The following is a 201,525-nucleotide window of genomic DNA, read 5'->3' as shown; positions in this document are numbered from 1 at the left end:
AGATACATCAAGCAGGTGTTTGGTTACGACAAAGTCCGCTATCGAGGCTTGGCCAAGAACAAGAGCCGGCTCTATCTGTTGGCGGCCTTCAGCAATCTGCTGATGGCAAGGAAAGAGCTGCAGGTATAGGGGCAGTGAGCCCAGATGACGCCCCACAGGGGGGGAAGATCCAAAATGGCCGGAAAAACACTCTGAATATTCGGCCATATATCGTCGAGAGTTTGAATTACCTCAGAACCTTGGGGTTATTCAGACTCTCCCTAGTTGTAAATATCAATCAGATGGATACAGCAGAAACATCCTTATACATAGCGTGAAATTACATATGCCATTTCACGCTATATGTATTTAATACGCCAACACAGTATTCATTACAGTGTCTTTCGTTACCGTTCCCGCTAACAAACCTTAGCTTTCGCATGGCAGAGACTTCTGCCCCCAGGCGGGCCTTATCAACCGATTAAGGTCTTACAACTCTTAACACGGCCAAATAATCCATATATGCAGCAGGTTAAGACCAGTTTCATAAATCAGTTCTCATATAACATTCCTCTGGCTCTGATGAGCATACATTTTATTTTTCTCTTTGTGTCTTAAAACATCCAAATAAATCATATACACACATTTAAATATTGAAGTTCAGTAAAGAAACTTTTGACGCCAACATGGCAACACGAAAGTTATCAGGAGTTCTTTAATTCACTGATCTTTTATTAATACTTCGGTTTGAGAAATAGGAGCCAAGATGAAGTTGCGTCCAATAAGGAAGATAAAACTACTCCCGCTGGCAATCGCCATGGCCGTTGGAACAATGGGGGCTAAGGCGAATGCATCTGCGGACGAGTATGATGAGCGCTTTATGGAAATGTGGAGCAAGATCCACAGCCCGGATAATGGTTATTTCAGTACAGATGGCGGACCTTACCACTCAGTTGAGACGTTAATTGTTGAAGCCCCTGATCATGGTCACGAGTCCACCAGTGAAGCCTACTCCTATTATCTTTTGCTTGAAGCCTGGTATGGCAAAGTGACAGGCGACTGGAGCAAACTTCGCGAAGCCTGGCAGAAGATGGAAGAGCACATCATTCCCACCCCTCAGATGCAGCCAACCAACAATTACTATAATCCTTCCAACCCCGCTTCTTATGCGGCCGAACACCCAGCCCCCAGCAACTATCCCAGCCAATTGGAGTTTGGCATTCCTGTAGGCGAAGACCCGATTTCTGCCCGCTTGGCACAAACCTACGGCACCTGGGATATTTACGGTATGCACTGGCTGCTGGATATGGACAACATCTACGGGTACGGAAACCTTGGAGACGGTGTCAGTACGCCCTCTTACATCAATACCTTTCAGCGTGGCGAACAGGAATCGGTATGGGAAGCAGTCCCTCATCCATCCTGGGAAACCTTTCAGTGGGGAGGCCCGAACGGGTTTCTTGACCTTTTTACCGGTGACAATAATTACGCCAGGCAGTGGCGATACACCAACGCTCCGGATGCCGACGCGAGAGCTGTCCAGGTAATCTATTGGGCTTACCAATGGATCAAAGAACAAGGCAAAGATCCGGAACAGGAAATCCCGGGCCTGCTGGCAAAAGCAGCCAAAATGGGGGACTACCTGCGCCTGGCAATGTTTGATAAATACTTCAAGAAAATGGGGGCGCAAAATAAATATGACGCTGGAGCTCGAGGGTATGAAAGCGCCCACTATCTGATGTCCTGGTATTACGCTTGGGGTGGCGCTGCCGACCCGAATGCCGGCTGGGCATTCAGAATCGGAAGCAGTCATGTCCACTTTGGTTACCAGAACCCCATAGCTGCCATGGCGCTTTCTGATTTCGACCCAATGAAACCACAAACACCAGGCGCGACTGAAGACTGGGCCAAAAGCCTGGAAAGGATGATGGAGTTTTATCGCTGGCTGCAATCTGCTGAAGGCGCGATCGCAGGCGGAGCCACCAATAGCTGGGACGGAGACTATCAACCCCACCCCCAGAATCTGGCTGACAGCACTTTTTATGGCATGGTTTACGATGAAAATCCGGTCTACCACGATCCGGGCAGCGGTACTTGGTTTGGCTGGCAGGCCTGGTCTATGCAGCGGGTTGCGGAATACTTTTACCTGACCGGGGATGCCCAAGCCAAAGCTTTGCTGGATAACTGGGTGCCCTGGGTGATGGAGCACCTGAAATGGCAGGATGACGGAACCTTCCAGTTACCCGCAACTCTGGCGTGGTCCGGCAAACCAAATAAATGGAACCCAGACAATCCACAGGCTAACGACGATCTTCACGTCAGCGTCGTTAACTATGGTCAGGATCTCGGTATTGCCGGAGGTGTGGCCAAAGCGTTGATGTTCTATGCGGCAGCAGAAGCGAAACACGCATCGCCGCAAGCGCCTGTACAGGAAGCTGCCAAGAAATTGTTGGACGCGATCTGGACACATTTCCAAACCTCCAAGGGACTGGCCGCCCCTGAAAAGCGCGGGGACTATTCACGCTTCTTTGATCAGGTATATGTCCCTGCATCATTTAACGGTCACATGCCCAATGGGGACGAAGTTAACAGCAACTCTACTTTCCTGAGCCTGCGTTCTTTCTATGAAAAGGACCCAATGTTTAAGGAGGTGAAAGACGTCCTCGATAACGGACAGGAACCTGAGTTTACCTATCACCGATTCTGGGCACAGGTGGAGCTGGCAACGGCTTATGTCACCTATCAGGATCTGTTTGGGAGTACCGACGATTGCCAGGGAAATTGTGTGCCTCAAGGGATACCGCAACTGCTTAAAACACGCACCCATGAGCCACTGGAGATAGAGTTACATGCGACAGACTCAGATGGTGAAATCGTTCGCTATGAAATAAGTACACCGCCACTGCATGGAACACTTACCGGCACCGGCAAGCGGCTGACCTATACTCCAGCCCCCGGTTATCAGGGGACTGACCGTTTCGAGTTTACAGCAACCGATGATGACGGTGCAGTATCGGCCCCGGCACAGATCTCGATTAACGTCGTTGAAGCCACTATTGAAATGGTGTCACCGCCTAATGGCAGTGAGTATGTTCTGAACGACATCATTCAGATTGACGTTAACAAAGATCATAACTTCAGAGCCCTGATTGAACTTAACGATAATGCGGTGGCGACAGTCGAAAAGGAATCAACCAGTACTTTCCTGCAATTACCGGATTTTGAGGGCAACCATACGCTCGTCGCGAAACTGGTTGATGACAGCAATACTGTCATCGCGACTTCCAATGAGGTGATCGTTGTCACCACCTCACCGGGTGCTGGCGGATTGGATTGTGCCGTCACGGAAAATGTCTGGAACAATGGCTTCGTGGCCTATGTGACCGTCACCAATAATACCAACGAAACTGTGGAAGGATGGACCATGGAGGTCCCACTTAGTGCAACAGACAGTTTCACTAATGGTTGGAGTGCAGAATACCAGGTGAACGGCGCTTCCATCTCCGCCTCTCACATGTCCTGGAATGCAACCATCGCTCCCGGGGCTTCTGTAAACTTCGGATTCCAAGGAAGTTATTCCAGAAGTCACGCACCGTTGACCTGTTCACAGGGAAGTTAACCTGCCCCCCCCCCAGGCAAATTGCGCTAAAGACGATAAATTGCCTTTAGCGTTAATATAACGGTGATTTTGGGGGAGAGTGATCTTCCCCTCTTTTTATCACTTCTCTTTTTTCATTTCCCTTCTTTCATCTTTTCATCTCATCAACAGGCAAGGGAACTCTTTTCCCGCTAATCTTCCTGCCAGATCTGGACATCCAGCCCATTGCAGTCCCATTGCCTAAGAGAGGCTCCGTTGCGATTATCCCATCTATAAAGATCAAGGCACTTGCCGCTATGTCTGTTTCTGAGCTGAAAAGTGTTGTTGCCCTGCAATTCTCTTATCCATTGTTGATTGCTGCCACCATGGCATGGCCACTGTATAACATTCGCACCATTGGCCAGGCTTCTCTCTGAGACATCCAGACATAGATCACTGTGCGAGGCACGTAACTGAGCATATTTATCACCAAGACTCTCATACAGAAACGTTTGATGATCTTCGCCACGGCAATCCCACTGAATGAGATCAGCCCCCTGAGCACTACTTCTCCCTTTCACATCTGCACAACGCTGACTGAAGGACAGCTTCAGCCCGGAAAAACCACTGAGGCCATTGGCGTAGGGAATACCAAAGTTCGGCGTGCCGTCCTCATTCCAGGTAAATACCTTCGCCCGCATATGGCGATTGGGATCATAGAGGGAGTTTCCGGGGATCTCGGCATAATCCCGCGCATGGTAAATCAGGATATCTTTTTTCCCATTTTGGGATGTCGTAAAGGAATTGTGCCCCGGACCATACTGATGGGTCCGGGCATTGGATTCAAACACAGGTACGGGCGATTTACGCCAGGAAGATGAAATCAGCAAGTTGGCATTTTCGTCCACCGTCAGTAGCCCCATCGCATAATTTCTATCTGTTGCACTGGCAGAATAAGAGACAAATATTCGACCATTTCTTTTCAGCACTGCAGGCCCTTCATTGACATTATATCCTCGTTTTTCCCAATCGTATTTCGGGTAAGCGATTAACGCCTGTGTTGACCGGTCTATTGTCCAGGGGTTTAGCATTCGAGCAATATACAGATGACTTTCCTGACTCGGAGGCTTCTGCGCCCATATCAGATAACGGCTCCCCTGATGCTCGAAGGTCGTGGCATCCAGCGCAAAGAAAGAGGCGGGATTACCCAGATCATTCACTTCAAGTTCACCTTTGGATACCCAGGTTCCGTCGGTGGGATTGGGAGAGCTGTTAGCAAGAACATAGATGCGAATATCCCATAGATCATCGGACTCGGATGCTGCGTAATAGAGATACCAGCGTCCATCGATATAATGAAGCTCCGGAGCCCAGACAAACCCGCTCATCGGGCCTGTAGAAGGTTGCCACCAGACAGTATGCTCATGGGTATTGGCCAGCTCTTCAATGCTTCGAGCCCGGCGAATAACAATACGATTGTATTCAGGAACCGAGGCGGTGAAGTAATAAAAGCCATCTGCATGTTTATAGATCCAGGGGTCTGCCCTTTGCTCAATCACCGGGTTCAAAAACGTCTCAGCCATAGCAAAGCAGGGCATAGACAAGGACAGAAATACCGTAGCCATTACCGCCAGTTTACCCGAGTTCATCATACGCCCCCACAGTCCATACGAAATATTAAACACAGATCAATCTCCAATGTGATTTCCGTTTTTACCGGCCGCTAATATATGAATGTTCAATCAGCTTGATCTGGATAGCCCCTAACCAGAAATCGAACACTCCCCTTCTGGAGCAGGAGAAATAACAACAAAAACCCAGCGATTGCGACTTTTGTCCATCCACTGTTCAACGTTCCGTCAAAGGCAATCAATGTTTGTATGATGCCGAGTACCAGACATCCCAGAAAAGTCCCTACCACCAGCCCCACGCCCCCGGTCAGCATGGCTCCTCCCATAACAACAGCAGTGATGACGTCCAACTCAACACCAATGGCAGCCAGCGGATAGGCAGCCCCGGTGTATAGCGTAAAGATGACGCCGGCAATACCGCTGAATAATCCACTCAATGCATATACATAAATAACTGTGGGTATGACTGGCAACCCCATCAGATAAGCCACTTTACGATCACCTCCGACAGCATAGACATTCATGCCGAACCGGGTCTGATGCGCGAGAACGACGCCCAGAACCAGGAGAAGCCCTGTTACCAGGACAATAATGCTCACCCCTCCTCTTCCGGGTAGCGGAAAGTAAATGTCAGAAAGCATGGTCAGAAAAGGATGACTGACAGGTACCGAGTTTAGATTGATCAGATAGGCGATCCCGCGATACAGGAACATCGCGACCAGCGTTACGACGAATGGTTGCAAACCAAAAACTGCGACAAGAATGCCCACAAAGGTTCCGGCAATCATTGAGAAAAGTAATGCAATCGCAATGGCGGTCAAAGGATGGTAGCCATAGTCATTTAACATCGTCCCCATCAAAACGCCGACCAGAGCGATCATAGCTCCCACGGACATATCGATGCCCCCGGACAGGATCACAAAGGTCATGCCAATTCCAGCCACGATCAGAAAGGCGTTGTCGGTCAAAAGATTCGAGAGCACCAGAAGATCACGAAAGCCCGCATAATGGTATGCGCCTGCTCCATAGAGCATCAGAAAGATAAAGAGTGTTGCCCAGACGGGTGCAAATTTTCTGTCTGTCACAGCTCCTCCCGGGGCTTTTGAGGGCACCATCGTCGTGACAGTTGTCGTGGCAATAAGCGTGACAATTTTTGTCCAACACTTTCCGATTGAGCTATGATCAGGGTTATCACCACCAATGCTTTAATGACAAGGCTGTACTGCGCCGGAAAACCGCTGATGAGCAGCATGGAGGTTAATGTCTGGATGATTAATACTCCCATCACAGCCCCAAGAAGACTCATTCGTCCTCCGAATAAAGAAGCGCCAGCCATGACGACAGCAAGAATCGCATCCAACTCAATCCACAGACCCATATTGGCCGCATCCGCCCCTTGAATATCGGCCGCAAGCAATACACCGGATAACGCCGCACTGACCCCGGAAAACAGATAAACGAAAACGACAATACCGAGCGTATTAACTCCCGCCAGATAGCTCGCTCGAGTATTGGCACCGATGGCCTCGATAAAGAGCCCCAATGCTGTCTTTCTGATAAACACGACCATGAACAGCACAAAGGCTCCCATGATCAGAACTCTGGAGGGGATTCCCCATAGATGTCCATTGCCCAGTCCGTTGATAAAATCGGAATCAAAGGTCACGACCTGACCATCAGTTATGATCTGCGCAATCCCACGCCCGGATACCATCAGGATCAGTGTCGCCACAAATGAAGGCAGGCCCAGAACAGCCACCAGCAATGCATTCCATAGTCCACAGATCAACCCGACGCCGAGACTGCACGCAAGTATGAGATAGGGAGACAATTGGCTATAGGCTGCCAGTACCGCCGTGACAGAGCCGGCTATGGCGATGATTGCTCCGACGGAAAGATCAATATTTCCGGTACCAATAACCAGCGCCATACTCAAGGAAACAAGGATAGCTGGGGCACTGTGATGCAATATATCAATCAGGCTTCCAAAAAAGCGTCCGTTAACTATTCTGATCGTTAGAAAATCCGGTTCCAGTAGCGTCGAAACTGAAACCAGCAAGAGCCAAAATGCTATGAGCCAGGTCGTCTTCATGAGCCGCTATCCCTCAGCATTTGGCAGCTATCTGAGTCTGAACGGACGCTTGACCCAGCATCTCTGACAAAGCTTTGGGATCAAATTCCTCAATCGGCAGCTCCAGCACCTTCTCCCGGTTTTTCAGTATCAGAATACGATCAGAGATGGTCACCAATTCATTCAGATCTGAGGAAGCCATGACAATGGAGGTTCCCCGCACCTGCAGTTCCTTTAGTATCTTTATTATCTGAGCACGGGTGACAATATCGATACCTCGTGTAGGCTCATCAAGAATAAACAGCTTCGGCATAGTGATGAGCCATCTTGCCAGAAGCACTTTTTGCTGATTACCACCACTTAACTGATGAACAGGACAGTCCGGCCCGGGCATTTTGATTTGCAGTTCATCAACTAACCGATTGACTAACGATACTTGTCGGCGGCGAGTTATTGGAAGCCACCAACCTCTTTTAGCCTGCAAGGCCAGGATCAGATTCTCCCGTACACTTAACTCTGCAATGATGCCCGACACATTACGATTTTCGGGACAGAAAGCCATTCCATGCCGGATAGCCGTTCTCGGCGAAGATATCCTGCCTGTTTGGTTGCCCATTCTGACCTTTCCGAAATCCGCCTTGCAGGCGCCGTATAGCAGACGACAAAGTTCTGTTTGGCCCGCACCCAACGAACCAGTCATCCCTAGCACTTCTCCTTGATAAAGATTCAATGAAACGGGTTTGAGGTAATTCGACTTGCCCAATCCATCAATGACCATAAATGGCTTTTTAACTTGATTAGCGTTGGCGTTGGCGTTGGCGTTGGCGTTGGCGTTGGAGCAGAGATTAGAACTGAAGTTGGGACGAAAACTGCTCCCCGATGGATGTAATTCTCGCTGACACCCGATGCCGCCAGTCATTTTCTGAACCAGCTCTTGCCCGGATATGTCAGCCGAAGCAAAAGTACCAACGCACCTTCCATTTCTCAGCACACTGATACGGGAAGCGTAATCAAATACCTGATCCAGATGGTGGGTCACGAACAGGACGCTCATGCCCTGCCTGACCAGTGAAGAGATTAGCCTGAATAAACGTTCAACCTCATGGCACTCAAGGTTGGTAGTGGCTTCATCAAGTATCAGTAATTTCGCGTTATGACTGATAGCCCTGGCAACGGCCAATAGTTGTTGTTCAGCAACAGACAGCGTATTCAACTGTCGCGAAAGATCCAGCTCAAGCCCGACCTTCTGAAGTATTGCGCGGGCCTGACGTCGGGCCCGCCGCCAGTTGATCAACCCCAACCGTGTTGGCGGACTGAACAATGTCAGGTTCTCTGCAATCGTCATCCCGGGTATGAAGTTCGGCTCTTGAAAGACGGTATAAACACCCCGCTTCAGCGCATCTCCAGGAGATGCCAGGTTGTAGGGATGGTTTTCCAGATAAACCCTGCCCTGGTCGGGACGGTGGACACCAGTGAGAATATTCAGCAGTGTCGATTTTCCTGCACCGTTTTCGCCGACTAACGCATGCACTTCACCTTTACGGATATCCAAGGAAACCCTGTCCAATGCCCACACACCTTGAAATCCTATGCTAACCCGATGAATTCGAAGCAATGAGTCCACACTTTCCTGTCGCATGGCCAATTCCGGATGAATGATTTCTGTCTGTCATTTCCTGATCCAATTTCATTCTTTCCGCAAAGTCATGCGCCTCTCATACTCTTCAGCAGCAGTGTCCGGCAGGTAAAGGGGCCCGTTCACCTTGACCCACTTTGCCACTTCTCGTCCTTGCCGGTTGGCTTCCAATGCATCGAACGCCGGAGCACCAAGCTGAGGCGTTAACTCAATGGTCGCATTGGCCTCTCCATTAGCCATTGCTCGAAAGATATCCAGTACTGCATCGATCGACACCAATAAGATATCCTTTGCCGGCTTCAGACCAGCTTCCTTAATGGCTAATAGCGCTCCAAGCGCCATATCATCGTTATGGGCAAAAGCAGCACAGATATCAGTGCCTCCTTTCTCCGCTTTGATAAAGCTTTCCATCACCATTTTCCCTCCCGCTCTCGTAAATCCCCCGCTCTGACTGCGGATAATCTGCATATTGGGAAAATGACTGATGATTCGCTCAAACCCAGTTTTACGGTCAAGTGCAGCAGACGACCCCAAGGTCCCCTGAATTTCAACAATCCTGCAGTCCCCGCTAGTCTCAGCTGCCAGCCAGGAAGCGGCCAATGCGCCTTCTTCAATAAAATCCGAAGCGATCTTGGTCAGATACAGTTCTTCGCTGGCTTCCACCCCCCGATCAATTAATACCACGGGGATCTCAGCACGCCTGGCTTCCTTGAGCACTTGCTCCCAGCCAGTCTCGACAATGGGTGCCAGCAGAATCCCATCAACTCCCTGAGCAATAAACGAACGAACCGCCTTTATTTGATTTTCCTGTTTATTCTGGGCATCGGAATATTTAAGCGTGAAACCTCTTTTTTCTGCTTCTTGGATAATGGCTTTGGTTTCTTCAGCTCTCCAGCCGCTTTCGGTGCCGATTTGCGAAAATCCATAACAGCATCAGCATATATATTTCCTGCAATCATATTAATCATCAGGAAAACAAAAATCGTGATACAACATTTATATTTCATAGCTTCTTATTATGCACTTTATAAAGTTATATTCTTCATTATCAAACACCAACAGAAATCACATTAAATCATCAAAACACATAACAATCACAGCACATCTTAACCCCTTGATAATTTCAATCCTCTTGATTATATCAACCCAAAAAAACGAGACATCATCCTTTTTATCTATCAAAATAGGACTATGCAGTTAAAGTCATAAAAACATCTGATTAAAACAATTCCGAACTGATTATATTTGAAATATTTTTTAACTAAGTTAATTTATTTAAAATATAGACAATCCTGCTACATTTATTGATTTTTTTGCCAACTCTTCCGAAATATCACCAATCATGTTTGACCCAGCTTTAACTTTTATTATTAATTCATCCCCCTAAAACAAAATATGAAAATAAAATTTCTTTTTTACCATCTGACCAATTGGTCAACATAGGGATATCCATTTTTAACAATGATGAATCAGGCGAATAAACTCGATCCCTTAAAGCCGGGATACCCATTCAATGCCCATTTGGTAGCGGGAATTACGCCTATCGAAATGGACGGTGAACTCGACTTCTGGATCGACCGGCCCAAAGGATTAAAGGGTTATATCATTAACCTGACAGTCTCAGGATCAGGTATGGTTTTTCCAAACGGGGGCCAATCAAGGCAGGTCCACAAAGGCGATATGATGCTGATCCCAACCCGTGCCACACATGACTATGGACGTCACAATGAAAGTGAATCCTGGCATCATCGCTGGATCTATTTCAGGCCACGAGCAACATGGACAGAATGGCTGGACTGGTCACAAACCATCAATGATGTTGGCTTTCTGACACTGCCCACTGACAGCTTTGAGGTCATTAATGAACTCTTCCAAAAAATTGAACATTCCAGCAAATCAGAGACTTCACTCGCAGAAGAACTCTGTCTAAATCTTCTGGAACAGATATTGATCAGATGTCGAAAGTTCGATCATGCAAGGCCATGTATTCCTATCGATCAACGAATACTTAGGACCTGTCATTTCATTCATGAAAATCTGGCAAGAGAATTATCGATATGTGAACTCTCTCACATTGCATGTATGTCAAGTTCCCGGTTTTCTCACCTATTCAAAGAACAATTCGGTGTATCTGTCAGGCAATGGATTGAAGATCAAAGAATCAGCCTTGCCAGACAATTATTAATTACATCAAGTTTACCGGTTAACCAGATCGCCATCTATTTGGGCTACCAGGATGCATTTATTTCTCACGGGTTTTCAAAAAGAACCTTGGTGTAAGTCCAAGAGAGTTCCGCAACAAGCATTTATAAACAGAGTGGATACATCGGTTAATACTCACTGAACGATATTTAACAACCTATATGTACAAAGATAAAAAATACAAATCACTTACTAACTATAGAGAAGTATCACATGCATATTCATCGTCTACCCCCTTTCCTGCTCGGCATTTTCCTCCTGCTTAGTCTGAATGTTCAGGCTGAAGAGTTCAGACACGATATCTACTATAAGATCATTAACAAACACAGTCAGAAAAGTCTGGACGTCAATGTCGCCTCAAAAGAAAAAGGAGCGAATGTCATTCAGTGGTCTTACTGGGAAGGTGAGCATCAACAATGGAAGCTTCTTGAAAATGGCGACGGCACCTACCGTATTGTGACCCGGCACAGCAACCAGGTTCTGGATGTGGCAGGGCTCTCTACTGCCGACAATGCCAATGTCCTGCAATGGCCCTGGAAAAGCGGCAACACGGCCAACCAGCGCTGGAAGGTGATCGACCTTGGGAACGGTCATTTCAGTTTTATCAATCTTCACTCAGGAAGGGCGCTGCAGGTCATGCATGGTTCTGGTAACAATGGCGCCAATATCGTCCAGGGAACCTATCGCGGACTCAACGAACAGCAATGGCGTATCGAACCGGCCTACCCTGACGGCCCGAATGCGGGGCAGGAACAATTCAAAATAGCCGGATTTGCCACATTAAACGGTGGTACTGACGGAGGCTATGGCGGAAGAACGGTTACTGTAAGCAACCTGTCAGATTTCAAAAAATACGCTCAAAGTAACAGTCCCAATATCATCAGAGTCAACGGCATTATCAGGCTCACCGGCATGGTGAAAATCAACTCTGATAAAACCATCCTCGGTTTAGGCAACAACTCTGGATTTACCGGCGGAGGACTGGAAATCAATAGCGTACGAAATGTGATTGTGAGGAATCTGAAGCTTTCTTATAGCCGCGATGATCTGATCAAAGTGCAATCCTCAAGTAATGTCTGGATTGATCACAATGAGCTCTGGAATGATCGTCATCATGGCAAGGATTACTATGACGGGTTGATTGATATCACCCGGGGCAGCGACTACGTCACAGTATCCTGGAACAAATTACATGACCACCACAAGGGCAACCTGATCGGTCATAGTGATAATAATAGCGGTGAGGACTTTGCTCGCCTGCGCGTCACCTATCGGCATAACCTGTTCGCCAATGTTGATTCGAGAATTCCGAGTATTCGGTTTGGCCAGGCTCACTTCTATAATAATTACGTCCTGAATGCTGATTTCGCCATTAACTCAAGGATGGGGGCAGAAGTATTAGTGGAGGGTAATCACTTCGAATCCGTCAAACTGCCCATCGCCACCGATAGATACAGTCAGCAGGATGGCTATGCGATCGAACGGTATAATCTGTACGTTAACAGCGGCACAAATCGCATTACACAGACCGGCTCTTTCCATGTTCCTCCTTATCCCTACGAACTGGAAGATGCCAGGAGCGTGGCGGAGACAGTCATGCAAAATGCTGGAGTCGGTATCATCGCTCATTAATTGGCCTGTCACCAAAAATGAAACAGGGCGTGTATGCCCTGTTTCCTGATCTGCACTAAAGCTGATTTTAACTTTGAATCGTAATGCTTTCTCAGAGAGGAAGACTCTAAGAAAAGGTCGGGGGGATCATGCCTGAGTTTGCATTCACTGATTCAAACAAACTTCATATCGCCGTAATTGGTGCGACTGGGGGGTTAGGAAAAGCCTTTATCGAAAAACTATCACAGCATCCTGATACACAGGCGATTTATGCGTTATCCCGTCAGGCCCCTCAATGGGAGCAACCTTCGATTTGTCCGGTAACGCCAATACCAACAGATGTGACCCGACAAAGGTCTGTCGAATCAGCTTTTGAGCAAATCCATCAATCTACCAACAAGCTTCATCTGGTCATCAATGCGGTCGGCATTCTACATAATCGCTCCATACAGCCAGAAAAAGGCCTGCAGAGCTTCCAACAGACGGAGGCTCATCAGGTGTTTCAGGTTAATGCCTACGCTTTACCCATCATTGCCCGCTACGCTTCGCCATTTCTTAAACACGCAGAAGGTAGCTTGTTTGCGTCGCTGTCAGCCAGGGTGGGCAGCATCAATGACAATCATCTTGGCGGCTGGTACAGCTATCGCGCCTCCAAAGCGGCGCATAATATGTTCTTGAAAACAATCAGCCTTGAATGGCGGTATGCTTTACGTCATACGGTCTGCGTTGCGCTACATCCAGGAACAACGAAAACTCCGCTTTCGACTCCGTTTATATCCACGAATTATCCTCATCGCGTTCTCACTCCGAGGGAAAGTGCGTCGTATTTACTTGATGTTATATCGAGGCTCACGACAAAAGATTCGGGAAGTTTTTATGCCTGGGACGGCAAAATAATTGATTGGTAAAGCCAAAGTCAGAGGACCTTACAAGAGGCAATCTTTGTCCGGTGGGCTGAGAGTCGTCTCCAGTGGTGCCACCCTCTCAACACTATGACCAATCATTTCACCATAGGCAGAATGCTGGACCAGTGTCACTTTAGATATCCCAAATCCCAAAAAAGGTTTCTTGGCTGCCGCAATACTCCGAAATATCAGGCTAGCTCCTCGATCATCCAATACCAAATGCTCTTTTCCAGCAATGACAACTCGTACCGAATACAACGCATTCTCCATGGAATATAGGCGAAGCTCCTCCACTTCCATGCCAAAAAGATCCTTCAAACACACTTGATTCATTTCTACCTCAGAGCTGATAAGGTCAAATTTGTCTTTACGTACCGAGATTTAGAACCGACTACTCCTTCGGTTTTAGATTCATCGTTATTGTCGCTTCCATCCTGCCCACAAACTTGCTCCCCAGCCCAAGCCTGTATAACCTTCTATCACTAACACTCTTTTGTGCAGCGCTGATATCGCATGGTTAAGTTCCTGAACCGATTAACGATTTTGCTGTTACTTGGTAGCTTCTCTACTTCCCAGGCGGAGGAAACCGTTCGTATAGCAGTTGGCGAATGGCCTCCCTATCTTTCAGCAGAATTTCCTCACTTTGGTGTGGCGGCCCACATTGTGGAAGAAAGCTTTACTGCGGCCGGAGTGAAGGTAGAGTTTGGTTTCTTCCCATGGAATCGTGTGGCCCGTTATGTGGAGGACGGGTTGTGGGACACTTCGATTCTCTGGGTGGAAACCGAAGAGCGAAAGAAAGTTTATCTATTCTCGGAGGTGGTTTTTGAAGGGACTGCCGTTTTTTTCCATCGCCGGGACCATCCCATTAAATGGCAAACCTATCGAGACTTCGAAGGTGTCAAGTTTGGCGGTTTGATGAGCGCCAGCTATCCCTGGTTCGAGTCTGCCAAAGAAGCGGGAGTCAACATGATCATGGAAAAGGTCTCTGAAGAAAGTCTGAACTTTGCCAAGCTTTTGTCTGGAAGAATCCATGCCTTCTCTCTGGACAAGTTAGTGGGCATCTACATACTTCAGAAAAAGCTTCCCTACGTCATGGACTATATCAGTTACAACCCGCGACCGATTGAGTCCTGGCCTTACCGACTGATTTTCACCAAAAGTCCCCGCGGAGAAATGATGGTTAACGCATTTAATCGGGGATTACTCATACTCAAGGAGAAGGGCTTGATTGAACGCCACCTGCAGGAAGCTGTAGAAGGACTTTATTATCCAAGGGAAATGAAGCCCTAATAAAAACAAACACTTCCCCAAAGAACCTCTATTAAAAACGTTACCATTGCAATGCTATTAACCTATCTCAAAGGCTCCCTGGTATGACAGGACCAAAAAGGCAGGTCACAGATTAAGATCCGACCTGCCTATATCCTCATTAACAGCATCCTCATTAACAGCCCAAGCCATTAAACCAGCCCACTGGGCTCCTTACGCTGAATAGTGATCAGTGGCTCCTCTTGAGTAACGCCGGTAATTTTGACATCAGATTTAACCGGCTCACTGTAGGTAGGATACTTTCTTTGGGCGTACTGGTTTTTAAAACTGGCCGGACTGACCTGATTCAGCACCACGCCGGCAACCCCTGCATCCGCTTCACGCAGTCGTCTGATCCCTTCATGGATCTGGGGTACAAGCGTTTCTCCAGCCTTGACGACATAGATGATCGAATCAGCAAAGGCTGCCAGAGCCATCGCATCGTTGACAGCCAATACCGGTCCGGTATCAATAATGATCCGATCATGGAGCTTTTTAAGTACAGCGAGAACCATTTGGAACTTGCGACTGGAAAGGACTTCCTCCGGATTACCCGGTGGTGTCCCGGCCGTCATGACACTGGCGCGAGTACCCTCCAGGCTATGCAGGCACTGCTCTATTTCTGCCGTATTGGCAATCAGGTCCGACAGCCCCGGCGCGGTGCTGGAAATACCAAGAGATCCAGCCAGCATGGATCGACGAAAATCTGCATCCACCAACAGGACATCTTCACTTTTTCCAAACGCCTCAGCCAGGTTCAGCGCCAGTGTACTTTTGCCTTCGCCCTCTTGGGTTGACGTCACCATAATCACTTTACAGGCCTGATCTACCCGGGAAAGTATCATACTGGTCCTGAGGCCAATGACCGACTCAGTAAACGGACTATCCGCAGCGGCAATCACCCCCTCATATACGCGACAGACTTTACCAGGCTCCTCCTGAGCCCTGAGATGATCCTCAACGGCAGGCAGAGAGCCCAGAACCGGTACCTGTAGTAATTCATCAATCTGCCCAATCTCATCAATCGTGTTGTCTTTCGCGCTACGAGTCCAGGCTCTGATGGCCCCTACAATCAGGGCAGCCAGTATTAACGACAGGTATACGAGTCGGGAATCAGGCATGAACGGAACCACAGGCGCGATTGCGGCGTTAATTACCCGGGCATTCTGCATACCGGGTCCGGCTGCTGGTGCCGGCAGTTCTTCAAAACGAGCCAGAAAGCCTTCATAGAGCTGGCGGTTACTTTCCACTTCCTGCTCCAGCTCAGTAACCAGTTGCACACCCAGTTCACTCTGTCTGGAAGTGACTTGAGACATCTCCTGTAGTCGTTGCTTGGCCAGATCCAGTTGCCGTGAGCTGGCCTTCTCCTTTTCCAGGGCAGCCTGATAGACAGCCTCAACCTCTTCTGCTGCCTTGAACAACTGAGTTTCCAGCTCCCCCTTGAATACCTCCAGCTCTTCCTGAGCAGCAATCATTTTGGGGTGCTTCGGTCCATAACGACCGGCGAGCTCATCAACAGCGGCCTGAGTTTTTTCCTGACGTTTCACCAAAGACTGGACTATTGGCTTTTCAATAATCACTGGTAATTGAAGGAGGTACTCTACAGGCGGCGGTGAGCCAAAAATCACCACCTTGTCATAATGCTTTTCCGCCTCAATTCTTGCTCTTCTCAATGTCATATTTCGAACGGTGAGCTGAGTGATCAAATCATCTTTTGCCGAAGCCGCGTCGCCTTCTCCGGTTTCAACTGAATTAAGCGTGGGAGGGTCGATCAGTTGCTGCAAACTGTTTAAACGAGCTTCGGACTCCAATGACCGCTGATGCACCGCTTCCAGGTTTTCACTCTTTAATGCAGGGTCGATTGCCACTTGTGGCGTATCAGCTGTCATGTAGGTCGAGATATATTGCTCAGCAATGGTGTTAGCAAACAGTGCCGCTACTTCTGGATCGAATGCCTGAAAACGAATTTCCACGAGCTGAGTATTACGAACCGGCGCAATGACTAGGCGATCCATGAACAGCCTAACGGTTTGCTGCTCGTCACCGGGAGAATTTGAAGCTTCTCCGGAAGAGTCTTTCTCCTTAGGCTCGGCAGCTTTAATGCTGTTTTTTAATACACTGTCAAGCAGATCTGAAGGAAGGATCGCCTGCCATGCCATCATTCCCTGCTGATCCGGATCAAATTCTGTCATGTCACTCAGTTTGAGACGGGAAACCACGGCCTCCGCCAGGCCTCTGGAGCGAAGAATCTCATGCTGGGTTTGCAGGAAGCTCAACTCTTCTTTTTCCAGACCGCTATTGTCGATCCTCTCTTGCTCCAGAATAGCTGGACGCTCAATGAGAATCGTAGCGGTAGCCTGATACATTGGACGAATACCTCTGAGCAGGCCATATCCAATACAATATGGCACACATCACTAGAAATAAAACGCCACGTTTATACTTTAGAATCGCCGCCCCCAACTTTCGGAGGCTAAACCCTTGCTGACCGGCTGCGGAGGACTTCAGCCTCTGTTCCGGTTCTGCCCTTAGATTATCCATCTAGAGAAAACTCTCCATCACGATGACGATATCACCCGGATTCAGGCGTGCATCCAGATCTGTTGGATGCGGTGTCTGGGCAGGATCCTTTTCTGAAATGAGCTGAATTTCATCTTCCTCGGCATCTTCGGTAAAGCCTCCGGCCAGAGAAATAGCTCTGCGAACCGTCAGTCCCGGTTGATAGGCATATCCACCGGGATTCTTCACCTCACCGTTTACATAGAATTTCCGGTACTCAAGAACCGTCACGATCACTCGGGGAACTACCAGATAGCCCTGCTTCAACCCTTGAGTAATATGATCCTGCAACTGGGCAACAGTGCTTCCGACCGGCCTTATCTCTCCGATAAAGGGATAGGATATTGACCCGGTATCGCCAAGCCTGGCCTCCAGGGTCAAGTCGCTTTCACCATATACCTGAATCCGTATCAGATCTCCCGCCCCCAATTGGTACTGCTCATAATCCGAATTCACATTTTCGGCATGGCTGAGCGGAGATGTCACCATAAACAACCACACAACAAAAACGAAATTAACTGTCTAAAGCAATCCATTCAGGAAGCCCCTCAGAAAATATCCCTAACCTGACAATATGATTCCATGATATTTCATTTTCATCCAGTAGCTAAATGCACTAGGTTTACCTATTTTTTGAGCCAATTGACGAAATCAGATTGATTGAGGTCTATTACGCTGCGTTTAACGCGCAGGATATGGAGAGATTTCTGGAACTATTATGTGATGACGTCATTCACGATATCAATCAGGGAGAACGCCAGGTCGGCAAACAGACATTTGCTTCCTTCATGGACAAGATGAACACCTGCTATCGAGAACGCCTGGACGACATCGCCATTATGGCAAATCAGGATGGCACCAGGGCTGCGGCAGAATTCGTTGTTCTGGGAGAATACTTGAGATCAGACGAAGGTCTGCCCCCAGCCGATGGACAAACCTACCAACTCGCAGCCGGTGCTTTCTTTGAGATCCGTGACGGGAAAATTTCCCGTGTGACAAACTATTACAATTTGCAGGACTGGATTGCCCAGGTTTCCGCGTAGACCAGCCAACGTCCGCGCAGTAGTCTGACTGGGCGGACAAGCAGCCTTCACATCCTTCCCCCCCCGGTGAATAAACCCGCTTTCCGATCGGGTAAAAATAAACCTGCGGCGACGATCCTCCGAATAGATCATCCGAAACTCACGAATCTGTACTATGGTTATAGGATAGACCAAAGGGCATAGTCCACTTCCATCACAATGGTCTGTTCGTGAAAACAGCATTCCACGGATATACCCGGCGAGACTCTGAAAACGATGACACCGCCACAACGGCAACAAGGTAATTACTCAGAGACTCCCTAGCCCTAGCTAGTCACAGGTACGTAGATCTGTTATGCAACCTGCAAAAGTCACAAGTAGCCCTTAGATGGTGTCAACATGCCGTTAAAAACACTTTGGGGAGTTACCCTATTAGTTGCACTCTTTGCCAGTCAGGTTTACGCAGCAGAACGGCTAACATGCGTACGTGCAGTGCTGGCCGAGGTAGATTATCCTCCGTTTTATTACATGAAAGATGATGAACTTATCGGTATATCCGTAGAGGTTCTGAATCAGGTTGCGGATCAGTTGAATCTTGAAATCGAATATATCCGACTGTCCTGGCCAAGAGTTCTAAATCACTGGAAAATGGCTCTATAGATCTGGTCACCACCTTTTTCAACACCGCTGAAAGAGCGCCTTTCGTTGTCTATACAGGTGTACCGCATGCCTATGAAATCAATAACTTCTTCGCACCTTTGGACAGTGGCGTTTCCTTCAATGGTCGATTCGAATCATTAGCAGCTTATCGGATTGGAATGATTCGGGGTTATTCTTACGGCCAGCGATTTGATGAGGCAAATTATCTATTAAAAGAGCAGGTTCTGGACGAAGCCACACTCGTCAGAATGCTGGTCGGACATCGTTTTGATTTAGCCATCGGCAATCCGTTTGCCATTAAGTTACAGGCGGAATCTCAAGGCTTTGGCGATCGGATTGAATTTATACAGCCCACAGTAGACAAAAGCCCAATCTACATGGCAGTCAGCCGAAAATACCCTAATGTCTTAAAGCTGGCGAGCGATCTCACGGGAGCGATCTATGAGCTCAAGCAGACTTCCATGTATCGCACAATGCTGCAGCGCTATGCATGGAGTAAGTGTCTTAGGAAACAGAGAATGGAGACTCAGGGCGGTATTAGCGTAAACCGAGGTTTTGCAGCATTTTCTCTGACCAGACCAAATTCATGGCGGATTTCGGACATCTCACCATTTTCCTCTAACAGATCCAACCATCGATTCAGATCTTCCGCCGTTACTAAGCCCCCTTCCCGGGCCAGTATGGTGTGGTGATATTCCTGGTCACAGTTTGTTGAAATGAGGAACTGTTCCCGGGTGCTCGGATGCTGCCGCATAAATAGATTAAGGTATGACCGGGTCACAATGGCTACTTCAGCAATCGCGGGCCGATCCAACAATACCAGCTGAAGATTTCTCTCATGATCTGACGACAGGAATATTCGGTAGTTGGTATTCAAATATTCATCATCGGATATATAGTTGGAAAATCCATAATGATAACCGAGAACCCCTACCAGACTACGTTCTCCGATATTGTTGAAGAAGGTCTGATCACGCTCCGGCTTACTGAGTGCCACATAGACCTCTCCCCCTCCCATGAACACGCGACTGGCCACTACGGGATACGCCTCCCAGCCCCAGATTTTGTTTTCAAACATGATCAGGTCATAGCGCTGTCGCTCAAAGTTCAGATAGCGTCTTTTTGGGGAAGTAACGGATATTTCCAGTCGAAACTTGTCCTGTATTCCGTTGATCGCCTCTACCAGTTCAACAGTAGTTCCTTCGTATTTCGGTCCGGTCTTTGCATGAGTTGAATTAAAATAAGGCGGAAACTCATATGCGCCTACTTTGACCAGCGCAGGCTTAGCAAAAACCATCGCAGGTATGAGTATAGACAAGCTCCACAAACACCATATTTTACTGTTCACATAAATTCCTCTTTGCTACCTGCAATATTCCTTTTTTTATCACCGATACCACTCCCTTTGGAAAAACGATGAAATCTCTGCAAAACGTTGGCGAGGCCGCCATTTTTTGATGCTGTAATGGCAACGCAGGTAGTTTTTCAAAGGCTCCCGAACAAGCCCCTGTTCATTGTCCTGGTAGCTCCCTCAGGCTACCGAGATATCTCCCGGTGACCTGCATTTATCTCAGGTATTTTTAGTATTTCAGTTTTGTCAGTTTCTATCTTAGACCAGGATGATCTACGGAGGTTTCATCTTCCATTGCCGTGATTGGCCTGATTTTAAAGCGTCCAATGGAGCGCCGATAGCCTCTAACATTTATTGAGATGCCCTTTTTTCAAATAGATCAAAGCCCCTTCTTCGCCAGCATAAGGCAGGTGATGAGCTGATGGCGGAAACCGTATCCAGGAGCCAGCTGGATAGATATCTGATTCGTCATACAACGTCCCCTCAAGCACCAATATTTCTCCGCCTCCAGGATAATCATATGCTGTGCCCCCAGATTGGGGCTCCCACCTGATCAGGGCGACTTGCTCTGATTCAAAGTCATGAAGCATGACCATTGTTTCCCCTTTCTGGCGACCTTGCTTCCAGGGTGCCGAGTCGGTATTCAGTACAACCTGCCGCCTGTCGTCCTCAGCGAACTGATGCCGCTTTACGAAGATGACTGCCCCCTTGTCACCGACCTTCGGACGATGACTGGTACCGACAGGATTTCTAAGATACGTACCTGCCGGATAGCAACCGTGCTCATCTGCAAACTCGCCGGCCAGAACCAGAATTTCTTCGCCACCGTCGTGCCTGTGAGGAGGGAAGTCGCTGTCAGGAGCGTATCGAACAATAGATGTGGCGCGGGCAACTTCATCACCAATTCTATCGAGCATCATACGCTCAACACCGGAAGTGGGAGACGGTACCCACTGGTAATCAGAAGGGTAAACCACGACTTTTCTGGAGAAATCAGCATTCAGACGCATAGGAAACTCTTATGAGGTGTGGGTCTCTGTCCGGAAATATAAGCCGTAACAGAAATGGTTCCGGTAAACACGACGTTCACCCGATAGGTATTACGGCGGCCAATACCCAGTTATCAGTTATTCCAAAGATAGCAACGACTCTCGATGTTCATTGTTTTAAAACGGAATACGTCAGTGACCGCATTTTCCGCCGCCCCCAGACAACAATGTAGGGGCAGAAGATGCTCTTCTCGGGGGTGGCAAAACCGGGCATTTGGCGCTTGCTCCCAGCTCTCCAAGCTGCGGACTCTGTTTTCTTCCGACAGCTCAGAAGTGGTCAGTTGTTCATCCAGCCAAACGGTAAACTCATTAACAGATTGCGAGACATTCGGCCCTTTAGGAGAGAAGAAAACTGATAGGTTATGAAAGGAAAACCCCGATCCAACTATCATGACATTGTCTGCGCGTAATCTTTTCAGCGCTTTCCCGATACGCAAATGTGCTGCGGGGTCCAGGGAGTCTTCAAGAGACAGCTGAACGACAGGAATACTGGCTTCCGGATAAAGTATTTTCAGGGGAACAAACATTCCGTGATCAAAGCCGCGTCGGTCATTGATGCGATTGTCGATATCGGATTCCGATAGCAATTGGCTGACCTGCCGGGCAAGCTCCGGCTTACCTTTGGCAGGATATCGAATTCCATAGGACTCTGGAGGAAAACCGTAATAATCATAAATCAGGGGAGGGTTCGCCCCCCCAGTGATTTCTACCGGACTGGTTTCCCAGTGAGCACTGATCAGAAGCAATGCGTCAGGTACCGGCAAATGATCTTTCAGTTCAGTAAACTTTCGCACCATTTCCGCGTGCCCGGAATGTCCAAGCAGCGGCAGAGGACCGCCACCGTGAGACAGGAAAAGAACAGGGGCCAGTGAATTCTCATTGGTATACGCCATAGTACAACTTCCTACCGTCGATCTATTGACCCAATTTTTTCAAAGGTTCCTTAGCTTTCGATAAAGGGTACGTTCACTGACACCCAGCTCCCGGGCCAGCGAGGCCTTGTCCCCTTTGTAGGTTTCAACTACCTGCGCCAGATAGTTTTTTTCCAGTTCTTCAAGCGGCATTATAACCCGTGGCAGAAACCTAGGCCTATCTCTGTATTCCAAATCATCTTCTTTAGACTCGTCAGGAGCATAAGCCCCCAGGTCCATTTCCAGATGTTCAGGCTCGATAGTGGATAAATCACAGAGTAAAACAGCACGTTCGAGACGATTCCTCAATTCACGGATATTTCCGGGAAACGCCTGATTCTGCAACCATTGCAGGGCGCGCTCCGACAATGCCAGTGGGCGTTTCGGACTGACGACCTCCAGCAAATGTCTGGCTATGTGAGGAATATCCTCCTGTCTCTCACGCAGTGCTGGCAACACGATGGGAAATGGGCTGATACGGTAGTAGAGATCCTCACGAAACAATCCTTCCCGCACCAATGCCGGCAGGGATTTATGAGTCGCACAGATCAACCTGAAGTCTGCCTGACGGGATGACACACTGCCAACCGGCCGATAGGTGCCGGATTCAATCAGACGCAACAATTTCACCTGCATCGACAAAGGAATATCACCCAACTCATCAAGAAACAGAGTGCCACCACTGGCAGACTCAACCAAGCCTTGCTTACGCTGGTTAGCGCCAGTAAAAGCGCCTTTCTCATGCCCAAAAAGCTCACTCTCAAACAGCGAATCTGTCAAACCAGAGCATTCCACTGCCACAAATGGCTTACCCGACCTTGCACTATGGTCATGCAGATACCGGGCAGCCAGTTCTTTTCCAGTCCCAGATTCCCCAAGCAACAGTACACTGATTTCCGAGTGAGCCGCCCTATTCAGCAAATCCAGCATCTTTGTGTAAGCCGGACTGAATCCGATCATGCGCTTCTGGCCCTGCGCCTTGTAGACAGGTGTCATGGTCTCGACAAAAAACTGGATTTCACCATTAACGTCGCGGATCGGGCTCATTTCCACATCCACATGCTCCCGGCCTTTAGGTGTGTTATGAATATGCAGAATTCGCTGGCGTTGACCAGTCTGCAGGCAGTGTTTTAATGGACAGGTTTCACCCGCCTGATCACAGGGCACGTTATAGCCATGGGATACGCGATGACAATTCTGGTTCAATAAGGATGCTTCCTGCTGAAATGTCTGCCTGTATAGTTCATTGGCAGCTCTGATCCGGTATTCCCGATCAAGAAGAACCGCAGGAGCCGGGATTGCCTCCAGCATCGTTGTCAGCGAAGGGAGACTATTAAGGGATATATCCGTCATTCTGTGCTGCCGCTCATCACAATCGCCCAACCAAGCAAATTTTCCTACCGGTCACCAGGCTCAACCATATGTGTTTTCCTGAAAAGCACGCTGGATTTCCAGAAGCTCCTCAGGTATTCGTAAAAGCGCCTCGACACATGCTTCATCGAGCTTAACGCCAGCCAGCTCACGGAGCTTTTCGAAGGCCCTTTCATTACTCCAGGCTTCTTTATATGGACGCTTGCTCGTCAGTGCATCGAATACGTCGGCCACCGCGACAATTCTGGCCTCCAGAGGAATCCCCTCCTCGGAAAGTTGATCCGGGTAGCCATGCCCATCCCATGATTCATGGTGGTGCAGCACAATATTCCGCAACATTTCCACATGGGAAACGCCATCCAGCCCATAGTTTTCGAGCAGGCGGTCGATCAGTTTTCGTCCCTCCTCAGAGTGAGTTTTCATCACACTGAACTCATCGTCATCCAAAGGACCCGCCTTCAGTAAAATACGGTCGGGAATCGTGAGCTTTCCGAGATCATGCAATGGTGAAAACATAAATATATGCTCAACAAAATGATCATCTATTCCCATGCTCCCTGCCAGATTTTTGGCAATGAGACGGGCATAGCGAGACATTCGCTCCAGGTGCCCACCGGTTTCAGGATCACGGGAATGGGTCATATCCAAAGCAGACTTCAATGTCGCAAGCAAAGTTCTGATTTTAGAAATCTCGCTATAGACCATGAGTGTAATCATGTGCCCGGCGACATCCATTTCAGTCATCGCCCTTTCGGTAAAAACATTCGGCTGATCAGAATTAAAAAACACAAAACCGAGAAAGCGCTCGTCCCATATCAACGGCATCGTGTAACTGGCCCGGAATCCAGCATCATAAATATTTCTGGTATGGACATGATCGCTGTTGTTGAATACCGCCAGGTCCTGAATGACTCGCGGTCTTCGGGTAGTGGCAACCTCCTGCAGGGAATTGCAGTCTGCAAGCCGGGCATGGTAATGATTCAGCGGGCTGCTCTGGTCACTACTATAGGCATAGGTCCGCAGGTAGTCGGTATCGCTGTCATACAACGCCACCGCCAGACGGGTAAGGTAAGGCATGTGGTCATTGAGTATTTGATGCATATACCTGAGTTTACCCAGAATAGAGTTGTGCTGGTGCAGGCCGCCCCAGGCATCCGAATGACTTGGGGACATTCTGACACCTCCTGTTTACTCGATGTCTACCAATTCGATTCACCCGACAACGATACAGATATGATCGTTGCCGGAACTATTATTGTTCCTGACCGGCACGGAGCGGAAATATGCCTCATTCCCCTTTCATATTCAGACGAATAATGAGAGCCCTGCCCCTAAGGTTTTACACCTGCCGCCCCAGCGCTTACACCTCATAAAAAAGCGGATGTATTTCAGCCCCGACCTTATAACTCATCAGATAAACGCAGTCCGACCTGAATAACTCTCTTCAACAGCACTCAACTACTCCGCTCATTAACTATAGCATTTCACGTTCACTAGCCGCGCTGGCGATATCAACAAATACTGACCCGATGTATACCATCTCCAACATACCTTATGTCAATTATGACAGATTGAAATGTCATTCTCGGCAGACATTTCAGCATTTAGACCCATTACCTCACAGCGTCTCACGTTAAGAATGAATAAATATATAGATATTTCGCGGAGTTATAAAAAACATCAAAATACAGGTAAACTGGCCCAACCTTTGCTCAATTACTTCTCAAGAAGATAAGCAGATAACAGATTCCGAATCCATCATTGTCAAACGAAGGAGAAACTATGAGGAAACATCCAGGGAAGCCCTTGCCACCGTCTCCTCTTTTTTCTGGCGCCATATATGTCAGAGGAGGCAAATTGAGAAACGGGATCTATATTGACATTAGCAAAGTCGATTGAAGGGGTTCACCATGACTAAGCCAATTCCATTTACACCGGATATGACGATGACACCGCAAGTCATTACTTTTTTTGACGAGCCAACCAACACCTTCTCATACATCGTCAAAGATCCAGCTTCCAACGCCTGTGCTGTTGTGGATTCGGTGATGGATTTTGACTACCCGAGTGGACGAACCGGTTATCAGAGTGCGGATGAGATCATTCGTTATATTCTGGATAACCGATTATCTCTGGAATGGATTATCGAGACCCATGTTCATGCGGATCACCTATCCGCTGCGCCTTATATCCAGGAGAAGCTGGGAGGGAAGCTCGGTATTGGTAACGCGATCACCACAGTACAACAAACCTTCGGCAAGATTTTTAACGAAGGCACGGAATTCCAACGCGATGGCTCTCAATTCGACAAACTCTTTGCCGATGGGGACAGCTACACCATTGGCTCAATGACGGCCTATGCCCTGCATACCCCAGGACACACTCCGGCCTGCATGACTCATGTCATCGGAGATGCCGCGTTCGTCGGAGATACACTCTTCATGCCTGATGGCGGAACAGCGCGGGCGGATTTTCCCGGTGGAGATGCCAGAGTACTGTTCCAATCAATTAAGCGCGTATTGTCACTGCCTGTGGATATGCGACTGTTCATGTGTCATGACTACATGCCCGGTGGCCGTGACCCTCAATGGGAAACCAGCGTCGGTGCCGAGCGCAGCGAAAATATTCATGTTAAAGACGGAACATCAGAAGATGACTTCGTCAATATGCGTGAAGCCCGGGACAAAACCCTGGGCATGCCGAGACTGATATTGCCCAGTCTCCAAATCAACATGCGGGCGGGACATCTCCCCCCCCAGGAGGACGATAGTGGCAAGGTATATCTAAAAGTTCCCATAAATGTTCTATAACAGAACATTTATGCGGTAGACGACTTAAAAGCGCAACATTGCACTAAGTTGTTTGCCAAGAGCTTTTACCTATACCGGCTTCTGTCATTTTTACGGCTGAACCTTCAGCCAGACGTATGGAAACAAAAATAAGAGGTGAAGCACTAATGCAATTCAAGCAACTAACCCCTGAACTCTATGTATCGGGACAGCTTCTTCCTGCTGATATCGCGGAAGTTGCTGCACAAGGCATCAAAACCATCATCTGCAACCGCCCGGACGCGGAAAGCAGTGATCAACCAAGCTTTGTGGAAATGGAAGAGGAAGCAGCCCGTCACGGGATCGACATCTACCATTTGCCCGTGATTTCAGGACAGGTTACGGATAACGATGCACAAGCAATGGAAACGCTGCTTGACCAGGCCGTTGGCCCGGCACTGGCCTATTGTCGCACCGGCACCCGCAGTACTCAGCTTTGGGCTCTGTCCCAGGCACTCGGCGGAGAAGACATCAACCAGCTCAGGACGACCGCCAGGTCCATCGGCTACGATGTCTATCCTTTGTTACAACGCTTCGAGGCAAACTTCAGTAAAGCACAGGCCAGCAAACCAGCCATGACTTACGAGCTGCTCATTGTTGGCGGCGGCGCTGCCGGTATCGCGGCAGCTTCAAGCCTGTTATCCCGTCATCCGGATCTGCAGATCGGCATTATTGATCCGGCAGAGCATCATTACTATCAACCAGGCTGGACTCTGGTAGGCGGTGGAGTATTCACGCCTGAAAAAACCGAGCGCCAGATGAGTTCTTTGATCCCCCGGCATGCTCACTGGATCAAGGCAGCTGTCACGTCCTTCGAACCGGAACAAAATCGACTGATGCTGGAAGATAACCGGATTGTTCAATATCGCCGGTTGATCGTTGCGCCGGGACTCAAGCTCAACTGGGAAGGGGTTGAAGGGCTGGCCGAAACCCTCGGACACAATGGCGTCACTTCCAACTATCGTTATGACCTGGCACCTTATACTTGGCAACTGGTGCAACAACTCAAAACCGGCAAGGCCATATTCACCCAGCCTCCCATGCCTATCAAATGTGCCGGTGCGCCTCAAAAAGCGATGTATCTCTCTGCGGATCACTGGCGCCGGACAGGGGTATTGAACAACATTGATATCCAGTTCTATAACGCTGGAGGCGTGCTATTCGGAGTGAAGGATTATGTACCGGCTCTGATGGAATATGTGGAGCGTTATAACGCCAAACTCAATTTCTCCCATAATCTGGTCAAAATTGATGGTTCTACACGAACGGCCTGGTTTGAACACACCAAAGCAGACGGGGAAAAAGAAGTCCTATCTACTGAATTTGACATGATACATGTCTGCCCACCTCAGCAAGCGCCGGATTTCATACGCCGCAGCTCCCTTGCGGATGACGCAGGCTGGGTGGACGTTGACCAGAACACACTGCGCCACAAACGCTATGAAAATATCTGGTCCCTGGGCGATGCCATGAACGCGCCTAATGCAAAAACCGCAGCAGCCGCCAGAATGCAGGCGCCGGTTGTGGCCAACAATGTACTGCAGGATATGGGATTGGGAACAGGGGTTGCACACTATAATGGTTATGGTTCCTGCCCTCTGACGGTCGAAAAAGGCAAAATCGTCCTGGCTGAGTTCGGGTATGGCGGCAAGCTGCTTCCGACATTTCCAACCTGGGTGCTGGATGGCAAACGCCCAACCCGTACTGCCTGGATACTGAAAGAGCGGATTCTCCCACCGGTCTACTGGGAAGCTATGCTCAAAGGGAAGGAATGGCTCACCAAACCGACCGTTGTTGAATAAAACACGCCTTACTGACGTCACACGCCGGACCAATAATCAGGTCCGGCTCATTCAGTTTCCAGGCAACTAAACTGGAAGTTCTTATGTAAATAGGCGTTTTCAAGTAAAGATGCTAATTGCCTGCCGGATTAATGACTCACCGCAAACGAGATTACATGAAGGGACTGACAAAGTATTTTCCAATACTGGAGTGGGGACGACAATACAACCGCGCCACCTTGACCAGCGATCTGGTGGCCGCCTGTATCGTCACGATCATGCTGATCCCCCAGTCCCTGGCCTACGCCCTTCTCGCCGGCCTCCCGGCCGAAGCGGGCCTTCATGCCTCGCTCTTGCCTCTGGTGGCTTACGGTTTGTTCGGCACCAGCCGGACGCTGGCTGTCGGCCCCGTTGCCGTGGTGTCCCTGATGACGGCAGCTGCCATCGGCAGCCTGGGAGTGCTGGAAACAACGGACAAACTCCTGGCTGCGGCTTGTTTGGCCTTGATGTCAGGATTGATGCTCATTGCCCTCGGGGTGCTGAGACTCGGGTTCCTCGCCAACTTTCTCTCCCACCCGGTTATCGCGGGCTTTATCACTGCGTCAGGTATTATCATCGCCCTGAGCCAAATGAAACACCTGCTCGGTATCAACGCCAGCGGCGACAATCTGGTACATCTGTTACAAGGATTATTGGCCCATCTTGATCAGATCAACTTTCCCACCCTAGTCATAGGCATCAGCGCGACCGCCTTTCTTTTCTGGGTCAGAAAAGGTTTACAGCCTTTATTACTCAAGTTCGGGATGGCTAAACGCAATGCCGAACTTGCTTCGAAAACCGGCCCAGTCTTTGCTGTAGTCGTCACAACTCTGACAGCCTATCTGCTGGATCTCGGGAGCTTGGGCGTTGCCTTGGTGGGAGATGTGCCCAGTCAACTTCCCGGGTTCAGTTTACCCAACATCTCTACGGATTTCTGGTTGGCATTGGCAGGACCTGCCGCCTTGATCTCCATCATTGGATTCGTGGAATCCGTGTCTGTCGCCCAAACTCTGGCCGCCAAACGCCGCCAGCGCATTGACCCGAACCAGGAACTGATAGCGCTGGGAGCCGCAAATGTCTCAGCGGGCTCAACTCAGGGATTTCCCGTCACTGGAGGTTTTTCCCGATCTGTGGTCAATTTCGATGCCGGTGCCGAAACCCCCGCTGCGGGAATTTATACAGCCGTAGGTATCGCCATCGCCACATTACTATTAACCCCGTTACTGGCTTACCTGCCCAAAGCGACTCTGGCCGCCACCATTATCGTGGCCGTCCTGTCTTTGGTGGATTTATCCATCCTGAAAAAAACCTGGCGATATTCCCAGGCTGACTTTATCGCAGTCAGTGCAACGATTCTCGTGACACTGGTGCTGGGGGTAGAGTTTGGAGTATCGGCTGGAGTACTGCTGTCTATTCTGATTTTTCTTCTGAAAACCTCACGCCCTCACATGGCCATTGTCGGGCAGGTGGAAGGCACCGAGCACTATCGTAATATTGATCGGCACCAGGTGATAACTCACCCGAATATTCTGTCAGTTCGCGTGGACGAAAGCCTGTATTTTGCCAATGCCCATTACCTTGAAGATCAGATCGACAATCTGGCAGCAGAGCGCCCGCCATTGCAACATGTCATTCTGATGTGCACGGCAGTGAATACCATTGATATGAGCGCCCTGGAATCACTGGAGGCACTCAACAGTCGGTTATCAGATCGTGGAATCAAACTTCATCTGTCTGAAATCAAAGGTCCGGTGATGGACAAGCTAAAACATACAGAATTTATGTCACATCTTACCGGCAATATTTATCTTACCCAGCATCGGGCAGTATCAGATCTGGTTGAACAGGATTACTGTATCTGATATTGATCAATATAACCTGACACTATCCGACTTATGCTGTGCACAGTGTCTGACGCAGAATAAGAACAATGCGGGGTGTCCCATGTCCACTGAACGAGAACTCATGTCCGGGGTCGATACGGCCTGGCTACGGATGGAATCACCGGCCAATCTCATGACGATTGGCGCTGTTCTGATCCTCGAACAACCCATCGATATTCAAAAGTTCAAGCAGATTGTTCAAGAGCGTCTGCTGAAATTCTCAAGGTTCAGACAACGGGTGGTCGAACTGAATGGATCACCGCACTGGGAGAACGACCCACACTTTCATATTGATCATCACATTCACCTGATCGGACTGCCAGGCCGGGACCAGCAGGAGGATCTGCAGAAACTGGCCGGTGATATCATCAGCACGCCACTCAATAATACTCATCCTCTGTGGCAGATACAGATGGTGGACAATTATCAGGGTGGATCAGCACTGATCTTTCGAATCCACCATTGTATTGCTGACGGAATTTCCCTGGTCAGAGTCATGCTGTCGCTGACAGACGTAGACTCTCTGCCGCCCCCAACACTTCAACAGAACAACCATCATGATCGATTGGGAAACCTCTTTACCCCGGCACTTCACTGGTTGCAGCACGAGGTTAACCTGGGCGAACAATTACTCCAGGACGGATTGGCACTGATTGAGCATCCTGAACACTTGATCGATCTTGCCCGGGAGGGAGTCGCGATCACCTCCGAGATCGCGCGAATAGCGGCCTTGCCGTCTGATCCGCCAACCTGCCTGAAAGGCTCACTCAGCGGTAGGAAAAAGGTTGCCTGGTCAGAAGGCCTCTCTCTTACGGAGGTTAAAAAAACCGCCAAAAGGCTCGATGCCACGATCAACGACATTCTATTGACAGCCGCCACAGGGGCTCTGCGCAGCTATTTACTGGAACAGCAGCCGAACCAGGGCGAATTGCTGGACATTGCCCGCCTGCACGCCGCAGTTCCCTTTAACCTCCGGCCTCTGGACAAACCCATTACCCAGCTCGGTAACCAGTTTGGATTGGTTATTGTGGCATTGCCTGTTGGTATTCAATCACCCCTTATGCGCCTGGAACAGGTCAAGCACGCCATGCACAGTCTTAAGCACTCCTATCAGGCCCAGGTGTTTTACGGCTTGCTGGGAGTTCTGGGCAAAGGTCCAAGTGTTCTGGAACAGACGGCCCTGGAAGTCCTCAGCAAAAAAGCCTCCCTGGTCATGACCAACGTACCGGGCCCCAAACAATCACTGTACCTTGCCGGAAGCCGGGTAAGGCAACCGATATTCTGGGTACCCCAGTCGGGTGAGGTCGGTCTTGGCCTAAGCATCCTCAGCTATAACGGAACTGTCCAGTTTGGTGTTGTGGCGGATGAAAACCTGGTGGCAGCTCCGGACCGTCTGGTATCGGGATTCAATGAGGCTTATCACGCGTTACAGGAATTGGCAGCCTCCCGGTCGGAGCCCTGTTGATCCAAATCAAAGGGAAGCGATTCCGGTTCACTTACACTCAATACCAGAGTTCTCAGACATCCGAAACTTCCGGAAAGGAGACAGATCATGGAAAACGCGCATTTTGACACTATGACCGAGCAAATGAAGAAAATGACGGAGCCTGCAACCAGGTTAAATGCGGTCCTGTTTGATCATATGGGCAAGTTAGCAGAGTTCCATCTGAAAACGGTTCGCGCCTATGGCGATCTGGCACTGGAAAACGTCAAAGGTGCCGCTTCGGTCAAAGACATGGAGAGTCTGAAAGCCTATGCCGGCGGACAAACCGAATACCTGGGCCAGCTTGGCAGCCGGATGATAAAGGACTTTCGTACCTTGGGAGAGTTGGGAGTCGAACTGAAAGACGATGTTGAAAAAGCATTGGCCGGCCAGAAGCCAGAGAAAAAATCCCCAGAAGAATAACAGGCTTCTTTTTCTCTCCTGATTGTCTGACCTACTTGCTATGTCGCAGTTGCAGGTAGGTGCAGAATTTCAGGGACCCTCTGATGACAATCACCAACCTGATACGGATCCGCTATGAATTCGCCTTTCTCCGACTCACTCTTTCATCATCGCCTTCTCTCTGACAACCCTGCTGTAAAGATGTTACACAGAGCCGTCGATGCCGCAGATGAGGCTGCCGTGAAGTTTCGGCACCAGCTGGAATACCTTTGGGCCGGAAACAAAGCGGTAAATGACGCCCAGATGTCGACATTGTTCGACATGATGGACAGTTACAGAGTCATTCTGGAGCAATTGGCGCTGCATCCAGTAAAGACGTCAAAGCGGGAAATAAGGCTGCTAAAAGATCAGTCCAGACTCATCATCAACTCCGCCCGCCGTGCTCTCGGACAAGAGGTCGAACCGGTTATCAGTCCTGCCAAAGGGGACCGGCGGTTTGCTCATGAAGATTGGAACGAAAACCTGCTGTTTGACTACATCAAGCAGGCTTACCTCATTAACGCCACGGCAATTCTGGAACTGGTTGACCAACTGGAAGATACCCGCACACACAGCCATGCCGAATTCGTTTTCTACACCCGACAACTGGTGAATGCCCTGTCGCCTTCCAATTTGCCTGTATTGAATCCTGAGGTTCTGCGAAAAATTCAGGAAACCAAAGGTATGAGTATCTTGGATGGTGCCCGAAATCTCTGGGAGGATTACAGAAATAATCCCGGGCTGCTGAATATCACGATGACAGACTATTCTGCCTTTGAGGTCGGTAGCAATATCGCCACAACTCCCGGAAAAGTCATTTATCAGAATGATCTGATGCAACTCATCCAATATGAGCCCACCACGGACAAGGTTTTTAAGACACCACTATTAATCATTCCGCCCTGGATCAACAAATATTATATTCTCGACCTGAAACCGAAAAACTCCTTTATCAAGTGGGCAGTAGACCAAGGCCACACCGTTTTTATCGCGTCCTGGAAAAATCCAGGGCCAGACATGGCCAGTGTTCAATTTGAAGACTATATGTCCCAGGGCTCGCTGGAAGCAATCCGTGTCGTCAAAGAAGCAACCGATGAAGAGGCACTGAATGTCATCGGCTACTGCATTGGAGGGACACTGTTAGGCTGCACCCTGGCTTACCTTCATGCCCATGGCCAAGCGGATCAGATTAAATCCGCTACCTATCTCACGACATTGCTGGACTTTTCCGACCCCGGAGAAATCGGTGTTTTCATCAATGAACATACCATCAGCAATATTGAAAAGTTCCTCGATAAGACCGGCTATTTTGACGGACGCGCCATGGCGTTCAGCTTTAATATGCTGCGGGAAAACGATCTGTATTGGGCTTACTTCGTCAACAACTACCTAAAAGGAGAAAAACCACCGGCTTTTGATCTTTTATACTGGAACTCCGACGGCACAAACCTTCCCGCGGCTATGCAAAAATACTATCTTCGGCATATGTACCTGGAAAACCGCCTGATTCAACCGGGAGGGATTACTCTGAAAAACACCCCCATCGACCTTGGCAAGATTACGACGCCCTGCTATTTCCTGTCCGCCGAGCAGGACCATATCGCCAAGTGGAATTCGACCTACAACGGCGCTAAGGCACACAGTGGTGAGGTCACTTTTGTACTCTCAGGTTCCGGTCATATCGCCGGTGTGGTGAATCCTCCGACAGCCGGGAAATACGGTTACCGGACTTTCAACCCAAAAGCATTATTGCCGCAGGAATCGGAAGAGTGGTTTGAGCACTCTACAAAACACGAGGGTTCCTGGTGGCCACACTGGCAAAAGTGGATCAAACCCCGTGCAGGACGCAAAATTACCGCACGTCACCCTGATAACGGATTACTTCCGGTTCTGGAAAATGCACCGGGAAGTTATGTCAAACAACGCATTGCTGAAGTGATCACCCCCTGACATCACAGGTTTTCATTGGAAGAGCGATCAGGATCGCGATCTCCCGGCTTGTCATGAGTGGCCATCCCGCTGAAAAACACGTAGGATCATGTCGATAAGTGATTCATTTGGCCCTGTATTATCTCCAGATACGTCCATCGGGAACAGCGACAACTCATGACCAGACGAAGTGTTGATATTTTCAACCAGCCGGTCCCACATATTTATCCGCAAGCTTACCTGCAAATTGCGGCGGAACGTGGAGTGGCTGTTTCCGACGTTTTGCAGCGTGCGGCAATCGCAGGGGACTTCAATACAACCTCAGGCAAAGAACTCAGTTTCACTGAGTTCGAGGCATTGATACTGGCCGTGCTGGAGTTGGCCGGCGATCAAGGGATTGGCCTTGAGGTTGGATGGCGCCTTCCTCCCACTGCCTATGGTAATTTTGGGTATGCTTTACTGTGCTGTCCGAATCTCCAGGAGGTGCTTTCTCTATGTCAACGCTTCTGGCACATCAATGCGCGTGGTGTGAACATGAACGCCGATATCCAGGGAGATATCTGTGTGGTAAACCTGACGGTCCCTGACATTATCCGGGAACCCTTTCGACACCAGATTCTGGAAACCACTATTGCCAGTGTGATGAAAGGTTTTCAATTGTTACTCCGGGACAGCACAGCGCAAACAGATATCTGGTTTGACTACGAGGCACCAGCTTACGCAGATGCAGCTTTTCAGCTATTGGGGAACGTTCATTACGGTATGCCGGCAAGCCAATTCCGGATTGCAGAAAACCTTTTGACCCGCCCTCTTGATATGTCCAACCCTCTAGGATTGGGTTTTGCTCTGGAACAGTGCGAAAAAGAGTTTCAACTGACCCAGCTTAAAAGCGATCCGGTTCTGGAAAGGGTTCGCCAGGAGATGGTGTTTGAACAGGAAGGCTACCCTGCTCTGGACGATATCGCAGATCGCTTGAATCTGAGTTCCCGCACTTTGCGTAGAAGGCTGCAGCACCACGGCACCCGCTATAAAACGCTTTTGGAAGAAGCCCGGCGCCGTGATGCGATCAAACTGCTGGATGATAGAAACCTTTCCATTCAGAAGATTGCCGGATTACTGGGGTACCAGGACCCGGCTAATTTCACCCGAGCTTTTCGCCATTGGACAGGCCACACGCCAAGTCAGTATCGCCAAATGCGAAACAATGAATGCCCCCAATCCTCCTCTGGACCGCTCCGGCACTGAGCTTTGGTATCTTACAGGTACCCTGGCGGTGCCTGAAAACCACCTTTTACGTCTACAAGCAATCGTGCAAACTCGATACTGGTGCGGTCCTGATAGGGTCCTGCCAAAATCTGAATATTGACGGGCGTTTTTCTATCGCTTATTCCAACCGGCGCACTTGTCGCCGGAAGACCAAACAGAGTCGCAGGGGAAATCCATACAAACAGATCCATATAGCTGATGCTGTCGCCATTAATCTGAAGTCGACGCCTGGGAATATCAGGCTCCTGCTGATGAAAAATCGCAGTGGTGGCAGTCGGCGGCATCAGAATCACATCGTATTCGTCGAATACCTTGATGAACCTTTCTCTAATCCGCCTTGCAGTCTGATCCAGTCCTGCCCAGGTGGCATAACTGATATTGGTCCCGGCCATGAACCGGGTGAACTGCTTCGGCATTTTGAGCAGCCCTTCCATACGTCCCAACATCAGAGACAAAAGCCACATAAGCAGTCACAATCGTTTCGGGTTTGCCGTTCCTATCACGCCTCCGAGTTGTCGCATGTAGGTGGCATACAGATGTTCAAGATCAACATCTGTCGGCGCTCCGCTATCCACTTTGACTCCCGCTTCCTGTAGGCGCTGTTTCAAGTCACGGTACTGCTGCTGCATGGAGTCATCCACTGGACACATAGGGTCTTCAGTCCACATCAACACCCGATAGTCTCGCAAAGACTCTTTCCCTGCAGGCGGCAATCTCACTTCCCAGCCCGGAGAAAGTTCCGGCGAAGGGCCTACCAGAATATCCAGCATTAACTCAAGATCATCCGCACTGCGGGCCATGGGGCCAGCTACGGCCAGAGGCGGTTCACCAAGCGTTCCCAGTGGTCCGGGAATATGCCCCTGCAGTGAGATAACTCCATGACTGGGTTTATGTCCATAGACACCACAATAGTGTGCAGGAATACGGATCGATCCTGCCAGATCACTCCCCAATCCAAGGGAGGTAAATCCTGCAGCCAGTGCCGCCGCAGCACCGCCGGATGATCCTCCCGGTGTCAAACGGACATCCCAGGGGTTATTAGTGGTGCCGTATATGCGGTTATAACTTTGAATATCAGAGGCAAACAGAGGTACATTGGTTTTGCCGAAAATGATCGCCCCGTCATTTTGTAATCGCTTTACCGCAGGCGCCGCAGACTTGGGATAGTGGTCACGGAACAACGGTGCTCCGGCAGTACAGGCCATGCCAGGCACTTCCCATGTATCCTTGATAGTGAGCGGGAGACCATGCAGCCTGCCTAAAACTTCGCCCCGCCCTATTGCCTGATCTGCCTGGTCTGCGTGCTTACGGGCATCTTCCAGGTTCCTGGCGACCACTGCATTGATTGCTGGGTTATGTTCTTCCACCCGCTCTATATAGGCTTCTAGCAAATCCCTGCTGCCTATTTCACCGGCACGCAGTTTTCCCGTCAGTTCACTTGCTGGCTGATATATCCATTTACGGCTCACTGAAGCTCCTCTCTAGAATCTGTTCATACTGGTTTGACTGTCATTGCCACATGCTTCTGCCAACTCAATCAGCCGCAACGGATGACGCAGGTGTGGCAAATTGCTGCCCAGTGGGGTTGGAAAACTCAAGAACTCCATCATCCAGTTTCCCATATCGAAGCATCATCAAATCCAGAGCATAATTCTGGTGAAGCCTCCAGGGGGCTTTGGAGCCCTGATGAGGAATCGTGCCCTCAGCCCGCTTGATGTAGCCTGATGTCATATCGAGGAACGGTCTGAACTGCACAATGTCGTCCTGATTCCGTGGCGTGCACTGCCGCATCCCTTTTTGATCCATATGGCCCAATACACGAAATATATACTCAGTGACAATATCGGCTTTCAATGTCCAGGAGGCATTGGTATAACCGAAGACCAGACCCAGATTGGGTAGGTCCTGGAGCATGACACCCTTGTAGCAGAGCTTCTGGGTGATATCGAAAGGTTTGCCGTCCAGGAATAGTTCAGCCCCACCCAACGGTTGAATCACCAGCCCTGTCGCCGTTACTACGATATCCGCCTCCAGCTCTTTACCTGACTTCAGTTTGATCCCGGTCTCAGTAAAACTGTCGATCTGATCAGTCTCAATAGACGCTTTACCTGTGCTTAAGGCCTGGAAGAGATCCCCATCAGGGACAATACATAAGCGTTCATCCCAGGGGGCATACCGCGGTGTCAGGTGTTTCGAATCCAACCCATGTCCGATTTGTTTCAGTGCCTGCTTGCGAATAAAGTTCGCCATCGCCTGAGGAAAGGCACGACTCATTTTATAGAGCAACAGGGAAAGGAAAATATTCCGAGTACGAGCCAGTCGATACACCAGTTTCTCCGGCAGAAACCGACGCAGGAAATTGGACACCGCATCTTCACGGGGCAGGCTCAGAATATACGTCGGAGAGCGTTGCAGCATGGTGATACTCTCGACCTTGTCAGCCATGGCAGGGACTAGTGTCACCGCTGTCGCACCGCTACCGATCACCACCACCTTTTTTCCGGAATAATCCAGATCTTCAGGCCATTTCTGGGGATGAATGATTTTGCCCTTGAAGCTATCCACTCCGGGGAAATCAGGTTGATAGCCTCCATCGTAATTGTAATAACCTGCGCAACACAGTATAAAGCGGCAGGTATAACGCACCAGCTCTCCGTTATCTGCGTTTGCCTCAACGCTCCAGATAGCCTGCGAGGAATCCCAGTACGCGCGTTTTACATGATGTCCAAATCGGATCTGATCTTCGACATTATACTCAGCGGCAGTTTCCCGGATATATTCCAGGATGGATGGACCATCCGCGATGGCCAGAGGGTTACTCCATGGCTTGAAGTTATATCCGAGCGTATACATATCCGAGTCTGAACGAATGCCAGGATAGCGGAACAGATCCCAGGTACCGCCGATAGCCTGCCTTCGTTCCAAAATCACAAAGGATTTGTTCGGCAACTCTCGTCTTAAATGACAGGCAGCTCCGATGCCGGAGAGCCCGGCCCCAATAATCAATACGTCACTGTAATGGTTTGCCATGAAAACCTTCCACCTGATCGTTATTTTTATTTGATGTTCTTTGGGAGATCACTTGAGCTATTGTGGCACGTTCTGAAACCAGATATGAGGGGTGATCAGGTCATATTTTTTGTCATTAGTGGCCACCACTCTATCAACAGTGCATACTGACGACATCCGACCGATGAACAGAGGTATTCAACCCATGAATGTTCTCTATAACGAGGTTTGATTTCCTTTCAATCTCGGCGATCGCTAGAGTAATGTGTGTACAGATAGCTCTTTACCCTCCCCAAACCTGACCAGGTTTCAACAACACTATGTATCAGTCCACTCCGTCAGATTCCGCTCTGGTAGTAGAAGGTGGTGCAATGAGAGGTGTATTGGCCTCCGGCATACTGGATGAGTTTATTCACCAGAGCTTCAATCCGTTTGATATGTATCTTGGTGTATCAGCGGGCGCAGGTAACCTGGCTGCTTACCTGGCAAATATACCTGAAGATTTACACTGACTATGCCCTGCGTCCTGAGTTTATCAGCTTACACCGTTATCTGAAGGGCGGTCACATTATGGATCTTGATTGGCTTTGGGATATCACAATCCGTGAGATACGCCTGGATCTCAAACAAATATTCAGCCATGGAAAGCCCTTCCTTATCTGTCTCACGGACATCCTCTCCGGCGAACCGGATTATCGACAACCTACCTCAGGTAATCTTGAACACCTGTTAATAGTCTCCAGCGCTCTTCCTCTACTATATCGCCATTTTCCTCTGGTCGATGGAAGACCTATGGCAGACGGAGGGCTGGCTGATGCGATCCCGGTTGCAGAAGCCATCCGCCGGTGCGCCCGTAACATCATGGTGGTTCGCTCCAGACCAGCCAATTATCAAAAAACCGCGTCAAGACTTCATCAGCTACTGGGATGGAAGTTGAAACAGTATCCGGCATTGATCAAACTCCTGGCAGGACGAACAGAACGCTACAATCAATCGCTGGCACTGATACGGTGCCCTCCTGAAGGGGTCAATATCATTGAAGTCTGCCCTCCGGAAAGCTTCAGAGCAACTCGAATGGGGAAGGACATCAAAACGCTGCAACAAGGTTACCAGCAGGGCCGGGATCAGGCTCTGGAAGCTATCCGTCGATGGCATGAGACAGTTGGTGAATACAGTGAATAAATCAGGAGAGCCTGGATTTTCAAAGCTATTTACTCTCTGCGTCAGATGGCAGTGACACAATATCAAACCAGTAATTATCCATAACACTAACGACCTTGCACAGCTGCTCGAAATGAATTGCGCACGGCAATACCGAATTTGCGCCACAGGAATAAAAAAGATGGGCGGCTGCCATGTGATCCGGCGAGAAAAAAACGATGGTGGGAACAATCTTCCAGCGCCGCACAGACTGCAGATCGTCCAGTGTTTGGCGGGCTCTTTCAGCATCACCGAGATACGCAATTAAAAATAGATCGATCCGCTGAGGCAATTGCTGAGAGGCTTCGGGAGCGGTCAGGTCCGTAACGGAACGACACACTCGAAAGTCGTGATTGATACCGAACACTGAGAATGCTTCATCGATGTGTCTGGCCACATCGGCATCATCAGCAAACAGCACGAGTGTTCGCGACTGGAACTCATCGCTGTCTGTCATGGAATGTCACCCCTTCACCTCACCGGCGATAAGCGACGGGCGCAATTTGGTCTCCAGCAATCGAGTGATAGACCTTACCGGCAGAGGCTTATAAAAATAATAACCCTGTCCCAGACTGCAACCTTGTTCCAGAATTTCCTTGGCGTGTTTTTCTGTTTCCAGGCCTTCGGCAATCACTTCCAGTTTCAAGCCTTCGGCCAATAGTATTATGGCACGAGTTATTGCTGGATCAGAAATACTGCCAGCACCTTTTTCAGAGACAAAGCTTCGATCGATCTTAATTCGGTCAAGGGGAATGTCTTTCAGGTATCGCATGGAGGAATACCCAGTTCCAAAGTCATCGATCGAAATTCTGATGCCCATATTACGGAGCGTGTTGAACATGTGAAGACTGGCGCTTCCGGATTCAATGAACACTTCTTCTGTCAGCTCAAGCTCCAGATCAGTGGCGTCGACACCGTATTTCGATACTGTTTTGAGAACAAAGTCAAAAAATCCCCTGTATTTCAGCTGTTTTGGGGACACATTGACGGATACGGGAACTTTGAATCCCATATCATTCCAGGCCGCCATCTGCCGACAGGCCGACTCCAACACCCATTCGCCCAAGGGAATAATCAGACCGGACCGGGTTGCAATCGGAATGAAATCTATCGGCGACACCACACCTCTTTCCGGATGGTTCCACCGGACCAGTGCCTCAACACCGACAATATCATGAGTTTGCAAATCCACCTGCGGCTGATAGTAGAGTTCAAGCTGGGAATGATTGATCGCCTCTTTCAGTCCCCGTTCAATTTCCAGCCCCTGAACCAAACGCTCCTGCAGACTTTCCGTAAAAAAGTGGTAATGACCCGGGCCCAGCGCTTTGGATTCATACAGCGCCATATCCGCTTTCTGCATCAGCTCGATACCTATCGCGCCGTTTTCAGGGTACATGGCAACCCCTATACTCACGGAAATATCCAGAGTGGTATTACTCACAGGAGCCGGACGCCCAACCCCCTCTATGATTTTTGAAACAATCATCTCAACATCATGATACCCCTGAATATTGTCCAGCAGTACGGTAAATTCATCCCCACCGATTCGCGCGACAAAATCACTCTTTCTCACCAGTCGGCGCAGCCTGTCACCCACCAGTGTCAACAGCAGGTCTCCGACATGATGCCCCAGAGTGTCGTTAACATCTTTAAAGCGATCCAGATCCATAAAGATCACGGCGAGCCTGCTTCTGCTCCTTGCCGCTCGGGCAATGGCAAGTTCCATGTGTTCTTCAAAAATGTATCGGTTACCTAATCCAGTCAACGGATCACGGCGAACTAGCCGGGCGATTTCCTGCTCTGCGGTCTTGCGTTCAATCGCATGCCGGATACTGCGGTCCAGGAGGGTGGAACTAATTTCATCTTTTGGAATAAAGTCAGCCGCCCCAGCTTTGATGAGCATATCATCCAATTCCACCGCTGTGCTGCCGGTCATCACTATGATTGGTTTCTCAATCCTCGCCTCTTGAGCACGCTTGAGCAGCTCAAAGCCAGTTTCATCACCGAGAAAGTAATCCACTAAAATGACGTCGTACTCATTGTCTATCAGTACGCTCACAGCATCTTTGTAGTTGCTGATATGCTCAGTCTCATACTTCGCCCTGATACTGCTTTTAAGTGCCTGGTTAATCAGCACAAAGTCCTGGCGATCATCTTCCACCACCAGGACCTTTATCTGTTTTTCACCTTTGGAAGATGTTTGCTTTTCCATAGGGATCTCCATTGAGGCTGAACCAATACCGATATACTTCGCTGATAATCTTCTCCAGGCTGGCCAGATCATCCGGTTTACAGATATATGAGTTGGCACCCAACTCATAACTGTTTGTGATGTCTTCTCCCGACTCTGATGTGGAAAATACAATAATCGGGATAGACGCCAGTCTTGAATTTCTCCGGATATCCCTCAAACAACTTCGACCGTCTTTTTTCGGCATATTGAGATCCAGAAAAACGATACAGGTAGAACTGAAAGTCTCCAGTTCTTTCTCGTCGCTCTGCAGAAGATCCAGAGCTTCCATAAACTCTTCCCCGTCCCGAAAACTTCTGACCTGGAAAGGTATTTTGGACCTTTTCACCGCCGTGGTTATCAGCAAAAGATCTTCAGGGTCATCATCGACCACCAAGAGTTGTGCCATCTGATCAAAAACCAATGTCCACCTCCGCTGGCTGAATTGGAAGCTCAAAATAAAACGCCGCTCCCTTACCAGGAGCCCCTTCTGCCCATATCCTTCCCTGGTGCCGTTCAACAATCTTGCGACAGATTGCCAGTCCCATCCCAGTCCCGGAATAGGTTTCCCGGCCGTGAAGACGTTTGAACACCTCAAAGATCTGTTCTGAATGCCGGGGTTCAAAGCCAATGCCATTGTCTTTAATACACACTTGATAAAGGTTGTCCTCAACCTGTTTACCGCTGACCTGAATAATCGGCTTCGCACCACTGGCACGGTATTTCAGGCTGTTGGCAATGACATTCTGCATCAATTGGCGAATCTGACTGCTATCACATTCAATAGTCGTCAGTGGTGCGATATTGATTTCTGCCCCGGTTTCATCAATGGAAAGCTGCAAATCTGCCTGGACGTCCTCAATCACCTTGTCCAGATCCGTCGGCTGAAAAACACTTCCTTTGGAAGTGACCCGACTATAGGACAACAAGCTGTCCAACAACTCCCGCATTCTCTCCGCTGCACTGACCACATAACCGGAAAACTCTTCCCCCTCAGAAGTAAACTTTCCATAATCCCCACTCAGAAGAAGCTTGGAAAAAGAAATAATTTTGCGAAGTGGCTCCCTTAAGTCATGGGAGGCAATAAAGGCAAACTCCTGCAGCTCCCGGTTGGATCTTTCCAATGCAGCATTTCGGTTTTCAATGCGACGTTCATACTCTTTTCGCTCACTGACATCGACGACAGAAGCAACAATTTCCTGCCGCTCAATACTGCCGACGGGGTTCAAACCTATTTCCACCGGGACTCTTGTGCCATCCTGCCGCAAGCCGTAGAGGTCCTTGCGTTCACCCATGGCACGACGTTCCGGGGCATCACAGAAATGAGTTCGATCCTCGACATGCTGTTCACGAAGTTCCGCGGGAACCAGCATTTCAATATTCTGCCCTTCCAGTTCATTGGTCGCGTAGCGAAAAATGGAAAGCGCCTGTTCGTTTGCCTGAAGTACGACGCCCTGTTGATTAATCACAATCATGCCGTTGGGTGCGGATTCAAAAATACTGCGAAATCGTTGCTGGGCACGACTGGCCAATTCAATCTGATTTTCCAGCGCCTGCTTGGCTGATTCGAGCTCCCGTGTCCTTTCAGCCACTTTATGTTCGAGTGAGAGGTAAAGACGACGTAACTCCTGCTCCACATCTTCACGACGCGCCATTTCGTCTCCCAGAGCTTTGTTTCGCTCCGCCAGAACTGACAGGCTCGGCATATTGAGCACCTTCGGGAGCAACGGCCAGATCAGGACAGCCGTCATGACAGAAACCACAGCAGTAAGGAGTTTGACACCGCCTTCCAGATAGTAGTCATTGTGCCAAGTGTTCCAAATGTTAAGCAGATGAGTCGTGCCGCAGGCAAATATAAACGTCGCGAAGAGAATGAAGATCCAATTAAATTCCAGATCCCGTTTTTTATACCAGATCAGATATAACACCAGGGGAATTGAATAATAAGACACTGCGATAAGCGCATCGGACAGGGTATGCAAAAACACCAGCTCGGTCTGCCACAAGTAGCAATACCCGTGCGGAGCAAAACTTGACGAAGTTATTTGGGCCAGCGTTTCGTCCATGCATCCTCCGATGAAAAAGTGCTGAACAGGTTGGATTATTCCAGTACGGCTATGCCCATAGCGCATCTGGAGGCCCCCAGTAACTCCATAAATTCTTGGGGCAGCAACCAACTATCAGTTTAGAACGCGATATCGTTTAAAGCGAATATCCGACTATATCAGTAGGCTATTTTTGACAAGTTTGAACAGAGGGTGTTTGCATTTGGGGGGGATCGGACAGGCAGCATATTTGCCTGTCCGGTAGGTAAGAGGGAGATGGTTATTTTACACCATAGTCTGCAAGAATTTTCTCGTAGGTTCCATCAGCCTTGATCGCAGCCAACCCACGATTGTAGGCATCAATAATCTGTTGTCCTCTGGCGTTCGCCTTGCCGGCGGCAACATGAAGGTTATTCACAGACAAAGCCTCTTTGGTAAAGTCCACGGCCCCAAGATCCAGTCCAGCACCTTTGATGACCGACTTGGCGACAATTTCATCCTCTAGTGTCAGGTCAATTCTTCCGCTCACCAGCTTTTTGATATTCGCCTCAATAGAGCCCGCTTCCGGCCTGGAAAAGTTTGTAGAGCCGGAAAACTCATCCCCATAACCACTGACGATCCCTACCTTCTTGCCACTCAAGCTATCCAGCCCAGTGTATTCAAACGGATCGCCTTTCTTTTTGATGAACTTGATACTGCTTTGTACATAGTAGTCACTGTATATCAGGTAACTACTGCGCTCCTCCGTAAACCAAGCACCGGGAAGAAGATCGACATTACCGTTTGCCCGGTTCCAGGGCATGATGCGGAAGTCCACGTTATACCCTTCTTTAGCCATTGCCGCTTTTAACAATGCAATGGAAATCCCAGGATCCGGGCCCTCCTGGACAAACGGAGGCCAAGGGTCCTGCGCCGCAGTGACATTTTCAGCCATCGCTGAAAATGTGGTGAACAAACCTAGAATCAGGGCAGAAATGAATTTCATGCTAACACCTCATTTGTTGAAGACTTGCTCTTTCCACAAACTTTTATCTACAACGGAAACCAAAGTTCCCTCGACAGGTATTTTCCTCAGGTTTTGAATTTGGACAGCCTTCCCAATACCTCTCCGGCAAGCTGGCTGACATCTTCCGCCCTCTCCGCCGATGCTGTGGCATTCTGGGAAAGAGACGTCGCCACTCCGGAAATTTCCACGATATTCTGATTGATTTCGTTGATCACATTGCTCTGTTCATCAGACGCCGTGGAAATGTGGATATTCTTTTCTGCCATGGTCTGTATGACCAGATTGATTTCCTCAATCGCCTCGCCGGCTTTATTCACCCGCTCAACGCCAGCCTGAGTACGCTCTGCCAGAGAGGCTACCCCTTTCTCAACCGCATCGCTGACGCTTTGAAGGGTTTCGATACTGGCCTGGATTTCATCCGTGGACTGACTGGTTTTCACCGCCAGGTTACGGACTTCATCCGCCACCACGGCAAACCCCCGGCCAGCCTCGCCAGCTCTGGCCGCTTCAATGGCTGCGTTCAAAGCAAGCAGGTTGGTCTGTTCGGAAATGCTCTTGATCACTTCCAGTACCTGGCTGATATTTTTACCTTCAGAAATCAACTGGGATGCACGAGTGGTGACAGTGGCAATTTCGGTCGCCAGTGAGTCAATATCCCGTACCACGTCACCCACAATGGACTTGCCCTGGGTGCTTTTGTCCATGGCGGCACCCGCATCTTCCGACGCCTGCGCGGCACTTCGCGCCACTTCAGAGATAGATTCGGTCATTTCCGAAGTGGCTGTTGCCATCATTTCTATCTGGGATTGCTGACCAGTCAGATGCTGAGAAGTTTCCATGGCCATTTCGCGGTTCTTATCTGACTGATTCTGGAGCTCAACTGCTGCCGCACTGATGCTGGATACAATTTCTTTCAGCGAATTGACGAACATGTTGAACCCATTGGTCAGGCGATCCAGTTCCTTGCCGGGGGGAAGCTCCAGTTGCTTGGTCAGATCCCCCTCACCGGTTGCAATTTCCTGTATGGCATCTGAAATGACTTCGATCGGTTTCAGAACAGTGCGGCTCAACACCACCAAAATCAGTAATGTGATCGCAATATCCAAAACCACAATCATCAGCACTTGTTGAGTCAAAAGGCTGTTTAAGCGCGGGGCGATAATATTCATGTCCGCATAAACGGTGACCTTGCCCACGGAGTTTTCTTCGCCGTACTCAACATAGATCAGATCAGCCTCAACTGTATTGGTAGTGGTCTGTGGCGGCGCAGTGATCTTGACAAAAACGGGATTGCCACTTTCATCCACGCCGTCCTTCCCGAACCATGCCAGGGTTTTACCGTCCGCGCCGGCCACCTGTATCGCGGCCATCACATCTGCGGTCAGTTCTGATTTAATGTTGGCATTCAGAGGATCAATACTGTAGCTCCAAATCGGTCCGGGAAGGCTCAGTTGCATCCGGCCGACTGCAGCGTTAACGGCATTATTCAAATCTTTGACTAAGTCATCCTTGAGGCTTGTATAGTTGTAATAGCCGAACAGCACCAGTATCAATGTGACGACTACGACAATTTGACTGATAAATTGAAACTTGATGCTTCTGAGCATGACTTTCCTCACCACTACTTTTTAAATGCCTACTATTTCAAGGCAACAGACGACAATATGCACAGGTGATTTGAATGGGAATTCACCAGTAACAATAAGAATAGACAAGATTTGATCATTAGATAAAAAAAGTCAGAAATTTTGTCGCTCCCCAGTCTTGGAAGACGCTCACAGGCAAAAGGAGAAACCACTTCCTCCCTCGATACCAGGAATGCCACCCCTCCTAACCGGCCAGCAAATCAGCACCGGCAAATCAACAAGAGTTATCTATACTCTATACTTGAATAAAAAACGCACAGATCGAATTTCATAAGGCCTGACTTCTAACAATCCCAAGAGGCTAAACCATGAACCATCGTTTTACCTGCTTGATGACTCTTCTATTCACCTTCATCAGCCTTCCTTCATATGCCATAGATGTCTGCCATGCGGAAGCACGGGAGGGCTCGGTTCTGGACCAATACTCGATAGAGCTATTGAAATACCTGATAGAAAGCTCAGGGGAAACCGCCAATCTGATCCCCTATAAACCCTCAGGGGCGCAGGCTCGGAAGGAGTTACAGTTAAAGGAAGGAAAGTATGATATTGACTGGCTGGGAGCCACAGCAGAAATTGAAGAGAGGGTCCCACGTTCCCCATTTTGAGGGGGCTGCTTGGTCACAGGGTTTTCATTACCAACAAGGAAACCAGCAGCAAGCTATCGAAAGACATGTCGATCGATGCGTTAAAATCCATGACTCTGGTTCAGGGACAGGGCTGGGGTGATATTCCTATACTGGTCGGTGGCGGTTTTACCCGTATGCAGACCAGCCCCAGCTTCGACAACATTTTCAAGATGATTGACAGCAATCGGGCAGATCTGTTTCCCAGATCAATCATAGAGCCCTATGGGGAACTCAGCAGCCGCTGCAACCTGGACGACAGTTATGTATGCACAGACAAGAATATGCTGGTGGATGACAATCTATTGGTGGTCTATAAACTGCCCATGTTCTATTTTGTTTCACCCAAACGTCAGGACCTGATTGACCTTCTGAATAAAGCCTTCACAAACAACTATGACGGTTTTCTCGAATTCTTTAATAACCATCCACTGGTCAAGGATTCACTACAGAAAATGGAAGGCCGACAGGTTTTCAGAATTGAACAGAACGAATCACTGAGCTCAGCGACCAGCTCTCTGCCGGATAAGTATTGGCTGAGCCTGTAACACCGGCGAACATAGCCGGCCCCTAATCAGGTTTACGCAACCCGACGGTGATTGCGGCGATATCCGCTGCTGGCTTACTGGCATCAAGCACCAGCAGATCGCCGCTACTACTGATAACACCGTAGCGGCCGTTGATGGTCAGTTCACCATCACTGTCAACGTTGTAATCCATGCGCTCTTCGCGCAGTGCCACATCATTGGTGACCAGGGTTTGGCGATTTATCCCCGAGCCCTCGCCGTCTGCCACGTATTCACTCAAAATCAGGGAACCTTCAACAGCATCCTGTTGCAATGTTGCCAACCAGTAGGTTCCTGAGAAAGTATTGTTAGCCAGCGTCTCGGATGAATGACGCACACAAAGGTTCCAACTGATGCGTTTTTTCCAGGCCTTGTCCAGAGGTTCTATTGCAGATACCGGTTCCACTGGAGTTGTAGGGTAACCACAGTCAGGCTCGCCTTCGGCGCAGGTTTTGGTACCCGCAAAAAGATCCGCATCTATCACACGCTCGACATAGGCCACCCTGGAAAAGTGTACAAAACTTCCATCTTCAGAGGCTCCACCAAAAGCCTTGACCTTGATGGGACAGTTTTCCACATAGGGTAGGGCACAAAAGAGTATTCCGTGTCTGATTCGTCTACCAGCCTGATTTTGTCACAACTGTTATCAAGCACTGATGCGAACACTTCCGCCAAATCTTTATCGGGCTCCTCATCGGTGACTGTCAGAACTTTGTTGTCAGTAAAATCATATTCCAGAACCTTGTCCGGATCTCCTGTACCCGGAGTGGTTTTGGACAGGGACAGGCTACCATCATTTACAAAACGGGCGGTGTAGGAATGGATTTCAATGGGAGACTCAGCGATGGGCTCCCCATCGCCGTCCAACTGGTCTTCCATGCTGATACAGGTGTATTCACCAGATGTCAGATCAGGAGGAGTCACCTCTATAACTTCACTGTCAGGCAAATCCCCGATCGGAACAAATAACCCCAAAGAGACTTCCTGAGTATTCAGTGTCATGAAGGAGGTAAGAGCTTTATTCGGTAACATTAAGCGGAAACTGGCGTTCTTTTCTGAGTAATATTGTTTTTCGCTCTGATAGCGCCATTCGATACCACGGTAGGGGATAAACTCGCCGGAATGGTCCTGCTCTAAGGCATCAAGAAAGGTCGAAGCAGCTGTAGCAGCTGTGTAGCCGACAGAAACTCTTGCCTCTCCATTAGTGATCGAACCTTCTGTGCCAATGGAGTTTCCCTGAAGAAAAAACGGATCGCTCAATACTAACGGTGTCTTGGGCTTATTTTCCATCTCCTCACAGCCGGTGCCTGCCAGCAAGGGAATAAAGAGTGCCAGGACCAATTTGGGGAGCGATGGTGAATTCAAAGGAGCCAGGTACATTGCCATTCCGTTACAAAAGTCAACAAATGATTACTCAGGCATACTAAGGTGCTTGAATAAAATTACGTTGACCTACTTGGCAATTGTAAAAAGCATGCGACGGCAGAAGGCAGGCTTTGGCTCCAGAAGAGCTCATGCCCCCAGGGACTTAAAATAAATCAGGAACGACGTTTTCGATATTTGGGATTGGTGGAAGCCGCCATTCCAGCCAGCGACAAATATTCGTCAAATGAGGCAGTGATCGCATCTGTCAGCTCTTCCGGGTCTTCTATCAATTCCCTGTCGACATTGATTCCAATCTGCACACCACCGTTATAGCTCAACAGGCTCAATCCCAGACCAATATCTCCTGCCTGGGGAACCCAGAACATTAGTTCCTTAACCTCACTGCCAGCCAGGTAGCGGGTGCGGCGCGCAGCTGGCACATTCGACAACACCAGAGAGGTTTTATTGCTGAATAATTCCAACAGGGAATCCTGTACACTCTGCGGCACCAGCCCAATTGCCGTCAGCAAAGCATGAGATAAGGTCGGCTGCATGGACTCTTTCAAGGAGACCATGTCATGCTTCACTTTATAGAGCCGTTCCACAGGATTACCGATTTGCGCTGCCAACGGCACAAATACAGTGCCAAACTGATTGCCCAGTTCATGTAACTGCACCCTGCCAGCTCTGGTTTCAAGGGGGCGCAGATTAACAGGCAACGTGGCGTGCACCTGTAACTCATCAATATTTTCCTCCCGATCAACCAGCAAGGTCCGCAAACCACCACTGACACAAGCCAATAGCACATCGTTGATCGTGCAGCCGAAGCTCTGGGCAATGTGTTTGAAATCGGACAATGGAATCGCGTCTGACCAGCTACAGGTTTTCATTACCCCCAGACTTCTTCTCAGGGATACTGCGTTATCCGAAGGCAAGGCAGCCAGTCTCGCCAATTCCGCAGCACCATTCAGGCCAGACCTCAGGGTGTCCATCGCGTAATCGGCATCCTGCAGCATGTGACGACCTTCCTCGGTCAGGCGATAACTGAGACGGGTACACTTTTCCACGGCCCGGGCCAGACTTTCTATCCCAAATGACAATGCCTGTTTGGCCTGTTGCGAATCTTTTTCCGCCTCCTGGGCTCCCGGAAACGGATCAATATTGGGCGTCTGGTCAGAAATACTTCCGAAAACAGCGGCCAGCGAAAGCCCGTCGGCATAACTGTGATGTACCCTCATGACAGCAACATGTTGCCCCTGATAGTTCTCGACCAGAACAAACTGCCACATGGGTTTGGTGGGGTCTAACGGAGTACTCATCTGTTCTCCGATAAACTCCTGCAGCGTTTTCTTGTCAGCAGGTTCAGGTAACGCAACCCGGCGCACGTGATAATCCAGCGAAAAATGAGGAGAGGATTCCCATAAGTACACCCCCGAGTGACATCTGGGGGCTTTCAGGAAACGGGAAAACGACAAAAACCGGGTACGGACCAGCTCCTTGAATTTACTGAACTTAATCGGCTCCACAACGGCCATGGCGGTGATGACCATATTATTTGTCGGGCGATCAAGCCGCAGCCACGCAGCATCGACACCATTAACAGGTTCGAAGGAAGAGTCAGTCATAGATAGTATTTTGATAGATTGTATTTTGGTTGCCGTACTCACTGAATTATTGCATCCCTGTGATGATACCGTGAATTCCGGGTGACCGTCGATTTACAGGACAGTGGCCGGGAGATTACAAAATGTTACAACCATCCATCATACCCAGACCTATAATCGAGTAATCAACTACCGCCAGGAGGGCCTTGCCGAGCTGTTTAGCTCATATTTATGGCATGATGAAAGGACTGACCGGTGATGTCTATTAGCCGAAGGTTTGCTTCAGGCTATAAATAAACCACCCGGTAATAACAAAAAAATAACGATAATCCCGTCCTGGGGAACCTCAAACCACGACTGATTGATGCTAATTGGGGAGGAAGACCGGACTATAAAACGGGGGCATAGGCAGACTGGGAGTACAGCTCAATGAAAGCCATTCATGCGCGAAAGTTATTACGTCCAATCGACCCGGCTTATTCAGAAATGTTTTCCGGAAGGGTCTATACCATTGGCAAAGGGGCAGCCTCTGTCAGGAATCATAGCGCCCCTGCCGAGAATACCGTCATTGGTGTCCATGGCTTTCTGGAAAACCACTGCTACTTTACCCAAACCTATCAGGCACCAGATACTGAACTGATTCTGCTGACCTGCAGCAATTACCACATTCCAGTCAGCGGACCCACAATCGAGGAAGCTTCTTGGCAAAAGCCCATCAAATACCTTGAAGCAACGATCGAATATGATGCGTCTGTACTAAATCAAGCCATCGAAAACCTGCCTTCCACCAGCCGTGTTAGAGTCCACGGTCACAGCCGGGGCGGCGCAGTCATTATGGAGGCTATGCAGCAGCGTCCAGACCTGTTTGAAAATGTAGATGTCGTGCTGGAAGCACCAGTGCTGCCGCAGGGCAAGCTTCACCCTCTGGTCAGCGCCCTCCTTGATCCGGTCAGTCACGGCATGTGGCCCTGGGTAATCAGATTAATCAACTCAGCCCCGTCCACGGCATATGGCCAGACCTTTTTCGGCAAGCTGAATCCCCGCAAACGGGCGCTTCTGGATAAACTTTTCGCAGCGACTCGAGACCATCTGACCATCGTAAGAAATATCGAAAATATTATTGCCTGGATGGAAAAAACAGGCCCAGAGAGTTATCAACACATGCGGCATGGCACGATTCTGATTCCCAAAATTGACCGCATTCTGGATCGCGAAGCCATGCTGAAAAGCGCAGAGCATTCTTCAAATGCGATTCGCATCATTGAAACCGGTGCGACCAGCCACTTCGTCACATTGGACAGCCAGGAATGGGTACCCTCCCTTGCCCACCTCCCAGAGCTCCATGCCAAAGCAATGGGATCAAAGGGCGGCTGACAATTCTCATGGCACTAGGTAGGTTAACCTAGGCTATCTCGGTTACACTCCAGAAATATGACGATCAACGGCTTCCGCGTTATTAAACGGGGATCGGCTGTCGCTTTGTATGCCTCTCCTGCCAGATTCCACACAAAGCGTTTATGTTCGATGCCCCCATGGAGCCATCATTGAATGAATTTATCGAGGTCAGATGTCTAAGGAAAAACTGCTGAGTGTGCAACCCAAGACCCCACATATCCGAAGACTGCAGCAACTGCTTCTGGAATACCATGAATACCGTCAGCAGCGGGATCATCATCCGCTGGGTGATTTCATAGATTATCTGGGCGATTGGCAGGTTACCCGCTTAAAGCGTACCCACCATGATCTTTACACCACGCCTCAATACCATGATGCCCTGGAATTCCTGTTAAAAGACCTGTACTCCCCCAAGGAGTTTGCCAGGCGGGATGCGGATCTGGAACGAATTTTCCCAGTGATGGTCAAATTGGTTCCGGATCAGGCATTAGGCACCGTGGCGAATCTGATCGAGCTAAACCTGTTAACCCAAAAGCTGGATGAGCACATGGCAGTAGTGCTGACCGAAGAACTAAAAGTGGAGGAGATTACTGAAGAAAGCTACGCTGAAGCTTTCCGCCGATGTCAGAACCTGGCTGCCAGAGAACACCAGATTCACCTGATTCGCAGCTCCGGTGAAGCACTGGAAAAATATGTCAGAAGTCGATTTCTAAACTTCAGCCTGGCAGTGACCCAGGGGCCGGCGGAAATGGCCGGACTGGGTCAGTTACACCAGTTCCTGAACCGCGGATTGAAAGCCTTCAAATCCATCGGGGGCGTCAAACAACTGCTGACAACGATCATCTCCCGGGAAAACGAAATTCTGCAAAGAATTTATACCGGGTATGAGGAACCTTTTGTGTTCCAGTGAGGGTGAGCGCTCAGCTTCGGGTCAGACTCTACAGGCCGGACCACGATGCATTTCAGATGACAATCACACCACACCGTCCATATTATCCAGGTGGTGGTGAACCTCTTGCTCTATCCGGTCTTTGAAAGGCCGGACAAGCAATCCCAGCTCCAGGCGAATATGCAGTTTCTCGGGTGTCACTTCCAGTTGACCTTTAACGCCTGAGCGCTTGAACTTCAGGACATCTTCCTGCCACTGATAATCAACGCTAAACCGCTGTGACAGACTGACCGCCAGATCATTGGCAGTCTTCTTGGCATGTCCAATATCCATCGTATGTTCACGGGTTATTTCAATTACTGACATTTCTTACAACCTTTCAATAAAATCCAAACGTCTATGATGTGCGGATATTACTCCATCAGCGCCGCTTCGTCCTCTTCCTGAGACTGTTTCAGGAAAAGGCCATAAAGTGATTCTCAACAAAACAACATCCGAATCTCGCCACTGATCCACACTATACATTCTATCTCTTCGATTGCGGGTAGGACTTTCTTAACGAGATGAGTAGAATACCGTCCAACATTGCTTTAGGAGAGAGGGTCCATGGCCGACCAAAACACCACACATTTTGGCTACAGGGAAGTCCCTGCCAAAGAAAAAGAATCTCATGTTGCCAAGGTGTTCGACTCTGTTGCCAGTAAATATGACATCATGAACGACCTGATGTCGCTCGGCATTCATCGCCTGTGGAAGCGATTTACTATCGATAAAAGCGGTGTACGTACTGGGCACGCAGTATTGGACATTGCCGGAGGCACAGGAGACCTGGCCAAGAAGTTTGCCCGTATTGTCGGTCCTTCGGGACGCGTCGTCCTGGCGGATATCAACGCCTCCATGCTGGAAGTCGGCCGTGATCGTCTGACCAATGAGGGGTTCGGTGGCCAGGTAGAGTTTGTTCAGGCAAATGCTGAAGCGTTACCCTTTCCAGACAACACTTTCGACTGCATCACCATTGCTTTCGGACTGCGAAATGTCACCAACAAAGACACGGCACTGGCAGATATGGCCAGGGTCCTGAAGCCCGGCGGACGTTTGCTGGTACTGGAATTTTCCAAACCGGAAAACCCCCTGCTGACCAAAGCATATGACACCTACTCTTTTACTGCCCTCCCGGTCATGGGACAACTGGTAGCCAATGACAGTGAAAGCTATCGTTATCTGGCCGAATCCATCCGAATGCATCCTGATCAGGAAACGCTCAAAGGAATGATGGAGGAGGCAGGATTGAGTCTGTGTCAGTACTATAACCTGACCGGCGGAATCGTCGCCCTGCATACTGGAATCAAGGCCTGAGCAGGCGATGATCAACACACCGACAATACAGGCAGCCCTATCCGCAGCACTGGAGCAGGTTGCCAATCAGGCGCTATCGCTGGATGCGGCAGCCACCCAACGGCTCGAAAAGCTGGCTGGCAAATGGCTGGCGGTTGAGGTGCTCCCGTTCCAGTTGGAACTATTTTTTGAACTTGGCTACCCATTGAGAGTCGCGATTGCCCGGGACGAAGAAAATGACCTGACCCTCAAGGGATCACCAGGGGTATTTCTCCGCTATATGCAGGGAGATCATAATGCTGAAGGGCTGGAACTGGCCGGAGATGTCGCCCTGGCACAGCAGTTGGCCGCCATCCTGTCAAGTCTGGAAGTGGACTGGGAAGCCAAACTGTCGGAATTCCTGGGAGATGTTCCCGCCCACCTGGTGGGCAAAGGCGCGAGAGGGGTCACCGGTTGGCTTGCTCATGTCAGCCAAAGCTTCTTTGCCGACGCCGAAGAATATATTCATCACGAGGCCCACTCTCTTCCAAACAAGGATGAAGCTGAGTACTGGTCAGAACAGGTCGAACAGGCACGTATGACACTGGACCGCCTGGAAGCTCGTGTCAAAAGGCTGGAAAGCCACGCTCAACAACATAAAGTAGAAGATCAGCAGTGAGAAGACTGTACCGCTTTTTTAACATCGTCTGGGTGGTCTGCCGTTACCGGTTAGACGAGTTTGCCCCATTGACGGCCCTCCCTCTGCCACTCAGGCTACTATTTCTATTTGCCCCCTGGCATTTTTTCCCCCGCCCCAAAAATATGTCCAGGGGGGAGCGTCTACGGCAGGCTCTGGAACAACTGGGGCCGATATACGTAAAGTTTGGGCAGATCCTATCCACACGTCGAGATCTGCTGCCGGAAGATCTGGCCAATGAACTGAAAATTCTACAGGACAGAGTGCCACCGTTCCCTGGCGAGCAGGCCATAACCATCATCCAAAAATCGTTGAAAGCTCCCATTGAGCAGGTCTTCGATAACTTTGAAGCCCAGCCGATGGCTTCCGCGTCCATTGCCCAGGTTCATGCGGCCAGACTGAAGTCCGGTCAGGATGTGGTCGTTAAAGTGATTCGCCCGGATATCGAAAAAACGATCCGAATCGACATCGCATTGATGACCATGGTTGCCAAACTGGTCGAAACCTACTGGGAGGATGGCAAGCGGCTGCACCCCATCGAGGTGGTGAAGGATTATGAACACACGATTCTCGACGAACTGGATCTACAGAGAGAAGCGGCTAACACTTCACAGCTCAAGCGTAATTTCTCTAACTCCCATCTGATCTACATTCCTGAGGTGCATTGGGGTTACACATCTCAGAATGTCCTGGTCATGGAGCGTATCTACGGCATACCCATCGCAGAAGTGGATTCGCTGAAAAAGGCCGGAGTTAATCTGAAGCTACTGGCGGAAAGAGGGGTTGAGATCTTTTTCACCCAGGTATTTCGGGACAGCTTCTTCCACGCTGACATGCATCCGGGCAACATCTTCGTCGACATTACCAAGCCAGAGGATCCCCGCTATATCGCCATAGACTGCGGAATCGTGGGTACGCTGACCCAGGAAGACCAAAGCTACCTGGCGCGCAACCTGTTGGCCTTCTTCAAACGAGACTACCGTCAGGTTGCCGCCCTGCACGTATCATCTGGCTGGGTCCCCGAACATACCCGAGTGAATGAATTTGAAGCGGCCATCCGAACCGTTTGCGAGCCGATCTTTGAAAAGCCGTTGAAAGACATTTCGTTTGGCCAATTTCTGTTACGCCTATTCCAGACCGCCCGGCGTTTCGATATGGAAGTGCAACCGCAACTGGTTCTCCTGCAGAAAACATTGCTGAATATCGAAGGACTGGGCAGGCAACTCTATCCGGACCTGGACCTATGGAGTACAGCACACCCCTACCTGGAAAACTGGATGCGCCAAAGAGTCGCCCCCCCTGGGCTTTTCAAGGCGATTAAGCAACAATTGCCGACCTGGCTGGAACAAACCCCGGAACTCCCCCAGGTGCTTTATGAGGCTGTAGATCAGCTTCGGCATCTTGACCGTTATAACCGGGCCAACCAAAACAGCTTGGATGCCCTGAACCGCGCTCTGGCCAAAGACAAGCAGCAAAGAAAAGATTTTTGGCTGGGAAGTGTTACACTGGGCTTGGCAGGTTATCTGGCCCTCAGTCAACCTTCTGTGGTGTTGCAGGATATTCACTGGAGTATCTGGGGTCTGAGCCTGGTAGGAATATATCTGGTCGCCAGACCCAAGTAGTGGTTTATCAATGGCTGGCAGCCAGCTCCTGTTCGCATGACCGATCGACAAGAGAAATGACAGACTTAAAATCAGCCCCTTTGTGGGAAGCAATCAAGTGGAACGATGATGGATTACTGCCAGTCATCGCACAGGATTACCAATCCGGAACAATACTCATGATGGCCTGGATGAATCCAGAATCTCTCGAACAGACCATCAAGCTGGGCGAGGCTGTTTACTGGTCACGCTCCAGACAAAAGCTATGGCACAAAGGGGAAACATCCGGCCACGTACAAAAAATCCATGATGTAATGCTGGATTGTGACGGAGACACACTGTTGCTCAAAGTTGATCAGGTGGGTGGGATTGCCTGCCATACCGGACGTAATAACTGTTTTTTCCGGAGCCTTGAAGGCAATGACTGGAAAGTTAACGCCGAGGTTCTGAAATCCCCCGAAGACATTTATGGCAAATAAGTTTTCCCAAAGGGTGAATCGGGTCTCCCCGCAGGAGCTGGCGTCAAAGCAGATTCCCCGTTAACATGACTTTAGAATGTCATAATGATGAAATACATTGATACCCCCGGGTACGACAAGACAGATTATGAGTAGTATATTGACCGAATTGGGGCGCGTTCTGGAAGCTCGCAAGAACGCTTCCCCTGACTCCAGCTATGTTTCCAGCCTTTATGCCAAAGGAATCAACAAGATTCTGGAAAAAGTTGGCGAGGAATGTACCGAAACCATTCTGGCGGCAAAGGATGCGGAGAACACTGGGGATACCAGAGATCTGGTTTACGAGACTGCCGATCTGTGGTTTCACTCTCTGGTCATGCTGAGCCATCTGGATGTTGAGCCTCAGGCGGTATTGGACGAGCTTGCACGCAGGTTTGACCTGTCCGGCCTGGAAGAGAAGGCCTCCCGCGGAACGAAATAATCGGAATGCGGTCGGACTACTGAAAGTATTGAGAAGTTTTTAGTTAATATTGAGGAGCAACACCATGGGCATATCCATGTGGCAATTACTGATCGTTCTGCTAATCGTGGTTCTGCTGTTTGGAACCAAGAAGCTCAAGAACATCGGCGGGGACCTTGGTAGCGCGGTTAAAGGCTTCAAGAACGCCATGAGCGACGAAAACAAAGACAAGGATAAGGACAACAAGGCAAACCAGGAAGATCCAAAGCTGGAACAGAAGCAGGCTGACGATAAAGTAATAGAGGGAACGGCACACCGCGAAAACAGCACTGAAACCAAGCATAGCTGATTCCGTATTAATCCGACCCCATTAATCTAACTCTATTACTGACAGAGCAGCTATATGTTCGACATTGGCTTTGCCGAATTACTGGTGATTGGCGTCATTGCGTTACTGGTATTAGGACCTGAACGTCTGCCACACGCTGCCAGGACCACTGGTCGCTGGGTAGGAAAAATGCGTCGCCTGATCAGCCAGATGACCCAGGAGGTTGATCGCCAGCTAAAAGCTGACGAGCTTCGTGAAAAGCTGCGCAAGGAAGGGGATACTCTCGGTCTGGAGAAAATCCAGAAAACCGTGGATGATGCCCTTTCCGAAGCTAAAAAGTTCGAACACATGGTCGAAAAGCCTGACTCCTCCACAGACAGGAAATCTGACCAGTCCTCCAACTGACTTCCGCTCACGAGACACTTATGCCCAATAGGTTTCCATCAGCCATAGTCCAGTATTCGCAGTTAATTGGCAGGACAGACGGAAAACGTGTGTTCTATATAATCAACGATTTTAATGAGTGCCCCTGAATCCCCTATGCCAGAGTCTGACCAACATCTGCCGGAACAACCTCTCATCGAGCATCTGGTTGAACTACGCAATCGTTTGCTGAAGGTTGTTCTTGCCGTACTTATTGTCTTTGCTCCCTTGTTTGCTTATGCCAATGAGCTCTACGCCATCATGTCGCAGCCATTACGTGCAGCATTGCCCGAAGGCGCCACCATGATTGCCACACAGGTAGCCTCCCCTTTTCTCGCTCCTTTTAAACTGACACTGGTTCTGGCTATATTTGTCGCGGTTCCCTATATCCTTTATCAAATCTGGAGCTTTATCGCACCAGCGTTGTATCGTCATGAGAAGCGGCTCGCCATCCCACTTCTGGTCAGCAGCGTCATGCTCTTCTACCTGGGTGTGGCATTTGCATACTTTGTCGTCTTCCCACTGGCGTTTGCCTTCTTTGCCGGTGCCAGCCCGGAGGGGGTGTCCATGATGACGGATATCAACAGCTATCTGGACTTTGTACTGAAACTGTTTTTTGCCTTTGGCATCGCATTTGAAATTCCCATTGCCACAATGTTACTAGTGAAAGCAGGCATTACGACCGTCGAAAGCCTCAAGGAAAAGCGTCCTTATGTGGTTGTCGGATGTTTTGTCTTTGGTATGCTCTTGACCCCTCCAGACATTATATCACAGACATTGCTGGCTGTTCCCATGTGGCTGCTGTTTGAAGCAGGTGTCTTCTGCTGCCGCTGGTTAACTCCCAGCCCGCAAGCCCAGGATTCCACCGAGTCGTGAACTTCCTGCTGTTCTCAGAAGAGGAACTTTCTGCAGATGGTAGAACTCTCTACCTTTCTGCAGGAGACCGTCGCGCAGAGCATTTGACATCTGTCCTGAAACCAAAACCCCAGGACAGCCTCAAGGTGGGTCAAATCAACGGCAATATGGGTTCAGCCAGGATTATCGATATCACCCATGAAGGCTATCAGCTGCAAGTTGATTTGGTCTCTCCACCGCCTCCGGGATTGGACCTGACACTTATTCTAGCGCTCCCGCGACCCAAGATGATGCGCCGCGTCATTGAAAACATCGCCGCTCTGGGAGTAAAGCATCTGATCCTGCTGAACGCCTACAAAGTGGAAAAAAGCTACTGGCAAACCCCATGGCTTACCGAAGACACTTTACGACATCATTGTCTGTTAGGATTGGAGCAGGCTGGAGATACCATACTCCCGCGAATCGAGCTGAAGAAACTGTTTAAGCCCTTCGTGGAAGATGAACTCCCGGGAATTATCGGCAACAGAAGTGCCTGGGTCGCGCATCCTGGCAGCGAAAGAGGCATTCCAGACACTCCGGCCTCAATGGTACTCACCATTGGTCCTGAAGGAGGGTTTACTCCCTATGAAATAGGTAAACTGGAAGAAGCGGGTTGCCAAAGCTTTAACCTGGGGACGAGAATTCTCCGGGTCGAAACTGTCGTCCCCGCACTGCTTGGACGTCTATACCTGTAATTTAATATCTTTAAGCCTATGGCTTTAAACAGAGAGCGGTGGAACTCTGCATGCACCTCAGAGTCCCATTGCCTGACGGATAATGGCCTTTTTGACAGGCAACATAGCATTAACCCGACTCAATCCCTCGTTTCTTAACCAACTGATCATAGGGTTTGATGAGGCGAAGCCTCTTTTAAAGCTCTCCATGGCCGCCATCATTGCCAGATTTTCTGGCTGCCGCCGCCTTTGATAACGCCTGAGAACTTCCGACTCACCCGGAAGTAAGCGCCGGTTCTGAGCTCTCTCCAGCTCTTCAAGCAACACCCTGACATCCTGAAAACCAAGATTAACCCCCTGGCCAGCAAGCGGATGTATGGTATGTGCAGCATCGCCAATAAGTGCAACGTGTTTACAGATATAAGACTTGGCATGACGCTGCATCAAAGGAAATTTGACACGTCGACTTACATTCACGACTCGTCCCAAGGCCCACTCGGACACTTCGGATAACTGCTCGCAAAATGCCTCGTCTTCAAGGCTATATATATTCTGGCATTCCGGTTGCGAGACTGACCATACAATTGAACAGTATTTATCAGTCGATCCTGCATCTCTCAGAGGTAACAATGCCAGCGGGCCTGTGTTCAGAAAGCGTTGCCTGGCAACTCTGCCGTGGGACTGTTCGGTTTGGATCGTCGCTACAATCGCTTCCTGGCCATAATCCCATTCCCTGGTCGGCAGCGACAATAGATGACGAGTACGTGAAAGAGCACCATCTGCCCCAACCAAAAGTGAGGCACTATAAATATTCCCTCCTGCGGAAATATCCACTCCTTCTGCAGTCACTTGCACAGATTCAAGGCCGGCGGCCACCACCTGTATATTGCGCGCCTGGCCAAGCTCTGTGTAGAGCGCATTCAACATACGCCGGTTTTCGACAATACACCCCAGATTGTCTTCATACACTTCTGCAGATGAGAACTGTATGCGACCATTGCCACCTGCATCCCAGACATCCATTTGCTGATAATGCTGAGCATAAGACTCAATCATCTTCCAGCACCCCAGGGTATTCAATAACCGCTGGGAAGCACGGGTGAGAGCACTGACCCTAAGATCAAAGGTATCCACACTACTTCCCTGCTCCGCAACTTCTCCCACATGACAACCGGCAGGCTCCAAAATAATCACTCGGAGCCCCAACCGGGCAACCCCCAGCGCCAGAGAAGCTCCCACCAATCCGCCTCCGGAGACAATTACGTCTGCCTGAGAGGCTTTGCGATGATCCACGTTCACTGCCATTCCCTCGCCACCCCTGAAACGCCCATGGCCATTTCAGTGAAATGGCTTTTAACAGGCCCAAGTAAGTTTAGACTTACCAACCCAAAACTCCTTGCCTTTCTGAGCATAGAAGATTTCGAACCAAATATTTTAAGCAATCCATCACTACCCAGAATGGTTCGAGACTGGTCTTCTCTCTGCATTTCATAGTAGCGGTTCAATACTTCCAGGCTGCCAACTTGTTCTGCCGTCGTTACCTGACAGAGACACTCAGCTAGCGTCATGGCATCTCTGAGGGCAAGGTTATAACCCTGACCGGCAACAGGATGAAGCGTATGTGCGGAATTCCCCAGCATCACCAATCCAGGCCTGACTTGCTCCAAGGAAGTTTTTAACTGCAACGGATACGTATGTCGTTCACCCACCCGAATAAAACGGCCAGCCCGATGACCAAAAACTGACTGCAGCCTGGATAGAAACGCCTCTTCATTTAACTCAAGCAACCCCGGTGCCTGTCGGGAAGGAACGGTCCAGACAAGTGCTGACCTGTGAAGACGACTGGCAGACTCGCCAACCGCTTCAGATCTGGCGACATAATCGACTAAAGGCAGTAACGCCATTGCTCCGTCACCCGTAAATCGCTCATAGGCGATATTTTCATGAGCACGGGACAGTCCGACATTCGCAATCACTGCATTTTGCTGATAATCAGAAGTCTTATAGACAATGCCCAGTTGCTCGGCCAGGTTGGAACGACCGCCATCGGTAACCACCACTAGCCTGGCAGACAGCTCCCGAGTCGGCAGCCCCTTTGAGTCACACAGGGACAATCGATAACCATCGGGGGTTGGCTCCAGAGACGACACTTTTTGTGAAGCCGCCAATTTAACCTGTGACTGTTGGTGAAATGCCTGATAGAGCGCCTTTCCGAGGATTTCATTGGGCGCGACATGACCATAGGCATCCAACCCCTGGTCACTGGCAATCAGACGGGTTGCCCCCCATTGCCCTTTGTCAGACACGTGAATTCTCTGGATCGCGGCAGCTTGGCTTTCTACCGAAGACCATATACCCAATCGGCGATAGATTTTCTCGGTACTGTATGACAGCGCGGTGGAGCGTGCATCAAAGCTGGGATTCGCCCCCGTTTCATGGGAGGTCATTGGAAAAGGTTCAACGACCGTCGCTTTCAGGCGAAGACCACCTTTTTGCTGAGCCTGCCCTATAGCCAAAGCCAGGCTCAGCCCTACCAAGCCTCCCCCGACGATTACGATATCGTATGGTTCAGTCAGCATGGCCCACGCATCAACGCTTCAATCTCATCAACTTCTTTGGGTACGTCCATTGTGAATATTTCCGGTGCTTGTTTGGTCACAAGAACATCGTCTTCGATGCGAACACCGATACCTTTCCAGCGATCATCCACGTCTTCCAGCTCAGGGGCAATATAAATCCCCGGTTCAACCGTCATCACCATTCCTGGCTCCAGGACACGCCATTCACCGCCGATTTTATAATCCCCAACATCATGAACATCCATCCCCAGCCAATGTCCGGTGCGATGCATATAAAACTTTTTATAAGCTTCCTTCTCAATGAGTTCCTTAATTTCGCCCTGGAGCAGTCCGATTTCCAGCAAACCTTCCGTAATCACCTTTACAGCCGCCTCATGCGGATTGTTCCAGTGTTGTCCGGCCCGGACTTCATCAATCGCAGCATACTGTGCAGCCAGCACAATCTCGTAAATGGTCCGTTGTTCAGCTGAAAATTTGCCGGATACCGGGAAAGTCCGGGTAATATCTGCAGCGTAGCAGTCCAGCTCACAACCCGCATCAATCAGTACAAGATCTCCGGACTTGAGCTTATCGCTGTTGGTAATGTAATGAAGCACACAGGCATTTTCACCACCACCTACGATAGAGGGATATGCTGTAGAACGAGCACCTTCCTGCATAAAAACATGCTGGATGGCGGCCTCAAGCTGATATTCATATTTACCCGGCTTACAAACCCGCATAGCCTCACAATGAGCCTTTGCGCTTATTTTACCCGCCTGGCGCATTACCTTGATTTCAGAGGATGACTTGAACAATCTCATATCATGGAGAGTGTGCTCCAAAGCAACAAACTCATCCGGCGGATGCGCACCACTGCGGACCTTGCTCCGCAGAATGTTCACCCACTCCATCACATGCCGGTCGAACTTCTCATCCAGCCCCATGCTGTAATAGACACGATTCCGCCCTTCCATAAGCCCTGGAAGAATGTCGTCAATATCATTGATTGGAAAAGCATCATCGAATAACAGATCATTGATCGCGCCTTCCTGACCGGTCAGTTTACCGTTCCAACGCTCAAAAGACGGGTCCTTTTCCTTGCAGAACAAGATGGATTCGCCATGCTCCCGCTCAGGAATCAGAACCAGAACAGCGTCAGGCTCAGACAAGCCGCTCAGGTAATAAAAATCACTGTTCTGCCGGAACGGGTATTCCACATCCCTGTTGCGGGGACGTACCGGTGCAGCGGGCAAAATTGCAATACTGTTTGGCGCCATTGCATCCAACAGATGCCGACGACGTTTCTGATACTCTCTTACTGAAATCTGCACTCTGGCATTACTCCTTTGATCACCTGACAGCAGACCGCCAACTCCATCTGACGGTCTTATCGGTTGAAATTACTTTCACATGAATAATCATGGTATTACAGGAAGGGGATCTACATTACCCAATGCTTCCCACTTTAACACCCCAATTCAATCAAGACCCCCAGCTAGTGCAGTGTGGAGCCTTTTTGCGCCACTCCGGCAGCCGGGCCAATTCCCAGTTCGTGATAGAGATTCAATGCCGCGACTTTGACAAACTCTGAAAGCTCCAACAGTTGCTTCTCATCCTCATCAGTCCCGGAGACCTCTGAATCTACCTCTCCGATTGCCAGTAAATCCTGCAACATTTCCTTCACTTCCGGAGACTTTTCCATCATTTCCGGCCCTTTTACAGATATCAGCCCCTCTATAAAGCCCCGGCACCAGTCGGCCAGTGCCGCAACCCGAAGAGTGCACTCGGCACTGTCAGATGGAAGCCAAGGCTCGAAACTGAAGTTATCCTGATGAAGATTAGCCTCGGCAAAGCTGGCAACCGCCTGAAACGCCGTCTGCATATTCGCTTCAACATTCTGCTCCACCCCCGCCATACGGATGGTGTATTCCCACCAGTCACGACTGTCAGGCTTATCTCCCGCAGCAAAACGACCACACCACAACCCGTGCACCGAGGCCGGTGACACCTCGGCATTAATCTTATCCAGTAATTGCTGTAGCGCATGATAGGGTTGTGACATGAATACAATTCCTCAAATTTAAAACCACCTGCAATCCTATCATGAGCGACTATAGAGCTTCCACGAATAGCCCGGCCATCAGCTAAACTGATATCCTGGAAAAGAGAATGGCCTCGCGACATTGACCGGCCTTGCCCCCTCTCTTATAGTTAATTCAAGTAGTTAGAATTCTTAATGGAACCCCTGATGGAAGTGTCCCAACTGCAGCAACTAAGCGACAAAATTGACCGCCTTATTAATAAGTGCAAACAATTGGAAGCTGATAACCATGCCCTGAGACAACTTCAGGAGGAATGGCAGCAGGAACGCATGCAACTCTTACAAAAGAACGACCTGGCCCGATCCAAAATTGAAGCAATGATCAGTCGCCTGAAAGCATTGGAGCAACGTTAATGAGCAACCCTCCCAACACCGTAAGCGTTAACATCCTGGAGAAAGAATATCTGGTCGCCTGCCCCACAGAGGCCCAGGCACAATTGGAACAGGCAGCCAGAGTGTTGGATAAAAAAATGAAAGAGATTCGCGCTTCAGGCAAAGTCTACGGTACTGAGAGAATCGCTGTTATGGCAGCGTTAAATCTAACTCACGACCTGCTGCAGGAAGGAGAGAAGACAACTCAGTTTGATTCAAGCCTTGAAGCACTTCAGAACAAGATTGATACTGCTCTGAAAAGCCTTTCCTGATCTGTAACCTTTCATTTGCTAACAAAAAAATAAAACTTATTTGGGTTTACCCCATCTTAATTTGCTGAAGGATTCGTTATACTACCGGCCGACTCCCTAGAGTGTTGGCCAGTTGGTTGCGTCCTCGAGCCGATGAATTTTATTTATGGCGGCCGCCTGCGGGTGATGTGAGCAAGTCCCACGCGATGGGAAAGCCTAATTCATCACAGAGGCCACCTCCTTGAACCACAGGGTTCAAGGGCCGTTTCTGACAGCGGCACTTCCGGGGAGTTTTTACTATGCAACAAACCGCTTTGGCGCCTGTGAACAAAACCTCCATTCGTCGCCAGATGCGCCAGATGCGCCGTCAACTGACAGCACAGCAACAAAAGCAAGCGTCCCTCAACCTTGCCCGCCAAATCGAACGCCACCACCTGAGATTTCAAAAGCGTTGGGCTCTATACTTTGCCAACGATGGCGAAATATCGCCCGCTGTATGGCTGAAACGAGTGGCAGACCGCCATCATCAGATCTATCTGCCGGTCCTCCATCCAATTCACCACAATCGCTTATGGTTCCTTAAACTGGATGCCAACACTCGCTTACGCAAGAACAAATACGGCATCTTTGAGCCTGATCCAAGAACCACCTCCCGAACGCCGGCATGGGCACTCAATGTTATTTGCTTTCCATTGGTCGCTTTTGATAAACAGGGAAACCGGCTGGGGATGGGCGGAGGTTACTATGACCGGACCTTTGCACCGGACAGAACCCGGATTAAAAAGCCCAAACTGGTTGGATTGGCACATGATTTCCAACAGTTGTCGCAGCTTCCCAGCGAACCCTGGGACATAGCACTGCATGGAGTGGCAACAGACAAAGCCTTCTACCGGTTTACCAAAAAAGGATTGACCTAAGCCCTAAAACGACAAAAGCCCGGATACTTTGCAGTCCGGGCTTCTGATTGCCATTCAGGCATTGGCGGATAGACGTCTAATTGGCTTCCTGAGCATCACCTGTAATAGATGATACCAGTGGAGCATTGTCTCGCTCCTGGTTGTATCCGAAGGTAGTGAAACCACTGATCACCAACCCCAGACAGAACACAACCACAAGCGTGACCATAACGTCAGGCTTGCGCTTCATTTTTCCCCCTAACTATTTCTGTTTTCAGCTATATGCCTAATCAGAGTCAACCCAGTTAGACACTAGCTTTGAGCCTCTATTGCTTTGTGCTCTTGTTGATACCGCAACATCTTGGCTATTGCTTGTGCAATATTTATAGTTATCAGACGACTACACTAAAGTCTTAACAATCAAGTATAGAAAAGATTGCTAAACATGTGTACTTTTTATTGACAAATTTTTGAGGGCCTTTTATGCCCCTAAAAACAGACGGTACGCCGGGTTATCGGTTTCCTCCCAATAACGGAAGCCAACCTTATCCAGCATCTGCTTAAATTCTTTCAAATCCTTGTCTTCCACCTGCGCCCCCATCAGCACACGACTATAGGCCGCACCATGATTACGGTAGTGGAACATGGAAATATTCCAACGAGCCCCCAGCGACATTAGAAACTTCATCAAAGAACCTGGACGCTCAGGAAACTCAAAACGAAACACTTTTTCATTACTTAGATTGGGGGAATGACCACCTACCATATGGCGAATATGCATCTTCGCCATCTCATTATCCGTGAGATCCAGTACAGGGAGATCATGCTTCTCCAGTGCCTCAACCAACTCCTGCCGCTCAAATTCCCCTTCCCGGATCTGAACACCCACAAATATCTGCGCTTCTTCGGGATTAGAATAACGGTAGTTGAACTCCGTGATATTCCGTTTGCTAAGAGCCTGAATAAATCGCTTGAAACTGCCTGGCCGTTCTGGAATCTTAACTGCCAGAATGGCCTCTCGCTCCTCACCAACCTCGGTTCTCTCCGTGATATATCCGAGACGATCGAAGTTCATGTTGGCGCCACTGACGATGGCCACCAGATTCTCATCCTGGATATGTTCACGGCCAACATATTTTTTCAGCCCCGCAACAGAAAGCGCTCCTGCCGGTTCAGCAATTGAACGCGTATCCTCGAAAACATCCTTGATTGCCGCACAAATTTCATCAGTAGATACGGTGATAACTTCATCCACATGATCTTTACAGATGTCCCAGGGCAGCTTTCCGATTTGACGAACTGCGACGCCATCGGCAAATATTCCCACTTCTTTCAGTTTGGCGCGGCGTCCGGCCTTCAGGGCCGCATTCAGACAATCTGAATCTTCCGGCTCCACACCGATTACTTTGACGTCCGGACGCAAATATTTGATATAGGCGGCGACTCCCGCAATCAGTCCGCCACCACCAACAGGCACGAATACCGCGTGAATGGGCGAGGTGTGCTGCCACATGATCTCCATGCCAACAGTTCCCTGGCCGGCAATGACATCTTCGTCATCAAACGGTGGGATATAGACATACCCTTTCTCTTCTACCAGCTTGGCAGCATGTGCTGCTGCTTCATCAAAGGCATCCCCTTTCAGCACCACCTTGGCGCCCTTGGCCTTGACGGAGTTCACTTTGATCTCCGGGGTGGTCTGAGGCATGACGATGGTTGCCTTGATTCCCAACTTCTTGGCCGCAAGAGCCAGCCCCTGGGCGTGATTTCCGGCAGAGGCGGCTATCACGCCTGTCGCCTTTTGCGCCTCAGATAACTGCGCGAGCTTGTTATAAGCACCTCGCAACTTGAAAGAAAAGACAGGCTGAAGATCCTCTCGCTTTAACATCACATGATTGTGAAAGCGATGACTCAGAAGATGAGCATCTTCAAGCGGAGTTTCAATCGCCACGTCATAGACCTTGGCATCCAGAATTTTTTTTATATATCTGTGGGGCATAGCGTACGTCAGAAACTGTTGGGTGAAAGGGCCCAAATAATATCCAGAATAAGCAGTGATCGTCTACAGTAAGACACAGATTCTCCGTTAATCCCGCTCAGATAAAGTGATCAGACAGATAATATTCACTTCCAGATGCCCTTGGCGGTGTATGCGCTCCCCTCAAACCATTATAATGCCCGCATTTAACCTGGGGGGCAGAGCGATGAATCAAGATCAACTAAAACAGGCGGTGGCCGCAGCAGCCATCGATTACATCAAACCACATCTGAACAACGACACTGTCCTGGGGATAGGCACCGGCTCCACGGCCAATTATTTCATCGATGCACTGGCCGAGCTGAAGAATCATTTTGATGGTGCTGTCGCCAGTTCTGACGCCTCTGCTGAGCGGCTGAAAAAGCACGGCATTCCTGTGTATGATCTTAACTCGATTGCCGGATTTGAGTTCTATATCGATGGGGCAGACGAGTCAAACCATCAACTGGAGCTGATCAAAGGTGGAGGCGCTGCCTTGACTCGGGAAAAGATCGTTGCCGCCAACGCAAAGACCTTTATCTGCATTGCCGACGAGTCCAAGTGGGTTGATGTACTGGGGAGCTTTCCTCTGCCTATCGAAGTTATCCCCATGGCCCGCAGCTATGTCGCCCGGGAGCTGGTAAAACTGGGTGGTGATCCAGTTTATCGCGAAGGCTGTGTCACGGATAACGGCAACATAATCCTCGATGTATTCAATCTACGCATCATGGAACCCAGGAAACTGGAAAACCAGATCAACCAGATAACCGGTGTAGTGACAAACGGCCTGTTTGCTCAGCGGCCTGCAGACGTTTTGCTTCTCGGCACCAGCGAAGGCGTCAAAACCATCAAAAACGACGCCTGATCGCAACTCTTCCTGAAGCGGCAGTCTATCTGCCGCTTCCTTGCTTCCTTGCTTCCTTGCTTCCTTGCTTCCTTGCTTCCTTGCTTCCTTGCTTCCTTGCTTCCTTGCTTCCTTGCTTCCTTGCTTCCTTGCTTCCTTGCTTCCTTAAAAAGCATTTCACAACCAAACCAAGCGCTTGCTTGGGTGTAAAATAAGTTTTATTCTGAGCCCAGAACCTGAAATCAAAATAATAAAGAAGTGTGCACATGACCCCTTTCAATGATACCCATGACATGGTTCGCGCCACAGTCCGCAAGTTTATCAAACGCCATGTACTCCCTCACATCCAGGAATGGGAAGAAAACAATGAGTTTCCCCGGGAGATTTATCAACTAGCTGGCCAGGCAGGCATTCTCGGTATTGGACATCCTGAACGATGGGGCGGCACCGCGCCGGATGATATCTTTATGAAGCTGGCGGCCAGTGAAGAGCTGATGCGGTCGACTTCTGGAGGATTCGTTGCCAGCCTCGGCTCACTGGATATCGCCCTTCCCCCTCTAGAACAATGGGGAACTCCTGCTCTACAAGACAAAGTTATCAGTGAAGTCCTTTCAGGCGAAAAGATCGCTGCCCTCGCCATCACCGAACCTGATGGAGGATCTGATGTCGCCAACCTGAAGACCCGTGCGGTTAAAGAGGGCGATTGCTACATCGTTAACGGCAGTAAAACCTTTATTACCAGTGGTGTCAGAGCAGACTATTACACCGTTGCTGTACGCACCGGTAAAGAAGGTCATGGCGGGATTAGCCTTTTATTGGTGGAAAAAGGCACGCCTGGATTTCATATCGGACGCAAACTCAACAAAATGGGGTGGTGGGCAAGCGATACTGCGGAACTGTTCTTTGAAGACTGCCGAGTCCCTGCTGCAAACCTGATAGGACCAGAGAATACTGGCTTTATCGCCATCATGAACAACTTCCTCAAAGAACGGCTGGCTCTGTCTGTCATGGCTTACATGACGGCACAAATTGCTTACGAAGAGGCACTGGCCTACGTCAAACAGCGGCAGGCTTTTGGTCGCCCCATTGGCAAATTTCAGGTAATTCGCCACAAACTGGTGGATATGGCCTCACAAATCGATATCTCGCGGCAATATACCTATCATGCAGCTGAATTGACCCAAGCCGGAAAAAATCCGATCAAGGAAGTCTCCATGGCCAAGAACTTTGCGACCGACACGGCGGACATGGTCACCTATGAGGCTGTACAGGTGTTCGGCGGTATGGGCTATATGCGGGAGTCCGTTGTCGAGAGACTTTATCGGGATGCCCGAATTCTATCCATCGGTGGTGGCACAACGGAGATTATGAAGGAAATTATCGCCCGACAAATTGGTCTCTAGAATGATTTCATTCCTTATCGAAGAGTCGTCTGAAGCCACCTTCGTATAACTAGTTATGACACTGCCATGGAGTTGCGGATTTAAACTGCCTATAATTTGTGGCCACGAATTTGAACTCAATGGAAATCGGACATTATGAACTTTGAACATATTTCAGCCGGTAAAGACCTGCCTGAAGACTTTAACTGCGTCATCGAAATCCCCGCCCAAAGCAGCCCAATCAAATATGAGATCGACAAAGACTCAGGGGCTGTGGTCGTTGATCGCTTTATGGCAACTCCGATGTTCTACCCGGCCAACTATGGCTTCATTCCCCACACTCTGTCTGATGACGGCGACCCACTGGACGTTCTGGTTGTGGCTCCTTACTCCATTCAGGCAGGCGCAGTCATCCGCTGCCGCCCTGTTGGCGTCCTAAAAATGACCGACGAGGCAGGTGAAGACTACAAACTCCTGGCAGTCCCCCACTCCAAGCTCACCCCACTTTACAACAATGTAAATGAGCCAGGTGATCTCCCTGAATTGCTGATTAAACAGATTGAGCACTTCTTTGAGAACTACAAAGACCTTGAACCAGGTAAGTGGGTAAAAGTTGAAGGTTGGGCAGGCAGCGATGAAGCCCGCAAGGCCATCACCGATTCTGTAGAAGCGTACAACAAAGGCTAACTGTTTCAGTTAAGCTCATGGGGAGTTCAAAAAGAACTCCCTTTTTACTCCTAGCCCGACAACAGTTGACGAGTTTGAGAGATAACAGGCTCTAGGGCGAAAACGATACTTCTTCTAGGACTGCTTTTTTATCTTTTCCACAATCGCAGTTGTGGAACAGTTATCGAGAAAATCCAGCGCCTCTACCTTACCACCATAGCTTTCAACGATCTCCCATCCGACGACTTCTTCCTTGGAGTAATCACCGCCTTTTACCAGAATATCCGGCTTTAAGGTTTCCAGTAGTCTTTCAGGAGTGTCATCTTCATACCAGGTCACCCAATCCACAGCTTCCAGACCGGCTAGCACCGCCATGCGACGATCCAAGGCGTTGATCGGACGCGCCTCTCCTTTGAGGCGTTTAACGGACTCGTCACTATTTATGGCAACGACGAGACGATCTCCGAGCTTCCTGGCCTGCTCCAGATACCCGACATGCCCTGCATGAATAATATCGAAACATCCATTTGTGAAGACAATCTTCTCGCCATGCGCCCGGGCATCTTCAAGTGCATAGCGAAGCTGCTCTTCGGTCATAACACCGTGACCGGCGCCCTGCAGTTGTTGAGTCGCCCGCCGCAACTCCGGTCCACTGACCGTCGCGGTACCCAGTTTTCCTACTACAATACTGGCGGCAATATTCGCCAGTGCGACAGCATCATCCAGCGAACTCCCGGCTGCCAAAGCAGCTGCGAGCGTCGAGATAACCGTGTCTCCGGCACCAGTGACATCAAATACTTCTTTGGCATAGGCAGGAAAATGCAGTTCCGGCTTTCCGCGACGCAACAGCGTCATACCATGCTCGCTGCGAGTCACCAATAACGCTTCAAGGGATAACTCCTCTATCAGCTTTTGCCCGCGTTCAACCAGTTCATCTTCATTTTTGCAGTACCCGACGATGGCTTCAAATTCACCCAGATTAGGTGTCATCAATGTAGCACCGCGGTACTTTCCAAAGTCAGTTCCTTTTGGATCAACCAACACAGGAATGCCTGCGTTCCTGGCCATCGCGATAAATTGCTGCGGATCTGCCAGCGCCCCCTTGCCATAATCAGACAGGATCATTGCACCAGACTGATTCATCTGTGCCTGCACCTTGGCTTCCAGACCTTTCTGATCACATCCGGCAAAGCTTTCTTCGAAGTCCATTCGAATCAGTTGCTGATGGCGACTGATCACCCTCAATTTGGTAATCGTCGGCAAAGTGTCGTGGCGATAAAAGTCAGCCAGTATCCCTGCTGATTCAAGCCGTTTTGCCAATGAATCCGCTGCTTCGTCCTGACCGGTGAGTCCGGACAGCACCGCTGCGCTCCCGAGGGCAGCAATATTCAATGCAACGTTGGCTGCGCCCCCTGGCCGGTCTTCAATCTGCCCGACCTTCACGACAGGCACTGGTGCTTCCGGCGAAATACGCGAGGTAGACCCATACCAATAACGGTCAAGCATGACATCACCGACCACCAACACCCGTGCATTTTGAAAAGGAGGTACCTGAACTTGCATCAAATCAATCTCTGTTTTATCGAAACATCTCTTACACCGACTCTACTTTCACACAGAAACAATGCCCGTGAGAGATTTCGGCAGGTTAAACCGGAGCCATATTACCATGCACTGTTGACGCCGGACACCCGCCAGGAAAAGCATCGCCACCGCAACCAGACTGGATGCCAACACCACAATACGGGTAGAATATCGGGATTTTGGCGGATCCATTAGAAGTGTCAGAAACCTCTCAGCCCCAATCAAGCATATCGTCCAGCAACAGTGCGGGAAAGCTGCGCTATTCAGATTTTCTCCACCCCAAGTACTGGCCAACCTGGTTAGGAATCGCCTGCCTGTGGCTAATAGCCAGACTCCCCCTTAACCTTCAGCACGCACTTGGCAGCGGACTCGGAATGCTTGCTTACTACTGCATTCCACGTCGCCGGCATGTCGCCGAGGTAAATATTCGACTGTGTTTTCCAGACCTGACTTCCAGTGAACAGCAATCGCTGGTTAAAAAAACGTTCATCAGCAATGCGATCGGATTTTTTGAAGCGGCCTCCGCGTGGTTTTCGGGGCCGGAACGCTTCAGGCCAATTACCAAAGCTTACGGACTCGAAGATTTACAGGAAGCTCAAAGCCGGGGCAAAGGGGTCATTCTTCTGGGAGGCCATTACAGCACGCTCGATCTGGGCGGGGCTCTGTTTAACCTTTACTCAACTGCAGCCAGTATGCAGAGAGATCATGACAACCCTCTGTTTAATCTTGTGATGACCCGCAGACGTCTGCGTTTTTGTGAGTCCCTGCTCAGTAAGGACGATCTCAGAGGGCTGATCAGGCTTCTGAAATCGGGTGGGACTATCTGGTATGCTACCGACCAGGACTATGGAAAACGCGGAAGCGTTTTTGCACCATTCTTCGGTGTACCCGCCGCGACGATTACCGCGACGGCGCGCATTGCCAAAAAAACCGGCGCCGCTGTTGTTCCTTTTAGTCATTTCAGAAATGACGAAGGTGGGTATGACGTCTATTTCGGGAAGGCTTTGGAAAACTACCCCAGTGGCGACGATATCAGTGATGCAACCACAACCAATAAGATTATTGAAAATGAAGTTCGGCGCCATCCCGACCAGTATTTGTGGATGCATAAGCGATTTAAGTCTCAGCCTGAAGGCAAAGATCATCACCTGTACGGTGGAAAATAACTAATCCGTAAAGCGATCAATCTCTATTGCAGGGAACGAAGATACCCATGTCAGCTTCCAATGAATTTGTTACCGACGGTGTGGACTTTAGCCAGGTTAAACGTGTACTGATCATTAAACTCAGACACCATGGAGATGTGCTGATCACCTCCCCCATGTTCACAGTCCTAAAAGAACAGTTCCCGCACCTGGAAGTGGATGCGTTGGTGTATAAGGATACACTGCCAATGCTGCAGGATCATCCACATATAAACCAGCTGCATTTTATTGATCGAAACTGGAAACGACTCGGACTGCGGCAACAAATCCGCGAAGAATGGGCGTTAATCAAACGGCTTAAACAACAAAATTACGATGTCATGTTCCACATGACAGATCACTGGCGAGGACTGACTCTGGTCAGGCTGTTACGCCCACCGGTCTCCGTTACTCAGGTTCACCCCATGCGCCCAGGCCAATTCTGGAAGCGCACCTTCACTTACAACTACCCGGTGAATTTCAAAAAACGCCATATGGTTGAAAAGCACCTTGATGCCTTTCGTCGCCTGGGCGTGTATCCAACCCAGGAACAGAAACGCATGCTGGTGGTTCCAGGCAAGGCCGCGGAAGACCGGGTGGAATCCATACTCCAGGAAGCCGATCTGCAATCCCAGGGTTACATCCACTTTCATCCCACTTCACGCTGGTTGTTCAAAAGCTGGGATGAGAACTCTGTTGCCGAGCTGATCAATGAGTTACACAGGCGAGGTCATAAGATCGTATTGACGGCCGCGCCCGATGAAGCCGAAATGAATATGGTCTCGCGGATCCTGGAAAAGGTGAAGGTCCCTCTTCTTAACCTCGCAGGCAAATTAAGTCTGAAGGAACTGATGGTTGTTATACAGCAAACGAAGCTGTTGGTTGGCGTGGATTCCGTTCCCATGCATATTGCCTCAGCCACCAATACCCCCTGCCTGACCTTTTTTGGCCCCAGTAATGAACTTGAATGGGGTCCCTGGATGAACAGACACATTATTCTGTCATCGTCTCATTCCTGCCGACCTTGTGACCTGGCGGGATGTGGTGATGGACGCAAGAGCGAGTGCCTGTCATCCATTACCGTAGAGCAAGCTGTCTCAGCAGCTGAGGCCCTACTGTCATGACGAGCAGGTTGGCGATCATTCGCCAGAAATATCGCCCGGATGGTGGTGCAGAGCGTTTTATCTCCAGGGCTTTGGAAGGACTCTCCCAACATGATCTGGAAATCTCTGTTATCACCCGTCAATGGTCTGGAGAAGGTGACTATCAGATTATCACTTGCAACCCCGCCAAGTGGAGCAGAATCTCCAGAGAAAAGCGCTTTGCCGAAGAGGCTTGCCGGCTGATTTCCCAACACGAATTTGATCTTGTGCAATCTCACGAACGCCTTACCTGCTGCGATATTTTTCGCGCGGGAGATGGCGTCCATCGAATGTGGTTGGAGCAGCGCAAACGCATTCTCTCACCATTACGAGCCAAATGGTTGGATCTAAGCCCTTACCATCGATATGTGTGCAATGCAGAAAAAAAGCTGTTCGAAAGCCCAAGACTGAAAGCCGTCATATGCAACTCTGAGATGGTAAAGCAAGAAATCAGAAACACCTTCGCCATAGATCCAGAAAAGCTTCATGTTATCTATAACGGCATCAATACACGCAAATTTGACCCGACTCTGAGAGACTCTCACAGAGATGAAGCCAGAAACAAACTTGGCATTCCCCCCTCTGCCATTGCGACTATCTTTGTAGGGTCCGGTTTTGAGCGTAAAGGCCTCAAAGGCGCTCTCCGAGCCATCGCCGGGGGCTCATCGTCAGCCCACCTAATCGTCGTCGGTAACGACAAGCATCAAACCCAATACCAGGAAGAGGCTCACGCACTGGGCATCGCTGACAGGGTGCACTGGCTTGGCGTTCAACAGGATGTCATCCCCTGGTACTGTGCTGCTGACGCCCTTATTCTGCCAACGCTATACGACCCCTTTCCAAATGTCATTTTTGAAGCTCTGGCCTTTGCTTTACCCATTATCACCAGTCACAAATGTGGCGGTGCAGAGCTGGTCACAGAAGACGAGAATGGCTGGGTGTGTGATGCACTGAACTATGAAGGCTTGGCCCGAGCAGTGGCCAAACTGGTTTCGCATGAAAAATGCCAGGAAATGGGGCTTTATTCACGACAGCGAAGCCTTGAATTCGAACAAAGCCTAATGATTGATAAGCTGGTACAACTTTACCGAGACCTTATCACCCGGAACTCAGAGAACGAGTAACCCCTATGTGTGGAATTGCAGGATATTTCGGCCAACGCCCGTTAAACGCCCAACAGATCGACCAAGCCCAGCAATTTCTGGCTCGTCGCGGGCCGGATGCTGTCGGCCAACAACGATGGAATGATCAATGGCAAATCACCGCGCAAGAGTCAGGCATCTGTAATACCCTCATTCATACCCGGCTGGCGATTATGGATACTCGCAGTGAAGCCAATCAACCGATGTGTTCTGACGACCGGCAGGTCTGGCTATGTTACAACGGAGAAGTGTACGACTGGCAACGTTATCGGGACAAACTGATTGCCGATGGCGCCAATTTCAAAACCCATTCAGACACAGAGTTCCTGTTGCAGGCTTACCTGAAATGGGGAATTGAAGGCCTTCTTCAACATCTCCGGGGAATGTTTGCTTTTACGATTGTTGATCTTCGCCATGGAAAAATCTACTCCGCCAGAGACCGCTTTGGCCTGAAGCCTCTTGTGTACTACTACAACGGCAAAGACTTCGCTTTCTCCTCACTGGTCCGGGCCATTACACCTCTGCTACCAACACAGGATTTACAGTTCTCCCCCGCTGCCATTGATGCCTATCTGGCCCATCGTTATATTCCCGCCCCAATGACCATCTACAGCAAGGTAAACCGACTGGAAAGTGGCCATTTGCTGACATTCGATATCCACACGCGTCAACTGGACAAGCGCCCCTATTGGACACCGGCTAAAAGCGACAGACCTCTCATGGAGGTGCTGGACGAAGCAATACGCATCCGTACCGTTGCGGACAGACCTGTGGGAGTGTTTCTGAGTGGCGGCATCGACTCAACCGTCGTATCAACCAGACTGGCGGCACAGGGGTATCACAACATCCATGCATTTACAGCCGCTTTCCCTGGCTCGGATATGGATGAAAGCATTCAGGCTGAAAAAATTGCCCGTCAGATTGGACTACCTCACACAGCTGTCAACATTCCCACAACCATTGCTGAAGATTTTGACCAGATTGTCCAGGACTTTGACGAACCTTTCGCAGATCCTTCGGGGTTCCCTCTCTGGTATTTGTCGAGGGAAGCCAGTCATAGCGTGAAAGTCGTTCTGAATGGTGACGGCGGAGATGAGCTTTTTGGCGGTTACAAGCGCTACCCAAAACATGTGCGCTCTGCGTTTCGCCGCCATATTCATCTTCCATTCTTACCTATCAAGCCCTCCCTTGACGGAAAAGGAAGCGCCAAAATTCTGGCCGAATGTGCGATGAGCTGGCAGCAGGCATACGGCCTCAGATTTTCCGGGCTATCTATCAATCAACGCTTGGCTGTGCAGAGTCAGTCCACGAAAGTACAGCCAGTCTACTGGCGTAACTTCCCGAGCAAAGATCCTGATCCACTCAAGGCCTTGCTGGAAATCGATAGAGATAACTATCTGGCAGAGTACATTCTTCGTAAAGCTGATTTAATGACTATGGCTCACGGCCTTGAAGGTCGGTCACCACTGATTGATCATGCATTTTATGAGTCGGTTCTGTCCTTGAAAGATGTAGAGCGTTTCACTGATCCAGCAAAAAATATCTTCGCACCCGTATGTGCAGAGCTCGGAGAAAATAACCCGCTTAAACAAAAGAAAAAAGGCTTTAATCCACCGTTAAATCATTGGCTCAGGGTAGACCTGAAAGAACGCTTTGACGGGCTGGGAAGTCGGTTGACAGAACTCACCCAAGGACAAGTGCTTGCCCAGCCCATTGACGAGATGTGTTCTCGATATCAGGCCGGTGAAAATAGATTTGCAGAGCAGGCTTTACAGTTATTGATACTGGACACATCGCTCTCGCAGCTTCAAAAAGCAACTCAAACTCGCCAGTAACTTCCCGAGCAGATAGTTTTTATCCATAGCGTTTCTGATAACATACCGCGCGCTGCACGAGCCATGAATACAAAGATCAATGGAATAGTATTATGCCCAAAACCGTTGCCATAATTGGAAGACTTGACCTGGATAATTTTGGAGACGTCCTTTTAGGCCGGATCTTCACACAATGGCTGAAAGAATGTCAGCTTAGAGTAATTTGTCCAGGTGCGTCTGAAGTGGTTGCCAAACAGATGCAGATAGATGCCATTGGAGACTATTCAGAAGCGGATGCCGTAATTTATGTTGGGGGCGGATATTTTGGAGAACCTCCGGGGAGATTTAAAGCCCGCATGAGATGGGGGCGTCGGCTGGCAAAAAACATTATCTTCCCCGGTATTAAGGCCATACTGAAAAAGAAACCTGTCGCGATCATCGCGCCTGGTTATGGGCCCATCACCAATCCAATAGCTCGTATCGGCTCATTAATTCTTTTTTACAAGGCTAAGCAACGCTCGTTGCGTGATACTGAGAGTATTCGTTTCCTAAAGAGTTATGGCTACTTTGGGAATATTATCGAAACAGCAGACTCTGCCCTAAGCATGACGAACACTACTCTTTCAGATGAAGCTAATAGAATAGGTGAACACTGGAGTCAGCAGGCAGGAGACAAGAAAATCGTCCTGCTCCACCTTACTCAGAAAGCTATGAATATCCCTGGTGCCGCACACATTATTGATTCGATAAAGCAATTGATGAACGATGACAGGTACTTGTTTATAGCCGCAACAGACCAAAGTGGCACTCAGGGGGCAAGGGACACCGAAGCTTTCTACGAAAAAACATTTGGTAATACAGGCCGCTTTGTTACCAGCCATTACGAATCAATCGAATCGTTAATCGGGCTTATAGATGTCGCGCATCTGGCAATAACGACCAAGTTACATGTCGGTATACTCTCTCTAGCAAGAGGAACTCCTGTCATGTCATTCCCTTATCACGATAAGACATTAAGGTTCTATCGTCAGGCAGGATACGAATCCTTCTGTCTGCCATACAACCGTTGGACAAAGAGTAATATAGAGAGTCAATTTACCCGCTTCCACGAGCTTTCAGATACCCGAATTAATCTGGAGCAGGCACTGGTTGATAGAGCCCTGAATAATAAAAAGCTTGTAGAAGAGTTTGCAAAACAGATTCAAGCACTGTAGATCATAAAAGGAATCAGACCATTGAGGTTACTCGTTACGATTGGCGCCTATCCCCCAGACCACAGTGGTGCAGGAAAAAGAATCCGGGAGACCTACTCGACAATCGAACGGTCTGACAAAGCAAAAGGGGGGACTTTTACCTGGAAAGTCCTGTCACATCATGTCCGCTTATCAACTGACATAAATGACGACACCAATGTGTCAAGAATCAAAGAGGGAAAAAAGCTACCTACTATTCTGGCCTGCATGAGACACATTCGTTATCATCAGATAGACATTGTTCATTGCGTTGGCATTAGCAAAATTACTATGTGTAGCGCTTGGGCAGCTATATTCTTGAGGCGCCCCTATATATTCGAACTATCCATTGATCCGCCAGAAGATACGCTTACTCGTTTTAAAAACAAAGTGTTTAACTATCCTTTACGCAAAGCATCCGGATATATTGCTTTAACTTCTAGACTAAAGGCATTTTTTCAGCAGATCTCCAACAGTCAGCCAATTTTTCTTCGACCAAACCCAGTTACCTTAAATACTGATGGGGTCAAGGGGGCAGACTTAATACCAACTCTACCCCACCTATTATTGGGACGCTTCTCGAAAAGAAAAGGTCAGGAAGTAGCTATCCGCACACTTTCCCACTTACCAGATACAGAACGGCTGATACTCGCAGGACCTGTTATTGGCCAACAGGATCGGGACTATGTAGCCAGTCTCCGGGAACTGGTAGCTCAATTGGGGCTGGAAAATCGCGTTGAATTTCGTACAGAGTTCGTCCGTGATGTTGCCTCACAAATAGGCCAATGCCAATCGGTTTGGTGCTTTTCAGAAAGGGAAGGACTACCAAATGTGGTATTGGAAGCACTTTGGTGCGGTAGACCGGCATTTGTAAATGCCGGTCTGGGACTGCAAGATATCGTAACCGACTACGAAAATGGCTTGAATTTACCAGGCTCACCAAAGGAAAAGGCACTACTAATTCGATCAGCACTCAGCAAAGACTTTGATAACGAATTAATAAGGGCGAAAGCGCAAAAGCTCTTCGACCTCCAAGTTCATGCAGAAAAGACACATCAGTTTATAAAAAGCATTCTCCCTGGCACTTAACCCTCGTTAAAAAGTGCTTTACTGTCGTTTCTTTCAGCTTGGGATCCCAGCCTTGAATAACCGGCATACAAACCAAACACCACTAACGCTATAAACGCCGTATCCCTGCGCATGGTAGTGGTTACGAGTCCAGCTACTGACAGAGTAAGCAACACATTCGCAGCGCAAGTCCACCACCAGGCCAGAAAGTAATCCTGCTTCAGACGATGAAAATCTTTCCATAAACATGACAACCAAACAGCAAAAAAGCTCACCAATATTATTAACCCGACGGCACCGTGTTCAATAAGCCAGGTGATGTAGACATTGTGAGCATGTCCGGTGAAATAGAACTGGTGAACTTCAAACTTTTCACCTTTACCTTCCACCAGTTTTTTTACATGCTCCTTTGTCAACTGTTTATACTGATCATAACCGCGCCCTAAGTATGGGGCATAAGAGTAGCTTTCAAACGCAGTATTCCAGATTCGCTCCCTGGGCGACATTTTTCCTTCAAAGGCACTACTCCAGGCAGCCTGCTTGCTTATTGCTCCAGAGTAGTTAATCAGAACAACCGACCCAAGACTTATCATCCCTATAACAAAAATTATCGCCTGCAATCGGTTCTTCAATGACAGTACCAGTACACATAATCCGATCGACAACAGCGCCACGCCAACAGCAGCCCTACTACTGGCAGCCATCAGCCAGATTAGAGGCAATATTGCCACAATCAACATCAGAACAGATGCCAGATAACGTGATCTCAATATCAGATAGACAACACTCGACAGCATGATTTGAAGCACAATCAATACATATAAAGATGCATGATTTACATGCTGGATATTAGGTAAATCCAAATCTATAAATTGATGACTCGATAGGTATTGTGGCCAGCTCCAAGCTATCCCTAAAAGAGTCGAAAACACACCGACTCCCAAAATAATCCAATACTGCCAGGGCAGGAAACGGGAATATCGTATCATCCAACCCAGAACCAAATAGCGAAGAACATGCGAGACTTTGGTTGATATTCCGTCCAGGAAATAAACGGAGAGTTGGGTCAGGAGCATCGCACAGATAAACAGCAGAAAGATAATGTCAAATCTATCCCATAACATTTTAAGATCTTTGAATCTGACTCGATTGATACACCAGACAAGCATAAACGCAAAAAGCCCGGTATTTCTCAACCCCTCTTGCAAAGGAGTCCCCAGGATACAGGCAAGAAGAAAAAAGAACTCTACATACCCCCACAGAGGCAGTGATCGTGTGAGGTTGCTGAGAGACGTATTCTGAAACATGGCGCGATCAGTCAAAATGAGAAATCTTTTGGTATATGGGATAGAGAGCTAAACACGTTATTAGGAGAATTAGCGAACCAGTCCTCGTTGACGACAGATCTTTCGATACATATCAATATAGTGTTGCGCCACTAATGGCCAGTCATGACGTGCAATATACTCGGAAGTTGATTCTACGGTCTTTTGGAGGAGATCAGGGTTACCGAATACATCGCCAATCAAAGCTGCCATTGCATCACTGTCTTCACTGGGAAACAGCCATCCATTCACCCCTGGCTGGATCATCTCAAGACTGCCATCAACTGCGCTTGAGATCACAGGTAAGCCCGAAGCCATGGCTTCCAGTAACGCATTCGAATAGGGCTCTTTTCGGGAAGCCGACAAAAAAACTTTTGCGCCTCGTAACAGGGCAATCTTTTTGTCTCCGAACTGTGCACCGTGAAATATTACCTGTTCTTCCACACCCAGCTTTTTGGCCAGGGCTTTAAGGTCCGGCAACTCGCTACCGTGCCCTACGATATGAAAATCGATATCCTTCCGGCCAACCTTGGCAAAAGCGTCAATCATCACATCGAAACCTTTCCGGTGAATCAGATTCGCAACACTGACTGCATAGGGCCTTTCTGACTGGAATGGTGCAATAGACTGATACTCTCGAATGTCTACTCCATTGTTAATAATGGATATTTTTTCCTGCGGGATGCCAAAGTCCACCATGATATCCGCCATAAACTGACATTGGGCGACAAACTCATCTACAACCGTCGTTCCCTTGATCATTCTCTTAGTGGCATATGGACTGCGACGGATACCACCGCCGGGAACAATATCGCTACCGTGTGGCCGGCATATAACAGCCGTATTGACAAAACGCCGAAATTCTCTCGCAACAAATGTCTGAGGATAAGAGGCATGACAATGTAGTACGTTAAACCGATACTTCCGATAAACTTTATACAGGTCCAGCAACTTCAACCGATTACCAAACTTTTTCGAGCGCGGCGGCTTGAAACGAACAATATCATAGGGATACTGGCTGTCATCATGGGTGGTTTTCTTTGGAGCGGGAGCCAAAACCACCACCTTGTGGCCCAATTTCTGGCATTCAATTGCCAGATGATGAAGCACCGTTTGCGCTCCACCAACCGATGGAAAAAAAACGTCGGTATAAAAACAGATACTCAGATCAGACATGTCACTTCTTTGCTCAATCTATCTATTGCAGTTTTCGGAAAATATTGAATTAACGCTTCAACTCATAAAGCTTGGCGTACTTTAGAAAGCTGTTCATACAGCCGATCAGTATATGTATTAAGCCTGGGATACCATCCTGAAAACCGCGCCGAAGAATATAGAATTTAAAAAACCTGAATAATGGACTGAATATCATCTGTCCAACAGAAAAATCCTTCCCCCTGGTGTGCATCTGCTCAGCCTGAAGGCTGGTATAGCGATTCTGCTTGGCCAGGTACGCATTGATACCATCTTCAGAAAAATGCATGAGATCAGCCTTTAGTTGGCCGATTTCAGATTCGGTTTCAACCTTCTCATGAACAGGGTCTTTAGACCAGACAGCATTGCGTCGATCAAAAAGTCTGAGACTAAGGTCGGGATAGCCCTCCCCATGCCTCAACCAGCGGCCAAGAAAGGTATTACAACGCGGCATTGTATAAGCTTTAAACATCGGCTGCTGCATGATTTGACAAATTTCCGCAGCCAGTTCAGGACTGGGGCGCTCGTCAGCATCCAGACATAAAACCCAATCATTTTGCGCCTGATCAACAGCAAATTGCTTCTGCGGACCAAAACCACGCCAGGGCTCTTCTATAACTCTTGCTCCTGCCGCTCTGGCAATCTCCGTAGTATCATCACTACTACCAGAATCCACCACCAATACTTCATCAGCAAAACTTACCGACGCTATGCATTCACGGATTCGCTTCGCTTCATTAAGCGTAATGATTGTCACACTCAGTTTCGGCATTTCACCTGCCTTCTCAATACATCAGAGCCGCGCCATACCTTATGACAGTTAGGCTTATCCAACAGGTTTGGTATAATGCCCGACTATTTTACCGACGTATAGCCTGATATGAGAATTGCGCATTTGGAAAGCAGCCTGAACTGGGGCGGGCAGGAACTTCGAATTATTGAACAGACCCAGTGGCTGAATGAACATGGACATACCTGCTGGATTCTCGCCCGAAGCGGTTCGGCCATTTTAGAGGAGGCCCGGAAACGTAACCTGCCTCATCATGTGATCGAGTTTCGTGGATCAGCCAATCCTAAAATCATTCGCCAATTACTGGACTTCATCAATCAAAATCAACTGGACCTGATTGATGCACACAGTAACCGGGATGCCGCCTATGCCATGTTTGCCAGATGGTTTTCGAAGGTTAAGGTAATTCGCTCCCGCCATGTCACCACTCCGATCAAAGACACCACGCTTCACCGCTTGATCTGGAAGACAGGCAACCACGGCATTATCACCACTGCCGACCGAGTGGGTGAGATGATTCTTGAATTGGGCTTGGCCACCCCGGAAAACCTTTATACTGCTCGTGCAGGCGTTGATGCCGGCAGATACCATAAAGGTATTGATAGCAGTGCACTCAAAGCGTCTTTAGGGATTCCCGAACACCATCGGGTTATAGCCAATATCGGCATGATCCGTCATGACAAGGGGCAACTATTCTTCGTCAAAGCCTGTGAACTGATTGCTGCACAGTGCCCTGACGTCACCTTTCTGCAAATTGGCGAGTCAACCCCGGACACCAGAGACTATGAAGCAGAGGTGACTAGCTATCTGGGACAATCAAAGCACCAGGATCGCATCAAGTTCCTCGGGTTCCATAGTGAGATAGAGAAATATCAGGCTTTCAGCGATATCATCATGATTTGCTCAGTAGGCACAGAAGCTCAGACGCGTCTCGTCTCACAGGCCTTTCTCATGGGAAACAATGTCGTTGCAACTCGCGTGGGAGGCCTGCCGGAAATGATTCAACATGAAAAGACCGGGCTACTTTGCCCACCCGAAGATCCTAAGGCTTTAGCAGATGCCTGCTTGAGATTATTGAATGACTCTGAACTGAGTCAAAAGATCAGAGACCATGCAGAGCGGCATGCCCACAAGGAAATGACCTTTGAACGGATGATGGAAGGGATGCTGAATAGCTACGAAAAGACTCTGAACGGTCTACCTGTCGGGAAACATTAGAGACAGGATTTGAGTGTAGACCAGACATAACTGACGGAAAGATTCTGCCAACAAGGAGGATCAATCCCCTGCCGGGTCTGTGCCAGAATATCGTAGCGACACTGCCGCTTCATACAAGGCGCACAATGGTACTGGCCCGATAAGGATATCTGTTGTGGCCCATATATTCCGGTCAATTCAGCACTGGTTGGCCCGTATAACGCTACCAGTGGACGATCGAGCGCCGCCGCCAGATGCCCCAACCCTGTATCAACCGAAACCACAGCCTTGGCCCCCTGCAGTACGCCTGCGACTTCCTTCAGGCTCATTTTTGGCATGACCTCAACGCCAGAAACCTCTCCAAGCCTCTCAGCCCTTAATCTTTCTTCTTCGTTCCCCCAGACAACTCGCACTCCCAAACCAGCCTGAGCGCAACGTATAGCAAGGTCACGCCAGTTTTTTTCAGGCCAGTGCTTGGTCGACCAAGTGGTTCCATGTAGAAAAACCACGTAAGGCCTGTCTACTGGCATTGGATTAACAGAGAATCCATAGTTTAAAGGCAATACATCCAAAGAATAGCCGAGGGATAATGCGAATAATTCGCGAATTCTTTCAACAGCATGCATCCGCCTGGACACGGCAAACCTTTTACCATATAACAGCGCCGCAGCAGGCTCCCGAATGGAGCGGGCATCATAACCAACCATCGGGGCGTTAACCCAAAGCCCTAGGATCGCACTTTTTAACAGACCTTGGGCATCTATCACCAGATCATAGTCACGAGCTGCCAGCCGAGATTTGAAGGACGCCCATTCGCCAGAATGCAAAGCTTGGCGAGGTTGTTTTTTCCATCTTCGCAACGCAACAGGAATAACGTCATCAACGCCAGGGTGCCATTGTGGAATTTCAGCCACCCCTTCCTCCACAACCCAATCAATTACCAGAGAGGGATAAACTGATTTAGCATCGGTGACAGCAGGCAGGGTATGAATCACATCACCAAGGGATGACATTTTAATCAGGAGAATTCGCACGATTAATCTCTGGCGGTAGACTCATTTATGGATAGACCTGTATTAGAGGGCAGTCTTTCCAACGCATTAATCACCATTTCAGGGCCGAGCTCTCTTAAACACTTATAGTGACCATATGGACAAGTCCTTTCAAAACAAGGACTGCAGTCGAGCCCGAGCCTTACCAATTCAGCATGCTGAGTAAGCGGAGGAGTAAATCCTGGAGATGTAGAACCGTATACAGCCACCAGAGGTCGTCCCAGAGCGGCAGCTACATGCATTAATCCCGAGTCATTGGAGACCACCTGAGAAGTCAGCGATAACAGGGCAACCGCTTCCTGCAGGGAGGTTTGTCCCGAAAAATCCCTGACCACTCCATCTTCACTGGATATCGCATTGACTATTTGCTGACAGGTAGCTTTATCATTGGCCGAACCAAACAGCCAGACCTCCCCACCTTTTTTCAAACAACCTCTGGCAACTTCCGCATAATGCTCTGAAGGCCATTGCTTGGCAGCGCCAAACTCGGCTCCCGGACACAGCCCCAAAACATAGGCATGAGAAGATAGCGAGAACTTCGAGCGAGCTTCACTCAAACTCTCCTGTGGCACTTCTAAAGAAGGATGGGGAATATTCAGTAGATCAGCTTGACCATCTGGATACGCCAACGCAACAAAGCGTTCCACCATAAGTGGCAAAGCCTGCTTGTCCAGCTTCCGGATATCATTAAGCAAACCATAACGCATTTCACCGCGCCAACCAGTTCGCCTGGGAATTTTTGCCAACCATGGCACCAAGGCGGACTTCAGGGAGTTAGGCAACACGATTGCCCAGTCATACTGATTTTCTCGCAACTGCTTCGCCAATGCCCTGCGGGCAGAAAGCATAATTTTTCCATGCCCGACAGGCATATCAATCGGCTGCCTGACTTCCGGCATAGCCTGCAGAATCGGACGACTCCAGGCAGGCGCCAATACATCAATTTGAGCCGTGGGGTGCTGGCGCCTGAGCACTTTGAACAGACTCTGCGCCATGACCATATCACCAACCCAGGAAGGGCCGACGATCAGAATATTCGAGGGCTGACTGGCCATACTTCTCATTAAACTATTGAATGAAATTACCGGCCAGCGGCAATTACGCCACCGGTGTCAGCCAATGTTTGTACTTCTCATTCCGGCCTTTCACCACGTCGAAGTACAGTGTCTGCAGCTTTTCCGTTACCGGACCACGACGCCCTTCACCGATTGCGCGTCCGTCAAGCTCACGAATGGGCGTCACTTCCGCTGCGGTACCGGTGAAGAAAGCCTCATCTGCGATATAAACTTCATCACGGGTGATGCGTTTCTCAACCAGTTCATAACCAAGGTCACTCGCCAGCTGGAAGATTGTGTTACGGGTAATACCGTTCAGACAGGATGTTAATTCCGGGGTATAAATTACGTTATCACGGATAACAAAAATATTTTCTCCGGAGCCTTCTGCTACATATCCTTCAGGATCCAGCAACAAAGCTTCATCACACCCGCAGGCCAATGCCTCGTTCAGAGCCAGCATGGAGTTAATATAGTGACCATTGGCTTTGGCTCGTGTCATTGATATATTCACGTGGTGACGAGTGTAAGAGCTGGTTCTTACTTTAATCCCTTTTTCCAGAGCCTCATCCCCCAGATAGGTTCCCCACTCCCAGGCAGCGACGATTGCGTGGACCTGCAATCCGGCAGCACGAAGCCCCATCCCCTCTGATCCGTAAAACACCATTGGACGCATGTAGGCTGAAGTTAAATTATTGTCTTTAACCGCCTGACGCTGCGCTTCATTCAAATCATCCTTTGTGAAAGGGATTTTCATATTCATGATATGAGCTGAATCGAACAAGCGGTCAGTATGCTCCTGAAGTCTAAAGATCGCTGTACCGTCCTGGGTCTGATATGCGCGAACACCCTCGAACACCCCCATTCCATAGTGCAAGGTGTGAGTCAATACGTGAACCTGAGCATCGCGCCAGGGAACCATCTTACCGTCAAACCAGATCAGACCGTCACGGTCAGCCATGGACATATTTCTAACTCCTTCGGGCCCAAAGCCTCAAATTCAATATCAATCAGATAAATTAGTTAGCGCAGGACAGACTACGAGCCCTACTCTTCAAAAATCTCTCGCCAGAACTCTACCACTCGCTCCCGCTCTATTAGCATCTCTTCTGGGGCAATTCTGGCGGGCAAGTTCTGCAATGCCAAACGGTGACCCCGGGAACGGTACTGACGGTATATTTCACAGAGTTCTTCACTGAGCTCGCCCCGGACAACCCCGGCTTCAGCCAAAGATTCCAGAATACGAATATTGTCACTCCATCTCACGACAGAAGGGTGCTTATGAGCCCATCGCAAAGCTGCATATTGAACCATAAATTCAATATCAACGATACCGCCAGAATCGTGCTTCAGATCGAAATATGGAAGGTTCCCATCGGCGCCTGGCGTCGTGGCGTGAGAAGTGCGCATTTTTTCGCGCATTTCCAGAACATCCTGCTTCAACTTATCTGCATCTCTGGGCTTGGTCAGAACCTCAATCCTTGCCCGCTCAAATTTAGTACAGACACTCTCACTTCCGGCAACAAAGCGTGCTCTTACCAATGCCTGATGCTCCCAGGTCCAGGCTTTCTCATCCTGATACTTATGCCAGGCCGCGACAGAACTCACCAACAACCCTGAATTCCCAGAGGGCCTGAGACGCATATCCACTTCATAGATATCACCTGACGCAGTCTTGGTTGTTAACAGATGAATAATTCTTTGCCCTAGCCGGATAAAAAAGACCTGATTATTGATACTGTTATCGCCGTCGGTATCCAGATCCTCAGCAGCATCATGAAGGAATACAAGATCGGTATCAGAACCGTAACTTAATTCAATACCGCCTAGCTTCCCATATCCGATGATTCCAAAATCAGGATCACAGGCCGTCACTTCGTCACGCATGGGCCTACCGTATTTAGATGTCATGTTAAGCCACGCCTGATCCAGCACCTGCGCTAACACAGTCTCCGCGATGAAGGTGAGATAATCACTCACCTTCATTAAAGGCAGAGAGCCCCTCAAGTCCGACGCAGCAACACGCAATACATGCGCCCGCTTGAAATAGCGCAATACTTCCATCTGCTCTTCCAGATCATCCTGCGGAATACGGAGCATTTCCTGACGAAGTTCATCACGCAAAGTTTGTGTATCCGGCGGAGTATAGAGACTTTCAGAATGCAGCAGTTCATCAAGCAACAGAGGCATTTGAGCTATTTGCTCCCCCACCCACTGGCTTTCACCAAATAACCGTACCAGCTCTTTTAGCGCTCCAGGGTTTTCATTCAGCAATACCAGATAGGCGCTTCGACGAATGATTGCCTCAACAAACCTGAGCAAGCGGTCAAACGTCTCCGCATTGATTTTCTGCTCCACCACGACCCTGAGAAGTTTTGGCATAAACAGGTCCAGCCTGTCCTTACCTTGGGCCTGTAACTGACGCACTTTCGAGCTATTGATAAAACCTCTTAACAACGGATCAAAAGCTTGAGGATCAGCGCACCCCAACTCTTCAAAAAACTCTACAGATTCTTCCGAGGGCATTTTGGCATGCCAAAGCAACCGCCATACCTTCAGGTCTTCCTTTGACTCCTCTGTGTCCTGTGGAGATGCAATGACATCAGCAAAATGACGAGAAACATTTTCTCTATGCTGCTCCAGAACCTGTTCACAAGCTTTCCAGCTCGAAAAACCAAGCGCTATGGCAATACGCAAACGCCCAAGCTCATCTGATGGAATCTGTTGCGTCTGCTTATCGGCGAGCCCCTGAATTGCATGCTCAATATTTCGCAAGAAGATATAAGCCGACCTCAACTCATCGACTGCAGCGCCTGGCATCAATTGATCTTCTTTGATGACCTGCAGCACGTCGAGAAGGCCCCGCTGCTGCAGCTTGATATCACGCCCGCCACGAATCAACTGAAAGACCTGGGCAATAAACTCAACCTCTCGAATCCCTCCTGCGCCAAGCTTGATGTTGTGCCCAATCCCCTTTCGCAACACTTCTCTTTCAATCATATCCTTCATAGAACGAAGCGACTGTATGGCGCCAAAATCAATATACTTCCGATACACAAAGGGCCGCAGCTCATCTAACAGCCTATTTCCCTGTAAGAGATCGCCGGCAACTGGTGCGGCTTTAATCATGGCGTAACGCTCCCAATCACGCCCCTGATCTTCGTAGTATTCCTCCATTGCAGCAAAGCTTAATGCCAAGGCACCACTCTGACCATATGGGCGTAATCGCATATCCACACGAAACACGAATCCATCAACAGTCGTGTTATCTAACGCCTGTATAAGCTTTTGTCCCAAACGGGTGAAGAAATTCTGATTATCGATACTTCTGGAGGCGCCCTGGGTTTCTCCGTGTTCGGGAAATGTAAAAATCAAATCAATATCCGATGATACGTTCAGTTCACCCGCGCCCAGTTTCCCCATTCCCAGGACCAGCATTTTCTGAGGCTGTCCTTTTCTCGAAACAGGCTCTCCATAGGTATCCACAAGCTGACCATGAAGCCAGGAGAGCGCACCATCAATACAGACCTCAGCAAGCCAGGTCATCAATCTGCCTGTAACTTCGAATTCGCCCCCCTCAACCAGATCTTTCCAGACGATGTAAAACATCTTCTCGCGGCGGAAAAGTCGCAATGCACGGTGGAGCTCCTGCTCTGAACTACAACGTTCAAGCGCCTTTTCTAACTCTCCAGACCAGCGTTTTTTCGATACCACATCCCCCTGTGATTCAGTCTGCTCTTCGAGCCAACCAGCAACCTGTGCAGGAAACCTGACAATTAAATCCGCCAGAAAATCACTGACTACGAAGGCTTTTATCACTCCTTCTGCATAAGGTTTTAAGCCTTCACAATCCGACTCACTTAAATCTTTGAGTCGGTCAATATTTTGAGTCAGTATTCCATGCAATTCCGCTGGATAAGCTTTAAGCAAAGACATCAGTTTCTGCGTTAAAGAGGAGTTATCAGAAGCCAAACCATCACCTGCAAATTCAAATATTTCCGCCATGGCCGTTAGCGAAAGTGTTATTTATAAAAAGCACAATAGACAGACTAACGTTTAGCGATAGTCAATTTCAGAATTTCGATCCCTATCCTACCAAACCAAGTAGATCGCTCTAGTGTTTCAGCCTGATCTGACATGCTATCCGCCTTTAAGAGTTGCTCACCCTCCTTCATCATACTCCTCCACAAAGCATCATCCAGATCAGCCGCCTCCAAAAGATCGTTAAGTACCTCTATTAACGGCCTGATATCAGACTCTCCAGAATTATTTGTCTGGTTCAATCCACCCTTGTGACGAGTTGTGATCTGTTGCATATAACGTCCAGCAACATCAACCCAGCCATTCAAAGAATTGATGGCTCCAATATTATTAAACATCTCATCATTATTCTGAGCGAGCAATCCGTACCCACGGGCAGCTTTACTAGGCGTATACAACCAACACGGTATATTCCTGACCAGCTTTTCAGCCACCTGAATTAGTGCATCAATTTGCCCGACCTTTAACTCAAGCTCCATCTCTGAAATTGACAATACTCCATCCTGGTCTGCCGAAATAGTGCCCACATCAAACACCACCTCTACCCTGGACTTACTTTCAGGTATGTCGACCAGCCAGAGAGTCCTGGAGAAATCGGTCGAGAACGCAGGTCGAATTTGCTCTCTACATACCTCTGGGAACCCGGCAACCTGATCTAATAATGTCAAGTCAGGCTGCTTCGACCTCAACGGCCAATTGTGTTCAATCCTTCGATGCAACCCAGCCTCAGCTTTTCCCTGACCTTTGACTGTCTGTTCATGCCCCCCCTTTCCCAAATCGCGCACCCGCAGCGCCCACCTGGACTTGCGCAAAGAAAGGTCTGGCGTGTCAAAGTAGATATTGAACAGTGAACGACCCTCAAGAGGCTCACCCAACATTGAAGTTAACGCCTCAATGACATCATGTTTAAGAGAGGCAGAAAAACCCAATTTTATTTCTATTTCATCCATCATCACTTTCCTGCAGACACAAAAAAACCGGCCGAAGCCGGTTTTTTAAGATACTTAAGATCTAAAGAGATCAGAAGTAGTAAGTTGCACCAATTGCGAACTCTTCGATATCAGTCTCAGAAGCTCCAGCTTCTTCAGAACCGTTAGTGTACTCAACGTACGCGTACATGTTGTCTGAAACATTATGAAGAGCTTGCAGATAGAACTTATCTTCTTCTGCAGAAGGATCTGCATCATTTTCAGCAGCATAGTAACCAGCCGCCAATTGAGAAGCCCCCAAAGAGTAGATAGCGATAAAACCGTAACCATCAGCCTCAGTAGAAGGATCATCAGTTCCGCTTACAGAATCAGCAGACTTGGTCTCATACTGAACGCCCAGAGTCAAGTCACCCAAGAAGATGTTAGCGCCTAGACCAATGCTATCTCCGGTATCAACCGCTACTTTCGCAGTTGCATCATTATCATCGTGGTCGATAGTCTCTTCACGACCCAAAGAGTAACCTAAGATAACTTCAAACATGTCAGTTTTATACTTGGCACCAATCGCACCGGTATGACGCTCTGTGCTGTCTAGCGCAAGAGTTACACCTACAGTAAGACCACCAGCGATGGTAGGAGACACGTATTGCAGATTGTCACCTTCATATACGCCCTCAAACTCACCTGATATACCTACAGCTTCAGAGATATCGATAACATCCCACCACTCGTATACAGTGTCGTCAGTACCAACTTGAACGGAACCGAAGTCACCTTTCACACCGATGAATGCTTCATCAACCTTGTTGATGCCGTCACCGTGGTTTTCATCAGCGTCGAATTCCAGCTCAGCCTTCAGAAAACCAGTCAAACCAGGAGAGATTTCGTGACTGTGCTTAAAGCCTAAAGTAGAACCATTGTCGGCGAAATCGTTAGTAGTGGTTTCAGTACTACCAGTCTCTTCAGATGTATGGATATAGGCCAGCTGAATGTTACCGTAAAACTCAGGCATCATTTCAGCTGCTTGAGCTACAGACGCCATTGAAGCAGCCGCAACTGCTGAAGCGATCAAAGTCTTTTTCATTTCGTCTTCCTTTTGTGTGTTAAATCAACTTCTTGCGATGTTGATGGTTAAAAGCCACATTTTTCATTATTCAGGGCGTTTATAAGCGCCCATTTATATTTCGGAATTATGTCATCTTAATGACATTTTGCAATTCGATGTTTTAACAGATATTCAAACCTCCTCTTTAATGAGCGAACCCATCAGTTTAGTGAGTGTTGATAGAGTTACCTATTAATCAGACAACAATCATTGCCTGCACATCATCACTGAAGGTCAGCCTAAAGAGGCTTAAATTCCTTTCCTATCAACAACTTATTGAAGATAATACAATCTTTTCCATACCTCTATCTTGGAAATTCCCTTTCAAACAATAAGTTACATCGAACTCTTAACAAATAAAATTAATACCAATATGTAATACAACATTGGAGATTTTGCAACCAAAAAAGTGATTTTTGCGACTTCTTTTTTGTAACAAAACACCCGGCAGATTTGCGAATTTACGAGAGCAGAAAGTTTGCCAACTCGCGGAAATGCTGACAAATCAAAAACTTGGAAGGTGTCACCGGTATCACAATGAAATTTAGCACGACTAACTTGGTGCACCTTAGTTTTTTTATTGCACTACATTGAAACACTTGTAACCTGAAAGAGCGGTGAGTTACTCGAACCCAGGCGTACTATAACAAAGGCATAGTCAAATTGGTGCGGACATCTTATAGGGGATTTCCGAAATACCATACTAGCCAAAAGTATCATTTTGTATACAGATATCACATTACCGGGTTATACTCCGTGTAGCATGCCTTTAAGCGACATTTCGCATATGCGCAACGGGTAACATCCCCGCTACACTTCAAGTAAAAAAGTCGCAGGACCACGATTTTGGATATCCACCAGCATATCCGCCCCGAACTCACCCGTGACAATTTTAACGCCCCTGCTTCCTGCCTGCTCTACAAAATATCGGTACAAAGCATCGCCTTTCTCAGGCTCTGCCGCCTTGGAGAAGCTCGGGCGCATACCTTTGCGAGTATCTGCTGCAAGAGTGAACTGGGAGACAACCATCAGCTCTCCATGTACATCCAAGAGACTAAGATTCATCTTGCCCTGCTCATCCTCGAAGACCCTGTAACTTAAGACCTTAGCCAGCAATTTATCAGCCGCCTGCTCATCGTCATGAGCCTCGACAGCAAGAAAAACCACTAAACCATTCCCTATCTCTCCCCTAACAACTCCATTAACAGCCACGCTGGCTTTTGAGACTCTCTGCAATAATCCCTTCATACACACTCCGGTTCTATCGCTCGTTGTTTTTTATACTATTTGCTTATTATGCTACTTGTTTCACTATTATCATCCGTGAACTCAGTTAACTCTGCACAACTCCTTCAGAGGATACCTCACAAAATTAAACTATCCGTTAAGCTTGCCATACCCCCCGAGCCGATCGGCCATTTGACCAATCACTTTGATCATGACATCGGTCATCGCAGGATCATGAGGAGAATGCCCAGCATCCCTCACAACAACCAGTTCACTTCCAGGACTTTGGCGATGTAGCGAATGCGCTGACTCAAGCGGAGTAACCGCATCGTACCTTCCATGAACAATCGTTGATGCCACCGATTCAGGGATTCCAGAATCTTCCGCCGGCATTTCAGACAGACGCTTAAACACTGTCACCCCCAGCTTCGCCAGACTTATTGCATAATGGGGATGAGAGTACTGATCAACAAGGTGGGCTTGGCAATGTAAAGTGGATATTTTCGCCAGCCATTTTGCCCAGGCTTTTGCGGCCTGAATCTGATCAAGCTCATTAGCTCCCAAAAGCATTTTTTCAAGCGCCTGCATTAAAGCATCAGAGGACCCATTCCCCAGCCGCTGCACCAATTCCTGATAGTAATCAGGGAACAGCTTAGGTGCACCATATTCGAGCAACCACTCCATCGATTCCCGACCACAAAATCCATATCCACAGAGAATCAACCCGTTAACCAGATCCGGAGTTGCTTTACAGAGCTCAGATGCAATACGAGCCCCCCACCCAAAGCCAACAACAGAGACCTTTTCCAGTTCCAGCCTAGACATCAGCATGCGCAGATCAGAAACCGCTTCTGACACCTGACAATGCTCCATATCAGCCAAAGGTAATGACCGACCGCACCCTCTCTGGTCGTACTGAATTATCCGAAACCTTTCCGCATCAAATAATCGACGATGGAAAGCATCAGAACCTCCTCCCGGACCATCATGCAAAACAAAAACGGGCAACCCTTCCGGGTTACCCGTTTCATCAAAGTGCAGTAAGTGAGTTTCGTCGATATCAATCGATCCAGAGCGATAGGGTGTTATTTCAGGGTAAGGGGTGAGCATTCGACCTTTTCCGTCCAGTCAATGATTCCCCTCACTATAACACCCACTTTTCAAGCCGCAAAGCGGATCACTCCAGCAAGAAACGATAGTGCTTATGCTTCCTTACTTCTGTCAGCCCGTTTACGTTCATGCTCTTTAAGCAGCTTTTTACGTATACGAATAGAAGCTGGTGTGACTTCAACCAACTCGTCATCCTCAACAAACTCGAGAGCCTGCTCAAGTGAGAATCTGATTGGCGGAGTCAACAGAATGTTTTCATCAGTTCCAGCCGCACGAATGTTCGTCAGCTGCTTGGCCTTAGTCGGATTAACCACAAGGTCATTGTCACGACTGTGCAGACCAATGATCATACCTTCGTAGACTTCAATATTCGGATCCAGGAAGAGACGTCCGCGATCCTGCAGATTGAATAGCGCGTAGGCCAGAACCTTGCCTGCAACATTAGAAATCAGAACACCATTGATGCGTTTAACATCAACACCTTCTTTGTATGGTCCATAGTGGTCGAAGATATGGGTCAGAATACCAGTACCTGACGTCATGGTCAGAAACTGTGAACGGAAACCAATCAAACCACGAGATGGAACGACAAACTCCAGGCGAGTACGCCCTTTCCCGTCCGGCACCATGTTAACCAACTCACCACGACGCAGCCCCATTTCTTCCATCACGGGCCCTTGGTGCTCATCCTCGATATCGATAATGACCTGTTCAAAAGGCTCGACTCTCTCACCATCAACTTCTTTGACGATAACTTCTGGCTTGGAAACACCAAGCTCAAATCCTTCCCTGCGCATGGTCTCGATCAGAACAGAAAGATGCAGCTCGCCCCGGCCGGATACTTTAAATTTATCAGGAGAGTCACCCTGCTCAACCCGCAGCGCCACGTTGTACAACAACTCTTTTTCCAGACGCTCTTTGATATTACGGCTGGTAATGTACTTTCCTTCTTTCCCGGCAAATGGACTGTCATTCACCTGAAATGTCATGGTGACGGTAGGTTCATCTACTGTTAATGGGGGTAATGCTTCCGGAGCATCTGGAGAACAGAGAGTGTCAGAAATGTTCAGGGCATCAATACCAGTCACACAAATGATGTCCCCTGCCTCTGCGTCAGGAACTTCCTGCCTTTCAAGTCCATGGTAGCCCATAACAGAAAGTACGCGAGCATTTCGCTTTTTACCGTCACGATCCACCACAACAACAGGCGTATTCGTTTTGATTTTTCCACGGGTAACACGACCAACCCCAATGACACCTACATAGCTGTTGTAATCCAGCGCACTTATCTGCATCTGCAGAGGCCCGGAGGCATCAACGTCTGGTGAAGGGACACGATCCACAATCAGCTCGAATAACGGCGTCATGTCTTCCGCCATCTCATCAGGATCCATTCCAGCGATACCATTTAGTGCAGAAGCATAAATGATCGGGAAATCCAATTGCTCATCAGTGGCCCCCAGACGGTCAAACAAATCGAATACTTCGTTGATAACCCAGTCGGGACGAGCTCCGGGACGGTCGATCTTGTTGATAACAACAATCGGTTTCAAGCCTTGAGCAAAGGCTTTCTGGGTGACAAACCTGGTTTGTGGCATAGGACCATCAACGGCGTCGACGAGAAGCAGAACTGAATCCACCATCGACAGAACCCGCTCAACCTCACCACCAAAGTCCGCGTGCCCTGGAGTGTCTACAATATTGATTCTGTAGTCATTCCACTTAATTGCGGTATTCTTGGCCAGAATAGTGATACCACGCTCTTTTTCCTGGTCATTTGAGTCCATAATACGCTCAGCGCCCATATCCTTACGGCCCAAAGTCCCGGATTGCTGGAGCAATTTATCGACCAACGTGGTTTTGCCATGGTCGACGTGCGCGATAATGGCAATGTTTCTTAACTTCTCAATCACAATCAAATTCTCTAGTTTGAGGTTATGCGGTCCGTTATCAGGGACATCAACCGCAAAAAGGCGCAGTATTATACAAGAGAGATGGTTTAGTTTTATACAAAATGTTGTGAAATCTTTATTAAGCGACCCAACCAACAGGAAAAACGCTTCCTCCGGCCACCAATTTGGTGCATAACGCACCAAATTGGTACGCACCCCATCCAACGCGCACAATATTGGTGCATAGAAATCCACATTAACATTCCTCCCAAATAGCGACACAACCTCCCATTCCTTTGTTTTCGGTATGTCTGTGAAAAGTATAAATGTTGGCAGATAAATTGCTTTCTATGGGTAAATTTGCTGCGGATAAAAACCAGAAGCAACGACAAAACAGGCGTGATATGATTTTGCGCTCGTTAGACTTCCCGGAACGCTTACCTTCGGCGCTAGTTTGAAGGGGGGGTGAGCGAATGGATGTTCCGGCATCATCTCAACATACATACACCAATAAATACGGAGTAAACTGGAATGTCAGAGAAAACTCTGAATCTCTTGAAAGAGCACGAAGTTAAATGGGTTGATTTACGCTTTACCGACTCAAAGGGTAAAGAGCAACACGTTACCATCCCCACTTCAGAAATCTCAGACGACTTTTTCCAAGAAGGGAAAATGTTCGACGGTTCTTCAATTGCTGGGTGGAAAGGGATTAATGAATCCGACATGATTCTGATGCCGGATGATGAGACTGCAGTGATTGATCCATTCACTGAAGAAACAACTCTGAACCTGACCTGTAACATCATCGAGCCTTCCACAATGCAAGGCTATGAGCGCGACCCTCGTTCCATCGCTCGACGCGCCGAAGAGTACCTGAAGTCTACCGGTATTGCTGACACTGTTCTGTTTGGCCCAGAGCCAGAGTTTTTCGTGTTTGACAGTGTAAAGTGGGACGTTGGCATGCGCGGCGCTTCCTATGATCTTTTCTCTGAAGAAGCAGCCTGGGTATCTGGCGAAGATTTCGACCGTAACAACATCGGTCACCGCCCAGGTGTCAAGGGAGGTTACTTCCCGGTTCCTCCAGTTGATTCTCTGCATGATCTCCGTGGAGCTATGTGTGCAGCAATGGAAGCCATGGGGCTGGAAATTGAAGTACACCACCACGAAGTAGGTACTGCAGGCCAGTGTGAGATTGGTGTTGGCGCTAACACTCTGACACGCAAAGCGGATGAAGTGCAGATTCTGAAATACTGTGTACACAACGTGGCTCATGCCTATGGCAAGACTGCCACCTTTATGCCTAAACCAGTCGTTGGAGACAACGGTTCTGGCATGCACTGTCACCAGTCTTTGTCTAAAGATGGCAAAAATATCTTTGCAGGCGATGGCTACGCTGGTCTGAGCGACACTGCCCTGTACTACATTGGCGGTATCATCAAGCACGCTCGTGTTCTGAACGCTTTCACCAACGCTTCAACCAATGCCTACAAGCGTCTGGTTCCAGGATTTGAAGCACCGGTAATGCTGGCTTACTCTGCTCGTAACCGCTCAGCTTCCATCCGGATTCCATTCGTCACCAATCCCAAGGCTCGTCGTATCGAAGTTCGTTTCCCTGATCCTTCTGCGAACCCTTACCTGGCTTTCGCAGCCATGCTGATGGCTGGCCTGGATGGTATCCAGAACAAGATCCACCCTGGCGATGCAATGGACAAAGATCTGTACGATCTGCCAGCAGAAGAAGCAGCCAACATTCCGACAGTTTGTAACTCTCTGGAACAGGCTTTGGATTATCTGGAACAAGACTTTGAGTTCCTGACCAAAGGTGGCGTTTTCACTGAAGACATGATCGCCGGTTACATTGACCTGAAGCGTAACGAAGTGACTCGTCTGAACATGACAACTCACCCTGTTGAGTTTGATATGTACTACTCTGTCTAATTACTCTTTCAGAGATACTGCCGGTCAGCCAGCAGTATAGTCAGATAGAAACCCCGTCACGGAGCATTTCCCGGCGGGGTTTTTTTTTACCAATTACGTGCTAGAGTTGCTGGTAGGATTGGTTATTCCATCGACAAAAGAGTCAGAATGTTGAAATCAAAAAGGCTGTCCATTGTTTGTTTGTTTCCATTGATAGTGTCTCTGCCAATTGCAGCCGAAATCTATCAATGGGTTGATGACCAGGGTAATGTCGAGTTTAGTGACCAGCCTCGGGAAGGTGCCGTTTTGATCGAAGTTCAGGATCCAGCCACGATCTCGCTGCCCAAACTATCAAATATACCGAACACTCCTGCCTCAAAAACACAGACGCCAGATGATCCATACAGAAAGTTGCTCATCACATTCCCCGAGGATGGCAGCGCTTTTCACTCCGGTAACGGCAACGTCACTGTGCTAACAGAAGTAGCCCCTTCCCTTTACCCCAACCATTCCTTGCGACTCTCCCTGGATGGCACTGTTGTTGGCACCAGCAAGGAAAACTTTTTCTCCCTCACCAATATCAACCGCGGTACTCACGTGCTACAACTGGATATTATTGATAACTCCAGCGTCATCAGAAGTGGTCCCAGCATCACTTTCACCATCCACCGGCCCTCAGTGCAATAAAAAGAAAGGCACCATAATGGTGCATTCCTATTAATTCAGGCATAGACTTTGTGCATAGTATGACTCTGGATAGTGCGTAATCTATCCAGCGCTCCTATATTCGTCAAAATAACGTGGAGCTCAAAATGCACATAGCGCCAATAATCCAGCCTTCATCCACCTCCGCCCCAGAGCTGTGCAATTCAGCGAATTTTTCGCACCCGAATACGGCAAAGATGGTTTGGATATTGCATCTGCTAATCAAAACATCAGGTTATAACTATGCTGCCAGCCAGTACTCAGGAACTTTTACTCGATAATCTCAGCACTGCCGTACTCGTACTCAATGACGACCTCTGTGTTTCCTATAGCAACACCGCTGCGGAAATCCTGCTGGAAGTCAGCGAACAGAGAGCATTGGGTATGTCAATTAACAATTTGCTGGTCGATCAGCTCTCAACATTGATCGGACTTCAGGAATGTCTGCGCACAGGACATTCTTACACCCAGAGGGAAGCTGAATTTTTCCTGCCCTCAGGAAGCAGGCTTTCTGTGGATTACACGGTAGTCCCCATCAATGACAACGGCCGTTCTCTTATTCTAATGGAAATTCAGGCACGTGACCGTCTGCTCCGCATCAGCAGAGAAGAAGAACTGCTGGCGAAACAGGAAACCTCCAGAATTCTCGTTAGAGGGCTGGCCCACGAGATCAAGAATCCGCTTGGCGGCATCAGAGGGGCTGCACAACTACTGGATAAAGAACTAAAAGAAGAGGGATTACACGACTACACCAGCATCATCATTGCCGAGGCAGATAGACTGCGCAATTTGGTAGACCGCATGCTGGGACCCAACCAAACTTTCAAACAAGACCCGACGAATATTCATGAAGTACTGGAACGAGTCGTCAGCTTGATAGAAGTCGAAAGCCACGGCAAAGTCCGCCTGATCAAAGACTATGATCCGAGCCTGCCGGAGTTTTCAGGTGACAAAGAACAACTTATTCAGGCATTTCTCAATATCGCCAGAAATGCTCTACAGGCGTTGGAATCAGCAACGCCCCCTATTGAGTCCCCTGAAATCACCTTCCGAACCAGAGCTTTGCGACAGATCACCATTGGCCATACCCGGCATCGTTTGGTACTAAGAGTGGATATTATTGATAATGGGCCCGGAATCCCTCCAGACTTCCTAAAAAATATTTTTTATCCCATGGTCAGCGGCAGAGCACAGGGAACAGGACTGGGCCTGTCCATTACACAAGGCATCATCGGCCAGCACCATGGCCTGGTCGAATGCGAAAGCGAAGCCGGACGCACAAATTTCATCATTTTCATTCCATTGGAGCCAACATTATGAATGCACCCCCCAACGTCTGGATCATCGATGATGACCGTTCTATTCGGTGGGTTCTGGAAAAGGCATTGGAGCAAGCAGAACTCAATACCCGATCATTCGAGACGGGTGAAGGTATTCTGAATCGACTGGAACGCGAACAACCTGATGCGATTCTAAGTGATATCCGAATGCCCGGCATTGATGGCCTTGATCTACTTAACCAAATACATTCTAGTTTTCCGCATCTCCCTGTCATCATCATGACGGCACATTCTGACCTGGACAGTGCAGTATCTTCCTATCAGCGGGGTGCTTTTGAATATCTACCCAAACCCTTTGATGTCGACGATGCAGTATCACTGGTAAAGCGGGCCGTGGCCCATGCCAGAGAACAAATGGCAGCCAGCCAGCCAGCCGCACTGGATCCTTTATCACACAATACAGAGATTATCGGTGAAGCACCTGCCATGCAGGAAGTCTTCAGAGCAATCGGAAGATTATCCCACAGCAATATCACCGTTCTGATTAATGGCGAGTCTGGAACAGGTAAAGAACTGGTTGCCCGCGCCTTGCATCAACACAGTCCGCGATCAGATAAGTCCTTCATTGCACTCAACATGGCTGCCATTCCAAAAGACCTGATCGAGTCTGAGTTATTTGGGCATGAAAAAGGCTCATTTACCGGTGCGGGCGGGCAGCGCCAGGGACGGTTTGAACAATCCAACGGAGGCACCCTGTTCCTGGATGAAATAGGAGATATGCCGCCCGATACTCAAACCCGGTTGTTGCGAGTGCTTGCCGATGGGGAGTTTTACCGAGTCGGAGGCACAACGCCGATTAAAGTCGACGTGAGAATTATCGCCGCAACACACCAGAATCTTGAAACGCTTGTACATGAAGGGCGATTCCGGGAGGATTTGTTCCACCGCCTCAACGTCATCCGCATGCACCTCCCCAAACTTTGTGAACGACGGGAAGATATTCCCAGACTGGCTCGCCACTTCTTGAAACAGGCCGCCGAAGAGCTCAATGTCGAGCCCAAGCTCCTCAAACCAGATACAGAGGAGTATATGTGCACCCTTCTCTGGCAAGGTAACGTTAGACAACTTGAGAATACCTGCCGCTGGCTAACGGTGATGGCTTCCGGCAGAGAAATTCACATCAGCGACCTACCTCCTGAGCTCCAGGCCCAGGCAACATCCAAGAGTCCGACTCAGAATTGGCAGGAATCCCTCCGTGACTGGGCGGAACTGGAACTTAAAAAAGGCCATCAGGGACTGCTCGATACAGCGGTACCCACATTTGAGAAGATCATGATTGAAGCGGCCTTGAAACAGACAGCTGGCCGTAAACGGGATGCTGCTGTCTTACTCGGATGGGGTCGAAATACACTTACGCGGAAGATCAAAGAGCTGGACATGGGCAACCATGATGAGCATGAAGATGATGACTAACCGGTTTGTTATCACCCAAGTGTGGACCATAAGTTAGCCAGAGATTTTGGCCGCTCAATGTAGTATCCCTGAGCATAGTCCACACCGAGTTGCTTCAGAATTTCCAAAGCCTCTTTGGTTTCGACCTGAGGGGCAATCACTTCCCGATTCAGGTAATGAGCCATTTCCGTCATGGATCGCACCATCATCTGATCATTCTTATCTTTTTCCAACTCCCTGATAAATGTCCCGTCAATTTTTATCAGGTCCACAGGCAGTTGCTTCAGGTATTGGTAACTAGCCACACCTGAACCGTAGTTGCCCAGGCAGAAACGGCATCCGTATTCCTGCAATTCGAGAATGAAATCAGAGATATTGTGCAGGTTGGAAATCGCAGAGGCTTCTGTCAGTTCAAACGTAACCTTTTCAATCGGTGAATCCTGTTTGGTCAGGCGCTCAAATATGAACTCCAGAAGTGATTCATCATTCAGGGAGTGCCCGCTGAGGTTGATGCTCAGTCCGCCAATCTGACTGATCTTGCGATGATTGGTGACCATCCAGTCCAGCATGTGACCAACAACCCAGCGATCCACCTCCTGCATACGCTTATAGTTTTCGGCGGCACGAATGAACTTGCTCGCCGGAATCAGTTGCCCGTCATCATCGTAAATACTCAGAAGAATCTCGTGTTGAGTACCAACACTGGAATCTGAACGCAGAGGAATAATCTTCTGACACCTCAGCAACAACCGCTCATCATCGAGCTTCTTACCAAGACTTGCCACCTTGTTGGCAATCGCATCACGCTGGGCGATCTGCTGTTTATCAACAGTAAATTTTTCAACTGAACCAACACCTTTACGCTTGGCAGTGCGACAGGCATCTTCTGCCGCCTGGACAAAATGGCGGACATCCAGAATACCGCCTTTCACTTCCACATAACCGGCGTATAAAGCAGCCTCATAAGCATTATCCAGCCAGTTTAGGCGATAGCGCTTCATTTGCTCCATGAACTCGGTTACCCATCGTTCCGCAGGCTCATTGACGACAACCATAAACTCATCACCCGAGAAACGAGCGATCAGTGCAGCTTTGGGCATATGTTCTTTCAAGAGACCGGCAACTCCTTTTAAGATCTCATCACCTGCTTCAGGTCCGACTGAATCATTGATTAGCCGGAACTGTGCCAAACTGAAAAGAATACAACTGATAGTGTCTTCCGGTGCCAGGCTGGTGTGACGAATCAGCACCTGTCGCTCGAACTCTTTTCTCAGCATCAAACCGGTCAGTTCATCATGTGTACTGGCAAAGCTCAGTTGTTCATAAAGATCCTTCACCATCGTGTCCAGACTCTGGTCGACCACCGGCAGTGACACTCCCTGGTCAGGAACTGCGATTCCCTTCTGCAGATAGGCCGCCAGGGTTGACGCATCCAGATCAATAACCTTCATCCCCTGATGGTTGACAAAAACATAGCGGGAAAAATTCTTACCTATCCAGACTAACCGGATAAACTCCGGCTCACCGGCTTCCCTCTCCAGACGTAACCAGTCACCAACCACCAGCTTTTGCGCCCGATTTATCCAACGCTGCAACCCTCTTTGTCGGGCATCCTGAATCAGGCCGGTGTCCCTGACCTCTTCCGTCATCTCATCGGGAAACTCAATCATTTCCGGTTCTACCCCCCCGGGAGCTTTCACCAGAAACCGCTTGAGTTCATCCCTGATCTGACCCGACGGCATATGATTAGAGGAAATCGTTGCCAGCCCCTCTTGAATCATCCGCAGAAGATCAGGCAGGTTATATTGAAACTCTGGCTCCCGAGCAATGGCCAACAACGTATCAATCACACTCAGGTAATCCTGCCAGGCCTGACTTTCGGCCCCCTGCCGGATATAAACCAGACTGAGCAAATCCCGCCACCCTCCGTTAATAAGAGAGGCTATCGCTTTTGGTATACGGCGGCCAGCCACCCGTTGTTGCATGGCCTCAGCAACAGCGATTCTAGCTTCTTCCACTTTCTGCTGGCCTTCCGCGGCTGCAGTAACCCTTTCAACATTACGGCGATACAGAATGTTCTGCCGCTCAACCAATTCATCAACTTCTGCCAGGGCTTCGTCGAAAACCCCGGAATCTTGTTCATGCTCTTCCTGTATTTTGGAAATTACTCGATTAATGCGGTCAACCTGATGAGAGTTCATCCTGCCACCCTTCACTCCTACCTGGGCAATCCGGTTGATCAGTTTTTGGGCTGCATTATCAGTCTGTTCAAAAAAACTGGGGTTGCGCATTAACAACCTTAGAACTGGGACTTCAAGTCCCTTGATCTGCATTTTGGAAACACTCGTCAGCTTTTGATTTTTCAGAAGGCTGGAGAAAAATCTATCCACGACATCCAGATTCTTATCCTGCTCCTCTGTAAATGACTTCAGCCCCATATGGTTGCTGTTCATCATATGGTAAAGACGGTCTCTCAAGAGCGTGTCGTCCACCTGAGATTCCTGATAAACCGGAGCCGTCTGGACCTGACTTAAGTTGGCAAGGACTTCTTCATTCTTGAACGAGGGCGCCTGTTCCTGGGTTGGAAACGGGCTCCCTCTCAAAGCGGTATTTCCAGCCACTTTAGGTTTCTGGTGTAAAACTGCCAGTAACCGATTAACTGCAGCGACGCTTTCTTCAGCCGAGGCCAGAAAGGCACTGACATCAGAAGATTTGCCACTCGACTTTCGGTAAGGACGAGTATGTAGAGTCGTGACGTTATCTGAATCATCCGTTCCAGCCTCCCTTTCAATCGATTTGTTATCTGGCGCTTTGGCTTGCGCCTCGGAAGCTTTAGGCTGGGTCTCGGGAGCTTTGATCTTCTCTGTCAGCGGGCTATTCTTCGGTTCGCCTTGTTTTGCTCCAAGTTCAGCTGATGACTCCGGCTTCTCTTTCTTTGCTTCAGCCTCAGGAGTCTTGATGTACTTGGTTAAATCCAGATCCGGTAGCACCCCCTGGCGAACCAGCAAGTCATCCAACTCTTGATACATCGGCTCAAGATCAGACATCATTGAGAGTTCAAATTGCTTTAGACAAATCCGTTCAGCTGACAATGGTAGCTTGAGCCCTATCAGGGTGTCCCGGAACGCATAACAGATCAATGAAGGCCCTACTGGGTTGCTGTAACCCTTCTGGCAATGAATTCCCAGTGCGTCGAACCGCATTTTCAGTTGAAGTAAGTGGCTCCGGTAGGCAGTTTCCGCCTTTGTCACCATCACCTTGAGAGTTAACCAGTCTTCAAATTCTGCCTTATCAATAAGTGACAGATCCGGCCCGCTCTGACTGCCATTAGAATTCGGATCACTGTTGCGCGGGACTAATGCCTGAGAGATGTGCTTAAACAACTGCGGACTGATCAATCCACTCTGCTGTTTGAGAGAGATTACTGAATCCACCAGGTCAGTTCGCTGATTATCCGTTGAAGCTGCCGCCAGAGCCTCATCAAACACACTCGGCAAGGCAGTGATAAAATTACTGACTAGCGGACTGACATGGGACTGAATAATACGTTCACACTGTCGCATCAACAGGCCTGCGGTTTCCGGCTGCATCTGCTCTTGGGGAGATTTCAGGTTTTCTGCACCACAGATTCTCAGCAGGGCAGTGATGGCAGCAGTATTTCCATTGGTGAACATGCCTCCAAAGGCCCCCTGCATCGTCCTTACAGCTTTCACACTAAGAGCATGATCCCGACTGACAAAAGGATCATGAAAAGTCAGCTTGGCAACCTCTCCTGGACCAAACTGTAATTTATTAAGCTTCTGTGAAGCAGTCTCAGTGAGTTTGACAAACACCCCTTCAGCACAGAAATCAGCAATTTCACATTCCAGCCCCGGCTCGCCCCGGTATTCTAATGTGGCTAGCAGCTTTATCGGGCGACGTTTGCTTCCGCGTCGTTCGGCACCCTGGCGATCAGATGGTTGAATTGGGGGTTCAGACATTTGTGATTAACAGTTTAATCCGTAAACGTGGGTTTCTTTAGTTCTAGGTAGTGGATTTGGAATTCCATATCAGTATAGTCCCTACTGAGAAAGAGGTAACTTATCGGAATGCAATTCACTTACTTTTTATCCCGCCTTCCAGGCAATATATGCCAGAGCCTGATCATTGCGCTGCTCACCACCATGCTGGGAGGCTGCCAGAGCTCCGGTTATCTTTGGCAGGCAATAAAGGGGCAATGGCAACTTCTCTCCGGCCGTCAGCCAATTGATCAACTGGTCAATAATGAACAAACTCCAGCAGAATTAAAAGAAAAGCTTAGTTATGTTATTGAAATTAGAGAGTTTGCGGAAGAAAGACTAAAGCTTCCCGTTGATAACGCATACAGCGAATACGTCGACCTTCAGCGACCGTTTGTGGTCTGGAACCTATTTGTTGCCCCCGAACTTGAAATGAAACCGGAATCCTGGTGCTACCCGGTTGCCGGCTGTGTCAGTTACCAGGGATATTTCCACCAGGAAGATGCTGAAGCAGCCAGGCAGAACTGGGAGAGGGAAAACTACGACACCTACGTCGGCGGAGTCAGTGCCTATTCAACATTGGGATGGTTTGATGACCCTGTACTCAATACATTCATCAATTATGACAGAATTTCTCTGGCAGCCCTGCTCTTTCACGAGCTGGCCCACCGCAGGCTCTATATCAAAAATGACACGACATTTAATGAAAGCTGGGCCACGGCAGTTGAACAGGAAGCGATACTTCTGTTTACCGGCCAGTCCCCTTTTTTAGATGAGCACCCGAATGATTCTCTAGTTTCGGTCGGTGTAACCCGCTCCACCACTCACCTAAGAGAAGAAATCCAACGCTATCAGCAACGTTTCAAAGAACGTCAACGCTTCGTGGACATGGTTCAACAGACCGTCTCGAAACTGAAGTCCCTGTACGCAGAAGACCAGACAGAACAACACAAGCGCAGAAAAAAAGAAGAGATTCTTGAAGAACTTCGGCAACAATATCAGCAGGCGGTATCAGCCGGCAGTATCTCCAACGCCTATTCCAACTGGATCACTTCCCCGTTGAATAACGCCAAACTGATGACGATCGTAAGTTATCATCAGTGGGTGCCAGGCCTGCGCTACAAACTCCGCACCCTGCAAAACGACTTTCAGGCTTTCTACGAATGGTCGGAACAGTTGGAGACACTGGAAAAACCAGAACGGAGACGCCTTCTTGAACAACTCAACGCTCTGGCTACACGGAACATTGCAGGTGCTGAGAATTTAGAGTGATTTGACAAACACCTTTGAGTTTCTCTGCAGGTTATACATACTTTGTTTCGCCACCGGTAATTGACCAACAGTAGCGGGTCTGAACCCTCGCTCGATAAACCAGTGTGACGTTTGCGTGGTCAGAACAAACAATTCCCGCATTCCCGCATCCCTTGCACGCTTCTCAGCACTGGTGAGCAACTTATCACCTCGTCCCTGACGGGCATAGTTCGGCCTGACGGCGACACAAGCAAGTTCTGCGCAATTTTCGTCAGGAAACACATAAAGAGCGGCACAGGCGATAATCGCACCATCACGATCATCAACGATAAAGTTACCAATCTCCCTCTCCAAAAGCTCCCGTGAACGCCTTACCAGAACTCCCTGTTCCTCAAGAGGGCGAATCAACGCCAGTATGCCACCGACATCATCAATAGTGGCTGGGCGAATTTCATCATAAGACTCATCGGTCACCAACGTCCCCACACCATCTCTTGTGAATAGCTCATGCAGCAAAGCACCATCCTGGTGATAACTGATCATATGGGCGCGTGAAACACCGTTTTGAACTGCCCGGCAAACTGAAAAGAGCCTTCTCCTTGGTTCAGAATCCTTATCGAGAAACTCAAGCTGTTGCGCCGCCTGCGCCAAAGAAATCTCACGAAGTAATTTTCCATCAGGATCATACACTCCTGGGTCCTGACCGAACAAAATTAGCTTGTCCGCCTTGAGGGCCACAGCAACAGAGCTAGCCACATCCTCACAGGAAAGATTGAATATCTCACCCGTCGGAGAGTAACCAATGGTCGGCAGCAACACGATATGCCCCATGCCAAGATGTTGATGAATAGACTCAGCATGAACTTTACGTACCAGACCGGTATGGCACATGTCGATCCCGTCCACTACACCCACAGGTCTTGCGACAACAAAGTTGCCGCTGGACACCTGCAGAGCAGCCCCGTGCATGGGGGAACTGGACAGGCCCATCGACAATCTGGCTTCCAATTCTGAACGTAGTCGGCCGACGACTTCGGTAACGCAGCTCAGGTCCTCGGACCCGGTGATACGCATCCCGTGATGCAGATTGACGGATAAGCCTTTCTGCAACAGGTGCTCATCTATCTGAGGTCTTGCCCCAAACGCAACAACCAATTTCAATCCCAAGCTACTCAGAAGGGCAATATCCTGAACAATCGTGGAAGTCCGCTTCCTGTCTGTCAGTACTTCTCCCGGCAGGAGAATAACAACAGTACGTCCTCGATAGGCGTGAATATAGGGCGCTGAATGTCGGAACCAGTACACCTGCTGGGATGGATCCGTTTGAGGTGTATTCTTCAGGTCAGGCTGGTTACCGTCATTCATGGTCAAGTCTCTATATAGGTTGGCCAGATAAGAGTTCAAAATCTGATAATAATTAAATATAAAAGATGAAGAGAGATAGCAAGCATATACCGCCGACAGCGGCGGGCTTTAGCTGCTGAGAGTATCGACGCAGAGTCGTCGTATCAACTGTCGAAGCAGATCCTGCATGGGTTTGATCCGCCCCTTATCCAGATATTCATTAGGCTGGTGAGCTTGATCAATATCACCGGGGCCCAACACCACCGTCTGGGCTCCCATCCCCTTGAAGTAAGCGGCTTCCGTCGCAAAGGCAACGCTGGCGGCTTTTTTGCCAGCCAATTCCTCACAGAGCCGGACCAGGTCGGAAGAGACAGGCTCGTGAAAACTGCCGACACCGAAAATAGGGTTAAACTGAATATCGACACCAAAACGCCTGGCAATCGGTTGCAGCACATCCCCAATGGAGCGACGAATGAAATCCACTTCCATCCCGGGCATCAAACGAACATCAAACTGAAGTCTACAGCTTTTACATATCCTATTCGGATTGTCTCCGCCGTGTATACATCCAAGGTTCAGAGTAGGAACTGGCACTTCAAATCCAGGTGTTTGATAGGTTTCCTGCCACATTTCACGCAGTTTGCGTAATTCAATAATAATATCCGTCATGGCTTCCAGGGCATTCTTCCCTAACGCAGGATTGGAAGAATGGCCAGACAAACCTTCAACGGATATTTCCTCAAGAAGGATTCCCTTATGCTGATGTATAGGGGTTAACCCGGTGGGCTCGCCAATAAGAACAAAATCGCCAAGCTCACTGGTGGTCGCTGCCAAATGACTGGCACCCGCCATACCGGATTCTTCATCTGCTGTAGCCACCAGGGTCACGGGCTTTTTCAGGTGAGGGATCACTTCCTCAATGGCCAAGAGCGCCAACGGAAAAAAAGCCTTCATGTCGCAGATTCCCAACCCGTACCAAAGGTCACCCACTTCGGTTAACTGAAACGGATCACTCTGCCAGGCACCTTCATCATAGGGAACGGTGTCTGTGTGACCAGACAGCACAAGCCCGCCATGACCTGGCCCAACTCGCGCTACCAGGTTCCACTTTTCATTATTCCCGTGGACCTGACTTAGGGTCACATCCATTCCCAACTTTTCACACCAATCTGCCAGCAGCTCTACAATATCACGATTGCTTTGATCCAGTGACGGCTGTGTACTGCTGACGGAAGGGCTCTGAACAAGCTTTTCCAGCATTGTACTCAAAGAAGGTAATTTGCTCGTCATAACGCTTTCAAACTGCCGGATAAATTTGTTTCAGGTTATCAATTCTCACTGCAGTATCTGCGCCTCAGTGATTTCGCTCTTCTTGATATGAAAGCTCACCACTCCGGATTGCATTTGCTGCTCCAGGATAATCTGAAACGGCTCAACAGAAACCAGCGTTCCTTTCATGACCTTACCTGAGTGCTGAATTATTTTAGCCGGTTGCTCGATGTAAAGTTCAAGCTCTTCAAGCTCAACAGGGCGATAAGTTGGCGGGGGGGGAGCTTTTGGCTGTGGTTCTGGTTCAGCTTCCACAATAGGCTCTGGAGGATAAAGGTATTCAGTCAATTGCTGCATATTCAATGTAAAAGAGGCATTCGGTATACCGACCCGGTTCACCTTAAGACTAAAACCTAGAGACTCCGCAAAAGAATCTTCCGGTAGGAAAGGAATCGTGGCCAGATCGAGGCTGTCAGAGGGTAGTAAGGTGACTTCAACAATACCATCACCTTTAAGGTAGGTACGATACGCCGTTACCATTTCAGGGCTCAAACTGATTCCGGCCTCATTCAATAAGCGCCGGGTTTTATCGATAGACGCTTCAATAAACTCAGGCTGATCCAGGTTCGCCCGCTTCCCACACATTAGCATGACACGCTTCATGTAGGACAAATCTTCATGCATATAGGTCAGGCGCTGTACCAGGGGGATTGTCGCGCCTTCTGCGGGAGGCCAGTTTTGGCCGTCAGTAAATTCCAGAACCATCTCTGAAGCAATGTGCTGCATTCCTTCAATATTCGTATCAAAGCCAACCTTCAATGTATTATCGAATCTGTTGTAGTGATAGCTTAGCTCTTGGTCAACGGTCAAAGAGGTGTACCCCATCTCCCGTAACTCTTCCAGGCCTATCTGATCAATATCTCCACAGGCCAGACCAAAAAAATCGCCGCCTTGTGTTTCCTCGTCAGGCTCATAGTTACGCCAGTTATCTGTCAATGGCACTTGAGCTTGTTTCACGCTGATGGTGAGGCCGTCGGGAACCTTGAGTTCTTCCGTCAGCGACCAGGGTGAAAGGTAACCCAGCATATCTGAAAGAGAATCGAACTTCAGGCTGACTTCTCCAATCAGAATGGGCTCCCGCAACTGAAACGGAGTCAACGTCACCCCTTCGACAGTTACTTCCCCATCCAGAGAAGAACCTATCCAGTTATATGATAGAGCCAGATGTAGTTCGGTTGCATCCTGGAAAGCAGCAAGCGCCCGATGTGTCTGGTAGAAAGCCCCAAGCTTAAATACGCCGAAGGCGATCAGCGGGCCGAAAATCAGAATGGAAATCAGCTTTTTCATAGCACCATGAAACCTCGGTACTGCAATTTTTTTTAAAATGGACCTCGATATGCTGTAAAGCATATTCCATGGTCCAACTCTTGTTCATGGAGGGCTATGCCTTTTCCACACCTTTACGGGTAATGAGTGTCCCCACCCCTTCATCAGTAAATATTTCCAACAGAGTGGCATGAGGTACACGACCATCAATAATGTGAGCGCTATTAACGCCACCTTTCACTGCATTCAAAGCACAATCAATTTTAGGCAGCATGCCACCATGGATAGTGCCGTCATCTATCAGCGCGTCCACCTGGGCAGTACTCAAACCGGTCAGCACCTTACCCTCTTTATCCATGAGGCCAGCAATATTGGTTAGTAACATCAGCTTTTCCGCCTGTAACTCTTCCGCCACTTTTCCCGCCACCAGGTCAGCGTTGATGTTATAGGAAGCGCCAGAGTCATCCACTCCAATAGGTGCAATGACAGGAATACAATCACTGTCGGTCAGCATGGTAATTACATCTCGCCGAATACTGCTGACCTCACCGACATGGCCGATATCAATGATCTCTGTTTTCTGCATTTCAGGGCTGGCCCGCGTTACTTCAAGTTTACGGGCCTTGATGAAAGCAGCATCTTTTCCTGTCAGACCGATAGCTTTACCACCATTTCGATTGATCAGTGAAACGATATCCTTATTGACCAACCCTCCCAACACCATTTCAACAACATCCATGGTTTCACTGTCCGTCACCCGCATACCGTTGACAAACTCAGACTTGATATTCAACCGGGCCAATAGATCTCCAATCTGCGGACCACCACCATGAACCACAATGGGGTTAATTCCCACCAGCTTCATCAATACCACGTCCCGGGCAAAGCTGTTCTTCAACGTTTCGTCGGTCATGGCATTGCCGCCATACTTGATGACTATCGTCTTGCCGGCAAACCGCTGAATGTACGGCAACGCTTTACTCAAAACTGATGCCACCTGCATGGCATTCTCGCGATCTAGCATTTCGGAAACGTCTCCTATCCTTCTTTCCACATACATCCGGAGATGTAGGTCTCTAACAGATTATCTGTTGTCTCACCAATTTCTGAATATACAATGTTTTCCGGTATAGCCTTAAGCTCAGAACGGGAGCTTCAATGAGGAATCTATCGCTTGTAACTGGGTTTTGAATGTTCTTTGAATACGCGCCAATGCATCCTCTGTTTCAGCCTCGAACCGTAAAACCAGAACCGGCGTAGTGTTGGATGCTCGACAAAGTCCCCAGCCGTCTGAATATTCCACCCTTATTCCATCGATCCCGGAAACATTTGCATCTCCCCAGTTAGCCCGTTGCGAAAGCATTTCCATAATCCGGAACTTGGCAGCCTCACCGACTTCAACATTGAGTTCAGGTGTGCTGACATCCTCAGGAAACTCTTCAAACATCTCATCGGCGTTACGGTCATCAATGCCGAGTATCTCCAGGAGTCTGGCCATACTGTAAAGGCCGTCATCGAAACCAAGCCACCGCTCTTTGAAAAAGATATGGCCACTCATTTCCCCTGCCAATAAGGCACCCGTTTCCTTCATCTTAGCTTTAATCAGGGAGTGGCCGGTTTTCCACATCACCGGACGCCCTCCCACACTGGAAATCAGTCCATTAAGACGACGACTGCACTTAACGTCAAATATTACATCCGCCCCCGGATTTCGGGATACGACATCCTTGGCAAACAACATTAGCAACCTGTCAGGCCAAATGATCTTGCCTTGACCGGTAACAACTCCAATTCTGTCACCATCACCATCAAATGCGATACCAATATCCGCCCCGACTTCCTTAACTTTGGCAATAAGGTCCTGAAGATTTGCAGGCTTACCAGGATCGGGATGATGATTGGGGAACTGACTGTCAACATCACAGTAGAGGGGAACCACATCACATCCAAGCTCTTCCACCAATTTGGGAGCGATGTCACCGGCCACACCATTACCGGCGTCGATAACGACCTTCAATGGCGCAGCCACGGCAATATCACCAACTACCGCGTTTATGTACTCCGACTTGATATCGGTTTCACTGACGCCAGCCTGGCTCCGCACATAATTCTGGGTACGAATACGACGCAGCAGAGCCTGAATATCCTCCTGTGCCAGTGTATCGCCAGCCAACATCAGTTTGATACCGTTATAGTTCGCGGGATTATGGCTTCCTGTCACCATGGCTCCAGAACCGGTCTTAAAGTGATGGGTAGCAAAATAAAGCACAGGCGTGGGAACCATGCCCACATTAATCACCTCGACACCGGTTGAGGTGATTCCTTTTATCAGCGCTTTGGCGAGGACTGGACTCGATTCACGTCCGTCATAACCAACACATACTCTGTCCACCCCTTTTTGAACAGCTTCACTCCCGTACGCCCGGCCAATCTCCATCATGACCTGGGGAGTCAGATTTTGGTCAACGATGCCACGGATGTCATAAGCCCTGAAAATTTCCGCGTCAACATCCACCATGGCGGTCTCACTGACCCCCACACCTTCCTCGTTGACATTCAGATCATCGTCATTCAACCCCAGAAGATCCTCATCATCTCCGAGCATATCTATATCAAGGCTATCTCCCTGAAATAAAGGCTCAGCATCACCCAGTTCTTCTGATTCTTTTGCAGGCGCCGGTTTCGCGCTTTCTGTTTTTGCCGGTTTTGTCGGAGGCTTAGAGCCAACAGCTGGCTTGGACGCTGGCGCAGCCACCGGCTTCTGTTTTTTCCTGGCCTGTTCGACGAGCACAACCATAGAGTGAAGAACATCGAGTTTAATTCTCGGCACTGTGGGTTTCTCACCCTGAAAGCTGGCGACGACAAAACCGGAAACCTGTCCTACGTCCTTCCTGAGCGGCTTAATAAACAAGGTCATGGCAAGAGCCGACAGAATTGCCCCCAATACCGCACCAACTCCGGCAATAATCCAGAACATCATCAAGTCAACCAGAGGCTCCTGGCTTGACGAGGGCGAATAAGATACTTCCCAGTTACCCAGGGCGGTGTCCTGATTCAATGCATCTTTTCCTTGCTCGCCTCTGGATATCACCACCTGAGGCTTGCCAGACACGGTCTGCATTAACTGAACCCCGCCTTCAGGTAGCGTCTTCCAGTCAGGAGCCAAAGTATTGGCATCAAGCATCACCAATATCGTACCAGCCACTGTTTTATCTTTTGCCAATACAGGCATCACCACCTGAATATACCAACGATTATCCAGCACAAACGCTTCCAGCCTTCCTTTTCCGCTTTGCTCAACAGATCGAACCAAATCCAGACTGGCAAAGCTTACAGGCAAAGGTTTTCGATCATCTCTTGAAGCTCTTCCTGTCGCAGAAATAACCACCCTCATGGCGCCGGGCATTGCCTTCATGGCACGGTATTCATTACTTCCGAGGTTTTCAGATGACAGCAGAGTCTCCGTGGGGATATTTTCAGCATAATGGCTGACCATCGTTTGAACTTGCTGGAGTTTTTGACTGAATACCGCCGCCAGTGCCTGCAATGACGCAGAGTTTCTCTCCCTCTCAAGACTGATTTGTGCTGGCACAATGGTTGTCGCGTACAGAACGGCAGCAGCAACCAAAACGGCAATAGCGCCAAAAACGGCAGCTATCTGCGTGTAAAAAGCGGGCGATTTCAAACCGGTTTTCGTTTTATTTTTAACAGCCGTTTTATCCGGCCCCTGATCATCAGGCTTGGCCTTTTTTTTCTTTTCCAATTTCATGCTGGAAATATTCTCTTTGATTCCCGTTGTTGAATTCTTTTCAGGTCACGAGGATAAGAATTTTGGAGCTTTATCCAGAGGACGTTGAGATTCGACGTGTGCTCTAAAACTTTCAGGCATTCCTATGCTCACTAAGACTGTCACACCCCTACCCCATACTTCATTCTAGTCAAATTCAGCATGCACTCCAGGCAGGATGCGAACCGGCTCACATTTTTTTGTAGATCAGCTAATAGCCATTAGTCGAAGGCCACTCTGACCAACCTTGTCTAAAGCCGTTTATCAGGCCGTTCCTGTTGAACCAAAACCGCCTGCACCACGTTCTGAGTCGGTAAACTCCTGAACAATTTCAAATCCAACCTGCACGACCGGCACTATCACCATCTGCGCAATACGTTCACCAATTTCTATAGTGAATTCGTCCTGTCCCCGATTCCAGCAGGACACCATGACCTCTCCCTGATAATCGGAATCGATGAGCCCCACTAAATTACCCAACACAATACCATGTTTATGCCCCAAGCCGGAGCGGGGCAATAAAACAGCCGCCAAGCCAGGATCATCGAGGTGAATCGCCATACCAGTCGGTATAAGGACCGAATCCCCTGGTTTCAGGGTTAATGGTTCTTTAATGCAGGCGCGCATATCCAAGCCCGCAGAACCGTCTGTAGCATATTTTGGAAGAGGAATGTCATTACCCAGACGCGGATCCAGTAATTTCACCTGTAACGGCTTGGTCATAGATTGGGTTTTCCTATACTAAAATTGAATTGAATCCGCCCAGCGCCATTCAGAAACAGGGCTGCAGCGGAGTTATCACAATGCTTTTTGATAACCGGCAATAATATGCTTCACCAGCACATCTGCCAACGCTGGCTTAGATAGGCGTGGCAATGTCTCTACATTTTCATTCGTAATCAAAGTAACGGCATTGTGATCGCTGTTAAAGCCAATATCGCTTCGAGACACATCGTTAGCAATCACCATTTTAAGTTTCTTTCTTGCCAGTTTCTGTTGTGCATAAGCCACAACGTCCTGAGTTTCGGCAGCAAAGCCAACGCAATATGGAGGATTCTTAAGACCGGCGATCTCACTTAGGATGTCAGGATTTCTGACCAGTTCAATCGTCATACTATCCGCCGACTTTTTCACTTTCTGATCAGCCGCCGTGGCAGGTCGATAGTCTGCGACTGCTGCTGTCGCCACAAAGATATCGCAGCCTTCTTCCAACGCCTGCAGAGAGGAAAGCCTCATCTCCTCTGCACTTTCAACCTGGGAAACTTTCACGCCCTGTGGCACAGGAATCGCCACAGGTCCACTAACCAGAACAACTTCAGCCCCAACATCGGAAAAAGCCTTTGCCAACGAATACCCCATTTTCCCAGAGCTATCGTTGCTGATGTAGCGAACCGGGTCAATACGCTCTCGCGTGGGGCCCGCCGTCACGACGACTCGCTTTCCTGACAAAGGTTTATCTACGCAAAAATGCGCCACTAGCGACTCACAGAGAACCAAGGGCTCCACCATGCGCCCAGGACCAACGTCTCCGCAAGCCTGGTCGCCTTCATCCGGCCCCCAAACAAGAATGGAAGGATCAAGCTGTTGCAGCCGGGTTACATTCGCCTGAGTCACCGGATTGGCCCACATTGCCTGATTCATCGCAGGAGCAATGATCAGGGGACAGCGCCGAGCCAGAACAATGGTGCTGAAAAGATCATCGGCCAATCCCGCGGTCACTTTGGCAATGGCATCTGCGGTGGCAGGGGCAACCAATATCACATCCCCCCATCTGGCCAGCTCTATGTGCCCCATTCCCATCTCTGCCGCCGGATCGAGAAGACTGTCTCTGACTGGTTTTCCAGACAATGCCTGGAATGTCATGGGGGTGATAAAAGCCTTTGCACCTTCCGTCATAACCACCTGAACCTCCGCCCCTTGCTTGATCAGGAGCCGGGTGAGTTCGGCGCTTTTATATGCAGCAATACCACCGGTTACGACCAGGACAATACGCTTGCCTGCTAACTCTGCACCACTTGCCATAAAATTCGCTTTTACCTGAGATTGAACTGCGGCTAAGATAGCATCTGCGTGCAGATATTGCACTTGGCACAAACCGTGCCACTAATATCGCAATGCTCGCTGTACTGTAAAGGAATACTGTTGAATCCCAACTGGAAAAGGAACTTCCTATGGCAATTACCGACTGGCCGGTCGCCGACCGCCCCCGCGAAAAACTCCTCGCTTCGGGGGCCAATCATCTTACTGACACAGAACTTCTGGCGATCTTTTTACGCACAGGTACGCCAGGCAAAAGCGCAGTCGATCTGTCTCGTGACGTTCTTCAGCACTTTGGCGGACTGCGACACCTCCTTGACGCAGAGAAACGTGATTTTTGTGCCGTACCAGGGCTTGGCGAAGCGAAATTTGCCCAGCTTCAAGCAGTCACGGAGCTGACAAGGCGTTATCTGAAAGAAACACTAAGCCGGGAAACAGCCCTGACCAGCCCGGATTTAACACGGGACTATCTCCGCAGTCAGCTTAGGCATTATCCATATGAAGTCTTTGCCACACTATTCCTGGATAATCAGCATCGTGTCATCAGTTTTGAAAAGCTATTCCGGGGTACCATCAACAGCGCTAGTGTCTATCCACGTGAGGTAATCCGTCAGATAATGAAGTACAATGCTGCCGCTGTTATCTTTGTTCACAATCACCCTTCCGGTGTCGCCGAACCCAGCCTGACAGACAGAGAGCTGACCGACACTCTAGTCAAAGCACTTAAACTGCTGGATGTTCGGGTGCTGGACCACTTTGTGGTGGGTGACGATGAAGTGGTATCCTTTGCTGAAAGGGGATGGATATAGCTCAATTTTCGCCCACTTCGAAAGCCCCGCCTTAAAATATGCGAAATATATTAGATTATTTTTGCGTCAACATAGGTTTTCTGGTATAAAGTCGTGCTCTTTTTTACGGGTCTGGGTGAAGCAGCAAGGATCGCCCGGAAATTATGATTTCAGTAGTAACGAATCAGTGGGTTTGGCTGTCTTCAGCAAAAAACCCTGAAGGTTCACAAGTACCAACGTTTGGTTGGAGGCGAGTCAAATGTCTAGAGTTTGTCAGGTTACAGGCAAAGGTCCTATAACCGGAAATAATGTGTCTCACGCAAACAACAAAACCAAGCGCCGTTTTCTTCCCAACCTGCAAACTCATCGTTTCTGGGTTGAGAGCGAGAAGCGCTTTGTTAAATTGCGTGTGTCTACCAAAGGTATGCGGATTATCGACAAAAAAGGTATCGATCAGGTACTGACCGATATCCGTGCACGCGGCATCAAGGTGTAAGGAGCTAAGATATGCGCGAGAAGATTAGATTGGTTTCTTCAGCTGGTACTGGTCACTTCTACACCACGACCAAAAACAAGCGTACCATGCCTGAAAAAATGGAGATCAAGAAATTTGATCCCGTCGTTCGCAAGCACGTGAACTACAAAGAAGCAAAAATCAAATAATCCATTTATTTGATAGGCTTCAAAAAACCCGGCACAAGCCGGGTTTTTTATTGCCGAAATATTACGATTGGTCTTGCCAACTCAGGATGCAGCACTGACCTTATTCGTGCATTGATCACGATAATCCGAAGGTAGAGCAACATCGACTGCGATCGGGAGATGATCAGAAACCGGAAAGCACACCACACCAGCATTTCTGACCTGAAGAGAAGGGCTAACGAGAATGTGATCCAGCGAACGCTCTGGACGCCAGCTGGGAAATGTATTCACTCTGTCCGGCAAAGACACCAGACCAGATCTGCCCAACGGAGTTGAACTCAACAACTGCTCAGCGTGATTATTGAGATCCCCCATCAACACCACATGCTCATAACCATCAATCAGCTCACATATATGCTCCAATTGCTGACACTGCGCCTTTTCACTCAAAGAAAGATGCATCATGACAAGCACAAGAGGATTGGAAGGATGGCCATAGGTGGAAATAATCGCCCCACGTCCAGGAATCAGCCCCGGCAACCGATATTCGGCGACAGATAATGGGCGATACCTGCTTAGCAATCCATTACTGTGCTGGGCCAGCTTTCCAAGATTACGGTTAAGCTGCTGATACCAGTACGGATGCCCACTCTTTTCAGCAAGATACTCAACCTGATTCACAAACCCACTACGAATACTTCCGCCATCACACTCTTGCAGGGCGACAACGTCGTACTGCCGCAGCAAGGCAGCAATCCGATCAAGGTTACGGCTTCGATTTTGAGTTGGAAGAACATGTTGCCAGCTACGTGTTAGATAGTGGCGATAGGACGCGGTGGAAATACCCACCTGAATATTGAAGCTTAACAGGCGGATATGGCTGTGATGCGGAAATTCCTCCGCGGCATCCATATCCCCCTGTATGACGGGGGACCTTCTTGTTAACAAGGAACCGAATTTTTCGCGCACACGATGATACAAACTCTACTCCCCCGCTTACTGACAGCTTTAGGAACCTTGGGCAGCTCTCTCCTTTTCAACAAGAAAATCAGCGATTTTGAGCATCCTTTCAAAACTACCCGCCTGGCCCGGCTCTATTCGATACTTACCATTTACGATCAACACCGGCACACCACTCACCCTGTAACTGGCGCCACGCGAGACTGCCTGCTGGACTTTGGATTTCACACTAAATGAATTATAGGCCTTCCTGAACTTTTCTTCCTCGATGCCATATTGCGCAAAGAATTTGGCCATGGAGTCTTCCGAGTTCAGAGGCTTGTGTTGACCGGCCAACGCATCAAACAACGGCTGATGCATCTCATCGCTTACCCCTAAAGCCTCAGCTGCATAAAAAGTCTGTGCGTGCAGCTTCCAGGTACGATTAAAAGCAGCCGGGCTCTGCCAGAAGTCAACGTCTTCAGGCAATTGATGTTCCCACTTGCTTACCAATGGATCAAACTTGTAACAATGAGGACAGCCGTACCAGAACAACTCAACGACCTCAATCTTGGAACTGTCTCTGACAGGCACCTGGGATGGCAATGACTGATAGTCCTTACCATCAACAAATTCTTCAGCCATAGCGCCCTGGGCAACAAACCCCAGACACACTAAAACCATCCACATCACCAATGGTAGTGACTTACGCATACAATTCTCCAATCCACCGTTTTAATTATCTGATTCTCAGGCGTGATAATTTACCTGAACATCGCCGAATATCCAGCACCACTACCTTTTAGCAGACCCAACAAACAACTCACACCTATCCATAACCTTCTGTTTTTCCATAAAAAAAGGCGGACAAGCCGCCTTTTTTACAATTTTGCAACATCGTTAAACTTTCTTCATCCGATGCTGATTTCTAAATATACAACTTCAGTAAAGCCCGGAGATATAGCTTGCCAACGCTTTGATTTCTGCATCACTCATATTGGCAGCGATGTCACGCATCATCCGACTGTCGCCATCATTGCTACGCTCGCCTGAGCGGAATTTCTTCAACTGAGCTTCAATGTACTGACCATGCTGACCACCCAGCTTGGGGAAGCCTGCCGGAGCATTACCAGCACCTGCGGGGTTGTGACATCCTGTACAAGCAGGAATACCCTTCGCCATATTACCGGCACGGTATAGCTTCTCACCCGCTTTAACCAATTCAGGATCAGCCTTGCCAACGGTTGCTGGCTGCGAAGCAAAATAAGCTGCAATATCCGCGATATCTTGATCTGACAACCCTTCAGTCATACCAGTCATCTCTACAACTGGGCGATCGCCATTCTTGATATCTTTAATCTGTTTGATAAGGTATTTTTCACCTTGTCCGGCCAATTTGGGAAAATTTGGCACAGCACTGTTACCATCAGCTCCGTGACAGCCGGCGCATACAGCCGTTTTACTCTGTCCAGCCTTGGGGTCTCCCTCAGCGTGAGCCAGGCCAGCCAGTCCCAAAGCAAGCACCAAACCAGTTACAAACACTCTCATCATTTGACCCCGTCAGCTACCAGTTGATTCTAGTTAATTCTCTCAGTATCAGCTTACCCACAACTCCGATAAACTGACCTTTATATTCACATCCTGTCGACAAAATAATGGTTTATTTGCCGACGCCCTTAAAACGGTCTGGTATTATACATAAATCACTTCAAACATGAACGAATAAACACAGTCATTTCTTCCTATGAATAAACCCCAGCCAACTGGCCAAAAACGCGCAGTATCCTACCAGAGCGCCCGATTTCTCCTCAGTGCGGAGCAACTTCATCACTGCCCGCCTGACGAAGGCGTTGAAATCGCCTTTGCCGGCCGCTCAAATGCCGGTAAGTCCAGCGCCCTCAATACAATCACCCAGAACAGCAAACTGGCCAGAACCTCGAAAACTCCCGGCCGTACACAGCTCATCAACTTTTTCACGTTAAATAAAGATCAGTGTCGCCTGGTGGATCTTCCGGGTTATGGCTACGCCAAAGTTCCTCGAACCATGCAGGAAAAGTGGCAACGACATATGCAGCAATACCTTGAACGCCGTAAGACGCTCGCTGCCCTGATTCTGGTAATGGATATCAGACATCCTCTAAGCGAGTTTGACTGCAGCATGCTCGACTGGTGTGAAGCCCGAGAACTACCAGTGCTCGTGCTGCTCACCAAATCAGACAAACTGAAGTTCGGTGCAGCCAAAAACACTCTGCACAAGGTCGCCGGCGACCTGGGCAAATGGACAACACCGATTGATGTGCAGCTATTTTCCGCTCATACCAAAACAGGTATCGATGACGTTCGTGAATACATGGACCAGTATTTTATCGGCGGGGATTCTGACATGGAGTCACAGTCTTCATCCTGATACAAATCAAATCTATGGAGCTGAAAGCATTTCAGATCCATAGAACGCTTTCAGACCCACAGCAGCCTTCTTCAATTTGATTCAGGAAGTCATTGAGACAATGACTCAAGCAACACTGGCTTAAAAGCCTCCTGCGCCCTTACCACTTCATCGTAATAGTCCGGATGCAGAAATGGCAACTCAAGGCTGATTACCTGATATATCCCATGCTTGAGTGATTCCTTACGTATGAGGTGAACATCCTGCCCTACAGCCGTTTTCAGAAATGACATCCAACTGGTCACTAAAAGCCAGACATTCAGTGGAAAAGTACGACGGACAGCATCCCCCAATGGATTCAGAATTCCAGACCTTTCAAGTGACAACAATATTTTGCTGATACTATCGACACAACGGACCGTGAAGCGGCGGTAATCCTCCTGCAACCTTGGGTCTGAATCCAGGTAGTGTTCGAGATCCCGGTGGAAAAAACGGTAACTCCACAAGCCATCAAACACCGCTTCGAGATATTCGAACTGATCCCCCACTGTCAAAGGACGTTCGTCCGGTATTTGCAGATAATGATCGACCAATAACTGATATTGCAGGAATATTTCGTAAATAATGTCGGTCTTATTCCGGAAATGATAGTAAAGGTTCCCCGGTGATATCCCCAGATCTGCCGCTATATGATTTGTGGTCACATTGCGCTCTCCCTTCTCATTAAACAGATCCAGGCTCGCGAGAATAATTCGCTCTCTCGTGTTCATTGATTATTTTACCCCACCACCAACCAAGCTGACCGGAACATTCCATTCACCGGTCATGGTGTTTATTAAAATTAGGCTTTTCGCTCGTTCTTCTTCATGCAGTCAAGTTTTCTTCATGCACTCTGATTTTTATTCGCACTGGTTTTTGTTAGTACAAATTGCGTAACGCATCAGTTTATTGCACTGATCATAAAGCGAGCACTTGACACTTAGAGTATATACTCTAAAAATATCTCACACGATGCAAGAGACTTTGCAGATATCGTCTTCGCAGCAGACCATTAACGGAGTCAACTGGCTCGAGTCTGTACAAATGATCATCGAAAACAATAACAAAGCCTTCCACGAGGACGGCTCGTGGCGTCAGGAGGAACCCATGGTTGCGGATGTACTCACGATTACCGAGAGCAAGAAAGAGATTCAGAAACTAAACCGCGCTTTCCAGGCTCAAAAGAAAGCCTTCGACCACAACCCCAATCCCGGCTTTGAAACCCGCCGTGAGTGGTTGCTACGCCTCAAGAAAGCGCTGCTGAATAATCAGGAACGGATCATTGATGCTTTGAATGAGGACTTCTCCAATCGATCCAGAGACGAAACCCTGCTCGCTGAACTAATGCCATCCATCCAGGCTATCAATTATGCCCTGAAGCACATGAAGCAGTGGATGAAGCCCGCAAAACGCCATGTAGGGCTACTTTTTCTGCCCGCAGATAATGCCATTCATTATCAGCCACTAGGCGTTATCGGCATCATTGTTCCCTGGAACTATCCGGTCAATCTGGCGATAGGCCCTCTGGTTGCTGCCTTGGCAGCGGGCAATCGTGCGATGATCAAGATGTCAGAGTTCACCCCACGCACTTCAGAACTATTGCGGGAAATCCTCTCTACTACATTTACAGAGGATCTGGTGACTGTCATCAGTGGAGAAGCTGATGTTGCCGCCGAATTTTCAAAACAACCTTTTGATCATTTGTTATTTACCGGCTCTACAGCGGTAGGCCGAATGGTCATGAAAGCCGCGGCTGAAAATCTGACCCCGGTAACTCTTGAATTGGGCGGCAAATCCCCTGCGGTTGTCGCAGAGGATGTCCCTATTGCCGATGCAGCGGAAAGAATCGCTTTCGGGAAGGCCTTTAATGCCGGGCAAACCTGTATTGCCCCGGACTATGTTTTATGTCCGGAACACAAAATTGATGCCTTTGTGGATGCATTTATCGGTAAATTTCAGAACATGTATCCCACTTTGAAGGATAATCAGGATTACACCGCTGTGATCAATGAGCGACAGCTTCAGCGGCTGAAAGGTTATCTGGCCGATGCCGAACAGAAAGGGGCTCGCATCATCGAAATCAACCCAGGTAATGAGAGCTTTAATCGAGGCACCCGCAAGCTACCGGTTCATATCATTCTCGATGCCACACCGGAAATGAAGGTATTGCAGGAAGAGATATTTGGCCCTCTATTACCTGTGATCCCATACAAGAATGTTGATGAAGCTGTTACCTATATTAATAACCGGCCACGACCACTGGCCCTGTATTATTTCGGCTACCGAAAATCCGAACAGAAAAGGTTGTTGGAGAGGACACACGCCGGTGGTGTTTGCATCAATGACACCCTCGTACATTTCGCTCAGGATGATATGCCATTCGGCGGCGTGGGCGAATCCGGGATGGGGCACTACCATGGTAAGGAAGGCTTTCTGACGTTCTCCAATGCAAAAGGAGTTCACACCAAGCAGCGGTTCCATAGTGGAAAAATTATCTTCCCGCCTCATGGTACTCTGCTGCACCACCTCGTATACAAACTATTTATAAAGTAACAATAACTTAAAAGGTAACAGCAGCCTGCTAATAAAATAATAACCTGTCGGCCTTCAGTCTCCTTAGGTGCAATTTGAGGAACTGGAGGCAACAAGAGAATAACAATAATTTTGGAAAGGTCATGACAAAAACGACCCACTCCCGGCGGCAATTCCTGCGCCTGTCGTTACTCACCCCTTTTGCAGTTACAGCCAGTACTGCCTACTTAAGCGGCTGCGCAACCTCTGCCCGAAGGCCAGATAAACCACTTCAGGATACCCATTTTCACTTTCTCGACGAGGATTCAGCCCAAATCTGGCAGGCGATCATTACGGTGATGATTGTGACTGATACCGGCGATTCACCCAGCACAGATGAAGTCAGCCTTCATATCTCCCGGATAGATCAGGGCTTGCGCCACTTCAGCCCCGCTAACCGGGAAAAAGTGTCTGACCTTTTCAATCTGTTATCCATCACTTTTACCAGAGGATTGACCACAGGTATCTGGCAGCCTTGGCCCAATGCCACACACTCCGATATACGGCAGTTTCTTGATGCATGGAAAAACAGCCGCTTCCAGGTCTTCAATCAGGGTTACAACGTCTTGGCACAACTGGCGGCGTTTACCTACTACGGTGAACCGGAGCATTGGGAGGAATCGGGTTATCCCGGCCCCCCCAAAGAAATCAAGGCGGCTCTACCACAATTCAAGTCGCAGGAGATTGCCGGATGAGCATTGAGGATATCTATACTACTGAGTCCGGCGCAGGCTGGACGACTGTGGATGCCACCCGACTGGTCAAAGATCAGATCATTGAGACTGATGTGGTTGTCGTGGGAACAGGCGCCGGTGGCGGCACCACTGCAGAAATACTGGCGAACGCGGGCCTAAACGTCGTGATGGTGGAAGAAGGCGCGCTGAACTCTCTGAAAGAATTCAAAATGGATGAGTTGGAGGCCTACCCAAAACTCTACCAGGAGGGCATGAGCCGAGTCACTGCCGATGGTGGTATTGCCATCATGCAAGGACGAACGGTCGGTGGCTCCACGACGGTTAACTGGACTTCGAGCTTTCGTACACCCGATGAAACCTTGAAACATTGGAGCAGCCTGGGGCTGAAAGGATTCACCCCGGAATCCATGGCACCATGGTTTGATGATCGCGAACGACGACTGGGAATCAAACCCTGGACGGTACCGCCCAACCCAAACAATCAGGTTCTGCAGTCCGGGTGCCAGCGACTCGGTTGGAGCTGGCATGTGATCCCACGAAATGTTCGCGGGTGCTGGAACATTGGTTACTGTGGAATGGGCTGTCCTACCAATGCCAAACAATCCATGCTCGTGACCACAGTTCCCGGGGCATTAAGCCGCGGAGCCAGCTTATTCTACAACCTCCGAGCCAATCACCTGCAATATCAGGGCACATCAACTCAGGCACTGGAGTGTCAGGCCATAGACCCAGTGTCTCAGGAACCACTACCGGTCAAGGTCGAAATCCGGGCTCGTCACTATGTGGTGAGTGCCAGCGCAATCGGATCCCCAACCATCCTACTGCGCTCCAATACTCCAGATCCCTATAAACTTATTGGGAAACGGACTTTCCTACACCCGGTCAACGCCACTCTGGCCATCATGCCCGAGCGAATAGAGCCATATAAAGGAGCACCTCAATCCATTTACAGCGACCAGTTTAATTGGCGTGACGGTGTTACCGGTGAAGCCGGATTCAAAATGGAGGTTCCTCCCATGTTCCCCGCGCTTACTGCAGGAATCATCGGAGAGTACGGTCGTCAGCTTGCAGATACCATGCACCAGCTACCTCATATCAATGCTGTACTCTCGCTGGTACGCGATGGGTTTAACGAGGCTTCACCGGGAGGCGAGGTGCGACTTCGCAGCGATGGAACACCTGAGCTGGACTACCCGGTAACCGACTACCTTTGGCGAGGCCTGAAAGAAGCTTATCTGCGGATGGCAGAGGTTCAATTTGCCGCCGGAGCAAAGAAAGTCAAGTTCCTTCATAACCATTCCCCCTATTTCAATCGTTATTCTGAAGCATCACAGTGGATGCAGGATAAAGAATTGAAAATCCTCCAGAGCCGTCTTTTTACCGCGCATCAGATGGGGGGCTGTGCCATGGGTGAAAATCCTTCCAGTTCCGTGGTTAACAGCGACGGACAGCACCATCATATCGATAACCTCAGCGTGATTGATGCCTCAACATTTCCCACCAGCGTTGGGGCCAATCCCCAGTTGAGCATCTATGCCATGGCGGCCAGACAGGCAACTCAACTTGCACAAAAACTCAAGTCTGCGTAGCCTTAGCGCTTGTCGGTGCTGATGGTCACCGGCAAGCATGTCAACTGATAAGGGCATTCCAAGGCATGAATACGGTTATCTACCCAGGTACTTTCGACCCCATTACGAATGGTCACACGGATCTTGTGGCACGCGCTTCCCGCATTTTTGACAATGTGATTGTCGCAATTGCTGCCAGCACAAGGAAAAACCCTCTGTTTACGCTGGATGAGCGGGTTGAACTGGCCAGCGAAGTATTAAAACCATTCCCCAATGTAAAAATTGTGGGATTCAGCATCCTTTTGGCTGAATTCGTGCGTCAGCACAACGCCAATATCATCCTAAGGGGGTTGCGAGCCGTCTCTGACTTCGAATACGAGTTTCAGCTGGCCGATATGAATCGGCAACTGGCATCAGGTGTCGAAAGTCTATTTTTAACCCCGGCCAACCACTTGTCCTACATTTCCTCAACACTAATCCGTGAAATTGCCTCACTTGGGGGTGATATCAAGCAATTTGTGGCACCGGCGGTAGCTGATGCTCTGAATCAAAAATTTGCCACCGGAAAATAGGCCTTTTCGCGAGCAATTAGTGAACCGCTGTCGGGTTATTTGATACAATCGGGCCAGTTTTTATCATTTCCATTGCCTTGATTACGGCTTCATACTGCAATTGAAGCCGTCTATGGCCGGGTTATCAAAGAGGTATATATGGCATTAATGATTACGGACGACTGTATTAACTGTGACGTCTGTGAGCCCGAGTGCCCGAACGAAGCAATTTCACCGGGCGAGGAGATCTATATTATAGATCCCAATAAGTGTACAGAATGTGTCGGCCACTACGATGAGCCACAGTGTCAGCAGGTATGTCCAGTGGACTGCATCCCCCTGGATCCTGCTCATGTCGAGACTGAAGACGAATTAATGGGCAAATACCGTAAACTCACAGGTAACGCAGCCTGAACAATTCGATAACCTGGCAGATTCATGTCAGGTAAGTAAAGAATGCCAGGTAAGTCAGTACTTGGGCTGACTTACCTGGCATTGCTCTTTCACTTCCCCTCTCATTACTTCTTCCTGCATAGATGGCTTATCGCAACCCTGCATTAAGCAGCGCGACTCTTTCTAATTTCACTTGAATTAACAAGTTATCCAATTAGGTTCATTCAAGTTATCAACATTCTGGTCTAAACTTAACCTGTTAAGGCAGGTTTGGCACCTGATAGCAGGTCAACATTAAAAGTGGGGAAAGGTAATGGCGGTTAGGGAACCAGAAGAAGACGGTCAAATGACTGAGTCTCAGAGGATCAGCATCCTGGAAAGAAGCATGTCAACCAACAGAATTTTTTTACTACTGTTGGCCGTGCTGATCATCGTAACACTGAGTGTGTCCATCACCATCGCTATCCTGAGCACGCTTGAAGGTGATGCAGAATCAGCTTCAGCCGGTGAGATCATAGAACTGAGAGCGGAAGTCAAAGAACTAAAAGCCGAGCTGCTGAAAAGCCAGGCTCAAGTGGCATCATTGAATGAGTCCATTCCTCAATTGCGTACGGCTTTGCAAAACAGTAGCGCCCCGACCTTCCAGCGCCTGCTGTTGCAACAGGAAGAAAGCTACCAGGAGTTTCTGAAGGGGTTGAAAGAAGGCATGTATGATCTGGCTCGAATGGTACCAGGATCCCGCACCTGGCTGGAGCTGTATTCCGAGAGAATGGACAAGGCCACCACGCTGAGCCAGGATAGAGAACGTCAACTCAAGCGCCTGAATACCGGTGAACCTTTAATCGAGCCCTGATGGCAGCTTCACCGACCTGTAATCCCGCCTGCCAGGCCTTACATCTATTCCGGTCGGCAGGCTCCCTCCCGCTTTCACTTTTGGTTTACGAACACAGTGCACCAGGAAATCCCAGCCAAGCCACCTCATGCCTGGTCAGGCTTAAGCCGTCAGGATCCTGATGCCAGTGTTGCCAGCAGATGATTCTGAGCGCTGAAACGCTCTTCCCCTTCCGTTGGCTCTCGTTGACAATAAGTACCATCAGGCAGCAGCTCCCAACTGCTCACACTGTCTTTGAGATAATAATCCAGCTCTTCCTTAACTCGCTCAGCCAGCTCACGATGCTCTATCGGAAAACAGGTTTCCACCCGATTCAGCAGATTGCGGACCATCCAGTCAGCGCTGGAAGCATATATAGAGCCTTTTCCGTCGTTGTAGAAGTAAAAGACCCGGGTATGCTCCAGGAAACGTCCAACCACAGACACCACACGAATGTTTTCAGAAACTCCGGGGATACCCGGACGCAGACAACAGATCCCGCGAATAATCAGATCGATTTGTACGCCTGCTTGAGAAGCTTTATATAAAGCTTCAATGACCTTTGGCTCAGTAAGCGCATTGAACTTGGCAAGAATATAGCCTTTTTTACCCTGGCGACTATTTTCCGCTTCCTTCGCAATTAATTCCAAAAGCTTGTCATGCAGTGTGAATGGAGCATGAAACAGTTTCTTGATCTTCAAGGCTTTGCCCATACCAGTGAGCTGCTGGAAAATCCTGTGCACATCCTCACATAGGGCATTGTCTGCTGTCAGCAAACTGTAATCCGTATAGAGACGGGCATTACCGGCATGGTAATTACCTGTGCCGAGGTGAACATATCGCTTGAGCCCTGACTCCTCTCTGCGGACAATCAGAATCATCTTGCTGTGGGTTTTGTACCCAACCACCCCATACACAACGATTACTCCGGCTTCCTGCAAGCGACTGGCAAGCTCCAGGTTCTCCGCCTCATCAAAGCGGGCGCGGAGCTCAATAACTGCGGTCACTTCTTTCCCTCGGCGGGCTGCATCGGCCAAGGCAGCAACAATTTCTGACTGACTGCCGGAGCGGTACAAAGTCTGCCTGATGGCCAGAACATTAGGATCTTTTGCGGCCTGCCTCAAAAGATCGATAACCGGCGTAAAACTCTGAAATGGATGCAGCAACAAAATATCCTGCTTCGCCACAACTTCAAACAGATTCTCCTTATGCCGCATTTCTTTAGGCATTCCCGGTGTGAATCCCGGATAGTGCAGATCCGGCCGGTTCACCAACTGGTTGACCTCTGTCATCCTGGTCAGGTTGACCGGGCCGGCAACCCGGTAGCATTCATATTCATTGAGTCCAAATTCCTGCAACAGGAACTGGATCAACTCTTCAGGAGTGTTATCAGCCACCTCCAGACGCACGGCGTCGCCAAAACGACGGCTCAGCAGCTCACCACGAAGCGCCTGAGCCAAATCTTCCATATCATCTTCTTCCAGCACCAGGTCAGCATTCCGGGTAATCCGAAACTGATACAGACCTTTTACGGTCATGCCTGGGAACAGGTCATCCGCATGTGCATGAATAATGGACGACAGAAAAACAAGATGATCCCCGGGACCACCCACATCATCAGGCAACCGCACCAGACGAGGTAATGATCTCGGCGCCGGCACGATTGCCAGCCCAGTCTCCCGGCCAAAAGCATCTTTGCCATCCAGCTCAACAATAAAGTTCAGACTCTTGTTAACCAGCCTCGGAAAGGGATGACTCGGGTCCAGTCCAATCGGGTTGATAACCGGCAAAAGCTCACGATCAAAGTACTCGGCAATCCATTCTCTCTGCTGGGCACTCCAATCTGCACGCCGCAGGAAATGGATATTCTCTTCCTCCAGGGCAGGTATCAGCAGATTATTCAAGTGGTCGTATTGCTCTGAGACTAACTGATGTGTCTGTTCGGAGATTGCCTGCAATGTCTGGGAGGGAGACATGCCGTCAGCACCCACCGTTTCCCTGCCGTACTTAATCTGCTGTTTGAGGCCTGCAACCCGTATTTCAAAGAATTCATCCAGATTGCTACTGAAGATGCTGCTGAACATCAGCCTCATTAAAAGTGGATGCGAATCATCGAGAATCTGATTTAGTACTCTGGCGTTAAATTGCAGATGGCTGAGTTCCCGGTTGAAATAGTAATCACTTTTGCCGAGATCAATTTCTTCAACCACAGGTTCCTGAGTTTCCAATTCTGTAACACTAACTTCCTGAGAGGATGTAGACATCTTTTCTTTCCTGAAACTTAAAGTGAACCAACGTATTCAACATCTGCACGCCACAGAGCCTGATGCAGGCCTGACGCATTAACTATTTTCTTTTAACCACTTGGCCGCATTTTTAGCAAAGTAAGTCAGAACACCATCTGCACCTGACCGCTTGATTGACACCAGTGATTCCATCATCACCGCGTGCTCATCCAGCCAACCGTTCTGGGCAGCAGCCATATGCATGGCATACTCTCCACTGACCTGGTACACAAAGGTCGGCACCTGAAATGTTGTCTTCGCCCGCTGTACGATATCAAGATACGGCATTCCGGGCTTAACCATAATCATATCGGCACCTTCCTCAAGGTCTAGAGCAATCTCGTGCATGGCCTCATCGGAGTTGGCCGGATCCATCTGATAGTTGGACTTGTTACTCTTTCCAAGATTCGCAGCAGAACCGACAGCATCCCGAAACGGGCCATAATACGCAGAAGCATATTTGGCCGAATAGGCCAGGATTCGGGTATTGATCAGGCCGGCTTCTTCAAGAGCACCACGGATTTCACCGATACGCCCGTCCATCATATCTGAAGGTGCCACCACATCCGCACCGGCTTCAGCATGGGAGACCGCCTGTTTTACCAGAACCTCGACTGTCTCATCATTCATGACATAGCCCGAGTCATTCACCAGACCGTCCTGACCGTGCGTGGTAAAAGGATCCAGCGCCACATCCGTGATCACTCCCAGCTCAGGAAAACGCTTCTTCAACTCCCTGACGGCAGTCTGTGCCAGCCCATTCGGATTATAGGCTTCACTAGCATCTTCAGACTTCGCTTCCTGAGGGGTCACCGGGAACAACGCAATTGCCGGAATCCCAAGACTGACCAGTTCTTCTGCCTCCTGTAGCAGCAAATCGACACTGACACGCTCGACTCCAGGCATGGAAGCAACCGCCTGCTTCTGTCCCTGCCCGGGGAGAATAAACATCGGGTAAATCAGGTCGGAGGAGGTTAAAGTGTTTTCACGCATCAAACGACGGGAAAAATCATCAAATCTCATTCGACGCATTCTGGTTGTGGGATAGCGGCGGCCAAAACTGTTAGTCACGGAATAACCCTTTCGAATAGGAAATCAAAACCTCATGATAAGCCTTTGTTTTCCATGATGCGAATAGTCTTGACTAACAGGATCGACATTCACTGGCCTTATTGTCTATCCTGCCCCTTTGTCAGATCGGCTCGATTAAAATTGAACTATTCTCAGTTAAACACTGTCTATGTAGTCGCTTGGTGGCGCCGGGATAAATTCCTGTAACGAAACCACTGACACGCTCCTGAAAATCGAACTGCAAAACCAAAAAGACAAAGTGTCAGATTCTTTTAACTACTTAACGGTTAAACATTACGGAACTATGTCATGAACCAGAAAAAAACCGGATTGCTGATAATCGTCGCAGCGCTGATAGGAAGTTTTTTCATCTTCGACCTCGGCCAGTATCTGAGTCTCGACTATTTCGAATCCCAGCGAAACCAGATCCTATCCTACACTGCCGCGAATCCCTTCAAAGCCGCCGCCTTATATTTTGTAATCTATGTTCTGGTAACTGGGCTATCCCTGCCCGGTGCAGCGGTCATGACCTTGATCGGCGGAGCCGTGTTCGGCCTGTTCGAAGGCACAATATTGGTCTCGTTCGCCAGTACTCTCGGTGCTACAACGGCATTTGTTGTCTCCCGACTGTTACTGAAAGACTGGGTACAGGGCAAATTCGGAGATTCGCTCAAGGCAATTAACAAGGGTGTTGAAAGAGAAGGTGCGTTTTATCTTTTTGGTCTGAGACTGGTTCCTCTTTTTCCGTTTTTTGTTATCAATCTAGTCATGGGCCTGACCCCTTTGAAAACTCGTACGTTTTTCTGGGTCAGCCAACTGGGCATGCTGCCCGGCACCATTGTCTACGTGAATGCAGGCACCCAGCTAGGGCAAATTGAGTCGACCGCCGGAATACTCTCTCCGGGCCTGATAGGCTCGTTTATTCTTCTGGGCATTTTCCCGATCATTGCCAAACGAATCATGGATTTCATCAAATTACGCAAGGCTTTTTCCCGTTTTCAACGCCCATCGTCCTATGATCGAAATATGGTGGTGATAGGTGCAGGATCTGCCGGACTGGTGACGTCTTATATCGCGGCTGCAGTTAAAGCCAAGGTTTCACTGATTGAAAAACATAAAATGGGCGGTGATTGTCTGAATACGGGCTGTGTTCCCAGCAAAGCTCTGCTCCGCTCAGCCAAGATGGCGCACTATATGGGCCGTGCCAATGAGTTCGGCATCAGTGTCGGTAACAAAGAGGTGGACTTCAGTGCCGTCATGGAGAGGGTGCAATCAGTAGTTAAACAGGTTGAACCTCATGACTCTGTTGAACGCTACACCTCTCTGGGCGTCGATTGCATAGAAGGTGAAGCGACGATTCTGGATCCCTTCAGAGTCAAAGTCGGGGATCGAATTCTGACAACACGCAATATTGTGATCGCCACAGGAGCACGTCCTTTTGTTCCACCGATTCCGGGCGTGGAGAAGGTTGACTACTACACCTCTGACAATATCTGGGAGCTTCGCGAAAAGCCTGAGAACCTGTTGATTCTTGGCGGTGGACCTATCGGCTGTGAGCTAACCCAAGCATTCAATAGATTGGGAGTCAAAGTCATTCAAATGGATATGGCGCCACGATTAATGCCAAGGGAGGACGAGGACGTCTCTGCGGTCATAGAAGAGCGCTTCCGCTCAGAAGGTGTGGAAGTGCTGGTAGGTCATAGCGCCAAAGCGTTCCGCAAAACAGAGGATGGTAAAGACTATCTGGTCTGCGAGCATGAGGGACAAACCAAAGAAATCCATTTTGACAAAGTCCTGCTCGCTGTCGGCCGCAAGGCAAACACCGATAAGCTCGGCTTGGAAAACATCGGCCTGAAGCCCAATCCCAATGGCACCTTACCGGTTAACGAGTACCTGCAAACGGCCACTCCAAATATCTATGCAGCAGGGGATATTGCCGGTCCTTATCAGTTTACTCATACCGCCGCTCACCAGGCCTGGTACGCGGCAGTAAACAGCCTGTTCGGCAGCTTTAAGAAATTCAAAGCAGACTACCGCGTGATCCCCTGGGCCACATTTACCGATCCTGAAGTGGCTCGGGTTGGTCTCAGTGAGGAAGAAGCCCGTCAGCAGGGTATTGAATATGAAGTAACAAAATTTGGCATCGACGACCTGGATCGCGCCATAGCGGACAATGAAGCTCATGGATTTATCAAAGTACTGACCGTACCCGGCAAGGATAAAGTCCTGGGCGCCACCATTGTCGGCTATCACGCCGGAGAGTTGATTACCGAGTACATTTCCGCCATGAAACATGGTATCGGGCTCAACAAGATACTCGGCACCATCCACATCTACCCTACTCTGTCGGAAACCAACAAGTACGCCGCCGGCGAGTGGAAACGTGCCCATGCACCTCAAAACGTCCTTGAGTGGCTGGCGAAGTGGCATCAATGGCGTTTAGGGAAAAAGGCAGGTGGGCAAGAGACCACTCAATCCGGAGAAGCATTAAAGTGATTTGATAAATTCACTTTTTCAAAAACAAAGAGGCGGAATTAACCGCCTTTTTGTTTTTCAGCCCAATCACTGGTGACGCAATATGCATCCAGCCTTAAGATTCGACTCGAATCCTCACCGAAGTTTAATTGCTCATCAACACTTGAGAGCTCACATCGCCTTGAGCACTATAAGCGGCCTCTGCCGCATACCCTTCGAGGCTGGGGTCTGTATAACTGGTGTAGCCGTCATACAGGGCCATAACGAATAGCAACAGACCGGAAGCCAGGCATCCGCCGCCGAACATTTTTGAGATCACGATACGACGTCTCTGTCTGCGGTTGGTGAACAGATTTTTCCAATAACAGACGTTCGTGGGTTCCTGAAGGAATACACAATTCAACACGGAGCGTCTGGCATGTTTGTCACTATCCACCGCAGTCTCGTCCTGCTGGCGCATGTACAACACGATGATAAAGAGGCAGATGGCCAGGATGATCGAAGCAAAAAGAACATGATAAAGATCGACGCTCTGGCTCAGCAATGCTGCCCCAGACACAACACCGGCAATCAACATGGCCATCATGCAAATCATAATGGTGGCAAAGCGACCAATTCTTGTGTGTTTGCGTCTGGAACGGGAAAAGGACAGCTGGACCTGGTCCCCCACCTGTAAGCCGCTGATACAGCTTTCATCCAGTGAGGTAAAGCGAATCTTATCGCCTTCCCAGAAGTATTCGATAATTGGAAAGAAATAATAGGAGGAACGTCTCTCGCCGGTATGACGAGTGCTACGTGAGTAATCTGGCTCCAGAGAAACGACTCTGCCCTGTACCGCATAGGCACAATGCAAAAACCGGGTGAATTCCCATAACAACACCCAGCCAGCCGAAATCAGTGTGAGACCCATCAATAGAATCAGTACATCCATAGTCGGGCATATCCGTTTGTTATATTTATGTATTTTTGTGTAAACGAGCAAGCAGCGTCGCCAAGTATAAATAAGGGACTGACTCACAGCAATAGTGTGAAGCTTCTCCCAAATTGAAAACTTTTGAGAACAGATTGCGGATATTGGAAGGAAAATCAGATATGGGCGACTCTAACCTCATGATTCATCAGAGTATTAAATAATCGCCCGGACACAGAGTAAGTTGGCTCAGGGGCCATTGAAAATATTTGTTAAATGGATCCGCTGCCATATTGCAGATCAGGTTTCCGGGGAGGATCAGCTCTGACATTGTCCTCAATGCTCTGAACCACACCGCCCTGTTGCAAAAAGGCTTCAATATCACTTTGCAACTGATCCCTGACGGCTTTCTTCATAGACTGGGATTCAGCCTGATAAACATCCTTGCCAGATTCTTCATTGTATAAATCATCATTTTGCGCATCGTTCTGGAAATCCGGCTCAAAATTATCGTCGCGAGTACTCATATTCATATCTCCAAAAGACTATCACTTCGTAATCAGCCTCCTTGGCAAATATCGTCCTCTGGTATTGCCGAACCATGGCCCTTTATCCTTCAAGTTCACCATTTTTCGATATTTATAGACCAGGTTTTCAGAAGCGCCAACAACTTTACAAAAAAAATTGTATATTTCTGTACCCGTTTGTAATCAAAGAACTTTACTGACTCGTCGTTCACTACGTAACCACTTCTAATCTAAGTAAAATCAAATGTCCTTCACGTAAAGACAAAGAAATGGCGGTTCAGGAGGGGAAGGAAGCTACTTAAAGTATGGAAAGCTGAAAAATAAGTGGAGAAGACTATAAATCAGTCAGGAGAAGAGGCTTTTCAATATGAAAACCCTGGACATATTCAACGCCGATTTCATTAAGCGCATCAAGTCCAGCCTGGTCTTCGACACATTCTGCAATCGTCGCCATTCCGAGGAATCGACTTAATTCGCTGATCGATTTCACCATAGCATAGTTGGTCATGTTTTCATTGATGTCCCGGACAAATACACCGTCAATTTTCAGGAAATCGACGGGTAACTTCTGTAGATAGGCGTATGAAGAGAATCCTGTTCCAAAGTCGTCCAGAGCAAAATAACAACCACTGCGTTTCATTTCACGCATGAAATCGGCGGTGTAATTAATATTGAGAACCGCTGCCGTTTCGGTTATTTCAAAGCATATCTTCGAAGCCGGAAACCCCCCTTGACGAAACTGTTGCTCAAGAAATTCCATAAACTGGTTGTCACTGAGTGAATGCCCTGACAGATTCACGTTAAAACCGGAAAGTTTTTTAAGGTTGTCAGGGTTGTAACGCATCCAGTCAATAACTTGTGAAACAACCCAGGTATCCACAATGACATTTTTTTTGTACTTTTCGGCCGCTAGGATAAAAGGCTCAGGTGAAGTCGTCTTGCCGTGATCATCCTTCACTCCCAGCAAAATTTCATAAAAGGGAAGCTCTGTGTCTAACAATGGCTGTATGCGCTGAGCTCTAAGAAACAAATTACATTAGTCTATACCGTGGTCAATTCGCGCTACCCACTGTTCCACTTGTTGCTGCTTCAACATACCTTCGTCTTCAGGCGCCTGAAGCCTTACCTGATTCCCTCCCAGACGTTTAGCTTCCTTACAGCTACGCGTCCCGGAGACGAGCGTAGTACCAGCATCGATACTGTCATTGCTCACCAGTACGATACCCACGCTCAGAGTGGCAGAATAGTTTTGCTGATCAGCCTCATACTTTCTTGCTGCAAAACTTCGACAGATACTGTCAGCCAAATCCATTGCCTGCTCGCGGGAACAGGACTCCACCACCAACGCAAATTCATTACTCCCGGTGCGTCCCAGCATAGTCCGCCCGCTAACCTGGGATAATTTATCCAGTACCCCGTTGCAGAAATCACAGAGTAGCCTGTCACCCACAGGGCTGCCGTAGGTACTGTTAACCAGATCGAACCGATCAATATCCATCACCAGCAATGCGGATTCCTGACCATTGAGTTTCGCCCGATTAATAGCAACATCCAGTTGTTTCTCTATCTCATGCCGGTTCATACAGCCGGTTAAAGGGTCGTGAACCGCCTGGAAGGCCATTTTTTGATAGAGCTCTTCCACTATGCTGTAAAGACTGCTGTCGACAAAGGGAACTTCACCTTCTTCAACCCGCATGATATGGCCTTCCTGAAGGCCCTTAAGTAAATCTGAATAATCATAGTGGATCTCATGCAGTCCCTGAGGATTGAGAAACACAAACTTGAAAGCATTCTCACCAACCCAAACCAGCCTCATCCGCTGGTTGCTACCGTCCTGTAATCGAACTTCCAGCCACTCTCCCGGCTGCAGTTGATGAGCTCTCTCCTGCCAACGTTCATCGATACCTTCAGTATCAATTGTTTCAGGCACTCCCTCGTCATAGGGCTCCAGCGGATAATGCTCAACAAATACGTATTTCGGTTCAAGCTCGTCAATAAAAATTCGACGAAGCTCCTTCAGTACCATCCGGGCTTTCGAGCTGTCCGGGCTGACGGCCAGCTCCCGCGCCACCATGTCCAACAGGGCTGCACTTTCCAGTTCTCTTTCAAAGGAAACATCGTCACTTTCGCAATCCGGATCAAGCCAGGTAAAAAACTGTTCCAGCACCGCGTAATAATCGGTAACGGTTTCGCTGTCGCCCCCTTCTTTGAGGTAGGCCAGCACCATGGCGTGTTCCCAACCCGCGTTCAGTAAATCAAGCAGCACCTGAGGGACCTTGCGGCCGGCAAACAACGCGTCAATACGCCTGGCTATCAGGCGACGTGCCTCCCGAAGTCTTTGCTTGCCTTCATGGGTTTTCGCGATGCGATCCGCGTTGCGGTTAAAGGCCTTTTCCTGTCGCTTGACCAGCTCCTCCAGTCGAAGAGCAACACTTTTCAGCATTTCAGGACTGATCTCTCCGGCCTCCGCCAGCTCATCAACAACCTGTTTCAATAACTTTTCAAGATTCTTGCTGGATACCCGATCCGCAGAAACCAGAGACATGAAATGGTTGAGAACGGTACGTGCCGGGTGTCTGTTTTCTTCAAGAAAGCTCTGATCTTTCAGTAACAGGTTGACCAACGGTACCCTTAACTGATTGATCACACCCTGCAGTTCCGAGGGAATGTTCCGCTGACTGACAGGGGCGAAAATTCTATCCACCAGCTCAACAATATCCCAGTCTTCCTGCCTGACAGAGGCATGCTCCGCATCCTTGAAATAAGAACTTGTTTGCACAGCACTACTCAAGGTGTTCCCTGGGGAAGATAAAGCATTTAGCAATTCAGACTGTACGGACTTTACAACCCTTGCAAGCTCAAGAGAGTTCCCTTCCTCACCGGCATCCACGAATTCCGGCGCTTGTCCTGCACTTCCTGCATTTCGATGCAGTTGGACCAGTTGCAAAACATTTCCCATTTTTCTGCCCACCTGGGCAGTGGCAGAGCTGACACCAGCCTCAGAGGATAAAACCTGACCTTCAAGAGGCTTTCCTTCTTTTCTGCGGCCAGACTGGCCAAATGATCCACTGTCAGACCAGTTGGTACGAATGTTCTCCAAAGGCAGCGCATGGAGGCCATGTGATTCAAACACCTCCACCATATCCTGCAGTCTGGTCCGATATGCCCCACTCAGAGTGTTTTCGAACGCACCATAAATACTCGTGCGGGCAACTTCCGGCACCTGTAACTGGTTTAGCGCACCGTGCAGTGCCTGACCCAGGACGACAGGGGCAATTGGATTGCCACGGTCATCCACCTCTCTCGAAAACACTTGGCTTAAAAACTGATCCAGCAGGAACAACTCGTTATGGCAGGCCTTGCCTATACGGCTGACAACCATTTGTAACTCAAGCCAGTCTTCAAACTGCCCTTTGTCCACCACCTGTAGATTGCTAAGGCTGGCGCCATCCTCGCCGCTGGAGCTTGCTTCCAGCGTTTCCAGGCATCTGTCCCAATGCTCTAGAAAATAACGGTTGAAATCTTCTTGCTGGTTGCTGAGACAGGCCTTACCGAATTTCAATTCACTGGAAGTATGAAGATTAATGCTCTCTTCGATGCGCTGAGTGAGGTTTTTGACAGCCATTTCTCTGGCCTGATTCAGCAAAGGGGATACAAATCGTCTGGAGGCGTCCCCAAACCAGGACTTCAGTTTGGTACGCTTGGATTTCGTGGTGTAGAGTATGTTGGAGTCTGACTTGGTATCGCTTTCCTTCAGTATAGATTCCAGAAGCTTGGGCTGCTTTTCGGCAAACTGAATTCCTGCAGTGTTGCCAATAACCCGGCGTACATTGGCAAGAGCCGTCACATGTTGCTCAGTCTGCGTACTGCGGATAAATACATGAACTTCCACTTCTACGCCGGGCGAATCCGCCAAATGACGGCTTAAGCTGGACGAGTCTATGTCCGCCAGGCACATTCCACCGGCACAGATGTTCATCACTCCACAGGACGCAGGGCTGAAGCCTTTGGCGACGATTAGAGCGTCATGCTGAAGAGAATATCTTGGATAGGCGCGTCGATTCTGCATCCCAAGAAACAAGTCCGTAAAAAACTTCCTGTTAACCAGTTTAGACTGGCATGGGCAATAGGAAAACAAGATAAACGAAAATTGACTTGAACCGGCAACTGGCAGGGTTACAATCATGGGCTTTGTCAATAAAGCTATGCAACGGCCTCTGACATGGCAACAAGTCAGATCAATGCCCATCACGGCGGCGATATGGCAATGTAGCCAAGCAGTATGTCCAAAGATGACAACCACAACAAGTAAGCATTATGGCCTATCGCGAAACCCCGAAAATTGCAGCCCGCAAACAATATATTCGTGAGAAGATCCTTCAGGCTGCAGCAGAGCTGACTGCTGAGCAAGGATTCTCCGGAACATCGGTATCTGCTATTGCCGCCCGGGCCGGAGTTGCTACCGGCAGCGTTTATCGTTATTTCCCCAATAAATCGGCATTGTGCACTGAAGTCTTCCGCACCGCCACCTCTAGAGAGATTGCACAGGTCAAGTCAGCTCTCGAGGCCACAGGAAACGTTAAAAAACGCCTGCATGCGGCTGTTTCCACTTTTGCAGACCGCGCACTTCGGAGCCGCCGGTTAGCCTACTCACTGATTGCAGAACCAGTTGATCCTCAACTGGATCAGGAGCGGCTGAATTACCGTGAACACTATGCCAACCTGTTCGCTGCGGCCATTCAGGAAGGGATTGCGTCAGAGGAGCTGTGCCCTCAACACCCTCAGATTAGTGGGGCTGCACTGGTAGGAGCACTGGCGGAGGCACTGATTGGGCCTCTTGCAGCGCGTATCCGTGATGATACTACCGGGTCGGCTTCACCCAAAACACAGTACTCCGAACAACAGATGATTAAAGAAATTACCGCCTTCTGCCTGAGAGCGGTGGGCATTAACGAAACAGTTCTCTGAATTCATTCGACGAGAAAGGACTTACCCGAGAATACTTATGGCCAAAAGCAAATTTTCCGTACCGCCAATTTATGTTGGCATCATCATGTTTGCGTTAGGACTCTTCGTCGCAACACTTTTGCAATCGAACAAGTTGGGTCTGAATTCTGAACCTTCCACTGATAGCACTCTATTCACTCTGATGAACGAGTCCTATACCCTGAAGGACCTCCCCTACCCTCAGGCGAGCGCCGTCTTCGCTCTGGATCAACACAGCTTTGAGCAAAAAACCCAGGAAATTCAGAAAGCCGCGCTCACCTTGCATCTGGACAAGCTGGCCAAAGAGAGTGGTCAAACCCGCGAGGAAGTTCGAAACGATCTGATTGATGTCGAACCCGTCAGTGACGAAGAAGTGTCCAGATTTTACGAAACTAACAAAGCCCAGATTTCGCAACCTTTCTACGCCATCAAAGATGCTCTCAAGAACGCCCTGAACCGGGATCGACTGGGGCGGGCAGAGCAACGCCTGATAGACGACCTGATCAGCCGGGGATTATTGTCTGTCAACCTCACGCCACCAGAAGCCCCATCAGTCACACTTGACCTTGAAGGCTATCCGGCGAAAGGTTCAGATAACGCAGTCCTGACAATCGCTGAGTTTGCAGATTACCGTTGTCCGCATTGCAAGGTTGCAGCAACAACACTACAGCAATTGCAAGAAGAATATCCTGACCGAATTCGATTGGTCATGATTGATTTTCCGGTATTGGGAGACCAATCGCGAATGCTGGCCAAAGCGGCATTTTGCGCAGGTAAACAAGACAAGTTCTGGAGCTACCATGAAGCATTGTTTGCCAACCAGGAACGCCTGAGTCAGGAAGTTGCCTTGGAACTGGCATCAGATCTCGGAGTGGATACCGAACAACTTTCTTCTTGCATGGAATCCGAAGAAAGTACCCAGCAGATTGAGCGTTCCGCAGTCCAGGCTGTTCAGCTCGGTCTGACTGGTACGCCAGCCATCTTTATAAACGGCATCGCCTATAGAGGTAGAGGTTTGGACAACGCGCTCAGGGACCACGTCAAAGCTGCTTTGAACGTTTCTCACTGATAGTTCTGGCCAATCACCATGGAAATTCGCCTGGTTCAGGTAGGAATGCATCTGGAAGGCTGCCTTTCTCTCAAGGAGAAACGGCAGCGCTTGTCAGGCCTCAAGACCCGTCTGGGTCAAATGCCTCAGTTCGCAATCTGTGAGAGTGATCATGCTGATCTGCCGCAGTCTGCAGAATGGAGCATCCTGGTACTGGCCGCCAATAACGCGACCATGTCACAGCACCTTAACCAACTGGAACAAATGTTCACTGAATCACTGGATGCACTGATCACACATTTTGAACAACTTACCCTGTAGCTCCTGATCGCCTCTGGAAGCGGCAACGGTCACTGATTATACTTGGCGCTCCAAGGCCTGCTCACACAAAATTGATGGGCTCTGTACCAGCGGTTCGGTAAGGAATTCCAGTTATGGGTAAGAAAGTCGCCAAGGCCAGCCTGGAGAGTATGTATCGTGTATTTACGATACCGGAGGCACCAGACTCCACTCTGGGTCGCATAGACAAACAAATTTCAGAGAATCTGGCCGGTTTTCTTCAGGACCATATTGTCGCTGTTGAAAAAGATCTGGCCGATATGCAACTGGATTTCGCAGACTCGCAGATTCCGGAAGATCCGGTATTTGTCTCCGAGCATACAGAGTTTCTCTTAAATAAACTGGTTGCCCAGTCCGTTCACACAGCGTCGCCAAGCTTTGTCGGTCATATGACATCGGCACTGCCTTATTTCATGCTGCCGCTGTCTAAAATCATGATCGCCTTGAATCAGAACCTGGTAAAAACCGAGACCTCCAAAGCCTTCACGCCGCTTGAGCGTCAGGTCATCGGTATGCTACATCGTCTGGTTTACGAGTCGGGAGAAGCGTTCTACAAGGAAAACATGCATGACAGCAATGTGGCGTTGGGGAGTATGTGCTCCGGTGGCACCATCGCCAACATCACAGCGCTTTGGGTCGCTCGCAACCGCAGCTTCCCCGAACAGGGGAGTTTCAAAGGTGTGCGCCGCGCCGGAATGCATCAGGCGTTGAAACATTATGGCTACGAAGACGCCGTTATTCTGGTCTCAAGCCGGGGTCACTACTCTTTGAGTAAATCTGCCGATCTCCTGGGGCTTGGCAGTGACAATATCATCGCAATCCCCACTGACCTGGACAACAAGATCGATCTGTCTGCCCTTCGCAACACCTGTAAAAAGCTAACGGAAAAACGGATAAAAATCATTTGCCTTGTTGGTATAGCAGGAACCACGGAAACCGGAAATGTGGATCCTCTGGACGCGATGGCAGAAATCGCCGAAGAATATAACACCCACTTCCACGTAGATGCTGCCTGGGGCGGACCTACGCTGTTTTCCAGAACTCATCGTCCACTGATGAAGGGGATTGAACGGGCGGACTCTGTCACGATGGATGCCCATAAGCAACTCTATGTGCCTATGGGGGCAGGCCTGGTGGTATTTAAAGACCCCACGTTGCCTAACGCCATAGAACATCATGCTCAATATATTATCCGCAAAGGTTCTCGGGATCTTGGTAGCCGGACCCTGGAAGGTTCACGCCCTGGCATGGCCATGCTGATACAGTCAGGTTTGAAGATTATCGGTCGTACTGGTTATGAAATTCTAATCGATCAGGGAATAGCAAAAGCCAGAGCGTTTGCCACGATGATTGAGAAGGAACCGGATTTTGAACTGATCAGTGCACCGGAACTGAATATTCTGACCTATCGTTATTGTCCATCCTGGGCCAGAGACGCTTTACAAAAGGCCTCAGCCGAAGAAGCCTCAGCCATCCACGAGTGCCTCGGCAGAATCACCAAGGCACTGCAAAAGACTCAAAGGGAAAGGGGCAAATCTTTCGTTTCCCGCACGCGCTTGAACCCAAAACAGTATCGGGGGCAGGATTGTATTGTGTTCCGAGTGGTTCTGGCCAATCCTCTGACAACCCAGGAAACTCTGCAGGGTATTCTCGAGGAACAGAAACAGTTGGCCGGGGAGGCGATTATTGCCGACAGAATGTCAGAGTTACGTTCACTTTGCCAACAGGTATAACGGCAACTGTAAAAACAGGTTAAATATCCCGTATTTAGCGCCGAAATGGTAACCCTGAACAAACCGTGCAATAAAATTCTGCTACTATAAAATCGTTGTTACCCATAGTTGTATTCCTGGGGGAAGATCATGCGTCTGGATTTTGCTGAACCGCTGTATTCCGATCCAAAGTTCTGCGCGCTTATTCACAGTGACGGTAAGCGGATTGAAGTACACCTTGTCGCCACAGAAGAGAGTTTTTATCTCGTCGCCCTGTCTGGCCTGCCAAACCGCCCGGCCAGCCGTACCAAGGTCCAGGGGCCCTATATCAGCCAGCCTCAGGCGAAAGCCGCAATGAATGCGATAGTTAACTCTTTACTGGAACGAGGCTTTGAGCAACTGATCGCCGCCAAACCAATTTGGACTCTCCAGGTGAAGGCCGAAATCAAGGCTCTTGACCAGGAACGCAGCATGCACCTGGGCAACTACCGGTTTAATCCGGACGACGTGTACTTCTAGAGACCGAAGTTCCTCCCACTTGCCGCCAAGACACAACAGCGCTAAGGTGGCTCTCCTGCCATCATAACGGAGAGTCTCTTATGCACTGGAACGTTTACTTATCCGGCGAAATTCATACGGACTGGCGAGACCAAATAATCTCAGGCGCCGCTTCCGCTGAACTTCCCATCGATTTTTACTCAGCTGTTACCAATCACGAAGCCAGTGACGATGTTGGGGATAATATTCTCGGAGCAGAATCCCAACCCTTCTGGAAAGATAACAAATCGGCCAAGATCAATGCTATCCGGATCCAGACACACATCCAGCAGGCGGATGTTGTCGTGGTTCGTTTCGGTGACAAATACAAGCAGTGGAATGCGGCATTTGATGCTGGCTACGCTGCAGCACTGGGCAAACCAATCATTACATTACATGACGAAGCCCTGATCCACCCTCTTAAAGAAGTGAATGCCGCCGCCATGGCCTGGGCGCAAACACCTCAGCAGGTAGTGGAGATTCTGAAATATACACTTCAACAAAAGTAGCGGGGCAACCAGAACAACAAACCAGAAAGACAACGGGGAGCTATCGCTCCCCGTTATGATTTCGATCAGAGAATGACTAACCTATCAGGCAACTTCCTGGCTTTGACTCTGTGTCGGAGCACCAAAATAAGCGCTCGTCACTTCATCATGTACCTGTGCAAATCCAATCTGCAACAAATCCATGGCAGCCTGTAATTCAGCCTGCTTCAGTTTACTGATATCCATATTATCCAGCTGTCTCTTTACCCGGTGAACCACCAACAAGGTGTTCTCGTGATTCGGTAGCGAATCCAGACTGAACTCCAGATCGCTCATGCAACGGGCGATAGCCCTGGGAAAAACTTTCGACTGAATCAGAAAACGCAACACTTCCTGACGCTGAATCCGCACCTGCATTTCGCGCCGGTACATCTGATAACCGGTCAGCGATTTCAGGACACTCATCCATTGCAAGTTTTCGTAGGTCGCCTTGGTCATGGTGGCGTCCGGTATCAGGTTGGCGGACCGGATATCAATAATACGGCTGGTCATATCTGCCCGTTCAAGACTCCGACCTATCTTCAGGAAGGTATAGCCCGCATCGTGATTCAGGGTTCCAGACAAAGTGCCCGTGATGTTCTGGCACTGGGTAATGATCTCGTGAAGAAACGGGTAACGCCCACGTTTGGTTAATGCCTGCTGGGAATGGTCCTTGGCATGCAGATACGTTGTATTAATGGTTTCCCACACTTCTCTGGGAATGACATCCCGAATAGTCCGGGCATTTTCCCGGGCACTGGCCAAACTGGAAAATATGGAGACATGGCTATTTGTGTCACTGATCAAAAACTTGAGGACGGAGCGCTCATCAAACTCTCCCTCATAGGTATCACCTGCGCCAGTAATTGCGACCAGTTGTCCCCAGATTGGTGACAAACCCTTTGGTAAATCAAGAGCCAGATTGGCGTTGACGTTAATTAACCGTGCCAAATCCTCTGCCCGCTCCAGATAACGGGCCATCCAGTAAATATTGCCTGCTACACGCGCTAACATTTCAAGCCTCCTCGTCGATTATCCAGGTATCCTTGCTGCCGCCTCCCTGAGACGAATTCACGACCAGAGACCCCTTTCGTAATGCCACTCGGGTCAGCCCACCAGTCGTAACATAAGTCTGATTACTGGACAGGATAAAAGGTCTCATATCCACATGCCGTGGCTCAGCCTTGCCATCAATCAACGTCGGTACGGTACTCAGATTGAGGGTCGGCTGTGCAATATAGTTCCGGGGATCAGACTTGATGAGTTCAGCGAACTTCTCCCTTTCCTTTTTGGTCGAACTTGGCCCGACCAGCATGCCATAGCCTCCGGATTCATTGGCAGGTTTTACAACCAGTTCTTCCAGGTGCTCCAACACGTATTTACGGTCATCATCCTTCATGCAGAGGTAAGTCGGGACGTTAGGAAGAATCATCTCCTCGCTGAGGTAATACTTGATCATATCAGGGACGAAGGCATAGACCACTTTGTCATCGGCAACGCCAGCTCCCGGAGCATTGGCCAATGCCACATTCCCTTTCAGCCAGGCCCTCATCAGACCTGGGACTCCCAATACCGAATCCGGATTAAAGGCTTCCGGGTCCAGGAACAGATCGTCAATGCGGCGGTAGATGACATCGACCAGCTCAAAGCCATAGATTGTCCGCATATAAACGCAGTCATCGTCCCCCACAACCAGATCAGTCCCTTCTACCAATTCGCATCCCATTTGCTGGGCAAGATAAGCATGTTCGAAATAGGCTGAGTTATAGATGCCCGGCGTCAGCACAACGACTTGCGGGTATTCAGCCGGCCGGGGAGACAAGGCAGCGAGCGTATCAAATAACTGTGATGGATAGTCATCGACCGGCAGGATGCTGAAGTCTCCGAACAGGTCTGCAAATACCCGTTTCATCACCTGCCTGTTTTCCAGCAGATAAGATACGCCGGAAGGGACGCGCAGATTATCTTCCAATACATAAATCTGGCCATCCGCATGGCGAACCAGATCAGATCCACAGATATGCGCCCAGATTCCGTGAGCAGGGCTCATACCGATACATTGCTTGCGAAAGTTTTTGGACTTGGCCAAGAGCTCCTTGGGAAAGATCTTATCCTTCACGATATTCTGATCGTGATACAGATCATCGATGAACATATTCAGAGCTTTAACCCGTTGTTTCAGACCCGCATCCACCACATCCCATTCCTTGCGACTCATCACTCTCGGGATAATATCGAACGGCCATTGCCTGTCGATGGAGCCCCCTTCCTGATCGTAAACGGTAAACGTAATCCCCATTTCCTTAATGGACAACTCGGATGTCGCTTTCAGGCGCTCAAGTTCAGCATCCTCCAATTCGGCCAGATGAGCGGCCAGAACCTTGGCAACAGGCTTCGGTCGCCCTTTCTCGTCCACCATCTCATCGAATAGGTTCGGATACTTGTAGTCTTTCCATTTAATGCCCATAGGATAGCTCCTCACGGCTGATTCGCTCCAAAGTTACGGCTACTTCCGGCTGTTGTTGGCCAGCTCCGTAGCAGACCCCCTTCAAGGGAGGTACGTCACTGTAATCACGACCGATGGCCACGATCACATGTTCATCACTTACCCACATGTTGTTCGTCGGGTCGACATGTAACCACCCGTAGTCTGGCACATAGAGCGCCACCCATGCATGGGAGGCGTCAGCCCCCTGGCGTTTTTCCTCGCCTTCAGGAGGATAGGTCATGACATACCCACTGACGTAAGCAGCCACCAGCCCAAGGCTCCGCAACCCAGAAACGGCCAGATGAGCAAAGTCCTGACAGACGCCTTTACGAATATCCAGAAACTCACCCAGTGTCGTATCCACCTGGGTTGCACCTGATTCATAACTGAAATCACGATAGATTCGCCCGGCAAAATCCAGCAGAGATTCCGCAACCGGTCGCGCCGGACTGAAACAACTCTGGGCGTAGTCTTTGGCCTCCTCATGATATGGCGCCATGGGGCTTGGATAGGCAAAAGAGCACAGTTCCATCTTTTGACGAGCCTGCAAGGAATGGTAGGTGATCTGCTCCCAGGGAAACTGGCAGGCATCATTGAGGGGTTTGGGGCAACGACCCACCACCGCTTCGCTGGTAACCTTTAGCTGTTGATGGGGTTTGTGAACTTCAAAATAGTGGACCCGGTTGCCAAAGCTATCGGTTTGAACGTGCTGAAAACGAGGTTTGGGGTCAATGCGGACTCTGTGCTCCAACACCTGCTGTTCAAGACGCACCAGCGGCGCCAGCCAGGCTTTGTTGTAAGCCAGCGATGCGAGCCCCGGATAGCGATACAGGGTCTCGTGTCGCACCCGGATATAGGAAACCTCAGCGCATGAATCGGGTAATGGGCTGGGCGTGTTTGAAGTATTGGTGTTCAATGTCGAGTCCAAACTGGCTAAAGGTGGCCATCTGTTCATTCAGGAATTCGGCCAATTCTGTCTTGGTCAATTCAGTATTGTGCCATTCGCTGGCATCTGCCAGCCGCAAAGGAGTGAGTCCGGACAGTACCCGCTTTTCCAACGGCATCAGGCCCCGATGGGGGTTAGGGTTAAGATACCCCAACAAAGGCTCCATGGCGCTGACAGTGCTCACAAGTGATCTTGGATTAGTTGGCTCAAGCAGCAGATGCTGCCAGGTGGTGTAATAGGTCAGGTCAGTCCCGAAACGTCTGCGGTGACTGTTAAGACAATCATTGGACTCCAGCAACACGTGCCGCAAACCAGCCTCGTTTTCTTCAGAAAATACATGGCACAACCGCAACACACTGTTAACTGTATTCTGGGAACGTTCCAGACGCTTCCCCAACTGCAGCCACAGTCCGCCCTGGTCCAACGCCAGGCTTTCCTGGCTGGCTCCCCAGAAGGCTAACAGTCCGGTCAGGAATGGCTGAATAAATTGATCCAACGCCACGCCCTTTTGATTCTTTTCGGTGTAATCCAGTAGTTCTTCCAGCTCTTCAATCGCTCGCCAGCAATCCCCTGACCACAGATCCCGAAGTGTATAGGCAGTACGAATGGCAGCCCGTAAATTGTAGGCGACACTGCCAGTATGCCGGCTATCCAGAATAAAGCCTTGCAGGACATCCAACCGGGGTAATCGTTGCTGTTTACCTTCCACCTTACAATAGAGTTCGATCAAAGGTTTGAGGTTAATCAACACCTGAGCATCGGTATCATCGCCATAATCAAAATAGTTTTCCAACTGCCTCAGGTAGGCTCGAATCAATCGCAACAATGACTCACCGCGCTCCATATAGCGGGCCAGCCAGAATAAATTTTCAGCGGCACGACTGGTGAGAATGGCCGAGGCAGTGCGGCGTTGCTTGGCTGGGTTCAGCCGTAGAACATCCCGCATCGATCCGCCGCCCTTGATCAGCCAGGTGTCCTTGCTCAACCCTCCCATTTGGCTGGATACCACAAAGCTATTGGCATCCGGCGACACACGGGTCAGCCCACCCGGCATCACGTCATACTGTTCACCGTCACCGGCAGCAAAAGTTCGCAACACCAGGTGACGGGGATGGAGAGCAGAATCAGCGAGCGTTGGCACTGTAGAAAAGCTCAGCAACTGCTGTCCGACATATAACCAGGGTTCGGCTTTGATCCGATTGATCAAGTCTGTCTTTTGGGCTTTCGTCAGTTTGTTTCCGTAAACCACACCGGTCGCACGATCCACCCGTTTGATGACCAGAGAATCAATTTTGCTGATCACATGCTTACGCTCTTTTTCCTGGCCGCACCACCAGGTTGCCACTTCCGGCAGCTTTAACTCTTCACTGAGAAAGTGCCGTGATAGCCCCGGTAAAAATGGCAGTATGGCAGGAGACTCCAGCATACCGCTGCCCAAAGGATTGGCCATTCCCACCCGGCCTAATGCTTGGGCCTGAGCCAGTCCCGGAACCCCCAGCATTGAATCACCACGAAAATTCAGAGGATCACTGTAGACATCATCCACCCGCCGGATAATCACATCCACCTGTTTCAGATCATCGACAGTCTTCAGATAGACCTTACCCTGCCTGACTGTGAGGTCATCCCCTTCGACCAGGGTAATCCCCAACTGCGCCACCAGATAGGCGTGCTCGAAATACACTTCATTACCAATGCCTGAAGACAGCAGAACGATGGTCGGATCACTTTGATTATCCGGTGCCAACGCCGCAACGTGGCGCTTCAGGTGATAAAAATACTGTGCCAGTGGAGCGATAGAATAGTCTACCGCCCCTTGTCCCAGAACCCGCTTGGTGACCATGCGGGCTTCAAGGACGTATCCTGCACCGGAAGGCCCCTGGGTACGATCGCTCAAGACCCACCAGGTACCATCCGGTCCACGAGCCAGGTCAGCGGCATATAGTGTCAGCGGCGAAGGCACACCGCCAACCATAGAGCGCAGATATCCAGGATGTTGGAATACGATTTCCGGGGGTAACAGCCCCTTCTTAAGGCAGGTCTGATTACCCATGATATCTCTTAATAACGCCGAGAAAAGTCGGGCTCTTTGCTGCAAACCTTCTTCAAGTGGCGCCCAGTCCTCCTCGGAAAAAACCATCGGCAGCGGATCCAGCAACCAGGGACGTCGCATCCCCTCCGGATCGTTGTAGACGTTATAATTCACCCCCTGCTCTTTCAGGCGACGCTGGCTATCCTTGTTCAGATTGTCGAGGTCATTCCTCGATACTCCGGTAAAATATTTGGCAAAGGCCTGCCAATGAGGGCGCACTTTGCCCTGAGCATCCATCATCTCGTCATAGGCGGTTGCCAATGGCGAGTACGGAACATCGTTCAGATCAAGACCGGTCTGAGAAGGCACAGTCAGTGGTGTAGTATCAGGCATTATCCGAGGTCTGTTGGCGTTTCATCTAATCGTAGCGTAGATCCAGCGTGGTTGGATAGCTCGGATTAACCGGCGTTGGCGGGGGAACCGCCCCTTTTCTGGGCTCAGGGCTTCGGTAGAATCGCCCTCCTCCCTCAACAATAGGTTGGGCAATCCGGGTTCCATGTTGATGTCCAATGTTTTCAAATCGATTGATCCTGCGCGCCTCCGCTTCCAGGGCATTGACCGGGAATTGTTCATAGCTGCGTCCGCCAGGGTGGACAACATGATAGGTGCAGCCACCAAGACTGCGTCCATTCCAGATGTCAAAAAGGTCAAATACGAGAGGCGAGTGAACCCCGATTGTCGGATGTAATGCTGACCAGGGTTGCCAGGCCCGATATCGGACACCGGCGACATAACAACCTTCTTCTTCCGTAGGCACCAGCGGAATTCTGCGGCCATTGCAAGTCAGTGTATAGCGCTCCGGAGTGGCTATCCGAAGCTTCACCTGAAGCCTTTCCATACTTGAGTCCACATAACGTGCGGTACCACCGCCGGCAGCTTCCTCCCCCAACACAAACCAAGGCTCCAAGGCGTGATGCATTTCCAATTGCATACCACCAAGCTCCATGCGCCCGATACGAGGACAACGGAATTCCAGAAATGCCTCGAACCAGTGTTCTTTGAATGGGAATCCATTCTCGTTGAGAAACCGGATAACATCCTTGAAATCCTCCCACAGGAAATGCGGCAACATAAACCTGTCATGTAGGGCCGTCCCCCAATTCGCCAATTTTCGCGAGTACGGCTTATCCCAGAATAATGCGACAAACGCCCGCAACAATAACATCTGCACCAGACTCATACGGGCGTGAGGTGGCATTTCAAATGCGCGAAACTCCAGTATTCCCAGTCGCCCGGTACTTGAATCCGGCGAATATAACTTGTCGATGCAAAACTCGCTGCGGTGAGTATTGCCGGTCAGGTCTGTCAACAGGTGCCGTAACAGGCGATCAACCAGCCAGGGTTGCGAAACATCTCCTTCTGGCATTTGAGCAAAGGCAATTTCCATTTCGTAAAGTCGTTCAACCCGAGCCTCATCGATTCTCGGCGCCTGACTGGTGGGACCAATGAAGGTGCCACTGAACATATAGGAAAGGCTGGGATGGTGTTGCCAGAATGTGATCAGACTGCGCAACAATCCCGGACGCCGCAGAAGCGGACTGTCCGCTGGCGTGGCACCACCCAGAGTGACATGATTTCCTCCACCGGTTCCCGTATGCCGGCCATCTATCATAAACTTCTCAGTTCCCAGCCGGGTATGACGGGCATCGTCATACAAATCAGTCACAATATTCTTCAGCTCATTCCAATTCTCTGCAGGCTGAACGTTGACTTCGATCACACCAGGATCAGGCGCCACCACCGCTTTTACCAATCTGGGATCGTGAGGAGGAGGATACCCCTCGATACGGACAGGCCGATCAATTTCCTGAGCTGAAGCCGAAATGGCATCCAACAGAGTGACATATTCTTCCAATGTGCTGACGGGTGGCATAAACACGTATAGATAGCCGTCCCTCACCTCCGTACAGATACCCGTGTGAATTGCCATAGTCGCCAAAGGGCGGGATTCCGATTTATGAATGGGCTGCAATTCCTGAGGCAGCGGGGCAAAAGGGTCCCGCTCATGTCGCTCAAATTCATCACTCAATTGCTGTTCGGACAGACTATCCAGTGGCAGCCGAAGCCCAATCGGAGAGTTGCCACCGATGAGATATAGCGCACCTTGGCGAAACTTCCATAGGCAGGTCTGCCAAGTCTGTGTGACCTGATTCAACCCTACCGGCAGGCAGTATCCGGCCGTGTTATTGAGTCCCTGTTTCAGCACCTGCGCGAGGGTCCGTTTTGCCAGACTCTCGTTATCCATATCCAGATTATCATCGACTGGCAGGTGACCATTTTGCCAAAGAGCATAAAACGGGTCCTCATAACAGGGCAGGATGGCTTTGTCCGATAACCCCATCTGCTTACAGAAAGCCGCCATTAGTGCCCTTGCGTCCTCCGGTTTCGCGTTATGATCGAGAATATCGTCCGGCCCTTGCCATAATGGCTGGCCGTCTTTTCGCCAATACAACGCATATTGCCATCTCGGCAACTCTTCGCCGGGATACCACTTGCCCTGACCGAAGTGCAGGAAACCGTTGCTGGCATAGCGCTTTTTCAGCCTTTGAGCCAACTCAAACGACAGCTTACGCTTATGGGCTCCGTCGGCATCCGTGTTCCACTGGGCCGACTCCATATCATCAATCGAAACAAAGGTCGGTTCTCCCCCCATGGTGAGACGGACGTCATTCTGCAACAGGATCTCATCCACATACTGCCCCAGAGCATCGATATCTTCCCATTCATGCTCCGTAAACGGTTTGGTGACACGAGGATCCTCCTTGAGCCGAATGACTTCATTGCTGTAGATGAACTCCACTTCGCACGGATCTACCGCCCCAACAATCGGAGCGGCGTCTGTGGGTTCCGGCGTACAACTCAGAGGAATATGCCCCTCGGCAGCAAATAATCCGGAGGTAGGATCAAGCCCGAGCCAACCAGCCCCAGGCACATAGACTTCACACCAGGCATGAAGATCCGTGAAATCATTCTCAGGACCGCTCGGCCCATCCAGCGACTTCTGATCTGACGCCAATTGAACCAGGTATCCCGACACAAAACGCGCCGCCAACCCCATATGCCTTAACACCTGAACCATCAGCCAGGATGTGTCCCGGCATGATCCCCATCCGATATCCAAGGTTTCTTCAGGCGTTTGGACCCCAGGTTCCAAGCGGATGTTGTATTTGATGTCATTGTTGATTTTCTGGTTGATAGCCACCAGAAAATCAACAATTGGCAGTTTTTCCCGGGAGAATTCCTTCAGGTACTTTTCAAATTTAGGACCGAATGTCTTGGTTTCGCGAAAAGGTGCCAGTTGAAAACTAAGCGCTTCCGCATATTTGAACGGAAAGAACTCGGCGTATTCTTCGACGAAAAAATCAAATGGATTATAGGCGGTCAAATCCGCGACCAGATCCACATCCACCTCCAATTCTGCCGTTTTTTCCGGAAAGACCAATCGGGCAACATAATTGGAGAATGGATCCTGCAGCCAGTTGATGAAATGTGGTTCCGGCTTGATATTCAGACTGTAGCTGATGATGGGAGTGCGACTGTGAGGGGCCGGCCGCAGTCGTATGGTATGCGGCGATAGGTTAACCAATCGATCAAACTTGTAGGTTGTACGGTGACGAAGGCCTACAACAATACTCATCCAACTCTCCTTGATGCCCCTGAAGGAATTCTATATCGACAGACTCTTAAGCTCTGCGATACCTTGGCGGGACAGCAATCGCCACCAAACTCTTTATTGGATTATTGAAATCAAATAAGAGCCTAACGGCACATCAACAGTCCCTGAATTTGTTATATGCACAACTGGACTTGGACAGCATCTCAGAAAAAGTGTCCGAGTCTGGCTGCGCTGATTGTGTAGTTCTGCTAACAAATAAGATGCCAAAAAGCCCGATCAGACCCTTTCAGCTTTCCTTTTCCCAATCAAACAGTGGCAAACCGTTGAATAGATCCATCATTCCCTCCCCCCATTTTTTCCTTAAGGACGCATAATAGGGTGAATTGAGTTTCAGATGCATTTCATGATCCGCCTCAAACCTACCGCTCTTATACATCAGTAAATCAAAGGGAGGGGCAACTGACAAGTTTGAACGCATGGTGGAGTCCAATGACACCAATGCACAGCGGGCTGCAGCCTCTAAAGTCGTGTTGTGGCGAATGACTCTGTCCAGAATTGGTTTTCCATATTTGGTCTCGCCAATCTGAAGGAATGGTGAGTAGGGTGAACTCTGAATGAAATTGCCTTCCGGATACACCATGAAAATCTCATGGGGACGCTCCTTGTATTGACCGCCAAGGATCAACGTACTGTCAAAATTCGCTCCCTGCTTGAGGTCTTTCTCATAATAGTTTTTCAGCTCAACACCAACGGCCCCCACATAACGCGCTGCCGCATTCATGTCATTGCAGGCGGCAAACCCTCTGGGTTCTTCCGATTCCAGGTCATCCTGAAGACGGCGGACAATCGCCTGGGTTGTTGCCAGGTTTCCGGAGGTGAGCAATACCAGAAAAGCCTTGTCTGGTACCGAGAATGTGAACATTTTGGGATAGGTATTGACGTTATCAACACCCGCATTGGTCCGGGAATCAGACGCAAAGATCAAACCTGAATCGACGGCAACGGCAAGACAATAGGTCATATGAGTGCTCTACTAAAAAGTGCCCAAACGCATTTATCTGGCCTCTCCCGGGGTATCCTCGAGATACCAGATGTGCCGAGGCGACATTCAGACGCGATAACTATGAACTCGGATGAGGTGACATGCAATATCCTCTCATAAAAATAATTGTGCCTACTTTGCCGCGGATTTTACGAAGTTTATGATGACGCCTCTCCATCCGAATTACCCGCCGATAGTCGATATGAACTCAGATAACCTTCTAATGAACACCCGTTGCCGTCATTTTCAGGCTTTGTTCTTTAAAGCCCCTGTGGCAGAAGTATCACGACTCCTCAATGAACTGGATTCACATGTAATCAGACCATTGGATGGACGCAACCGACTAATTGGAAGAGGAAGGCTAACGCCGACATTTCAACTTCTGGAACAGACGTTGATCGTCTTTGCCCTGTACCGGTACGAAAGCGCCACTGGCATAGGCACTGACAACACATCCTCAGGCAATGAGTGCTGTATTGCACTCCCGGTCATCGAAGCAGGAGCTTCCCCACTTACACATTGGAGTGCCTGGCTCAATCCCTGGCATCGTCAGGGGGTCAACTTTTTTCATTTAGCCCGATGGTTTCACACGGACACAGGCAGTCCGAGCCCAGCCTTGAACTCAACGGCCAATCTTGGCCCCACCTCAGATAAAGACTCATTGGTCAGAATCGTCAATGACGATGACACTCTGTTTTGCCAGATTCAAAATCAGGGCAGCACGTTATTCTCACTGACCGGCAACCTTGGTCCAGGCATTCCAACACCAGCGCTGAACCATTCCAGACTCTGGCAGGAGACAGATGAAATCACGTCAGTTCATGCCAAAGTTACTGGCCGCCCCAGATTACATCTCCGCCCTCAGATTACAATGACCTATGGAGACCGCCCACACATCTCTCCCACCACTGAATCATTGCTCTCAGCCCTGGCATTGGATGAAAGCGATGCTCTATTTGCCTGGTCAGGACAACAACTGGAAATCGCTTATTACTCCTCAGAATGAAATGGCCTCAGATCAGTAGCAATCCATTTTTTCTGATGATGGATGCACACTATTTGCCCATCAAGGCTTATTTAGCTCTCAATTAGTGCAGATCAAACGCTTCAATCTGTAAAACCAAAAAGAACCAGACTCTCACGACTTTTCCCATGAGAAGCCAGTGTATTGAATGGCCTAAGTTTTTCACAGTTTCTGATCAAAACTCACTGTGCTGGCACAGCTTATGCTAACTATCTGAGTAATCAGTTTGTCATTTCCGAAGAGTATTCTCAGGCCTTGGAAAGTGAGGGTATGAAGGAGCGTCGAAATTGTCATGGATGACTTATCAAAGGACCATCGCCGTGTTACATTATGCGGCGAGCCGACAAGGATAAAAAATAATCAATCGTCGGGTTCAGCCCAACCTTGACTGAAACTGGTCAATGGGTTGAACCACGGAAATTATAACTGCTGGCTCTACAGTCAAGTTTATTAACTTAATTGAAACTTTAAGAAGGAATTTGCCATGAAACCCGCCGATCAAGAAAGCTTATTATTCACCATTACACATCCCTATGAAGTCACATTCATGAAGGAAATGCGCGAGTACTTCGATTCGATGTACTTCGCCAACTGATTTCTATTGTCCCGTTCCGCACTGACGCGGACGTGGCACAACAGAAACACCGCCCCAAAGAGCATACTTATAACAAAACAAGGAAAGTAAAGGGATGACAGGCTTCCAGGAAGCCGCCCATGGACGGGCAAAGGGAATCAGCGCGAACGTTTCGTCCGCGCTGATTTTCTTTCAGAACTCAGAAACAGGCAATTAAACCAGTTTCAGTCCTTGTTCAGGTGTCAGTGACTCAATGTTCTGGGCAGCGCCAACAGACGGACAGGTCAATTGACCTTTGACAACATTCAAACCTTGCAACAGGTAAGGATTGTCTTCCAGAGCTTTTCTGGCACCCTTGTTAGCCAATTCCATGACATAAGACATGGTGGCATTGTTCAGGGCAACCGTGGAGGTTCTGGCGACCGCACCAGGCATGTTTGCCACACAGTAATGAACAACATCGTCGACGATGAAGGTAGGCTCTGCGTGTGTTGTGGCGTGGGAAGTTTCAAAGCAACCACCCTGATCAATGGCGACGTCAACGACGGCAGCGCCACGCTTCATGCGGCTGACCAGATCACGGGAAACGAGTTTGGGTGCAGCAGCTCCTGGAATCAGCACACCACCAATCATCAGGTCCGCGCGGGTTACCCAGTCCTCTACAGATTTGGCCGTAGAGAAAACGGTTTGTACCCGATTGCCAAAGATACTGTCAAAACGACGCAGTGCATCGATCGACTTATCGAGAACGACAACATGTGCGCCCATGCCGACAGCCATCTGAGTAGCGTTGAATCCAACAACCCCACCGCCGAGTACGACAACTGTTGCCGCATCAACGCCAGGCACGCCACCCAACAGCAGACCACGGCCACTCTGGGATTTTTCAAGACAGCGCGCACCCGCCTGAATACTCATACGCCCGGCAACTTCAGACATTGGCGCCAAGAGGGGAAGGCGGCCATTTGCGTCAGTGACGGTTTCGTAGGCGATGCAGGTTGCGCCGCTTTTCAGCAGGTCCTGGGTTTGGGGAACATCCGGGGCAAGGTGCAGGTAAGTGAAAAGAGTGTGCTCAGGCCTTAGCATAGCGCGTTCCTGGGCTTGCGGCTCTTTAACCTTTACAATCATCTCGGCAGTGGCAAAAACCTCTTCTGCCGTAGATAAAATGCGGGCTCCTGCTGCTTCATATTGGTCGTCGGTGAAATCGATTGCAGTGCCGGCATCCTTCTGCACCACCACCTGATGGCCATGTTGAACCAGCTCATGAACAGCATTGGGGGTTAAACCAACACGGTATTCATGGTTTTTGATTTCCTTTGGGACTCCAACGAGCATAGGACCTCCTAATCATTGTTTGTGGGTTTTTGTTTCGTTGTTTTTTCACATGCGATTATTAAAATTATAAATAACCCTAAACGAACAATGATCTAAAGTTATGCTTTCTGTTAGCATATTCAACTGTATTTAGCAGCTTTTAGGTTGATTATTCCAATATCTTATGAAGAAACAGATTGACAGAATTGACATAGCAATACTGAACGAGCTTCAGAAGAATGCCCGGATTTCCAACACGGATCTCTCCAGGCGAGTAAACTTGAGCCCAACCCCTTGTCTGGAACGGGTAAAACGCCTTGAAAGAGATGGCTTCATCAAACAGTTTACTTCCGTTCTCAATGCCAAAAAACTTGGGGCTGGCCTCGTGGTTTTTATTGAGATCGGTCTGAACCGCACATCACGGGACGTATTCGCTGAGTTCAAACAGGCAGCCATCCAAGTGCCGGAGGTACAGGAGTGCCACCTGGTATCGGGAAACTTTGATTACCTGATCAAAGCCCGGGTTGGCGATATTGATCAGTACCGGGCTCTGCTGGGCGAGAAAATTCTCTCCCTGCCGGGCGTCCGTGACTCAAGAAGTTATGTGGTGATGGAAACCGTAAAAGAAACCCAGGAACTGAATCTACGCCAGACCAGCGATCCTATTGGGTAACATGAGTCCGTTTCAGGGGGATTCGTACTCCCAATCAAAGGACATCACCGCACCATAATCGAAGGGTATCTTGAATGTGTCACGTTGCGGCCAGGATTTGTACTCAGGATGTATTTGCAGACAGAGGCTACGCAAAACACCAGCGTGTGCAACAATGACAACAGTGTCGTCCGGTGAGTGGGATTGCAGGTGCTGAGAAATAAAGCCCCGGCTGCGCGCATAGAGATCCTGATAACTCTCCCCTCCCGGTGTGGCCTGGGTTTGCCAGTTGTCCCCCCACTCCCGTGCCAGTGCCTGGGGTAGCTCCTGCCAGCTTTTTCCCTCCCAATCTCCAAAATGCATTTCCATCAATAATTCAACATATTGTGGAGATTTGAGCAAATCCTGGGAAATGGCCTCAGCCAGACGCCTGCACCTGGACAGGGGACTACTATAAATAGTCCGGCACTGTGGCGGTAACTGGCGCCGAATTACCTCCAGCTCCTCAGGGTAGGAATCGGCCAACGGCACATCCAACTGTCCGTAGACGGTTCCCTTGGGCACTCCCACCCTGGTATGTCGAATTAGTACGATGTGCATAACAGATCAACAAAAATAGTACAGGCCTCTGGAGCCCCTTCTACTTATTGGAAAACAGCTTATTAGAACACGGCAGCCAATACGAAAAGTACCAGCATTTCGCCCAATTGCTGCACAGCCCCCAGGCAGTCGCCAGTATAGCCTCCAAGCCTTGCGGACAAATAACGCCTAGCCCCATAACGCAGACACAATAACGCTATTACGACCATCACAGCAGACAGCAAAGGCAGAAAGAGGAGAGGAATAATGCCAAAGATCATAGCAATCATGACATCCTGTGAGTCGATACTCTTGGCAATAGGTTTTACTTTACTGCGCATATCTGCCTGCACATAGGGCAGGTCCCCCACCAGGCTGATGGCCAGAACGCGGCTGGAACTATGGGCCACCCATAATCCCAATAATGCGTAAATCCATTCAAAATGCGCCAGCATGATGATTTTTGAGGCGACCGTAAATACCAGGGCCAAAGCGCCATAGGTCCCGACCCGACTATCCTTCATAATGTCGAGAATGTGCTCAGGCGTATATCCACCTCCAAAACCATCCAATGCGTCAGCCAGCCCATCTTCGTGAAAAGCTCCCGTTACCAGCACGCCAGCCACTACAGCCAGCAAGGCAGCAGCCCAGGGCCCGTAAAGCCAAAGTCCCAGGCAATAACCCAGAGTACACAGGGCCGCCACAATCCAACCGACAGCACCGATATATCGGCTGGCATGATTAAGATCCTCGTCCTTAAAAGGTAAAGGTAGCTGTACCGGTATTCTGGTATAAAACTGAAGCGCCATCAGAAACCATTGAAGCTCCTGCTGCCAGCGGGGGGCTTTGTCTGCCAAGTCAGTCACTTGGCACTACTCAGCTTTTTCACTGACGCCTGCTTCAGAGAAGCTGGCCATATCCGTCAGCATGATAACAGCACTCTGCAGCAGAGGGTAAGCCACAGCACATCCGGAGCCCTCCCCTAACCGCATCCCAATCTGAAGTAATGGCTGAGCCTGCAGACGCGAGAGCATCAGACGGTGCCCCATCTCTTCGGAGCAATGGCAAAACACGGCGTAGTGTTTTATCTCGGGGCGCAATTGACTGGCAATCAAATAGGCTGCACTGGCAATGAACCCATCCACCAGCACCAATACGCCATGCGCGGCGGATTCCACCATGGCACCAACCATCGCAGCAATCTCAAACCCACCCATGGCAGTCAGTACTTCCATCGGCGTCCTGGCATCAGAGTGAAGGTCGGCAACCTGCTTTAGAATGGATAACTTGCGCTGGTATTGCTCATCGTCAACACCAGTGCCCCGACCAACGCATTCTTCCAAGGGCAAATCCAGTATTCGACTCATAATCAATGCCGCCGAGGAGGTGTTACCGATTCCCATCTCTCCCATACCGATAACATTTGCCCCCAGATTCAGCACAGCCTGGGCCTGGCGACGTCCTGCCTGAAGTGCAGTGATACACTCGTCTTCACTCATTGCTGTTCCCTGCAACATGCTGGCAGTACCAGGACCGACTTTCTCCTGTATCAGTCCAGGTTCGTTTCGAAAATCATGATTGACGCCAACATCAATTATCCGGACGGCGATTCCATGCTGACGGCTGAATACATTGATCGCCGCCCCACCTCCCAGAAAGTTATATACCATTTGCCAGGTCACATCCTGTGGGTAGGCGCTAACACCTTCTCTGGCGATTCCATGATCTGAGGCAAACACAAGAATTTGGGGGGCTACCAGGGAGGGCCTTAACGTTCCCTGTAAACGACCAATTTGCAACGCCAAAGTTTCCAACTGCCCTAGTGCTCCCAGGGGCTTGGTCTTATGGTCAATAGCGGCACGCAATTTTTCGTCCCATTCATCATTGACAGCAGCAACTTCCGGCAGCACATCAGACAGACTCATCAATCAGAATCTCCATATTGGCAGGTTATTAATCACTTCAATTTCGTACTCAGTCCAGCCACAATCAACTCCACACGATCACATACCCTGGCCAGCCGTTGATGCAGCAAACCAGCCTCATCACAAAACCGACGGCTGAGTTCGCCCAAGGGAACAACTCCCATATTCGTTTCATTGGACACCATCACCAAAGGTATCTGGCAATTGACGACGGCCTCTTCAAATGCGGCTATTTCCTTACTCAGCAGCTCTTCGTCTTCTTTTAGCAACAGATTGGTCAGCCAAAGTGTCAGGCAGTCCACCAGTATAACGTCAGACTCAGTGGATGCTTCAATCGCCCGCCCAAGACGAACAGGCTCTTCAAGCGTTACCCAATCCATTGGCCGGTCTGCCCGATGACGGGCGATTCGCTTCCCCATCCCGGAATCCAGCGCCGTTGCTGTAGCGATATAGGTCACATGACTGGAAATTGCGCTTACAATGGCCTCAGCATAACGACTCTTTCCAGACTTTACACCTCCCAGTATCAGCGCTTTCATTAACGCCCCCTTGAACTGGCAGAAAGATCTTTTAATCGTATCGAAGACATATTTAGTAATTGATCCAGGTCGAGCGATGCTTCAATAACATCGGCCAGTCGTTCAATCTGCTGCTCTCTGATGGCCATATAATCGACGCGCTCTGATGACGGCAATCCTCCCCAGCTCAGCCAAGCCTGCAAGGCTTCAGGGTGTTCAAACAAACCATGCCAGTATGTGCCGGCAATCATGCCATCCTCACTCAGAGCACCATCCGGACCGCCATCCCCGAGAATGACAGGTCTTTGCGTGTCAGCCCCCGTGGTGGTTCCTACATGGATCTCATAACCATGGACCTCAGCATCAGTCAATGTCATCCGCCCTTCCCGGTTGAAGAGCTGCTTGCTTTCCTGCAAACGGGTTTCGCAATTCAGCCAACCAAGCCCCTCGGACTCTCCCGGCACTCCCTCGACGCCAGCAGGGTCCTCAATCCGATGACCCAGCATTTGGTAGCCGCCACAGATTCCCAGGAGCTTTCCTCCCAAACGAATGTGGCGACGAATCGCCGCTTCCCATCCCTGCTTTTTCAGCCAGGCCAGATCATCCCGAACTGACTTACTGCCAGGTAGAATAATAAGATCAGCTCCCGGAATCGGATCATCCGGCCCGATAAATCGAAAGTCGACCTGTGGATGCAAGCGTAAAGGATCAAAGTCAGTGTGATTGCTGATACGGGGTAACGCGGGAACGATAACTCTCAGAGCATCACCGTCAGTCTGGCTTTGAATCTCTCTGGGAAGCGCATCTTCAGCGTCAAGATGTAGACCATGGAGGTAGGGCAGCACCCCCAACACAGGTTTGCCCGTGCGTCCCTCCAGCCAGTCAAGTCCAGGCTGCAACAAGGAAATATCGCCGCGAAACCGGTTAATGACAAAACCAATGACCCTGTCCTGCTCACTCTGGCTGAGTAATGCCAATGTACCCACCAAATGTGCAAAAACGCCGCCACGGTCAATATCAGCAACCAGAATGACCGGACAATCTACCGCCTCGGCGAATCCCATATTGGCAATATCATTCTCACGCAGATTGATTTCAGCGGGGGAACCGGCGCCTTCAACAATAACGAAGGGATATTTCTCCGACAGACGCTTGTGGGATTCCAGCACCGCCGACCTGGCAACCTCCTTATATTGATGATAGGAGGTTGCCGTCATATTCCCTTGAGCTTTACCGTGCACAATCACCTGGGCACCAACATCTGTGTTGGGCTTCAGTAGTATGGGGTTCATATCCGTATGCGCCTCAAGCCCACAGGCCTGAGCCTGCAACGCCTGGGCGCGACCAATTTCACCGCCGTCAGACGTCACGGCGCTGTTTAGCGCCATATTCTGGGGTTTAAAAGGCGCGACAGAAATGCCACGACGCCAGAGGCACCTGCACAAACCAGCCACCACAGTGCTTTTACCAGCATCTGAGGTAGTTCCCTGAACCATGATGGTCGGCATGTCGCGATTCCCCTGCTCTACCGTATTTTAAGCCTATTCAGGCGCATATCTCAGTGTGAGATAGAAACCTAAACCTGGTTGATTGAAATAGCTCGCAGTTTCGTACTCCACATCAAATACATTTTCAACACGGCCCTGCAGAAGCCAGGAATCCACAAGTTCTATCTGAGCACGTACATCAAGGGTCTCATAACCGTCCACCTTTCGGCTATTGCCTAAATCATCGTAACTCCGGCCAACAGAGACAAGTGTCGCGCCAACAGACCACACTTCAGTATGGTAGTCCAGATCCATTCTTGCACTTCGCTCAGGCCTGCGAGTCAATAGTTTCCCCTGGTTAGCACCAGCAGAGTCGTTTCTCGGATCCTGAATGGTTAAATCCACACCAAGCTGCCAGTGCTGCAGGAACCGATGATCAACAACAATTTCCACCCCATTAATTTTAGCTTTGTCGATGTTACCCGGCAGAAAAGTGGTGCTGTCGTAACTGATTAATTCATCCACATGAGTATTGAAATAAGTGACCGCCCATTGTGTCTCAGGGTAGGCACCTCTCAGGCCAATCTCAATGGTTTCGGACTCTTCAGGGGCCAGTTCCGAATTGCCATAGCCAGGATAGTAGAGCTCATTAAAGGACGGAGCTTTATAGGCGGTTCCATAAGTGGCAATAAATCGCACGCTATCGGTAATCTCCATTCCATAACCAATTCCACCTGTCCAGTGACTGCCAAACTGACCGTTGTCATCATGACGGATACTGAGTTCAATATCATAGCCATCCATAGACATCAGATACTGAGCATAGGCTCCATAGTTTTCCCGTGACAGGTCTTCAAATTGATCAGTCTCATCAATGACCGAATCAAAGTTCTGATCGCCATAGGTATCAATTTTATCGTGCAGGTAGTCTACTCCCAAAGAGAAGGTGTCACGGTCAAACAGCATAAAGTCATTCTGTATCGTGGCCGTATCCCGTCGGGTATCAAACGAACTCTTGAATTCACCATTCAGAAAGTTGTCAGACTCGTCAAGACTGCGTCCGACATTCATGTTTAGCAACCATATATCAGTAATTACGATAGACGACTGTATACCTAGGAGCCTTTGCAAAGTTTCTGACTGATTCTGCGAGTTTCCATCAAAGTCAGACTCGTTTTGACTTCCAAGAGAATTTAAAGACAGCTCAGAGCCACCATCAAACTGATATCCAATACGCAGACTACTGGAGAGATTTTCATAACCATCATTATCCGGTTCATCGGCATAGCATCCACCGAATGCCGTAGCCGCTTCAGGATGGCATGCGTTAAAACCATTGGTCGTCACACCGCTGACAGAGAAATTATAGAAAAAACCATCGACACTTCCTGACACCCCTGCTGAACCTTCAAAAGTGTCATAGCTTCCGGCCGTCACACTGAGACTTGGGGTCACCCCGCCCTCGCCTCTGCGAGTAAAAATCTGGATGACGCCCCCAATTGCTTCTGAGCCATATAGACTGGAACGAGGACCCCGAACAATTTCTATTCTCTCAATCTGCTCAATGGGAATATCCTGGAATGGTGTATTGCCGGAAGTAGCAGATCCCACTTTAACGCCATCTATCAATACCAGTATATGATCCGACTCAGTCCCTCGAATAAACAGTGAGGTATTTTTCCCCCTGCCGCCGTTATTGACGAAATGCATCCCGGCTTCTCCTCTCAGCAGATCCGGCAGTGACTTCGCCTGACGCTGGATGATTTCCTCCCGGGTCAACACCCTCACTGTCGACAGTGATTCATTAGCCGTCTGCGCCGTCCGTGTGGCAGTCACAATAACAGGGTCCGTAGTTGTATCTTCTATCGCCAGAGCCAGAGGGCTCAATGTGGCAAGCGATACAGGTAGAAAAGCTGCCAATAAACGGCAGGACATTTGAGTAAAGACCATGACAACTCCAGTTCAGCACACCGGTGCGTGCAAGCATTAAAATCAGCGCCGGAATTCATTGCGAAGGGAGGGGACATCATCGAGGAAGACGGAGGATTCTGTCCCGCAAAGCCCTCCGCAATGCCGGTTCATGTCTCAGGCCGGTCTCCGGGCTCACGAGCGGAAAATTTCCTGACAACACCTTCCCATGTAACAACACAGTGGTATCTCGTTGTCTTTTCTCGTTTACCGTTGCGGGGGCAGCGTTGGGTTTGCACCAACTTCCCGTTTCATTCCTTAGTGAATATTTGGTAAGGAACACCTGTGACGCGCCGTAAACTAAGGGGGAAGGCGGGTAAAGTCAAGGTAAGGAAACACGCTGCTATCGAGGTATTCTCAAGGATTAATGATAAATCAACAGGTTAGTAGCAAATTCTGTTTTACTACTAACCTTCAATTTTCAGGAAAGCCAACTTTTGAAGTATAACTAAGAGCCGTATATCTTCGCCGCCAGCTCCATATCCCAATACGTGGCTTCGATCTTATGGCCATCCAGATCCCTGACGAAACAGCCATAGTAGGGCTCACCGTAATGGGGGCGTGGTCCCGATTCGCCATCTCCTGAGGCACCTGCGTCTATTGCGGCCTGATAGAAGGCGTGCACTTCCTCTTTGCTCGAAACCATGAAACCAATGTGAAAACCATTACCCACAGTCGCCGATTGACCATCAATAGGCGTCTGCACCCAGAATTCCGGGAACTGTTTACCGTAGGCAACTGCACCGGGGTGTTCCATGATTCTTTGACAACCTATGGCTGAGAGCACCTTGTCGTAAAAAGCGACGGCCTTATCGAATTGATTCGTTCCAATGGAGATGTGAGAAATGATGCTGGGATTCTCATTGGACATGGTTTAGCTCCTTGTGAATTTACTGTATACCCGTTATCAAAACATTTTTATGACTTTCATTGGATAACACCTGCCACCAGTTTTTTTACAGCAGCGTCACCTGAAATCAAAGCAAAGTATACAGTGCCCTCCTGACAACATTCTGTCAGGAGGGATGCAGATCCAGCGCCAATAGCGATACCCGCTTCTTACCGCCTTCGGTATCCTGCTGACCCACTTCACTGAAACCAAGTCTTGCATGAAAATCCAGGGAGTCCTGGTTTAAGGGTTTAAGGTTTACTTCACAGCCTAAGATCAGAGCATCGACAGGATTGTGGTCTGCTACCGCCTGATATAGGCGGCGACCGATACCTCTACCCTTATAGTCTGGTGCGACAACGATTCTATCCACGTAGAGAAATCGTTCATAGTTTTCCGCAAACCATCGATAATTCAGGCTTTGATAGTCCACACCCGGCAGCATGGCAACAATGAACCCCGCAATTTTATTTTCATCACGAGCAATACCGGTGTAGTAAGACTGCGACAGAAGCTCACGCAGCTCCTTAAGATCCAATTCTCCGACATGAGGCACTTCGGCGGCATTTAAGGTCAGTAAAGCTTCCAATACCTCATCGCCGGCATTACTTTCCTGAATTGGAGTGATTATAACTTCGCCCATGAACGGCTTCCTTTCTCAAATAGAATAATTCTTAACAAAACAATGGCGGAATAAACGCATGAAAGCTGTGGAACCTTATACGTCCATTAACATCAGCGGATTCAGGTATAAATAAGACTTAACATTTCATGCGCCCAGACACCGGCTTCATGATATGCATCAAAAACATCCTGATATAACTCGAAAGGAAGCTCGTTGAGTGAGTCCCAGTCGCGCTGCTCAATCATACCAATTTGCTTCAGGATTTGCCCCATGGCCCCTTCATTGTTGAGCAGTGCCGCAACCACCTCAGGAGACACACTAATCTGATCAAGAAGCACCTTCTTGTCAGCCTCCAGCAGTAAATCGATACCGGATAGCATGCCAGCCATAAAGAATTGTTCCGGTGAGGGCAAATCGCGCACTTGTGCAAAATGTTCACAGGCGCGGGCACGAGTCAGTAGAATTCTCACCAGCTCAACGTTCTGCTCCCCGGAAGAGGCCAACATAATCAGCATGGTCCACTCTCTGAGCTGATTCAGCCCCAGTAGCACCAAGGCCTCTCGGATCGTGTCGATTTTCCTTTGAAGCCTGCATGCCGGGCTATTCAGAATCCTGAGTACTTGGTAGACCAGCTTCGGCTCACGGGATACCGCTTCGGACACATCTTCAATAGACGACGTTTTGGATTGCACCTGCCGCAGCACCTGCATCAGGCCTTGAAGACTCGGATTAATAGTTTTACCCAGAATTTTGTCCGGGCGTGCCAGAAAATAGCCTTGAAACAGACTGAAGCCCAATTCCCTGCACTGCCGATACTCTTCAGGGGTTTCCACCTTTCCTGCAATCAGATCGAAAGTGTACTGATCCAGCCTGCTGACCACCTCCTCCAGTTCTTCGGCACCAAGCTGTGAAACGTCCAGCTTGACATGATCCAGGTATGGGAAGAGCGCAACGTCTGTTTTGTCCGGATGATGTCCGTCAAGCGCAAAACGATAGCCCTTGTGACTTAGTTCAGCCAACTTCAACAGTAGGGAATCGGTCACCACTGTATCGTGAGCAAGTTCGAGCACCACACCTTCCGGGTTAATCGGCAGAAATGATTCAGAGTCCAGAAAATCCGTAGTGATATTGATAAACAGAGGCTGCCTGAAAGTATCAAATTGGGCATTGATACTCGTGCAAAGATTAACGACAACCTGACTGGTTGCTTTTTCCCCGCCGAAAACCTCTGCACTTAATCCATCAGCATTACGAAACAGTAGTTCATATCCAAACAGCTTGTTCTCGCTGTTATAGATCGGCTGACGAGCCATCAGAATATCCAGCGAAGAAGTTCCTGTCCCGACTGACTGAACTTCCATCACCTCTCCCCCTATTCGTGATAGACATTCTTATGCCAATTCAAAGGCATTGCAAGGTAGACAACAACGATGATAAGCGTTTAAATCATGACTATGTGATGTAAGTCGCCACAAAACTATATGGCCCGGCCGGAATTATCCTTCCGACCTCACAATCGTCGATGATCGCCACAAGCGAACGTCACCGACTTTACAAAAATGCCTTTAACTTTTATGAGGTTACAGGCGCATAATGTAGTCATGTACGCACCAGGGTTTACCCATCCTGAGCGTTGAGGGTGTCAAATATGGGCAGCAATGCAAACAATATCGTTATCGAAGCCGTACCCGGCTCCAAATACACGGCCAAAACGCCTGATGCAAACGGCCTGATTAACTATACCGTCGAAGAAGACTCAGTTTGGCGGGATCTGATTCAACGTCAACAACCCGCCGTCAAAGGCGTCGCCTGCCAGGAGTTCGTCCATGGCATGGAGTTGCTAAATTTACCACAAGACCGTATTCCTCAATTGGCAGAAGTTTCCGAACCACTTGGCCATGCCACTGGCTGGGGGGCCGCGGCAGTCCCCGCGTTAATTCCCTTTACCACCTTTTGTAACTTACTTGCCAATAAACGATTCCCCTGTGCTACATTCATTCGAACACGAGAAGAACTGAATTACCTGGAAGAACCTGATATTTTCCATGAAGTTTTCGGTCACTGCACCATGTTGACCAACCCGAGTTTTGCCGCTTTTACAGAAACTTACGGAAAGCTTGGCCTGGAAGCCGGAGACACTGAGAGAACATTCCTGGAACGACTTTACTGGTTCACGGTGGAGTTCGGACTACTTCAAACCCCTGAGGGTATTCGTGTATATGGCGGTGGTATACTGTCTTCCATCGGAGAAACCCAATACGCCTGCAGCAGTGAACCGGATTTGCGTCCATTTGACCTTGTTGATGTGTTCAGAACCCCCTATCGCATCGATATAATGCAGCCAATATACTACGTGCTGGAAAATATCGAAGATCTCTTTAAGGTCGCTCACATGGATCTGTTTTCCGCGATGAAAAAGGCCGAAGAACTGGGCATGTTTGAACCGGCATTCCCACCGAAGGAAGACGCCAAATCAGCATAATCAGCCCCTAACCGGCAGTGACAGATACGGACACCCCGTTTGATATCCTTAAGCTTGGTTGCCAGGACTCAAACGGGCTGTTTGCTGATGAAGTCTAACCGGCGCGGGTAGATCCAGAGAGGTGACCCTCTGGAACCAAAACACCTCGCCGGTTAAGCCCCCAGATTGCGATCAAAACCACCAGCGCAGCAATATGCACCCACAGAGTTGTCGGCCATATCAGTAGTACAGCCAAAACGGTTAGCACGACTCTCAAAGGTATAATCAGATACTGGCTGAGCCAGCCCGTAAACACTGCTGCCATGGCATACATCGCCGCTGCCGCAAAAACAAAGATAGGGATTGCTTCTGCCCAGTTACCACTGAGAATAGGCGTGTAGGCAAACAGAAACGGCACGACATATAGCGCTTTTGCCAACTTCCAGGCGGACAGCCCCGCCGGCATCGGTTTGGTTTTGGCAATTGCAGCCGCCGTAAATGCCGTCAGGCACACCGGCGGCGTGACATTACTGTCCTGAGACAACCAGAAGATAATCATGTGGGCAGACAAAAGCGCCAGAGTGGCCAATGTCGGATCAATCGATACATCCAACACAGTCGGCATCAGATCCCGGGGCAACCTGGCAACTATCTCTGCCGCCTGATCAGGAGGCATCGGCGCGGCCAGATTCACATCCGTGATATTTCCCACAAACTGCATGGTCACCTGAGCAGCTTCCGGCAAAGCTCCCTGGATCAGAAGATCAACCAGGTGGTTTTCCATAATCAATTGCTGCAAAGCCGGTGCTGCGATCGTTGCCACCATGATGTAAGCGGCGGTCACGGGCAATCCCATACCAAGAATCAGGGAGGCCAAAGCAATCAATATAATTGCAATCCACAATTGACCGCCAGCCCACTGCACAATCATGAAAGAGAATGTATTGCCGATTCCCGTGGTCGCCACCACGTTGACGATCAGACCGATGGTAATCAGCAATAACGCCGTCATCACCATGTTCTTGGCACCTAATGCCAACGCATCCATGACTGCTCTGGGACCCATGGGGTTGGGGGAAAGCCAGGAGGAGGCAATGACCGCCAGAATGGCGAAACCGGCCGAATAGGTAGGACTCAAACCATAAATCAGTAGACCTATCAGTAAGGCAATTGGTACCAGAAAAGAAAACCCTCCCTGTTTCATCATCTCCAGCAGCGGCGTCGGGTTGTTCTGAATTTCGGGTTTGATACCACTTTTCTTTGCCTGCAGCCGAACAAAAGCTGCAATGGTCAAAAAGTAGAGTAATGCAGGTAAAAACGCCACGACGACAATTTGCGTATAGGGGATCTGAGTGTAATTAGCCATAACGAAGGCACCGGCCCCCATGATCGGAGGCATCAATTGCCCCCCCGTAGAGGCAGCCGCCTCAACCCCCGCAGAAAAACGGGCATCATAGCCGGCCTTCTTCATCAGCGGAATGGTGATGACACCGGTAGAAGCCGTATTAGCCACTGCAGAACCGGAGATGGTGCCGGTAAGTCCGGAGGATATTACCGCGATTAAACCAGGACCTCCGTGAAGCTTACCTGCGGAACGTTTTGCCAGTTCGATAATAAAGTCGCCAGCGCCGGAACGTACCAGAAAGGCACCAAAAATGATAAACATCATGACGAAGCTGGAGGAAATGGAGGCAATACTGCCAAACATTCCATCGTCACCAAATATACTTCGGAAAAGAATGGTTTCCAGGCTCAAACCGGAAAACCTGAAGACTCCCGGCAGGTACTGTCCCCACCAGGCAACATACCCAAGGGCAATCAGGATCAATACAGGGATCAGCCAACCGGCTGTACGCCTTGTCATTTCAAGCGCTACAACAATCACCACCAGACCGGCGATCCAGTCGTAGACACTAAGCTTGATGCCTCTGGCATAAATGGCGTCTTCACTGAAGAATAGCCACAACACAGAGATGGTTCCCGCCAGAGCGAGACCATAGTATATCGTTTTCAGTTTTTTTGATTCGTCCGTGGCCCCATACCATCCCACACACAACCATGAAAACCCGATAAAGTGTATGACGTTTGGCCAGAATCCACTGATCCAGCCTGTCATGTTAAACAGGATATGTACTACTGCCACCAGCCCCGCCCAGATATAGAGAGCATTGTGGCGACGCAGGAGCATCCACTCAGCGGCGGATTCTTGCATGCGAAACCTCTTTCATTTGCTTGGTAGGCCGGCCATCTCTCCCGATGAGAAATGACCGGCAATCAGAGATAACCGTTAGTGGCAATCAGTTCGCAATCAATCGGGCAGGTATATCGATCCCCTGCTCTTTATAGTAGCGAGCCGCACCTGGGTGCAGAGGAACCGGCAGGCCAGCAATCGCCTTGTCCAGCGCCATGGCTGTCGTCGCTTTATGAATGCTGTTTAGAAATGGAAGGTTTTCGTAGATGGTTTTTGTCAGCAGGTAGACGGTTTCTTCATCGAGATCATTGCGAACCGCCAAAAAGTTTGGTTGGGCAATCGTCTGAATATCCTTATCAAGACCGGGATAAGTTCCCGCTTTGACGGTATAGGGCGTCCACAGGTCAAAATTTCCGTCAGCCTGTTTGACCTGCTCATCAGTGAAGCTCAATAAAGTGATGTCCGAGCGTTGGGCGAAGGCATTAATCACAGCACTAACGGGCACACCAGCCGGCGTACCGAAGGCTGCCACCTTGCCGTCCTGCAATGCCTGGCTGCTGGGCCCATAACCGGCATAGAGCAGGTCATAATCCTTATCAATATCTAAACCAAAATGACTCAGTATCGTACGGTTGGACTCGATAGTGCCGGAATTCCGTTTACCCATGGCAACCCGCTCGCCTTTCGCCTTAGCCATATCGCTGATGGTACCGCTTTCCACATACTCATTCTGTAGCACAAAGTGCTCGACGTTCTGCCACAACATGGTCACAGAGCGGAAATTACGTTGCTGCCCATCGGCGGAAAACATGGCGCTCCCCTCCCAGGCATACTTACCAAACAGCCCCTGCAGAATGGCAAACTGGGCTTCGTTGTCACGCATCAGTTTGATGTTTTCGCCAGACCCGGCTGAGTTGATTGCCGAGAGACTGATTCCATTCTTTGGCTGCAGCTTGACTTTACTCAGGGTAGCAATGGCAACACCTACCGGGTAGTAGGTCCCGCCCGTACTCGCGGTTGCCAGAATATAATTTTTGTCCTCTGCGCCGGATGCGGCAGAAAAGCCAAACAGAGTACCAACAGAAACGGCTGCTGCCAGGATTCGAGAACAAAAAGCGTTTTTAGATAGGCTCAACATAAGTTTTCCTCTTGTTTTTGTTTTGAGCTTGCACAAAGCAACATAAAAACATGTAGCTGATCATTGCTATTGCAAGCCTCGCGCCAATGAGGACGACTCATATCTCATTGTTTTATATATGACTTTATTTCACTCTTTCACTCATATAAGCAATTTTTTGCCGACACACTATCACCTATAAGCAATATTTTGCCTACAGAGACATATTAATCTGTATTCCACCCTCGGACGTAACGAAGTTTGTGAAGCAGGAATCAGTATAGACGGTTAAAACTTAGCCTTAACGCCCACTTGGCGCTATGCTGATGAACGAGGTGAACAGGATCTTGTGATCCCCCCACACAAACAAGAAAATCAAAGAGGGAATAACGAATGAACATCGCCGATTTACGCAGACACCCTGAAAACATCAATCAGGTCAACATATTGTCTTTTGAAGGAGACATCTATATTGCGGAACTGGAGTACAAGGATCACCGTGATGTACTGCAGGATGTGAATGGAGGGCCCAGGCGGTTCCACAGTATTGCGGAACTAAAGGAAGTGGTGGGAGCCACTGGCATAGACCGGTTTAATCTCGTATTTAATTCCCCCTATGATGAGATTTAAATAACCAGGGCGCCTGATTGAGGCGCCCTGTTCAACTCTCTGTGTCGCTTTGAGAGATCAACGATCCCCCTTAGTCATCGCCTGCGGCTCAATACAAGGCGGCTTCATCCTCAAGAACTTCATTAATAACATCGATAAAGAGCTGATCCGCCTCACTCATTACCTCAGGAATCCGAATGGTGGTTGTCGAACTGATTTCATCGGCAATTTTCTGGTCGGCATTTTCTTCATTATGCAAACGACGGGCGATTTCCATACATTTGGCAGGAATCGTGGGATCCGCCAGGACTTTTTTAATAAAGCCACGCATTTCATCGATCATTCTGGCCTGACGGCCTTCATCGGCACTGCTCATTCATAAACTCCTTAGACATTATCCAGGGATATCCAATGGTCAATACTGACATTGTCAGTTCCCTGAAGTCAGGCACCTTTCGGTACCTTTATAAAATCGAATATATTTCCGAAGTATAGTGAGGGAATGAGGATAAAAAAACCCGCGATGTTAATGCTGCTTGCTGAGGGTCTGTTACCGTTTCATATGACGCTCATCAAACGGACCATCGCAGGATTAAAAGTTGCTTTATCGGGAGTGGATTCAACCATCTCAGAAACGAAATACATCATCCGTTCCTTGAGCCATGCCAAGACTGTCAGATTTCCCTATACGACAACACTGTCTGAATCGACATTAACTAGGCTGATATGGTCACCAACCACATAATGAGGCACAATACTGTTTCTTCACGACCAGTGCGTTTTATTTACAGCGGTTTCTTTGCGACCAAGGTATTCAAGTCGAGCGCATTGTGCTCCGTCTCCCTGAAGTCGACACAAGATATATTGAATAATTGAATCAAAAACAATCGGGCAATAACGGCGGCCATATGCAAAAAGTCACCATACTGGGATTCGATCTGGCTCTCTCTTCAGCCATTACAGGGATCATGGACATACTGAGCATGGCGGGAGTCACCTGGAATTTCTGGCAGCATCAACCCACGACTCCCCGCTTCCAGGTGCAACTGGCTTCTGTGGACGGAGGCCCCGTCCGCTGTCTGAATAAAATGCAGTTGGAAGCCCACACCCGTTTTGATCAGGTGGACTCAGATCATATACTGGTCGTCCCCACTATCGCCGGCGATATCGATGTCACACTGGAACGCAATCCAGAATTGATCGAGACCCTGTATTTCTTTGGTAGCCGAGGCTCTTTGGTGGTCGGTAACTGCACCGGGGTATTTTTGCTGGCCGAGGCAGGACTTCTGAACGGCAAAACAGCTACCACCCACTGGGCCTACGTGGAACAATTCAAACAACGCTACCCCAAAGTGGATCTGCGGCCGGAGCAAATGATCACCACCGCAGAGAATGTCTATTGTTCCGGCGGCGGTATCGCCTGGCTGGACATGGCCCTCTATCTGACTGAACGATTCTGTGGACATGATATGGCGGTCAGAACCTCCAAATCCTTTGTCATCGATATGGGACGCACTTATCAGTCCAGCTATTCAGCTCTTCGCGTCCGCAAGATGCATCGGGATGAGGATATTCTCAATGTGCAGAACTGGCTGGAGGAACACTGCCAGGAGGAAATTCGCATCGATGATCTGGCCCAACGTTTCAACATGAGTCCACGCACGCTCGCCCGGCGTTTTAAAGCTGCAACAGGCGATACTCCATTGGGGTATCTGCAGACACTGCGCCTGGAAAATGCCAAGAAACTGCTGGAAGAAACCTCAGACAATATCAGCCAGATCACCATGGCAGTAGGATACGAAGACGTCAGTTCATTCACCAAACTGTTTCGCCAGAAAACCGGCCTGACGCCAAAAGATTATCGTAATAAGTTCCAACGCCGGAGCCTGATGTGAACGAATCTGTTTCGCCGGAACTGGATCCACTTTACTACCTCCACAACTTTCAAAGCCTGGTAGGATGCGTAACCGAGCAATATGGCGACCTGCTCAATGAAGACGAGACAGCTTTCATAGAAAGGTTCCTGGGCTTACCGGAGCCGGAACAGGCACTGATGGTTCGCATGTACAGCCGAAGATCCACGCTGTTCCGGGCTGATAAGCTGCAGTATTCAGAATTACCGCCTTTAGACCACATTTTGCCCCCGTTGGAAGATCAGGAGCTGATTACCATCAACCCTCTGCTGCCTCCAGAGGAAATGCTGGAACTGGTCACCTGCCCGGAGATGAATCAATGGTGGCCGGAGTATTGCCCCAAAAAAAGCTCTCGTCCGGTCCTGCTGGAACAACTGGAAGATCTCTCCACAGAAGAGTTTTACAACGCCTTTCCCCACGCCCTGGTGGAGATTCTGCACCAGCCTTTGATTGACCTGTTTCAATTGTTGTTCTTTGGCAACCTGGCCCAGGATCTCAGTACATTTGTGACCGTTGATCTCGGCCACGTCAGCTACGAGCCCTACTCGCTGGAGAGCGGTAGCCGCCTGTTTCGACATCGAGAAGATATCGACCATGCAGTGCATCTGATGATGTTGCGTGATGAATTCTACTGCATGGAGGAATTCGATCCGGATATCGCAGAAGGCATTATTGCACAGTTGCCTGTACTGGATGAGCACTCCCCTCTTATCGGGCGCTTCAGCAGACTTTGTAACCGCCTCGGCAAAGCCTATGAGCAACAACAGATGCCGACAGAAGCCCTGCACGCCTATTCACTGTCCAAACGCCCGCCGGCCAGGGAAAGGCAAGCCAGGATTCTATTTAAACAAGGCCAATTTCAAGCTGCTGCAGACAGCTGTGTGAAAATTATTGAAGCCCCCTGGAATGAAGCAGAGAGCCTGTTCGCCGAGCGCTTTGAAAAACAATGCAGAAAACAACTCGGTCATAAGGTTATTCCTAACCGGCGTTTTACTCCTCCGATAGAGATGCTGAATATTCCCCAAACCGAGTTACGGGTGGAACAATCTGTACTGCTGCACTTGTACCAGGAATCAGCTCCCTGTTATTACGTGGAAAACTGGCTGATGAATACCATGTTCGGCCTGACATTCTGGGAAGCCGTATTCGCTCCCGTCAGAGGAGCATTTACCCACCCGTTTCAGCGCGCGCCGCATGACCTTTTCGATACAGAGTTTCCCAACAAACGAGCCTCCCTGATTAAGTCTGCTTTTGAGAGCATCAACCAGCCAACCTGGCGGGACAACGTCCAGCACTACTGGACAGAGAAGTATGGCATCAGCAATCCATTTGTCGGTTGGTACGAACATGGATGGGACATTATCTCAAGGGCACTTGAGCATATCCCAAAGCAACACTGGACAGTGATCTTTCACCGTATGTTGAGCGACCTCAGGGAAAACTGTTCAGGCTTCCCTGACTTGATCCAGTTCTACGAAGACGGCAGTTATAAACTGCTGGAAGTCAAAAGCCCCACAGACAAAGTCCAGCCTAACCAGTTACGCTGGATGAAGACCTTTGAGAGTCACGGCATTCCCTGCAGCCTGGTCCAGGTGCAATGGGTGGTACACAATTCTGAGTCTCTCTCCTGATGTCAGTAAAATCCCAGTCATTATCACCACACTATAAAATCAACGTCCGGCAGGCCGTTGAATTATTATGTCAGGAAGGGGATCTCAGCCACCGGGACCGGGATGTAGCCACAGCTCGCGAAGGCCAGGAGACCCACCGCCGGGTTCAAGCCACCTGGCCGCCTGAAACTCAGGCAGAAGTTTCGGTGAAACACAAGCTGGAACAGGGCGACCTATCATTGACTCTGCAGGGCAGAATTGACGGTTTGTGGATTCATTCAGGCCGCATTCGGTTTGAAGAAATCAAAACACTCAGGCATGAAGCATCACTTCTTCCCATCGGCCTTCAAAGCCGGCATCGACTTCAGGTGCTTCTATACGCTGCCATGTGGGTACAGCAATCCTGCAGTGATTCAGGCGACACCAATATTGAGTTGTGCCTGACCTACGTCAATGTGCTGACTGACAAAATGGAGCAAATCACTGAGTCCTGCTCGCTATCAGCACTGAAGGCAATGACCGAGCCTCTGTTCAGGCATCTGCTGGACTGGTACCAGGATCTTCATGAGCACCGTCTGCAGCGTAACGCCTACCTGCAAGATATTGATTTCCCCTATTCAGATTTTCGTACCGGTCAGCGAGAATTTGCCAAGCTGGTTTATCGCACACTCCAGCAAGGCCAGCAGTGTATGATTGAAGCTCCCACGGGCAGCGGCAAATCTCTGGCCACGCTTTTCCCGGGACTGAAAGCGATGGGTCTGGCTTATCTGGACCAGATATTCATTACCTCGGCCAAAAATGCATCTCAACAGGCGGCACTGGATTCAGCAAGACAGTTATATGGCCAGGCTTTTGACCGAATCAGAACCCTTCGACTCACCGCCAAAGACAAGATCTGTATTCAGGACAGTATTTGCAACACTCAGGATTGTCCCCGACAAGTCGGGTTTTACGAGCGTCTTCCTGAAGCCATTGATGAAGCCCTGTCCCGTGGCTGGCTGGATGCAGAAGCTGTACGGGAGATTGCACTCCAGCACGAAATCTGCCCCCACGGACTGCAGTCTCTTCTACAGCCTTGGGTTGATGTTCTGATTGGAGATTATAACTATGTATTCTCCCCCAATGTCCGCTCAGAGATGCTGTTTAGTCAGAATAAGATTGCGTTACTGATTGATGAAGCCCATAACCTGCCGGACCGTGCCCGGGAACTGTTTTCCGCCCGCCTGGATACACGTTTATTCCAGCGTTGTCGGCATAGTCAGAACAATACAGGAACACCGCTGGCCAAAACCGCTGCTGGGCTGATACAACAACTCCGAAAAGTCACTTTGGAAAATCAGCAAATCATCACTGGAGAGGCTGCTCTGAGAAACCGCCTTGAGCTATTCAGCGGGGCTGCTGAGCAATGGCTTCTGACACCCCATGATTTGATATCCAGTGCAGATCAGGAGAGCCAGGAGATTGTCAGAGAGGCTCTGCAACAGGCCCGCAACTGGTTATATCTGTCAGAACAGGCCGGAGAGGACTTTGCCTGCTTGGACGTCGTATCTGACTCCCCTCTTGAGACCCTTCCTGTTTCCCATCAGAAATCCTCACACCGAGTACTGCACCTTCGGTGCCTGACGCCTGCCAATATGTTGCAGCCCTATTTTAAATCTGTTGTCGCCACAGCACTGTTTTCCGCGACACTGACTCCACCGTCCTTTTACCAGACCCTGCTCGGTTTGGCCGAGGATGTGGCCCGGCAGCGAATGCCTTCGCCATTCAATGTCTCTAATGTTGAAGTCCTGATAGCGCCTTACCTCAATATGCGAAGCAAAGCCCGTTACCACCAGATTCCAGACGTGGTTCAGATGATTTCAGGCATCCATGACCAGCGGCCCGGCAATTACTGGGTATTCACCCCCTCATATGAATTCCAGACTCAGTTAATCGCTGAGTTTGCCAAATCCTGTCCACATAAAGAGTACCTTGCCCAACCCCAGGATACATCACCAGAGGCACGTGAACGCTTCCTGCAAGCATTCAGTCACCGAAGCCAAAAGATTGGATTTGTCGTCCTTGGAGGATCCTATGGAGAGAGTATCGACATGGCGGGTGAACGGCTTATCGGCAGCATTATATTGGGCCCGGGCCTGCCACAATTAAGCCAGGTAAATGATGCCATTGCACGTTACTTCGATCAGTTGGGAATGGATGGTTTTTCCTATGCCTACCAGCTTCCCGGCTGGCAGAAAGTGATTCAGGCAGCCGGTCGAGTCATCCGAACAGAAACTGACAAAGGCATGGTTATCCTGGCAGATGATCGGTTCACTCAACCTCAGTATAAAGCGCTATTCCCGCCTCACTGGCAACCCACTCAAGTGAACTCACTGACTCAACTATTGGAGAGGGTCAATCACTTCTGGAACAACACGCCATAATCTCGAATTATTGACTGCTATCCGCAAGATAACCACCGGTTACCTGCAGCACCTCCTGAGAACCAGCCGGTGAAACCCAAATCGCCAGGGCGGTCTGCTCCTGTCCGGCCTGCGGAACCACGGGCAAGGTTAGTTGCCATTCCCCATTTCCTTCGGCTGTCACAATATCCAGAACAACAAAATCGTGGTTCAGTTTTCGGCCACGGTTTTCCCCGGCTTTTATTTCAGAGACCAATCCCATACCAAGATAGGCCACATGTAGCTTATAGGGACCGCTTTTATCGAAGCTTACAGATAATTGCTGCCCCTTCAAGCTCCCACGTAACACGCCTACCGTTTCATCTGAACGCTGCCACTGACGTTGTCCACGAAACCACTGACGCCATTCACGACTGTTGATCACCAATCCTGGTGTATAAACCTGACTGGTTAACCCCTCCCTTACATACTGCCGTTGACGCTCACTGAATGAGGATCGGGCGAAGCGATCTTTCCAACCGATATAATCCCAGTAATCCACATGAAAAGCGACGGGAACAAAATCCCGGAAAAGCCCCGGTTTTTGCTTTAGAGCAGACAGCCATTGGTCTGCCGGCGGGCAGCTACTGCAACCCTCTGAAGTATACAATTCCACAAAATCAGTTTTGGCCGAACCACTTTCCCATTCCTCAGCCTGGGCAAGCACAGGCACCAGCATAAACAGACCAATCAAGGCAGCTTTCATCATCTTTCCCCCAGTAATACCTGATACATTGGAACAGATGATGGAAAAAAGGTTCCCCGGGGGGGGGTATAGAAGGCAGAGGCTTTAGCGCTTGGTGGCAACACAGGTAGTTTTTCGACAGCCAGCTAGGGTACACCACGATTCAGGTCCTGAAGACCATTACGCTTCAGAATATCCGAATACACGCCGTTCTCCCGAATAATCTGGAGCCCTTTATTGAACGCATTGATGTACTCATAATGACGCGGGTTGCGATAGCCACTGATCACATACACGAGATTGACACTCAGAGGCGGCTCCACAAATTCAATCTTGGTCAAAGATTCAGGAGCTACCTGAGCCAACCGATAGCGGGCCACCAGTTCATTTTCAACGGCGAAATCCACACGCTCTTTCAAGAGCATGGCAACAGCACTGGCGAAGTCAATCACTTCAAAACGCTGCACTTCCGGCGAGGTATTGAGTTCCTCGTTGTAAGCATAACCTCTCACCACGGCGACCAGCCGGCCCTTCAGACTGCTGATTCCCTCGTATATATAAGGGTCTCCTTTCCGCTTGATCAGTTTGACGGAACCATCAAGATAAGGTCTGCTGAACATGAACTCCCGAGAGCGCTCTGAGCTCCACCACGCGTCCAACACCAGATCGAAAGTCCCGACCCGAGTACCTTCCATCGCCCGGGCCCAGGGAACAATCATCTGTCTCACCCGATAACCCTGTGTGGCATAGGCTGCGTTGGCAATTTCGACAGACACTCCCAATTCAGGATGCATTTCATCGATATAGGGAGGCCAGGGATCGCCGGCAGCGACGATTGTCTGCAATTCATTATCGGGACTGGCTCCCTCGGTCGTCAGGACAGCCATCAGAAAACATGCGGTGACCAGACAAACCGGCCTTTTAAGATATCTCATCGCAACCACCTCCGTTTCCTTCTGCAGACACACAAAGAAAACTTTTTCTCACCTGACACCGATCCGATAGTTCTATGAGATTAGCATAGGTATATACTTTCAACGAGCCGTCACTCTGGAGCTTGATGGCTTGACAAGCCCCGAACGCTATCGGGTTAACTTTCATCATGTTGTCATATCACAAGCACATCACCGAAATATTCCAAATCTAAGATCATCCGTGCAAATTTATACCTGAAGTCACATCTGGCAGATTAATATTCCGCCGTTCAACCTGGCAGGGTGTTTGTCATAGTGGTGGTAATTGGATTAGTGTTCCCGCATCAACTGCCCTTCAAGGGACTTCAAATACACGAAAACCACAAGGAGTAAGTCATGCGTATAGCAATGACAGTGTTATCGCTCACGGCTGCAACGCTGCTGTTCCCCATATCCAATGCTTATGCTGAAGAAGGGGATCAAAGCGCCCGTAACCATGATAAGCATGGAAAAAATCTGGCTCAGGTTGGTCCAAGACCTTTTTACCTGGTCAAAGATATGGATGAGAGCAATCTTAAGAACAAGCTTGAGCAATGCGGTAAAGGCCCTTTCTACCGAACAGACTTTTCCATTGGCCATCGGGGCGCTGCCATGCAGTTTCCGGAGCACACCAAAGAATCTTACGAGGCAGCCGCTGCTATGGGCGCTGGGATTGTTGAGTGTGATGTCACTTTCACCAAGGACCGCGAACTGGTTTGCCGTCACTCCCAATGCGACCTTCACACGACAACCAATATACTGGCGGTCCCAGACCTGGCCGCCAAATGTTCCCAACCATTCACTCCTGCCAACCCGGCAGCAGGCACGCAGGCCTCTGCCATGTGCTGCACCAGTGACATCACTCTGGCGGAGTTCAAAACACTGAAAGGCAAGATGGATGCTTTTAATCCGAATGCCACTACCGTTGAAGAATATATGGATGCCACAGCGGACTGGCGTACAGACCTGTATGACCAAAATGGCACTCTCCTCAGCCACGTAGAGAGTATCGAGCTATTTAAATCCCTGGGCGTTAAATACACACCTGAACTGAAATCCCCCAGTGTGGAGATGCCCTATGAAGGGGATTATACCCAAGAGGCTTATGCTCAGCAGATGATCGATGAGTACCAGGCTGCCGGAATACATCCCAAGAAAGTCTGGGCGCAGTCTTTCAACCTGAATGACATTCTCTACTGGATCGAAAATACACCAAGGTTTGGCCGTCAGGCAGTCTACCTTGATGGTCGATACGATAACCCTGACTTTAATCCCAATGACCCTGAAACCTGGAATCCTAAAATGAGGGAATTGGTGGAAAAAGGCGTTAAAGTCATTGCACCTCCTGCCTGGGTGCTGGTCAAACTGGATCAACAGGGCAAAATCGCATCCTCCGCTTACGCCAAGGCAGCGAACGATGCCGGCCTGAAGATCATTACCTGGACATTGGAACGGTCCGGCCCACTGGCGTCCGGTGGTGGCTGGTACTATCAGTCAATCACTGACGCCATCGACAATGACGGTGATGTGATGAATCTCATGCATGTGCTAGCCCAGGATGTCGGCGTCATCGGTATTTTTTCCGATTGGCCAGGAACAGTAACCTATTATGCCAATTGCATGGGTTTGAAATAACCCTGCACCAGCCCGGCCCAATTGTGGGCCGGGCATTCCTCTCCACTAGGCTTCTCTACTCTTCGCAACGATCAAACAAGTTCCGATAGCTCTCTATCGTCAAAACACTTCGTTAGGTTTCCCGAATTTTGTCATATCACTTTAATCCAACGGTCATATTTGACGTTTAGGTTTAACCTTCATCTCTGAAAGTCACTCAATAAAGAGTCACCTGATAACAAACGGAACGCATAATGAAAATGAACAAAGGCATGATGACAGTGAGCGCCTTTGCACTGACGTTCGGTGCAGCACTGAGTGCCCACGCTGGGGATGCAATCCCCAACCATCAGACAATGAATACCTGGTACTCTGACGCACAGAACGCACTGTATAAAAAGTTGCGAATGACCCGCGGGATTGGCCACCATAAGAAAGCCAAAAACGTCATCCTTTTCGTGGGCGATGGAATGGGAATCTCCACCGTAACCGCAGCCAGGATTCTTGAAGGTCAAATGAAAGGAATGCCCGGTGAAGAGAACTTTCTAAGCTTTGGCGAATTCCCTTTCACGGGCCTTTCCAAAACCTACAATGTGGATGCCCAGACACCTGATTCCGCGGGAACCATGACGGCTATGATGAGTGGCGTCAAAACCGACGTTGGTGTCATCGGCGTTGATGAGGATATTGTCCGTGGTGACTGCAGTACAGTTGAAGGCAATGAGCTTGTCACCGCTCTAGAGCTGGCTGAAATCAGCGGCAAATCAACCGGTATCATCTCCACTGCCCGCATCACACATGCTACTCCTGCAGCGACTTACGCCAAATCTGCCGACCGTAACTGGGAGGACATCTCTGACATGCCGGCCGACGCCGTCGATCAGGGTTGTGAGGACATTGCCTCCCAACTGGTCAATTTTGAAGAGAATCTGGAAAGCCGCTACAGACGCCTGAACGTTGATGGCATGGAAGTCGTCATGGGCGGTGGTCGTCGACACTTCCTACCCAAAGATGCAACAGCGAACAGCCCGGACGCCGTCAGCTCTGTAGAAGGCGACCGTACCGATGGCCGGAATCTGGTGACAGAATGGCAGGAAAAGTATCCAGAGGGTACTTACGTCTTCGACCAGTACGGCTTTGATCTTGTTGATACAGAGCACACTGATCGTCTGTTCGGTCTTTTCAACGAATCTCACATGCAGTATGAATCCGATCGTGACAATGACATTGCCGGCGAGCCATCACTGAGTGAAATGACCGAAAAAGCCATCGGTGTTCTGGACAATAACCGTAAGGGGTTTTTCCTTATGGTTGAATCCGGCCGAATTGATCACGCACACCATGCGGGCAACGCTTACAACGCACTGACCGACACCATCGAATTGTCCAAAGCTGTTGAAGTGGCTCTGAACAATACAGATCCCAGAGAAACCCTGATCATCGTGACTGCCGACCATGGCCACGTTTTCACGATCGCAGGTTACCCGAAACGTGGTAACCCGATACTTGGCAAGGTGATAGGTGTTGGCAACGATGAAGAAGCTCTGGCTGCTGACGGTTTGCCCTACACCACAGTGGGTTATATGAACGGTCGGGGCTTCCAGGATCTGGGGAGCGAAACTGACGCAGATGAAAGCTACAACTATCCGATTGATGCTGGCCGCAAAGATCTGACAGCTGTCGACACCGAATCAGCCGGCTATCATCAGGAGGCTCTGATTCCCATGTCTTCTGAAACCCACTCCGGTGAAGATGTTGGAATTTACAGCAACGGTCCGGGAGCCATGCTGTTATCCGGCACCAACGAACAGAACCTGATATTCCATGTCATGGACCAGTCCGCACGCCTGACAGACAAGGCCAATTGGGCTTTGAAAAGAAGATGGCCATATTGGAAGTACTGGGATTAACTGATCCTGGAACTTACAGGTTGATCGACGAGTATCTAAATGGGGCCTGGAGGCCCCATTTAAGGTCTGACAGACGAACAGGCAGGCAGATGGAAAGAATCCAATGGTCTGCCGAACTGATCATTCTTGCTTGCGGAGTCACAAATGCAACTAATCGCTGCCATTATGGCGGGACTGCTGGGATATACAGCACCGACCACTGAATGCAACCTCAATCCCATGCATATCGGAGCCAAGTACTTCATTACCAGCAAGGTTGGGACGCCTGATCGCACCATGTATTTGTGGCGCAATGACCAGGAAGTGGCACATCAATATCCCCAGGAACAAATCACTGAAATCTGGAATCAGGTTCGGGACGGCCGCATTCGTCCGATCCGCTATTTCGAATCGGCCAAGCGCGGAATCGAATACCAGCCCGAAGATATCAATAACGGAAAAGGGGATAAAAACTGGCAGGGAAAATTCCAGTTGATCTCAGACCAGCAAAAAGACGCTATGGCACTCGTTTCGACAGAGGGAACAGGATGCGAACGAGTGGAAAAATATCAAATAAAGAATGGAGAAACCAAGATCGAATTGTCTTGGCTACCAGAACTCAAACTTGTGCAATCCTACAGTGTTGAGCAACAAAACCAGAATCTGCTATGGCACCTGACAGATCTGTTTACCAATGAAGTTCAGGTAAAAGCCATATTCCATTCCTATGACGGCTACCAGTTGACTGACTATGTAGATATTGGTGATAACGAGAGTGATCCGTTTCTGCTCAACCTTATCAATCTGGGCTTCATTTCTCACGGTGCGTCAGGCTTTTATGACGAACACGGCAACGCACTTGGGGGCAACCATCACCACTGATTTCAGGGCATCGCGCGAATAATACTTGCATTACAGCAAGTGCAGTGATTTATTGTCTGAGATTGCTTGTCAGTATCAAGAACATCTTCATCTATCCAGAATGCTGCGATTAAAAGATCCAGCAATCAGAGGAGAAGGTTATGAGCAAGCCTGTCAGACATATCTCTGTCCTCATATCGCCGCAGAAATCATTCATCCTGCTGCTCATCAGTCTGTGTTTGTTTACTTCCCCGCCAGCATCCTCAGTGGAAATACAAACCAATCAGATGTATCAGGGAGGTACCCAGGTCCAGTCATCCGGCATTGGGCTTGGTGTGACCATCCCGCAGGGGTGGCAGGGAGCACTCCCTGCAGGCTCATCTTTCTTTGTCATGGAATCTTCGGCTCTGCAGGCCACCATCCTACTGTATGCTGAGCAGATGTCCGCAGCTCAACTGCAACAAACCATGTCCCAAAGCATTCCGCTGGATGCCGGTGTGCAATTGGTCCCTTCTTCCATGCCTAGATCAGAGGGGGATCTGGTTATTGCAGATTATCAGGTGCCGGCGCGACCCGAACTGAAAGCGAGAATCGTCGGCAGAACTGGATCAAACGGCCTGTCTGTGGCCTTGATTACTCTCACTCCAAGCCAAAATCCAGCCGCGGTCTGGAGCACGGCGAAAGACACCGCAATGAATCTGCAATTCTTTCAGCCAAAACAATCCGCCACTTCCAATGGCGGTAGCGGAAGCTGGCAGGACTATATGCGCGGTCGATATATTGCCCGCTACTATTCAGGCTCCGGTTATCATGAAAAGCAAGAGTTGTGGCTATGTAGTAACGGGCAATTTCACACTTCAGGCGACTCCGGTGGCTATGGCGGAGGCGCCAGCGGCGCTTATGGCAGCCAGGGTACAGGCCGGTGGCGGGCAGAGGGCTCATTGCCAGGCCAAGGCATCCTGATACTCCAATATGGTCCAGGATATCAGTTCGAAGGCAGCACCGGTGACAGTGAATGGACAGAGTCCGGCCCGGGAGGCGAGCAGGCTCGCTACGCTTTGAGTCTATACAACGACAAACTGTATCTGGACGATACCCAGTGGCTGCGAGGCACCAACGAGTATTGTCAGTAGGATCGCATTCCATCAGACGATACCAACCAGCATGTCAAGCAAGGGAAGTTCTGAGAAGCGTCGGCGAGGCCGTCAGAAGCAACTTGTGACACAACAATAGCAACGCAGGTAGTTTTTCAAGGTTCCCTAGACTCCCTCGGCCATTTTTTGCTTACCCTTATCTCCACGTCGGCGTTGTAACGCCGACCGCATTTAGTCGGTATTTCAATATTATTTCTAAATCAACCAGTTAACCAATCATACATGTTGGCACGATTGTCGCTCTTATCAATCTGTGAGAACCGATAGGTCATAGACAATACACAAGAGCCAATCTTCCAAAACTGTGTAACCAAAGACATCACAATAAAAATATTTCAGGTACTGACTAATGTTCCTCCAAAAACATGTTGATCACCGTTTACCTCAACATCACAAATACTACCAGCCTGTGACAGGCTCCCTTCTTGAAATAAGACAACTCGCGCCAGTCATCAGAAAGCTCTCAAAGTCGACTGGCGCCGGGTAGCTGAAGCGCGACCCTTTTGGGGCGGTGAAACGCCGCCTCTTTTTTCCAATGGGCCCGTTTTGTACCTGCCTTATCCATGAAACAGACAATCTCTTACCGATATTCATTCCAGGGATAGCAACACTCACTTGTAATGATTCCTCTGACATGGGGACAGCGAAAGGAGACAACTCATGAAGGCCATCTTCCTGATGCTTACAATTTTCGTGACTACAACCTGCCAGGCATTCGATCCATCCAACACTTTGATCTTTAATACACAGGATTTCCGCCCATTCACCTATCAGGAGGATGGCAAGGTTTCAGGTCCGGCGACAGCAATAGTCAGGCTCGCCTGCGCCACTGCCAATATAGAATGCCGGTTCAACCTTCTGGAATGGCCAACTGCAATTCGTGAGGCCAAAGCGGGCAAAGCCCATGGTCTTTTTGTGGTGGGCTGGAATGAAGAAAGAAACCATTGGCTATACTACTCACTTCCCATCATCCGGGGGGAGTACGGCTTTTTCACCAACACAAAATCGGCGGATGAACCGAAAACCCTGACAGAATTCCAGCACCATAATGTCGGCGTGTACGGACCCTCAAACCTTGCAAACTCACTGCAGAAGATTCAAAAAGCCATGCCCAGCATGCGAATCAGTATGTATGAAGATGACAAAATGGCTTTCAGGCAACTCAGCGAAAGCAAAATTGACTCAGTATATTCGAACAGAGATGTAGGCTATGCCATGATCCAGGAACTGGGGATATCCAACCTGCGTTACTCCATGCATCAAAAACAACTGAACTACTATATTGGCTTTATCAAAGAGCACACCCCTAGAAAGCTGGTGAACCGTTTTAATCGCGCTTTAAAAGAGATATTCCGTGATGGTCGGGCACAGGATATTCTAACCCATCATCAGTTAGAGCCGATTATGACCAGACAATCGTTTAACAACCGGTTTTCTTTAATAAACGCTGTTGTCACGCCCCCCTGACGATGACATCCAGAGCCTCCATGTTTTCATCACATGGAGGCCTATCAAAGCTTTCGGCTTCTCAATTGACATGCTTCCTGCTGCTTGAGCCTCGCTTCGGCCAACCTAATCAAAGCAAAAAAATGACACCTTGTAAGCAAAATCTTGCTACTGCATCTCAGTGAATAAGCGAAAATTTTCCTATCAAGTGTCGGCCAAATATTTTTTCCCTTTGCTTTTCAATGAAATAAGAATATCCCTTAATGGGCACGAGAATTGTAATAAACCTCTTGCATCTTTCATCTACATAACCAAAACAACAACAAGAGGTTTATATCACATGTTAAATGACGCTATTAAAGCGACTCTTCTCTCAAGTTCTCTGAGCAGAATCTCCCTGATCCTCCCTCAACCACTGAGTGTCGAAGCGATGACATCGAACCCAGGCCTTTTTCCAGCAGTGAAAGAGCCTTCATCCTCGATCTTGGGGGAGATACCCAGAATAAACAATCAACACCAGATAAAAACCAATAAGCCAGGCCAGGCTCTGATCTAAAACCAGGACCACTCCAAAAGAAGAGATGCCTGGCGACCAGGGGGCGCAAGAAGACAGCAAAGGGACTTCTGATAATCAAGGCTCTTCCCTACTTCAGCGAGCGAAGGACAAAGAGCCAAGCACGAAGAGGACACAACAATGAAAACCTATACAAGGGTGATTCTATTGATCATAACGCTTTGCTTCGTCGGCAAAGCGTTTTCGATGAATATTGCTATGGTGGTATGGAGAGGAGAAACCATTGCTGAAAGGAGTTTTATCAGCGAACTGAATCGTCTCGGGCATCAACCGGCAATTGATGTATTTGATGCCGGCCAGGATCGCAAACAACTTGCTCACATCCTCAGGCAAAGACTGCAACCCAACCTGAATCACTATGATTACGTCTATACCTTCGGCACCACAGTTTCTGAGACGGTCAAAACCTTTCTCAACGGTGAACGGCCACAGGTTTTCAATATTGTTGCCGATCCCCTGGGTTCATCGCTGGTGAGCAACGGACTGATGGGAATCGACAACATTATCGGCGTTACCAATACTGTGCCCGCTGATAAACAGATTGCTAACGCAAGAACGCTTCTGAAATTCAAAAGTTTGGCCATCCCCTATAACCCCAGGGAAATCAACAGTGCTCTGATCATTGGGCAACTTAAGGCTCTCGGTCAGGAGCTGGGATTTTCTATACTGCCGGTCAGGGTCAGACCAGATGAAAAAATCTGGCAGGAAGACCTGAAACCGATACTCAATCTCCAGGAGGTAGATGCGGTTTACTTGCCACCGGACAGCTTTATGATTTCCAAAGCGAATAAGATCATGCCGCTGCTTAATGAAGCCAGAATGCCCACAATATGCGCCGTTGCACAATATATGAAGCACGGCTGTCTGATGGGGACGGTAGCAGATTACGAAACCCTAGGTAGGCTGGCTGCCAATATCGTAGATCGGCTGATAAAAGGGGAAAATATTTCGGAGATTCCTTTACAGTATGACCCGGCTCCGATATTCAAGGTTAATCAATCATTGCTGAAAGAGCTGAACCAGTAAACCTGACCTGATAAGACCGGGGCCGTCTTCCCCGGTCTTTCGCCAGTGGCAGACACTTTCACCTATAATGGACTCATACAGAGCCTGTTCACATGAACAACAACCATAACAGCCATGCCTAATCACACTCAGTCAGCAAAATCGTTGTCCTGCATCCGATTCGCCAGAGCACCCGTTCGGGTAATAGCGCGTTGTCATATGCGATTACATCAACCTTAACAACGGGCATTTCGCAGTATGTTCAGACATCATGTAATACGGGCCCTGGTAATAATTCTCCTTCTGGCCGCCACACTAATTACTTTTTATACCGCTCGCCATCTGATTATCAATAATTACAGGCAGGAATCGTCACAACTACTGGGTGTATACCAAAGTGGCTTGCTGACAACCGTTGAAAAATTCGAATACTTTCCCGCCATTCTTACCTTCGATCCAAGATTTAATCTGCTGCTGAAGAACAATCAAATTAATCAGGGCATTTCCGGACTCCTGGATAAATACAATCTGGCAGCCGATTCCGATGAGATATTTATCATGAACGCCGAGGGTATCACCCTAGCTTCCAGCAATTATCAGGATGCCACCAGTTTTGTCGGGCGCTCTTATGCTTTTCGCCCGTATTTTGCCGATGCCATGCAGGGAAAAACCGGCTTTTATTACGCCGTGGGCGTAACCACCGGTAAAGCGGGGCTGTTCATATCCGCCCCAATCTGGGGAAATGGGGAGGAAATCCTTGGGGTGGCGGTGGTTAAGGTTGACCTTACACCGCTTCAGCAAAGCTGGGTGGCCTCTGGAGACAATGTCTGGCTAAGTGGACCTAACGACGTTATCTTCTTGTCCTCAGATCCTAAAGTCATTTACCGGTCCCTGACGCCCATCAATGAATCGGTCGCCAGAGAACTCAATTCAACCAAACAATATGGCAGCGGCGGCGTCACGTCCCTGAATTTCCTGCCTGCATCTGCCAACACCCCCGGAAAAGTCAGTCTGGATGACGACGAGTTTCTGCTGTTTTCACAGCCCGTAAAAAGGTTGCCGTGGAATATCCACCGTCTTGTTTCACTGCAGGACATTAATAATCTGGCGTTTGTGGCCGCCGTCGTATCATTCGGCACTCTATTACTGGCGATATTTATTGCCCTGTATTACCGCGAGATTCTGCGAAAACGACAGGCTGAACTAGCGCTTTTGAGAGTCACTGAGGAATCAGAAGCCCACCAGAGATCCATTATTGAAAACACCAACGCGGGCCTGATGACTCTGAATGAATGTCTGGAAATCACAGAGGTAAACCCCAAAGCCATTGAACTGTTTGGCATGGACCAGGAACACCTAAACGATATTTTGCCAATCAACCCTGAGCAACTCCTGCACCCATGGATCAGTCAGATTTCAGAAGAAAGCCTGGAAGCCAGGGGTAGTCGCAATGACGGCACGGAGTTCCCGCTGCTGTACAGTCTTAGCATGATTAAGACCGGCCCCGCACGGGAATACCTGCTCTCTGTACACGACGTCAGCGAGCTTAAGGCGGCAGAAGCAGAGCTGGTCAAAGCCAATGAGGAATTGGAAGCCAGAGTGGAACAGCGTTCGGAAGAGTTGAGAGTCATGCAGGAAGCTCTGATGCAGGAGAGAAAGTTATCAGCAATGGGTCGTATGTCCGCGGCCATTGCCCATGAACTGAATCAACCGCTTACCGCACTTTCGAGCTATGTCGCAACCGGCAGACTATATCTGGCGGAGGGAAAATCTGATAAAAGTGAACAGACCTTCGATAAGATGGAGGGTCTGGTACACCGTATAGCGCGCATTTCCTCGCAGTTGAAAACTTTTGCGGCCATTCGCCGACTAACCCTGCAGGATGTCTCGCTGGAAGCCGCCATGCGCTATGCCCTGGAAGTCATGGAGCACCGCATTCGGGACTTACAGGTTGATACGGAAGTGCTATTCAGCAAGCCGATTACGGTCGTTGCAGACCAGAACATGCTGGAACAGGTATTGGTCAACCTGCTGGATAATGCACTCGACGCGGTCAAGGACGTTGAATCTCCTAAAATTGTGCTGAATGCCATGTGCGTGGTAGACAAAGCCTGGGTGAAAGTCCGCGACAACGGCAGCGGTATGAACCAGGATCAGATGGACCATTTGTTCGATCCTTTCTATACCACAAAGACAGGAGGAAAAGGATTGGGCCTGGGACTGGCCATCAGCTACAGCCTTTTGCAGGATATGCAAGGCGCAATCAGCGTCTCCAGCACTGAAGGGGAAGGCAGTGAGTTCACACTGATACTGCCTTTAAGAAAAGATGCGTCAGAAGTTCCTTCAGCAGGCTCTTCTATTGACGAATAACGGGTACCGGAAGAGTGGGCTATGACAAACCTGGTTTATATTATTGATGACGACCAATCCGTCAGAGAGGCGCTGGATGAGTGGTTGACTCTGGCAGGCTTCACCGTCCAGGCATGGGCTTCCGCGGAAGTTGCACTGAAAAATATCGACGAAGCGTTCAGTGGGGCCATTGTATCTGATGTCAAAATGCCAGGTATGGATGGCATGGAGTTGCTGGAAAAAATTCCCCGCTCGATCCCTCTGCTCCTGATCACTGGTCATGGCGATATCTCAATGGCCGTCTCTGCAATGAAGAAAGGGGCTTACGACTTTATTGAGAAACCATTCCAACCAACTCGCCTGGTTGATGCGGTTAAACGCGCCTGTACCCAGCGTAAACTATACTTGGAAAATCAGCATTTAAAGCAGGTATTGGAGCATCAGCAGGGGTTGGAATCAGTCCTGATTGGTGATTCCCCGGCAATCAAGCGTCTGCGGCAGCAGATCGGTGAACTGGCCCAGCTGGATGTGGATGTGCTTATCCAGGGCGATACCGGTACCGGCAAGGAACTGGTTGCCAGGTGTCTTCACGATTTCGGCAAACGTCAAAAACACCCGTTCGTGCCCATTAATGTCGCCGCCATTCCTGAACAATTGATTGAAAGTGAACTTTTCGGCCATGTTGCCGGCGCCTTCACCGGCGCTCAGAAGTCCCAGCCCGGTAAGTTTGAATTCGCCAATAAAGGAACCCTGTTCCTGGATGAAATTGAAAGCATGCCAATGCATTTCCAGGTCAAAGTATTACGAGTTCTGCAGGAGCGCGAAGTCATTCGTCTGGGCTCACACCAGAGTGTTTCTCTCAATGTAAGAGTAATTTCTGCGACCAAGGAAAACCTGCAGCAGGCAGCCGTGGACGGTCGCTTCCGGAGTGACTTGTATTATCGACTAATGGTGGCCGAAATCCGTATCCCTGCATTACGTGAGCGTAAAGAAGATATCGCTCCTCTGTTTGCGCACTTCCTCAGACAGGCTGCCGCTAAACACAACAAAGAAACACCGGAGGTATCCAGTGAGGAATGGATCATCCTGGAAACCCATGACTGGCCAGGCAATGTACGTGAACTAAAAAATCTGGCTGAACGTTATTTGCTTGGACGGGAATTTCAGGAGGTTCCTCTCCAGGAAATGCTCAGTGGAAAAATAGTATTGCCGGAAGAAACCGGCTCTTCCCTGAATCAACGCATGGCAGACTATGAAAAAGCCATACTGAAAGCTGAACTCTCACGCAGTAAAGGTAATATATTTCAGGTCATGGAAGTTTTGGATCTCCCCAGACGAACTCTAAACCAGAAAATGCAGCGTTACGGACTCAAACGCGAAGACTTCCTGAACAGCTGATACAGGGAAATCATCACTCCGGTATAAACAAAGACTGATCCCACCAGAGCGAAGCATCGTCGAGAGGGGTTTCAGGGGGAAGATCAGGGTTTCGTAACCGGATGATGGTGCGCTTTTCCAATTGCATCTGTTTAAATGCCTGCTGATGACTCACATGCCCTGTCAACAGGCGGTCAAACTCTCCATTGAGAATCAGCCGCCGTAATCCAGTCTGAAGCCGTTCAGCCAGCGCCTCGTTATCGGGGCTGACGAAAAAATAAACTGGTGCCGGGCATACCAACGGCCAACGTCCATGGAACCAAAGAACCTGTATAAAGTAGGAAACCTAACCAGAGCCACTTATGCAAGATCGTTTACCGACGGACAGACCTAACTGAATTTCTGAACCAGCTCCCTATGCCTCTCTCAATCCATTAATTTTTTGAGATTTATTTCTGAAGCCTACACCCAAAAAACTATGCGGCTATCAAAAAAGTGTAGCCCCAAAAATGAACAGTATGTCATATAAGGCAGCAACTGGAACAACTGGAGATCGTTAACTGAAGAAAACGGAAGATATGAAGGGGGAAAGCAGGTACCAGGATCCAGCTTCCCCAGGATGAAAGACATCAAAAACCGGGATAAAAAATCAGAACATCCAACTGGCAGGGTCAGCTACCGGTTGCTTCTGGTCAAGAGCTTTAAGCCCTTTGACACAACGAACGATCAGCCAGATCAGCACAAACAACAACACAAGATAACCGATCACGAAAAAGCTGAGTACAACTCCGATAAACCCGTAAAGTAGTCCAATCCAGAATGTCCGGATCTGAAACCGATAGTGAGTCTGTACCCACTCCGGCGCATCACTTTTGTATATATAGGCCATAATCAGACCGACGATAGACGTCAGGCCGAATATGATACTGACCAAATACAGAATATAGATAATTTTGGCATTGCTGGCGGAAGAAGCGTTTTCCTGACCGGCTGTTTCATTCATTGCGGATTCTCCTGCACTGAGTTCGCTAGCTCATTCAACTGGATACGTTGGCTTCAGAGTTACCAGCTATCCGCCCACCCAGGCAAATGAACGTGTTAAAAATTCAGTACCATTGTTTTCGATAATATTTCCATGGGCCAGCACTATTTTATCCGGCGCCCAGGATTTCATTTTTTCAAAATGGATTTTTGCCTGCTTTTTATTAAAACTCAAACGCCAATCGAGGGGGGTTTTTCCATTAGGCGCCAATATCCCAACGCCCTTTGCAAGCACTCTTTGCCACCAATTGAAATGAGCTTTAGGGAAATTTTCGATCAGATCCGTCACAATCAGTGTTCTGGACTCCAAATGAAAAAATACCGTTTCCTGCATCAGGCGGGAACCGGTAAACATCATCTGCGAAATTTCATCGGCCCAGGGCCAGGACTCTTCCTGGTCGAGGGAACCATTGAAGTTCAGATCACCTCTTTTCTTGATGACCTGATCTGTGCCGTAAGTCAGGGCCTTTGGAAAAACCTGTTGCCACTCATCCAGATACAGATGATGCAAATGATTAGGAGCGATCAGATAGCGCACCTGCCCCAGAGCCGACAGGGACTGCATAAGATCTGCCCCCAGTTTAATCGGGCTGTGAATCCAAAGACTACCATCTGAGAGCCTGATCACCGTCATCCTTGTAGTGAACGGACAGGCCAGAAAAGTTACCGGTTCACCATCAAATATCCATAAATTTTCTGCCAACTTCTGCATAAAACTCCCTCTTCCAAAACTCCCTAGTTACTATTACTGACAGTCACTTATGAACACTTCTGTCCTATTTCCAGGGCATCTACCTCACCTTACTGGGAGGATATTAAAACGTTTTATAGTATAACGTTTATTATGACCTGCGAATAAGCAATATCACGACATTACGACTAACGTACGATCATAATGACTAACGTACTTTGTCTTTTGGTTACCTAACTCCCCGGGGATGGGGCGGCTCCCCGCTCAGGCTTTTCGGCCTGCGGTTGGCTCTTCAATATTCTCGATATCTACCAAATTCCATTTCAGCCCTTTATTCCGGAATATCCTCTTCTTGAGACTCGTATAATCAGCCACATCGTGATCCAGTCTCTGCCCTACAACAATGCATTTCAATATCGTATTGCCACAATTCATCAGTTTGTGAGGTTCGCCGCCGGCTCGATAACCAATGAAATCCCCTCCCTTTACCGGGAAAATCTGATCCCCTATGGTGGCTTCTGCCTCTCCCTCCAATATATACACGCATTCCTCTTCGTGATAATGCTTATGCAGTTCTGTCGATTCATGCCCTGGCTCGATTTCGATGAGATGAAATCCAATCTGGCTCAAGCCAGTCATATCCCCCAGTGACTTATTCACCCGCTGAGCATTCGGGTTCAAGAAATGAGTTTTATTGAGCCCTTCATACTCATCAATCTCTTCCTTTGTCACAATGTACTTTTCCATACTCTCTCCTCATGCACATAACGAAAGATTTGCGCGTTTCTTACCAGGTTTAATTAGGCTCTGTTGACGTTTCATAGTGCATATATAAAGTCTCAACAGACCTGGTTCGATCATCAGGACCATCGAACAAAAGAAGACAACAGCTTAGTTATCAGGGTGAAGTCGAGGTGATCAAATTATCGACACTAACGCCTTCCAGGCTCCATCCTGGCATTCAGCAATCACCAGGGATGAATCAGATTCTGTTGCAATGGCAAGCAACTCACCTCTCCACCACATGGCACTTTTCCCAATTGGCTTCCAGTTTCCTGTCGGTCCACTATGGTTTGCCATAACCACCAGCATGTTGTGGATCTTTGAATACTGCTGCAATAATGCGGAATCAGAGGGGTACCCCGCTTCAGAAATCAGGACACCTGCTGCATAAACATTCGCGCCTTTTTCAGCACAGAGTTTTGCGTGATCTGGGTGGCTGGTATCGGCACAAATGGCATTGGCAACCAGCGTATTTTTTATCGATACAATCAGGTGTTCACTGCCAGCCATAAAGTATTGATCTTCACCAGAATGCATATGCATCTTGGAATAAATGTCGATGGTTCCAGATGGATTGACAAGGATAGTGCCAATCAAAGGCCGGGTAGCACCGGATATCGGAGCCCCCACAGCCAAGCTCATTTGATGCTTCCCGGCGATTTCAATCAATGGCTTAAGACGCAGATCATCGGAGGTGAATGCAAGCTCTGCCGCCAGTTCAGGCTCGTAACCGGTTAAAGACAATTCCGGAAATACCAGATAGTCCACGCCCAACTCACCCGCCTTTACGGACGCCTGTATATGTCTTTCCAGATTTTCTTCGACATCCCCTCTGACCGAGGAGATCTGCGCTACGGCAATCTTTAGCCCCATAATAGATTCCCTTTGCTTAAATCAAGTTGCCTATTTTTCCTAAAGGGGATCTAACTCAGGTCGCGAGAGACTCAAATCCCTGCCCTACGCGCGCCGGTAAAAACTCGGTGATCTTATAGTCGGCAACATTCTCCCGATAAAAGGAATCCTCTTTGATAAGTTCTTCCACCTCAGAGCGGGAGGCATTTTTTACGATGATAATACCGCCGGTTCTCGGTTCTTTTCTTCCGGACACTACAAACAGCCCCTTCTGGTAATACTTATCCAGAAAAGCAAAGTGCTCCTCTATCAGTGGCTCAACTTGTTCCAGTTCAACTTTGTACTCAATCTCAATGACAAACATAAGGTTCCTTGTTAACAGCAGGTTTACAGAAATTTTTCCATGGTGTAGTTGATCAGCATTACACCGCCACGCTCCAATCTGTTTTGTCTGATCAGGCTGAAACCGTGCTTTTCAAAGAAGGGTAATGCGATTTCTGAAGCCTCAACATATAGACGAGACATTCCTCTTGATTGAGCTTCACCTTCCAGATGACGATAAAGACTTGTCGCTATTCCCCTACGCTGAAAACCGGGATGAGTATAAGTGCAATCTATGTGGCCGTCAGGATCCAGTTCGATAAAACCGGCGACTCTGCCGTCCAATATCGCCAGAAAAGGTCTTTTTAAATCCAGGCGATTGGCCCAGAGTGCATAATCAGGCGGAGTCGGTGCCCAGGCTTCTTTCTGCTCAGCATCATACAGGCGGTTATCGATTGCATGGACAGCTGAATGGAACAGATCTGCAATTTCCCGCGCCCTTTCCAAACGGTATTCTTGAATCAACATTTAATGTGAGGCCTTCTTATAACTTGCTGGAGATAAAGGTTGGCGCTTCTATGTGAGTTGCTTTGCATTTAGGGCATTTTCCCGGCTTATTTGCCTTCAACCGCTCATCAAATACAAATTCACATTTCAGACATCTGGCAGGGTTCAGCCTCACACTTCTGGTCCGTAACAGGTGTTCCAGGTGATCGCATATTTCCTTTTCTGACTTACGCACATGTTTGGACAACTCACTGATCGAATACTCTCCCTCATCTAACAATGATTGAATTTCTCTTCTGATCGTGGTGTTTCGTTGCTCGGGTATTTTTTCCGATGATTCCTTTTTATTGACGCTCATACGTTGACTTGCCCATAGTAAAAACTCTGCTCTGATAGCAGTACTTCAATAGTTTAACCAGCGCCTTACGAGATAAACAGTGTATCTACAGAATTGATGAGGCCCGCAGCATAGCTGCAGGCCTCTTGGGTAAAAATTTGAAGCGACTTGTCAGAAGTCCGGCTCGAGAAAGGGCTAACGCCTTCCTGAACTGGAGAACTGAATGATATTGTTTGGAAATTCCAAAGACTCAACTTCCCTGGAAAAGGTTTTTGCCACTTCCAGTATGGACTGACTGACATGTGCGTACTGCTTGGAAAACGGCGGCCAATAGTCCCCGAGCCCGAGGGCGTCATTGATGACCAATACCTGCCCATCACAATTTGGCCCCGCGCCAATCCCAATGGTTGGAATGCTCAAGGTATTGGTAATGTGATTGGCCAGTTCATAGGGAATATGTTCCAGTACCAGCATAAAGGCGCCGGCGTTCTGAATTGCCGCTGACTCCTCCCTGATTCTTTTTGCTTCTCCTTCGGTCCGCCCGACTTTCGCAAAGCTCTTTGCCGTTTGGGGGGTGAGCCCGGTGTGGCCGACAACAGGAATGCCATGTCTGACCAGATGAGAAATCACCTCAACCTTTGGCCCTTCCAGTTTCACACTATCTGCGCCGGCGGCCATCAAACGACGGGCACTCTCCAACGCTACCTCAGGATTGCAATCTGTATTGTAGGGCAGGTCCCCGATGATATGAGTATTTGGCGCTCCACGACGAACAGCACCAATGTGATATACCATATGCTCAATGGTTACATCCCTGGTGCTGTCAAAACCCATCTCCACCATTCCGACCGTATCACCCACCAGGATCACAGGTATTCCCGCTTGCTCCAATCCGCGAGCTACTGGACATGTATAGGCAGTCAACATCGCAATAGGCTTTGTCGACTTCATTGCCCGAAAGTCTTGCGCTTGCATCTTCATGATCTGTCACCTCTGATTCCGTCTTGTTACGCTCGAAATACCAGCCTTATGGTTGCTGGAAACCGGATATTTTCACCATATTTTGGAATAAACAACCTAATTTTGTAGCGATTCTAGACGCAGAAAGGTCAAGGCAGGATGGTAATATATGCCATAAATAATGCATTTTTTGACATATCTATCAACAAAAGCGGCCTCCTCTCACAGGTCTGTTGAACTAACAGCAGGGCTCAAATACACTGCCAGAACGCCACTCACTATTCAGGAGGTTCTCATGCAGGAATTATTGCCCCTGGCCGGTATCGCAGGAGCCATCGCATTTGGCGCGATCAGCCCTGGACCAAGCTTTTTGATGGTAGCTCGAGAATCAGTTGCCTCTTCACGTACTCATGGGTTGTTGTCCGCGCTGGGCATGGGGATTGGCGGGGTGTTATTTGCACTGGCTGCCCTGGCGGGTCTGCAAGCCATATTCGCCGCAGTTCCGAGTCTGTATCTGGTACTGAAACTCGGTGGTGGCATATACCTTGGTTATCTTGGCTACAAAATCTGGAAAAGTGCCGCCAGCCCCTTAGGAATATCAGAGACCTCCACTCCCGTTGTCATACACAGTCCGGCCCGAGCTTTCTGGATCGCTCTGGGAACACAAGTCAGTAACCCCAAAGCGGCCATTATCTACACCAGTGTTTTCGCCGCCTTTCTGCCACAACACTTCGGCTGGCCTTTGGGCATCGGCGCGATTCTGGTTGTTTTCACCATAGAAACCAGTTGGTACACCCTGGTTGCCCTTGGATTATCCTCTTCCCGCCCCCGCAATGCCTACCTACGTTACAAAGCCTGGGTAGATCGGGCTGCCGGCGGCGTCATGACATTGCTGGGAGTAAAGCTGGTGACTTCCGCGAATCAATAAGTTTCAACGACGTCAGATATGCGACCCCTGGCAAATTTCTTTCGATAGGCTCCGGGGGGCAAACCGACCTTTTCCCTGAACAAACGCCTGAAGGAATTGCCATCCTCATAGCCGACATGCAAGGTAATTCGCTCAAAAGATTCCCGGCTGCTTTCCAGCAGATGTTTGGCACGCTCAATTCGAAGATTCTGGAGGTATTGACTGGGTGTCTGGTCAGTCGCGTCCTTAAAGCGCCGGATAAAATTGCGCATACTAAACCCAAACTGATCGACAATCTGCTCCATCTGAATATGACGGGAGATGTTTTTCTCAAACCATATCTGCACTTTCAGAATCTCAGCATCCGTATGATTTTTTTTGAATGTCGTACTTGAGTAGGGAGTCTGACTTCTAACAGCATTATCCACCAGCAGGTTTTTGGCGCACTCGGACGCCAGTTGAGGAGAGGCAAACTTCCGCACCAGGTGCAACAGCAGATCACTGCCACTGGTCGATCCACCAGAACACATCACCAGCCCATCATCTGTCACGGTACGTTCGGTCTGTAGTTTTACTCGGGGAAATCGCTTGCTGAACTGATCTGCAAAAGCCCAATGAGTGGTCGCATATCGTCCATCCAACAACCCTGCTTGTGCGGTAATAAATGAGCCGGTGCACATACTGGCAATATAACAACCCCGGCTGTGCATTTCCTGCAACCACTCCCCAACACTCTCCAGCGTCGGCAATACCGATAAAACATTAAACATAAAGCCAGGAACAATCACCAACTGAGGTTCGCTCACCTCCGCCAGACTTGATCCCGGTGACAGATTCAAACCACCGGTACAAGACACAGGTAACCCGTCTACTGAAGCGGTTTCCAACTGAAACAGAGGATCAACGTCCAGGGGATCAGACGTCACTTTTCGATTCGAGTACTGGTGCAGAACATTGGCGCATTCAAAAAACTCCAGAGTGGCCGATACACTCGTGGAAGAGCACTTGTCGGCCATTAGGACCGTAATTCTCATGATTCCCCCCTTTAACGTTATCCTCAAAGTCAGGCAATTCTAGCAAGTAATTTGTCATTTTTGCCAATAGTGAGAAAGCTTCGCTATTTCTACTATTCAGCTTTCACACATGCATTTAAGCACCCACATGGTCAGATCAAAATCAGTTAACAATTGATGAAAAGGCAACGGCATGAAATTCAAACACACCTTTTACCGATACTTTAAAAAGCCGTTTTTCGGCCGATTCGAGAGACCCTGGCAATGGCCCGATAATGTTGATCAGACTCAGTGGAGACCTTTTCGAGTAGCAAGTCGATCAGGCGCAACTCTTTCCGGCCTGTTGGGTGAGAGTGATCAACCTGATATCAAAGGAGCAGTACTGATGGTCCACCCCATGGGAGCTATAGCGAAAGGATTCTGGATGAAAAACGGACATACGGAGTTTCTCCGCCGGGCGGGTTATCACGTTATGGTGTTTGATCTCAACGGATTTGGCGAAAGCAGCAATACCAGGGGTAGTGACCGGGTAGCTGCGATAACCGCCAACTTTTACGCGGCCACTTCAATGGGCAGTCTCGTGTTCATATCCAGCTCAAATATCCCATAGGGATTCACATGTGCGTATATCAACGGCGTCAACGCCCTGAAGTCCTCCAGTTTCATCCGTGACAACCAGTTTGGCTCGTTAAGCACCTGCTGGATCATCAAGGTATTCACGTAAACCAAAGAGATCTGCAACAAGTGCAGTGCCAGCACCGATAACTCCTGGTCTTCCAGCCGATTGGTCGCAACTTCACCACCTT

At 49.2% G+C, this 201,525-nt stretch carries 176 protein-coding genes, 1 other RNA gene and 1 riboswitch; of the genes, 82 read left to right on the top strand and 95 right to left on the bottom strand.

Annotated elements, in window-relative coordinates; translation table 11 throughout:
• Positions 1-745: 745 nt before the first annotated feature.
• Positions 746-3,598 carry a glycoside hydrolase family 48 protein gene (locus tag F566_RS0129950; protein WP_033417044.1) on the top strand — a complete coding sequence of 951 codons (2,853 nt, stop codon included), beginning with the start codon at positions 746-748 and terminating at the stop codon, positions 3,596-3,598.
• A gap of 170 nt (positions 3,599-3,768) precedes the next feature.
• Here F566_RS0129950 and F566_RS37095 read toward each other — a convergent pair whose 3' ends face one another.
• Genes F566_RS37095 through F566_RS35055 form a run of 5 tightly spaced genes read right to left on the bottom strand, consistent with a single transcriptional unit; the run spans position 3,769 to position 9,761 of the window.
• Positions 3,769-5,241, bottom strand: coding sequence for a family 43 glycosylhydrolase (locus F566_RS37095; RefSeq protein WP_157497212.1), 1,473 nt, complete (start codon positions 5,239-5,241; stop codon positions 3,769-3,771).
• A gap of 53 nt (positions 5,242-5,294) precedes the next feature.
• Positions 5,295-6,272, bottom strand: a complete 978-nt coding sequence (locus F566_RS0129940; RefSeq protein ID WP_020410748.1) for an ABC transporter permease subunit — start codon at positions 6,270-6,272, stop codon at positions 5,295-5,297.
• On the bottom strand, positions 6,269-7,279 hold the full coding sequence (locus F566_RS0129935; protein ID WP_020410747.1) for an ABC transporter permease: 1,011 nt from the start codon (positions 7,277-7,279) through the stop codon (positions 6,269-6,271). The genes F566_RS0129940 and F566_RS0129935 overlap by 4 nt, the downstream gene beginning before the upstream one ends.
• 13 nt (positions 7,280-7,292) lie before the next feature.
• Positions 7,293-8,897 (bottom strand): sugar ABC transporter ATP-binding protein, encoded by a 1,605-nt coding sequence (locus tag F566_RS34560; protein WP_020410746.1) that lies wholly within the window; start codon positions 8,895-8,897, stop codon positions 7,293-7,295.
• 48 nt (positions 8,898-8,945) lie between these two features.
• Entirely contained in the window at positions 8,946-9,761 is an 816-nt protein-coding gene (locus F566_RS35055) for an ABC transporter substrate-binding protein (protein WP_425402018.1), read from the bottom strand.
• Positions 9,762-10,355: 594 nt separating this feature from the next.
• Between F566_RS35055 and araC the strand changes: the two genes are divergently transcribed.
• From araC to F566_RS0129905, 3 genes are all read left to right on the top strand, one after another.
• Positions 10,356-11,174 carry an arabinose operon transcriptional regulator AraC gene (gene araC / locus F566_RS35050; RefSeq protein ID WP_083921213.1) on the top strand — a complete coding sequence of 273 codons (819 nt, stop codon included), beginning with the start codon at positions 10,356-10,358 and terminating at the stop codon, positions 11,172-11,174.
• 135 nt (positions 11,175-11,309) lie between these two features.
• Entirely contained in the window at positions 11,310-12,728 is a 1,419-nt protein-coding gene (locus tag F566_RS34545) for a pectate lyase family protein (protein ID WP_020410743.1), read from the top strand.
• A gap of 128 nt (positions 12,729-12,856) precedes the next feature.
• Entirely contained in the window at positions 12,857-13,615 is a 759-nt protein-coding gene (locus F566_RS0129905) for an SDR family NAD(P)-dependent oxidoreductase (RefSeq protein ID WP_020410742.1), read from the top strand.
• A gap of 18 nt (positions 13,616-13,633) precedes the next feature.
• Here the strand turns inward: F566_RS0129905 and F566_RS34540 are convergent, their stop codons facing one another.
• Positions 13,634-13,945, bottom strand: a complete 312-nt coding sequence (locus F566_RS34540; protein ID WP_051085451.1) for a DUF6482 family protein — start codon at positions 13,943-13,945, stop codon at positions 13,634-13,636.
• Positions 13,946-14,125: 180 nt separating this feature from the next.
• Here F566_RS34540 and F566_RS0129895 point away from each other — a divergent pair, with 180 nt between their 5' ends.
• Positions 14,126-14,902: a substrate-binding periplasmic protein gene (locus F566_RS0129895; RefSeq protein WP_020410740.1), complete on the top strand. Its 777-nt coding sequence runs from the start codon at positions 14,126-14,128 to the stop codon at positions 14,900-14,902.
• 170 nt (positions 14,903-15,072) lie between these two features.
• Here F566_RS0129895 and F566_RS0129890 read toward each other — a convergent pair whose 3' ends face one another.
• Both F566_RS0129890 and F566_RS0129885 read right to left on the bottom strand, forming a co-directional pair.
• Positions 15,073-17,286, bottom strand: a complete 2,214-nt coding sequence (locus tag F566_RS0129890) for a GumC family protein (protein ID WP_020410739.1) — start codon at positions 17,284-17,286, stop codon at positions 15,073-15,075.
• A 175-nt stretch (positions 17,287-17,461) separates the two neighbouring features.
• Positions 17,462-17,968: a polysaccharide biosynthesis/export family protein gene (locus F566_RS0129885; RefSeq protein WP_083921212.1), complete on the bottom strand. Its 507-nt coding sequence runs from the start codon at positions 17,966-17,968 to the stop codon at positions 17,462-17,464.
• Between the two features lie 167 nt (positions 17,969-18,135).
• Between F566_RS0129885 and F566_RS0129880 the strand changes: the two genes are divergently transcribed.
• A complete protein-coding gene (locus tag F566_RS0129880) occupies positions 18,136-18,522 on the top strand; it encodes a ketosteroid isomerase-related protein (protein ID WP_020410737.1) in 387 nt (128 codons plus the stop codon).
• A gap of 378 nt (positions 18,523-18,900) precedes the next feature.
• Positions 18,901-19,161 carry a transporter substrate-binding domain-containing protein gene (locus F566_RS0129875; protein WP_020410736.1) on the top strand — a complete coding sequence of 87 codons (261 nt, stop codon included), beginning with the start codon at positions 18,901-18,903 and terminating at the stop codon, positions 19,159-19,161.
• A 526-nt stretch (positions 19,162-19,687) separates the two neighbouring features.
• Here F566_RS0129875 and F566_RS34535 read toward each other — a convergent pair.
• The 5 genes from F566_RS34535 to F566_RS0129850 form a co-directional block, all read right to left on the bottom strand.
• Complete coding sequence (locus F566_RS34535) at positions 19,688-20,509, bottom strand: hypothetical protein (RefSeq protein ID WP_157497208.1); 822 nt, start codon at positions 20,507-20,509, stop codon at positions 19,688-19,690.
• Positions 20,510-20,856: 347 nt separating this feature from the next.
• Positions 20,857-21,522 (bottom strand): cupin domain-containing protein, encoded by a 666-nt coding sequence (locus F566_RS0129865; RefSeq protein WP_020410734.1) that lies wholly within the window; start codon positions 21,520-21,522, stop codon positions 20,857-20,859.
• A gap of 113 nt (positions 21,523-21,635) precedes the next feature.
• Entirely contained in the window at positions 21,636-22,454 is an 819-nt protein-coding gene (locus F566_RS0129860; RefSeq protein ID WP_020410733.1) for a DODA-type extradiol aromatic ring-opening family dioxygenase, read from the bottom strand.
• A gap of 39 nt (positions 22,455-22,493) precedes the next feature.
• Entirely contained in the window at positions 22,494-23,825 is a 1,332-nt protein-coding gene (locus F566_RS0129855) for a sigma-54 interaction domain-containing protein (RefSeq protein ID WP_026180419.1), read from the bottom strand.
• A 60-nt stretch (positions 23,826-23,885) separates the two neighbouring features.
• Entirely contained in the window at positions 23,886-25,016 is a 1,131-nt protein-coding gene (locus tag F566_RS0129850) for an HD domain-containing phosphohydrolase (protein ID WP_020410731.1), read from the bottom strand.
• A 737-nt stretch (positions 25,017-25,753) separates the two neighbouring features.
• On the opposite strand from F566_RS0129850, the gene F566_RS0129845 reads away from it, so the two are divergent.
• The 7 genes from F566_RS0129845 to F566_RS35930 all read left to right on the top strand — a co-directional run bounded on the left by F566_RS0129845 (position 25,754) and on the right by F566_RS35930 (position 35,472).
• Complete coding sequence (locus F566_RS0129845) at positions 25,754-26,653, top strand: MBL fold metallo-hydrolase (protein ID WP_020410730.1); 900 nt, start codon at positions 25,754-25,756, stop codon at positions 26,651-26,653.
• Positions 26,654-26,799: 146 nt separating this feature from the next.
• Entirely contained in the window at positions 26,800-28,473 is a 1,674-nt protein-coding gene (locus tag F566_RS0129840) for a bifunctional protein tyrosine phosphatase family protein/NAD(P)/FAD-dependent oxidoreductase (protein ID WP_020410729.1), read from the top strand.
• 155 nt (positions 28,474-28,628) lie between these two features.
• Positions 28,629-30,353 carry a SulP family inorganic anion transporter gene (locus F566_RS0129835; RefSeq protein ID WP_020410728.1) on the top strand — a complete coding sequence of 575 codons (1,725 nt, stop codon included), beginning with the start codon at positions 28,629-28,631 and terminating at the stop codon, positions 30,351-30,353.
• An 82-nt stretch (positions 30,354-30,435) separates the two neighbouring features.
• Positions 30,436-31,839 (top strand): WS/DGAT/MGAT family O-acyltransferase, encoded by a 1,404-nt coding sequence (locus F566_RS0129830; protein WP_020410727.1) that lies wholly within the window; start codon positions 30,436-30,438, stop codon positions 31,837-31,839.
• 87 nt (positions 31,840-31,926) lie between these two features.
• Complete coding sequence (locus tag F566_RS0129825; protein WP_020410726.1) at positions 31,927-32,280, top strand: phasin family protein; 354 nt, start codon at positions 31,927-31,929, stop codon at positions 32,278-32,280.
• Positions 32,281-32,394: 114 nt separating this feature from the next.
• On the top strand, positions 32,395-34,248 hold the full coding sequence (locus F566_RS0129820) for a PHA/PHB synthase family protein (RefSeq protein ID WP_020410725.1): 1,854 nt from the start codon (positions 32,395-32,397) through the stop codon (positions 34,246-34,248).
• Between the two features lie 156 nt (positions 34,249-34,404).
• Positions 34,405-35,472 carry a helix-turn-helix domain-containing protein gene (locus F566_RS35930; protein WP_020410724.1) on the top strand — a complete coding sequence of 356 codons (1,068 nt, stop codon included), beginning with the start codon at positions 34,405-34,407 and terminating at the stop codon, positions 35,470-35,472.
• 11 nt (positions 35,473-35,483) lie between these two features.
• Here the strand turns inward: F566_RS35930 and F566_RS37450 are convergent, their stop codons facing one another.
• The 3 genes from F566_RS37450 to F566_RS0129805 all read right to left on the bottom strand — a co-directional run bounded on the left by F566_RS37450 (position 35,484) and on the right by F566_RS0129805 (position 38,523).
• Positions 35,484-35,957, bottom strand: coding sequence for an amidase family protein (locus F566_RS37450; RefSeq protein WP_020410723.1), 474 nt, complete (start codon positions 35,955-35,957; stop codon positions 35,484-35,486).
• A 6-nt stretch (positions 35,958-35,963) separates the two neighbouring features.
• Positions 35,964-36,962, bottom strand: a complete 999-nt coding sequence (locus F566_RS35045) for an amidase family protein (RefSeq protein WP_020410722.1) — start codon at positions 36,960-36,962, stop codon at positions 35,964-35,966.
• Positions 36,963-37,026: 64 nt separating this feature from the next.
• Positions 37,027-38,523, bottom strand: a complete 1,497-nt coding sequence (locus F566_RS0129805; RefSeq protein WP_020410721.1) for a flavin-containing monooxygenase — start codon at positions 38,521-38,523, stop codon at positions 37,027-37,029.
• A 299-nt stretch (positions 38,524-38,822) separates the two neighbouring features.
• Between F566_RS0129805 and F566_RS37445 the strand changes: the two genes are divergently transcribed.
• Together F566_RS37445 and F566_RS35040 are read left to right on the top strand one after the other, a co-directional pair.
• Positions 38,823-39,014 carry a patatin-like phospholipase family protein gene (locus tag F566_RS37445; protein ID WP_211210727.1) on the top strand — a complete coding sequence of 64 codons (192 nt, stop codon included), beginning with the start codon at positions 38,823-38,825 and terminating at the stop codon, positions 39,012-39,014.
• A gap of 58 nt (positions 39,015-39,072) precedes the next feature.
• Positions 39,073-39,684 (top strand): patatin-like phospholipase family protein, encoded by a 612-nt coding sequence (locus F566_RS35040; protein ID WP_211210726.1) that lies wholly within the window; start codon positions 39,073-39,075, stop codon positions 39,682-39,684.
• Between the two features lie 25 nt (positions 39,685-39,709).
• On the opposite strand, the gene F566_RS0129795 is transcribed toward F566_RS35040, so the two are convergent.
• The 6 genes from F566_RS0129795 to F566_RS0129770 form a co-directional block, all read right to left on the bottom strand.
• On the bottom strand, positions 39,710-40,159 hold the full coding sequence (locus F566_RS0129795) for a hypothetical protein (RefSeq protein ID WP_020410720.1): 450 nt from the start codon (positions 40,157-40,159) through the stop codon (positions 39,710-39,712).
• Positions 40,160-40,165: 6 nt separating this feature from the next.
• Positions 40,166-41,914: a GGDEF domain-containing response regulator gene (locus F566_RS0129790; protein WP_020410719.1), complete on the bottom strand. Its 1,749-nt coding sequence runs from the start codon at positions 41,912-41,914 to the stop codon at positions 40,166-40,168.
• On the bottom strand, positions 41,886-42,341 hold the full coding sequence (locus F566_RS34515) for a response regulator (protein ID WP_157497204.1): 456 nt from the start codon (positions 42,339-42,341) through the stop codon (positions 41,886-41,888). The genes F566_RS0129790 and F566_RS34515 overlap by 29 nt, the downstream gene beginning before the upstream one ends.
• A gap of 4 nt (positions 42,342-42,345) precedes the next feature.
• Positions 42,346-43,998: a sensor histidine kinase gene (locus F566_RS34510; RefSeq protein WP_020410717.1), complete on the bottom strand. Its 1,653-nt coding sequence runs from the start codon at positions 43,996-43,998 to the stop codon at positions 42,346-42,348.
• Between the two features lie 259 nt (positions 43,999-44,257).
• On the bottom strand, positions 44,258-44,962 hold the full coding sequence (locus F566_RS0129775; RefSeq protein ID WP_020410716.1) for a transporter substrate-binding domain-containing protein: 705 nt from the start codon (positions 44,960-44,962) through the stop codon (positions 44,258-44,260).
• Positions 44,963-45,048: 86 nt separating this feature from the next.
• On the bottom strand, positions 45,049-46,590 hold the full coding sequence (locus F566_RS0129770; protein ID WP_020410715.1) for a methyl-accepting chemotaxis protein: 1,542 nt from the start codon (positions 46,588-46,590) through the stop codon (positions 45,049-45,051).
• A gap of 347 nt (positions 46,591-46,937) precedes the next feature.
• On the opposite strand from F566_RS0129770, the gene F566_RS0129765 reads away from it, so the two are divergent.
• Together F566_RS0129765 and F566_RS0129760 are read left to right on the top strand one after the other, a co-directional pair.
• Positions 46,938-47,234 carry a hypothetical protein gene (locus F566_RS0129765; protein WP_020410714.1) on the top strand — a complete coding sequence of 99 codons (297 nt, stop codon included), beginning with the start codon at positions 46,938-46,940 and terminating at the stop codon, positions 47,232-47,234.
• A gap of 65 nt (positions 47,235-47,299) precedes the next feature.
• Complete coding sequence (locus F566_RS0129760) at positions 47,300-47,800, top strand: hypothetical protein (protein ID WP_157497202.1); 501 nt, start codon at positions 47,300-47,302, stop codon at positions 47,798-47,800.
• Positions 47,801-47,822: 22 nt separating this feature from the next.
• On the opposite strand, the gene F566_RS0129755 is transcribed toward F566_RS0129760, so the two are convergent.
• The 3 genes from F566_RS0129755 to F566_RS0129745 form a co-directional block, all read right to left on the bottom strand.
• Complete coding sequence (locus F566_RS0129755) at positions 47,823-48,302, bottom strand: hypothetical protein (RefSeq protein ID WP_157497200.1); 480 nt, start codon at positions 48,300-48,302, stop codon at positions 47,823-47,825.
• On the bottom strand, positions 48,299-49,198 hold the full coding sequence (locus F566_RS0129750; protein WP_020410711.1) for a hypothetical protein: 900 nt from the start codon (positions 49,196-49,198) through the stop codon (positions 48,299-48,301). Before F566_RS0129750 ends, F566_RS0129755 begins: the two co-directional genes overlap by 4 nt.
• Positions 49,199-49,356: 158 nt before the next feature.
• Positions 49,357-50,808, bottom strand: a complete 1,452-nt coding sequence (locus F566_RS0129745; RefSeq protein ID WP_020410710.1) for a WS/DGAT/MGAT family O-acyltransferase — start codon at positions 50,806-50,808, stop codon at positions 49,357-49,359.
• 408 nt (positions 50,809-51,216) lie between these two features.
• Between F566_RS0129745 and F566_RS0129740 the strand changes: the two genes are divergently transcribed.
• The gene (locus tag F566_RS0129740) at positions 51,217-52,161 is read left to right on the top strand and encodes an alpha/beta hydrolase (protein ID WP_020410709.1); all 945 of its coding nucleotides are present in this window, start codon (positions 51,217-51,219) and stop codon (positions 52,159-52,161) included.
• A 193-nt stretch (positions 52,162-52,354) separates the two neighbouring features.
• Positions 52,355-53,092 carry a DUF8198 family protein gene (locus F566_RS0129735; protein WP_020410708.1) on the top strand — a complete coding sequence of 246 codons (738 nt, stop codon included), beginning with the start codon at positions 52,355-52,357 and terminating at the stop codon, positions 53,090-53,092.
• A 63-nt stretch (positions 53,093-53,155) separates the two neighbouring features.
• Here the strand turns inward: F566_RS0129735 and F566_RS0129730 are convergent, their stop codons facing one another.
• Positions 53,156-53,437: a polyhydroxyalkanoic acid system family protein gene (locus F566_RS0129730; RefSeq protein WP_020410707.1), complete on the bottom strand. Its 282-nt coding sequence runs from the start codon at positions 53,435-53,437 to the stop codon at positions 53,156-53,158.
• A gap of 240 nt (positions 53,438-53,677) precedes the next feature.
• Between F566_RS0129730 and ubiE the strand changes: the two genes are divergently transcribed.
• From ubiE to F566_RS0129685, 9 genes are all read left to right on the top strand, one after another.
• Positions 53,678-54,427: a bifunctional demethylmenaquinone methyltransferase/2-methoxy-6-polyprenyl-1,4-benzoquinol methylase UbiE gene (gene ubiE / locus F566_RS0129725; protein ID WP_020410706.1), complete on the top strand. Its 750-nt coding sequence runs from the start codon at positions 53,678-53,680 to the stop codon at positions 54,425-54,427.
• A gap of 7 nt (positions 54,428-54,434) precedes the next feature.
• A complete protein-coding gene (locus F566_RS0129720; RefSeq protein WP_020410705.1) occupies positions 54,435-55,064 on the top strand; it encodes a ubiquinone biosynthesis accessory factor UbiJ in 630 nt (209 codons plus the stop codon).
• Complete coding sequence (ubiB, locus tag F566_RS0129715) at positions 55,061-56,704, top strand: ubiquinone biosynthesis regulatory protein kinase UbiB (RefSeq protein WP_020410704.1); 1,644 nt, start codon at positions 55,061-55,063, stop codon at positions 56,702-56,704. Before F566_RS0129720 ends, ubiB begins: the two co-directional genes overlap by 4 nt.
• 56 nt (positions 56,705-56,760) lie before the next feature.
• The gene (gene hisI / locus F566_RS0129710) at positions 56,761-57,162 is read left to right on the top strand and encodes a phosphoribosyl-AMP cyclohydrolase (protein ID WP_026180416.1); all 402 of its coding nucleotides are present in this window, start codon (positions 56,761-56,763) and stop codon (positions 57,160-57,162) included.
• A gap of 127 nt (positions 57,163-57,289) precedes the next feature.
• Positions 57,290-57,622, top strand: coding sequence for a phosphoribosyl-ATP diphosphatase (locus F566_RS0129705; protein ID WP_020410702.1), 333 nt, complete (start codon positions 57,290-57,292; stop codon positions 57,620-57,622).
• A gap of 64 nt (positions 57,623-57,686) precedes the next feature.
• Positions 57,687-57,950, top strand: a complete 264-nt coding sequence (tatA, locus tag F566_RS0129700) for a Sec-independent protein translocase subunit TatA (RefSeq protein ID WP_020410701.1) — start codon at positions 57,687-57,689, stop codon at positions 57,948-57,950.
• A gap of 54 nt (positions 57,951-58,004) precedes the next feature.
• The gene (gene tatB / locus F566_RS34505; protein ID WP_020410700.1) at positions 58,005-58,334 is read left to right on the top strand and encodes a Sec-independent protein translocase protein TatB; all 330 of its coding nucleotides are present in this window, start codon (positions 58,005-58,007) and stop codon (positions 58,332-58,334) included.
• A 114-nt stretch (positions 58,335-58,448) separates the two neighbouring features.
• Positions 58,449-59,228: a twin-arginine translocase subunit TatC gene (tatC, locus tag F566_RS0129690; RefSeq protein ID WP_020410699.1), complete on the top strand. Its 780-nt coding sequence runs from the start codon at positions 58,449-58,451 to the stop codon at positions 59,226-59,228.
• Positions 59,225-59,941, top strand: a complete 717-nt coding sequence (locus tag F566_RS0129685) for a 16S rRNA (uracil(1498)-N(3))-methyltransferase (RefSeq protein ID WP_020410698.1) — start codon at positions 59,225-59,227, stop codon at positions 59,939-59,941. Before tatC ends, F566_RS0129685 begins: the two co-directional genes overlap by 4 nt.
• Positions 59,942-59,998: 57 nt before the next feature.
• Here the strand turns inward: F566_RS0129685 and F566_RS0129680 are convergent, their stop codons facing one another.
• The 4 genes from F566_RS0129680 to F566_RS0129665 form a co-directional block, all read right to left on the bottom strand.
• Positions 59,999-61,225: a UbiH/UbiF/VisC/COQ6 family ubiquinone biosynthesis hydroxylase gene (locus F566_RS0129680; protein ID WP_020410697.1), complete on the bottom strand. Its 1,227-nt coding sequence runs from the start codon at positions 61,223-61,225 to the stop codon at positions 59,999-60,001.
• The gene (ubiH, locus tag F566_RS0129675) at positions 61,216-62,499 is read right to left on the bottom strand and encodes a 2-octaprenyl-6-methoxyphenyl hydroxylase (protein ID WP_020410696.1); all 1,284 of its coding nucleotides are present in this window, start codon (positions 62,497-62,499) and stop codon (positions 61,216-61,218) included. Before ubiH ends, F566_RS0129680 begins: the two co-directional genes overlap by 10 nt.
• A complete protein-coding gene (gene pepP, locus F566_RS0129670; protein ID WP_020410695.1) occupies positions 62,493-63,812 on the bottom strand; it encodes a Xaa-Pro aminopeptidase in 1,320 nt (439 codons plus the stop codon). The genes ubiH and pepP overlap by 7 nt, the downstream gene beginning before the upstream one ends.
• Positions 63,813-63,976: 164 nt before the next feature.
• Positions 63,977-64,543: a UPF0149 family protein gene (locus tag F566_RS0129665; RefSeq protein WP_020410694.1), complete on the bottom strand. Its 567-nt coding sequence runs from the start codon at positions 64,541-64,543 to the stop codon at positions 63,977-63,979.
• Positions 64,544-64,729: 186 nt separating this feature from the next.
• Between F566_RS0129665 and F566_RS0129660 the strand changes: the two genes are divergently transcribed.
• The 4 genes from F566_RS0129660 (at position 64,730) to F566_RS0129650 (ending at position 66,122) form a co-directional block, all read left to right on the top strand.
• Positions 64,730-64,936 carry a TIGR02449 family protein gene (locus F566_RS0129660; protein ID WP_020410693.1) on the top strand — a complete coding sequence of 69 codons (207 nt, stop codon included), beginning with the start codon at positions 64,730-64,732 and terminating at the stop codon, positions 64,934-64,936.
• Positions 64,936-65,226, top strand: a complete 291-nt coding sequence (locus F566_RS0129655; RefSeq protein WP_020410692.1) for a cell division protein ZapA — start codon at positions 64,936-64,938, stop codon at positions 65,224-65,226. Before F566_RS0129660 ends, F566_RS0129655 begins: the two co-directional genes overlap by 1 nt.
• A gap of 90 nt (positions 65,227-65,316) precedes the next feature.
• Positions 65,317-65,499, top strand: a non-coding RNA gene (gene ssrS, locus F566_RS36510) — 6S RNA.
• Between the two features lie 5 nt (positions 65,500-65,504).
• The gene (locus F566_RS0129650) at positions 65,505-66,122 is read left to right on the top strand and encodes a 5-formyltetrahydrofolate cyclo-ligase (protein WP_020410691.1); all 618 of its coding nucleotides are present in this window, start codon (positions 65,505-65,507) and stop codon (positions 66,120-66,122) included.
• A 76-nt stretch (positions 66,123-66,198) separates the two neighbouring features.
• Here the strand turns inward: F566_RS0129650 and F566_RS37090 are convergent, their stop codons facing one another.
• On the bottom strand, positions 66,199-66,351 hold the full coding sequence (locus tag F566_RS37090; protein ID WP_020410690.1) for a hypothetical protein: 153 nt from the start codon (positions 66,349-66,351) through the stop codon (positions 66,199-66,201).
• 231 nt (positions 66,352-66,582) lie between these two features.
• The gene (gene ilvA / locus F566_RS0129640) at positions 66,583-68,100 is read right to left on the bottom strand and encodes a threonine ammonia-lyase, biosynthetic (protein WP_020410689.1); all 1,518 of its coding nucleotides are present in this window, start codon (positions 68,098-68,100) and stop codon (positions 66,583-66,585) included.
• Positions 68,101-68,305: 205 nt separating this feature from the next.
• Here ilvA and rpiA point away from each other — a divergent pair, with 205 nt between their 5' ends.
• The 3 genes from rpiA to ppa all read left to right on the top strand — a co-directional run bounded on the left by rpiA (position 68,306) and on the right by ppa (position 71,031).
• Positions 68,306-68,983 (top strand): ribose-5-phosphate isomerase RpiA, encoded by a 678-nt coding sequence (gene rpiA, locus F566_RS0129635; RefSeq protein WP_020410688.1) that lies wholly within the window; start codon positions 68,306-68,308, stop codon positions 68,981-68,983.
• Positions 68,984-69,228: 245 nt separating this feature from the next.
• Positions 69,229-70,365, top strand: a complete 1,137-nt coding sequence (locus F566_RS0129625) for an acyl-CoA dehydrogenase family protein (RefSeq protein WP_020410686.1) — start codon at positions 69,229-69,231, stop codon at positions 70,363-70,365.
• A 135-nt stretch (positions 70,366-70,500) separates the two neighbouring features.
• Positions 70,501-71,031 carry an inorganic diphosphatase gene (ppa, locus tag F566_RS0129620; RefSeq protein ID WP_020410685.1) on the top strand — a complete coding sequence of 177 codons (531 nt, stop codon included), beginning with the start codon at positions 70,501-70,503 and terminating at the stop codon, positions 71,029-71,031.
• Between the two features lie 114 nt (positions 71,032-71,145).
• On the opposite strand, the gene hldE is transcribed toward ppa, so the two are convergent.
• Entirely contained in the window at positions 71,146-72,573 is a 1,428-nt protein-coding gene (gene hldE, locus F566_RS0129615; protein ID WP_020410684.1) for a bifunctional D-glycero-beta-D-manno-heptose-7-phosphate kinase/D-glycero-beta-D-manno-heptose 1-phosphate adenylyltransferase HldE, read from the bottom strand.
• 218 nt (positions 72,574-72,791) lie between these two features.
• Here hldE and lpxL point away from each other — a divergent pair, with 218 nt between their 5' ends.
• The 6 genes from lpxL (at position 72,792) to F566_RS0129585 (ending at position 80,197) form a co-directional block, all read left to right on the top strand.
• Positions 72,792-73,760 carry an LpxL/LpxP family Kdo(2)-lipid IV(A) lauroyl/palmitoleoyl acyltransferase gene (gene lpxL, locus F566_RS0129610; RefSeq protein ID WP_245555331.1) on the top strand — a complete coding sequence of 323 codons (969 nt, stop codon included), beginning with the start codon at positions 72,792-72,794 and terminating at the stop codon, positions 73,758-73,760.
• A 47-nt stretch (positions 73,761-73,807) separates the two neighbouring features.
• Positions 73,808-74,902 carry a putative lipopolysaccharide heptosyltransferase III gene (gene rfaQ / locus F566_RS0129605; protein ID WP_020410682.1) on the top strand — a complete coding sequence of 365 codons (1,095 nt, stop codon included), beginning with the start codon at positions 73,808-73,810 and terminating at the stop codon, positions 74,900-74,902.
• Positions 74,899-76,044, top strand: coding sequence for a glycosyltransferase family 4 protein (locus tag F566_RS0129600; RefSeq protein ID WP_020410681.1), 1,146 nt, complete (start codon positions 74,899-74,901; stop codon positions 76,042-76,044). The genes rfaQ and F566_RS0129600 overlap by 4 nt, the downstream gene beginning before the upstream one ends.
• A gap of 5 nt (positions 76,045-76,049) precedes the next feature.
• On the top strand, positions 76,050-77,897 hold the full coding sequence (asnB, locus tag F566_RS0129595; RefSeq protein WP_020410680.1) for an asparagine synthase (glutamine-hydrolyzing): 1,848 nt from the start codon (positions 76,050-76,052) through the stop codon (positions 77,895-77,897).
• Positions 77,898-77,989: 92 nt separating this feature from the next.
• Positions 77,990-79,090: a polysaccharide pyruvyl transferase family protein gene (locus F566_RS0129590; RefSeq protein ID WP_020410679.1), complete on the top strand. Its 1,101-nt coding sequence runs from the start codon at positions 77,990-77,992 to the stop codon at positions 79,088-79,090.
• A gap of 21 nt (positions 79,091-79,111) precedes the next feature.
• Positions 79,112-80,197, top strand: coding sequence for a glycosyltransferase family 4 protein (locus F566_RS0129585; RefSeq protein ID WP_020410678.1), 1,086 nt, complete (start codon positions 79,112-79,114; stop codon positions 80,195-80,197).
• On the opposite strand, the gene F566_RS0129580 is transcribed toward F566_RS0129585, so the two are convergent.
• From F566_RS0129580 to F566_RS0129570, 3 genes are all read right to left on the bottom strand, one after another.
• Positions 80,194-81,300 carry an O-antigen ligase family protein gene (locus F566_RS0129580; protein WP_245555330.1) on the bottom strand — a complete coding sequence of 369 codons (1,107 nt, stop codon included), beginning with the start codon at positions 81,298-81,300 and terminating at the stop codon, positions 80,194-80,196. The genes F566_RS0129585 and F566_RS0129580 overlap by 4 nt on opposite strands.
• A 252-nt stretch (positions 81,301-81,552) precedes the next feature.
• Positions 81,553-82,677 carry a glycosyltransferase family 4 protein gene (locus F566_RS0129575; RefSeq protein ID WP_020410676.1) on the bottom strand — a complete coding sequence of 375 codons (1,125 nt, stop codon included), beginning with the start codon at positions 82,675-82,677 and terminating at the stop codon, positions 81,553-81,555.
• 49 nt (positions 82,678-82,726) lie between these two features.
• The gene (locus F566_RS0129570; RefSeq protein WP_020410675.1) at positions 82,727-83,467 is read right to left on the bottom strand and encodes a glycosyltransferase family 2 protein; all 741 of its coding nucleotides are present in this window, start codon (positions 83,465-83,467) and stop codon (positions 82,727-82,729) included.
• A gap of 108 nt (positions 83,468-83,575) precedes the next feature.
• Between F566_RS0129570 and F566_RS0129565 the strand changes: the two genes are divergently transcribed.
• Positions 83,576-84,703, top strand: coding sequence for a glycosyltransferase family 4 protein (locus F566_RS0129565; protein ID WP_020410674.1), 1,128 nt, complete (start codon positions 83,576-83,578; stop codon positions 84,701-84,703).
• On the opposite strand, the gene waaC is transcribed toward F566_RS0129565, so the two are convergent.
• The 9 genes from waaC to typA all read right to left on the bottom strand — a co-directional run bounded on the left by waaC (position 84,700) and on the right by typA (position 97,114).
• Positions 84,700-85,716, bottom strand: coding sequence for a lipopolysaccharide heptosyltransferase I (gene waaC, locus F566_RS34495; protein ID WP_020410673.1), 1,017 nt, complete (start codon positions 85,714-85,716; stop codon positions 84,700-84,702). The two genes, F566_RS0129565 and waaC, sit on opposite strands and share 4 nt — an antisense overlap.
• 2 nt (positions 85,717-85,718) lie before the next feature.
• Entirely contained in the window at positions 85,719-86,789 is a 1,071-nt protein-coding gene (gene waaF / locus F566_RS0129555; RefSeq protein ID WP_020410672.1) for a lipopolysaccharide heptosyltransferase II, read from the bottom strand.
• 43 nt (positions 86,790-86,832) lie between these two features.
• Positions 86,833-87,756: a branched-chain amino acid transaminase gene (locus F566_RS0129550; protein ID WP_020410671.1), complete on the bottom strand. Its 924-nt coding sequence runs from the start codon at positions 87,754-87,756 to the stop codon at positions 86,833-86,835.
• Between the two features lie 80 nt (positions 87,757-87,836).
• Positions 87,837-90,794, bottom strand: a complete 2,958-nt coding sequence (gene glnE / locus F566_RS0129545) for a bifunctional [glutamate--ammonia ligase]-adenylyl-L-tyrosine phosphorylase/[glutamate--ammonia-ligase] adenylyltransferase (protein WP_020410670.1) — start codon at positions 90,792-90,794, stop codon at positions 87,837-87,839.
• Positions 90,795-90,838: 44 nt separating this feature from the next.
• A complete protein-coding gene (locus F566_RS35925) occupies positions 90,839-91,783 on the bottom strand; it encodes a CYTH domain-containing protein (protein ID WP_083921210.1) in 945 nt (314 codons plus the stop codon).
• 67 nt (positions 91,784-91,850) lie between these two features.
• Positions 91,851-92,843, bottom strand: a complete 993-nt coding sequence (locus F566_RS0129535) for a porin (protein ID WP_020410668.1) — start codon at positions 92,841-92,843, stop codon at positions 91,851-91,853.
• Between the two features lie 831 nt (positions 92,844-93,674).
• Positions 93,675-94,112: a D-aminoacyl-tRNA deacylase gene (gene dtd, locus F566_RS0129530; protein WP_020410667.1), complete on the bottom strand. Its 438-nt coding sequence runs from the start codon at positions 94,110-94,112 to the stop codon at positions 93,675-93,677.
• Positions 94,113-94,241: 129 nt separating this feature from the next.
• Complete coding sequence (locus F566_RS34485; RefSeq protein ID WP_020410666.1) at positions 94,242-95,201, bottom strand: alpha/beta fold hydrolase; 960 nt, start codon at positions 95,199-95,201, stop codon at positions 94,242-94,244.
• 92 nt (positions 95,202-95,293) lie between these two features.
• Positions 95,294-97,114, bottom strand: a complete 1,821-nt coding sequence (gene typA, locus F566_RS0129520; protein WP_026180413.1) for a translational GTPase TypA — start codon at positions 97,112-97,114, stop codon at positions 95,294-95,296.
• Positions 97,115-97,624: 510 nt separating this feature from the next.
• On the opposite strand from typA, the gene glnA reads away from it, so the two are divergent.
• The 4 genes from glnA (at position 97,625) to ntrC (ending at position 102,468) form a co-directional block, all read left to right on the top strand.
• Positions 97,625-99,031 (top strand): glutamate--ammonia ligase, encoded by a 1,407-nt coding sequence (gene glnA / locus F566_RS0129515; RefSeq protein ID WP_020410664.1) that lies wholly within the window; start codon positions 97,625-97,627, stop codon positions 99,029-99,031.
• A 147-nt stretch (positions 99,032-99,178) separates the two neighbouring features.
• Positions 99,179-99,697 (top strand): DUF4124 domain-containing protein, encoded by a 519-nt coding sequence (locus tag F566_RS0129510; RefSeq protein ID WP_020410663.1) that lies wholly within the window; start codon positions 99,179-99,181, stop codon positions 99,695-99,697.
• Between the two features lie 261 nt (positions 99,698-99,958).
• A complete protein-coding gene (gene glnL, locus F566_RS0129505; RefSeq protein ID WP_020410662.1) occupies positions 99,959-101,035 on the top strand; it encodes a nitrogen regulation protein NR(II) in 1,077 nt (358 codons plus the stop codon).
• On the top strand, positions 101,032-102,468 hold the full coding sequence (ntrC, locus tag F566_RS0129500) for a nitrogen regulation protein NR(I) (RefSeq protein ID WP_020410661.1): 1,437 nt from the start codon (positions 101,032-101,034) through the stop codon (positions 102,466-102,468). The genes glnL and ntrC overlap by 4 nt, the downstream gene beginning before the upstream one ends.
• Before the next feature lie 11 nt (positions 102,469-102,479).
• On the opposite strand, the gene F566_RS0129495 is transcribed toward ntrC, so the two are convergent.
• Positions 102,480-106,427 (bottom strand): DUF1631 family protein, encoded by a 3,948-nt coding sequence (locus F566_RS0129495; protein ID WP_020410660.1) that lies wholly within the window; start codon positions 106,425-106,427, stop codon positions 102,480-102,482.
• Between the two features lie 108 nt (positions 106,428-106,535).
• Between F566_RS0129495 and F566_RS0129490 the strand changes: the two genes are divergently transcribed.
• Positions 106,536-107,717: an aminopeptidase gene (locus F566_RS0129490; RefSeq protein ID WP_020410659.1), complete on the top strand. Its 1,182-nt coding sequence runs from the start codon at positions 106,536-106,538 to the stop codon at positions 107,715-107,717.
• Here F566_RS0129490 and argA read toward each other — a convergent pair.
• The 7 genes from argA to coaBC all read right to left on the bottom strand — a co-directional run bounded on the left by argA (position 107,709) and on the right by coaBC (position 117,444).
• Positions 107,709-109,061, bottom strand: a complete 1,353-nt coding sequence (argA, locus tag F566_RS0129485; protein ID WP_020410658.1) for an amino-acid N-acetyltransferase — start codon at positions 109,059-109,061, stop codon at positions 107,709-107,711. The genes F566_RS0129490 and argA overlap by 9 nt on opposite strands.
• Before the next feature lie 108 nt (positions 109,062-109,169).
• Complete coding sequence (gene argE / locus F566_RS0129480) at positions 109,170-110,330, bottom strand: acetylornithine deacetylase (protein WP_020410657.1); 1,161 nt, start codon at positions 110,328-110,330, stop codon at positions 109,170-109,172.
• A 45-nt stretch (positions 110,331-110,375) separates the two neighbouring features.
• Positions 110,376-111,656, bottom strand: coding sequence for a hypothetical protein (locus F566_RS0129475; protein WP_020410656.1), 1,281 nt, complete (start codon positions 111,654-111,656; stop codon positions 110,376-110,378).
• Between the two features lie 94 nt (positions 111,657-111,750).
• Positions 111,751-112,659: an acetylglutamate kinase gene (gene argB, locus F566_RS0129470; protein WP_020410655.1), complete on the bottom strand. Its 909-nt coding sequence runs from the start codon at positions 112,657-112,659 to the stop codon at positions 111,751-111,753.
• A gap of 117 nt (positions 112,660-112,776) precedes the next feature.
• On the bottom strand, positions 112,777-115,404 hold the full coding sequence (locus F566_RS38005) for a phosphomannomutase/phosphoglucomutase (protein ID WP_020410654.1): 2,628 nt from the start codon (positions 115,402-115,404) through the stop codon (positions 112,777-112,779).
• Positions 115,405-115,686: 282 nt separating this feature from the next.
• The gene (gene dut / locus F566_RS0129460; protein ID WP_020410653.1) at positions 115,687-116,145 is read right to left on the bottom strand and encodes a dUTP diphosphatase; all 459 of its coding nucleotides are present in this window, start codon (positions 116,143-116,145) and stop codon (positions 115,687-115,689) included.
• Between the two features lie 75 nt (positions 116,146-116,220).
• A complete protein-coding gene (gene coaBC / locus F566_RS0129455) occupies positions 116,221-117,444 on the bottom strand; it encodes a bifunctional phosphopantothenoylcysteine decarboxylase/phosphopantothenate--cysteine ligase CoaBC (RefSeq protein ID WP_020410652.1) in 1,224 nt (407 codons plus the stop codon).
• Between the two features lie 149 nt (positions 117,445-117,593).
• Here coaBC and radC point away from each other — a divergent pair, with 149 nt between their 5' ends.
• The 3 genes from radC to rpmG all read left to right on the top strand — a co-directional run bounded on the left by radC (position 117,594) and on the right by rpmG (position 118,910).
• Positions 117,594-118,268, top strand: a complete 675-nt coding sequence (radC, locus tag F566_RS0129450; RefSeq protein ID WP_020410651.1) for a RadC family protein — start codon at positions 117,594-117,596, stop codon at positions 118,266-118,268.
• A 238-nt stretch (positions 118,269-118,506) separates the two neighbouring features.
• The gene (rpmB, locus tag F566_RS0129445) at positions 118,507-118,743 is read left to right on the top strand and encodes a 50S ribosomal protein L28 (RefSeq protein WP_020410650.1); all 237 of its coding nucleotides are present in this window, start codon (positions 118,507-118,509) and stop codon (positions 118,741-118,743) included.
• An 11-nt stretch (positions 118,744-118,754) separates the two neighbouring features.
• Complete coding sequence (gene rpmG / locus F566_RS0129440; protein ID WP_020410649.1) at positions 118,755-118,910, top strand: 50S ribosomal protein L33; 156 nt, start codon at positions 118,755-118,757, stop codon at positions 118,908-118,910.
• An 81-nt stretch (positions 118,911-118,991) separates the two neighbouring features.
• On the opposite strand, the gene F566_RS0129435 is transcribed toward rpmG, so the two are convergent.
• The 3 genes from F566_RS0129435 to F566_RS0129425 form a co-directional block, all read right to left on the bottom strand.
• Positions 118,992-119,801 carry an endonuclease/exonuclease/phosphatase family protein gene (locus F566_RS0129435; protein WP_020410648.1) on the bottom strand — a complete coding sequence of 270 codons (810 nt, stop codon included), beginning with the start codon at positions 119,799-119,801 and terminating at the stop codon, positions 118,992-118,994.
• A gap of 96 nt (positions 119,802-119,897) precedes the next feature.
• Positions 119,898-120,542, bottom strand: a complete 645-nt coding sequence (locus F566_RS0129430) for a thiol:disulfide interchange protein DsbA/DsbL (protein WP_020410647.1) — start codon at positions 120,540-120,542, stop codon at positions 119,898-119,900.
• A 228-nt stretch (positions 120,543-120,770) separates the two neighbouring features.
• Positions 120,771-121,376, bottom strand: coding sequence for a c-type cytochrome (locus F566_RS0129425; protein ID WP_020410646.1), 606 nt, complete (start codon positions 121,374-121,376; stop codon positions 120,771-120,773).
• Between the two features lie 196 nt (positions 121,377-121,572).
• Here F566_RS0129425 and yihA point away from each other — a divergent pair, with 196 nt between their 5' ends.
• Positions 121,573-122,235: a ribosome biogenesis GTP-binding protein YihA/YsxC gene (yihA, locus tag F566_RS0129420; RefSeq protein WP_020410645.1), complete on the top strand. Its 663-nt coding sequence runs from the start codon at positions 121,573-121,575 to the stop codon at positions 122,233-122,235.
• A gap of 89 nt (positions 122,236-122,324) precedes the next feature.
• On the opposite strand, the gene F566_RS0129415 is transcribed toward yihA, so the two are convergent.
• Positions 122,325-122,984, bottom strand: a complete 660-nt coding sequence (locus F566_RS0129415; protein ID WP_020410644.1) for a TetR/AcrR family transcriptional regulator — start codon at positions 122,982-122,984, stop codon at positions 122,325-122,327.
• Positions 122,985-123,225: 241 nt separating this feature from the next.
• Between F566_RS0129415 and F566_RS0129410 the strand changes: the two genes are divergently transcribed.
• The 6 genes from F566_RS0129410 to F566_RS0129385 all read left to right on the top strand — a co-directional run bounded on the left by F566_RS0129410 (position 123,226) and on the right by F566_RS0129385 (position 128,884).
• Complete coding sequence (locus tag F566_RS0129410) at positions 123,226-124,806, top strand: coniferyl aldehyde dehydrogenase (RefSeq protein ID WP_342662580.1); 1,581 nt, start codon at positions 123,226-123,228, stop codon at positions 124,804-124,806.
• 122 nt (positions 124,807-124,928) lie between these two features.
• Positions 124,929-125,519, top strand: coding sequence for a hypothetical protein (locus F566_RS35920; RefSeq protein WP_020410642.1), 591 nt, complete (start codon positions 124,929-124,931; stop codon positions 125,517-125,519).
• Positions 125,516-127,108 carry a GMC family oxidoreductase gene (locus tag F566_RS0129400; RefSeq protein WP_020410641.1) on the top strand — a complete coding sequence of 531 codons (1,593 nt, stop codon included), beginning with the start codon at positions 125,516-125,518 and terminating at the stop codon, positions 127,106-127,108. The genes F566_RS35920 and F566_RS0129400 overlap by 4 nt, the downstream gene beginning before the upstream one ends.
• 65 nt (positions 127,109-127,173) lie before the next feature.
• On the top strand, positions 127,174-127,659 hold the full coding sequence (gene coaD, locus F566_RS0129395) for a pantetheine-phosphate adenylyltransferase (protein ID WP_020410640.1): 486 nt from the start codon (positions 127,174-127,176) through the stop codon (positions 127,657-127,659).
• Between the two features lie 138 nt (positions 127,660-127,797).
• Positions 127,798-128,052, top strand: a complete 255-nt coding sequence (locus F566_RS0129390) for a YfhL family 4Fe-4S dicluster ferredoxin (protein ID WP_020410639.1) — start codon at positions 127,798-127,800, stop codon at positions 128,050-128,052.
• 292 nt (positions 128,053-128,344) lie between these two features.
• Positions 128,345-128,884 (top strand): hypothetical protein, encoded by a 540-nt coding sequence (locus F566_RS0129385; RefSeq protein ID WP_020410638.1) that lies wholly within the window; start codon positions 128,345-128,347, stop codon positions 128,882-128,884.
• A gap of 149 nt (positions 128,885-129,033) precedes the next feature.
• Here the strand turns inward: F566_RS0129385 and ppk1 are convergent, their stop codons facing one another.
• Complete coding sequence (gene ppk1, locus F566_RS0129380) at positions 129,034-131,166, bottom strand: polyphosphate kinase 1 (protein WP_020410637.1); 2,133 nt, start codon at positions 131,164-131,166, stop codon at positions 129,034-129,036.
• 78 nt (positions 131,167-131,244) lie between these two features.
• Positions 131,245-132,258 (bottom strand): porphobilinogen synthase, encoded by a 1,014-nt coding sequence (hemB, locus tag F566_RS0129375; RefSeq protein WP_026180407.1) that lies wholly within the window; start codon positions 132,256-132,258, stop codon positions 131,245-131,247.
• Between the two features lie 309 nt (positions 132,259-132,567).
• Here hemB and lpdA point away from each other — a divergent pair, with 309 nt between their 5' ends.
• A complete protein-coding gene (gene lpdA, locus F566_RS0129370) occupies positions 132,568-134,754 on the top strand; it encodes a dihydrolipoyl dehydrogenase (RefSeq protein WP_020410635.1) in 2,187 nt (728 codons plus the stop codon).
• Positions 134,755-134,878: 124 nt separating this feature from the next.
• On the opposite strand, the gene F566_RS0129365 is transcribed toward lpdA, so the two are convergent.
• From F566_RS0129365 to F566_RS0129350, 4 genes are all read right to left on the bottom strand, one after another.
• The gene (locus F566_RS0129365; RefSeq protein WP_020410634.1) at positions 134,879-135,664 is read right to left on the bottom strand and encodes a DUF3592 domain-containing protein; all 786 of its coding nucleotides are present in this window, start codon (positions 135,662-135,664) and stop codon (positions 134,879-134,881) included.
• A gap of 251 nt (positions 135,665-135,915) precedes the next feature.
• Positions 135,916-136,170, bottom strand: coding sequence for a hypothetical protein (locus tag F566_RS34475; protein ID WP_033417039.1), 255 nt, complete (start codon positions 136,168-136,170; stop codon positions 135,916-135,918).
• Between the two features lie 334 nt (positions 136,171-136,504).
• The gene (locus F566_RS0129355; RefSeq protein ID WP_083921209.1) at positions 136,505-137,200 is read right to left on the bottom strand and encodes an EAL domain-containing protein; all 696 of its coding nucleotides are present in this window, start codon (positions 137,198-137,200) and stop codon (positions 136,505-136,507) included.
• Positions 137,201-137,206: 6 nt separating this feature from the next.
• A complete protein-coding gene (locus F566_RS0129350) occupies positions 137,207-140,239 on the bottom strand; it encodes a DUF1631 family protein (RefSeq protein ID WP_020410631.1) in 3,033 nt (1,010 codons plus the stop codon).
• A gap of 248 nt (positions 140,240-140,487) precedes the next feature.
• On the opposite strand from F566_RS0129350, the gene F566_RS0129345 reads away from it, so the two are divergent.
• The 6 genes from F566_RS0129345 (at position 140,488) to F566_RS0129320 (ending at position 145,301) form a co-directional block, all read left to right on the top strand.
• Positions 140,488-141,138, top strand: a complete 651-nt coding sequence (locus F566_RS0129345) for a TetR/AcrR family transcriptional regulator (RefSeq protein ID WP_020410630.1) — start codon at positions 140,488-140,490, stop codon at positions 141,136-141,138.
• Between the two features lie 37 nt (positions 141,139-141,175).
• On the top strand, positions 141,176-142,225 hold the full coding sequence (locus tag F566_RS0129340; RefSeq protein WP_020410629.1) for a DsbA family protein: 1,050 nt from the start codon (positions 141,176-141,178) through the stop codon (positions 142,223-142,225).
• An 18-nt stretch (positions 142,226-142,243) separates the two neighbouring features.
• On the top strand, positions 142,244-142,525 hold the full coding sequence (locus F566_RS0129335) for a DUF503 family protein (RefSeq protein ID WP_020410628.1): 282 nt from the start codon (positions 142,244-142,246) through the stop codon (positions 142,523-142,525).
• A 113-nt stretch (positions 142,526-142,638) separates the two neighbouring features.
• Positions 142,639-144,276, top strand: a complete 1,638-nt coding sequence (panP, locus tag F566_RS0129330) for a pyridoxal-dependent aspartate 1-decarboxylase PanP (protein ID WP_020410627.1) — start codon at positions 142,639-142,641, stop codon at positions 144,274-144,276.
• Between the two features lie 129 nt (positions 144,277-144,405).
• Positions 144,406-144,774, top strand: coding sequence for a PA4575 family protein (locus F566_RS0129325; RefSeq protein WP_020410626.1), 369 nt, complete (start codon positions 144,406-144,408; stop codon positions 144,772-144,774).
• Positions 144,775-144,854: 80 nt separating this feature from the next.
• Positions 144,855-145,301 carry a YtoQ family protein gene (locus F566_RS0129320; protein WP_020410625.1) on the top strand — a complete coding sequence of 149 codons (447 nt, stop codon included), beginning with the start codon at positions 144,855-144,857 and terminating at the stop codon, positions 145,299-145,301.
• An 84-nt stretch (positions 145,302-145,385) separates the two neighbouring features.
• Here F566_RS0129320 and F566_RS0129315 read toward each other — a convergent pair whose 3' ends face one another.
• The 6 genes from F566_RS0129315 to F566_RS0129290 all read right to left on the bottom strand — a co-directional run bounded on the left by F566_RS0129315 (position 145,386) and on the right by F566_RS0129290 (position 155,482).
• Entirely contained in the window at positions 145,386-146,333 is a 948-nt protein-coding gene (locus F566_RS0129315; RefSeq protein WP_020410624.1) for an alpha-E domain-containing protein, read from the bottom strand.
• Between the two features lies 1 nt (position 146,334).
• A complete protein-coding gene (locus tag F566_RS0129310; protein ID WP_020410623.1) occupies positions 146,335-147,786 on the bottom strand; it encodes a circularly permuted type 2 ATP-grasp protein in 1,452 nt (483 codons plus the stop codon).
• Positions 147,776-148,654, bottom strand: coding sequence for a transglutaminase family protein (locus F566_RS0129305; RefSeq protein WP_020410622.1), 879 nt, complete (start codon positions 148,652-148,654; stop codon positions 147,776-147,778). Before F566_RS0129305 ends, F566_RS0129310 begins: the two co-directional genes overlap by 11 nt.
• 16 nt (positions 148,655-148,670) lie before the next feature.
• On the bottom strand, positions 148,671-151,178 hold the full coding sequence (locus F566_RS0129300) for a circularly permuted type 2 ATP-grasp protein (RefSeq protein ID WP_020410621.1): 2,508 nt from the start codon (positions 151,176-151,178) through the stop codon (positions 148,671-148,673).
• 25 nt (positions 151,179-151,203) lie between these two features.
• Positions 151,204-154,482 carry a transglutaminase family protein gene (locus F566_RS0129295; RefSeq protein ID WP_020410620.1) on the bottom strand — a complete coding sequence of 1,093 codons (3,279 nt, stop codon included), beginning with the start codon at positions 154,480-154,482 and terminating at the stop codon, positions 151,204-151,206.
• 265 nt (positions 154,483-154,747) lie between these two features.
• Complete coding sequence (locus tag F566_RS0129290) at positions 154,748-155,482, bottom strand: Ntn hydrolase family protein (protein ID WP_020410619.1); 735 nt, start codon at positions 155,480-155,482, stop codon at positions 154,748-154,750.
• Between the two features lie 181 nt (positions 155,483-155,663).
• Here F566_RS0129290 and F566_RS0129285 point away from each other — a divergent pair, with 181 nt between their 5' ends.
• On the top strand, positions 155,664-156,509 hold the full coding sequence (locus F566_RS0129285) for a hypothetical protein (protein ID WP_157497194.1): 846 nt from the start codon (positions 155,664-155,666) through the stop codon (positions 156,507-156,509).
• An 805-nt stretch (positions 156,510-157,314) separates the two neighbouring features.
• Here the strand turns inward: F566_RS0129285 and ald are convergent.
• The gene (ald, locus tag F566_RS0129260) at positions 157,315-158,436 is read right to left on the bottom strand and encodes an alanine dehydrogenase (RefSeq protein WP_020410613.1); all 1,122 of its coding nucleotides are present in this window, start codon (positions 158,434-158,436) and stop codon (positions 157,315-157,317) included.
• A 163-nt stretch (positions 158,437-158,599) separates the two neighbouring features.
• On the opposite strand from ald, the gene F566_RS0129255 reads away from it, so the two are divergent.
• Positions 158,600-159,088, top strand: a complete 489-nt coding sequence (locus F566_RS0129255) for a winged helix-turn-helix transcriptional regulator (RefSeq protein WP_020410612.1) — start codon at positions 158,600-158,602, stop codon at positions 159,086-159,088.
• A 12-nt stretch (positions 159,089-159,100) separates the two neighbouring features.
• On the opposite strand, the gene cobC is transcribed toward F566_RS0129255, so the two are convergent.
• From cobC to F566_RS0129210, 9 genes are all read right to left on the bottom strand, one after another.
• Positions 159,101-159,667 (bottom strand): alpha-ribazole phosphatase, encoded by a 567-nt coding sequence (gene cobC, locus F566_RS0129250; RefSeq protein WP_020410611.1) that lies wholly within the window; start codon positions 159,665-159,667, stop codon positions 159,101-159,103.
• Between the two features lie 62 nt (positions 159,668-159,729).
• Positions 159,730-160,512 (bottom strand): adenosylcobinamide-GDP ribazoletransferase, encoded by a 783-nt coding sequence (locus F566_RS0129245; RefSeq protein ID WP_020410610.1) that lies wholly within the window; start codon positions 160,510-160,512, stop codon positions 159,730-159,732.
• A gap of 6 nt (positions 160,513-160,518) precedes the next feature.
• The gene (gene cobT / locus F566_RS0129240) at positions 160,519-161,571 is read right to left on the bottom strand and encodes a nicotinate-nucleotide--dimethylbenzimidazole phosphoribosyltransferase (RefSeq protein WP_020410609.1); all 1,053 of its coding nucleotides are present in this window, start codon (positions 161,569-161,571) and stop codon (positions 160,519-160,521) included.
• 32 nt (positions 161,572-161,603) lie between these two features.
• Positions 161,604-162,110 (bottom strand): bifunctional adenosylcobinamide kinase/adenosylcobinamide-phosphate guanylyltransferase, encoded by a 507-nt coding sequence (cobU, locus tag F566_RS0129235; protein ID WP_020410608.1) that lies wholly within the window; start codon positions 162,108-162,110, stop codon positions 161,604-161,606.
• A complete protein-coding gene (locus F566_RS0129230) occupies positions 162,110-163,597 on the bottom strand; it encodes a cobyric acid synthase (RefSeq protein ID WP_020410607.1) in 1,488 nt (495 codons plus the stop codon). The genes cobU and F566_RS0129230 overlap by 1 nt, the downstream gene beginning before the upstream one ends.
• A 33-nt stretch (positions 163,598-163,630) precedes the next feature.
• Positions 163,631-165,526, bottom strand: coding sequence for a TonB-dependent receptor domain-containing protein (locus tag F566_RS0129225; protein WP_020410606.1), 1,896 nt, complete (start codon positions 165,524-165,526; stop codon positions 163,631-163,633).
• A 121-nt stretch (positions 165,527-165,647) separates the two neighbouring features.
• Positions 165,648-165,846, bottom strand: a riboswitch (cobalamin riboswitch).
• 146 nt (positions 165,847-165,992) lie between these two features.
• Positions 165,993-166,415, bottom strand: coding sequence for a VOC family protein (locus F566_RS0129220; protein WP_020410605.1), 423 nt, complete (start codon positions 166,413-166,415; stop codon positions 165,993-165,995).
• A 145-nt stretch (positions 166,416-166,560) separates the two neighbouring features.
• Positions 166,561-167,076 (bottom strand): GNAT family N-acetyltransferase, encoded by a 516-nt coding sequence (locus F566_RS0129215; RefSeq protein WP_020410604.1) that lies wholly within the window; start codon positions 167,074-167,076, stop codon positions 166,561-166,563.
• 101 nt (positions 167,077-167,177) lie between these two features.
• Positions 167,178-168,419, bottom strand: coding sequence for an EAL and HDOD domain-containing protein (locus tag F566_RS0129210; protein ID WP_020410603.1), 1,242 nt, complete (start codon positions 168,417-168,419; stop codon positions 167,178-167,180).
• A gap of 287 nt (positions 168,420-168,706) precedes the next feature.
• Here F566_RS0129210 and phhA point away from each other — a divergent pair, with 287 nt between their 5' ends.
• On the top strand, positions 168,707-169,540 hold the full coding sequence (gene phhA / locus F566_RS0129205) for a phenylalanine 4-monooxygenase (protein WP_020410602.1): 834 nt from the start codon (positions 168,707-168,709) through the stop codon (positions 169,538-169,540).
• A 94-nt stretch (positions 169,541-169,634) separates the two neighbouring features.
• Here the strand turns inward: phhA and F566_RS0129200 are convergent, their stop codons facing one another.
• On the bottom strand, positions 169,635-171,731 hold the full coding sequence (locus F566_RS0129200) for a TRAP transporter permease (protein ID WP_020410601.1): 2,097 nt from the start codon (positions 171,729-171,731) through the stop codon (positions 169,635-169,637).
• 85 nt (positions 171,732-171,816) lie between these two features.
• The gene (locus tag F566_RS0129195; protein ID WP_020410600.1) at positions 171,817-172,848 is read right to left on the bottom strand and encodes a TAXI family TRAP transporter solute-binding subunit; all 1,032 of its coding nucleotides are present in this window, start codon (positions 172,846-172,848) and stop codon (positions 171,817-171,819) included.
• Positions 172,849-173,220: 372 nt separating this feature from the next.
• On the opposite strand from F566_RS0129195, the gene F566_RS0129190 reads away from it, so the two are divergent.
• Positions 173,221-173,457, top strand: a complete 237-nt coding sequence (locus F566_RS0129190; protein ID WP_020410599.1) for a DUF6482 family protein — start codon at positions 173,221-173,223, stop codon at positions 173,455-173,457.
• An 88-nt stretch (positions 173,458-173,545) separates the two neighbouring features.
• Here the strand turns inward: F566_RS0129190 and F566_RS0129185 are convergent, their stop codons facing one another.
• Positions 173,546-173,812, bottom strand: a complete 267-nt coding sequence (locus tag F566_RS0129185) for a hypothetical protein (RefSeq protein WP_020410598.1) — start codon at positions 173,810-173,812, stop codon at positions 173,546-173,548.
• A gap of 496 nt (positions 173,813-174,308) precedes the next feature.
• Here F566_RS0129185 and F566_RS0129175 point away from each other — a divergent pair, with 496 nt between their 5' ends.
• From F566_RS0129175 to F566_RS0129165, 3 genes are read left to right on the top strand one after another with little or no spacing between them, the layout of a single operon-like run.
• On the top strand, positions 174,309-175,331 hold the full coding sequence (locus tag F566_RS0129175) for a GlxA family transcriptional regulator (RefSeq protein WP_245555329.1): 1,023 nt from the start codon (positions 174,309-174,311) through the stop codon (positions 175,329-175,331).
• On the top strand, positions 175,328-176,980 hold the full coding sequence (locus F566_RS0129170) for a VRR-NUC domain-containing protein (protein ID WP_020410595.1): 1,653 nt from the start codon (positions 175,328-175,330) through the stop codon (positions 176,978-176,980). Before F566_RS0129175 ends, F566_RS0129170 begins: the two co-directional genes overlap by 4 nt.
• Entirely contained in the window at positions 176,980-179,382 is a 2,403-nt protein-coding gene (locus tag F566_RS0129165; RefSeq protein WP_020410594.1) for an ATP-dependent DNA helicase, read from the top strand. Before F566_RS0129170 ends, F566_RS0129165 begins: the two co-directional genes overlap by 1 nt.
• Positions 179,383-179,389: 7 nt before the next feature.
• Here F566_RS0129165 and F566_RS34470 read toward each other — a convergent pair whose 3' ends face one another.
• A complete protein-coding gene (locus F566_RS34470) occupies positions 179,390-180,109 on the bottom strand; it encodes a DUF1223 domain-containing protein (protein ID WP_020410593.1) in 720 nt (239 codons plus the stop codon).
• 122 nt (positions 180,110-180,231) lie between these two features.
• Positions 180,232-181,020 (bottom strand): substrate-binding periplasmic protein, encoded by a 789-nt coding sequence (locus tag F566_RS0129155; protein WP_157497192.1) that lies wholly within the window; start codon positions 181,018-181,020, stop codon positions 180,232-180,234.
• A 375-nt stretch (positions 181,021-181,395) separates the two neighbouring features.
• Here F566_RS0129155 and F566_RS0129150 point away from each other — a divergent pair, with 375 nt between their 5' ends.
• The 8 genes from F566_RS0129150 to F566_RS0129110 all read left to right on the top strand — a co-directional run bounded on the left by F566_RS0129150 (position 181,396) and on the right by F566_RS0129110 (position 193,328).
• Positions 181,396-182,673 carry a glycerophosphodiester phosphodiesterase family protein gene (locus F566_RS0129150; RefSeq protein ID WP_020410591.1) on the top strand — a complete coding sequence of 426 codons (1,278 nt, stop codon included), beginning with the start codon at positions 181,396-181,398 and terminating at the stop codon, positions 182,671-182,673.
• 233 nt (positions 182,674-182,906) lie between these two features.
• A complete protein-coding gene (locus tag F566_RS0129145; RefSeq protein WP_020410590.1) occupies positions 182,907-184,562 on the top strand; it encodes an alkaline phosphatase in 1,656 nt (551 codons plus the stop codon).
• 144 nt (positions 184,563-184,706) lie between these two features.
• On the top strand, positions 184,707-185,423 hold the full coding sequence (locus F566_RS0129140) for a hypothetical protein (RefSeq protein WP_020410589.1): 717 nt from the start codon (positions 184,707-184,709) through the stop codon (positions 185,421-185,423).
• 140 nt (positions 185,424-185,563) lie between these two features.
• Positions 185,564-186,535, top strand: coding sequence for a hypothetical protein (locus F566_RS0129135; RefSeq protein WP_020410588.1), 972 nt, complete (start codon positions 185,564-185,566; stop codon positions 186,533-186,535).
• Positions 186,536-187,216: 681 nt separating this feature from the next.
• Positions 187,217-188,023: a substrate-binding periplasmic protein gene (locus F566_RS0129130; RefSeq protein WP_020410587.1), complete on the top strand. Its 807-nt coding sequence runs from the start codon at positions 187,217-187,219 to the stop codon at positions 188,021-188,023.
• Between the two features lie 673 nt (positions 188,024-188,696).
• Positions 188,697-189,602 carry an ABC transporter substrate-binding protein gene (locus F566_RS0129120; protein ID WP_020410584.1) on the top strand — a complete coding sequence of 302 codons (906 nt, stop codon included), beginning with the start codon at positions 188,697-188,699 and terminating at the stop codon, positions 189,600-189,602.
• Positions 189,603-189,839: 237 nt separating this feature from the next.
• Entirely contained in the window at positions 189,840-191,951 is a 2,112-nt protein-coding gene (locus F566_RS0129115) for a sensor histidine kinase (protein WP_020410583.1), read from the top strand.
• 21 nt (positions 191,952-191,972) lie between these two features.
• Positions 191,973-193,328, top strand: coding sequence for a sigma-54-dependent transcriptional regulator (locus F566_RS0129110; protein ID WP_020410582.1), 1,356 nt, complete (start codon positions 191,973-191,975; stop codon positions 193,326-193,328).
• 13 nt (positions 193,329-193,341) lie between these two features.
• On the opposite strand, the gene F566_RS0129105 is transcribed toward F566_RS0129110, so the two are convergent.
• The 9 genes from F566_RS0129105 to panB all read right to left on the bottom strand — a co-directional run bounded on the left by F566_RS0129105 (position 193,342) and on the right by panB (position 198,820).
• Positions 193,342-193,608: a hypothetical protein gene (locus F566_RS0129105; RefSeq protein ID WP_020410581.1), complete on the bottom strand. Its 267-nt coding sequence runs from the start codon at positions 193,606-193,608 to the stop codon at positions 193,342-193,344.
• Between the two features lie 348 nt (positions 193,609-193,956).
• Positions 193,957-194,310, bottom strand: a complete 354-nt coding sequence (locus F566_RS0129100; RefSeq protein WP_020410580.1) for a DUF4870 family protein — start codon at positions 194,308-194,310, stop codon at positions 193,957-193,959.
• Positions 194,311-194,376: 66 nt separating this feature from the next.
• Positions 194,377-195,060, bottom strand: coding sequence for a DUF4336 domain-containing protein (locus F566_RS0129095; protein WP_020410579.1), 684 nt, complete (start codon positions 195,058-195,060; stop codon positions 194,377-194,379).
• Between the two features lie 243 nt (positions 195,061-195,303).
• Entirely contained in the window at positions 195,304-195,786 is a 483-nt protein-coding gene (locus tag F566_RS0129090; protein ID WP_020410578.1) for a cupin domain-containing protein, read from the bottom strand.
• Positions 195,787-195,957: 171 nt separating this feature from the next.
• Entirely contained in the window at positions 195,958-196,695 is a 738-nt protein-coding gene (locus F566_RS34465; protein ID WP_020410577.1) for a carbon-nitrogen hydrolase family protein, read from the bottom strand.
• Positions 196,696-196,750: 55 nt separating this feature from the next.
• Positions 196,751-197,038, bottom strand: coding sequence for a YciI family protein (locus F566_RS0129080; protein ID WP_020410576.1), 288 nt, complete (start codon positions 197,036-197,038; stop codon positions 196,751-196,753).
• A 23-nt stretch (positions 197,039-197,061) separates the two neighbouring features.
• A complete protein-coding gene (locus F566_RS0129075; RefSeq protein WP_020410575.1) occupies positions 197,062-197,523 on the bottom strand; it encodes a GNAT family N-acetyltransferase in 462 nt (153 codons plus the stop codon).
• Between the two features lie 16 nt (positions 197,524-197,539).
• Complete coding sequence (locus F566_RS0129070) at positions 197,540-197,860, bottom strand: ArsR family transcriptional regulator (protein WP_020410574.1); 321 nt, start codon at positions 197,858-197,860, stop codon at positions 197,540-197,542.
• Positions 197,861-198,034: 174 nt separating this feature from the next.
• Positions 198,035-198,820, bottom strand: coding sequence for a 3-methyl-2-oxobutanoate hydroxymethyltransferase (panB, locus tag F566_RS0129065; protein WP_020410573.1), 786 nt, complete (start codon positions 198,818-198,820; stop codon positions 198,035-198,037).
• A 274-nt stretch (positions 198,821-199,094) separates the two neighbouring features.
• Between panB and F566_RS0129060 the strand changes: the two genes are divergently transcribed.
• Complete coding sequence (locus tag F566_RS0129060) at positions 199,095-199,727, top strand: LysE family translocator (protein WP_020410572.1); 633 nt, start codon at positions 199,095-199,097, stop codon at positions 199,725-199,727.
• Here F566_RS0129060 and F566_RS0129055 read toward each other — a convergent pair.
• Positions 199,721-200,740, bottom strand: coding sequence for a GlxA family transcriptional regulator (locus tag F566_RS0129055; protein ID WP_020410571.1), 1,020 nt, complete (start codon positions 200,738-200,740; stop codon positions 199,721-199,723). The two genes, F566_RS0129060 and F566_RS0129055, sit on opposite strands and share 7 nt — an antisense overlap.
• A gap of 172 nt (positions 200,741-200,912) precedes the next feature.
• On the opposite strand from F566_RS0129055, the gene F566_RS37085 reads away from it, so the two are divergent.
• Positions 200,913-201,329: an alpha/beta fold hydrolase gene (locus F566_RS37085; protein ID WP_157497191.1), complete on the top strand. Its 417-nt coding sequence runs from the start codon at positions 200,913-200,915 to the stop codon at positions 201,327-201,329.
• On the opposite strand, the gene F566_RS34460 is transcribed toward F566_RS37085, so the two are convergent.
• A partial coding sequence (locus tag F566_RS34460; protein ID WP_020406420.1) for a Tn3 family transposase occupies positions 201,272-201,525 on the bottom strand: 254 nt, incomplete at its 5' end. The two genes, F566_RS37085 and F566_RS34460, sit on opposite strands and share 58 nt — an antisense overlap.

The organism is Hahella ganghwensis DSM 17046, assembly GCF_000376785.1.
Taxonomy (GTDB): Bacteria; Pseudomonadota; Gammaproteobacteria; order Pseudomonadales; family Oleiphilaceae; genus Hahella; species Hahella ganghwensis.
This window is presented reverse-complemented; position numbering and strand designations above follow the sequence as displayed.

What these genes read in the sequence shown, in the direction of transcription:
- F566_RS0129950 (WP_033417044.1), top strand. Translation starts at nt 746, where the DNA reads ATGAAGTTGCGTCCAATAAGGAAGATAAAACTACTCCCGCTGGCAATC.
- F566_RS0129935 (WP_020410747.1), bottom strand. Translation starts at nt 7,279, where the DNA reads ATGAAGACGACCTGGCTCATAGCATTTTGGCTCTTGCTGGTTTCAGTT.
- F566_RS34560 (WP_020410746.1), bottom strand. Translation starts at nt 8,897, where the DNA reads ATGCGACAGGAAAGTGTGGACTCATTGCTTCGAATTCATCGGGTTAGC.
- araC (WP_083921213.1), top strand. Translation starts at nt 10,356, where the DNA reads ATGATGAATCAGGCGAATAAACTCGATCCCTTAAAGCCGGGATACCCA.
- F566_RS34545 (WP_020410743.1), top strand. Translation starts at nt 11,310, where the DNA reads ATGCATATTCATCGTCTACCCCCTTTCCTGCTCGGCATTTTCCTCCTG.
- F566_RS0129905 (WP_020410742.1), top strand. Translation starts at nt 12,857, where the DNA reads ATGCCTGAGTTTGCATTCACTGATTCAAACAAACTTCATATCGCCGTA.
- F566_RS34540 (WP_051085451.1), bottom strand. Translation starts at nt 13,945, where the DNA reads ATGAATCAAGTGTGTTTGAAGGATCTTTTTGGCATGGAAGTGGAGGAG.
- F566_RS0129895 (WP_020410740.1), top strand. Translation starts at nt 14,126, where the DNA reads ATGGTTAAGTTCCTGAACCGATTAACGATTTTGCTGTTACTTGGTAGC.
- F566_RS0129890 (WP_020410739.1), bottom strand. Translation starts at nt 17,286, where the DNA reads ATGTATCAGGCTACCGCTACGATTCTCATTGAGCGTCCAGCTATTCTG.
- F566_RS0129885 (WP_083921212.1), bottom strand. Translation starts at nt 17,968, where the DNA reads ATGGTGACATCTCCGCTCAGCCATGCCGAAAATGTGAATTCGGATTAT.
- F566_RS0129875 (WP_020410736.1), top strand. Translation starts at nt 18,901, where the DNA reads ATGCCGTTAAAAACACTTTGGGGAGTTACCCTATTAGTTGCACTCTTT.
- F566_RS0129865 (WP_020410734.1), bottom strand. Translation starts at nt 21,522, where the DNA reads ATGCGTCTGAATGCTGATTTCTCCAGAAAAGTCGTGGTTTACCCTTCT.
- F566_RS0129860 (WP_020410733.1), bottom strand. Translation starts at nt 22,454, where the DNA reads ATGGCGTATACCAATGAGAATTCACTGGCCCCTGTTCTTTTCCTGTCT.
- F566_RS0129855 (WP_026180419.1), bottom strand. Translation starts at nt 23,825, where the DNA reads ATGACGGATATATCCCTTAATAGTCTCCCTTCGCTGACAACGATGCTG.
- F566_RS0129850 (WP_020410731.1), bottom strand. Translation starts at nt 25,016, where the DNA reads ATGTCCCCAAGTCATTCGGATGCCTGGGGCGGCCTGCACCAGCACAAC.
- F566_RS0129845 (WP_020410730.1), top strand. Translation starts at nt 25,754, where the DNA reads ATGACTAAGCCAATTCCATTTACACCGGATATGACGATGACACCGCAA.
- F566_RS0129840 (WP_020410729.1), top strand. Translation starts at nt 26,800, where the DNA reads ATGCAATTCAAGCAACTAACCCCTGAACTCTATGTATCGGGACAGCTT.
- F566_RS0129835 (WP_020410728.1), top strand. Translation starts at nt 28,629, where the DNA reads ATGAAGGGACTGACAAAGTATTTTCCAATACTGGAGTGGGGACGACAA.
- F566_RS0129830 (WP_020410727.1), top strand. Translation starts at nt 30,436, where the DNA reads ATGTCCACTGAACGAGAACTCATGTCCGGGGTCGATACGGCCTGGCTA.
- F566_RS0129825 (WP_020410726.1), top strand. Translation starts at nt 31,927, where the DNA reads ATGGAAAACGCGCATTTTGACACTATGACCGAGCAAATGAAGAAAATG.
- F566_RS0129820 (WP_020410725.1), top strand. Translation starts at nt 32,395, where the DNA reads ATGAATTCGCCTTTCTCCGACTCACTCTTTCATCATCGCCTTCTCTCT.
- F566_RS35930 (WP_020410724.1), top strand. Translation starts at nt 34,405, where the DNA reads ATGACCAGACGAAGTGTTGATATTTTCAACCAGCCGGTCCCACATATT.
- F566_RS37450 (WP_020410723.1), bottom strand. Translation starts at nt 35,957, where the DNA reads ATGTGGCTTTTGTCTCTGATGTTGGGACGTATGGAAGGGCTGCTCAAA.
- F566_RS0129805 (WP_020410721.1), bottom strand. Translation starts at nt 38,523, where the DNA reads ATGGCAAACCATTACAGTGACGTATTGATTATTGGGGCCGGGCTCTCC.
- F566_RS37445 (WP_211210727.1), top strand. Translation starts at nt 38,823, where the DNA reads ATGTATCAGTCCACTCCGTCAGATTCCGCTCTGGTAGTAGAAGGTGGT.
- F566_RS35040 (WP_211210726.1), top strand. Translation starts at nt 39,073, where the DNA reads ATGGATCTTGATTGGCTTTGGGATATCACAATCCGTGAGATACGCCTG.
- F566_RS0129795 (WP_020410720.1), bottom strand. Translation starts at nt 40,159, where the DNA reads ATGACAGACAGCGATGAGTTCCAGTCGCGAACACTCGTGCTGTTTGCT.
- F566_RS0129790 (WP_020410719.1), bottom strand. Translation starts at nt 41,914, where the DNA reads ATGGAAAAGCAAACATCTTCCAAAGGTGAAAAACAGATAAAGGTCCTG.
- F566_RS34515 (WP_157497204.1), bottom strand. Translation starts at nt 42,341, where the DNA reads ATGGCACAACTCTTGGTGGTCGATGATGACCCTGAAGATCTTTTGCTG.
- F566_RS34510 (WP_020410717.1), bottom strand. Translation starts at nt 43,998, where the DNA reads ATGGACGAAACGCTGGCCCAAATAACTTCGTCAAGTTTTGCTCCGCAC.
- F566_RS0129775 (WP_020410716.1), bottom strand. Translation starts at nt 44,962, where the DNA reads ATGAAATTCATTTCTGCCCTGATTCTAGGTTTGTTCACCACATTTTCA.
- F566_RS0129770 (WP_020410715.1), bottom strand. Translation starts at nt 46,590, where the DNA reads ATGCTCAGAAGCATCAAGTTTCAATTTATCAGTCAAATTGTCGTAGTC.
- F566_RS0129765 (WP_020410714.1), top strand. Translation starts at nt 46,938, where the DNA reads ATGAACCATCGTTTTACCTGCTTGATGACTCTTCTATTCACCTTCATC.
- F566_RS0129760 (WP_157497202.1), top strand. Translation starts at nt 47,300, where the DNA reads ATGTCGATCGATGCGTTAAAATCCATGACTCTGGTTCAGGGACAGGGC.
- F566_RS0129750 (WP_020410711.1), bottom strand. Translation starts at nt 49,198, where the DNA reads ATGTACCTGGCTCCTTTGAATTCACCATCGCTCCCCAAATTGGTCCTG.
- F566_RS0129745 (WP_020410710.1), bottom strand. Translation starts at nt 50,808, where the DNA reads ATGACTGACTCTTCCTTCGAACCTGTTAATGGTGTCGATGCTGCGTGG.
- F566_RS0129740 (WP_020410709.1), top strand. Translation starts at nt 51,217, where the DNA reads ATGAAAGCCATTCATGCGCGAAAGTTATTACGTCCAATCGACCCGGCT.
- F566_RS0129735 (WP_020410708.1), top strand. Translation starts at nt 52,355, where the DNA reads ATGTCTAAGGAAAAACTGCTGAGTGTGCAACCCAAGACCCCACATATC.
- F566_RS0129730 (WP_020410707.1), bottom strand. Translation starts at nt 53,437, where the DNA reads ATGTCAGTAATTGAAATAACCCGTGAACATACGATGGATATTGGACAT.
- ubiE (WP_020410706.1), top strand. Translation starts at nt 53,678, where the DNA reads ATGGCCGACCAAAACACCACACATTTTGGCTACAGGGAAGTCCCTGCC.
- F566_RS0129720 (WP_020410705.1), top strand. Translation starts at nt 54,435, where the DNA reads ATGATCAACACACCGACAATACAGGCAGCCCTATCCGCAGCACTGGAG.
- hisI (WP_026180416.1), top strand. Translation starts at nt 56,761, where the DNA reads ATGACAGACTTAAAATCAGCCCCTTTGTGGGAAGCAATCAAGTGGAAC.
- F566_RS0129705 (WP_020410702.1), top strand. Translation starts at nt 57,290, where the DNA reads ATGAGTAGTATATTGACCGAATTGGGGCGCGTTCTGGAAGCTCGCAAG.
- tatA (WP_020410701.1), top strand. Translation starts at nt 57,687, where the DNA reads ATGGGCATATCCATGTGGCAATTACTGATCGTTCTGCTAATCGTGGTT.
- tatB (WP_020410700.1), top strand. Translation starts at nt 58,005, where the DNA reads ATGTTCGACATTGGCTTTGCCGAATTACTGGTGATTGGCGTCATTGCG.
- tatC (WP_020410699.1), top strand. Translation starts at nt 58,449, where the DNA reads ATGAGTGCCCCTGAATCCCCTATGCCAGAGTCTGACCAACATCTGCCG.
- F566_RS0129680 (WP_020410697.1), bottom strand. Translation starts at nt 61,225, where the DNA reads ATGGCAGTGAACGTGGATCATCGCAAAGCCTCTCAGGCAGACGTAATT.
- ubiH (WP_020410696.1), bottom strand. Translation starts at nt 62,499, where the DNA reads ATGCTGACTGAACCATACGATATCGTAATCGTCGGGGGAGGCTTGGTA.
- F566_RS0129665 (WP_020410694.1), bottom strand. Translation starts at nt 64,543, where the DNA reads ATGTCACAACCCTATCATGCGCTACAGCAATTACTGGATAAGATTAAT.
- F566_RS0129660 (WP_020410693.1), top strand. Translation starts at nt 64,730, where the DNA reads ATGGAAGTGTCCCAACTGCAGCAACTAAGCGACAAAATTGACCGCCTT.
- F566_RS0129655 (WP_020410692.1), top strand. Translation starts at nt 64,936, where the DNA reads ATGAGCAACCCTCCCAACACCGTAAGCGTTAACATCCTGGAGAAAGAA.
- F566_RS0129650 (WP_020410691.1), top strand. Translation starts at nt 65,505, where the DNA reads ATGCAACAAACCGCTTTGGCGCCTGTGAACAAAACCTCCATTCGTCGC.
- F566_RS37090 (WP_020410690.1), bottom strand. Translation starts at nt 66,351, where the DNA reads ATGAAGCGCAAGCCTGACGTTATGGTCACGCTTGTGGTTGTGTTCTGT.
- ilvA (WP_020410689.1), bottom strand. Translation starts at nt 68,100, where the DNA reads ATGCCCCACAGATATATAAAAAAAATTCTGGATGCCAAGGTCTATGAC.
- rpiA (WP_020410688.1), top strand. Translation starts at nt 68,306, where the DNA reads ATGAATCAAGATCAACTAAAACAGGCGGTGGCCGCAGCAGCCATCGAT.
- F566_RS0129625 (WP_020410686.1), top strand. Translation starts at nt 69,229, where the DNA reads ATGACCCCTTTCAATGATACCCATGACATGGTTCGCGCCACAGTCCGC.
- ppa (WP_020410685.1), top strand. Translation starts at nt 70,501, where the DNA reads ATGAACTTTGAACATATTTCAGCCGGTAAAGACCTGCCTGAAGACTTT.
- hldE (WP_020410684.1), bottom strand. Translation starts at nt 72,573, where the DNA reads ATGCAAGTTCAGGTACCTCCTTTTCAAAATGCACGGGTGTTGGTGGTC.
- rfaQ (WP_020410682.1), top strand. Translation starts at nt 73,808, where the DNA reads ATGTCAGCTTCCAATGAATTTGTTACCGACGGTGTGGACTTTAGCCAG.
- F566_RS0129600 (WP_020410681.1), top strand. Translation starts at nt 74,899, where the DNA reads ATGACGAGCAGGTTGGCGATCATTCGCCAGAAATATCGCCCGGATGGT.
- asnB (WP_020410680.1), top strand. Translation starts at nt 76,050, where the DNA reads ATGTGTGGAATTGCAGGATATTTCGGCCAACGCCCGTTAAACGCCCAA.
- F566_RS0129590 (WP_020410679.1), top strand. Translation starts at nt 77,990, where the DNA reads ATGCCCAAAACCGTTGCCATAATTGGAAGACTTGACCTGGATAATTTT.
- F566_RS0129580 (WP_245555330.1), bottom strand. Translation starts at nt 81,300, where the DNA reads ATGTTATGGGATAGATTTGACATTATCTTTCTGCTGTTTATCTGTGCG.
- F566_RS0129575 (WP_020410676.1), bottom strand. Translation starts at nt 82,677, where the DNA reads ATGTCTGATCTGAGTATCTGTTTTTATACCGACGTTTTTTTTCCATCG.
- F566_RS0129570 (WP_020410675.1), bottom strand. Translation starts at nt 83,467, where the DNA reads ATGCCGAAACTGAGTGTGACAATCATTACGCTTAATGAAGCGAAGCGA.
- F566_RS0129565 (WP_020410674.1), top strand. Translation starts at nt 83,576, where the DNA reads ATGAGAATTGCGCATTTGGAAAGCAGCCTGAACTGGGGCGGGCAGGAA.
- waaF (WP_020410672.1), bottom strand. Translation starts at nt 86,789, where the DNA reads ATGGCCAGTCAGCCCTCGAATATTCTGATCGTCGGCCCTTCCTGGGTT.
- F566_RS0129550 (WP_020410671.1), bottom strand. Translation starts at nt 87,756, where the DNA reads ATGTCCATGGCTGACCGTGACGGTCTGATCTGGTTTGACGGTAAGATG.
- glnE (WP_020410670.1), bottom strand. Translation starts at nt 90,794, where the DNA reads ATGGCGGAAATATTTGAATTTGCAGGTGATGGTTTGGCTTCTGATAAC.
- F566_RS35925 (WP_083921210.1), bottom strand. Translation starts at nt 91,783, where the DNA reads ATGATGGATGAAATAGAAATAAAATTGGGTTTTTCTGCCTCTCTTAAA.
- F566_RS0129535 (WP_020410668.1), bottom strand. Translation starts at nt 92,843, where the DNA reads ATGAAAAAGACTTTGATCGCTTCAGCAGTTGCGGCTGCTTCAATGGCG.
- dtd (WP_020410667.1), bottom strand. Translation starts at nt 94,112, where the DNA reads ATGAAGGGATTATTGCAGAGAGTCTCAAAAGCCAGCGTGGCTGTTAAT.
- F566_RS34485 (WP_020410666.1), bottom strand. Translation starts at nt 95,201, where the DNA reads ATGCTCACCCCTTACCCTGAAATAACACCCTATCGCTCTGGATCGATT.
- glnA (WP_020410664.1), top strand. Translation starts at nt 97,625, where the DNA reads ATGTCAGAGAAAACTCTGAATCTCTTGAAAGAGCACGAAGTTAAATGG.
- F566_RS0129510 (WP_020410663.1), top strand. Translation starts at nt 99,179, where the DNA reads ATGTTGAAATCAAAAAGGCTGTCCATTGTTTGTTTGTTTCCATTGATA.
- glnL (WP_020410662.1), top strand. Translation starts at nt 99,959, where the DNA reads ATGCTGCCAGCCAGTACTCAGGAACTTTTACTCGATAATCTCAGCACT.
- ntrC (WP_020410661.1), top strand. Translation starts at nt 101,032, where the DNA reads ATGAATGCACCCCCCAACGTCTGGATCATCGATGATGACCGTTCTATT.
- F566_RS0129495 (WP_020410660.1), bottom strand. Translation starts at nt 106,427, where the DNA reads ATGTCTGAACCCCCAATTCAACCATCTGATCGCCAGGGTGCCGAACGA.
- F566_RS0129490 (WP_020410659.1), top strand. Translation starts at nt 106,536, where the DNA reads ATGCAATTCACTTACTTTTTATCCCGCCTTCCAGGCAATATATGCCAG.
- argA (WP_020410658.1), bottom strand. Translation starts at nt 109,061, where the DNA reads ATGAATGACGGTAACCAGCCTGACCTGAAGAATACACCTCAAACGGAT.
- argE (WP_020410657.1), bottom strand. Translation starts at nt 110,330, where the DNA reads ATGACGAGCAAATTACCTTCTTTGAGTACAATGCTGGAAAAGCTTGTT.
- F566_RS0129475 (WP_020410656.1), bottom strand. Translation starts at nt 111,656, where the DNA reads ATGAAAAAGCTGATTTCCATTCTGATTTTCGGCCCGCTGATCGCCTTC.
- argB (WP_020410655.1), bottom strand. Translation starts at nt 112,659, where the DNA reads ATGCTAGATCGCGAGAATGCCATGCAGGTGGCATCAGTTTTGAGTAAA.
- F566_RS38005 (WP_020410654.1), bottom strand. Translation starts at nt 115,404, where the DNA reads ATGAAATTGGAAAAGAAAAAAAAGGCCAAGCCTGATGATCAGGGGCCG.
- dut (WP_020410653.1), bottom strand. Translation starts at nt 116,145, where the DNA reads ATGACCAAGCCGTTACAGGTGAAATTACTGGATCCGCGTCTGGGTAAT.
- coaBC (WP_020410652.1), bottom strand. Translation starts at nt 117,444, where the DNA reads ATGGCAAGTGGTGCAGAGTTAGCAGGCAAGCGTATTGTCCTGGTCGTA.
- radC (WP_020410651.1), top strand. Translation starts at nt 117,594, where the DNA reads ATGGCAATTACCGACTGGCCGGTCGCCGACCGCCCCCGCGAAAAACTC.
- rpmB (WP_020410650.1), top strand. Translation starts at nt 118,507, where the DNA reads ATGTCTAGAGTTTGTCAGGTTACAGGCAAAGGTCCTATAACCGGAAAT.
- rpmG (WP_020410649.1), top strand. Translation starts at nt 118,755, where the DNA reads ATGCGCGAGAAGATTAGATTGGTTTCTTCAGCTGGTACTGGTCACTTC.
- F566_RS0129435 (WP_020410648.1), bottom strand. Translation starts at nt 119,801, where the DNA reads ATGGATGCCGCGGAGGAATTTCCGCATCACAGCCATATCCGCCTGTTA.
- F566_RS0129430 (WP_020410647.1), bottom strand. Translation starts at nt 120,542, where the DNA reads ATGCGTAAGTCACTACCATTGGTGATGTGGATGGTTTTAGTGTGTCTG.
- F566_RS0129425 (WP_020410646.1), bottom strand. Translation starts at nt 121,376, where the DNA reads ATGAGAGTGTTTGTAACTGGTTTGGTGCTTGCTTTGGGACTGGCTGGC.
- yihA (WP_020410645.1), top strand. Translation starts at nt 121,573, where the DNA reads ATGAATAAACCCCAGCCAACTGGCCAAAAACGCGCAGTATCCTACCAG.
- F566_RS0129415 (WP_020410644.1), bottom strand. Translation starts at nt 122,984, where the DNA reads ATGAACACGAGAGAGCGAATTATTCTCGCGAGCCTGGATCTGTTTAAT.
- F566_RS0129410 (WP_342662580.1), top strand. Translation starts at nt 123,226, where the DNA reads ATGCAAGAGACTTTGCAGATATCGTCTTCGCAGCAGACCATTAACGGA.
- F566_RS35920 (WP_020410642.1), top strand. Translation starts at nt 124,929, where the DNA reads ATGACAAAAACGACCCACTCCCGGCGGCAATTCCTGCGCCTGTCGTTA.
- F566_RS0129400 (WP_020410641.1), top strand. Translation starts at nt 125,516, where the DNA reads ATGAGCATTGAGGATATCTATACTACTGAGTCCGGCGCAGGCTGGACG.
- coaD (WP_020410640.1), top strand. Translation starts at nt 127,174, where the DNA reads ATGAATACGGTTATCTACCCAGGTACTTTCGACCCCATTACGAATGGT.
- F566_RS0129390 (WP_020410639.1), top strand. Translation starts at nt 127,798, where the DNA reads ATGGCATTAATGATTACGGACGACTGTATTAACTGTGACGTCTGTGAG.
- F566_RS0129385 (WP_020410638.1), top strand. Translation starts at nt 128,345, where the DNA reads ATGGCGGTTAGGGAACCAGAAGAAGACGGTCAAATGACTGAGTCTCAG.
- ppk1 (WP_020410637.1), bottom strand. Translation starts at nt 131,166, where the DNA reads ATGTCTACATCCTCTCAGGAAGTTAGTGTTACAGAATTGGAAACTCAG.
- lpdA (WP_020410635.1), top strand. Translation starts at nt 132,568, where the DNA reads ATGAACCAGAAAAAAACCGGATTGCTGATAATCGTCGCAGCGCTGATA.
- F566_RS0129365 (WP_020410634.1), bottom strand. Translation starts at nt 135,664, where the DNA reads ATGGATGTACTGATTCTATTGATGGGTCTCACACTGATTTCGGCTGGC.
- F566_RS34475 (WP_033417039.1), bottom strand. Translation starts at nt 136,170, where the DNA reads ATGAGTACTCGCGACGATAATTTTGAGCCGGATTTCCAGAACGATGCG.
- F566_RS0129350 (WP_020410631.1), bottom strand. Translation starts at nt 140,239, where the DNA reads ATGCAGAATCGACGCGCCTATCCAAGATATTCTCTTCAGCATGACGCT.
- F566_RS0129345 (WP_020410630.1), top strand. Translation starts at nt 140,488, where the DNA reads ATGGCCTATCGCGAAACCCCGAAAATTGCAGCCCGCAAACAATATATT.
- F566_RS0129340 (WP_020410629.1), top strand. Translation starts at nt 141,176, where the DNA reads ATGGCCAAAAGCAAATTTTCCGTACCGCCAATTTATGTTGGCATCATC.
- F566_RS0129335 (WP_020410628.1), top strand. Translation starts at nt 142,244, where the DNA reads ATGGAAATTCGCCTGGTTCAGGTAGGAATGCATCTGGAAGGCTGCCTT.
- panP (WP_020410627.1), top strand. Translation starts at nt 142,639, where the DNA reads ATGGGTAAGAAAGTCGCCAAGGCCAGCCTGGAGAGTATGTATCGTGTA.
- F566_RS0129325 (WP_020410626.1), top strand. Translation starts at nt 144,406, where the DNA reads ATGCGTCTGGATTTTGCTGAACCGCTGTATTCCGATCCAAAGTTCTGC.
- F566_RS0129320 (WP_020410625.1), top strand. Translation starts at nt 144,855, where the DNA reads ATGCACTGGAACGTTTACTTATCCGGCGAAATTCATACGGACTGGCGA.
- F566_RS0129315 (WP_020410624.1), bottom strand. Translation starts at nt 146,333, where the DNA reads ATGTTAGCGCGTGTAGCAGGCAATATTTACTGGATGGCCCGTTATCTG.
- F566_RS0129310 (WP_020410623.1), bottom strand. Translation starts at nt 147,786, where the DNA reads ATGGGCATTAAATGGAAAGACTACAAGTATCCGAACCTATTCGATGAG.
- F566_RS0129300 (WP_020410621.1), bottom strand. Translation starts at nt 151,178, where the DNA reads ATGCCTGATACTACACCACTGACTGTGCCTTCTCAGACCGGTCTTGAT.
- F566_RS0129295 (WP_020410620.1), bottom strand. Translation starts at nt 154,482, where the DNA reads ATGAGTATTGTTGTAGGCCTTCGTCACCGTACAACCTACAAGTTTGAT.
- F566_RS0129290 (WP_020410619.1), bottom strand. Translation starts at nt 155,482, where the DNA reads ATGACCTATTGTCTTGCCGTTGCCGTCGATTCAGGTTTGATCTTTGCG.
- F566_RS0129285 (WP_157497194.1), top strand. Translation starts at nt 155,664, where the DNA reads ATGATGACGCCTCTCCATCCGAATTACCCGCCGATAGTCGATATGAAC.
- ald (WP_020410613.1), bottom strand. Translation starts at nt 158,436, where the DNA reads ATGCTCGTTGGAGTCCCAAAGGAAATCAAAAACCATGAATACCGTGTT.
- F566_RS0129255 (WP_020410612.1), top strand. Translation starts at nt 158,600, where the DNA reads ATGAAGAAACAGATTGACAGAATTGACATAGCAATACTGAACGAGCTT.
- cobC (WP_020410611.1), bottom strand. Translation starts at nt 159,667, where the DNA reads ATGCACATCGTACTAATTCGACATACCAGGGTGGGAGTGCCCAAGGGA.
- cobT (WP_020410609.1), bottom strand. Translation starts at nt 161,571, where the DNA reads ATGAGTCTGTCTGATGTGCTGCCGGAAGTTGCTGCTGTCAATGATGAA.
- cobU (WP_020410608.1), bottom strand. Translation starts at nt 162,110, where the DNA reads ATGAAAGCGCTGATACTGGGAGGTGTAAAGTCTGGAAAGAGTCGTTAT.
- F566_RS0129230 (WP_020410607.1), bottom strand. Translation starts at nt 163,597, where the DNA reads ATGCCGACCATCATGGTTCAGGGAACTACCTCAGATGCTGGTAAAAGC.
- F566_RS0129225 (WP_020410606.1), bottom strand. Translation starts at nt 165,526, where the DNA reads ATGGTCTTTACTCAAATGTCCTGCCGTTTATTGGCAGCTTTTCTACCT.
- F566_RS0129220 (WP_020410605.1), bottom strand. Translation starts at nt 166,415, where the DNA reads ATGTCCAATGAGAATCCCAGCATCATTTCTCACATCTCCATTGGAACG.
- F566_RS0129215 (WP_020410604.1), bottom strand. Translation starts at nt 167,076, where the DNA reads ATGGGCGAAGTTATAATCACTCCAATTCAGGAAAGTAATGCCGGCGAT.
- F566_RS0129210 (WP_020410603.1), bottom strand. Translation starts at nt 168,419, where the DNA reads ATGGAAGTTCAGTCAGTCGGGACAGGAACTTCTTCGCTGGATATTCTG.
- phhA (WP_020410602.1), top strand. Translation starts at nt 168,707, where the DNA reads ATGGGCAGCAATGCAAACAATATCGTTATCGAAGCCGTACCCGGCTCC.
- F566_RS0129200 (WP_020410601.1), bottom strand. Translation starts at nt 171,731, where the DNA reads ATGCAAGAATCCGCCGCTGAGTGGATGCTCCTGCGTCGCCACAATGCT.
- F566_RS0129195 (WP_020410600.1), bottom strand. Translation starts at nt 172,848, where the DNA reads ATGTTGAGCCTATCTAAAAACGCTTTTTGTTCTCGAATCCTGGCAGCA.
- F566_RS0129190 (WP_020410599.1), top strand. Translation starts at nt 173,221, where the DNA reads ATGAACATCGCCGATTTACGCAGACACCCTGAAAACATCAATCAGGTC.
- F566_RS0129185 (WP_020410598.1), bottom strand. Translation starts at nt 173,812, where the DNA reads ATGAGCAGTGCCGATGAAGGCCGTCAGGCCAGAATGATCGATGAAATG.
- F566_RS0129165 (WP_020410594.1), top strand. Translation starts at nt 176,980, where the DNA reads ATGTCAGTAAAATCCCAGTCATTATCACCACACTATAAAATCAACGTC.
- F566_RS34470 (WP_020410593.1), bottom strand. Translation starts at nt 180,109, where the DNA reads ATGATGAAAGCTGCCTTGATTGGTCTGTTTATGCTGGTGCCTGTGCTT.
- F566_RS0129155 (WP_157497192.1), bottom strand. Translation starts at nt 181,020, where the DNA reads ATGAGATATCTTAAAAGGCCGGTTTGTCTGGTCACCGCATGTTTTCTG.
- F566_RS0129150 (WP_020410591.1), top strand. Translation starts at nt 181,396, where the DNA reads ATGCGTATAGCAATGACAGTGTTATCGCTCACGGCTGCAACGCTGCTG.
- F566_RS0129145 (WP_020410590.1), top strand. Translation starts at nt 182,907, where the DNA reads ATGAAAATGAACAAAGGCATGATGACAGTGAGCGCCTTTGCACTGACG.
- F566_RS0129140 (WP_020410589.1), top strand. Translation starts at nt 184,707, where the DNA reads ATGCAACTAATCGCTGCCATTATGGCGGGACTGCTGGGATATACAGCA.
- F566_RS0129135 (WP_020410588.1), top strand. Translation starts at nt 185,564, where the DNA reads ATGAGCAAGCCTGTCAGACATATCTCTGTCCTCATATCGCCGCAGAAA.
- F566_RS0129130 (WP_020410587.1), top strand. Translation starts at nt 187,217, where the DNA reads ATGAAGGCCATCTTCCTGATGCTTACAATTTTCGTGACTACAACCTGC.
- F566_RS0129120 (WP_020410584.1), top strand. Translation starts at nt 188,697, where the DNA reads ATGAAAACCTATACAAGGGTGATTCTATTGATCATAACGCTTTGCTTC.
- F566_RS0129115 (WP_020410583.1), top strand. Translation starts at nt 189,840, where the DNA reads ATGTTCAGACATCATGTAATACGGGCCCTGGTAATAATTCTCCTTCTG.
- F566_RS0129110 (WP_020410582.1), top strand. Translation starts at nt 191,973, where the DNA reads ATGACAAACCTGGTTTATATTATTGATGACGACCAATCCGTCAGAGAG.
- F566_RS0129100 (WP_020410580.1), bottom strand. Translation starts at nt 194,310, where the DNA reads ATGAATGAAACAGCCGGTCAGGAAAACGCTTCTTCCGCCAGCAATGCC.
- F566_RS0129095 (WP_020410579.1), bottom strand. Translation starts at nt 195,060, where the DNA reads ATGCAGAAGTTGGCAGAAAATTTATGGATATTTGATGGTGAACCGGTA.
- F566_RS0129090 (WP_020410578.1), bottom strand. Translation starts at nt 195,786, where the DNA reads ATGGAAAAGTACATTGTGACAAAGGAAGAGATTGATGAGTATGAAGGG.
- F566_RS34465 (WP_020410577.1), bottom strand. Translation starts at nt 196,695, where the DNA reads ATGGGGCTAAAGATTGCCGTAGCGCAGATCTCCTCGGTCAGAGGGGAT.
- F566_RS0129080 (WP_020410576.1), bottom strand. Translation starts at nt 197,038, where the DNA reads ATGTTTGTCATTGAGATTGAGTACAAAGTTGAACTGGAACAAGTTGAG.
- F566_RS0129075 (WP_020410575.1), bottom strand. Translation starts at nt 197,523, where the DNA reads ATGTTGATTCAAGAATACCGTTTGGAAAGGGCGCGGGAAATTGCAGAT.
- F566_RS0129070 (WP_020410574.1), bottom strand. Translation starts at nt 197,860, where the DNA reads ATGAGCGTCAATAAAAAGGAATCATCGGAAAAAATACCCGAGCAACGA.
- panB (WP_020410573.1), bottom strand. Translation starts at nt 198,820, where the DNA reads ATGAAGATGCAAGCGCAAGACTTTCGGGCAATGAAGTCGACAAAGCCT.
- F566_RS0129060 (WP_020410572.1), top strand. Translation starts at nt 199,095, where the DNA reads ATGCAGGAATTATTGCCCCTGGCCGGTATCGCAGGAGCCATCGCATTT.
- F566_RS0129055 (WP_020410571.1), bottom strand. Translation starts at nt 200,740, where the DNA reads ATGAGAATTACGGTCCTAATGGCCGACAAGTGCTCTTCCACGAGTGTA.
- F566_RS37085 (WP_157497191.1), top strand. Translation starts at nt 200,913, where the DNA reads ATGAAATTCAAACACACCTTTTACCGATACTTTAAAAAGCCGTTTTTC.